Raw genomic sequence first — 223,229 nt, 5'->3', positions numbered from 1 at the left:
GCGACAAGACTCAGGTCGCCACAGTGATGCTCGCCGCGCAGTACCCGGAATTCATCCTGGTCATTCTCGGCACCACGGTAGGCATGCTGCTGGCCAATGTCCCCGTGGTACTGATCAGTCATTTCGCCGCCGACCGGCTGCCTTTGACGCTGATCCGCCGGGTCGCAGCGGCCGGCTTCGCCGCACTCGCGCTTTACGCCGTCTATCAGGCGCTGACCATGGGCACGATTGTCTCAGGCTGATACCCAGCGCAAATCTGCGCAACCGGGGAGCTGATAGAGTGCGCTACCGCAGCGCACCATCAGCGCCCCCGAGGAGATCAGGCTGCATGTCAGCGGATGGACGCAAGAAACGAGTCTGCAACCATATCGATCTGAGCTGGAACAAGGGTCGCCTGGCCCTCTCCGAACAGATGCAGAGCAAATATTTCGCCTACAAGGGCTCACTCATCGGCCAACCGCTGAACAGCGCAGGCTTTGCCGAGCTGGTGCGCAATGTGCGCACCGCCATGCCGGATCTGGAAGTGGTGGTGGATGAGTGCATCTGCGAGGGCCACAAGGTGGTCACCTCGAGCACGGTGATGGGAACCCTGGCGACGCCGCTGTTCGGCTATTCGGTCACCGACAAGATTCTCGCGATTGCCGCCATGAGCGTCTGGACGCTGAACCCGGCCGGCGACATCGAGGAAATCTACACGCTCGTCGACCTCGAAGGCGTGCATCAGCAACTGGGCATCGAGACGCCCCTTTCGACATTGCTGTCGCCGGCCTGAGCGGCCGGCGACAAGTCATCGCTCAGCGGCCGCTACGGGCCTGCTCGTAGAGCGGCATCACCTTAGGAATGTTCGCCTTCAGCGCCGCGGTACGGGTGGAAGACGACGGGTGCGTGCTCATGAACTCAGGCGGTGCCGAGCCGCCGGCCGACCCCATCTTTTCCCATAGCGTGATCGCCGCATTCGGGTTGTAACCCGCGCGCGCTGCCAGTTCGAGACCGATGAGGTCTGCTTCGTTTTCGTTGCCGCGGCTGTTGGGCAGGGTCATCAGGTACTCGACGCCCATGTTGGCCAGTTGCAGCCCACCGGTGCCAACGCCCATGGCCGAACCCACCTGAGTCGCCATCTGCACGCCGTAGGCCTTGGACATGGCTTCACGCCCGTGCTCGCGCAATGCGTGAGCGATCTCGTGCCCCATGACTGCCGCGATCTCGTCGTCGGTGAGCTTCAGCTTCTCGATCAGTCCCGTATAGAAGATGATCTTGCCGCCCGGGCCACAGTTGGCATTGAGCTCCGGGCTGTCGATGACGTTGACCTCCCAGTCCCACTGCGCGGCATCCGGCCGGAACACCGGCACCTTGGCGATCAGCCGCTGGGCAATGCCGTTGACCCGTTTGGAGATCGCACTGTTCTTCTCCAGTACGCCTTTGCTCGATGCCGCACTGAGCGTCTCCTGGTAGGACTGGGCGTACATCTGGTTGACCTGCTCGGTCGACAGCATGCTGAACATGTACTGCTTACGTTCGACCCCCACGGCACCACCGCTGGTGGTGTTGACGGCCTGACAGCCGGCCAGCGCGGTGGCGGCGATCAGCATGGATAACGTGCGCGGCTTGAACATCGAGTCTCTCCGGAAAACCTGCGCCGTATCCTAGATCGGCACCAGCGGTCAGGCAACCGGCCGCCCCGCTGCAGTTGTCGCAAAACCTGCCGATAACCTGGCTATCCGCTGCGCAACTGGAGTACCGCCATGTTCCGATCCATCCAGACCGCCTTCGCCGCATTGGCCGGTGCTTGCACCCTGGCCGTCATCGCGGCGCTATTGCTCTATGCGATGGCGTCGGGCATGCGCAGCCAAGCGCTGGTCGAAGAGCGTACCCGCACGCTGATCGACAGCATGGTCGAGCAGCGCGTCACGGCCCTGGCTCAGGCGCAGGTCAACCGCATCCAGGCACAACTGCAGGCGCCCCTGCAGATCGCCACAGGCCTCGCGAGGGTACATACGCTCACCGGCCTGACCGGCGACGATGGCATGCCGATGGCCAACCTCAGGCGCGAGGAGTTGATCAATCTGGCACGCCAGACTTTGATCGAGAACCCCAATCTCACCAGTACCTATATCGCCTGGGAACCCAACGGCGTGGATGCCAATGACCTGATGTATCGCGGCGATGAGCCGGGCATGTTCGACGGCCGCTTCGCCAGCTGGATATACCGCGACAGCAGCGGCCAACTGAAGGTCGATCGCCTCACTGACATCGAGGACACCAAACTGCTCGATACCGGCGTACGCGCCGGTGAGTACTATCTGTGCCCGCGCGAGCGGCTCAAGCCGTGCGTCGGCGACCCTGCCCCGTACGAAATGAACGGCGAGACATACCTGCTGTCCTCGTTCAATGCGCCGATTCTGGTTGACGGTCAATTCCATGGAATCGTGGGCGCTGATATCAGCGTCGACTTTATCCAGCAACTGCTAAGCGATGCCAATGCACAGCTCTACGGCGGTGCGGGCGAGATCGCGCTGATCTCGAACAATGGGCGATTGGCTGCCTATAGCAGCGACAAGAGCCTGATCGGCAAGCCCGCTGCGCAGATCCTCGACGCCGAGGAACAGACGCTGGTCCAGCGTTTGCCAGCCGGTCAGACCCACTATCAGATCGACCAGGCGAATGGCCATGTCGCGCTATTCCTGCCCTTTTCCTTTGACGGCACCGACGCCCGCTGGGTGCTGATGCTGGAGTTACCGATCGCCGAGGTGATGAAGGATCTGGATCAACTGATGGCGGCACTCGGGAAGGAAAGCCGCGACAACCTGGCCACCATGCTGATCATCGGCGTGGTTATCGCTTTTGTCGGTCTGCTGGCTATCTGGATGATCAGTAGACGCATCACCCGCCCACTGCGCGACATGGTGGTGATGCTGGACAACATAGGCCAGGGCGAAGGCGACCTGACCCAGCGCCTGCACATCGACAGCCGCAACGAGCTCGGCCAGATCGCTACAGGCTTCAATACCTTCCTCACGCGCCTGCAGGGCATGATCGGCGAGGTCGTCGGCTCGGTGCAGAAGGTCAGCGATGCGTCCGAGCACACTGCCGATATCGCCATCCGTACCGACAAGGGTGTGCAGACGCAGCTGGCCGAGATCGAGCTAGTCGCCACCGCCGTGCACGAGATGACCGCAACGGCGCAGGATGTCGCGCGCAATGCAACCCAGGCCGCAGAAGCTGCCAACCATGCCGACCGGGCAGCCAATCAGGGCCGGCACATCGTTCAGGATACCGGCGCCACCATCACCGAGCTGGCCGGCGAAATTGGTCGTGCCGTGGACGTGGTCCAGACCCTGGCACGCGACAGCGAGAACATCGACGCCATTCTGGTGACCATACGCAATATCGCCGAGCAGACCAACCTGCTGGCGCTGAATGCCGCGATCGAGGCTGCCCGAGCTGGGGAGCAAGGCCGCGGTTTCGCGGTGGTGGCCGACGAGGTGCGCAACCTGGCGCAGAAGACACAACAGGCGACCGGCGAGATCCAGCAGATGATCCAGCAGTTGCAAGGCGGCACCCGCGATGTCGTGCAGGTGATGGAACAGAGCCAGAACCGCACGCAACGCAGCGTCGAACAGGCCGATGCCGCTGCCGAAGCGCTGCAGGCGATCACTCAGGCGGTCTCACTGATCAACGACATGAACAATCAGATCGCCAGCGCCGCCGAGGAGCAGAGTGCCGTAGCCGAAGACATCAACCGCAACGTCACCAACATCGGCCAGGTCGCTCAGCAGGTAGCTGCCGGTGCCGACGAGGCCAGCCAGGCCAGCGCCGGGCTGACGCGTCTGGCTGAGCAGCAGCGCCGACTGATCAACCAGTTCAGAGTCTGAACGGCCCAGCGCACTCTCGACTTGCTCGATCAGGCCGGAGTCAGGCACTCCGGCCCGTCGAGACGCGGATCGTTCACCAACGTGGCCAACGGCCGTTCGCGCAACGCTGGCTGGGCCTGAGCCATTAGCGCCTGCAACGCTTCGAGCGGTGTTTCTGGATCGAGCCAGGCGGCCTGCCCGGCCTCATCGAGGATCAGCGGCCGGCGCAGCGTAGCCGCGGGCAGCGTCACTACAGCAGCACTCAGGTAGGTATGCCCCTGAACCGGATAGGCCTCCCAAAGTGCGGCGAGGTACATCAGTGAGCCTTCGCTGGTCATCCAGTAAGGGCGCTTGCGCGCGGAGCCGCGCCACTCGTAGAAGCCGTTGGCGGGCAGCAGCCCGCGCCGCAGACGAAAGGCCTCGCGAAACATCGGCTGCTCGGCAACGGTTTCCGCACGCGCCTGGGCAGGCGTCCGAGTCAAGTCGCTCAGCCAGGCGGGAGTCAGCCCCCAGCGCACCCGACTGAGCTGCAACTGCGCATCAACCTGGCGCAGTAACAGCACCGAAGCACCAGGGGCGAGACTCCAGTGCGGCTGCTGGTCGGACGGGAAACCAGGCAAGGCGGCGAAGTCCTGGCTCCAGCGAAAAAAGGCGTAGCGACCACACATAAAAGAGACTCGTCAGCAGATCAGTTCGCCGGGGTAACTCTCCGGCTCATCCCCCGGCAACGGCTCGGCGCCATTGTACGCAGCGATCAGCTGACGCGCCCGCTCGGCATCCTCGTCGGGCACCATGAGCCCGAGCAAGCCTGCCGCAGGCAGCTCGCCCATGGCGCCGATCAGGTGACTACCGGCCAGGAATGCCTCGATACCCTCGGCGACCAACATACCGCTGAGCATCTCCGCCTCCAGCAGATCGCGTGGCTCGTAGATGCGCCGCATCATTCGTCCTCCCTCAAGGTTTCCAGCTGCCACTGCTCACCGTCCGTCCGCAGATCGAAAACCACCGGCCGGCAGCAAACCGCGCAGTCCTCGATGTATTGCTGATCCCCAGCACTGAGGTCGAGCACGGCCTCGACCGGCTCGCCGCAGTAGGGGCAAATGAAGACCTGTGTTTCGAGCATCAAACCTCCGCGTGACTTGCCGCTATAATCGCCGTCTTTAAGGGTCATCGATTCGGACCTTTATCAAAAAGACTGACTCGGCGTGCCCGTAATTGGGCACCCTGGGCCGTTTGCAGACTTCACGGACAATCAGCCGAACCAGCCACTTACTCGATGAGTATGAGCCAGCCGGCCCCGGTCTGTTCCGCGAACTGAATCCGTTGCACCGGCCCGTTCCTCGTTTCCTTAACAGAGAGCATGATGGACGAATTCGAAGCCATCCGACCCTACGCCGATGCCGAAGTACCGACGGTCATGGCGCGCCTGTTCGCCGATCGCGAGTTTCTCGACATTCTGGCGCACTTCCGCTTCCCGCGCTTGGCCGACAGCCTGGGCTGGCTGATCAAACCGGTCATCTCACGTCGGCTACGTCGCCAGTTCGCCAGTATCCATACGGTGGACGCGCTGCAACACAAGATCGAGGCATACGTCGACCGCACCATCGAGCGCGCCACCGACGGCGTTACATTTTCCGGACTGGAACGCCTACAGCAGGGCCGCGCCTATCTGTTCCTGGCCAATCACCGCGACATCGTGATGGACCCGGCCTTCGTCAACTACGCGGTCTACCAGGCCGGCATCCGCACGCCGCGCATCGCCATTGGCGATAACCTGCTGCAACGTCCGTTCGTCAGCGATCTGATGCGCCTGAACAAGAGCTTTATCGTGCGCCGCTCGATCACCGGCCGTCGCGAGAAGCTCGCCGCTTACCAAGTGCTGTCGGCCTACATCAACCACTCAATCCGCAACGATGGCGAGTCGGTATGGATCGCGCAGGCTGAGGGCCGCGCCAAGGACGGCGACGACCGCACCGATTCGGCGATCCTCAAGATGCTGCACATGAGCCGCAAGGACGAAGCCTTCGCCGAAACGCTCGAGGCATTGCGGCCAGTGCCGGTCGCGATCAGCTACGAATACGATCCATGCGATCAGGCCAAGGCACGCGAGCTGTACATCCGAGCCACCACCGGGACCTACAGCAAGGCCCCGGGTGAGGACGACGCCAGCATTGCCCTGGGCATCACGGGCTACAAAGGCCGTGTGCACATCGCCTTCTGCACGCCGATCGAAAGCGTGCCGGAAGATGCGAAGCAGATGGCGCTGATGGTGGATCGCCAGATTCTCGGCAGCTACCGGCTGTTTCCGGTGCACTACCTGGCCTATCGCTTGTGGGATGACCAGGACCCAGAGATCCAGGTACCCAGCGCAGCTGAGCTATTTAGCCGGGAGGAAGTGGAGCGCGCCGAAGCGGAGTGGAGCAAGCGCCTGGCCGCCTGTCCAAGCGTGCAGCAGCCCTATCTGATTCAGCAGTACGCTACGCCGGTACGTAACCAATACCGTCTGAACGCAGGGCTTGAGCCCTGAAGGATAAGGGGCCCGCAGCACGTGCAGCGGGCCCTGCCCTCCCGCCATTCCGGGGCGGACTCACAGCTGCTGCGAAGCCACCGACAGACTCAAACCCAGCAGAAGACCGGCCCAGCCGAATCGATAGAACACCTGATTGATACGCTGCGTCGTGGTATCGCCCGCTACGGTATCGCGCAGATCACTCGCTGCCTGCGCGACCACTGTTCTTCGCAGGGCACGTGCCTGCCGCCGCTGGGTAGCGACCAGCAACCAGCCGCCGCAAAGCGCGCACATTAGCGCCAACCCGTTAACAATAAATGCAGGGGCAATCACGATCCCCAACTGCGCATGTAAAACCATTCAACTCTCCACTTTCGCAAGCCGCAGGCAGCCGCGCAGTGTACCCATACCCTCGCGCCGAGTCTGGACTTCCCGATAAACCGCCGCCGCTTCAACACCACCATCAGCCCAACTTATGACGCAGTGTTCACCGCTCGGCCTTGACTAATGGCCAGGCTCACCCGCACCCTCGGCATACCTCGAAACGGCGTACTAGAGCGTGTGCGGGGACGGCAGCCAACCATCATTTGGTATTGCTGAGACCAAGCCCGCTTGATCAGCGAACAGACCTTCCTGGCGAAGGGCACTGCCGGCACATCTCGCTATGCCGTATCACTCGGCGTCCGCTGTCATCGGGCGCCACGGGGAATCAGCTATTCAGAACGACAGGACGAGATAATGAAAATAACAATGTTCACCACCGGAGCGCTCACGCTTTCACTGCTGGCCAGCAATGTCATGGCAGCGGTGTCCGAATCGGAAGCAGCGCGTCTGGGCAACGATCTGACGCCGGTCGGCGCGGAGAAAGCGGGCAACGCAGCAGGCACCATTCCAGCGTGGACCGGCGGGCTGGCGCAGGATGCCGCGGCGGTCTCTGCCGACGGTTTCGTCGGTGACCCCTATCCCAACGACAAGCCGAAATTCACCATCACGGCGAAGAACTTCGAGCAGTACAAGGACAATCTGACGCCTGGCCAGATCGCCATGTTCAAGCGTTATCCGGAGAGCTACCGCCTGCCGGTCTACGAGACCCGGCGCAGCGCCGCCATGCCGCAGCAGGTGTATGACGCAGCAGCGCGCAACGCCACGCAGACCAACATGGTCCGCGGCGGCAACGGCCTGGAGAACTTTGAGAAAGCCATTGCTTTCCCGATCCCGAAAGATGGCATGGAAGTCATCTGGAACCATATCACCCGCTATCGCGGCGGCTCCGCACGTCGAGTGATCGCCCAGGCCACGCCACAGGTGAACGGCAATTTCAGCCTGGTCAAATTCGTCGACGAGGTGGTCTACACCGACACCCTGACCGACTACAAACCGGAGAAGCACGGCAACGTGCTGTTCTACTTCAAGCAGCAGGTAACCGAGCCGTCTCGCCTGGCCGGCAACGTGCTGCTGGTACACGAAACGCTGGATCAGGTGAAGGAGCCGCGCATGGCGTGGATCTACAACGCCGGCCAGCGCCGTGTGCGCCGCGCCCCGCAGGTCGCCTATGACGGCCCAGGCACTGCAGCCGACGGCCTGCGCACCTCCGATAACCTGGACATGTTCAACGGTGCGCCGGACCGCTACGACTGGAAACTGATCGGCAAGAAAGAGCTGTACATCCCGTACAACGCCTATCGCCTGGATTCGCCGCAGCTCAAGTACAGCGACATCATCAAGCCCGGCCACATCAACCAGGATCTGACCCGCTACGAGCTGCACCGCGTGTGGGAAGTGGAAGCGACGCTAAAGACGGGCGAGCGCCATATCTACGCCAAGCGCCATTTCTTCATCGACGAGGACACCTGGCAGGCTGCGGTGATCGATCATTACGACGGTCGCAACCAACTCTGGCGCGTGGCCGAAGCGCACAACCTGCATTTCTATAACGTTCAGGTTCCGCTGTACTCGATGGAAACCCTCTACGACCTCATCTCCGGCCGTTACCTGGTCATGGGTATGAAGAACGAAGAGAAGAACCCCTACACCTACAACTACAAGGCCAACTCCAACCAGTACACCCCAGCTGCCCTGCGCAACTCCGGCGTGCGCTGATTCGATCGGCTGCACCGACGTCCCGTTAACGCGGGGCGTCTTCATTTTTGCGCCATGAAAAATAAAAAACCCTGCCAGGCTCAGCCACGGCAGGGTTTTCGGAGCGACAGTCTCGGTGAGACGCGCGCGCTGCTCGCGAGTTACTCCGCCAACAGACGACCGATGTTGTCGTCGCGGAAGACCCGGGTCAGGGCGTCGCTCAACACGTCGGTGACCAGCTTGGTGTTGGTCTGCTCGTTCGGCGCCATACCGAAACGCTGGTTCAGCGACGCGCCATAGCGGCCGTTGTAGCGCTTACCGGCGTTCTGCACCTCGATCTTCAGCGTCGCACCGATATTCGCCTCGGTAACGTACAGGCCTTCCTTCGGCGACTGATACTTCAGCTCGGCCAGCGTCAGCGTCAGCTGCGGTGCGTTATAGGCATTCGGCGAGGGCGTGAAGCCGAGCAGTCGTACGGCAGCTTCCGCTTGGGCCTGTAGCTTGGGGATTACCTTGGCACTCGGCACGATCACCGCACTGGTTTCCGGATAAAGACCACCACGGGTACCGAGGGTCGGCGAAGGCCGTGCATCGACCACGCGCACGACCACAGGCTGTCCCTGGCCAACGGGGTTGATGGTGCCGTTGAGTTTGGGGTTCGGATCGAGCTGCTGCGGGCTATGGGCACAACCGACCAGACTCATTCCAAGAACGGTGACAAGACCGAACAACAGGCGTTGCAGCATGCTGTTTTCTCCAGGGTTAGGGGCGATGAATGCGGCGCAGTATACCCACCGGCACAGCGCGCCGACAGTGATGCGATTCAGACCGGCGGCGCTGCTGCTCCGTTCCTTTTCACGCAGTTGTCACAGGGCTTTGCGATAACGGCGGCACGACAATCACCATGAGTGCAGATCATCATGCGACAGCTCCTTTCCCTGCTGCGCCGCCGCACGCCCCGCCATTTCGCCCTACTCGACGAGCACGGTCGCTGCCGCATGCTGCTCAGCAGCATCGACAGGCCCACTAGCGCCGCATGGATCGAGATTGATGAGGTCCGTCTGAGCTGGATTGGCCAAGAACTGCCCGCGGACTGCCGACGCGTGGCCTGAGCCGTGCACAAACCCGTAGGCAGAAAAAAGCCCCGTACTTTCGGACGGGGCTTCCTCGTTCGACCGGCGACTGGCAGCTTGGCTCAGTACTCCAGGCCCAGGCGCTTGTCGGCCATCTGGCTGACTTCCCGATAGGCCGCCGCATCGTTCTGCAGCGTGGTTTCACGAGCAGGGAACATCTCCTGCAGCTTGCTCGACCAGGCCTGGGAACGGTACTGCTCAGGGAAGCAGCGCTCGAGCAGATCGAGCATGATCGAGACCGTCACCGAAGCGCCCGGCGAAGCGCCGAGCAGCGCGGCGATGGTGCCGTCCTTTGCTGCGACAAGCTCGGTACCGAACTGCAGAATGCCGCCCTTCTTCGGGTCTTTCTTGATGATCTGTACGCGCTGGCCGGCGATCTCCAGACGCCAGTCCTCGGCTTTCGCCTCCGGATAGAAACCACGCAGGGTTTCCAGGCGATCCTCCATGGACTGCATCACTTCCTTGATCAGGTAGCGAGTCAGATCCATGTTGTCGCGCGCTACCGCCATCATCGGGCCGATATTGCTCGGGCGAATCGACAGCGGCAGATCCATGAACGAACCGCGCTTGAGGAACTTGGTGGTAAAGCCTGCATAAGGTCCGAACAGCAGGGACTTCTTGCCGTCGACGACGCGGGTATCCAGGTGCGGCACCGACATCGGCGGAGCGCCGACCGCGGCCAGGCTGTAGACCTTGGCCTGGTGCTGCTTGACGATTTCCGGGTTGTCGCAGCGCAGCCACTGGCCGCTGACCGGGAAGCCGCCGAAGCCCTTGCCTTCCTCGATACCGGACATCTGCAGCAGCGGCAACGCAGCGCCACCGGCGCCGAGAAAGACGAAGCGGGACTGCACCTGGCGCGATTCGCCAGTGCGGGTGTTCTTGATATCGACCTTCCAGCCGCTGGCCGTACGGTCGAGACCGGTGACCTTCTGGTTGTAGGAAACCTTGACGCCACCACTGCGCGCCAGATAACCGAGCAGCTGGCTGGTGACCGCACCGAAGTTGACGTCGGTACCGTTCATGGCGCGGGTTGCGGCGATCGGCTCGTCGGCAGCGCGGCCCGGCATCATCAGCGGCATCCACTCGCCAAGGGTTGCACGATCCTCACTGTATTCCATGTCGGCGAAGGCGTGATGGGTCTTCAAGGCATCGAAGCGGCGCTTGAGGTAGTCGATGTTCTTGCTGCCGCGCACGAAGCTCAGGTGCGGTACGGCATTGATGAAATCGCGGGGAGAGCCGAAGCCTTCGCGGTCGGCGAGATAGGCCCAGAACTGCTTGGAAACCTCGAACTGGGTGTTGATCAGCACGGCTTTCTTGATGTCGATCGCGCCATCTTTGCTGTCCGGGGTGTAGTTCAGCTCGCAAAGCCCGGCGTGGCCGGTACCGGCGTTGTTCCACGGGTTGGAGCTTTCGATGGCTCCGGATTCCTGCAGCTCGACGATTTCCAGCTTGATATTGGGATCGAGTTCCTTGAGCAGTACCGCCAGGGTCGCACTCATGATGCCGGCTCCCACCAGCACCATATCCACTGCTTCGCTATCGTGTTGCGTCATCAACGCGTTCTCCAGAATCACAGCATTAAACTGTCGAGACCGCAGTACGCGGCCCCGTAAAACCCACCAGCCAGACGATCAGGAACGGAGCATGTGCCTGTATCGCTGCTCGGGAACATGTGCCCGAGAACAGACCACCGAGGCAGTCTGCCAGCTGTCGAAAGGTCGGCTTTTGGCCTCCTTCCTCTCGCTGCGATCCGTCCGGAGCGGGCTTGGCCCAGTGCTCGACGGTGGACGCTGCGAGGAAAACGATTGCGAATCATGTTGCCAGGCCTGCCCTTCGCGACGCGGGTTCGTAACACCTGCGCCGCAGCTGTGACCGGTGCATTCGATACGAAACGACGGCGCTCGGTTCAGCCGCGCATGGCCTCGATCAGTTCGATGTAGGGTCGGGCATGACGCTGGTCCGCGACCAGATCAATGAAGTCCTGGCCCTTGCTGTCCCTGGCTCCGAGGTCGTAGCCAGCAGCCACGAAGAAGCCGAGAAAGCGTTCGAAATCATCGATGCGCAGACCTCGATAGGCCTTGATCAGCTTGTGCAGCGAAGGGGGAGTATCGTCAGCCGGCTCCGGCTGAAGAAACAGCTTGATCGACTCATCTGCGATCTCGTCGCCAATCACCTGCTTCTTGTCTTTACGCATGCCGCCTCCGGTCCACGGGGTCTCACGGGGGCGGCAGTTTACTCCTCGCAGGCGGCTCACTCAACGCGCCTGGGCAGCTTGCGACCAAGGTCGTACATCGCCATGCGGCCATACCGGCGATTGTTCGACACAAATAACAAAAGTGCCCCGCGCCTATAATGGCGCCTTCGCGTACAAGGAGCGTCCCGGCATGCAGCTTCCCCCTCTGTTTTCCGCATGGCGCCAGGCCCTGCGCCTGGGGTATGGGGCCCGCGCACTGCGCGGTGACATCAGCGCAGGGTTGACGGTAGGCATCATTGCCATACCGCTGGCCATGGCCCTGGCTATTGCCGTCGGCGTGGCGCCACAGCACGGTCTCTACACAGTGCTGGTGGCTGCGCCGCTGATCGCACTCACCGGGGGATCTCGCTTCAACGTTTCCGGACCGACTGCGGCCTTCGTGGTGATCCTGCTGCCTATTACCCAGCAGTTCGGCCTTGGCGGGCTACTGCTGTGCACCATGCTCGCCGGCGTCATCCTGATCACGCTTGGCCTGCTGCGCGCCGGACGCCTGATCGCCTACATCCCCTACCCCGTCACGCTCGGCTTTACCGCCGGCATCGGCATCGTCATTGCCACACTGCAGATCAAGGACCTGTTCGGCCTCACCCTGTCAGAACAGCCACAACACTATGTCGAGCAGGTCGGCCTCTTGCTGCGCTCTATGCCGGGTGCGCACCTTGGCGACGCCGTGGTGGCGGCGATTTGCCTGGCGGTGCTCATCATCTGGCCACGTTGGGTACCGAAAGTACCTGGACATCTGGTGGCGTTGACCGTTGGTGCCCTGGCAGGTTTGCTGCTGGAATCGTCCGGATTGCCCGTGGCGACACTGGGCGAACGTTTCAGTTACACGCTGGACGGGATCACGCATCCGGGCATACCACCGTTCCTCCCGGACTTCGCCTGGCCGTGGCTTCTGCCAGGCCCCGACGGCCAGCCGTTGCAGCTGAGCTACGAGCTGTTCCGCCAACTGCTCGCCCCGGCGTTCGCCATCGCCATGCTCGGCGCCATCGAATCGCTGCTATGCGCGGTCGTTGCCGATGGCATGACCGGCAGCAACCATGAACCCAATGGCGAGCTGATCGGCCAGGGCCTCGGGAATCTGGTCGCGCCATTGTTCGGCGGCATCACCGCAACCGCTGCCATTGCCCGCAGTGCGACCAACGTCCGTGCTGGCGCCTTCTCGCCGCTGGCCTCGATTATTCACGCGGGCGTGGTTCTGGTAGCGATTCTCTGGCTGGCGCCGCTGTTCAGCTATCTGCCGATGGCGGCACTGGCGGCGCTGCTGGTGATAGTCGCCTGGAACATGAGTGAAGCGCCGCACGTAATGCACGTGCTGCGCATCGCGCCGCGCAGCGACGTGCTGGTGCTGCTGACCTGCCTGATCCTTACCGTGCTGTTCGACATGGTGCTGGCGGTCGGCGTAGGGCTGTTGCTCGCGGCCGGGCTGTTCATCAAGCGCATGAGCGAGCTGACCGACACCACAGCGCTGTCGCGTGACCAGCGGCGGCTGCTGCAGGACATGCCCGAGCATGTCGCGACCTACGCGATCCGCGGCCCGCTGTTCTTCGGCGCAGCAGAAAAGGCCTTAGGCGCGCTGCGGCGCTTCAATCCTGAAGTCAAGGTGGTGATCGTCGACATCAGCGCGGTGCCAATGCTGGACATGACGGCGCTGGCAGCGCTGGAGAACGTGCTGGTGGATTACCGCCGACTGGGTGTGACCCTCATCCTGAGCGGCAGCAATGCTCACGTGCGGTTGAAGCTGCGCCGGGCGGGCATCCACCGGCTGCAAGGCCACCTGCTGTATGTGCGTGATCTGAGCCAGGCGCGCGAGAAAGCGCTGCGCCTGCTGCGTACTGCGCCAAGCGCGGCCCCGGCCTGAGCGCGCTACCAGAAATGCGGGTAGCGCGATCTGGACGTCTAGCGATCAGCCTGCATGCTTTTGCAGGTTGGCCATCATTTCCTTCAACGCTTCCATGTTGTCGGCCGGATGCGCAGCGTTCTCGAAATTGCAGATTTGCTGCCACTGTGCCGCCACGTCCTCGGCATCGAAACCGGTCTTAGGGTCGAAGCCCACGCCAAGGCTACGCTCCCAGCGCACCTTGCCCATCCAACCGCCGCCCACTTCGAACAGGCCGGAGGTTTCATGACACTGCTCACTGGCCAGATAAACCACCAGCGGGCTGACCAGTTCAGGCTTGAGCTGCTCGAACACCTGCGGCGGGATCAACCCCTCGGTCATCCGCGTGCCACCGGTAGGTGCGATGGCGTTGACCAACACGTTGTTCTTGCGCCCTTCCAGCGCCAGCGTGCGGGTCAGCCCATACAGCCCGAGCTTGGCCATGCCGTAGTTTGACTGGCCGAAGTTGCCATAGATGCCGGAGGTCGACGCGGTGAAGATCACCCGCCCATAGTTCTGCTCGCGCATGTGCGGCCAGGCCGCTCGGGTGACCTTGTATGCGCCTTCGACATGCACGCGATAGACCAGATCCCAGTCGGCGTCGTCCATCTTGTGGAAGGTCTTGTCGCGCAGAATGCCGGCGTTGTTGACCACCACGTCAATGCGACCGTAGGTATCCAGAGCCTGCTGCACGATGCGATCGCCGTCGGTGACCGAATCATGATTGGCGATGGCAGTGCCGCCCGCCTGCCGGATTTCCTCGACCACGAGATCGGCTGCGGAGCTGTTGGCGCCCTCACCCTGCGTACTTCCGCCCAGGTCGTTGACCACGACCTTCGCACCGTGACGAGCGAATAACAGTGCATGGGCCCGGCCGAGCCCACCGCCAGCCCCGGTCACGATCACTACCTTGTCTTCGAAGCGGATGGCATCAGTCATGCGGATTTCCCTCAGCAGTTTTTATTGGATGAACTCAGAACAACGAGTGTCGGCCACGCGCAAACGCGTCACAAGCAATCGGCCAGAAATGAATGCTTGGGCATAAGAGCAAGGGATGAGGCACAGGAGGGATAGACGTAGCTGCCGTGAGCGATTTTCAACCAGTTCTGTAGCGGGCACACGATCAGCGGCGCGCAGCGGCATGTACCCAAACAACCCACAGAGTTTTCCACAGCCGTGGTGGATAACGCCTGTGCATCGGCCAAGAACTCTTGTGCGCTATCTGATCCGCTGAACGCTTGCAAACCCCTCTACGGTGAGGCTTCGCGTCCAAGCGGGCGCTCTGTACAAAAAATACACAGGCGTCGGAAAGGCACATAGCGCTTCGCTTGCAGCGGTTGCTCCCAAGGTTATCCACAGAAGCGCGCACAGTTCTCGGGGATAAGGTTAGCCGCGGAATAGCTGCGTGCTATCGCGGCAATGTCAACAATCAAAGCGATTCGCCACCTGGCTGGCCGTAGCATGTGCCCATCACTTACCAGGAGACCTCCATGTCCAGCCTCAGCCTGTTCGAACGCTTGTTGGCCAACTACGCCTGTGCCACCAGTGGACGTATTGAATGAACGGCGGAGACACCGTCGCGCTTGGCCACTAACGCCTGGCGGCGTACTCTGCCGCGAGCCCAACGAGCGGAGTAAACGATGTCCCTGCGTTCCATTTGCGTTTTTTGCGGCGCTAGCCGCGGCGCCAACCCCGTCTACGAACAAGCAGCCACAGAGCTCGGCCGCACACTGGCAGCGAACGGCATTCGTCTGATTTACGGCGGCGGAGCCGTAGGCCTGATGGGCGTGGTGGCAGACGCCACCATGGCGGCTGGTGGCGAGGTCGTCGGCATTATCCCGCAGAGCCTGAAAGACGCCGAGGTTGGCCATACCGGCCTGACTCGCCTGGAGGTGGTCGACGGGATGCATGCACGCAAGGCACGGATGGCGGAGTTGGCGGATGCCTTCATCGCCCTGCCTGGCGGGCTGGGGACGCTGGAGGAGCTGTTCGAAGTCTGGACTTGGGGGCAGCTCGGCTACCACCCCAAGCCCCTCGGGTTGCTGGATATCAATCACTTTTACAGCAAGCTCAGCCATTTCCTCGACCATCTGGTCGAGGAAGGCTTCGTACGACCTCAGCATCGCCAGATGTTGCAGCGCAGCGACCAGCCGCAGGCGCTCATTCAGTTACTCGATGCCTGGCAACCACCCGCCCACAGCCGCTGGGCAAAAACCGCACCGCGATAACGCGCCATCCAGCCTGATCAAAATTCAAGCACATCGCTGCAGGCGTCGCATCGCAACGCCCACAGCGGTGCGTCCCCATGTTATCCACACCTGAATCCACAGCTATCGTGGATAAATATCTTGTACTGGCCAACCTCGATCAATTCCTCCGCCCTAAGGATCGTTAAGGTGGTGCAAACGGCAAAACGAACAAAATTTGACCAGACCTCTCAACGCCTAGTGCCCCGGCGTCCGCAACAAGCGTTACAGCATTTACCCACAGGACGACTCACAGTTGTGGTGGATAAGCGTGCGAACGAATCCAGCACGGCGGACTCACAGGGTTAGATCTGTTCGCCATGGGGCTAGCCATGATGAGTCGGTTCAAACGGCGTCGCATAACGCCATTGCGTCGGGGGGATTGCTCATGAGTTGGCTCGCCCTGACATTGGTGGCGTTCGTCTGCTTCGTGCTGGTGTTCTTCATCAAGAACCGCCAGCTCAATCATCCGGCCCTGCAATATCCCTATAGCCTCAAGGCCCCGCTGTTCTCCCCTGCAGAGCATGAGCTGCTGGAGATGCTGCAGCGTACGGTTGGCGAGCAGTACCTCATCCTGCCGAAGGTGAGCGTCGCGGAGATCGTCGAGATCACCGCTGTCCCCCGCCGCGCCTACTGGTATCAGGCGCACAATCGCATCGTCGCGCTGCGCTTTGATTTCGTGCTGTGCGACAAGCGAGAGCTGACTCCGGTGTGCGTCGTCAATCTGGATGATCCAGACACCGAGCAAGATTTCATGGACCGGCTATGCGAGACGGTCGGGTTGCCCCAGATCCGCCTGACGCCGGAGGCAGCCAAGTCCTATACCGACGTCCGCGAAGCAATTGAGTCCACTCTCCGCGATTGATCGACGGCTGGCCGGAATGACAGCAGGACCAGACGGTCACAAGCCTGCGCGACGTACCCACGACGTGCAGTACCGCTGCGGCGCAGTCCGCAAATCGTCCAATCGGCTACGAGTGAATCAATGAAATACACCCTCCCCCTGCTACTTTCCCTCACCCCGTTCGCTGCACTGGCAGACAACCAGGCTTGCCAGAGCACCGACGAAGCTCAGATCGCTGCCTTGTTCGAGCGGTGGGCCGCGGATGTGGAATCAGGCGACCCGCAACGGGTCGTGGAAAACTATGCGCCTGATTCGATGCTGCTGCCGACGGTGTCGAACACCCCAAGGCAGACAGCGGAAGCCAAGCTGGACTACTTCGAACATTTTCTGGCGCTGAAACCAAAGGGTGAAATCGTCTCGCGGATGATCATGCTCGATTGCAACAGCGCATTCGATACCGGCCTGTACAGCTTCAAGCTGGGCGACGGAAGCACCGTCCCGGCGCGCTATACCTTTACGTACAAGTGGTTCGATGATGCCAAGCAATGGCTGATCACCAGTCACCACTCATCGGCGATGCCAGAGCAGCCCGAGGCGGTACAGCAGGCGATCGAAGCGAGCGACTGATCGCTCCGCGAAATACGCCAAACCGGGGCGCCTTGCCACACCATCAGGGGGCGCCCGCTGTACCATCCGCCCTCGGCAGCGCAGGGGCAGAGACTGCGCGCTTGCACCTGCCCGCCTGTGCTCGATACTTCTGGCAAGCACGCCGTATCCGGATCCGAACCATCATGCAACTCAAGCCGTTGTTATCACGCCTGTTCGACCTGGCCAGCCGCCTGATTCGGCGCTATCCAGGTACGGTTGCGCTGTTCGGGTTCGTATCTGGGGTAGCCAGTTTTGTCCTGGTGGAGCGCCATGCGGGCCTGGCCAAAGTGGTCGCGCTGGTGATGCTGGTCAGCTGGCTATGGCTGGTACTCGAATCCAGCCTGCGCCGCGTGCTGCAACGCTCTTTCGGCTGGCAGATACCGCCACCCCTGCTGCGCTATGCGACGCAGATGGTGCATCAGGAAAGCCTGTTCTTCATCATCCCGTTCTTCGCCATTACCACCACTTGGAACAGCGGGCAGGCGTTGTTCACCGGGCTGCTCGGCGTCGCGGCACTGGTGTCGCTGATCGATCCGTTGTACTACCGCTGGCTGGCGCCGCGACGCTGGGTCTATCTCGGCTTTCACGCGCTGACACTGTTCGCCGTGCTATTGACCGCACTGCCGATCATCTTTCACCTCTCCACTCCGCAGAGCTACCAGTTGGCCTTGGTAGTGGCGGTCGTGCTCGCACTGCCGAGCCTCAGCGGATTGTTTCCGCGCTGGAGCTGGCGCACCGTGCCAGGCATCGTCACCCTGGCTGTCGCACTGGGTGCCGCAGGCTGGCTAGGACGAACCTGGGTGCCACCAGCGACACTCTGGCTCACCGATGTCGCAGTAACCATGAGCCTCGATGATCGTCAACGCAAACCCGGCAAGGGCCTGCAACAGCTGAGCAGCGCCGAGCTGCAGGCCAACGGCCTGTATGCCTACACCGCGATCAATGCGCCGCGTGGTCTGAAGGAGCGTATCTATCATGAATGGACTCACAACGGCCGTCGCGTCGATCGAATCGCGCTGGACATCAGCGGCGGGCGCGAAGCCGGCTACCGTGCCTGGACCCACAAGCGCAATTTTCCGGCAGAACCCTCTGGACGCTGGCGCGTACGCGTTGTCACCGAGGCAGGACAGATGATCGGCATGCTGCGCTTCCGCGTTACCGACTAGCGAACCCCGGCCGTCCCCGCGACTCCATATCAGAACCGGTCCCAGCCTGGAGAAGAACATGGAATGGTGGGCGATCATTTCCAGCACTGTCGCCTCGGAATTTTCCGATATCACCGATCTGGAAGATGCGACCCGGGTTGGCAGCCGCCTTTTGATCGCATCCATTCTCGGCGGGCTGCTCGGCTACGAGCGCGAACGCAAACGCAAGGCCGCCGGCCTGCGCACCCATATGCTGGTCGCCCTCGGCGCTGCGCTGTTCGTGCTGGTACCGGTACAGGCAGGCATGACGCCGGAAGACATCTCTCGAGTGATCCAAGGGCTCGTCACCGGAATCGGATTTCTCGGCGCCGGGACTATCCTCAAGGGCAACAGTGCCGAAGACGTGAAGGGGCTTACCACGGCCGCCGGCATCTGGCTAACGGCAGCAATCGGTGTGGCAGTCGGCCTCGGCCATGAGGCGACGGCCGTGCTGAGTACCCTGCTGGCACTGGCCATCTTCGTACTGATGCCCCGTCTGGAGCGCCATACGGCACTGCGCGCCGCGCGCAGACGTCGCCAGGAGCGGCAGACGACCGACCCTGCAAGGAAATAACCATGCACAACGCCCGCCCCGTTCTCTGCTTCAGCTTCGGCCTGCTCGCCGTTTCCGGGTGTAGCGAAACGGCGAAGCTACCGGTGGAATCCGGCTATGGGCCAGCGCCGATGCTGCCGGAACCAAACAAAACGCTCCTGCCAACAGTGCACATTGCCCGGGCTAAGGGCTGGCCGCCGGATGAAAGACCGCGAGCAGCACCAGGGCTGCGCGTGGACGCCTTCGCCAGTGACCTGGACTACCCACGCTGGATTCACGTACTGCCCAATGGAGATGTGCTGGTGGCCGAAAGCAATGCACCGGCCAAAGCGCAGAGCCAGGGCCTGCGCGGCTGGATCGCCAAGAAGATCATGGCCCGCGCGGGCTCCGGCGGCCCCAGCGCCAATCGCATCACCTTGCTGCGTGATGGGGACGGCGATGGCGTGCCGGAGCAGCGGAGCGTTTTTCTCGAGAATCTCAACTCACCGTTCGGCATGGCGCTGGTTGGCGGCGACTTCTACGTAGCCAATACCGATGCGCTCCTGCGCTTCCCATATGAGCCAGGCGACACCCGCATCACGGCTGCTGGCGAGAAGGTTGTGGATCTGCCGGCCGGGCCGATCAACCATCACTGGACCAAGAACGTCATCGCCACTCAGGATGGCACGCGCCTGTACGTCACCAGCGGCTCTAACAGCAACGTTGCCGAAAATGGCATGCGGGCCGAAGAGCACCGTGCGGCCATCCTGGAAGTCGACCCACAGAGCAGAACCATGCGCCTGTTCGCGTCGGGCTTGCGCAACCCCAACGGCCTCGCTTGGCAGCCGGACAGCGGCGCTCTGTGGACCACCGTCAACGAACGCGACGAGATTGGCAGTGACCTGGTGCCGGACTACATGACCTCGGTGCAGGACGGTGGATTCTACGGCTGGCCCTACAGCTACTTCGGTCAGCACGTCGATGAGCGGGTGCAGCCCCAGCGTCCGGATCTGGTCGAGCGCGCCATCGTCCCAGACTATGCGCTGGGCGCACACACCGCGTCGCTCGGCCTGGCGTTCTACGAAGGCAGACTGCTGCCACAGCGTTACTACTACGGCGCGTTCGTTGGCCAGCACGGCTCCTGGAACCGTAGGCCGCGCAGTGGCTACAAGGTGGTTTTCATCCCCTTCCGCGATGGCATGCCGGACGGCCAGGCGGAGGATGTGCTGACCGGCTTCGTCAACGAGGCGGGGGAAGCATTAGGCCGCCCGGTTGGCGTCGCGGTGGACAAGAGCGGAGCACTGCTGGTGGCGGACGATGTCGGCAACGTGATCTGGCGCGTCACCCCTGATGACCGCTGATACTGCCGGGTTGTCATCCGTTGAACCTTGCCGGGCGCCGCATGGCCATAAAGGTAATGTCCATACGAAACGAGGTACTCCCATGATCAAGCGCGCCATCTACATCCTCGCCCCTGCTGTGCTGCTCGCCGGCTGTTCAGGCAACGTGCAGAACCCGGTAGACCGCATCACCTTCCGCGACGAGCCGCTGGTACGCGATGTGGAGACCGGCATGTCTCAGGAACAGGTACTTGCCATCGGCGGCGAACCCTCGAAAGCCACGGCTCGCACGGTAGTGCCTGGCATCTGCCACGACTACATCCTCAATCGCGATGGCAATCAGCAGCCTTATTACGTCAGCTTCGATGGTTCAGGCCGAGTGGATGGTCAGGGCTTCCTGACCTGCAATCAGCTCGAGGAAAACCAGCGCAAACTGCATCGCTGACAGTCGAGCACAGGCACGAGTGCGTCCGGCCTGTGCATTCAAAGCTCCCCGTGAAGGAGACCACCATGCCTCGTGGAGAAAAAACCAAATACACCGATAAACAACAGCGTAAGGCCGAGCACATCGAGGAAAGCTACGAGAAGCGTGGCGTCCCCGAGGAGGAGGCCGAAGCGCGCGCTTGGGCAACGGTCAACAAGCAATCCGGCGGCGGCGAACGCAAAGGGGGCTCGGGCACAAGCAAGAGCGAGACCAGCAAGCGGGCTGAGCGCAAGGACTCAGCCCACCGCGCAGCTGATGCCCGCAAGGGCCAATCACCGAACAAAGGTTCGGCACGCAACTCGAAGTCGACCAGCACGGCGCTTGCCGACATGACTCGCGACCAGCTCATGGAAAAGGCCCGCGAACGGGATATTCATGGGCGTTCGAAAATGCGCAAGGACGAACTGCTCCGGGCGCTGAGCTGAGGTTTGACGTATGCAGAGGACCAACCAGCAACCCCCGCCTCCGGAAGGCAACCCTAAACGCGAGGATCCGCTCGAACCGGTGCCGATAGACGACCCCGGCCGCTCCGACCCAGCGCCCGAGCGCGCACCACCGGACGAAGTCGTGGCTAAACTTTTCGCCAGCATCCCGATCTCAATTGACGAACCGTGAGCACCGCGATTGCGGTGGAATCAGACCAGGAGATGGCGATGAGTTATGTACAACTGAGCGACAAACAGAGCCTGCGTGAGCGCGCCCGGCAGCATGTCGAGAATGGCGCCGTCACCGAGAGCTACTCGGCCGATCGAGAGGTCGTGATCAATCTGCTGAACGAAGCACTGGCGACCGAGCTGGTTTGCTATCTACGCTACAAGCGCCACTACTACATGGCCACTGGGCTGAAATCCAGCGCTGCCGCGGACGAGTTCCTCGAGCACGCCAATGAGGAGCAGGAACACGCCGATCGGCTGGCAGAGCGCATCGTCCAACTGGGTGGTGCGCCGGACTTCAACCCCGACGGCCTCACCGAGCGCGCTCACGCGCAATACGCCGAAGGCAACGGCCTGCGCGACATGGTTTTCGAGAACCTGGTGGCCGAGCGTATCGCCATCGACAGCTACCGCGAGATCGTGCAATACATCGGTGACAAGGATCCGACCACCCGACGCATCTTCGAGGACATCCTCGCTCAGGAAGAAGAGCACGCCGATGATCTGGCTGGCCTGCTGGACGGCATGAACTAGCCCAGGACCTGCCGGCGCCTCGCTGAATCAGCCGGCACGCCATTCCCGTTAGCTTTGCGAAACATAAAAAAAGGCCACCCTAGGGTGGCCTTAAATTTAGGAAGAGAGGTACAGCTTAGCCGGCTGCCACCGGACGCATGTAGGAGATCGGTGCGGTCTGCGGGTCATCGAAGGTCACCAGTTCCCACGCATCCTTTTGTTCCATCAGGGTGCGTAGCAAGCGGTTGTTCAACGCGTGGCCGGATTTATAGCCGCGGAATTCGCCGATCAGGCTAGTGCCCAACAAGTACAGATCACCAATGGCATCGAGAATCTTGTGCTTCACGAACTCGTCCTCGTAACGCAGGCCGTCTTCATTGAGCACACTGGTTTCGTCCACCACGATTGCGTTTTCAACACTGCCGCCGAGCGCCAGGTTGTGCGAGCGGAGGAACTCGATGTCGCGCATGAACCCGAAGGTACGTGCCCGGCTGACTTCCTTGACGAAGGAAGTGCTCGAGAAATCCACACTGGCAGTCTGGGTGCGACCCTTGAAAACCGGGTGATCGAAATCGATCTCGAAGCTCACCTTGAAGCCGTCGAAAGGCAGGAAGGTAGCGCGCTTGTCACCCTCCTCGACCGTCACTTCACGCTTGATGCGGATGAACTTCTTGTGGGCGTCCTGCTCCTGCAGGCCGGCGGATTGAATCAGGAATACGAAAGGCCCAGCGCTGCCGTCCATGATTGGCACTTCCGACGCGGAGAGTTCGACGTAGGCGTTGTCGATCCCCAGGCCGGCCATTGCCGACAGCAGATGCTCCACTGTATCGACCTTGACGTCACCGTTGACCAGCGTCGTGGACATGGTGGTCTCGCCAACGTTCTCCGCCCGCGCGGGAATCTCCACGGGTGGATTGAGGTCGGTACGACAGAACACGATTCCGGTGTCCACCGGTGCCGGTTTCAGGGTGAGATATACCTTTTCACCCGAATGCAAGCCGACGCCAGTGGCGCGAATGATGTTCTTTAGTGTGCGTTGTCTGATCATGGCCTTTTGCTTCGCTATAGCGCTAGTTGCGAATTGTTTTCAACAATTGGCGGCGATAATAGCAGAAGCCAACTTTGCTGAACACCAATCACAACAATACTCCTGATAACTTCAATCAATCGGCCTGACGACGCAGAAACGCAGGAATATCCAAATAATCCAGATCCTCTTGCGGGTTCATCTTCGCAGCAGTGGCCGCTGCATGGGCCTGGTTACGCATTACTGTCGGGCGCTCCAGATCACGGTAGTTGACGGCCGCATGCTCCTGTTGACGCTGCACCGGTGCGGCAGAAGCGGCAACAGTGGTCTGCACAGTATTGTCCACCACCTTGACGGGTTTTTCATGGCGCGGGCCGAGACCGGTAGCGACCACGGTGACGTGCAGCTCGTCGGCCATATCTGGATCGATGACGGCGCCGACCTTGACGGTCGCTTCATCGGAAGCGAAGGCTTCGATGATCTCACCTACCGCAGCGTACTCGCCGAGAGAAAGATCCAGACCAGCCGTGATGTTGACCAGAATGCCACGCGCGCCCTGCAGGTTGACGTCTTCCAGCAGCGGGTTGCGGATAGCGGCTTCGGTCGCCTCGCGCGCACGGTTCGGCCCGGTAGCGCAGCCGGTGCCCATCATTGCCATGCCCATCTCGCCCATGACGGTCTTGACGTCGGCGAAGTCGACGTTCATCAGGCCCGGACGCTGCATGATGTCGGAGATACCACGAACGGCGCCGGCCAGCACGTCATCCGCCTTGGCGAAGGCGGCCAGCAGGCTGGCGTCCTTGCCGAGGATGGTCAGCAGTTTCTCGTTGGGAATGGTGATCAAGGAATCGACGCAATCGGAAAGCGCGCGGATGCCTTCATCAGCTACCTGCATGCGGCGACGGCCCTCGAAGGGGAACGGACGGGTGACCACTGCGACGGTCAGGATGCCCATTTCCTTGGCGACCGAAGCGATGATCGGGGCAGCGCCGGTACCGGTACCGCCGCCCATGCCGGTGGTGATGAACACCATGTCCGCACCTTCCAGCACTTCGGCGATGCGTTCACGGTCTTCCATCGCGGCCTGACGACCGATGTCCGGGTTGGTGCCGGCGCCAAGGCCTTTGGTGATGGCCGAGCCGAGCTGCAGCACGGTACGTGCTTCGACCTTCTTGAGCGCCTGGGCGTCGGTATTGGCGCAAATGAATTCGACGCCTTCGACGTTATTGCGAACCATGTGGTTCACGGCATTGCCGCCACCGCCACCGACACCGATGACCTTGATGACTGCACTTTGCGGGGTATGATCTACGAGTTCGAACATTTCCCTCTCTCCTTCCAGCTTTCTAGTTTTGGTTTTACAGCGCACTGCTTAAAAATTGCCCTGGATCCAGCCCTTGAGCCGATCCAGAACAGACGTCTTTGATTCCTCGGCGAAATTGCCGATGCCAGGCACGGGAAGGCCGTCGGCCTGCTTTTGCAGTCCGTACAGCAGCAGGCCCACGCCCGTCGAATAGATTGGATTGCGTACTACGTCGCTCAGTCCCTTGACGCCGTGCGGCACGCCAAGGCGCACCGGCATGTGAAAGATTTCCTCGGCCAGGTCGATGGCTCCTTCCATCTTCGCTGTACCGCCAGTGAGAACGATCCCGGCCGGGACCAGATCCTCGTAACCGCTGCGCCGCAGTTCCGCCTGAATCAGGGTGAACAGCTCGTCGTAACGCGGCTCGACCACCTCTGCCAGAGCCTGTCGCGAGAGTTCGCGCGGCGGGCGATCACCGACGCTGGGAACCTTGATGGTCTCGCCCGCGCCAGCCAGCTTGGCCAACGCGCAAGCATAACGAATCTTGATCTCTTCGGCATACTGAGTCGGCGTGCGCAGGGCCATGGCGATGTCGTTGGTGACTTGGTCGCCCGCGATCGGAATGACCGCCGTATGGCGGATAGCACCTTCGGTGAAGATGCAGATGTCGGTAGTGCCACCACCGATGTCCACCAGGCAGACACCCAACTCTTTCTCGTCGTCGGTGAGGACGGCATGGGCCGAAGCCAGTTGTTCGAGGATGATGTCGTCCACCTCGAGACCGCAACGACGCACGCACTTTTCGACATTCTGCGCTGCATTCACCGCACAGGTGACCACGTGGACCTTAGCCTCCAGGCGCACCCCGGACATGCCCAGCGGCTCGCGTACGCCTTCCTGGTTGTCGATCACGTAGTCCTGCGGCAGCGTGTGCAGTACACGCTGATCGGCCGGAATCGCCACCGCCTGCGCGGCATCGAGTACGCGCTCGAGATCTGCAGTGCTGACCTCACGATCGCGGATCGCGACGATACCGTGAGAATTCAGGCTACGAATATGGTTGCCGGCCAGACCAACGAAGGCCGAATGGATGCGGCAGCCGGCCATCAGCTGAGCTTCTTCGATGGCGCGCTGGATCGACTGCACCGTGGACTCGATGTTGACCACCACGCCCTTCTTCAAGCCGCGCGAGGGGTGGGTACCGATCCCTACGATTTCCAGCTCGCCGTCGGCAGTCACTTCACCCACCAGCGCCACCACTTTGGAGGTGCCGATGTCCAGGCCGACGATCATCTTGCCGCTTTGCACGCTCGACATGTGTTTCATTCCTCAATTCTTCGCAGCGACGGTCGTATCCGTCGCAGTCGGGATCGGCTCATGCCAGGCGACGGCCAGGCCGTTCGCGTAGCGCAGATCGATCCGTGCGATTTTCTCGCTTTCCTGCTCCAGTGCCTTTTGATAAATGGCAGTGAAACGACGCATTTTTTCTACAACTTGGTCCCGCCCCAGCAGTAATTCGATGCCCTGGTTGGTGGTCAGGAACCAGCTCCCACGTTCACGCAGTTCGAGACGGGAAATGGAGAATCCCAGCGGGCGCAGCATCTGGCTGAGCATCTGGTATTGCTGCATGACGCGCTGTTGGGCCCGCTTCGGACCATATAAATGTGGCAAGTGTTCATATCGGCTCAGGTCATCCGGCGAGAAAGCCTGTCCTTTATTGTTAAGCAATGCTTCACCGCCCCAACGGGCGATCGGCAATTGTTCATCCAGACGCACCATCACCGCGTCTGGCCAGACGCGGCGAACTTCAACGTGGGCGATCCATGGCATCTGTTCGAGTTGGTGGCGCATGCCGTTCAGATCAACCTTGAAGAAGCTCTGCTCGACGAAAGGCGCGATGCGCTGCTGGACCGCCTCACGACTGACATAGCCCAGTTCGCCTTGGACGCTGACCTTGGCAATCGGCCGATCGGCGTACGGCAGCAGGCGTTCACCCAGCTCGTAAAGCCCAACCACCAGCCCAACCAGCAGCACCGGCCAGACGAACCGCTTCAGCCCGGCAAGGCTAGGCTTCGGCAGGCGCTGCGACAGCGGCTGCGGTTGCACCAGGCGGCTCGCGCCCCGCTGCACGGGCTTGCGCGAAGCACGACCGTTCCCGGGTTGCGAATGGCGCAGCGTGGCGATCATGGCTAGCTCCCCGCCTCGAGGCTGTCGTCGAGAATGCTCAGCACCAGTTGCTGGAAATCCAGACCAGCAGCACGTGCCGCCATCGGCACCAGGCTGTGATCGGTCATGCCCGGCACGGTGTTCACTTCCAGCAGCCAGAACTCGCCGTTGGCGTCCTGCATCACGTCGACCCGAGCCCAGCCGCGAATACCGACCGCTTCGCAGGCACGCGCAGAAAGCGTCTTGAGCTCCTCTTCGCGCGCAGCGTCGAGACCGCAAGGAATGCGGTACTGGGTGTCGGACGCCAGGTACTTGGCGTCGTAGTCGTAAAAGGTGTGCGGTGTGCCCAGACCAATCGGTGGCAACACTTGGCCGTGCAGCACCGCGACGGTGAATTCCGGGCCCTGTATCCACTGTTCGACCAGCACTTGTGAATCGTAGGTACTGGCGGCACGCCAAGCGTTGATCAGCTCCGCCAGCTCACCGACCTTGGCCATGCCGATACTCGAGCCCTCATGGGCTGGTTTGACGATCAGCGGAAAGCCCAGGGTTTCCGCTGCAGCCGTGCAATCAGCTTCCGTCGCCAGCACCGCATGCTGCGGCGTCGGCAAGCCAAGGCTTTGCCACACCTGCTTGGTGCGCAGCTTGTCCATGGCCAGCGCCGACGCCAGGATGCCACTGCCGGTATAGGGGATGCCTGCGCACTCCAACAGGCCTTGCATGCTGCCATCTTCGCCACCGCGACCGTGCAGGACGATGAAGGCGCGATCGATTCGTTCGTTGCTCAAGCGCTGCAGCAGGTCATCGCCGGCATCGATGCCGAACGCATCCACACCGGCCTCCTGCAACGCGCTGAGAACCGCCGCGCCGGATTTCAGGGACACTTCGCGCTCGGCGCTCTTGCCGCCGAAAAGTACGGCTACGCGGCCGAACGTCTTCGGGTCGCGAGTCGAATGCAGGGCCGTCATTGGGATTTCCTCGTGGAGCCATCGCCACCAAACAGCGGGCTTCTCAGCAGTTGCGGCGCCAGCCCACCGATATCGCCGGCACCTTGGCAAAGCAGAATGTCACCGGCACGCAGCAGCGGCTTGACCAGCGGAGCGAGGTCAACGCCTCGCTCGACGTAGATCGGGTCCAGCTGGCCGCGCTGGCGGATGCTGTGACACAGCTGACGGCTGTCGGCGCCAGGGATCGGCTCCTCACCCGCCGGATAGACCTCCATCAGCAGCAGCACATTGGACTCACCCAGCACCTGTACGAAATCGTCATAGAGGTCGCGGGTGCGGCTGTAGCGGTGAGGCTGATAGACCATCACCAGACGGCGCTCCGGCCAACCGCCACGCACCGCCTTGATCACGGCAGCGACTTCGCGCGGGTGGTGGCCGTAGTCGTCGACCAACATCACGCTGCCATCGTCGACTGGCAGCTCGCCGTATACCTGGAAGCGGCGGCCGACGCCGGCGAACTCGGCAAGTCCCTGAACGATGGCCTGGTCGTCGATACCCTCATCGGTTGCAATGGCGATGGTGGCCAGGGCATTGAGGACGTTGTGGTTGCCAGGCATGTTCACCGACACATCGAGCGGCTCGCAGCCGTCACGCAGCACGGTGAAATAGGTACGCATGCCTTCCTGACGGACATTGATCGCACGCACGTCGGCGTCTTCGCTGAAACCGTAGGTGGTGGTCGGCCGGCCGATCTGGGGAATGATCTCGCGCACGAACGGATCGTCGACGCACAGCACCGCCAGGCCATAGAACGGCAGGTTGTGCAGGAACTCGACGAAGGTTTTCTTCAATTTGCCGAAGTCGCCACCGTAAGTGCTCATGTGGTCGGCGTCGATATTGGTCACCACCGCCACCATCGGCTGCAGGTGGAGAAAGCTTGCATCGCTCTCGTCCGCCTCAGCGATCAGGTAACGGCTGCTACCGAGCTGGGCGTTGGTGCCAGCCGCGGTGAGACGGCCGCCGATGACAAAAGTCGGGTCGAGCCCACCGGCGGCAAATACCGAGGCTAGCAGGCTGGTGGTGGTGGTTTTGCCATGGGTGCCGGCAACAGCGATACCGTGGCGATAGCGCATCAGCTCGGCCAGCATCTCCGCACGCGGCACGACCGGGATGCGCTGCTCGAGCGCCAGGGCGACTTCCGGGTTCGCCGAGTTGACCGCGCTGGACACTACCAGCACGTCGGCGCCAGCGACATTACCGGCCTGATGGCCGATGAATATCTGCGCACCAAAGCTCTGCAGGCGGTCAGTACTGGCAGACTCTTTGAGATCCGAGCCGGACACCTCGTAGCCGAGGTTGAGCAACACCTCGGCGATGCCGCACATGCCTACCCCGCCAATACCGACGAAGTGGATGCGGCGAATGCGGCGCATGCGGCGTACTTCCGCCTTCACCGCGGCGGGAGACTTAGCCATGGGCCACCTCCAAGCAGATTTCGACCACGCTGCGGGTGGCGTCGGGCCGGGCCAGGCGGCGCGCGGTAGCGCCCATGGCCTTGAGTTTTTCCGGCTGCATCATTACCTCGGTCAGCTGAGCGGCGAGCGCGGCCGCATCAGTCTTGGCTTGCGGCAGAAGGACGGCGGCGCCCTCCTTCGCCAGATATTCGGCATTGCGTGTCTGATGGTCATCGATCGCATGGGGCAGCGGCACCAGAAAGGACGGCAGGCCAGCGGCAGCCAGCTCGCACACGGTGAGCGCGCCGGCACGGCAGATGACCAAATCGGCCCAGGCGTAGGCACGCGCCATGTCCTTGATGAAGGGCGCAACCTCGGCCTCGACTGCAACTTCTGCATAGCGCTGCATAGTGAGTTCGGCGTGCTGCTTGCCAGCCTGGTGAAACACTTCCGGGCGCAGTTCCGGCGGCAGCTGCGCCAATGCGGCAGGCAGCAATTTGTTCAACGGTTCGGCACCCAGGCTGCCCCCCAACACCAGCAGCCGCGGCCGGCGGCCGATCAGGGTGTCGCGAGGGGTTTCCAGAAACAGCTCTTCACGCACAGGGTTGCCCGTGGTGCGGCGCTTGGCGCTGGCCTTGAAGGTATCCGGGAAGGCTTCGCAAACGCGGCTGGACAGCGGCGCAAGGCTGCGGTTGGCGGTGCCGGCGACGGCGTTCTGTTCGTGAATCACCAGCGGCACACCGGCCAGTTTGGCCGCCAGACCACCCGGACCGGTGACGTAGCCGCCGAGCCCCAGCACGCACACCGGACGCAGCTCGCGAATAATGCGGCGAGCCTGGAACAGCGAGCGGACCAGTTGCAGCGGCGCCTTGATCAGCGATGCGAGGCCCTTGCCGCGCAACCCGCTGATCTGAATAAGATGTAATGGCAGACCCGCCGCCGGCACCAGCTCGTTCTCGATGCCACGCGGCGTGCCGAGCCAATGCACGGCATAGCCGCGCGCCTGGAACTCACGGGCGCAGGCCAATGCTGGGAACACGTGGCCGCCGGTACCGCCTGCCATGATCAGGACATTAGCGGCCATGGGCGGCCTCCTTGGTCGGCGGCTCGGCGAAATCGGCCTCGTCGAATTCGGTGTCCTCGCTGCCCAGCACGGTGCGGCTTTCCCACTCGATGCGCAGCAACAGCGCCATGCTCGCGCAGGTCACTACCAACGAGCTGCCGCCATAGCTGAGGAACGGCAGCGTCAGGCCCTTGGTCGGCAGCAGGCCGACATTCACCCCGACGTTGATCAGGAACTGGCCCAACCAGAGGAACGCCAGCCCCCAGGCAACGTAAGCGGCGAAGAACTGCCGGGCCTTTTCCGCCCACAGGCCGATATACAACGCACGGACACCGACGAAGGCGAACAGCGCGATGGTCGCCAGCGCGCCGACCATCCCAAGTTCTTCGGCCAGTACGGAGAACACGAAGTCGGTATGCGCTTCAGGCAGGTAGAACTGCTTCTGCACGCTATTGCCCAAGCCAACACCAAGCCACTCGCCACGCCCGAAGGCAATGAGCGCCTGGGTCAGCTGGTAGCCGGCCCCGTACTGGTCTGCCCAAGGATCGGTGAAGGTGATCAGGCGCTGCAGACGATATTCCTGCGTCTGCACCAGCACCACCACAGCGCCGACCGCCGCGATTACCAGCAGACTGAAGCGGATCATCCCCACACCGCCGAGAAACAGCATCGCAACCGCGGCGCCCATCATCACTACAGTGGCACCGAAGTCCGGTTCCAGCAGCAGCAGGAAGGCCATTGGCAGCAGCACCAGGAACGGCTTGGCAAAGCCCCACATGCTCTCGCGGACTTCCTCCTGCCGGCGCACCAGATACCCGGCGAGGTAAATCACCACGAACACCTTGGCCAGCTCGGAAGGCTGCACGTTGAACGCCCCGAAACCAATCCAGCGCATCGAGCCGTTCACTTCCCGGCCGACGCCCGGCAGCAGCACCAGAATCAGCAGCCCGAACGCAGCCAGCAACAGCATCCAGTCCATGCGCTGCCAGACAGACAATGGCACCAGCAACATCGCTGCACCGGCGCCAAGGCCCAGCAGCACGTAAACGAGGTGGCGGATCATGTGATACAGAGGGTTGCCGGAATTGACCGCGGCCACTTCCGACGAGGCCGAGGTAATCATCACCAGACCCAGGCCGAGCAGCGCCAGGCAGCCGGCGAGCATCGGAAAATCCAGATCCAGGCCGCGGCGACCGAATAGAGGCGAAGGTGCATGTCGCAGGAAAGCGAGCATCAGTCGAGCGCCTCCACCGCAGCGGCAAACAGGCGACCGCGCTCTTCGAAATTCTTGAACATATCCAGGCTGGCGCACGCCGGCGAGAGCAGTACCGCATCGCCCGCCTCCGCAAATTCGGCGGCGCGCTGCACGGCCTCGCCCAGACTGCCCACGTGCACCAGGGCGGTCGCATCGCCCAGCGCCTCGGCCAGACGCAACGCATCGCGCCCGAGCAGTACCACGGCACGGCAGTAACGTGCGACGGGCGCACGCAGTCCGGAGAAGTCGGCACCCTTGCCGTCACCGCCGGCGATCAGCACCAGCTTGCCGTCGATGTCTGCACCCAGGCCTTCGATCGCGGCCAGCGCAGCGCCGACATTGGTCGCCTTGGAATCATCGTAGAAACTGACATTGCCGCGCTGTCCGACCCATTGGCAGCGATGCGGCAGCCCGGCGAATCGGCGCAGCGTCTCGAGCATCGGCTCGAACGGCAGCCCTACTGCGTGCCCCAGCGCCAGCGCCGCCAGCGCGTTGGACTGATTGTGCGCACCGCGCATCTTCAGCTCGCGAACCGGCATCAGCGCCTCGAACTGGAAGGCCAGATACTTCTCACCCTTGTCTTCGAACAGCCCGAACCCCTTGAAGTCCGGCTTGCCGAGGCCAAAGGTCCAGGTCGGTATATCCTCCCCCACCAGCGGCCGGCTGAGGCGATCGTCACGATTGACCACCACCTGCCGCGCACCCCGGAAGATGCGGTGCTTGGCCTGGTGATAGGCCGGCAGCCCGCTGTAGCGGTCCATGTGGTCTTCGCTGATGTTCAGGCAGGTCGCCACCTCGGCATTGAGCTGCTCGGTGGTTTCGAGCTGAAAGCTCGACAGCTCAAGCACGTAAAGCTCGACATCGTCGGAAAGCAGATCCAGCGCGGGAGTGCCGAGGTTTCCGCCGACCGCCACCTTGCGCCCGGCCGCTACGGCCATCTCGCCGACCAGCGTGGTTACGGTGCTCTTGGCATTGGAACCGGTGATCGCGATGATCGGTGCCTTGGCCTCTCGGGCGAATAGTTCGATATCGCCCGACAGCTTGACGCCGCGGGCGGCGGCTTCCTGCAGGGCCGGCGTGCTGACAGCCAGCCCCGGGCTCACCAGCAATTCGCTGGCGGTACAGAGGAAATCAACGTCCAGCTCACCGCAGCGCACCTGCACGTGCGGATACTCGGCCTTGAGCGTGGCCAGCTCCGGCGGGTTCGCACGAGTATCGGCAACGGCAAACGGCAGGCCACGGCGCGCCAGATGGCGTACCAAGGACATGCCGCTCTTGCCGAGGCCGACAACGATGCGGAACTGGTCGGAAGCAATGAGCACTCTCAATTACCTCAGTTTCAGGGTGGCGAGACCGACGAGCACCAGGATCACGGTGATGATCCAGAAGCGCACGATTACCCGGGGTTCGGGCCAGCCCTTGAGTTCGAAATGGTGGTGAATCGGCGCCATGCGGAACACGCGCTTGCCGGTCAGCTTGAAGCTGGCGACCTGGATCATCACCGACAGGGTTTCCATCACAAACACGCCGCCCATGATGAACAGCACGACTTCCTGGCGAACGATCACGGCAATGGTGCCCAACGCGGCGCCCAGCGCCAGTGCGCCGACATCACCCATGAACACCTGCGCCGGATAGGTGTTGAACCAGAGAAAACCGAGACCCGCGCCAATCAGCGCACCGCAGAAGACGATTAGCTCGCCCGCGCCCGGCACGTAAGGAATGAGCAGGTATTCGGCAAAATTCACGTTCCCGGAGAGATAACAGAAGATGCCCAGGCCGCCGCCGACCATCACCGTTGGCATGATCGCGAGGCCATCCAGCCCGTCGGTGAGGTTTACCGCGTTGCTCGAGCCGACGATGACGAAATAGGTCAGCACCACGAAACCAATCCCCAGCGGGATCTCGATGTTCTTCAGCAGCGGCAGGATCAGCGTGGTTTCAACCGGCGTCTGTGCAGTCATATAAAGGAATACCGCTGCCCCAAGGCCGAAGACCGACTGCCAGAAATACTTCCAGCGGCTCGGCAAGCCACGGGAGTTCTTCTCGATCACCTTGCGGTAGTCATCGACCCAACCGATCGCGCCGAACAGCAAGGTCACCGCCAGCACCACCCAGACGTAACGGTTGGCCAGGTCGGCCCATAGCAACGTACTGATTGCGATGGCACTGAGAATCAGCGCGCCACCCATGGTCGGTGTGCCGGATTTGGACAGGTGCGACTGCGGACCGTCGGTACGCACGGACTGGCCAATCTGGCGCATCTGCAGTGTGCGGATCAGCCAAGGGCCCATCCACAGCGACAGCACGAGCGCAGTGAGTACGCCGAGAATTCCACGCAGCGACAGGTACTGGAAGACCGCGAAGCCCTTGTGGAACTGTTGCAGATACTCGGCGAGCAGCAGCAGCATCAGTGTTTCTCCATGGATGGCCCAGCGAGCGCATCGACGACTTTGTCCATCGCCGCGCTACGTGAGCCCTTGATCAGAATGGTGGTGCCGCTGCCCTGTTCGGCACGCAGGCTGTCGATGAGGCTGGCCTGGTCGGCGAAGTGCCGCGCCCCCGGACCGAACGCCTGAACCGCATGGGCCATCAGCGGCCCTACCGCGTAGAGTGTGTCGACCTTGCCAACCGCGTAGGCGCCGACTTCACGATGGCCCTGCTCGGCCCACTCGCCCAACTCGCCCATGTCACCCAACACAAGGATGGTGCGACCGGCAAAGCTGGCCAGTACGTCGATCGCGGCGCAGATCGATGCCGGATTGGCGTTGTAGCTGTCATCAATCAGACGCACGCCATTGGCGAGTATCTGCGCCACGGCGCGGCCCTTGACCGGCTGCAGCTGCTGCAGCCCGGCGACAACAGCATCGGCGTCGACACCTAGCGCATAAGCCGCCGCGGCTGCCGCCAAGGCATTGGCAACGTTATGCCGGCCCAGCAGATTGAGCTGGATACGGAGATTGCCCAGCGGGCCGGTCAGCACGAAGCTCGGGCAACCGCGCCGATCGTAGGCGATCGATCCGGCGGAAAAATCGGCGAGCGGGTTGGCCAGACCGAAAGAGACGATCCGTTTGCCGGCAACACGCTCGGCCCAGACCGGATAGGCCTTGTCATCACGATTCAGCACGGCAATGCCGCTTTCACTCAAACCATCGAGAATCTCGCCCTTGGCTTCGACGATCTTGTGCGGGCCGCCGAACTCGCCGACATGGGCGGTCCCGGCGTTGGTAATCAGACTGACATCCGGGCGCACCAGCTTCACCGTGTAAGCGATGTCGCCTGGTCGCGACGCACCGAGCTCGATGACCGCGGCGCGGTGCTCGGCGCTCAGCTCGAGGAGGGTCAGTGGTGCGCCCAGATCGTTATTGAGATTGCCGCGAGTCGCCAGTACGGCGTTCTGCCCGTGCGCGCTACGCAAAATGCTGGCGAGCATTTCCTTCACGCTGGTTTTACCGCTGGAACCGGTGATCGCAACGACCGGACCGTTGAAGGCGTCGCGGTTGCGCGCGCCCAGGCGCCCGAGCGCCAAGCGGGTATCGGCAACAACCAACTGCGGCAGCGGTGAAGTCTCGATCTCGCGCTCGACGAGTGCCGCGACAGCGCCCTTCGCGGCAACATCCGCCAGATAGGCGTGGCCGTCGAAGCGAGGCCCGGTCAGCGCAATGAACAGCTGCCCAGGCTCGATTGCCCGGCTATCGGTACTCACCGCGGCGAAGCTGACATCGGCCCCCACCTGGCGACCGGCCAATGGCTGCTGCAACTCGCTCAGGCGCATCGATTCAAGCATTGGGCTTCTCCCAGATGGACAGCGCCCTGCAGGCTTCCTCAAGATCGGAGAACGGCAGGCGCTCGCCGCGAATTTCCTGATAGTCCTCGTGACCTTTACCAGCCAGCACCACGACGTCTTCTGCTCGCGCGGCGGCGATCAGACTGGCAATCGCCTGGGCACGACCATGGGTGAAGGTGACAGCCGCAGGATTGACGAAACCCGAACGGATATCGTCGAGAATGCGCTCCGGCGCTTCGTTGCGCGGATTGTCGTCGGTAACCACGATGCCGTCGGCCAGGCGCTCCGCAACCTCGGCCATCAGTGACCGCTTGCCGCGGTCACGGTCGCCGCCACAACCGAACAGGCAGAGCAGCCTGCCACGAGCGTGGGGACGCAGGGCGGTAAGGACCTTTTCCAACGCATCGGGTGTGTGCGCATAGTCGACGACGATCAGCGGATGGTCGCCGCCTCCCAGGCGCTGCATGCGGCCGGCAGGGCCTTCGAGCTCGGGCAGTACAGCGAGGATTTCATCCAGCGGGTAATCCATGCCGAGCAGGGCGCCGACGGCAGCCAATACATTGCTGACATTGAAGCGGCCCAACAACGGACTGCGCAGCGAACGCTCGCCCTGCGGCGTGATCAGCCGTGCATGAATGCCATCGTCGTCGAGCCGCGCTTCGGCGCAGTAGAGATAGGCCGAGGGGTCTTCCAGGCTGTAGGTGATCAGCCGTGACTCGCGGTCTTCGCCCGCCAGCGCGCGGCCGAAACCATCGTCGAGGTTGATGACGCGACAGCGCAGGCCCGGCACATCGAACAGGCGCGCCTTGGCCGCGCCATAAGCGTCCATCGTGCCGTGATAGTCCAGATGGTCCCGCGACAGGTTGGTGAACACAGCAACATCGAAATCCAGCGCCGCGACTCGGCCCTGATCCAGACCGTGCGAGGACACCTCCATCGCGACTGCGCGGGCACCTTCCTGCTTCAGGTTGGCCAGCGTCGCTTGCACCCCGATGGCGTCCGGCGTGGTGTGCTTCCCCAACTCCAGCTGCCCATGAAAACCGGTACCCAGCGTTCCGATGATCCCGCAGGACTCACCGAGGCGGTCGAGCGCTTGAGCGATCAGCTGGCTCACGCTGGTTTTGCCGTTAGTGCCGGTGACGCCTACCAGCCGCAGATTGCGACTCGGCTCGCCGTAAAAACGTCCGGCAATCGCCGACAGCTGGCTGGCCAGATGCTGTACCGGAACCATTACCGCGTTCCCGGTCAGAGCCTGATGGAGACCTTCCGCTTCATACGCGACCGCGGCTGCACCGCGGGCAATGGCATCCTGTACGTGGTCACGGCCATCGAACTGCAGTCCCGGCACAGCAAGGAACAGGTCCCCGCCGCGAACCTTGCGGCTGTCCAGGGTCAGCTCGCGAATCAACACGTCGCTGCCAGCCTGGGGCAGCAGGTGACTCAATGGCATCGGCATCAGATGCGCCCTCCCTTGCCTTTTGCCGCTTCGGCCGTCTGCAGCTCCGCAGGCGGCGGCAGGTTGTCCGGTGCGACGTTCATCAGGCGTAGCGCACGGGCCATGACCTTGCCGAAGACCGGCGCCGCGACCAGACCACCGTAATACTGGCCCTTGCTCGGTTCGTCGACGACGACCACCGCAGCGATCCGCGGGTTGGAAAGCGGCGCGACGCCAGCGAAGAATGAACGGTAGGCGTCCTTGGTGTAGCCGCCAGTGCCGGAAATCTTCTTCGCGGTACCGCTCTTACCGCCGACGTGGTAGCCCGGCACCTTGGCTCGCGCGCCGCCGCCACCCTCTTCCTCGACCACTGCCCGCAGCATCTGCAGAACCGTTCCGGATATCTGCTTGTCAATGACCTGCACGCCGTCCTGCGGCCGATCCAGGCGCAGCAAGGAAAGCGGAACGTTGGAGCCCTGATTGCCCAGTACCGCATAGGCATGGGCCAGCTGAACCGCAGTTACCGACAGGCCATAGCCATAGGCCAACGACGCGGTCTCGGCGTCCCGCCACTTGCGATGATTGGGCAGATTGCCCACACGCTCGCCGGGGAAGCCAAGCCCGGTGTCCTGGCCAAATCCAGCCTGCTGCATCACGGCGTAAACCGGCTCGGCGCCGATATCCAGGGCGATCTTGCTGATACCGACGTTGCTCGATTTCATCAGAATGCCGGTCAGCGAGAGCATGCCACCGCGGGAGACATCGCGGATGGTGTAGCGGCCAATGCGCATCCATCCAGGCAGCGTATTGACGACCGAATCCGGCTGGTACTTACCGGTTCCCAACGCCGCAGCAATGCTGAATGGTTTGACGGTCGAACCTGGTTCGAAGACGTCGATCATGGCGCGATTGCGCATGGCGGCCGGCTGCAGGTTGCGGCGATTGTTCGGGTTGTAGGTGGGCTGGTTGGCCATGGCGAGGATTTCGCCAGTCTTTACGTCGACCATCACCAGGCTGGCAGCCTTGGCGCCGTACTCGTGCACCACATTGCGCAGCTCACTGTGGGCGAGGTACTGCAGGCGGAGATCAATCGACAACGCCATGGCTTTGCCCGCCTTGGCATTTTTCACCACCTGTACATCCTTGATCAGGCGACCACGACGATCCTTGAGCACTTGGCGCTTGCCCGGCACGCCTGCCAGCCATTCGTCATACGCGAGTTCCATGCCTTCGCGGCCACGATCATCGATGTCGGTGAAGCCCACCACGTGGGCGGCCACTTCGCCTGCAGGGTAGAAGCGCCGAAACTCCTCTTGGGCATAAACCCCTGGGATCTTCAGATCGAGAATGTCCTGCCCCTGCTCTGGAGTCAGGCCGCGTACCAGATAGATAAACTCACGAGACGCCTGCGACTGCAGGCGCTCGCTCAGGATTGCGGCTTCCTGACCCAGCGCCTTGGCCAGCTCCGGCCAACGAGCACGTGCGGCCTGCAGTTCCTTGGGGTTACCCCACAGCGTAGTAACCGGCGTACTTACAGCGAGCGGTTCGCCGTTGCGGTCGGTAATCAACCCGCGGTGCGCCGGAATCGGAATATGACGAACGCTGCGCGCGTCGCCCTGCCCCTTCAGAAAGCCCTGATCCATCACCTGAAGATCGACGATGCGCCAGGCGATCGCACCCACGAGCAGTGCCAGCAGCACCAACACGATGCGAAAACGCCACGGATAGAGTGCGCCCTGAAGATTCATCATGGCTTCACCAGCCTGACGTCTGCGGCCGCGGGAATGTGCATGCGCAGCTGGTCGGTCGCCAGCGTCTCGATACGACTGTGCGCGGTCCAGGTGCTCTGTTCGAGAATCAGGCGACCCCACTCGGCCTGAGCCTTGTCACGCACACTGAGCTCACCATAGAGCTCGTTTAGCAACTGGCGATTCCAATGGGCACAGTAGGCGACCGCAATCGCTGATAGTAGAACGCTGACGAACAGCACCAGCATCAGCAGGCTGCCGTTGGGCATGGAACGCAGCATGCGACTCACCGTAGCTTCTCCGCCACGCGCATCACAGCGCTGCGCGAACGCGGGTTGGCCTTCACCTCGGCATCCGAAGCGTACTGCGGCTTGCCAAACAGCTTCAGCCTCGGTTCGAAAGCCTTTGGAATGATTGGCAGGTCGCGTGGCAACTTGTCCGCCTCACCCTTGGCGTGGCGACGCATGAACTGCTTGACGATCCGATCTTCCAGCGAATGGAAACTGATGACGACCAGCCGACCACCAACCTCCAGAGCCTCCAGCGCTGCGTCGAGACCGCGTTCCAGGTCGCCCAGCTCATTATTGATATAGATGCGCAGCCCCTGAAACGCACGCGTTGCCGGATTCTTGCCCTTCTCCCAGGCGGGATTGGCCTCGGTCAGCACCTTGGCGAGATCAGCCGTACGCTGGAAAGGTGCCTCGGCACGGCGCTGCACCACGGCACGCGCCATGCGTTTGGCAAAACGCTCTTCGCCGTATTCCTTAAATACCCGCGCGATTTCGTCCTCGTCCGCCTGGGCGATCCATTCCGCAGCGCTGAGACCACGACTGGGGTCCATACGCATGTCCAGCGGACCATCATTGAGGAAACTGAACCCACGCTCCGCATCATCCAGCTGTGGCGAGGAGACACCAAGATCCAGCAAAACACCGCTGACAGTCCCGACCCAGCCGCGTTGCGCGACTTCCTCGCCCAGCTCGGCAAAACTTCTCTGCACAACGACAAAGCGGCCGTCCTCGGCCGCCAGTGCTTGCCCCGTAGCGATGGCTAACGGGTCCTTGTCGAAGCCTAGCAATTGGCCATCAGGACCGAGCTGCTGCAATAGCAGCCGGCTATGACCGCCTCGCCCGAAGGTCCCATCCAGATAGCGCCCATCTGGACGCACGTTCAGCGCCGCGACGGCTTCGTCGAGCAACACGGTGATATGTCGCAGGCTGCTGATCTGGTTCACAGGATAAGGTCACGTAGTTCTTCCGGCAGACCGCCGGGTTGCTTGATGGCCGCCAGGTCCGCATCAGAAATCGCGTTCCAGTCGTCCTCGTTCCACAGTTGAAACTTGTTCAGTTGACCAACGAGCATCGCCCGCTTGTCTAGCCGGGCGTAGTCCCGAAGACGTGGCGGCACCACCACCCGACCACTGCCATCCATCTCCAGATCAACCGCATTACCGATCAACAGCCGCTGCAGACGACGGGCTTCTTCGCGCAGGGACGGCAACTCGCGAAGCTTTGTCTCGATGAGCTCCCACTCGGGCAACGGGTAAATACATAAACAGCGGTCCACGGCATCGATCGTGATGATCAGCTGGCCATCGCCACGGGAATTCAGCTCGTCGCGATACCGGCTGGGCATGGCTAGCCGGCCTTTGGCGTCGAGACTGATGGCGTTAGCTCCGCGAAACACGGCTGCGCTTCCCCTGAATTAGCTATCCATGCCCATATTTACCCACTTTCTGCCACTTCCTACCACTTGTGCGCACTATAGAAACGCAGCCGCCCCACCGTCAAGGCGAGCCGGAGGGGAAAAAGCCTTACGGAGCGGCAATTTAGCGGCGCTAACAGGAGATATGACGAGAACAGCGGAGGGATGAAAAGACAATTTCGAGGAAGCGCAAGGCGTTGCCCAACAAAGTTAAAGTACTTTGTTAAGAGCAAGAATCTTTCGGAATTAAAAATACAGGTTACGAAAGGAAGTAAGAGGAGGAGAGTCGATCTGTAAGCCGGGTTCTGTCGAGGACAGCCATTCCTCTACGACAGCCATCACTGACTGCCTCTAGCAACCTACCCGGATCCAGCGCGGGCCACGCCAATGGATCCCTATTTGGTCTTGCTCCAAGTGGGGTTTACCTAGCCACGAACTGTTGCCAGCCGTGCGGTGCGCTCTTACCGCACCTTTTCACCCTTACCGGCGCCGAAGCGCTTAGGCGGTTATTTTCTGTGGCACTTTCCGTAGGCTCACGCCTCCCAGGCGTTACCTGGCACTTCGCCCTATGGAGCCCGGACTTTCCTCCCTCCCTTCTTGCCGGAACAAAAAGAGACAGCGACTGTCCGATCGACTCTCCGGGCGCCAGAGTATCGTCGTGAGGCGCCGCCTGCAAGCGCACCACCTAACGGACGCGGTCATCGCCGACGACTATTTGCGCTCCAACGCCGCCTGATAGAGCAGGTTCTTGCGTACACCGGTAATTTCCGCCGCTACGGCTGCCGCTCGTTTGAGCGGCATTTCGGCAAGCAATAGATCAAGCACCCGGAGCGACTCCGCGCCCACCGCACTTTCATCCCGTGGCGCTTGCCAACCCTCGACAAGCACCACGCACTCACCCCGCTGCTGGTTGCTGTCAGCCGCGACCCAAGCACGCAGATCGCCCAACGGCAGCCCTTTCAGCGTTTCGAATGTCTTGGTCAGCTCGCGACCCAACACTGCAAGCCGATCGGAACCGAACACATCCTCGAAATCACAGAGCGATTCGAGAATGCGGTGCGGAGCCTCATAAAAGATCAGCGTGCGCGGCTCTTCTTTGAGGACCTCAAGGCGCGCACGGCGCGCTGCTGCCTTGGCAGGCAGGAAACCTTCAAAAATGAACCGATCCGACGGCAAACCAGCCGCCGACAGTGCAGCAATCAGTGCACAAGCACCCGGCACCGGCACAACGGCAATACCCGCAGCGCGGGCCTGACGCACGAGGTGATAGCCCGGATCAGAAATCAACGGCGTACCGGCATCGGAAATCAACGCCACGCTCTCGCCCGCCTGCAGCCGACCGAGGAACCGACCACCCTCTTCACGCTCGTTGTGCTCGTGGCATGCAGCCAAAGGCGTCTGAATACCGAAGTGTGCAAGCAGGCGGGATGAGTGCCGGGTATCCTCCGCAGCGATCAACGACACCTCTTTAAGCACCCGCAGCGCGCGGGCACTGATGTCCTCCAGATTGCCAATAGGCGTAGCGACGACATAAAGCGTACCTACTCCGGAATTCGCACCATCGCTGGCAGTCACAAGGGCTTACCTCTGTCACGGAAATGCGCATTGTAGCCCGATTCACCGCCGCAACATCGCGGCCTCTCCAGTGCTTGGGTACAATCCGCCAACACTCGCCAGTGCTTTCAGGAACGATCATCTAATGGCCTGCTTACGCCCCATCTTTCTTCTCTGCATCGCCTCCATACTTGCAGCCTGCGCCAGCTCCCCCTCGTCAACTCTTGGCGAGCTGCCTCGCACCCCTCAGGCTTCTACCCAGCAGTTGCTGCAAAAGGCCGAGCAGAGCGACCCCGAACAAGCCGCACAGCTGCGCCTGGCCGCAGCAGACCAGAGCTTCCAACAGGACAACAATGCACAGGCTCGCAGCATTCTCGAACAGGTCCAGGTGGAAGCGCTCAAACCGGCGCAGCAGATCTTTGCACTGACCTTACAAGCGGAAATCGCGCTCGCCGATGACGAGCCGGAACGGGCCGTGCAGGCATTCCGCCACCCGGCATTCGAGCGCCTGGCCGAACTACCGGTGGAGCAGCAGGTTCGCAGTCAGCTGGCACGCGCAGAGGCACTTGAGGCGACCAACAAATTGCACGCCGCTGCACGTGAGCGGGTTTTCACCGCCCCGCTGCTGAGCGGCGAACAGGCGCGAGCGAACCACGAACGCATCTGGAAGCTCGTATCCGCCCTACCCGAGAAAGAACTACAGAGGGCGGCGGATGCGGACCTTGCCGGCTGGCAGGCGCTTGCCTTGTCCCTGAAGCGAGCCGGCACAGTAGCTCAGCAACAGCGCGCTATAGATGAGTGGATTGCACAGAACCCACAGCACCCTGCCGCACAGCAACTGCCCGAACCGCTGCAAAAACTACGAGAGCTGGCCGATCAGCCACTGAATCACGTCGCGCTTCTGCTTCCCATGGAGGGTCAGCTAGCGAGCGTGGCGCGGGCCCTGCGGGACGGCTTTCTAGCCGCCCATCTGCATGCCCAGCAGAGCGGACAAGCACTACGCATCGAGCTCTATGACAGCAGCCGCATGACCTCCATCGACGACTTCTATCGCCAAGCTCAGGCCGCCGGCGTGCAGCTTGTCGTCGGCCCACTGGAAAAGGATCTGGTTCGCCAACTCGCCGAGCGAGACCAACTCCCCATCACCACGCTGGCACTTAACTACAGCGACGCCGGACAGCGCACTCCTCCACAGCTCTTCCAGTTCGGCCTTGCCGCCGAAGACGAAGCCCGGGAAGTCGCTAGACGTGCCTGGGCGGACGGCCATCGCCGCGCGATCGCGCTAGCACCTCGAGGCGACTGGGGCGGCCGAGTTCTCGACGCATTTCGCCAGAGCTGGCAGGAGCTCGGCGGAACGCTAGTGGCTGCCGAGCCACTGGCTGAGCCGGTGCAACTGGCCAACCAGATTGCTGACCTACTGCAGCTACGCAACAGCGAGAACCGCGCCGGTCGGGTCAGCAGCGTCACCGACGCCTCCACCACCAGCCAACCGACCCGCCGCCAGGACGTAGACTTCATCTTCCTCGCGGCGACACCACAACAGGCCCAGCAGGTCAGACCCACCCTGATCTTCCAATATGCCGGCGACCTTCCAGTCTACGCCACCTCGCATCTGCACGCGGCCAGCCACGACCGTACCCAATACCTGGATCTCGAGGGCATACGCTTCGCCGAAACCCCTTGGCTGCTGGACGACCAGCTGCCACTACGTCAGGAAGTCGAGCAAAAGTGGCCGCAGGCTGGCGGCACCCTGGGCCGCCTTTACGCGATGGGTGCCGACGCATACCTGTTGGCGCCACGGCTGAACCAGCTGCTGGCGCTTCCGGACACACACCTGGAAGGGCTCTCCGGCACCCTGAGCCTGAACCCGCAGCAGCGCATCGAGCGCCAACTGCCATGGGCCCAGTTCCGCGACGGCGCAGTGGAGCGCCTGGACGAAACGCAGTAATGAGCCACAGCCAGAGCAGCGGACGCTCTGCCGAAGCCCTCGCACTGAGCTACCTCTGCGGCAAAGGGCTTCGCCTGCTTGAGCGCAACTGGTCCTGCCGCAGCGGCGAGCTTGATCTGGTCATGCTCGACGGCGATACAGTAGTATTCGTCGAGGTCCGCTACAGACGCCACGCCGCATGGGGCGGCGCACTGGAAAGCGTCGATACGCGCAAGCAACAGAAGCTGATCAGGGCCGCCCAGCTGTTCCTGCAGAAGGAAAGCCGCTGGGCACGAAGCCCTTGCCGATTCGACGTCGTCGCGATCGCCGCGCCCGGACAAACCGAGAACCTGAACTGGATCCGCAACGCATTTGATAGCTGAACGATCCATTACGCAGCGACTGCTGCACGATGCCGCCCAGCCCTAGCGAACCGCAAGCGCGTCGTCCGTCAGATACCGGACGCGCTTGCCACCTTGAAGGTCAATCACCAATGGATATGCAAACCCGAATCCGCCAGCTGTTCCAGGCCAGCATCGAAACCAAGCAGCAGGCTATGGAAGTGCTGGCACCCAGCATCGAGCAGGCTGGCCAGGTAATGGTTAACGCCCTGCTGAGCGAGGGCAAGATTCTCACCTGCGGGAACGGCGGCTCCGCCGGCGATGCACAGCACTTTTCCTCCGAACTGCTCAATCGCTTCGAGCGCGAGCGTCCGAGTCTGCCGGCCATCGCACTGACCACCGACAGCTCGACGATTACCTCGATTGCCAATGATTACAGCTACAACGAAGTGTTCTCCAAGCAGATTCGTGCACTAGGGCAGCCCGGCGACGTACTCCTGGCTATCTCGACCAGCGGCAACTCTGCCAATGTGATCCAGGCCATCCAGGCCGCTCACGACCGAGAAATGCTGGTGGTAGCACTGACTGGACGCGACGGCGGCGGAATGGCGTCACTCCTATTGCCAGAGGATGTCGAAATCCGCGTACCAGCCAAAGTGACCGCTCGCATTCAGGAAGTTCACCTGCTGACCATCCACTGCTTGTGCGACCTGATCGACAATCAACTGTTCGGGAGTGAGGAATGACCGTGTTCCGCTTGCCTGCAATCGCCCTGGGGTTTTGCTTGGCCGTCAGCGGCTGTAGCTCAGTATTGACCGCTACTCGTGATGACCCAATCGCCGACAATCGCGGCACTCGCACCATTGGCAGCAAGATTGACGACTCGCTGATCGAGACCAAGGCTGCGGTCAATATCGCCAAGGCACATCCCGACCTCGACCAGGGCTCACACGTGGTCGTCGCCAGCTATAACGGTGTCGTACTCCTTGCTGGGCAGACCCCGCGGGCGGAGCTCAAGGAAATGGCTGAGCGCGCTGCAAGCGGCGTGCAGCGGGTCAAGCGCGTTCACAACGAACTGCAGATCCTGCCGCCCTCATCTGCGCTGGCACGCAGCAACGATTCCTGGCTGACCACCAAGATCAAGACCCAGATGCTCGCCGATAACAGCGTGCCAGGCTCGAGAATCAAGGTGATCACCGAGAACGGGATCGTCTATCTGCTGGGCCTGGTGACTCGCCAGGAAGGCAACCGCGCTACCAACCTCGTTCAAGGCGTTGCTGGCGTCCAGCGCATCGTCAAACTGTTCGAGTACATCGACTGAAGCATTTGCCGGCGCCCGGATCACAGATCACGGGCGCCGCGCCCGCCTATTTCACTACCTTCAGACTCGGACGTCCACCCGGCCGTGGCCCTTCATCAGTAGAAGCTCCGCTATCGCCCGGCACATTGTCGTCGGGCGGCGTTGGTTCGATCTCAAACACCATGCCCTGGCCATTCTCCCTGGCATAGATGGCCATCACCGCCGCAGACGGCACGTTCAACGAATGCGAAACACCACCAAAACGGCCTTCAAAGCTGATCGCCTCGTTATCCATGTGCAAATGGCGGACGGCGCTTGGCGCGACGTTCAACACTATCTGACCGTCACTGGCGAAGCCGGCGGGCACCTGCACACCTGGATAGTCGACGTTGACTAACAGATGCGGTGTGCAATCGTTATCGACAATCCACTCGTAGAGCGCTCTGACCAGATACGGGCGGCTTGAATTCATGAAGACATCCTCTCTCAGCGCATGTCGCGCTCGACGGCGGAAAGACTGGCCTGGAAGGCCTCGCGGGCGAAGTTGCGCTCCATGTAGTCGAGCAGCGGCTTAGCCGCTCGGGGCAACTCGATACCGAGTCTGGGCAAACGCCAGAGGATAGGCAACAGGCAGCAGTCGACGAGACTGATCTCATCGCTCATGAAGTAGGGCTTCTCCACAAAAATCGGTGATACGCCGATCAGGCTTTCACGAAGCTCTTTGCGCGCCTGGACACGTTCGGGCTCAGCGGTCCGCTGATCAAGAATGCGATCAGCCAGCGAGCACCAATCGCGCTGAATGCGATAGACCAGAAGGCGCGTGTTGGCTCGCGCGACCGGATAGACCGGCAGCAGCGGCGGATGCGGATAGCGCTCCTCCAGATATTCCAGGATCACACTTGGTTCGTAGAGCGCCAGATCGCGGTCGACGAGCGTCGGAACAGTGGCGTACGGATTCACCTCAGCCAGTTTGACCGGACACTGCCCCGCCTCGACATCAAGGATATCGACGCTGACGCCCTTCTCTGCGAGCACGAGACGCACACGATGGGAATAGTGGTCGGCAGGATCTGAATAGCAGCCCAACCGATTGGTTGCAGCCATGGGTCCTTCCTCACTTTTAATTCTGGAGCAGAAAAAACGCGCGCGCCCATTGGGCGCGCGCAAGGTACTGCAAATGGAAACGAAGTGCTTAGTGAACGTCTTTCCAGTACTCACGCTTGAGCAGGTAGGCGAACACGAAGAACACAGCCAGGAACAACAGTACATAGGTACCGATGCGCTGGCTCTCCAGCTTGACCGGGTTTGCCGAGTAGGCAAGGAAGGTCACCAGGTTCTTGATCTTCTCGTCGTACTCAGCCTCGGAGAGCGTGCCGGTACCAGGTTCGACGACCATCTGATCGCAGGCTTCCTGGGTGATAGGCGTACCAGTCAGAGGATCGAACTGCTTGCGACCGTTTTCGACTACCTGAACCTGCTTGCAGCCTACGACACGACGCCCCTGAAGCGGAGCCAGTACGTGCGGCATACCCACATTCGGGAAGACCGTATTGTTCACGCCGTAGGGACGAGCCGGGTCTTCGTAGAAGCTACGCATATATGAGTACAACCAGTCGTTGCCACGAACGCGCGCAACCAGCGTCAGGTCAGGGGGCGCAGCGCCGAACCAGACCTTGGCGTCCTCGGCTTTCATGCCGATGCTCATGTGGTCACCAAACTTGGCATCGGCAAAGACGATGTTATCCATCATCACCTCTTCCGAAATCCCCAGATCGGTCGCGACCCGCTCGTAGCGCTGGAACTTGGCGCTATGGCAACCCATGCAATAGTTGGCGAAAGTCTTCAGGCCATCCTGCATGGCAGCCTTGTCAGTCAGGTCGATATCGACCTTATCCAGCGGAACCTCCGGACCGGCCGCGAAGGTAAAGACCGGCAAAATTGCAAGAATCAATGCAGCAAATTGCTTTTTCATCAGCCATCCACCCTTTGCGGAACCACTTTGGTCTTCTCGAGCTTGGTGTAGAACGGCATCAGGATGAAGTATCCGAAGTAGATTGCCGTACAGATCTGCGACAGCAGGGTGCGACCTGGAGTCGGAGACAGTACGCCCAGCACACCCAGAATGACGAACGAGATGCAGAACAGCAGCAGCGCGACCTTGCTCATCCAACCCTTGTACTTCATGGACTTGACCGGACTACGGTCCAGCCAAGGCAAAACGAACAGCACGGCGATGGCAGCCCCCATGGCAATCACGCCGAGCAGCTTGTCGGGCACTGCGCGCAGGATCGCGTAGAACGGCGTGAAATACCAAACAGGGGCGATGTGTGCTGGGGTTTTCAGCGCATTCGCTTCTTCGAAGTTGGGCTTTTCAAGGAAGTAGCCACCCATTTCAGGGAAGAAGAACACCACGGCGCAGAAGACGAACAGGAACACAACGACACCGACAATGTCCTTCACGGTGTAGTACGGGTGGAACGGGATGCCGTCCAGCGGCACGCCGTTTTCATCCTTGGTCTTCTTGATGTCGACGCCCAGCGGGTTGTTCGAGCCAACCTCGTGCAGCGCCAGGATGTGCAGTACGACCAAGCCGAGGATGACGATCGGCAGGGCAACGACATGCAGGGCGAAGAAGCGGTTCAGCGTGATGCCCGAGATCAGGTAGTCACCACGGATCCACTGGGTCAGGTCCGCACCGATAACCGGAATAGCACCGAACAGCGAGATGATTACCTGGGCACCCCAGTAGGACATCTGGCCCCATGGCAGCAGGTAGCCCATGAAGGCTTCGGCCATCAGCGCCAGGTAGATCATCATGCCGAAGATCCACACCAGCTCACGCGGCTTCTGATAGGAGCCATAGAGGATGCCGCGGAACATGTGCAGGTAGACCACCACGAAGAATGCCGAGGCACCTGTGGAGTGCAGGTAGCGCAGAATCCAGCCGTACTCGACGTCGCGCATGATGTATTCGACGGACGCGAAAGCACCTTCGGCGGACGGCTCGTAGCTCATTGTCAGCCAGATACCGGTCAGGATCTGGTTGACCAGCACCAGCAACGCCAGCGAACCGAAGAAATACAGAACGTTGAAGTTCTTGGGAGCGTAATACTTCGAAAGATGGTCTTCCCACATCTTGGTCGCGGGGAAGCGGGCGTCGACCCATTCCATGAACTTGCTCATCAGGCGTTCTCCTGGTCCACACCGATGATGATTACATTATCGGTCTCGTACGAGTGCGGGGGCACCGGCAGGTTCAAGGGAGCTGGCTGCGCCTTATAGACGCGACCAGCCATATCGTACTTGGAGCCATGGCAGGGGCAGAAATAACCGCCGAGCCAATCAGCTCCGAGATCGGCTGCAGCCACCTCAGGGCGGAATGACGGCGCGCAACCCAGGTGAGTGCACAGACCAACCACTACCAGAAGCTCTGGCTTGATAGCCCGATTCTTCGGATCGACATAAGCGGGCTGCTCAGAGTCTTTAGATTCCGGATCAGCCACCTGACCAGCAACCTTTTCCAGATTGCCAAGAATCTCCTCGGTTCGACGCACGATAAATACCGGCTGACCGCGCCACTCGGCGACCATCTGCTGCCCCGGCTCAATCTTGCTGATATTTACCCTTACCGGCGCACCGGCAGCCTTGGCCTTGGCACTCGGGAACCACGATCCCACGAACGGGACCGCGGCACCCACCGCTCCTGCAGCGCCCACCACCGAAGTGGCGGCCACAAGGAAGCGACGCCGGCCTGCATTCACGCCGTCATTGCTCATTCAGTCGTCTCCCATCAGCTTCTTATGGCCCGCTCTAGAGCAGGCATGTACTACGTAAAATTGGGCCGCGAAAAATTCGCCAAATGGTAAAGAAAAGACCTTCTTCTGACAAGGTAATAGCCTGTCACAAAGCCGCTAACGCCTAGCCAGACCAGGCCCTCCGGCGCGCGACACACTGTCGCACCGGCACAAATCGCAGCAAAAAAAAACGCCCAGCTCCGAACGAAACTGGGCGTTTTCTTTGGAAGCGCGAATTAGCGCTTGGAGTACTGCGGACGCTTACGCGCTTTGCGCAGACCAACCTTCTTACGCTCCACTTCACGAGCATCGCGAGTGACGAAGCCAGCCTTGCGCAACGGACTGCGCAGAGTCTCGTCATACGAGATCAGGGCGCGAGTGATACCGTGACGGATAGCACCAGCCTGACCACTGACACCACCACCGAGAACGGTGACGTAGATATCGAACTTCTCGACAGTCTCAGTCAGCTCCAGCGGCTGACGAACGACCATGCGGGCAGTTTCGCGACCGAAGAAGTTATCCAGCTCACGGTTGTTGATGGAGATTTTGCCAGTACCCGGGCGCAGAAAGACGCGCGCGGTTGCAGTCTTGCGACGGCCAGTGCCGTAATTTTGAGTCGCCGACATAATGAACTATTCCGTTAAATCTTCAGTTCTTGGGGCTGCTGAGCGGTATGCGGGTGGTTAGCACCCTTGTACACTTTCAGCTTACGATACATGTCGCGACCCAGCGGGTTCTTCGGCAGCATGCCTTTAACCGCGGTCTCGATCACACGCTCGGGCGCCTTGGCGATCAGCTTCTCGAAGTTGATCGACTTGATGCCACCCGGGAAACCGGAGTGAGAGTAGTAAATCTTGTCAGTGGTCTTGGCACCGGTGACACGCACTTGCTCAGCGTTGATCACAACGATGTAATCGCCAGTATCTACGTGAGGGGTGTATTCCGGCTTGTGCTTGCCACGCAGGCGGCTAGCGATTTCGGTTGCCAGACGACCCAGGGTCTGGCCGGCAGCGTCGACGACGAACCAGTCGCGCTTGACGGTTTCCGGTTTAGCAGTAAATGTCTTCATTCGTTATAGCCTCAGGGGCCGCCCTGAAAATAAGACGGCGAATCTTACTGAATGGTGCTCGCCCTGGCAAGACCAGGGCAGCCGGAAACAGACGCTATCGGGGGCTCGGGTCAGCGCGTCCGCTACGGCAATGATTCGGTAGGCTAGGCATCCCCTACCTTTGACTTGCGTCGACAGGCTAGGCATCCCCGGCGACAGGCTGCGGAATTATCCTGATTGTCAGAAAAATAGCAACCAACATTTATTAATGTAGCGGAACTCCTGCCGCCAATCGCCCGCCTCAGCTCCACCGAGGGTTATCCACCGGCGAGGTAACGCAGAGCCGCTCCCCGGGCCAGGGCACTTGGATGGACACAGCCACTCTCATGAGCAGAAACCCTCCCATCTTCGTTAAGCTTTTGCGCCCCCCCTACTCTTTTGCACGAGGTATCTCATGGATTTTCGTCCGCTAGGTCGCACAGATCTGAAAGTGAGCTCGCTTTGCCTGGGCACAATGACGTGGGGCGAGCAGAACAACCAAGTCGAAGCATTTGCGCAGATTGACCAGGCGAAAGCCGCAGGTATCAACTTCATTGATACAGCGGAAATGTATCCGGTACCGCCACGCCCCGAAACCTATGCAACCACCGAGCAATATATCGGCAACTATTTCAAGATGCGCGGAGGCCGCACCAACTGGATCGTCGCCACAAAGATTGCCGGACCCGGCAACGGCATCACCCACATTCGCGACGGGCAACCCAAGTTCAATCGCACACAGATCCGTGCCGCACTGGATGACAGCCTCCGCCGACTGCAGACCGACTGGATCGACCTATACCAACTTCACTGGCCGGAGCGCAGCACCAACTTTTTTGGTCAACTGGGCTATCGATACCAGGAGGACGACTTCACCCCCCTGGAAGAAACGCTGGCGGCACTGGATGACGAAGTCAGAGCTGGTAGGATCCGCCACATCGGCCTTTCCAATGAAACGCCCTGGGGCCTGATGAAATATCTGCAGCTGGCCGAAGCTCGCGGCTGGCCACGTGCCGTGTCGATACAGAACCCCTACAACCTGCTTAACCGCAGCTTCGAGGTAGGCTTGGCGGAAATTGGCATCCGCGAACAATGCGGCCTGCTCGCATACTCGCCACTGGCATTCGGCATGCTCAGCGGCAAATACGAGAATGATGCTCGCCCTGCCAATGCGCGCCTTACGCTTTTTCAACGCTTCGCGCGCTATAACAATCCCCAGGCAAAAGCAGCGTGCTCTCGCTACATCAAAGTCGCTCGCGATCACGGCCTGGACCCGGCGCAAATGGCGCTCGCCTATGTAACAGCGCAACCTTTCGTGACCAGCAACATCATCGGCGCCACGACGCGGGAGCAGCTGGAGTCCAACATCAACAGCACTGAGCTCAAGCTATCCAGCGAAGTTCTGTCGGCAATCGAGGCGATACACACGGAACATCCAAACCCCGCGCCCTGACCGGCGCGCCGATCAGAGCATCAGCAAAGAACAACACACAAACATCAGCGCAAAGGACCCGTCAGGATGATTGCTGCACATTTGCTCGCCCCCGCTACGCTCCTTATGGGCTGGGTTATCTACGCAGCCGCCCTGCTCTGGGCTGCATGGCGAGCACCATGGGTCGAACTGTTCAGTGATACGCGCCGGCAGCACCTACTGTTCGGAGCAATGCTGGCCGTTTTCTTGTTGTGGCTGGTTCGGCGGGATTTCGACTCCGGCCTCTCTTTTCACTTTATCGGACTGACCGCAGTTACGCTGCTGCTTGATTGGCCGCTAGCTATCATCGCCGCCCTAGTCGCACAGCTCGGCTTGACGCTGACCGGCCATCAACACCTTGCCGCTCTCGGCGTTAACGGCGTTCTGCTGGTGCTAATCCCAGTCATGGTTACGGTCATTTGCGCCCGACTGGTGGAGCGCGCCCAGCCGCGCAATCTATTCGTGTTCATCTTCTTCGCAGGATTCTTCCCGGCGGCACTTGCAGCCTTGGCATGCATCCTGGCGTCGCTGGGCGTACTGCTGTTCGATGGCCGCTTCCCGATGCCACCCTGGCTGGACGATTTCGCCGGTTACATCTGGCTGGTGATGTTCCCCGAGGCCTTCATCAACGGCACGGCGATCACGGCGCTTGTCGTCTTCTATCCGGACTGGATGGAAAGCTTCAATCAAAGCCGCTACTTGCAGGCACCATGGAAGGAGGAAAAGTAACGCCGGGCAGCACAGTAGCTCGCTGCCCGGCGGGCCGCTTAGTGCTCGCGCGGAGGGACATCACCGGAAAATACGTCGTCCTCCAGCTCATTGCCTGGAATGGAGTGCTCTTCCGCTGCCCACGCCCCAAGGTCGATAAGCTTGCAGCGCTCGGAACAGAAAGGTCGGTTCGGGCTTTGCGCTCCCCACTCGACCGGCGCCCCGCATGTCGGGCATTCAACTATCGTCGCGGTCATTCCCGCCCTCCTCGCAATGTCAGATAAAAACGGTGCAGGCGCTCAACCTCACCCTTGAGCCATGCCAGGTCACGATCGTTCACCAGAACATCATCGGCATGTTTCAGTCGCTCTTCGCGAGCAGCCTGAACCTTGAGAATCGAGCGGACCTGCTCCTCGCTGGTTTGATCACGGGCAGCGGTACGCGCGACCTGAAGCGACTCCGGCACATCCACCACCAGCACACGATCCACCTGACGATACTGCCCGGACTCGATAAGCAATGGAGAAACCATGATCGCGTAAGGCGATTCGGCGAGCGCAAGATGTTGCGCGACCTCGGCACGAATTAGCGGATGCAGAAGCTGTTCGAGCCACTGCCGCTCGGCGGGATTATCAAATATCCGTTCACGCAGCGCCGGTCGATTCAGCCCGCCACCCGGCAACAGGATGCCCTCACCGAAGTGCGCGACAATCTGCGCCAGCGCCGGCCGTCCTGGCTCGACAACCCAACGCGCGGCCTGGTCCGCATCAACCACATGCACGCCCAGGCTGGCAAAATGATCCGCCACTGCGGTCTTGCCGCTGCCAATACCGCCAGTCAACCCAAGAATCCAGGGCCTCATCGGTCCGCCACACCCTAGCCAACAAATTAGGACGCGCAGTAGTAACCACTCAGCGGGCGGAGCGCAACCCTGGGGAGACGATGGGCGACGGAAACCTTGCAGAACCAATCACCAGCCGGCCGCAGCCATGACTCAGAGGGCCATACCGGGATTAAAAGCGCACGAACTGCAGATAGCTTTCTGTAATCCAGTCGCCCCACAGCAATGCAATCCAGCCTGCGATAGCTAGGTATGGGCCGAAAGGGATGGGCGTACTGCTTTCTGCGCGCTGCAGCCGCAAGAGAATGCTACCGAGCACGGCACCGACCACTGAGGACAGCAGTATGGTAAGCGGCAGCACCTGCCATCCGCCCCACGCCCCAAGCATTGCCAGCAGCTTGAAGTCACCGTAGCCCATGCCCTCCTTGCCGGTGATCAACTTGAACAGCCAGTAAACCGACCAGAGACTCAGGTACCCCGCCACCACACCCCAGAACGCACTTTCCAGCGCCACGAACAAACCGAAGTTATTGAGGATGAGGCCGAGCCACAGTAGCGGCAGCACCAGCACGTCAGGCAACAGCTGGTGATCGACATCGATCATGCTCATCGCCAACAAGCCCCAGGTCAGCAACAGCATTGCCCCTGCCTGCCAGGAGAAGCCGAAATGCCAGGCGACATAGCCGGACAACAACCCGCAAGCCAGCTCCACCAAGGGATAACGACAGCTAATCGGCGCACGACAGGATGAGCACTTGCCACGCAGGGCCAACCAGCTGATTAAAGGAATGTTTTCCCAAGAACGAATCTCATGATTGCAGTGAGGACAGCGCGAGTTTGGCAACAGTAAATTAAAGCGCTCACCGGCCGGCTCCGGCGGACACTCAAGATACTCACGCGCCTGTATACGCCAATCGCGCTGCATCATGATTGGCAAGCGATAAATAACCACATTGAGAAAGCTGCCAACCAACAGACCCAGTAAAGCGGCAGACAAAACAAAGGCCAGCACATGGCTGGCCATTAGCTCGAGGATCATCAACTATCCAACCACGCTACCCAGCTGGAAGATAGGCAGGTACATTGCGATGATTAGACCACCAACCAAAACTCCCAGCACTGCCATAATAATAGGCTCCATCAGACTAGTGAGACCATCAACCATATTATCCACCTCGTCCTCATAGTACGTGGCAACCTTGCTTAGCATCTCATCAAGCGAACCGGACTCTTCACCAATGGCAGTCATCTGGATAGCCATAGAAGGAAAAACACTCGTTGTACGCATCGAGAAATTAAGCTGCATGCCAGTAGAAACATCATTTTTTACTTTTTGCGTGGCACTTCTAAAAACCACGTTACCGGTTGCGCCAGCCACGGAATCCAAAGCATCAACGAGAGGAACGCCCGCGGCAAAGGTGGTCGATAACGTCCGTGCAAATCGAGCGACAGAAGACTTGTAAATAATATCGCCCACTATAGGTGTTTTTAGAAGCGCCTTATCCACCCAATTCCTAAATGATTCAGAACGCACATGCGCCTGCTTGAACGCAAATGCCATACCGGCGGCCCCAAACAATATTAGGTACCACCATTCTTGCAACGCTTCAGATATTTTAATTACAAACAGCGTGAATGCCGGCAACTCTGCACCGAAACCATTAAAAACCGACTGAAATTGAGGAACCACCTTTATCAACAAGATCGCAGAAACGATGATTGCCACAAGCACAACAGCTATAGGGTAGTTCATCGCCTTCTTGATCTTTGCCTTCAACGCCTCTGTCTTTTCCTTGTAGGTCGCCACACGATCCAATAGGGTTTCCAGAGCACCAGACTGCTCCCCCGAATCCACCAAATTGCAGTAGAGATCATCGAAATACTGTGGCTTCCTGCGCAGCGACGTTGCAAAACTATTACCCGCTGCAACGTCTTGTTTCAAGTCATCTACGAGCTTCCGCATGTTCGGATTGTCAAAACCCTCACCAATGATATCGAATGATTGGAGCAGCGGCACTCCAGCCTTCATCATGGTCGCCATTTGCCGAGTGAAAAGCGCAATATCCATCGGCGTGATTTTCTTTCCAGCGCTGAATATCGACACCGACTTCTTTCGAACTTTCTGCGGGTTGATACCCTGCTTACGCAAGTGCGCCTTCACCAGCGCAGGGCTAGCCCCACTTAGCTCACCCTTGACCTTACTTCCTTTGCGGTCGATGCCTTCCCAGGCGAACACACTGGTTCTGATCGCTTTCTGCGTCATGCTTAATCCTTGGTGACCCGGTTGACTTCTTCGAGGCTTGTTACGCCCTGCATGGCCTTTACCAGCGCCGATGTCCGCAGGTCGTTGAAGCCGTCTTTGCGCATCTGGGTGGAAATGTCGATTGAATTACCGTCCTCCATGATAATCCGCTGCAGCGAGGGCGTGTTTTTAACCACTTCATAAATACCGACACGCCCTTTGTAGCCGCCCTTGCAGTTATCGCAGCCAACCGGGCCGTAAATTTTGAAGGTGCCGATCTTCTGCTCCGGAAAGCCTTCGCGCAGCAGCGCATCACGAGGAACGTCGACCTCCCTCTTGCAACTGCCGCAAAGCTTGCGGGCCAAGCGCTGCGCAATGATCAAATTCACCGAGGTAGCAATGTTGAAGGCAGGCACACCCATATTGCGCAGGCGAGTCAGCGTTTCTGCCGCGCTGTTGGTGTGTAGGGTAGACATCACCATATGGCCAGTCTGCGCGGCCTTGATGGCGATCTCGGCGGTTTCCAAGTCCCGAATCTCACCCACCATGATAATGTCCGGATCCTGACGTAGAAACGCACGAAGGGCCTGAGAGAAATCCATGCCCTGCTTAGGATTCACGTTGACTTGGTTAATGCCTTCAAGATTGATTTCCACAGGATCCTCAGCCGTGGAAATATTCACGTCCACCGTATTGAGGATATTCAAGCCAGTGTATAGAGATACCGTCTTGCCGGAACCAGTAGGCCCCGTAACCAGAATCATGCCCTGCGGTTGCTTCAAGGCATTCATGTACAGCTCTTTCTGATCCTCCTCATACCCCAGCGCGTCGATACCCATTTGAGCGCTCGACGGGTCGAGAATCCGCATCACAATCTTCTCGCCCCACAGCGTCGGCAGTGTGTTGACTCGGAAGTCTATGGCCTTGCTCTTGGAGAGCTTCATCTTGATCCGGCCATCCTGCGGCTTACGCCGTTCGGAGATATCCAAGCCAGCCATCACCTTAAGGCGCGCGGAAATGCGCGGGGAAAGCTGGATAGGGGGGCGCGCGACCTCATGCAGAATGCCGTCGGTACGCAGTCTCACGCGATAAGCCTTCTCGTAGGGCTCGAAATGCAAGTCGGAGGAACCGCCACGGATCGCATCGAGCAGCATTTTGTTAACGAAACGCACCACTGGCGCATCGTCAGCCTCCCCGCCCGACTCATCGCCCCGCGCGTCATCGGAAACGGTTTCAACGTCCACTCCATCCAGATCAATGTCGCCCATGTCCCCCATGTCACCGAGGCCGGACGAGGTGCTTTCGAAGAACTTATCGATGGCCTGTTCGAGCTTGTCATCCTCAACCAGGATGGCTTCGGTTGTGAGCCCAGTACTGAACTGGATATCAGTAACGGCCTGATGGTTCGCAGGGTCTGAAACAGCCAGATACAGCTTGTTGCCGCGCCTTGCCAGGGGCAAAACTCGGTGTTGGCGAGCCAGCTTTTCACTAACTACGTCCTTCGGTAGAGACTCCTTGTCCAACGCGGACAGGTCCAGCAAGGCGACACCAAATTGCTCGGAGGCAAGCTCGGCAACAACGCGCCCTTTCGCCAACTTGCTTTGTACTACGTAGGTAACCAGAGATGACTTATTACGCAGCGCCTGAACCTGCGCCTGCTGGGCCGTCTTTTCGTCCAACACTCCCGCCAGCACCATCTGCCGGGCCAGACCGGAAAGGGAAATGCTCTCGCTCATGGCGGCTCTCGCTCCAATGAATGCCCGCCTTATAGCGCAGTTACTGCGTACTGCAAACAACAGCCGCTCTAAGTGACGCTCTTGGTCACATATCGTCACAGCAAGCCACAACCAAAAAATCAGAACCGCCCACTCAGGGAGCCTTAGAAGGCAGACGTCCTCGGGCTATAGCATCCACACCTCGCTCAACATGGGTTTACCCACTAGCGAACATGACGAAACTCACAATTTTTCACCCGCTTTAGCCGCATCGGGAGAAGTGGCACGCCGTCTGCTTATAACCTTTCAGGCTCACAGCCTTAACACTTCAAGGAGATTCAAATGAAAGCTCAGATGCAGAAAGGTTTTACCCTGATCGAACTGATGATCGTCGTGGCCATCATCGGTATTCTCGCCGCGATCGCAATTCCGCAGTACCAGAACTACATCGCCCGCTCTGAATCCAACACTGGCTTGCAGGCTGTTGCAGCGCTGAAAACGGCAGTCGAAGACCGTCTGATGCGCGGCGAAACAACTTTCACCCTAGCCGAACTGGGCACCAAGGAAGATGCAAGCCCGCTGGGCACCATCGCTGCCGATATGGATAGCGATACCGGCGAAGGCTCGCTGACGTTCACCTTCGACGGCGCAGCCAGCCCGAAGGTCAAAGGCAAGGCACACACCTTGACTCGTGATGGCGAAGGCGCCTGGACCTGCACCAGTGATGTGGACGCAGAGTTCATGCCGCGCGGTTGTGAAGCTTAATTAAACCACAGCGAAAGCGTTGTGATGAAAAAGCCCCGCCCTAGCGGGGCTTTTTTTTGCTCCCTTCCTAATCCTGAACTAGGTTTACCGCCTCGACTACATTTGAGCGAATCAGAACGCTCGGCGCACCGCATCGGGCGCTCGTGTTTCAGAGTCAGGTGCGGACGCTCCGCTGAGACCAGGATCATCTCTCCGACCAGTAATGTAGCCTGATCAAGATCGCCAGAGCCTGCAGCAACAACCTGCTCTTCAGGATGCCATTAACTCGAACGGCTAATACGTTCTGGTAGCAGCCACAGCTATCCGTCATCAAACATGTGCACGCCGTGGTATGCATAAAGCGCTTGGCGTAGTAGCCACGAACGCTCTGAAAGATACGTAATGTCGCCCCCAGATGTGTTCTGGCGCCACTGGCGTTATTACAAGGGGGCTTGACCAAATTGGGTGACGGCAGAAGCGTTGAACACGGCGGGCTGTCTTAGACACATTAGCGTACGGGTTGCACCCACCCTAAGGCTCCACCGAGCCTAGACCTTGTTGTTCGTCAACTATTACTTACATAACGGACAGGCGAATCACTAACGTTACAAATAAAAACGCCCCGCAGATGCGGAGCGTGGTGTAGCTGGGGATCGCTAGATCAGGCTGCGCCCGCGCAGAAGGTCAATCACCTGTTTAGCGCCCTCATCCAGCGACGACGTTTCGCTATCAACCACCAGGTCGGCATCCAGCGGCACGTCGAACGGGAAAGACTCACCCGGAATATTATCCTCGCCCGCCGCATACAGCCCCTGCGGATCGCGCTGGCGGCAGGCTTGCGGCGAAGCCTGGACGTAGACGGTGATCAGGCGCTCAGCACCGATCAATGCCTTGGCCTGTTCGCGACCTTCGGCGTCAGGGGCGACGAACGCGGCCAGAGTGATCAGACCCGCCTCATTGAATTGCCGCGCCACATGGGCGGCGCGGCGCCAGTTCTCAGTACGGCCGGCGCGGTCTTGCGGTAGGCCTTTGTTCAGGTCGTGGCGAAGGTTTTGACCATCGAGCACGTAAACTGCGCGGCCCATGTCGAACAACTTGCGCTCCACTGCATAGGCCAAGGTGCTCTTGCCGGCACCGGAAAGGCCGGTGAACAGCACGGTAGCCGGCTGCTGGCCGAAGCGAGTTGCGCGTTCTTCGGTAGACACGTGCGCCAGCGCACCGTGATGACCACCCGATCCATGGGCAACCGGCTCGGCGATGATCATGCCGGCGCCGACGGTGCCATTGGTGAGACGATCAATGACGATGAAAGCGCCGGTCGTGCGGTTCTGCGCGTAGCCATCGAGCGCGATAGGCGCATCCAGGCTGATCTTGACCTTGCCGATCTCGTTGAGCTGCAGGTTGCTCGCGGCGCCCTGCTCCAAGGTGTTCACATCTATCTTGTGCGCGATGCTGGCAATCGAGCCCGGCACGTAGCTGGTGGCACGCTTGATGTCGTACTTTTTGCCCGGCAGCATGGGTTCTTCGCCCATCCACACGAGCATGGCCTCAAAGCCGTCAGCAATACGCGGGCGACTGTCGGCATGCACCAGCATGTCGCCGCGAGATACGTCGATCTCGTCTTCCAGCGTCAGGGTGACGGCTTCGCCAGGGGTCGCCTGCTCCAGCTCGCCATCGTATGTGACGATGGATTTGACACGGCTGGTCTTGCCGGATGGCAATACGGCGATCTCGTCGCCCTTGCGCACGATGCCGCTGGCCAGGGTGCCGGCGAAACCGCGGAAGTTGAGGTTCGGGCGGTTGACGTACTGCACCGGGAAACGCAAGTCATCGAAGTTGCGGTCGCCCGCAATTTCGACGCTTTCGAGAATCTCCATCAGCGACTGTCCTTCGTACCAAGGCGCGCGGTCGCTGCGATTGACTACGTTGTCGCCCTTCAGCGCCGACATCGGCACGAAGTGCAGAGACGACGGCTTGAGTTCGATGCGATCGGCAAATGCCAGGTAGTCGGCCTTGATCTTCTCGAACACGTCCTGACCGAAGTTCATCAGGTCCATCTTGTTGATGGCGACGACGATGTGCTTGATGCCCAGCAACGAGGTGATGAAGCTGTGGCGCTTGGTCTGGGTCTGCACCCCGTAGCGCGCGTCGACCAGGATGATCGCAAGGTCGCAGGTGGAGGCGCCGGTGGCCATGTTGCGCGTGTACTGCTCATGACCGGGGGTGTCGGCAATGATGAACTTGCGCTTGGCGGTACTGAAATAACGGTAGGCAACGTCGATGGTGATGCCCTGCTCGCGCTCGGCCTGCAGACCATCGACCAGCAGCGCCAGATCGACGTCTTCGCCAGTGGTACCGACCTTTTTGGAGTCGCGGGTGATGGCTTCGAGATGGTCCTCGTAGATCATCTTCGAATCGTGCAGCAGACGGCCGATCAGCGTGCTCTTGCCGTCATCGACGTTGCCGCAGGTCAGGAAACGCAGGAGTTCCTTGCGCTCGTGTTGCGCCAGGTAGGCGAGGATGTCCTCGCTGATCAGTTCGGATTGATGACTCATGATGCGTTTCCTTAGAAATAGCCCTGGCGTTTCTTTTCTTCCATCGAACCGGTGGCGTCGTGGTCGATGACGCGCCCCTGACGCTCGGAAGTACGGGTCAGGAGCATCTCCTGGATGATTTCCGGCAGGCTGGTCGCGGTGGACTCGACCGCACCGGTAAGCGGGTAGCAGCCGAGGGTGCGGAAGCGGACCATGCGTTTTTCAATGCGGCCCTTTTCCTCATCGGAGAGGTGCTCAAGGATGCGCTCGTCGTCGATCATGATCAGCGTGCCGTTCTTCTCGATGACTTCCCGCTCGGCAGCGAAGTACAGCGGCACAATTGGGATCTGCTCGAGGTAGATGTATTGCCAGATATCCAGCTCGGTCCAGTTGGATAGCGGGAACACGCGGATCGACTCGCCCTTCTTGACCTTGCCGTTGTAGAGATTCCACAGCTCTGGACGCTGGTTCTTCGGATCCCAGCGATGCTTGCTGTCACGGAAGGAGTAGACACGCTCCTTGGCGCGGGATTTTTCCTCGTCGCGACGGGCACCACCGAAAGCTGCATCGAAGCCGTACTTGTCCAGCGCCTGCTTGAGCCCTTCGGTCTTCATCACATCGGTGTGCTTGGCACTGCCGTAGGTGAAGGGGTTCATGTCCTGTGCCACACCGTCAGGGTTGATGTGGGTGATCAGCTCAAGGCCCATCTCCTCGACCATCTTGGTGCGGAAGCTGTACATCTCCTGAAACTTCCAGCGGGTGTCGACGTGCAACACCGGGAACGGCAGCTTGCCAGGAAAGAAGGCCTTGCGCGCCAGGTGCAGCATTACGGCCGAATCTTTGCCGATGGAATAGAGCATCACCGGGTTGCCGAATTCAGCAGCGACCTCACGAATGATATGGATGCTTTCCGCCTCCAGCTGTTTCAGATGCGTCAGTTTGTCGACCATGGCTACTCACGATTTAGCAGGTGGACGGCCGGCGGGCCGTAGATTGGGCGCACTCTAACACGACCTTCAATTCTAATCAGGCCGCCCGTTAGACCTAAAAGCTATAGATTTATATCGAGTCGCCGGAGCCCTGAATCACGCTCTGAGCCTGACCATCTGCGGCTCAATGAGCCACCGGATCAGGCATTCACGCAGGGTTCGGGCAGTCGATGAACTGGTGCTCAATGCCGAACCGGCCGGCAAGGTACTCGCCTAGGGCCCGGACGCCATAGCGCTCAGTGGCGTGGTGTCCCGCGGCAAAGAAACTCAAGCCATTCTCACGCGCGATGTGTGCCGTCGGCTCGGAGATTTCACCGGTGATGTAGGCGTCCACGCCAGCAGCCACGGCCTGATCGATGTAGCCCTGGGCGCCACCGGTACACCAGGCCACCCGCTTGATGGGCCCGCAGCCCTCGACCAGCAGCGGTTCGCGGCCAAGCACCTGATGTATCCGTTGCATGAACTCGCTCGGGGCCAAGGGACTTTCCAGCGAGCCAACCAGGCCCACCGAATGAGGATTGGCAGGGTCTAGCGGACCCTCGGTGCGCAGACCGAGCAATGCGCCCAAGCGCACGTTGTTTCCTACCTCGGGATGCACATCGAGAGGCAGATGGTAAGCCAGGAGACTGATCTCGTTGACCAGAAGCGTCTTCAGGCGGCGCTGTTTCATGCCAACCACGCGCGCGTCTTCGTTCTTCCAGAAATAACCATGGTGCACCAGCACCACATCGGCCCTTGCCTCGACTGCGGCATCCAGCAACGCCTGACTGGCCGTCACGCCGCTGATGATTCTCGCCACTTGTGAGCGGCCCTCGACTTGCAGGCCATTAGGGCAGTAATCGGCGATCCTGGCGGCATCCAGGTAGCGGTCTGCCTCCTGAACCAGAGTGGCAAGGGCAACAGTCATGGGAAACCTCTCGATTGGTCCAACAGCTCGAATGACTCTCGTCGAACCGTCACGGCAAATCATCCAAGCATGAAGCTGCATTTCAGTCGCAGCTTCGTATAATGCCGCCACCTTAAGGGCCACTTCCCGCGCCCGCAACTCTGTCCGGATTCCTGTGCGATGTTCAATGCCCTACGTTTTCTCGGCTGGCCGTTGCTGGTCGGTTTGCTCGTAGCACTGCTGATCATCCAGCGATACCCGCAAATCGTCGGCATCAAGGAGCGCGACATCGGCCTGCAGCAGGCGCCGCTGGTCACCGCTGGTCCGCAACAGGGTCCGTACTCCTACGCCAATGCAGTGGCAGGAGCAGCACCGGCAGTAGCCAACCTCTATACCACCAAGGTCATCGAGAAGACCGATCAGCAGGGAGCGTTGGCCAAGGATCCGCTGTTTCAGCGCTTCTTCAGCGACAACCTGCCGAGACAGCGGCGGATGGAGTCGAGCCTCGGCTCGGCGGTGATCATGAGTTCCGAAGGCTACCTGCTGACCAACAACCACGTGACCGCCAACGCCGAGCAGATCGTCGTGGCGCTCAAGGATGGGCGAGAGACGCTGGCCCGGGTGATCGGCAGCGATCCTGAAACCGACCTCGCCGTGCTGAAGATCGATCTCGCCGACCTTCCAGCCATTACCCTCGGCCATTCCGATCGCATACGCGTCGGCGACGTCACGCTGGCGATCGGCAACCCGTTCGGTGTTGGCCAGACGGTGACCATGGGCATCATCAGCGCCACCGGGCGCAACCAGCTGGGCCTGAATACCTATGAGGACTTCATTCAGACCGACGCGGCGATCAACCGCGGCAACTCGGGGGGAGCGCTGGTAGATGTCGGTGGCAACCTCATCGGCATCAATACCGCCATCATTTCCGAGTCTGGCGGCTCCCAAGGCATCGGCTTCGCGATCCCGGTGAAGCTGGCGCTGGAAGTGATGAAATCAATCATCGAGCACGGTCAGGTGATCCGTGGCTGGCTGGGCGTCGAGGTGCAATCGCTGACTCAGGAGCTGGCTGAATCCTTCGGCCAAGAAGGTCGCCCCGGAATTGTCGTAGCTGGCGTGTACCGCGAGGGCCCGGCTGCCCGTGCCGGGCTACAGCCCGGAGACCTGATCCTGAGCATCGACGGGGTCCAGTCGGCCGATGGACGCAGCTCGATGAACCAGGTCGCGCGCGCCCGCCCAGGCGAGAAGATCGACATCGATATCCTGCGCAACGGCAAGCCGCTGACGCTTACCGCCGAAGTCGGCATGCGCCCGCCGGTGAACGCGGCGCCAAGGTAAGAGGGGAATCACCTCAAGGACGGGCCTCCCACGAAGCAGGCAGTGCCCTCACCGTGAGAGGCACGACCTCGCGGCGGTACACGCCGCAGGTCCGCCCGATGCCCCGGTGCAACAAGCGGCCCGCGTTAACCCAGCGCGTCCAGCAGTGCCTGGTTCTGTTCCGGTGTACCGATGGTAATACGCAGGAACTGCTCGATGCGCGGCTGCTTGAAGTGGCGAACGATGACGCCCTGCTCGCGCAGGCTGGCAGCGATGGACGCCGCATCACGCTGCGGGTGACGCGCAAAGATGAAGTTCGCCGCCGACGGCAGCACTTCAAAGCCCAGCCCCTGCATTGCAGTCACCACCCTCTCGCGACTGTCGATGACCTGCTGGCAGGTCTGCTGGAAATAGGCGCGATCCTCGAACGCTGCGGCCGCACCGGCAATGGCGATGCGGTCCAGCGGGTAGGAGTTGAAGCTGTTCTTGATCCGCTCCAGCGCCTCGATCAGATCCGGATGCCCTACCGCCAGGCCGACACGAAGGCCCGCCAGCGACCGCGACTTGGACAGCGTCTGCGTCACCAGTAGATTCGGGTACCGATCGACCAGGGCGATGGCGGATTCGCCACCAAAATCCACATAGGCCTCATCGACCAGCACCACGGATTCGGTGTTCGCCTCAAGCAACCGCTCGATTGCCTCAAGCGCAAGCAGGCAGCCGGTTGGCGCATTCGGATTGGGGAAGATGATGCCGCCGTTCGGACGGTTGTAGTTGGCCACATCGATCTGGAACCGCTCATCAAGCGCGACGGTTTCGTAGGCGATGCCATACAGGCCGCAGTAGACCGGATAGAAGCTGTAGCTGATATCCGGAAACAGCAGCGGACCGGCATGTTGAAACAAGCCATGAAAGGCGTGGGCAAGCACTTCGTCCGAGCCGTTACCGACGAACACCTGTGCCGGGTGCACGCCGTAATAGTCGGCAACCGCCTGCTTCAACCGCTCGCCGTTGGGGTCGGGATACAGCCGCAGATTGTCGTTGAGTTCTGCCTGCATCGCGGCGATTGCACGCGGCGACGGGCCATAGGGGTTCTCGTTGGTATTGAGCTTGACCAGCTTGCTCAGCTTCGGCTGCTCACCCGGTACGTAGGGCACCAGGTCCTTGACGAAAGGGCTCCAGAACTTGCTCATCTGCCCTTCTCTCCTCGAATGTGATCGGTTTGCCGTGGGGCGTTAAATGACGATGCCTTATGGGACGAAGACGAACCGACAGCGACGCCAGTCCGTCCTGGACAGGCAGCGTCAGTCCTTGATGCGGTACTCGGCGCTGCGGGCATGCGCAGTCAGCGATTCGCCACGCGCAAGGACCGACGCGACCTTGCCCAACGTCGATGCTCCCTCGGCCGAACAGTTGATGATCGACGAACGCTTCTGGAAGTCATACACGCCAAGCGGCGAAGAGAAGCGCGCCGTACCTGAAGTCGGCAGTACATGATTCGGGCCAGCGCAGTAATCGCCCAGCGCCTCGGCGGTGTAGCGCCCCATGAAGATCGCGCCGGCATGTCGTATCTGCGGCAGCCATTGCTCCGGTTCGGCGACAGACAGTTCCAGATGCTCAGGCGCAATGCGGTTGGCCACCTCGATAGCCTGCTGCATGTCAGCCACTTGGATCAACGCACCGCGACCCTCGATCGAGGTGCGCGCGATGTCGGCACGCTCTAGGGTGGGCAGCAGGCGGGAGATGCTTTCGGCGACGCGATCGAGAAACTCAGCGTCGGGGCTGACCAGAATCGATTGGGCGTCTTCGTCATGCTCGGCCTGGGAAAACAGGTCCATGGCGATCCAGTCCGGATCGGTCTGACCGTCGCAGACCACCAGGATTTCCGATGGCCCGGCGATCATGTCGATGCCAACCTTGCCGAATACATGGCGCTTGGCGGTGGCGACGTAGATATTGCCTGGCCCGACGATCTTGTCCACTGGCGGAACGCTCTCGGTGCCATACGCCAGCGCCGCAACGGCTTGCGCACCACCAATGGTGAAGACCCGATCGACGCCGGCAATGCAGGCTGCTGCAAGCACCAGCTCATTGAGCTCGCCACGCGGCGTGGGCACGACCATGACGACTTCCGGTACACCAGCGACCTTGGCCGGAATCGCGTTCATCAGCACCGAGGACGGATAGGAAGCCTTGCCGCCCGGCACATAGAGCCCGGCGCGATCCAACGGGGTGACTTTCTGACCAAGCACCGTGCCATCGGCTTCGGTATAGGTCCAGGAGTCCTGCTTCTGCCGCTCGTGATAACTGCGTACCCGCTCGGCGGCGATTTCCAGCGCCTCGCGCTGCTCCGGAGTGATTCGCTCGAGCGCTTGTTCCAGGCGCGCGCGCGGCAGGATCAGATCAGCCATTGAGGCGACCTGGAGACCATCGAAACGCTGGGTCAGCTCGACCAGCGCGCCGTCGCCACGCTCGCGCACCGCCTTGATGATCTCCAGCACCCGCTCGTTCACGCCATCGTCGGAAACGCTTTCCCAGCTCAACAAATGATCCAGATGACGAGCGAAATCGGCATCGGCAGCGTTGAGTCGGCGAATGGCGGTGGGAGCGGTCATAGCGGGCCTCATGGTTGGCTAGGCATCGGAAACTGCACTACGAAGAATCGGAAGCTCAAAGTCGCGCGAGCCAGAGCAATGCGAGGCAGAAAACAGGCAAGGAAATGCAGTTACGAGCTGTAAATGAGCATTCCGAGCCTGTTCTTAACGCCGCACTGCCGGCGCGCAGCACCTTCGGGCAGGTTCTCAGGCGCCGCTAGAATATCAAGCCCACCGTGTAGGCACCTGAGAATTTCAGCTATGGCACGGATAGGCAGGCGCGGTGGCAACCGCGAGATGCATCAATGCTGATGCTGCTGAACAGCCGCGTGCAGGATGTCGATCAGCGCCTGGATGCGGGCATGCTGCATTTTCATCGAGGCCTTGTTCACCACCAGCCGCGAACTGATGTGCGCTATCAGCTCCTGGGGTTCCAGGCCGTTGGCACGCAGCGTGTTGCCGGTGTCGACCACGTCGATGATCTTGTCCGCCAGGCCTACGAGCGGCGCCAGCTCCATGGAGCCGTACAGCTTGATGATGTCGACCTGCCGACCCTGCTCGGCGTAGTAGCGCTTGGCGACGTTGACGAACTTGGTCGCCACGCGCAAGCGGCCCTTAGGTTCTGGCGCACCGACCTTGCCGGCAGTCATCAGCTTGCATTTGGCGATACGCAGGTCCAACGGCTCGTACAGCCCCTGACCGCCATATTCCATCAACACATCCTTGCCGGCGACGCCAAGATCGGCTGCGCCATGCTCGACATAGGTAGGCACATCAGTAGCACGAACGATCAGCAGACGAACGTCATCCTGGGTAGTCGGGATGATCAGCTTGCGGCTCTTGTCCGGATTCTCGGTGGGCACGATACCGGCCGCGGCGAGCAACGGTAGGGTGTCGTCGAGGATGCGGCCTTTGGACAGGGCGATGGTGAGCATGGAGCGTTTTCCTTGAACGGCAACGGCCACCCTTGAGGGCGACCACATGACCAACTGCGATTTCGCGAGCTAGAGTCATGCAAGGCAAAAACAGGCGAGGAAGCGGAGTTTACTAGCTGTAAATGAGCATTCCGAGCCTGTTTTTAACGCAGCAGGACCGACGCGCAGCAGATCGCTATCAGCCGGGAACGCGGCGAATCTTCGCCCCCAGCAACTGCAGCTTCTCTTCGATGCACTCGTAACCACGGTCGATGTGGTAGATGCGATCGATCAGCGTATCGCCTTCGGCCACCAGGCCGGCAATGACCAGGCTCGCCGAAGCGCGCAGGTCGGTCGCCATGACCGGCGCGCCCTTGAGGCGCTCTACGCCGGTGACGATGGCGGTGTTGCCCTCCACCAGAATCTGCGCACCCATGCGGTTCATCTCGTAAACGTGCATGAAGCGGTTCTCGAAAACGGTCTCGATCACCGTGCCAGTGCCTTCGGCAATGGCGTTCAACGCAATGAACTGCGCCTGCATGTCGGTGGGAAACGCCGGGTATGGCGCGGTGCGCACATTCACGGCCTTGGGTCGCTTGCCCTTCATGTCCAGCTCGATCCAATCGCTGCCGGTGTCAATATGCGCACCGGCCTCGACCAGCTTGTGCAGCACGGCTTCGAGCAGCGTCGCGTCGGTATCTTTCAGGCGAACCCGACCGCCAGTGGCGGCGGCTGCCACTAGGTAGGTACCGGTCTCGATACGGTCGGGCATGACGCTATAGCGCCCGCCGCCGAGGCGTTTGACGCCATCGATGGTGATGGTATCAGTGCCGGCACCGGAAACCTTGGCACCCATGGCGTTGAGGAAGTTGGCCAGATCGACCACCTCAGGCTCGCGCGCGGCGTTTTCCAGCACGCTGCGACCATTGGCCAGTGCGGCGGCCATCATGATGTTCTCGGTACCGGTCACACTGACCGTATCGAAGAAGAAGTGCGCACCACGCAGACCACCGGCAGGCGCCTTGGCCTTGATGTAGCCACCTTCGACGTCGATGTGCGCGCCCATGGCTTCGAGACCACGGATGTGCAGGTCGACCGGTCGCGAGCCAATCGCGCAACCGCCGGGCAAGGCAACTTCGGCTTCACCGAACCGCGCGACCATCGGGCCGAGCACCAGGATCGAGGCGCGCATGGTCTTGACCAATTCATAGGGTGCAACCAGCGTCTTGATGCTGCTGGCGTCCACTTCGACGCTCAGCTTCTCGTCGATGACCGGCTGCACGCCCATACGACCGAAGAGCTCGATCATCGTGGTGATGTCATGCAGGTGCGGCAGGTTGCACACCGTGACCGGCGTGTCGGCCAGCAGAGTAGCGGCGAGAATCGGCAGAGCGGAGTTCTTCGCCCCGGAGATGCGGATTTCGCCATCGAGGCGAATGCCGCCGGTAATGATCAGTTTGTCCATGGATAGTCCCGTAAGCCGCAGGCTGGAAGCACTGCCGAAGGGGGCGGCGCAGTCAAATTAGACGCGCTCTGCCTGGAATGATGGGTGGCGCTGGCCGGCGGCGATCAGGCGCGTCCGGCCCAGTCTGCGCGACTGAAGAACTTCATGGTGACGGCATGAATGCTGCCATCGGCAATCCAAGGATTCAGGTGAGCGTAGATCTGCTGCTGGCGCTTCACCGGGCTCAGACCGGCCAGCTCATCACTGATCACGTTGAGCTGAAAGTTACAGCCTTCACCTTCCACTTCTACCTGGGCACCTGGAATCTTCTCTTCCAGGAAATTCTTCACTTCTTGGGCCTGCATGTTCAACCTCGATCGGCGCAGGACGCGCACGGGCCGGTCATCATACAAAAAAGCCCGGAGGCTGCGAACCCCGAACCTTGCCGAACCGACGGAGATGTCTCAATCAAGCGTCTCGGCGCCCTGATCCCGATTGGAGCGGTGGCGCGACGGGCTGCTATCGCTCTGCACCGCCGGGAAACGCGAAGATGCGAAGCGCACCACCAGAATCGCCAACGCCAGCAGCAGGATCGCGCCGGAAACATAGACAACCCCAATGTCGGGTCGGTGATGATGGGAGATGTCGGAAATCAGCAAACGGGTCAGCGCAGTGATCGCAACATAGATCAGGAAGCGCACCGGCATATGGTTGGTCTTGAAATAGATCCCAACCATCGCGCCGAGCTCGAGATAGATGAACAGCAGCAGGATGTCATCGACCGTGATATGGCCCTTCTCGACCATGCCAAGGAATGCCATGACCGCCGCCCAGGCGGTCACTGCGCCAATAGCGAACAACGCCAGATAATGGAAGCTCTCGACCAGCAGATTCCCCAGCGATTCGGCCAGGTCATGGACGCTATCACGCAGACTTTCCGCCCAGCGCAGCTTCATACATCGATTCCTTTCAAACCCGGGATGATTCCAGCGGCAGGATATCCAGCAACCCGGACACCCTGGCGATCTTCAGCATATCGTCCGGCAAGGCGCTGACGCGCAACTCGACCCCAGCTGCCTTGGCGTCACGCATAAATGCCAGAAGCAACGAAAGGCCCACGCTACTGGAACGCTCGACCGCCGAGCAATCCAGCGTCAGCGCCGCGCGACTGCCACTGATCAGCGCGCGACCGGCCTCACGCAGAGCCGGGCCGCTACGATAATCCAAGACGCCGATTAGGCGCAGCTCACCTTCGGCCCCCTGTTCGATACGCGCGTCACTCATCCCCGACAGCCTGCTGTCCAGCCTCGGTGTCCTTGGCGCGCGCCACCACTTCGGCCCAGCCGTCGATGGTCTTGTCGAGATCGCCGCCATTGCGCTGCATGGAGTCGGCGAACTGATCGCGGAACAGCTTGCCGATATTGATGCCGTTGATGATGACGTTACGCACACGCCACTCGCCATCGTTAACCATGGTGTAGGACACCGGATAGATCTCGCCTTGGCGGCCCACGACTTCCATGCCAACACTTGTACGCTTTGGATCCTGCTTGCCACTCGGCGGCAGCACGCGAATCTGCTGATTGTTGTATTCCAGCAGCGCGTTGCCGTAGAACTGCATCAGGCTGCGCTTGAAGTTTTCCTGGAAGCGCTTCATCTGCTCCGCAGTGGCGTTACGCGAGTACTTGACCGTCATGATGCTGCGCGAGATGCCATCGGCATCCACGACCGGGCCGAGAATTTCGTTAAGCGAATCGTAGAAGGCCGTCGGGTTGCTGCGGTACTGCTCTTTATTGGTCTTGAGGTCGGCCAGCAATTCGTCCGTAGTTTTCTGGATCACCTGGTGCGCCGTCAGCGCCGCCTGGGAGTACATGGGCATTATGGCCAGCAGAATCAGCAGGCCGCGACGCAAAGCAGTCATCATGTGCATATCCTTCAGTCTCTGTTTACCGAGTTGAGCAGGAACTTGCCGATCAGATCCTCCAGCACCAGCGAGGATTGCGTGTCCTGGATGGTGTCGCCATCCTTCAGCAACTCGTCATCACCGCCCACACTGATACCGACGTATTTCTCACCCAGCAGCCCGGCAGTCAGGATCGAGGCAGTGGAATCAGCCGGCAGGATGTTCACATCCTGCTGGATTTCCAGCGTCACCCGGCCGGTATAGCTGTCGCGATCCAGATCGATCGCGGTGACCTTGCCGATGGTCACGCCAGCCATGGTCACCTTGGATCGGACCGTTAAACCGGCAATATTGTCGAAGTAGGCATACAGCTTGTAAGTGTCGGCGCTGCCAACGCTCAGCCCGCTAACGCGCAGCGACAGCAGCAGCAGGGCCAGCAGGCCGGCAAGCAGGAACAGCCCGACACCCATTTCCAGTGTGCGGATACGCATCAGAAATCTCCAAACATCAACGCGGTCAAAATAAAATCGAGGCCGAGCACTGCCAGCGAGGCATACACCACGGTCCGGGTGGTGGCACGGCTAATCCCTTCGGAGGTCGGCTCGCAGTCATAGCCCTGGAATACGGCGATCCAGGTGACCACCAGCGCAAACACCACGCTCTTGATCACGCCGTTGAGCACATCCGAATGGAAGTCGACACTGTTCTGCATGTTGGCCCAGAACGAGCCTTCGTAGACGCCAAGCCAGTCCACCGCGACCATCGCCCCACCCCAGATGCCGACCACATTGAAGATCAGTGTCAGCAGCGGCAGCGATATGAAGCCCGCCCATAGACGCGGCGCGATGATGTACTTCAGTGGATCGACACCAATCATCTCCAGACTCGAAAGCTGCTCGGTCGATTTCATGTTGCCAATCTCGGCCGCCAGGGCCGAGCCGGCACGCCCCGCAAACAGCAACGCGGTCACCACCGGCCCGAGCTCTCGAAGCAACGTCAGCGCAACCATCTGCCCGACCGCCTGCTCCGAACCGTAACTACTGAGGATGTTGTAGCCCTGCAGCGCCAGCACCATGCCGATAAAAATGCCGGATACAACGACGATCGCCAGCGAAAGCACGCCGACCGAATACAGCTGTTTGACCAGCAGCGAGAAGCCGTTGCGCAGGCCGCTGCGACCAAACAGGGCATGCATTAGAAATATGGTCGAGCGCCCGAGCGCCGCCAGCACATCCAGACCGGCACGCCCCAACAGCACAACCCGATCCAACAAGGAACGCTTACGCATCGGTGCCTCCCAGCAGATCGTCGGCGTAGGCCGGCGCGGGAAAATGGAACGGCACCGGCCCATCAGCCGAACCCTTCATGAATTGCCGAATGCGCGGATTATCTGATTCCATCAAATCGGCCGGAGTGCCTTGCCCGAGCACCTCGGAGTCGCCGACTACATAGATGTAGTCGGCGATGGAGGCGGTTTCGGCCAAGTCGTGGGAAACCACGATACTGGTGATACCCAGCGCATCGTTGAGCAGACGAATAAGACGAACCAGTACACCCATGGCGATCGGATCCTGGCCGGCGAAGGGCTCGTCGTACATCAGGATCTGCGGGTCGAGCGCGATCGCCCGCGCCAGCGCGACACGCCGCTTCATGCCACCGGACAACTCGTCGGGCATCAGCTCGATGGCACCGCGCAGCCCCACCGCCTGCAGCTTCATCAGCACAATGTCGCGGATCATTTCGTCAGGCAGCTTGGTGTGCACCCGCAGCGGAAAAGCGACGTTCTCGAACACATCTAGATCGGTAAACAGCGCTCCGCTCTGGAACAGCACACCCATCTGCTTGCGCATATCGAACAACTCGCTGCGCGAGAGACTTGGCAGATTGTTACCGGCCACCCATACCTCGCCTTGCGAAGGCATCAGCTGAGCAGCGATCAGCCGCAGCAGAGTCGTCTTGCCGCACCCGGACGGCCCCATGATGGCCGTGACCTTCCCTCGCGGGATCGCGATGTCGACATTGTTGAAGATACTGCGCTCGCCGCGCTTGAAGGTCACTCCCTTCAGCTCGACCGCGTAGTCGTTGCTGGCGCTCATCTGGTCTCCTTGCATGCAGTCTGCGAAACAGACGGCTCCCGATGACGCCGGGATACTTTCTGCCTGACCGTTTTCGGGCGCGCACTATAGCACCGCCCCTATGGCCGCCCAACCGATGAGCGTTTCAGCAGATGACTAGCGACACGCCTGTTCAGCCAATGTTCAGCCAACGCTGATCAATTGGGTCATCTGCATCGGTATGTCGCCCGACCGACATTTTCCATCAGCCGCCCAGCGTTTCTCGCTATAATCGCCGCCTTTTAATCGGACGACCTCGCCAGCCATGAGCCAGAGCAGCCAATTGATCGAAACCGCGCAACGCACCATTCGCCTGGAAATCGAGGCAGTTGAGCAACTTAACGCCCGGATCAATGCGAGTTTCGTAGAAGCCTGCGAACTGATTCTGGCGTGCAAGGGGCGCGTCGTCGTGGTTGGCATGGGCAAGTCCGGCCACATCGGTCGCAAGATCGCCGCCACGCTGGCCAGCACTGGCACTGCTGCTTTTTTCGTGCACCCAGCCGAGGCCAGCCATGGCGACATGGGCATGATCACCCAGGATGACGTCGTGCTGGCCCTGTCCAACTCCGGCACCACCAGCGAGATCGTTACCCTGCTGCCGCTGATCAAGCGACTCGGCATCACCCTGATTAGCATGACCGGCAACCCGGGCTCCGTACTGGCCAAAGCCGCCGCGGTAAACCTCGATGCCAGCGTCAGCATCGAAGCTTGCCCGCTGAATCTCGCGCCGACCTCCTCCACCACTGCCAGCCTGGTGCTCGGCGATGCACTGGCTATCGCCCTGCTGGAGGCGCGTGGCTTCACGGCCGAAGACTTCGCCTTCTCCCACCCCGGCGGAGCGCTGGGCCGCCGCCTGCTACTGAAAGTCGAGCACGTGATGCACACCGGCGAGCGCCTGCCCAAAGTGCCGCGCGGCACCTCGCTACGCGACGCTCTGCTGGAAATGACGCAGAAAGGCCTGGGCATGACCGTGATCGTCGAAACGGACGGCAGACTGGCCGGAATCTTCACCGATGGCGACCTGCGCCGCGCGCTCGACAAGGGTGTGGATGTGCGCCAGACCAGCATCGATGAGGTCATGACCGTGCACGGCAAGACCGCTAATGCCGAAATGCTCGCAGCCGAGGCGCTGAAGATCATGGAAGACCACAAGATCAGCTCTCTGGTCGTGATCGACGATAAGGAGCTGCCGGTCGGCGCTCTGAACATGCACGACCTGCTGCGCGCGGGGGTGATGTAATGCACGAGCACCTGCTGCAACGCGCCCGCGACATCCGCCTGGCGATTTTCGATGTGGATGGCGTCCTGACCGACGGCCGCCTGTATTTCCTCACCGATGGTAGCGAGTTCAAGACGTTCAACACGCTGGACGGGCACGGCATCAAGATGCTGATCAATTCGGGCGTGCGCACCGCGATCATCAGCGGACGCAAGACCCCCGTGGTAGAGCGTCGAGCGCAGAACCTTGGCATCCAGCACCTCTATCAAGGGCGCGAGGACAAGCTGGTCGTGCTCGACGAGCTATTGGCCGAGCTTGGCCTGAGCTACTCTGAGGTGGCCTATCTCGGTGATGATCTGCCCGACCTGCCGGTTATACGCCGCGTAGGCCTCGGCATGGCCGTGGCCAGCGCCGACATCTTTGTGCGTGAACATGCCCATGGCGTAACGCAGGCCCGTGGTGGCGAAGGCGCGGCGCGCGAGTTCTGCGAACTGATCATGCGCGCACAGGGCACCCTGGCCGCCGCGCAAAACGCATATCTGTAGGGGGCTGCATGCTTCGCAAAATGCGCTTCGCTGTCCTGCTGACGCTGATCGCCGCTCTGCTGGTGGCGGTCGGCTACTGGAACATCCGCCCGGAAAGCTTCATGCAGGAGCCGCCCGTCTCCAGCGGCGAAACGCCTGACATCGATTTCTATGTAATCAATTCGCGCACGGTGCAGTATCAACCAGACGGCAAGCGCAACTACGAACTGACGGCAGACAAGCTCGAGCACATCAAGGCCAGCGATATCAGCCTGCTGACCAAGCCCGACCTGATGTCCTATCGCGGCACCGAGCTGCCCTGGCACGTGCGAAGCGAGCGCGGCGAAGTATCGGCCGAGGGCGATGAGGTCTTGCTGATCGACAAGGTTCGGGTCGAGCGCACCGATGCCAAAGGCCGCCCGACGATCCTTACCACCAGCCGCCTGACGGTGTGGCCGGACAAGGATTATGCCGAGACCAACCAAGCCGTTAGAATCGAGGCCGCCAACGGCGTGACCACCGCAACCGGCATGAAAGCGTATCTGGATGACGGCAGGATGCTCCTGCTGTCCAACGTAAGAGGCCAGCATGAGCTGCGTTAAGACTCTCCCCCTCCTGCTCGGTTTGAGCGCATTCTGGCTCAGCGCCAGCGCCTGGGCGCTTCCCGAGGATCGTGAACAGCCAATCCGCGTGCAGGCCGACTCCGCCGAACTCGACGACCGACAGGGTGTAGCGGTATATCGTGGCGACGTGGTCATCACCCAGGGCACGATGAAGATTACCGGCGACACAGTGACCATCACCCAGAACAGCAGCGGCGATGTCGAAGTATTTACCTCTATCGGCAAGCCAGCGTATTACGAGCAGAAACCTGCAGTGGACAAGGAAATCGTCAAGGCCTATGGCCTGACCATCCAGTACTTTGCAGCCAACGAGCGCATCGTGCTGATCGACCAGGCCAAGGTGGTTCAGGAAGGCAACACCTTCGAAGGCGAGAAGATCGTCTATGACACCCGCCGCCAGATCGTCAACGCTGGCCGCGCCACCAATGCCGACGTCACCACACCGCGGCCGCGCGTCGACATGGTGATCCAGCCACGCAAACGCGACCAGGCCGCGGAGCAGCCCGAGTAATGGCCGTCCTCAAAGCCCAGCATTTGGCCAAGAGCTACAAGAGTCGTCAGGTCGTGCGCGACGTCAGCCTGTCCATCGAGAGCGGGCAAATTGTCGGCCTGCTCGGCCCGAACGGCGCCGGTAAGACCACCTGTTTCTATATGATCGTTGGCCTGGTAAACGCCGATCAGGGCCGCGTGCTGATCGATCAGAACGACGTCACGCACCTGCCAATGCATGGGCGCGCCCGCGCCGGCATCGGCTACCTGCCACAGGAAGCGTCGATCTTTCGCAAGCTGTCGGTCGCCGACAACATCATGGCGATTCTCGAGACGCGCAAGGATCTGGACCGCAGCGGCCGCCAGCAGGCTCTAGAAGGCCTGCTGCAGGAGTTTCACATCAACCATATCCGCGACAGCCTCGGCATGAGCCTGTCTGGCGGCGAACGTCGCCGGGTGGAGATCGCCCGAGCGCTGGCCACCGCGCCGAAGTTCATCTTGCTCGACGAGCCATTCGCCGGAGTTGACCCGATCTCCGTCGGCGATATCAAGCAGATCATCCATCACCTCAAGGCCAAGGGCATCGGCGTGCTGATCACCGACCACAATGTCCGTGAAACGCTGGATATCTGCGAAACAGCCTACATCGTCAATGACGGACAACTGATCGCCGAAGGCGACGCACAGACCATCCTCAGTAATCAGCTGGTCAAGGAAGTCTATCTGGGCCACGAATTCCGTCTCTAAGACGGTTTTTTTGCTCGGCTCGGCAAATCGGCTCTAGGCAAAGGCTTCGCCGGCAGGCATATAATTTGCTTTCGCCGGCGCCTGGCGCGCGGCATGTCGGAATGGGCGCGGTTGCGCCGGCATAAAAGGTTCGAAGTCCTCTGCCATGAAACCATCGCTAGTCCTGAAGATGGGCCAGCAGCTGACGATGACACCGCAGCTGCAACAGGCCATACGGCTCCTCCAGCTATCCACCCTCGATCTGCAACAGGAGATCCAGGAGGCGCTGGACTCCAATCCCATGCTCGAGCGTGAAGAAGACGGCGACGACTTCGACAGCTCCGATCCAATGGCCGAGGCTGTCGATCGGCCGGGCGATACCGGCATGGAGAAGAGCAGCAGCCAGGAAAGCACCTACGAGGAGCCCTCGCATAGCGGTGAGAGCGCCGAGGACGGCGATTGGGGTGAGCGCATCCCCAGCGAGCTGCCGGTCGACACGGCCTGGGAAGACATCTACCAGACCAGCGCCAGCAGCCTGCCCAGCAACGATGACGACGAGTGGGACTTCACCAGCCGTACGTCGAGCGGCATCAGCTTGCAGAGCCACCTGCTGTGGCAACTCAACCTAGCGCCCATGAGCGACACCGACCGACTGATCGCGACCACGCTGATCGACTGCATAAACGATCAGGGCTATCTCGAAGAATCCCTGCAGGAAATCGTCGACTCGTTCGACCCGGAGCTGGAAATCGAACTCGACGAGGTTGAGGTCGTCCTGCGTCGCATCCAGCAGTTCGAACCGGCCGGCATAGGCGCCCGCGACTTGCGCGAATGCCTGCTACTGCAACTGCGCCAGCTACCTGAGCAGACGCCTTGGCTGAGCGAAGCCCAGCGCCTGGTCAGCGATTACCTGGACGTGCTTGGCAGCCGCGACTACAGCCTGCTGATGCGACGGATGAAGATCAAGGAAGACGACCTGCGCCAGGTCATCGAACTGATCCAGAGCCTGAACCCACGCCCAGGCTCGCAGATCGAGGCAAGCGAACCGGAGTACGTGGTGCCCGACGTGATCGTGCGCAAGCACAACGATCGCTGGCTGGTCGAACTGAACCAGGAAGCCATGCCACGCCTGCGGGTCAACGCGCAGTACGCCGGCTTCGTCAAACGCGCCGATTCCAGCGCCGACAACACCTTCATGCGCAACCAGTTGCAGGAGGCCCGCTGGTTCATCAAGAGCCTGCTCAGCCGCAACGAAACACTGATGAAGGTGGCCACCCAGATCGTCGAGCACCAGCGGGCCTTCCTGGAGCATGGCGACGAAGCGATGAAACCACTGGTACTGCACGACATTGCAGAAGCGGTGGGGATGCATGAATCGACCATTTCTCGTGTAACGACGCAGAAATACATGCACACGCCGCGGGGCATCTACGAACTCAAATACTTCTTCTCCAGCCACGTCAGCACGGCTGAAGGCGGCGAATGCTCGTCCACCGCAATCCGCGCGATCATCAAGAAGCTGGTCGCCGCGGAAAACCAGAAAAAGCCGTTGAGCGACAGCAAGATCGCTGGTTTACTGGAAGCGCAGGGCATCCAGGTGGCCCGCCGTACAGTTGCGAAATACCGTGAGTCGCTCGGTATCGCACCGTCCAGCGAGCGCAAACGTTTGCTGTGATCGGCCCCTGGTCGAACTGTCCCGGCGGCAGGCCCAATCAGCCTGCTTTTCGCACAAGGCAAAGGAGATAGCAGTATGCAAGTCAACATCAGCGGTGTTCATCTGGAAGTAACCGACGCCCTGCGTGACTACATCGAGGAGAAATTCGACCGGCTTGCTCGCCACTTTGACCGCATCATCAGTGTTCAGGTGATTCTGCAGGTCGAGAAGCTCAAGCAGAAAGCCGAGGCAACCCTGCACGTCGCCGGCCGTGAAGTAGTGGCCATTGCCGATCATGAAGACATGTACGCTGCCGTCGACCTGCTGGTCGACAAGCTCGATCGCCAGCTGATCAAGCACAAGGAGAAGCAGCTCGACCACACTCAGGGCGCTGTCACCCGCTGACTCCACTATGATCCGACTCGAAAACATCCTTACCCCCGGACGTTCCCTGGTGAACGTCCCGGGTGGTAGCAAGAAACGCGTTCTGGAGCAGATCGCCAAGGTGATCGCCCAAGACCTTATCGATCTCGATTCCCAGACCATCTTCGAAAACCTGATCGCCCGGGAGAAGCTGGGCTCCACCGGCTTCGGCAACGGAATCGCTATTCCGCATTGCCGTATGGTCGGTTGTAACGCTCCGCTGAGTGCCGTCCTGCGCCTGGAGACGCCTGTCGATTTCGATGCCATCGACGGGGCTCCGGTGGACCTGCTCTTCGTTCTGCTGGTACCGGAAGCAGCTACCGACGAACATCTTGAGCTGTTGCGCCAGATCGCCAGCATGCTCGACCGCGAAGATGTGCGCCAACGCTTGCGTGAAGCGCCAACCAACCAAAGCCTCTATCAGGTCGTAGTCGACGTGCAGAACGGGGCCTGACGAAATGGGCAATCGATGCGGCTGATCATCGTAAGTGGGCGCTCAGGCTCGGGTAAAAGTACCGCGCTGAATGTGCTCGAAGACAACGGTTTCTACTGCATCGACAACCTGCCTGCCGGGCTGCTGCCGGAACTTGCCGAGCGCGCCCTGTTGCATACCGAGCTACTGCATCCGCAGGTCGCCGTATCGATCGATGCGCGCAACCTGCCCAGCCAGCTCAAGCGCTTTCCGGAACTGCTCGAAGAAGTCCGCGCCCGGCACATCCTCTGCGATGTGCTCTATCTGGACGCCGATGACGAAACCCTGCTCAAGCGCTTCTCGGAAACCCGGCGCCGTCACCCACTGACCAACGAAACCCGCTCGTTGGCCGAAGCGATCCACGATGAGGAGCTGCTGCTGGCTGCGATCATCGATCACGCCGATCTGAAGATCGATACCACGCACCTGAACCTCTACCAACTGCGTGACGTGCTCAAGCTGCGCCTGCTCAACAAACCGGAGCCGGGCACAGCTTTTCTGATCGAGTCGTTCGGGTTCAAGCGAGGCATGCCCGTCGACGCCGATCTGGTCTTCGACGTGCGCTGCCTGCCCAACCCGTACTGGAAAGCCGAATTACGCGACTTCTCTGGACTCGACCAACCCGTGGTGGACTACCTCGCTGCTCAGGCCGATGTGGAGGAAATGTTTCAGGACATCCACGCCTATCTGAGCAAATGGTTGCCGCGGTTTGCCGCCAGCAACCGAGCCTACGTTACCATCGCCATTGGCTGCACCGGCGGGCATCACCGCTCGGTCTACCTGGCCGAACGCTTGGGCCAGGCCCTCAGAGAACCGCTGAAGAACCTGCAGGTCCGTCATCGGGACCTCGCTTAGGAATACCTGCCCAATGCCCGCCCGCGAAGTAACCATCATCAACAAACTCGGCCTGCATGCTCGTGCTGCGGCCAAGTTCGTCGCCGTAGCCAACCGCTTCCCCTGCACGATCCGCGTGGGCCGGTGCCCGGAAACACTGGTTGACGGAAAGAGCATCATGGCCGTCATGATGCTTGCGGCAAGCCAGGGCACCTCGGTGCATCTGCTCACTGAAGGTGAGCAGGAAGACGATGCCCTGAATGCCCTGATCGAGCTGATCGACGACTACTTCGAAGAGGGCGAGTAAAGACCGGGCGCGGACCTTAATCGCCGCGCACCGCGCCTACCTCACTTGCCAGCAACCATCATCCGCTCGATCAGCACTGAGCCGGTTCGGACATTACCGCGCGTTTCCACATCGCAGCCCACCGCGACGATCTGACGGAACATGTCGCGCAGGTTGCCTGCGATGGTCACCTCCTGCACCGGGAACTGGATCTCGCCATTCTCGACCCAGTAGCCACCAGCACCACGCGAATAATCGCCGGTGACCAGGTTCAGTCCCTGGCCCATCAGTTCAGTCACCAACAGACCACGCCCCATGCGGCGGATGAGCGCCGCCTGATCCTCGTCACCGTGACTGACGAACAGGTTATGCACGCCTCCGGCGTTGGCCGTACTCGGCAGGCCCAGCTTGCGCCCGGAATAGGTCGAGAGCACATAGGACAGCAGACGGCCATTCTCCACGAAGGGCTTGGCATAGGTCGCCAGACCATCACCATCGTAGCTGGCACTGCCAAGCGCGCGCGGAATATGCGGACGCTCATCGAGGCTCAACCATTCGGGGAACAGCGTCTTTCCTAGTGCATCCTCGAGATAGGATGCCTTGCGATACAGGTTGCCGCCGGATATCGCCGCGATGAAATGGCCGAAAAGACCAGTAGCCAGCTCAGGAGCAAACAGCACCGGCACTTCGCAGGTCGGTACCGGCCGCGCGCCCAGGCGCCGCACGGCGCGCTCGGCGGCGCGCCGGCCAATCGTTTGCGGGTCCAGCAGCGCCTCACCGATACGGTTGACGTCGTAGAAGTAGTCGCGCTGCATCTGGCCTTCGCTTTCAGCGATCATCACGCAACTCAGGCTGTGCCGGCTGCTGCAATAACCACCGATAAAGCCATTGCTGTTGCCATAGGCGCGGCAGCCCTGATGGGTGTTGAGGCTGGTGCCATCCGCATTGCGAATACGCTGGTCGACCGCAAACGCTGCGCCTTCACAACTCAAGGCCTGCTCGATCGCCTGCTCGGGCGTGATGCTCCAGGGATGATAGAGATCCAGATCCGGCAGCTCGCGCGCCATCAGCGTCGCATCGGCCAGGCCAGCAAACTCATCCTCGGACGCATGCTTGGCAATCGCCAATGCGGCAGCCACGGTTTCCCGGATGGCTTCATCGCCACTACCGGTAGTGCTGGCAGAACCCTTGCTCTGACCGACATAAAGCGTGATGCCGAAGCCCTGGTCGCGGTTGAACTCGACGGTCTCGACCTCCCCCTGGCGTACCGTGGTGGATAGCCCCTGCTCCATCGAGACCGAAACCTCACTGGCGCTGGCGCCTTGCCGACGCGCTTCCTCGATGATGCGCTCGACCTTCTCGCGCAAACCCGGTAGCGCGTGCGGGCCGATGCCCTCTACTTCACTCATAAGCACTCCCAAACGACCGCAATCGAATCAAGTTGCAACCTGGTGCCGCTCCTCTGAAGCCTGCTGCCAGGGCTGCTGTTATCATGGCGGCATTTCCTAGTGGACCATCCCCATGTCTGAACACTCCGACGCCGAAGATTTCGACGAAAAAAGCAAATCTCAGGTCAAGCGCGAGCTGCTTGCCCTGCAGGAACTCGGCGAGCGCCTGACCACCCTTAAGCCCGATCTCATCGCCCGGCTGCCGCTGAGCGACGCGCTGCAGAAGGCCTTGGCCGACGCACCGAAACACAAGGCGCACATCGCTCGCAAACGGCACATCCAGTACATCGGCAAGCTGATGCGTGATCAGGATGTCGATGCCATCCTGGCGCTGGTCGATCAACTCGACGCCTCGACTCGCCAGTACAACGAACGCTTCCATGCGCTGGAGCGCTGGCGCGACCACCTGATCGGTGGGGATGACGCCACCCTGGAAGCCTTCGTTGTCGAATATCCCGAAACCGATCGTCAGCATCTGCGCGGGCTGATCCGTCATGCCCAGCACGAGGCGGCACGCAACAAACCGCCAGCCGCCAGCCGCAAGATCTTCAAGTACATCCGCGACCTCGACGAAACCAAGCGCGGGCTGCGCTAACGGCAGAGCCGAACCGGGAGCTGCAAGCCGAGGCCGATACGGCCTTGGGTTTGCAGCTCGAGATCAACCGGCCCCTCAAGCACCTGTCCCACCTACCGTGATCTCGTCGATCTTCAGCGTCGGCTGGCCGACACCGACTGGCACCGACTGCCCGTCCTTGCCACAAGTGCCGACGCCGCTGTCCAGCGCCAGATCGTTGCCGACCATCGACACCCGATTCATCACCTCCGGGCCGTTACCGATCAGGGTGGCGCCTTTCACCGGCGCGGTGATCTTGCCGTCCTCGATCAGGTACGCCTCGCTGGTGGAGAAGACGAACTTGCCGCTGGTGATGTCGACCTGACCGCCGCCGAGGCTCGCGCAGTAGATACCCTTCTTCACCGAACGAATGATTTCCTGGGGATCGCTCTCGCCAGCCAGCATGTAGGTATTGGTCATGCGCGGCATCGGCAGGTGCGCGTAGGACTCGCGGCGACCGTTACCGGTCGGCGCCACGCCCATCAGGCGCGCATTGAGCTTGTCCTGGATGTAGCCCTTGAGGATGCCGTTCTCGATCAGCGTGGTGCACTGCGTCGGTGTGCCTTCATCATCGACACTGAGCGAACCGCGGCGGTCCGTCAGGGTACCGTCGTCGACGATAGTGCAGAGCCTGGACGCGACCTGCTCGCCAATCCGGCCGCTATAGGCCGAACTGCCCTTGCGGTTGAAATCACCCTCCAGACCATGCCCGACGGCCTCGTGCAACAGCACACCGGACCAGCCTGGGCCGAGTACCACCGGCAACGAGCCCGCTGGCGCCGGCACCGCTTCGAGATTGACCAGCGCCTGACGCAACGCCTCGCGGGCATAACCCATGGCGCGGTCCTCGGTCAGGAAGTACTGATAGCCGGTGCGGCCGCCACCGCCCTGCCCGCCACGCTCACGACGCCCGTTCTGTTCGACGATCACGCTGACGTTGAAGCGCACCAGCGGCCGGATATCGGTCGCCATGCCTCCGTCCATACCAGCCACCAGGATATGCTCCCAGACGCCCGCCAGGCTCACCGTGACCTGCTTGATGCGTGGGTCCAGCGCACGGGTCGCGACATCGATGCGCTTGAGCAACTCGACCTTCTCGGCGCGACTCAACCCATCGAGCGGATTGTCGTGGCTGTATAAAGGAGCGAAGGTAGCCTTGGACAGAACCTTGACCTGGCCCTGCTGCCCGCTTCGCGCAATCGAGCGCGCAGCCTGAGCGGCCTGGCGCAGCGCATCGGCGGTGATGGCATTGCTGTAGGCGAAGCCGGTCTTCTCGCCGGACAGTGCGCGCACACCGACGCCCTGCTCCAGATGGAAGCCGCCTTCCTTGACGATGCCATCCTCCAATACCCAGGACTCGGAAACCTGATCCTGAAAATACAGGTCCGCCGCGTCCACGCCGGGCCCGGCGAGTTCACCGAGCAGGCTCGGCAGGTCGTCGATACCCAGCCCGCCGGGGGTTAGCAGGCGCTCGGTGACGGGTAACAGCAGTTCACTCATATTCACTCCAAACGGTCCGTGACCAAGCACGGTACGGAAAATCGACGGTGGCGCTGCAGCGGCATGCGCTGGCGGATGGCAGCCTGCTCGGACGCATCCCGCTCGGCCACCAAGGCTGCATCACCAGTCGCCTGCTCGCATAGCAGACGCCCCCATGGGTCCACGATAGACGAATGCCCATGGGTGAGGCGACCGCCAGGATGCTCGCCACCCTGTGCGGCAGCCAGGATATAACACTGCGTCTCGATGGCGCGGGCGCGAATCAACGTCGCCCAATGCGCCTCGCCCGTCACAGTGGTGAACGCCGAGGGTACGCTGATCAGCTCGGCACCGGCCGCGCGCAACGCCGTATACAGCTCGGCGAAGCGCAGGTCGTAACACACGCTCATGCCCAATCGGCCAACCGGTGTGTCCATGACAACCAGCCGCTGACCGGGCGCGTAGTCATCGGACTCACGATAATGGCCGCGGCTGTCGGCTACCTCCGCGTCGAACAGATGCAGCTTGTCGTAGCGCGCTACCCGCTGCCCCTGATCATCGAACAGCAGCGAGCAAGCGTTGGGCTTGCCCTGCGGGTCGTCGTCGAGCGGTAACGGCAGGGTGCCGGCCACAATCCATAACCTGAGGTCGCGTGCCGCCTCTTTCAACCACGGCAGGATCGGCCCCTCGCCCATCGCTTCGGCGCGCCCAATTTGATGCGGGGCCTTGTGCCCCATCGCAGCGAAGTTCTCCGGCAGCACCGCTAAGCGCGCGCCGGCCTGTGCAGCCTGCTCCAACAACTGCCGAGCGCGGGCCAGATTGAGCGCGATGTCGGCTTGGCTGGCCATCTGTATCACGGCTAAGGACATGACTTCCCCGATGCTGATAGACGAAGCCCGTGGTTACCGATCAGTTGGGCTTCTCAAATGGTTTGTCGAAGCTGATTTTCGGCGATTGCCACGGGCCCTTGACGTCGTATTGCACGCTGGCGAAGCGCGCGACACGATCACCCAGTAGCTTGTCCGCCACGAACAATGCGCCACCAATCGCCGGGGCACCGACAATTAGCGCCGCTAGAGGCAGGTTGTTGCTGATCGGCAGGGTGACCAGCAGCTTGGCGTCGATCTCGTCGCGTGCCATGTCCAGCTTGCCATCGAGCTCCAGATTGCTCGACGGGCCGCTGACGGTGATTGGCTCGCGGGTAGTGAACACACCAGAGCGGGCCTGCAGGTTTCCGTCCAGGCGATCGTAGCTGAGCCCCTTGCTGAACAGATCGGAGAAATCCAGACGCAGACGGCGCCCTATCGAGTTGAAGTTCAGCACACCGAACACGCGCAGGGCTTGGGCGCTACCATCGATCTCGACAAACTGCCCCTTACGCAGCCGCGGTTGCATGCTGCCGGTATAGCGCGCCATGGCGAACCAGGCGGGCGAGCCCGGCCATTGGCCGTCCACGTCCAGGCGAAAGCTTTCACTGGTAACCGATGGCGCAAAACCCCAGGCCAGTAGCACATCAGCCAGGTTACGGCCTTCGAGACGGCCTTTGTACCAAGTCCGCGCACCACTCCACCCGCCGGCGCCACCAATCTTCAGACCCTTCATATCGAGGGCAATGTCGCGAAATTCGACCCCACCGCTGACTGGGCGCAACTTCAACGCCCAGGCGCCGAGCGGGTCATCGCCCATTGAAACCTGTTTGATCGCAACATCCATCGCCGGCAGGCTTTTTGGATCCACATCAGCCAGCGGATCGGGACGTGTACCGGCCGCTTCGCCAGGGGGCGCCGAGGCTGGCAGGCGAAGATGTTGCAGATCTGCAACGATGACGCCATTCTCGGCATCCGGGACGCGGATCGAACCGCCGATAAGCGCGCTGCGCAAACCCAGAGCCCAGGCATTGCCCAGGCGCTGCAGGTCAATGCTGAGGTTGTCGATACGCGTGCCGAAGCCGTCGAAACGATTGATATCGAGCTGCACCTGCCGCAGTAGTGAGCTCGTCGCCTGCTGCGGATCACCCTTGCCGTGCCTTTCGAGTATTGCCTGCCAGGCCTTCCAATCGAGTTCAGCCAAACGGCCTCTCACATAAAGCCCCGCGCGCGACGGCAGGTTGGCCGCGCCGGTGCCCAGACGCAGCTCTCCACGCCCTTGTGCCCAGGCGCCTGGTGGCGCAGCGAACGCGAGCGCGGCGAGCTGGCCATATTGCACACCGTAGCGCCGCTCCCGCCCCTGCAGGGACATGCGCAGCGAGGTATCTCGGCGTTCGCCAGCGGTTTTGCCGAATGGTGCCGGCAGCTCGATGCGTAACCCCTGCAGCGAAGAATCAATTTGAAGCTGGCTGTTCTCACCGGCCAGATCCAGCCGCAGCTGGTAAGGCAGCTCACCGCTGGCTGGCAGCGGCTGCCCGACCTCGAGCCAGTCGAGCAGGCGCTTGAGCTCTATACTGCCGCGCCCCTCGATACGCGAAGCCGGCTTGCCCGCCGTCCCCGTCGCCACCGCCTTACCTCTGACCGGACGACCGAAAAGGCGAGCCTGGATATCCCCCGCGCTGAATCCGCTTGCGGTGTCGTAACGGAAGTCGCCGCGCAGCTGCTCGAAGCCGAGCGCAGGCTCGGCGATCCGCAGTGTTGCATCGCTGCTGGAGAAATCCACGATGACCCGCGGTGTGCCCTTGCCCAGCGGGATCTGCAGATCGAGTGCACCATCGAGCAGCCCTTGCCCCTGCCACCCCGCGAAAACCTCTCCGGTGCCGATTGGTGCATCCTGTAGCAGTTTCAACGCATCAGGCAGACTGCTGGCCACCTTTCCCTTGATCGCCAGCAGCGGCACCTTTCCACTGCCCGCGTGGGGAATATCGGCAGTCGCGTCATACACGCGACTGTCGAGAATCCTGCCTTCGGCGAGCCGCACCCGCACGCCGCTATCCTCAATCAAGACCTCTCCGCGCCCCTGTTGCAGCACAGGCCAGCCTGGCTGGAAGGCCAGCTCGGCGTCACGCACCTTGAAATACAGGCTCAGGCTGCGGGCGCTGTCGGAAGCGCTCTTGCTCAACGACCCCTGATACTGGAAATACCCCTGCTCGACGGTGCCACCACGTATGGCCTCCTTGAGCCAGCCGACCAGCGCACGGCTCAGCGCCGGCGACTTGGTGGGCAGATACTTCTCGGTATAGCCGGCGTCGCCGTCGCTGAGGCCGACGCGCAGATCCATGTAGTCTTCCGCCTCCGGATCTCGCATCAGACGGATGAGGAAATCCCCAGCGATCTTGCCTTCTTCGCCATCGACGCGCAGATAGGGTGCGGCCAAGGTGAACGCCCGATCGTCCAGCGTCCAAGTCAGGCGACCGGCACCGTGCCGATAGTGCCAGGGCTCGGGGTACAACGATGCGAGGTGCAAGCTGAAGTCGTCACTGTCCAGGCGCAGCTCGCCACCGGCAAGATCGCCCTGAATGCTGCCGCTTGCGTTGCCAACCGCCGGAATCCAGTTCTGCGCCGAGAAGTTGATCCGATCCAGATTGGCGGCGAACCGCAGCCGCTGTGGCGAATCCGTGTCAGGGTGGTAATCGAGGCGAAGATTGCGCACCGTTCCGCTGGGCTGCAGCGTCGAGAGCGTCTCGGTGGCGGCCGGCGGTAGCGGCGCCAGCCCGCCAACGAGCATGGCGATCGGCGCGACGCCGAGACGATCGGCCTGCAGCCGCCAGCGCTGTTCGCCCTGGTTCTGCTGCAGAAGGATTCGCGCGTCGCCCCAACGCTCGCCTTGCAGATCGAAGGCCAGTCGGTCGAGCAGCAACCGATAGCCCTTTTCGGCGTGATCGACGTAAGCCTCGACGGCCAGGTCCTCAAGCTGCACGGGCGCACGATCGGCAAACGACGCGTTCAGCTGCGCCGCATTCAAACGCAGCACGGCACGCTCCAGCTGTTGCTTGCTCCAGTGCGCCCACAGCTCGCCGCCTGCCTGCACCGAATGCAGGTTCCAGTCGGCAGTCAGGCGTCGTGGCAGCCATGCGGCCCAATCGCTTTGCGGTAGGCTCAGGTAAAGCTGCGCTTCGGCCTGTTGCCAACGCTGCGCCTGCACGCGTCCCTGAACGCGCATGGCCAGGGGCTGCCCGTCCGGCAGAACGCTGCGGGCATCGAGTCTAAGCCGCTCGCCGTCGACGCGCAGGCCCAAATCGGTATAGCTCAGGGTCAGCGGCGATTCGCCAAAGGGCTCAAGGGTGATCTGACTGTCGAGGACGGCGAGCCGTCGCACCTGCTGCAACGCCTCGATAAGCTTCTGCGGATCGGGCGGCGGCTGCTCGGAGCGCTCCGGCAGCCCCTCCACTCGCCATTTGCCCTCTGCATCTTCGGCCACGGAGAGATGCACCCCACTGAATTCCAACGTACCGAGGCGCAATGCCCGGGCCCAGAGGCTGGCAGCGAGGTCGGGGACGATAGCGACACGGTCCAGGCGCATGGCGCCGTCACCCTCACCGAGCAGCACATCATGTGCGAGCAGCTTGGGAGCGAAGCCCTCCCAGCGGCCTTCGAGCCTGCCCAGGGTTACCGGCATGTTCAGCGCCGCCTGCGCTTTTTCCTGCACCTCGTCCCGGTACTCCGCGACCAGGGGAACCAGTTGTCGGCCGAGGCTGACGTACAGCGCAGCCAGAATGAGCCCGAACGCCGCTATCCAGAACAGCTGGCGCGACAGAGTCACGAGAAAAGCGGCAAGGCGGCTCATATGGATGCGCTCCAGTCATCCCGGCCCTGGCGGCCTGGTTTACCTTTGTTCAGAGCAACACCACGTCGTACTGTTCCTGGGAGTACATGCTTTCCACTTGGAACTTGATCGAGCGACCGATGAACGCCTCGAGATCCGCCACGTTGCCCGACTCCTCATCCAGCAGGCGATCAATTACCTTCTGGTTGGCGAGCACCCGGTAACCCTCGGCCTGGTACGCTCGGGCTTCGCGCAGAATCTCCCGGAAGATTTCGTAGCACACGGTTTCCGGCGTCTTCAGCTTGCCGCGTCCCTGGCAGCACATGCATGGCTCGCAAAGCACCTGTTCGAGGCTCTCGCGGGTGCGCTTGCGGGTCATCTGCACCAGGCCAAGCTCGGTGATGCCGATGATGTTCGTCTTGGCGTGGTCGCGCTCGAGCTGCTTCTCCAGCGTGCGCAGAACCTGACGTCGGTGCTCCTCGTCCTCCATGTCGATGAAGTCGATGATGATGATGCCGCCGAGATTGCGCAGCCTGAGCTGGCGGGCGATCGCCGTGGCCGACTCGAGATTGGTCTTGAAGATGGTTTCTTCCAGCGTGCGATGGCCGACGAAGGCCCCCGTATTGACGTCGATTGTGGTCATCGCCTCGGCCGGATCGATGATCAGGTAACCGCCGGACTTGAGCATCACCTTGCGCTCCAGCGCCTTCTGGATCTCGTCCTCGACGCCGTAGAGATCGAAGATCGGCCGCTCGCCCGGATAGTGCTCGAGGCGGTCGCCCAGTTCAGGCATCAGCTCGCCGACGAACTGGGTGACCTTCTGGAAATTCTCCCGCGAATCGATACGGATCTTCTCGATCCGCGGATTGACTAGATCACGCAGGGTGCGCATGGCCAGGGAGAGGTCTTCATAGATCACCGTGGGCACTTCGACGGTCTTGATCTGACTGGCGATCTGCTCCCACAAGCGGCGCAGATAGCGGATATCCATGAGGATCTCGTCGCTGCCAGCCCCTTCTGCCGCGGTACGCAGGATGAACCCACCGGCTTCCTGGATGCCCTCTGCCTCGACGCACTCGGCCACGATCTGCTTGAGTCGCTCGCGCTCGGCTTCATCCTCGATACGCAGGGAAATCCCAACATGGCTGGTGCGCGGCATGTACACCAGGTAGCGCGACGGGATCGACAGCTGCGTGGTCAGGCGCGCGCCCTTGGTACCGATCGGGTCCTTGGTGACCTGTACCACCAGACTCTGGCCTTCGTGGACCAGTGCGTTGATCGGCTCGACCGCATTGCCTTCGCGGGCGGAAATCTCGGAAGCATGGATGAACGCGGCGCGATCCAGCCCTATGTCGACGAACGCCGCCTGCATACCCGGCAGGACGCGCACCACCTTGCCTTTGTAGATGTTGCCGACGATGCCGCGGCGCTGGGTTCGCTCGACATGCACCTCCTGCAGGACACCGTTCTCCACCACCGCCACCCGCGACTCCATGGGGGTGATGTTCATCAGGATTTCTTCGCTCATTGTTGTTCTCGGCGGTGGCTTGATGTGCAGCGCTAGCTGGTGGTTGAGTCGATTCTAACCGGCATGCGTGCCGAAGCCACAGGCTCTAACTTGAGCCTTTGGTCCAACGCGGAAGCCCGAAGCCGTCGATCAGCTGCGCCGTTTCGCACAATGGCAGGCCGACCACCGCCGAATAGCTGCCGTGTAATTGACTGACGAACACCGCACCCCAGCCCTGGATGGCATAACCACCCGCCTTGTCCGCAGGCTCGCCGCTGTCCCAATAACGTTCGGCTTCGGCTTGCTCGATAGTACGAAAGCTGACTTCACTGATGACCACGCGGACCTCGCAGGCCGTGCGGCTGGCCAATGCCACCGCCGTCATGACGCGATGCGTACGCCCGGACAAGGCCGCCAGCATGGCGAGCCCGTCGGCGCGATCGACAGGCTTGCCGAGAAGATGCTGATCGAGCACCACGCTGGTGTCGGCGCCCAGCACGCAGCCGTCGCGATCACCCAGACTGGCCAGGCCGGCGAGCGCCTTGTCGCGCGCCACTCGCTCGACATACGCCTCGGGTGACTCGGTCGGCGAAGGCGTTTCATCGACCGACACGCTGATGAGGGAAAACGGCACGCCGATCTGCGCGAGCAATTCGCGGCGGCGGGGTGATGCCGAGGCAAGAAACAGAGCGCCCATGGCAGATCCTCAAACGATAAAGCGACAGCGTCGCATATCCGGGGTCCGTCGAGGAAGGCGCGGAGGACCGGCGTAAGGGCTACGCCTGGCATGAATCAGAACTTGAAGTTGACCACCTGATCGCCTTTGAGGGACAGGGTTCGCTTCTGGGTAACACCACCGGAGGTGACCTGGATGTCGTAGACGCCACTGTCGAGCACCAGCGAAACCGGCGTGGCGCCATGCTCCTGATCGTTGATGCGGACCTGATCGTCGTACTTGTTGCTGCGCACGATCAGCGAGTGGGTCTTGCTGTCGCATTGCTCGTAAGGCACATCGAGGATCGCGCACGGCATCATCTTCTTCGCCGTGATGGTTGCCTCGACGTTCATCTGCGCATTGACGGTGCCGTCCAGGCTCATACTCGCCTGGGCGAAATCGGTACGTGTGCGGTAGCGGTACCAGGCGGTGTCCAGCTCGACATCGGCAACCTGCTCACGGATGTCCTCGGCCAGCGCACGCTGATAGTTGTCCAGCACCCATTGCGACATCTGACCGTCGTTGCGGTGCTCGGCCAGGCAGGCCGCAAGGCTCTTGCTAGCGGAACAACGGAACGAGACTGACTGCTCGAAGCGAATGGTCTTGTCCAGTTTGCGAGCGATTGCCTGAATCTTCTTGCTGTTGCGCTCGCGAACCTCGGCAGCGAGTTGGGTCCTGAGGCGGTCAACATCTCGCGCCGCGAGTGAAAATCTCAGGTGCTGGCTGCCCAAGTCCTTTTCCAGAACATCGACGCGCTCACCGATGGCTGTAGCTGCCTCAACGCTGCGCCTGTGCTCGTCCAAAAGCTCATCAAGCCGCTTGCGCTCGGCGCTCTGACCAAGAAAGTCGTCGACCTCCAGGCGAATCAGCTTCTTGCTATTGGCCAACTGCAATTGCACGGCCGCCAGCTCGCTTTTTGCAGCGCGCAGGGCATCTTCAAGCTTCTGCTTTTCAAGAAGGATGGAGTCGAGTTCTGCAATCTTGGTAGCCAGCTGTTCGGCGCGGGGCGAGTCGGCAGCGGGTTCTGAGGGGACGGCGGCAGTGGAAAGCGTATCCGGGGTCGACAACTTGGCCAGCTGCGCGGCCTGCGGGGCGCTATCGGCTTGGGTATAACCAGTGCTCATGACCAGGGCCATCAGCAACGACCCTACTGCGCCGGTGGCCAGCACCGCACGGGCACCGCGAGAGACTTGCGGCCTGGAAAAAATCGTACTGCCAGCTTCCATACTCATCGCCCGTGCTGTTGTGCTTATCGTTGTCTGAAGCAGATATCAGTAATAGCTGAACGCCATGGTGGCAGCATGATTTCAGAATTGCCCTGCCCCATCAAGGCATAAGCCGTGCCGGGCGACACAAACCCACACTAAAAAGAATACTTTTAATTCGGCGCAGCAGGCGGGAGCAACCGATGCGGGCGTGGTCGCTCAGTAGACAGCGAACCGCTGACGCATGCCTTGCAAGGCTACGAATATCCAAGGCCATAGCAGCGCGCTGATGGGTACCGGCACCAGGAAGAGCAGGGTCGGAGGCCGGTTGCCGGTCAATGTGTTGAGCCACAGCTGGACCAACTGAGCCAGGCCGAGCACAACCAGCAGCACCATACTCTGCTGCCATAGCGGGAACATGCGCAGGCGCTGTTGCAGACTCAACACCAGGAAGGCGATCAAGATCAGCGGCAAGGCACTCTGGCCGAATAGGGTTCCGGCGAGAACGTCCTGGGCCAGCCCAAAGCAGAACGCAGCGCCCAGACCGCCGCGATGCGGCAGCGCCAGCGACCAGAAGGCGATGACCAAACCCAACCACAGCGGCCGCGCCAGCTCCGCATTACCCGGCATTGGCGCGACGCTCAGCAACAGGGCAACCGTCAGGCTGAACCAGATGACCCATCCATTGTTCGGACGCCCACTGATCATTGCCCCACCCCCGATGTCGGCGCTGCCGGTGTTTCGGCAGCCGGCTGGGCGACGACGCCTGCGTCGGATTCGCCCGGCGCAGCAGCCGCCTCGCCACCCTCGGCGGCCGCCTTCTGATCGGCGTCAGCCTGCGCTTCTGCTGCAGCAGCTGCACGCTCTTCCGGTGTCCGCGAATCACTGAAGACCAGCATCAGATAACGGCTGCGATTGAGCATCGCGGTCGGCACCGCGCGCACGATAGCGAATGGCTGACCAGAGCCGTGCACCACCTCGGTCACCTGAGCCACTGGATAGCCGCTTGGAAACCGCTGACCAAGCCCGGAGCTGACCAGCAGATCCCCGGCTTTGACGTCTGCGGTTTCGGCCACATGACGCAACTCCAGATAGTCGGGGCTACCGGTACCCACAGCGATAGCGCGCAGGCCATTACGATTGACCTGGACCGGAATGCTGTGAGTGACGTCGGTGAGCAGCAGTACGCGCGCGGCGTAGGGCAGCACCTCGACCACCTGTCCCATCAGACCACTGGCATCCAGCACCGGCTGCCCCATGAAGACCCCATCCCTCTCGCCCTTGTCGATCAGGATGCGATGGGTGAACGGATTGGGGTCGAGTCCAATCAGCTCGGCGACGATGACCTTGTCATCCACTAAGGCCGCCGAGTTGAGCAACTCGCGCAGGCGCACGTTCTGCTCGGTGAGCATGGCCAGCTTCTGCAGGCGCCGCTGCATCAGCAAGGCCTCGGCCTTGAGCTTCTCGTTTTCCGCCATCAGGCTGTTGCTGCTGGCGATCTGCTCGGTCGCACCTCTCCAGATTCGCACCGGCATGTCGGCGACCCAGTAGAACGGCGTCAGCACCAGCCCCATCTGGCTGCGTACTGTCTTCAACGCGTCGAAGCGTGCATCCACCACCATCAGCACGACGCAAAGCACGACGAACACCAGCAGGCGCACACCGAGCAAAGGTCCTTTGGCAAATAGCGGCTTGATTGCAACTACCTCACGAACAAAAGCTTGAGACTAAACGCGACAAGCCGAAAGCCGGCGCGACCGGATCTTTCGGCTTGTCATGAGAACAGCGGCGCCGGACTCACTCCGTGGACAGCAGGTCCATGGCGTGACGATCCATCATTTCCAGTGCACGACCGCCGCCACGGGCCACGCAGGTCAGCGGCTCTTCGGCGACGATCACCGGCAGGCCGGTTTCCTGAGCCAGCAGCTTGTCCAGATCGCGCAGCAGCGCGCCACCGCCAGTCAGCACCAGACCGCGCTCGGCGATATCGGAAGCGAGCTCCGGCGGAGACTGCTCCAGCGCGCTCTTGACCGCCTGGACGATGGTCGCCAACGACTCCTGCAGGGCTTCGAGCACTTCGTTGGAGTTCAGGGTAAAGCTGCGCGGCACGCCTTCGGCCAGATTGCGGCCGCGGACGTCCACTTCGCGGACTTCGCCGCCTGGGAAAGCGGTACCGATTTCCTGCTTGATACGCTCGGCAGTGGATTCACCGATCAGGCTGCCGTAGTTGCGGCGCACGTAGGTCACGATGGATTCGTCGAAGCGATCGCCGCCGACCCGAACGGATTCGGCGTAGACCACACCGTTGAGGGAAATCAGCGCGATCTCGGTAGTACCACCACCGATGTCCACGACCATCGAGCCGCGCGCTTCGTCGACCGGCAGACCGGCACCGATCGCCGCAGCCATCGGTTCCTCGATAAGGAACACTTCGCGGGCACCGGCACCCAGCGCGGACTCACGAATGGCACGACGTTCGACCTGGGTCGACTTGCAGGGCACGCAGATCAGCACACGCGGGCTGGGCTGCAGAAAACTGTTCTCGTGCACCTTGTTGATGAAGTACTGCAGCATCTTCTCGCAGACGCTGAAGTCGGCGATCACACCGTCCTTCATCGGGCGGATAGCATTGATGTTGCCCGGAGTGCGGCCCAGCATGCGCTTGGCCTCGGTGCCTACCGCGACAACGCTTTTCTGGTTGCCGTGGCTACGGATAGCGACGACAGAGGGTTCGTCGAGAACGATGCCGCGATCGCGCACATAAATAAGGGTATTGGCAGTGCCCAGGTCGATCGACAGATCACTGGAAAACATGCCACGCAGTTTCTTGAACATGGGAAAAGGGCCCTGGGGCAAACGCGTGGGGAAAAAAGTGCCGCAAACTCTAACAATGGTGCGAAGTTAGGGCAAGGCGAGAGTCCGCCCGCGTAGTGCCGGATGTGAGCCAATTGCGCGCTGGATCGCATGATGGTGGCCGAGCCTCATCCTAAGCCCAGATACCGCGCCCACGCTACCGATAACTGCCTTGGGCATGTAAGATTGGCGGCTTTTCCGGGCCCGAAAGCCCATTGCCACGGCTCGTCCCGTGCCGCCATGCGCCCCGTCCAGTCGACGGAAGGTGCAGCCCGATTCGCTTTCCGCTGGAGATACCCGATGGCGCTTGAACGCACCGAGGTGGAAAAGATCGCTCATCTGGCCCGCCTGGGCCTGTCTGAAGCCGACCTGCCCCGCACCACCGAGACCCTCAATAACATTCTTGGCCTGATTGATCGCATGCAGGCGGTCGACACCACCGGCATCGAACCGCTGGCCCACCCGCTGGAAACCACCCAGCGACTGCGTGCTGATACGGTCACGGAAACGAACCAGCGTGATGCCTACCAGGCCATCGCACCTGCCGTGGAAGATGGTCTCTATCTGGTCCCGCGAGTGATCGAGTGATGAAGGACACCGACATGCACAACCTGACGCTTGCCGAGATCGCCCGCAACCTCGCCGAAAAACGCTTCTCCGCCGAGGAACTGACTCGCACGACGCTGGCTCGCATCGAGCAGCTCGACCCGCAGCTCAATGCCTTCATCAGCGTGACCGACGAACTCGCCATCGAACAGGCCAAAGCCGCCGATGCGCGCCGTGCCGCCGGTGAAAACGGCGTGCTGCTCGGTGCGCCGATCGGCCACAAGGACCTGTTCTGCACCCAGGGCATTCGCACCAGCTGCGGCTCGAAGATTCTCGACAACTTCAAGGCCCCGTACAACGCCACCGTCGTGGAACGGCTCGCAGCAGCTGGCACGGTTACGCTCGGCAAGCTGAACATGGACGAATTCGCCATGGGCTCGGCCAACGAGTCGAGCTATTACGGCCCGGTTAAAAACCCTTGGGACTTGACCCGCGTCCCGGGCGGCTCATCCGGTGGTTCCGCGGCAGCCATCGCCGCCCGACTGCTACCTGCCGCGACCGGCACCGACACCGGCGGCTCGATCCGCCAGCCGGCCGCGCTGACCAACCTCACCGGCCTCAAGCCCACCTACGGCCGCGTCTCGCGCTGGGGCATGGTCGCCTACGCTTCCAGTCTCGACCAGGGCGGCCCCATGGCACGCACGGCCGAAGACTGCGCGCTGCTGCTGTCGGCGATGGCGGGCTTCGACGCCAAGGACTCCACCAGTGTCGACCAGCCGCTGGACGATTACCTCGCCGCGCTGAGCCAGCCGCTCGCCGGTCTGCGCATCGGCCTGCCGAAGGAATATTTCAGCGCTGGCCTCGATCCGAAGATCGCTGACGCCGTCATGGCATCCGTCGAGGAACTGAAGAAGCTCGGCGCCACGGTCACGGAAATCAGCCTGCCGAACATGCAGCATGCGATTCCTTCCTACTACGTGATCGCGCCAGCCGAGGCCTCTTCCAACCTCTCGCGTTTCGATGGCGTACGCTTCGGCTATCGCTGCGAAAACCCGGTCGACCTCACCGACCTCTACAAGCGCTCGCGCGCCGAAGGCTTCGGTGACGAGGTCAAGCGGCGCATCATGGTCGGCACCTACGCGCTGTCCGCCGGTTACTACGATGCCTACTACCTCAAGGCTCAGAAAATCCGCCGCCTGATCAAGCAGGACTTTGTCGCTGCCTTCGAGCAGGTCGACGTGATCCTCGGCCCGACCACGCCGAACCTGGCCTGGAAGCTGGGCGAGAAGAACGCCGATCCGGTTTCCGCCTACCTGGAAGACATCTACACCATCACCGCCAACCTGGCGGGCATTCCGGGCCTGTCGATGCCGGCCGGCTTCATCGATGGTCTGCCGGTAGGCGTGCAGCTGCTGGCGCCGTACTTCCAGGAAGCGCGCCTGCTCAACGTGGCGCACCAGTATCAACAAGTCACCGATTGGCACATGCGCGCCCCGGCCGGATTCTGAGGAGATTGAAGATGCAATGGGAAACCGTGATCGGGCTGGAGATTCACGCACAGCTCGCGACCCAGTCGAAGATCTTTTCCGGCAGCGCCACCACCTTCGGCGCCGAGCCCAACACCCAAGCCAGCCTGGTCGACCTCGGCATGCCCGGCACCCTGCCGGTGCTCAATGCCGAAGCCGTGCGCATGGCCTGCAAGTTCGGCCTAGCGATCGATGCCGAGATCGCGCCGAAGAACGTCTTCGCGCGCAAGAACTACTTCTACCCCGACCTGCCCAAGGGCTACCAGACCAGCCAGATGGACCATCCCATCGTCGGCAAGGGCTATCTGGACATTACCCTGGAAGACGGCAGCACGCGGCGCATCGGCATCACCCGCGCGCATCTGGAAGAGGACGCCGGCAAGAGCCTGCACGAAGACTTCCACGGCATGAGCGGCATCGACCTCAACCGCGCCGGCACGCCGCTACTTGAAATCGTCTCCGAGCCGGACATCCGTTCGGCCAAGGAAGCGGTCGCCTACGTCAAGGCGATCCACGCCCTGGTGCGCTACCTCGGCATCTGCGACGGCAACATGGCCGAAGGTTCGCTGCGCTGCGACTGCAACGTCTCGGTACGACCCAAGGGGCAAACCGAGTTCGGCACCCGCGCCGAGATCAAGAACGTCAACTCGTTCCGCTTCATCGAGAAAGCCATCAATCACGAAGTACAACGGCAGATCGAGCTCATCGAGGACGGCGGCAAGGTGGTGCAGGAAACCCGCCTGTACGATCCGAACAAGGACGAGACGCGCTCCATGCGCAGCAAGGAAGAAGCCAACGACTACCGTTACTTCCCCTGCCCCGATTTGCTGCCGGTGGTGATCGAGCAGAGCTTCCTCGACGAAGTGCGCGCCAGCCTGCCGGAGCTTCCGGTGCAGAAGCGCGAACGCTTCGAGCGCGAGTTCGGTCTCTCCGCCTATGACGCCACGGTGCTGGCCGCCAGCCGCGAGATGGCCGACTACTTCGAACAGGTCAATGCCACCTGCGGCGACGCCAAGCTGGCCGCCAACTGGGTAATGGGCGAGCTGTCCAGCCTGCTCAACAAGGAAGGCCTGGAGATCGAGCAGTCGCCGGTAGCCGCCGAGCAGCTGGGCGGCATGATCCTGCGCATCAAGGACGACACCATCAGCGGCAAGATCGCCAAGATGGTCTTCGAAGCCATGGCCGCTGGTGAAGGCTCGGCTGACGAGATCATCGAGAAGAAAGGCCTCAAGCAGGTCACCGACTCCGGCGCGATCGAGGCGATGCTCGACGAAGTGCTGGCGGCCAATGCCGAGCAGGTCGAACAGTACCGTGCCAGCGACGAAGCCAAGCGCGGCAAGATGTTCGGCTTCTTCGTCGGCCAGGCGATGAAGGCATCCAAGGGCAAGGCGAACCCGGGCCAGGTGAACCAACTGCTGAAGAAAAAGCTCGAAGGCTAAGCTGAGCGATGGTAGTCCGCGATTGCACCGCAACAATCGCGGACATCACCATGAGAGCTCCCGGCATCGCAAGAACTTTTCCACACCTGCCGCCGGCCATCGCCGACTCAGCGATCGACCCAACGGAAGGATTGTTCATGCGCCTGACACGCTTTGCTGCCCTATTGCTCCTGGCCTTGTTGGCCAGCGGTTGCGCCGATCGCCAAGCGACGCAACCAACCAAGGCAACCCCAACTACGCAGGATCGCTTCAGCCAGAGCGGCAAGGCCTCCTATTACGCACGAATGCATCACGGCCAACGCACCGCCAACGGCGAAACCCATGACCAGAACGCGCTGGTGGCCGCCCATCGCAGCCTGCCTTTCGGCACGCGGGTGCGTGTCACCAACGAGCGGAACGGCAGGCAGGTGGTGGTGCGGATCAACGACCGCGGGCCATTCCGCCGTGGCCGCATCATCGACCTGTCCCGCGCCGCCGCGGCACAACTGGACATGTTGGAAAGTGGCGTGGCCCGCGTACGTATCGAAACCGTCCATGACTGAAGCATCCCTGAACCCGACGCCCATTCGCGTTCGCCCTGACTTGAAAGGAGCGCTCGCATGTCACTGGTGACCTTCGCCTATCTCATCGGCGGACTGGTCCTGCTCGTCGTGGGTGCCGAAGCGCTGGTCCGCGGTGCCGCCAAATTGGCCAGCCGCTTCGGTATTCCGCCGCTGATCATTGGCCTGACGGTAGTCGCCTTTGGCACCAGCGCCCCCGAAACTGCAGTCAGCGTGCAGGCCTCACTGAGCGGAAGCGGGGATATCGCGGTGGGCAACGTGATCGGCAGCAACATCGCCAACATCCTGCTGATCCTCGGCCTTTCCGCGCTGATCGCCCCGCTAGTGGTGTCCCGGCAACTGATTCGCCTGGACGTCCCGGTCATGATCGGTGCCGGCCTGCTCTGCTATGTCTTGGCCTGGAACGGCAGTATCAGCCGCCTGGACGGCACGCTTCTTCTCGTAGCTCTGGTCGGCTATACCCTGTTTCTGGTGGCCGCCAGTAAAAAAGAGAAGCCCGCCACGGACGCCGACGAGTTCGCTGCGGAATTTGGCCCCGCCGATAATGAAAAACCGTCCGCCTGGATGCTGCAGCTATTGCTGATCGTGCTGGGCCTGGGGCTGCTCGTGGGCGGATCGAACCTGCTGATCGAAGGGGCCGTCGGCCTGGCGCGGGCGCTAGGCCTATCGGAGCTGATCATCGGCCTGACGGTGGTAGCGGTCGGCACTTCGATGCCGGAGCTGGCGACCTCGGTGCTCGCGGTTATCAAGGGTGAGCGCGACATCGCTGTGGGTAACGTGGTGGGTAGCTGCATCTTCAATTTGCTGCTCGTGCTCGGGGCAGGTGCAGCGGTGTCGGCGGAGGGCCTCTCCATTTCGCCCAACGCGCAGTCGTTCGACTTTCCGGTAATGCTGACCGTATTCGTCGCCTGCCTGCCGATTTTCTTTTCCGGCTACTGCATCCGCCGCTGGGAAGGCCTGCTGTTCTTCGCCTACTACCTGGCCTACACCCTCTATCTGGTGATGTTTGCCACGGGCCTTGGTGCCATCGAGTTGTTGCGCGATGCGATGCTCTGGTTCGCCTTCCCCTTGACGGCCGTCACGCTTTTGGTGATCTTCCTGCGCGCCTGGCAACGCCAGCGCTGACCCCACCTTTCTAGATCTTTTGCGGAGCGCCACATCGTGACCCTGATGACTTTTGCCTACCTCATTGCCGGCCTAGTGCTGCTCGTTGCCGGCGCGGAGGTCTTGGTGCGCGGCGCAGCCAAGCTTGCCGCCCAGTTCGGTATTTCGCCGCTGGTCATCGGCCTCACCGTGGTCGCCTTCGGCACCAGCGCCCCGGAAACGGCGGTCAGTGTGCAGGCCGCATTCAACGGCAGCGGCGACATCGCCATCGGTAACGTGCTGGGCAGCAACATCGCCAACGTGTTGCTGATTCTCGGCATGACCGCTCTAGTCGCACCGCTGGTGGTATCGCGCCAGCTAATTCGCCTCGATGTGCCGATCATGATCGGCGCCAGCCTGGTGACCTTCGGCCTGGCCTGGGACGGTGAACTCAGCCGCATTGATGGCGCGCTGCTGTTCACCGCGGTGGTGGTCTACACCCTGTTCCTGGTCATTAGCAGTCGCCGTGAGAGTAAAGCCGCCGGCGCGGATGACGAGTTTGCCAAGGAATTTGGCCTGGACGAGCCGGCCAAGCCGCATGCGGCTTTGATCAATGCCGGTTTAGTGATCGCCGGCCTCGTGTTGCTGGTGGTGGGCTCCAACTTCCTCGTTGAGGGTGCCGTTGCCCTGGCCCGGGCGCTCGGCCTGTCGGAGCTGGTCATCGGCCTGACCGTGATCGCCATCGGCACCTCGTTGCCTGAGCTGGCAACCTCGATCATGGCAGCCTTCCGCGGCGAGCGGGATATTGCCGTCGGCAACATCGTCGGCAGCAACCTGTTCAACCTGCTCTGCGTGCTCGGCCTCGCCTCACTGGTGTCGCCGCAGGCGATCAGCGTATCGCCCAACGCACTGGCTTTCGACTTCCCGGTGATGATCGCGGTAGCCGTTGCCTGTTTGCCGATCTTCTTTGCCGGTTACAGCATCAACCGCTGGGAAGGCGCACTGTTCGTTGCCTACTACGTGGCGTATACGCTGTATCTCGTGCTGACCAGCACGGGCCGGCCATTCGCCGAAACCTTCGGCGATGCCATGCTCGGATACGCGCTACCGCTGACTGTCATTACATTGTTGGTGATTGCCGCTCGAGCCTGGAAAACCCAGCGCTGAGCCCAAAGGGCGGGCCTGATGGCCCGCCCGCACTCAGCCTTCGCGAGCCTGCGGGCGCGGCAACTCGAACACCTGTGCAGTTTCTTCTTCGTCCCCCATGCGACTGAGGCTGCCGTCGACGACCGCACCGTTTTCCATGCTCAGCTGACGGTAACGGATATTGCCGCGCACGCGCGCGTTGGAATGCAGCTCGAGCAGGTGCTCTACCACCAGATCGCCGACGATGGTGCCATCGATCAGTGCATCGTAACTACTGACGTTTCCTTCGATCCTGCCCTCGGCACTCAACGCCAGCAGGCTATGGGTGCCTGGCTTGTGGCAGACATTGCCGCGCACTTCGCCGCTGACCTTCAGCCCTTCCTCGAACGTCATGTCCCCGACCAGCGAAAGATTTCCGGAGACCAAGCTGGAAAACTGATCGATGGTGACGCGAGATACCGGCTTCTTCTTGTTGAACATCATCTACTCCAAAAAGGTTAACGGGCCTTCTTCTGCTGACGGAAGAAGGCCAAGTCGGTCTGCAGGCGCTCGACCTGTGCAGAGAGGGTGGCAATGCGCCTGAGCAACTGTTCTTCGGTGGCCTGGTTTTCCTGACGCTGCAGCCGGCTCTGCTCCAGTTCGGCCTTGAACGCCAGGCTCTCCCGACTCACTGCCTCGATCTGCAGTGCGTGGATCGCCTGCTCCTGGTTGCGCAGATAAAGCAACGCGCCGATCACGCACAGCAACCCGAATATGATCCAGCGCCCCGTCCGCACGCTGCGCGCAGCATGCGGACGGTGTTCGGCACGCAGCAGCTCGCGGGTGGAAGGGCGTTTAGTCGTCAGCCAGGTCATCGCTGACGCGCTCCAGATCACCAAGGGCGAGGAAACGCTGCGGGTCGACGAAGCGCCCCTTGTGCAGCACTTCGAAATGCAGATGCGGGCCAGTCGAGCGCCCGGTGGAGCCTACAGCGCCGATGCGCTGCGCCGGCGTGACCACATCGCCTTGGCGCACATCCAGGCGCGACAGGTGCGCGTAGCGCGTAACCAGGCGGTTGCCGTGGTCGATCTCCACCAGTTTGCCGTAAGCACCTCGATAGCCGGCGAAACGCACCCGACCGCCAGCCGCCGCGACAACGTCGGAGCCGGACTTCAAGGCGAAATCGACTCCTGAATGAAACGCCAGCGTCTTGCGGAACGGATCAATGCGATTGCCAAACGCCGAACCGAGGCGAGCCTCACCCACCGGCCGCTTCGAAGGGATAGCCATGAGCGCCGCGTTACGCTCGGCCACTCGCTGCATCAGACTATCGAGCATTACACGCATGCAGCGCGCCGAGGTTTCGCTGCGCTGCAGATCCGCGAGAGTGGCATGATCGCCGTCTGCCGACAGCTCGCCGGAGCAGCCTCGAGGCGGCAAAAGCGCACCGCCCTGCCCTGCACGCACAGGACGATCAGGCGCGAGAATCGGCAGCAGTGTCGGATCCAGAGCGGACAGCTGACCGTGCAGCACCTGCTGCTGGTCCAGCATCTGTTGCAGCGCGAGCAGATCGGACTCAAGGGACTTCAGTCGCCCAACCACCTCGCCGACGCGCGCGATCGCGAAGCGGCCTTCGTCTTCGCTAGCCTCGTCCTGAAAGGTGATCTCGGTCTGCACAAGCCGATCGCTGCCGACCCAAATCCCGCCAGCGAAGCTACACAGGCTCATCGTCAGCACCGTCGCCAGAGCTGGCAGCACAAGTCGGCGCGGGTTCACCACACGGATATCGCCACGTGTCAGCGATCGGTTCGTAGGTGTGAAAAATGCCATGAATGATTCCCTAGAACATAGAGCGGCCGCCTCGATAGGCAAGCCGTTGAACGTCCAGGGCAATTTGACGGAAACGCGCTTTTTTTTCTGAGGCCTGATGACCGATTACGACCATCGCGGGGCGATTCTTAAACCGAAGCAGCGCATTCGCGACGAACGGCTCGCAGATTCGTTGACGCTCGCTGACTAGATCCAGCCCAACCAACCCAGCAGGAACAACCCGACGTTGATGCTCAATGCCGCCATCAGCGTCGTGATGACGATGATGGTCGCGGCCAGTTGATGATTGGAATTGACTGCGCGTGCCATGACGAAGCTCGCCGCCGCCGTTGGGCTGGCGAAGTAGAGAAACAGGATACCCAGCTCCGCGTCGCGAAAGCCGCAGGCCCAGGCGCCCAGCGTCGCAAGTGCCGGCAACCAGACCATCTTCATCAGACTCGAACTGAGCGCGCTGCCGCTGCTTTTGCGCAATGCGTCCAGAGAAAGCGTGGCGCCGATGCAGATGAGCGCCAGCGGCAGGGTCATCTGCGCAAAGTACTGACCCGAGGTCATCAGCCAGCCCGGCAGAACGACTTGCCAATAGGCAAACGGCACCGCCGCCACCACACCAATGATCAAAGGATTGCGCAGAATGCTGAGCAGAATGTCCTTCGGACCGACCTGTCCATCGGGGCTGTAGATGGCCAGGACCATGGCCGACAGGCTGTTGTAGACCAGGATCACCACACCCGCGAGCACGCCACCGAGCGAAAGGCCGTAGTCACCGTAGAGACTGCTGGCGAGCGCCAGACCGACGATCCCGTTGTTGCCACGAAACGCACCCTGGACGTATACGCCGCGGTCAGGTGCGGGGCAGCGCCATAGCGCCCAAACCCACGCCAGGGCAAAGGTCGCTACCGTGGCGAGAATGAAATAGAGCAGCAGTGCTGGCTGCAACGCCGCATTCAGATCGGCCTTGATGATCGAGATGAACAGCAGCGTCGGCATGGTGCCCTTGAACACCAGCGACGAGGCAGTATGCACGAAGGCAGAGTCGATCCAGCGCAGCCGCATGAGCGTAACGCCGAGAAACAGCATGGCAAACACCGGAGCGGTGACACTCAGGGTCTGCAGTACGAGGGGAAGCATGGAAAAAGCCTGCAACTACGAGAGGTGCAAGCATAAAGCATGAGCTACGCGAGGGCTCAACGGCCGTGTCGCTGACGACGCCCGGCCCCCGCGAAATTGCCTTTTCGAATCAGCGTCGAACCGGACGCTTCTGCAATTTGCGCTGCAAGGTCCGCCGGTGCATGCCCAGCGCACGAGCGGTAGCGGAAATGTTGCCGTCGTGCTCGCTGAGCACCCGCTGGATGTGCTCCCACTGCAGGCGATCGACCGACATGGGGTTCTCTGGAACCAGACTGTCGAGGTCGGCATGCTGGGACAGCAATGCTGCCAGCACATCGTCGGCGTCGGCAGGCTTGCACAGGTAATTGCATGCGCCGCGCTTGATCGCCTCCACAGCGGTAGCGATGCTGGAATAGCCGGTCAGGATCAGCACCCGCATCTCTGGGTCCAGCTCGAGCAGCTTGGGTAGCAGTACCAGCCCCGAATCGCCCTCCATCTTCAGGTCAAGCACCGCATAGTCGGGAATATCCTGCTTGGCCAGGGCCAGGCCCTCGTCAGCCGAACCGGCGATGCTGACCTGCAGCCCACGCCGGCTCATGGCGCGAGCCATCACCCGGGTGAACGTCGGATCGTCATCCACCAACAGCAGGTGAGGTTGCTCTTCACCCTCTTGCTGCAACTCGTCGGTCATCTGTGCATTTCCTCGCATTGGTCACGATCAGGGTCAGGCGCGTACCGAACCATGTGGCAGGCGCAGTTCGGTCAGTGTGCCACCTTCTTCGTGATTGTAGAGCTTCACGGTGCCACCAGCGCGCGTAACGCTGGCCTGGCTGAGAAACAGACCAAGGCCAAACCCCTTGCCCTTGGTCGTGATGAACGGCCGGCCGATCTGCTCGGCGATGGCCAGCGGCACGCCAGCACCATGATCGCGGATGGTCAGCCGAATCCACTGCGCGTCCCAGTCCAGGCGGATCTCCAAATCTTCCGGGCTGGCATCGGTGGCGTTGTTCAGCAGATTGAGCAGCGACTGGCTGAGGTCCGCTGGCGGCATCAGCTTCGGCGCGCTGCCTAGGCCCACGCAGTGGAAGCGGTAGGTGGCCTCGGGACGCATCAGGTGCCAGCGCTGCAATACCGACTCGACCCACTCGCGAGCGGTCTGCTCGACCACCGCCTGCCGACGATCCGCCTCGGCGGCCCGCACCAGCTGTCGCAAGCTCTCCTTGCAGAGCTGGACCTGCGACTGCAGCAGGCCGAGATCCTCGTTCAGCTGCGGATCCTTGTATTCCTGCCGCAGTTCCTTGAGCAGCACGCTCATGGTCGCCAGCGGCGTGCCCAGCTCATGGGCTGCTCCGGCGGCCTGGGTCGCTACTGCCAGCAACTGCTGGTCACGCATGCTCTCCTCACGGCGCTGGGCCTGCTGCTGCTCCTGGCGGCGCAGCTGCTCGGCCATGCGCGCGACGAAAAAAGTGATAAGCGCCGCCGCCAGGGCGAAGCTCAGCCACATGCCGTAGACCTGCAGCGTCGCACGCTCGAATGGAGGCAGGGTGAGCGGGTCGTACCAGATCAGCATCAACGTGTAGCCCAGCAGCGCCAGGCCGGAGAGCACAATGGAATATAGCCAGGGCAAGGTCGCCGCAGCGATGGTCAGCGGAACCAGGTAATAGGAAACGAAGGGGTTGGTCGAGCCGCCCGAGTAATACAGCAGCGCGCTGTGGATCAGCAGGTCACAACCCAGATGCACCGCATATTCGAGCTCGGTGACCGGCCAGGGCCCGCGCAAGCGCAGCGCGGTCCCCAGGCAAAGCACAGCGGACACCGCCAAGGTGATACCCAGCGCCAGCCAGGGCAGCGTCAGCAGCTGGGTTGCGTAGGCCACACCGACCGCGCCGGACTGCGCGGCCAGTACCACGATGCGAATAAGGGTCAGAAGCCGAAGGTTCTGCCGGCTGGCCGACAGCAGCGGGACGGATGCGTACATGGAGTCTCCAACAATTCGGCGGAGTATAACCAAGCCGTTCGCAAGCCAGCCCGAAATGCGGCAACTCGACGCACGGACTGCTGCACACATTCGCGGGCGGAGTTAGAGTCTTGAGCTACCGCACCGACCCGGTGCCCATGCCAAGGACTCGTTATGCACCCATCCCTCCTCCGCCGCGCAGCCCTCGTCGCCGTGCTCGCGAGCGCCACCAGCCTGCCCGCCATGGCCGAAGAGGCCCGCTACAACCAGGTCGCCCTGCGCGCCGAAGTCAGCAGCGAAGTGGCCCATGACCGCATGCACGTCACGCTCTACAGCGAAGCCCAGCACAGCGACCCCGCCGAGCTCGCGGCGCAGACGACTCGCACGCTGAACCAGGCGCTGCAGACCGCTCGCCAAAACAAGGACGTGATCGTCAGCCAGGGCAGCCGCAACAGCTATCCGGTCTACGACGACAAGGGTCAGCAGATCACCGGCTGGCGAGAACGCGCCGAGCTGCGCCTGGAAAGCGGCGATTTCGCCAGCCTGTCCAAGCTGACCGCAGAACTGATGAAGAGCCTGAAAATGGGCAGCATGCACTTCAGCGTTTCCGACCCGATCCGCAAGCAGAATGAGGATGCGCTGCTCAAGGATGCCGTAGCGGCGTTCCAGGCGCGCGCGCAGCTGGCGACCGAAGCACTCGGCGGCAGCGGTTACAAGCTGGTGAGCCTCAACCTCAACGGCGGCGGATTCCAGCCGGTCATGCGAAGCAGTGCCATGAAGATGGACATGATGGAGTCGGCACCGATACCAGAGATCGAGGCAGGCACTCGCCAGGTGACGATCAACGCCGACGGCGTCATCGAAGTTCAGATGCCGTGACCAAAGCGGACCATTCGGACCACATGTAAATATCTGCTTACAAATAGCCAGCCCGCGCCATGCAAGGGCTGGCGACCGTTTTGACGAGACAAATGAGAACCTGATGCAGTAATTCGTAAATTCTCGTTTACGAATGATTATCATGCGGCGCCAACGAGACGGCTACAAGGAGCCCGCATGTCTATCCCCTTCGCACGTACCGCCCTGTCCTGCGCCCTGATTGGTTGCAGCTTGACGACCTTCGCTCAGAACTCTCCCGTAAGGCTCAATGACACGGTCGTCAGCGCCTCCGGCTTCGAGCAGAAGATCACCGAAGCACCGGCGAGCATCAGCGTCATCAGCCAACAGGACCTGCAGCAGAAGCGCTATAGCAATCTGGCGCAGGCGTTGGACGACGTGGAAGGCATCGATATCCGCCAGGGCACAGGCAAGACCGGCGGGCTGAATATCAGCATCCGCGGCATGCCCAGCGACTACACATTGATCTTAATTGACGGGCGCCGGCAGAACACTGCCGGTAACGTCACCCCTAACGGGTTCAACGAAACGTCCACCAGCTTCATGCCCCCGATGTCGGCCATCGAGCGCATAGAAGTAATCCGCGGCCCAATGTCGACCCTATACGGGTCGGATGCGATGGGCGGTGTGGTCAATATCATTACCAAGAAAGTGGCGAACGAGTGGGGCGGCTCGGTCAGCCTCGACCACACTTTCCAAGAGAATCGAGATTACGGCGACACCAGCAATACCAGCCTATATGCCAGTGGCCCTCTCATCGATAACTTGCTCGGGCTCGCTGTTCGGGGCAGCTTGTATGATCGCGCCGAGTCAGACTTGTCTTTCGATAATGACAGCCCTGTCAGCAAACGCGGGGCCTCACCTGTGGAGGGGCGCAACCATGTGCTCGGCGCCCGTCTAACGCTAACCCCTGACGAAGCACATGACATCTCCCTGGATTTCGAGCGTGGCCGTCAGGTCTACAACAACGACGACTGCCAGCTAGGAAACCTCGACGGTAAGAACGGCGGCAGCGCCACCGATGGCTGCACCGCAGACGCACCGACCAAAGCCAACGGATATGCTGACGAACTGCGCTTCGAACGCGACCAGTTTGCCCTTAGCCATACCGGGCGCTTCAGTTTCGGCACTCTGGATAGCAGCCTGACGCACAACACCACCGAAACCATCGGGCGTACGATTCCTGGCACGCCCATCGGCAACTCCTACACCGGCTACCCTTCGATCGTCATCGGCGATGACCGCGAGCTGAAATCCACCGACCTGATCCTCGACACTAAACTGGTCAGCCCGATTGGCGAATCGCACATCGTTACCGTTGGGGGCCAGTACTGGGACGCCAAGGTCACGGACGGCATTGCCGACGACGACTTCCAGCAGAAATCATGGGCGATGTTCGTCGAAGACGAGTGGCGTCTACGCCACGATCTGGCTTTGACGCTGGGTGCTCGCTATGAAGACCATGAAGCATTCGGTGGCCACATCAGTCCACGCGCTTATCTGGTCTGGAATACCAATGACAATTGGACGATGAAAGGTGGCGTGAGCCGCGGATACAAAACGCCCACGCTTAACCAGCTTCACGACGGCATCAGTGGTGTCACCAGTCAAGGCGCGGTCATCACGGTTGGCAGCCCGGACCTAGATCCGGAAGTCACTACCAATACCGAATTCGGTGTCTACTTCGATAACCTCAGCGGCTTCAGTGCGAACGCGACCGTGTTCCATAACAAGTTCGACGACAAGATCGATGATGGAACTCCGATCGCGAACTGCTTCTCTGCAACAAATCCCAACCAGCCTGGCTGCGTCAGCTTCGGTAGCGGTTTCACGCAAGACTCCTTCGCCCAAAGTGTGAACATCGACGAAGCCGTTACCCAAGGCCTTGAACTGGCGGGGCGCTGGGAGTTCGCCCCGGCTTGGGCACTGGCTATGAATTACACCTACACCGATAGCGAACAAAAGAGTGGCGCAAACAAAGGCGCCCCGCTGACCAACACCCCAGAACACATGCTTCATGCACGCATCAGCTGGCAGACCACAGACCGGCTGAACCTGTGGTTCAAGGGTGAGTACCGAGGCGAGCGAACGCGCTTCACTGATCGCTATGAAAACCTGACCGCGGCAAACCAGGCACTTTATGACGCAGCTGGTGATTTGAAAGCGTACGAAGTCTTCCACCTCGGCGGTTCATTCAAAGCCTCGGAAAACGTCACCCTCAACGCAACCATCTACAACCTCTTCGACAAAGACTTTACCGAGGGCACTTACTACACCACCAACACTGGAACGACGGGTTGGGCCTCCGATTATATCCAGTCGGCAGCTGCGACTAGCGGTACGCTGGAAGAAGGCCGCCGCCTGTGGCTATCCGCCAACTTCACCTTCTGACCGCCTAGAAGTACAACGAGCCGGGTTTAACCCGGCTTCGTTGTTTCAGGCTCAGCGTGGCAGCCAAGACGCGAATGTATGCTGTTTGTAAATCTTTAGCATCTCTGCGGCGAGGCACCCTAGAATTCGCACCACTCTTCTCCAAGGCAAGGATCACCATGCGTCTGTGGCTCGGCACTCTGCGCCAATGGCACTGGATCAGCTCCGCGCTGTGCCTGATTGGCATGCTGTTGTTCGCGGTCACCGGCATCACCCTCAACCATGCCGGCCAAATCGAAAGCAAACCGCAGGTGCAAAGCCGCGCCGCGCAGCTTCCCGAGCCGGTGCTCGCCCAACTGCAAGCCGAAGTGCCCGAGTCGGGTCTGCCCGTCGAGCTGCGCGAGTGGCTGGAGCAGACGCTGGACATTCGCCTGACCGGGCGTGAGGCCGAGTGGAGCGATGGCGAACTCTACGTCGCCCTGCCTCGCCCAGGTGGCGACGCCTGGCTGAGCCTGAGGAGCGAATCCGGCGAACTGGAATACGAGTCGACCGATCGCGGCTGGATCGCCTACTTCAACGACCTGCACAAGGGCCGCCACACCGGCGAGGCCTGGAGCTGGTTCATCGACTTCTTCGCCGTTGCCTGTGTGGTGTTCAGCCTCACCGGCCTGCTGCTCCTGCAACGTCACGCCGGCAACCGGCCTAGCACCTGGCCCCTGGTAGGCCTGGGGCTGGTGATACCGCTGCTGCTGGCGTTGCTCTTCATTCATTAAGGACTGCTCATGCGTAAACGCCTGTTGTTGCCCCTTGCCCTGCTTAGCGCCCCGCTGCACGCGGCGGACCTGCAGCTGGACGTGGAAATCCCGCGTCTGGATGTCGCCGAGTACCACCGCCCATATGTCGCCATCTGGCTCGAGCGACCGGACCAGAGCCACGTCGCCAATCTGGCGGTGTGGTACGACACCAAGCTCAAGGACAAGGAAGGCGAGAAGTGGCTCAAGGACCTGCGCCAGTGGTGGCGACGCAGTGGCCGCAGCCTGGAAATGCCGGTTGATGGCGTCAGCGGCGCCACCCGCGCCGTGGGCAGCCACTCGTTGAAGTTTTCTGACCAGCAGACGCCGCTCAAGATGCTGGAAGCCGGCGAATACCGCGTGGTGGTCGAAGCCGCCCGTGAGGTCGGCGGCCGCGAGCTGCTGCGCGTGCCATTCAGCTGGCCGCCTCAGCAGAGCGCCGAGCACCAAGCCCAGGGCCAGAGCGAACTGGGCGCAATCACCCTCAAGCTGAACCCATGAACAGGAAGCACGCCATGAAACCCGTTATAAAATGGACCGCCCTGGCGCTCGCCGTCTGCCTGCCCCTGTCAGCCCAGGCCCACCGCGCCTGGATGCTGCCCTCGGCCACCGTGCTCTCCGGCGAAGAGCCGTGGATCACCGTCGACGCCGCTGTTTCCAACGATCTGTTCTATTTCGAACACGTACCGATGCATCTTAAGGGCATCGGCGAGGCAGCCCAGGCCCCTGCAGGCGGCCCGCCGGGCATGCGTCGGCCGGTTCCCGAGCTGCAGATCATCGCGCCGGATGGCTCGAAGGTCTCCGCGCAGAACGGCGCTGTCGGCCGCTACCGCAGCACCTTCGATGTGCAGCTGAGCCAGAAAGGCACCTACAAGCTGGCCGTAGCCAACAATGGCCTGTTCGCCAGCTGGAAGGAAAACGGTCAGCCGCGCCGCTGGATGGGCACCGCGGAAAGCTTCGCCAAGGACGTCCCGGCCAAGGCCGAAGGGCTCAAGGTCAGCCAGACCAGTAACCGCATGGAAGTGTTCGTCACCTCCGGTGCGCCGTCCAGCGAAGTGCTCGCACCAACCGGCCAGGGCCTGGAGCTCAAGCCCGTCACCCACCCCAACGACCTGTTCGCCGGCGAAGCGGCAGACTTCGTCTTTCTGCTCGACGGCAAGCCGGTCGCCGATGTCGAGATCAGCGTGATTCCGGGTGGCAACCGCTACCGCGACGAGCTCGGTGAGATCAAGGCGAAAACCGACAAGGACGGCAAGGTCAGCATCACCTGGCCGGAAGCCGGCATGTACTGGATGGAAGCCGAGCTGACCACCGACAAGGGTGTCAGCAAGCCGGCAACCGAGCGCCGCGCCAGCTACAGCGCAACCCTGGAAGTGCTGGCGCCCTGACGCGCAGACCAGGTCCGAGCCGTCGTAACGGCTCGGGCCAGCCTTATCTCCCTCATCGATGAGCCTTCCGTTGCACTCATCCCTCTTATCGCTTCTGCGCGCCTGGCCGCTGTACAGCTGTATCGCCGTCGCGGCCGGCCTGCTCTGGTGGCAACCAGCGCGGGAAGTCAGCGCGGCGGTGGTGATCACACTCTATCTCGCACTGTCGCTGCGCTGCTGGCGTGGACGGTTGCGCCCGCGCACGGCCGCCGATGGCCCGGCACAGCTAGTGGTCGCCTACGCCAGCCAGGGCGGTCAGGCACAGGGCTTCGCCGAACGCAGCGCAGAGCAGCTGCGCGACGCGGGCGTGCAGACACTGCTGGTGCCGCTCAATGCGCTGGACCCGAGCCACTGGCCCGCCCCGCGCGTCCTGTTCGTCGTCAGCACCTACGGCGAAGGTGAGGCGCCGGACAATGCGGCCCGCTTCGAGCAGCGGCTCGCCGCCGATGGCATCCAGGCGCCATCGCTGGAATATGCCGTGCTGGCCTTTGGTGACCGCCAGTACCGGGGTTTCTGCGCCTTCGGCCGCCGCCTCGACGAGCGCTTGCGCCAGTTGGGTGGCATGCCGCTGTTCGACCGCCTGGAAGCCGATCGCGGCGATCCCGGCGTGCTGCGTCACTGGCAACATCAGCTCGCCCACCTGAGCGGCGACAGCAATTTCAGCGACTGGCTGCCAGCCCCCTATCAACCCTGGCGCCTGACCGACCGCCATTGCCTCAACCCCGGCAGTTCCGGTGCGCCGGTACATCTGCTGACCCTTGCCCCGCCGAGTGAGCAGACATCATGGCGCGCCGGCGATATCGTCGAGATCGGCCCCCGCCACGCCCCTGCGCGCATCGAAGCCATGTTGCACGACGTGGGCCTCGATCCGCATGTGTTGTTCGACGGCCAGAGCCTGGCCGCACAGCTGTCCAGAAGGCACCTGCCCGCCACTGGCGACCTGCACGGCCTCGACGCCGCGGCGCTGCTGGCCTTGCCGGCGTTGCCGCACCGCGAATACTCCATCTCCTCGATACCTGCGGACGGGACCGTGCAGCTTGTAGTACGCGAAGCCTTCCACGCCGATGGCACTCCGGGGCTCGGTTCCGGCTGGTTATGCCGCTACGCGGCCATTGGCGAAGAGATCGATCTGCGCATTCGCAGCAATCCGTCATTCCACGGCCCGGACACCGCCACGCCACTCATCCTGATCGGCAACGGCACGGGCATCGCCGGGCTGCGTGCGCACTTGCGCGAGCGCGCAGCACAGCCCGGCTCACGCAACTGGCTGCTGTTCGGCGAACGCAACGCCGCCCACGACTTTCTCTTCCACGAAGAACTGGCACAGTGGCGTGAAAGCGGTCATCTGCAGCGGCTCGACCTGGCGTTCTCTCGCGACCAGCTGGAAAAGCGCTATGTGCAGCACGTCTTGCGGGATGCGGCGGACGACCTGCGTTGCTGGGTCGATCAGGGCGCGGCGATCTACGTCTGCGGCAGCCTGGAAGGCATGGGGCAGGAAGTGCAGCAGATCCTGCTCGGCCTGCTTGGCCGGGCACAACTGGAGCAGCTGACCGAACAGGGTCGCTACCGCCGCGACCTGTACTGACGCCTAATAACGAAAAAGGCCGCCTCGAAGAGCGGCCCTTGTCGTTTCCACAGCGGAATCAGAAGTGGAAGTTGGTGCTCAGCAACGCCGTACGACCTGCTGCGACGTGGGCATAGTGGCTGCCGTAGACCTGATCGAAATAGCGCTTGTCGGTCAGGTTCTGCACGTTCAGCTGCAAGTCCAGGTTCTTGCTCACGCGATAGGCCGCCATCGCGTCGTAGCGCCAGTACTCCGGCACCTCGATGTTGTTGGCCGCATCGCCGAAGCGAGAGTCGACGTAAGTGGCACCGCCACCGATAGTCAGGTCCTGAGTCAGGTTGTAGGTGTTCCAGAAGCTGAAGCTGTGCTTCGGCGTGCTGGGCACTTCGTTGCCGTCATACAGGCCCTCGACATAGACCGGGTTGGTCCGCGTGCCGATATTGGCGGCACCGGACTTGACCAGCTCGGCGTCCAGGTACGTGTAGCTGGCGAACACCTGCCAGTTGCGGGTGATCTGGCCGGTCGCGCCCAGCTCCAGACCATCGACCTGGGTTTCCCCGATGCTCTCTTGGAAACCGCTGGCGTTGGTCACCCGCGCGTTGGTCTTCTCGGTGCGGAACAGCGCGGCGGTCAGGCCGAGACGCTCGTCGAAGAAGTCCCATTTGGTGCCGATCTCGTAGTTGCGGTTGCGCTCCGGATCGAGAATCTCATTGCCCACGCTGAGCGCATCGGCACCCTCGCCACCGGTCTCGCCGGACGGATTGCTGGAAGTCGACCAGGCCGCGTAGATGCTGCCGTTGGGCAGCGGATTGAAGACCAGGCCCAGCTGGTAGTTCCAGAAGTGGCTCTTGTTCTCCGGGCGCGTCACGACGCCGGCAGTGGAGACGGCCTTCTGCACCGTTTCGTAGTCGTCATAGCGCAGCCCCATGTTCAGCGACCACTGCTCGTTGAACTTCAGCGTATCGAAGACATAGGCCGCCAGTGTTTCGGTGTCGGTATCGGTCGTCGCGGTGCTGCGCGCGATGCTGCCGGTCCAGGCGTCCTTGGGGCTCGGGTTGTACAGGCTGGTGCAGTCGCCGGACGCCAGCTGCGCAGCGCCGCAGGTGTTGCCGCCTGCGCCAGGCGTCACCACGTAGGGACGGTTGTGCACGCCGACATCGCTGATTTCCACGCCGGTTACCAGGGTGTGCTCGATGCTGCCGGTGTCGAATCGTGCGGTCAGGTCGGTCTGGTTGACCCAGCTCTGGGTATCGGAGTTGCGGCTCTTGGCGGAGCGCGAAACCAGGCCATTGGGCACGTTGCCACGCGAATCGTCCGGGTTGGTGACGATGTAGTCCAGCGTCGTGCGGGCGATACGCGTGGTGTTGGAGACGGTCAGGTTTTCATTCAGGTCGTGCTCCAAACGGATCGTGCCGGCATCCGTGGTGCTCTCGCGGAAGTCCCTGCTTTCCAGCCCGTAGAAGTTGTCGCGATCGACCTTGACCGGCTCGCGGCGCGGGTTGGTCGGTGTGGCCACGGTCAGCGGAATGCCATAGTCGGGCATGTCGTCCGTTTCCAGGTGGTAATAGGACAGCGTCGCCCGGGTCGGCGTATCGAAGCCGAAAGTGATGGTCGGCGCCACGCCCCAACGACTGACATCCACACCATCGCGGCCGGCGACGTTGGCCTCGTGCTTCATCAGGTTCAGGCGCCCGGCAACGTTGTCACCCAGCACGCGGTTGACGTCCAGCGTGTAGCGACGGGTCTGATCCGAGCCAAGGGTGACGCTGGCATCGCCGAAATCGCGTTGCTTGGCGGTCTTGCTGATCAGGTTGAGGCTGCCGCCCGTGGAGCCGGCACCGGTGTAGGCGGAGCCCGGCCCCTTGCTCACTTCGATGCTCTCGACGTTGAAGATCTCGCGGGTCTGCGAGCCAACGTCACGCAGGCCGTCGATGAAGGTGTCGCTCTCAGCGTTGAAGCCACGGATGATCGGCCGGTCGCCCGCCGGGTTGCCGCCCTCGCCCGCGCCGAAGGTAATGCCGGAGGTGGTACGCAAGGCATCGACCAGCGTCAGCGAACCGGTGTCGCGAATCACCTGGTCGGTGATCACGGTGACCGACTTCGGTGTTTCACGCAGCGGTGCCGTGTATTTCTTCGAGGCGGATGTAGCAGCCTTGTAGGCCTGTTCCTGCTCGCCGATCACCGTCACCTCATCGAGTGCAACCGGCGCTTCGCTGGGCGATGACGCCGCGGGGACGGTCTGGGCCATTGAGGGAACGGAAAAAGCGGTAAGGGCGACACCGATAGCCGAAGCCAACACGCGAGGTGGCTGGGCCAGTTCTAGAGACTGACGCGACATGTAATGCGGATCCTTGGAAGTTGATGCAACTGCGAATTGCTATTATTAGCGCGTCGCATTCTGATACATTCTGTCGCATTCTGAAACACCTAAATGCAAACTAATATCATTCGCCAATTCCACATCCTGTCGGTGATCCATGCTCCTACGCATTGCCAATGTGTTCTCCCGTGAAGAAACCGATCGTATCCGCACGGCACTGGAACAGGCCGACTGGCAGGACGGCCGCGTCACTGCTGGCTATCAATCGGCCAAGGCCAAATACAATCTGCAGCTGGCGGAGGACGACCCACTGAGCCGCGAGATTGCCGAAGCCATGCTGCAGCGACTCTGGCAGCACCCACAGTTCATGTCTGCCGCACTGCCGAGCAAGGTCTTTCCGCCCCTGCTCAACTGCTACACGGCAGGCGGCGCGTTCGGCTATCACGTCGACAATGCGGTGCGCCAGGTACGCAACAGCGCCGAGCGTGTGCGTACCGACCTGTCCGCCACGCTGTTCTTCAGCGATCCCGACGAGTACGACGGCGGCGAGCTGGTGATCCACGACACCTATGGCACGCAGCAGGTGAAGTTCGCTGCCGGCGACATGGTGCTCTACCCCAGCACCAGCCTGCATAAGGTCGAGCCGGTCACCCGTGGCGCGCGGCTGGCGTCGTTCTTCTGGATTCAAAGCCTGGTGCGCGAAGACGCCCAACGCACGCTGCTTTACGAGATGGATCAGGCCATCCAGCAGCTGACCGCCGACGTGCCGGACCACCCATCCCTGGTGCAACTGACTGGCACCTATCACAACCTGCTGCGCCGCTGGGTCGAGGTCTGATGCCCCATCTTCTGCGGCGCGAGGAGACGCTCGATACCGAACAGCTCGAGCACCTCGCTGAACAACCCCAGCGTGCGGCGCGGCTGGTACTGGCTGCTGCCGCAGCCGGAGAGCTGGAAGCGCAAGCCCTACTCGGCCAGATCCTCCTGGATGGCCGTGGCATCCAGGCAGATCCTGCGCTAGCCCTGACCTGGTTCAGCATCGCTGCCGATCGCGGCCACGCCATGGCCTGCAACATGGCCGGACGCTGCCACGAACATGGCTGGGGCGCCCCTGCCAATCCTGCACGAGCGGCCGACTTCTACCGACGTGCAGCAGAAATGGGCCTGGACTGGAGCATGTATAACCTGGCCAACCTGCTCGCCACCGGCCGCGGTATTTCGCAGGATGAAGCTGCGGCCTATCGCCTATACCGCCAGGCGGCCGAACTCGGCCATGCCAAATCGATGAACCTCACCGGCCGCTGCCTCGAAGACGGCTGCGGCGTGGCTCGGGATGTATCGGCAGCGCACGCCTGGTATCGACGTTCCGCCGAGGCCGGTGACTTTCGCGGCCAGTTCAGCCATGCCGCCGTGCTGCTCGCCGAGCAACAATGGGACACCGCCCGGCATTGGCTGGAGCGCGCGCTGGAGGTTGGCCACCTGAAGTTCGTCGAGACCGCGCTGGCCAGCCTGCAGGCCGCCGCATTGCCGCAGATCGACGATATCGTCGTGGCCTACGCGCGGCGACGCGACGAGCTACGCGCTGGGTTGCGGTGAACCAAGCGCAGAAACGAAAACGCCCCGCAATGCGGGGCGTTTGTTCGGCGTCTACGGCTTAGATGTAGTAAGCCTTCAGCGGCGGGAAGCCGTTGAATTCGACGGCGCTGTAGCTGGTGGTGTAGGCACCGGTGGAGAGCCAGTACAGGCGGTCGCCGATGGCCAGGTTCAGCGGCAGGCCGTACTTGTAGTTCTCGTACATGATGTCGGCGCTGTCGCAGGTCGGACCGGCGATCACCACTTCCTCGACCTCACCCTTCTTCTCGGCGTAGATCGGGAACTTGATGGACTCGTCCATGGTTTCGATCAGGCCGCTGAACTTGCCCACATCGACATACACCCAGCGCTCTACGGCGGTACGCGACTTGCGTGCGACCAGCACCACTTCGCTGACCAGAATGCCGGCGTTGGCGATCAGCGAGCGGCCCGGCTCGAGGATGATTTCCGGCAGATCGTCGCCGAAGTCTTCCTTGAGGAAGCGGATGATTTCCTCGGCGTAGGTTTCCAGGCTATTGGTGCGGGTGATGTAGTTGGCCGGGAAGCCGCCACCCATGTTGATCATCTTCAGCTCGATGCCGTCTTCTTCCTTCAGACGCTCGAAGATCACCTTGACCTTGGCGATGGCGGCGTCCCATACGGAAATGTCGCGCTGCTGCGAGCCGACATGGAAGGAAATGCCGTAGGGCTCCAGCTTCAGCTGACGGGCGAGGATCAAGAGATCCATCGCCATGTCGGTCTGGCAGCCGAACTTGCGCGACAGCGGCCAGTCCGCAGTAGTGGAGCCTTCGGTGAGGATGCGTACATAGACTTTCGAACCCGGCGCGGCCTTGGCGATGTTACGCAGGTCGGCTTCCGAGTCGGTGGCGAACATGCGCACACCCTTGTCGTAGAAGTAGCGGATGTCCTTGGCTTTCTTGATGGTGTTGCCGTAGCTGATGCGCTCCGGGCCAACGCCGCGGGACATCACCTTGTCCAGTTCATAGATCGAGGCGATATCGAAGCTCGAACCCTTGTCGCGCAGCAGATCGATGATCTCGACCGCCGGGTTGGCCTTGACGGCGTAGTACACGCTGGCGAATTCGAAACCGGCGCGCAGGTCGTCATAAGCCTTGCTGATGGTTTCGGTGTCGATCACCACGAAGGGGGTTTCGTGCTGGTCGGCAAATGCCTTCATCTTCTGGAAGGTGGCGCGAGGGTAATAGTCTTCGATCTTGACCGTCATGCGTGGGACTCCAAAAAACGGGAAACAAAAGTCGGATGAGGGATGGAGGGCATCAGCCCTGACAAGAACGCCTGATCAGTTTCCCCACTTTGGTTCGCCTACTTCCCAAGGCATGTCGCCGAGTATCACGGAGGATCTCTCGTCGTCAGTACTTGAGCCGGATGGATCGTTGCCAGCATGGACGTTCGGGCGCGAACTTTAGGACCAAGGGGGGCATAGATCAATCAAAAAAACGTCCCGAAGGTGCATCCGTTTCGAGTTGTTGTCGATTCAAAACAAAGCGTCATGGAAACTGCACAAATCGGCGATTTCCGCAGCCGTGCGGGCCGCAGCGAAATCCATTTGCCGCTATAATCGCCGCCTTTTTTGACAGACCGACTACTCGTCGACGGGTTCCTTAATTCCGATGACCACTCAGGCCGCCGAAGTCGCGAAGCGCCGTACCTTCGCCATCATCTCGCACCCCGATGCGGGCAAGACCACCATCACCGAAAAGCTGCTGCTGATGGGCAAGGCGATCGCCGTTGCCGGTACGGTGAAGTCGCGCAAATCCGACCGCCATGCCACCTCCGACTGGATGGAAATGGAGAAGCAGCGCGGCATCTCCATCACCACCTCGGTGATGCAGTTCCCCTACCGCGAGCACATGATCAACCTGCTCGACACCCCCGGCCACGAGGACTTCTCGGAAGACACCTATCGCACCCTGACCGCGGTGGACTCGGCGCTGATGGTTCTCGACGGCGGCAAGGGTGTCGAGCCACGCACCATCGCGCTGATGGACGTCTGCCGCCTGCGCGACACGCCAATCGTGAGTTTCATCAACAAGCTCGACCGCGATATCCGCGACCCCATCGAACTGCTCGACGAAATCGAGGCGGTGCTGAAGATCAAGGCCGCGCCGATCACATGGCCGATCGGCTGCTACCGCGACTTCAAGGGCGTGTACCACCTCAAGGACGACTACATCATCGTCTACACGCCGGGCCACGGGCACGAGCGCACCGAGGTCAAGATCATCCAGAACCTGGATTCCGACGAAGCGCGCAAGCACATCGGCGACGAGTACGAGCGTTTCATCGAACAGCTGGAACTGGTTCAGGGCGCCTGCCACGAGTTCGACCAGGACGAATTCCTCAATGGTCAGCTGACCCCTGTGTTTTTCGGTACCGCGCTGGGCAATTTCGGTGTGGACCACGTGCTCGACGCCGTCGTCGACTGGGCGCCGATGCCGCTGCCCCGCGCGGCCAACGAGCGAGTGGTCGAGCCGGTCGAGGAGAAGTTCACCGGCTTCGTGTTCAAGATCCAGGCGAACATGGACCCCAAGCACCGCGACCGCATCGCCTTCATGCGCATCTGCTCGGGCAAGTACGAGAAAGGCATGAAGCTGCGCCACGCGCGCATCGGCAAGGATGTCCGCATCGCCGACGCCCTGACCTTCTTCTCCAGCGAGCGGGAAATGCTCGAGGAAGCCTGGGCCGGCGACATCATCGGTCTGCACAACCACGGCACCATCCAGATCGGCGACACCTTTACCGAAGGCGAGAACCTCGGCTTCACCGGTATCCCGCACTTCGCTCCGGAACTGTTCCGCCGCGTACGCCTGAAGGATCCGCTGAAATCCAAGCAGCTGCGTCAGGGCCTGCAGGAACTGGCCGAGGAAGGCGCGACCCAGGTGTTCTTCCCCGAGCGCAACAACGACATCATCCTCGGCGCGGTGGGTGTGCTGCAGTTCGACGTCGTCGCCAGCCGCCTGAAAGAGGAATACAAGGTCGAGTGCGCCTACGAGGCGATCAACGTCTGGTCGGCGCGCTGGATCGAGTGCGATGACAAGAAGAAGCTCGAAGACTTCAAGAACAAGGCGTACGAGAACCTCGCCATCGATGGCGGCGGTCACCTGACTTACCTGGCGCCGACGCGGGTGAACCTGAGCCTGATGGAAGAGCGCTGGCCGGATGTGAAATTCCGCGCTACCCGCGAACACCACTGAAGCGATACCGTTGAAGCAGAGCCGGCATGCCGGCTCTGCGGATCACCCCACCCGCCCGATCAGGCTTCCTGCTGGGCGGCACAGCTCAGACAGAACGCCGCTGCGGGCATCGCCCGCAGGCGTGATTCCGCGATCGCCTCCCCGCACCGCTGACACTCACCATAGGTCCCCTGGGCCAGGCGCTGGCGGGCCAGCCCAACCAGGCGCAGCTCATCTTCAGCCTCGATCAACAGCCCGCGCAGTACATCGTCGTTCTGCCGCTCCTGCGCCTGTTCCGCCGAATCGTGATCGTGCTCGCGGGCCAAGTCACGGCGCAGCGCAGCGGCTCGCTGCAGGTATTCGCTGGATAGGCGCTCAAGCGCCTCGCTGGGGTCGAACTGGCTCATAACGGCTCTCCAAGGATTGACACACTCAGTGTGGACCGAGCCGGAGCCGTTGTACTGATGATGGTCAAGCTTCCGCCAATCAGGTCTTGGCTTGCACCATCAGCCCCTGCGGCTCCGACTGTTTGATCACCGCATAGATCACCCCGGTAACCAGGCTGCCGGCGAGGATCGCGACGAGATACAGCAGCGCGTGATTGATCGCGTTGGGTATCAGCAACACGAACAGCCCGCCGTGGGGCGCCAGCAGCTTTGCGCCGAAGGCCATGGACAGCGCACCGGTCAGCGCACCCCCGGCGATGCTCGCCGGGATCACCCGCAGCGGGTCTTTCGCGGCGAAGGGAATCGCGCCTTCGGAAATGAAGCAGCAGCCCAGCACCAGCGCGGCCTTGCCAGCTTCGCGCTCGGTCTGCGCGAACTTGCGTCGGGCGATCAGCGTGGCGATGCCCATGCCAATTGGCGGCACCATGCCAGCAGCCATGGTCGCGGCCATCGGTGCATAGCTCTGCGAGGCGAGCAACCCCACCGAGAAAGCATAAGCCGCCTTGTTCACCGGCCCACCGAGGTCGACGCACATCATGGTGCCGAGCAGCAGGCCGAGCAGGATGGCGTTGGACGTTCCCATGGTGTCGAGGAATTCGGTGAGCCCGGCAAGCAGCTTCGCCACCGGCGTGCCGACGATGTAGATCATCACCAACCCCGTCACCAGGCTCGCCAGCAGCGGAATGATCAGGATCGGCTTGAGCGATTCGATGCTCGCCGGCAAGGGAATCCAGCGGCTGACCGCCTTGGCCGCGTAGCCCGCTACGAAGCCGGCGATGATCCCGCCGATAAAGCCTGCGCCGAGGGTGCCAGCCAGCAGCCCACCGATCATCCCCGGCGCCAGGCCAGGACGGTCCGCGATGGAATAGGCGATGTAGCCGGCCAGCAGCGGCACCATCAGCTGGAAGGCCGTCTCGCCACCGATCTTCATCAGCGCGGCGGCCAGCGTGCCCTCCTCCTTGAATGCCTCGATGCCGAAGACGAAGGACAGCGCGATCAGCAAACCGCCGGCCACGACCATCGGCAGCATGTAGGACACGCCGGTCAGCAGGTGTTTGTAGACGCCAGCTTTTTCGCCCTTCTGTTCGCCACTGCCGCTAGAGGCTGCGGCGCCTCCAGCGAGCACCGCACCCTCTTCCAGCGCGCGATCGAGGGTCGCCTCGGGTTGCTTGAGGGCAATGCCAGTGCCGCAGCGGAACACCCGCTTGCCGGCGAAGCGGGCCATGTCCACCTCGATGTCGGCAGCCAGCAGCACCACGTCGGCCGCGGCGATGGCATCCGCTTCCAGCACGTTACGCGCGCCTACCGAACCGCGGGTTTCCACCTGCAGGTCGTAACCCTTGCGGATCGCGGCCTGCTGCAAGGCTTCGGCCGCCATAAAGGTATGTGCCACGCCGGTTGGGCAGGCCGTGACGGCGACCAGCTTGGGCTTGCCGCTGGTATGCGCCGCCTCGGCTTCGTCGGCCTGCTGCAGCTCGCTGGCAGTGTCAGCGGCGCTGCGCAGGAAGGCTTCGGGGTCGAGCAGCGCCTCGGATGGCGTCGACTGGGCGACGCGCTTGCCGATGAAGCGTTGCAATGACAGCGGCCCGGTCTTCACCACGACCACCAGATCGGCATTCGCAATCTGTGCCGGAGTCAGCGGCGAGCCGATGGTCTTGGGATCGTGGACTTCCACGGCGGTCGACCAGCCCAGGCGATGGGCCGCCGCTTCAAGCAGGCGCGAGGTCAGCACGCTGGTGACCATTCCGTTGGGGCAGGCCGTGACGATGAGAAGATTCATTCCTTCACCTCTTATTCGAATTATTGGCTGAGCGACTGGAGTCGAACCGCAGCTTCAAGCTCGGCGAGTCCATCCGTGTCGGTGATACCAAAGCCGACCTGCCCGACCGCCTGCGCGGCGATGGCGGTGGCGTGCGTGAGCGTGCGCTCGGCCGGCCAGCCTTCCAGCAAACCGTGAAGCATCCCGGCGAGCAGCGAGTCGCCGGCACCCACGGTGCTGACGACCCGAACCTTGGGCGGATTGGCATGCAGCGCCGCGCCCGGCGAGAACCAGCTGACGCCGTCAGCACCCTGCGAAACCACCACGTGCTCGATGCCTTCGCCTTGCAGTCGCTGCGCTTCGGCCGCCAGCGCTGACGGCCCAGTGAGCTCGATGCCACGGGCCTCGGCCAGCTCTTCCTCGTTGGGCTTGATCAGCCACGGCCGGGTCGCCAGCCCGTCGCGCAATGCGGCGCCGCTGGTATCCAGCGCCACCCGCACGCCGAGCGCTTTGAGGGTGCTTAGCATCTCCACGAACCACTGGCTGTCGATGCCCCGCGGCAGGCTGCCGGCGACCACAACCAGCTCATGAGCCGGGACTAGACGCTTCAGCCGCGCCAGCAACTCGGCGCGCTGCGCCTCGCTCACCATCAGCCCCGGGCCATTGATATCGGTAACCTGCCCGCCCGCTTCGGCCAGCTTGATGTTGCTGCGGGTATCACCCTGGACGCGGACGAATTCGTCGGCAAAGCCGCGCGCGGCGAACAGCTGCTCGAAGGCCTGCGGATTGGCTTCGCCGAGAAAGCCGGTGACGGTCAGCTGATGGCCGAGATCGGCCAGCACCTGCGCCACATTTAGGCCTTTGCCCGCGGCATGCACCTGCAGGCTGTCACTGCGATTGACCTCGCCCAGGCGCAGCACGGGCAGCTGCACGGTCAGGTCGAGGGCCGGGTTGAGGGTGACGGTCAGCACGCGAGCCATCAGCAGTGCTCCCCGACGAAGGCGCGGACTTCATGGGCACCGGGCAGCATCAGGGCTTGCTGAGCCAGCCTCTGACAGGCGGCGAAATCCAGCTCGCGCACCCGCGCCTTCACCAGCGCAATGCTGCGTGCCGAAACGCTCAGTTCATCCACGCCCAGCCCCACCAGCAACGGCACCGCCAGCGCATCGGCCGCCAGCTCACCACAGACGCCAACCCACTTGCCATGGGCGTGGGCGGCCTCGACGGTCATGCCGATCAGGCGCAACACTGCCGGATGCAGGCCGTCGGCCTGGCCGGACAGCGTCGGGTGGCCGCGGTCGATGGCCAGGGTGTACTGGGTGAGGTCATTGGTGCCGATGCTGAAGAAGTCGACTTCCTGCGCCAGCACTGGCGCGATCAGCGCGGCGGACGGAATCTCGATCATGATGCCGACCTGCAGGTCCGCCACCGGCAGCTCTACGCGCAGGCGCTCGACCATGGCTTTGGCGGTGCGCCATTCGTCGATGTTGCCGACCATGGGAAACATGATCCGCAGTGGACGACCGTCTGCAGACGCGAGCAAGGCGCGCAGCTGAGTTTCGAGAATGTCCGGGCGCTGCAGGCTCAGGCGAATGCCGCGCACGCCGAGGAACGGGTTTTCCTCGGCGGGCATCGGCCAATACGGCAGCGGCTTGTCACCGCCAACGTCCAAGGTGCGCACAACCAGCGGCCGGCCTTCAAGCGCTTCCAGCACACGGCGGTATTCAGCTTCCTGGGTGGCCTGATCCGGCGCCTGGGAATGATTCATGAATACCAGCTCGGTACGCAGCAAGCCGATGCCTTCGGCGCCCATCGCCACCGCTTCCGGGGTCTCGCCCGCGGCTCCAATGTTGGCGGCAATCTCCACCGGATGGCCGTCCCTCGTAACGGCCGGCTCCATGCGGTGCTCATCTGCCAGGCGCTTGCGCTCTTCCCGCGTGGCGCGCTCGCTGCGTGCCCGTTCCAGCTGCGCACCACTCGGTGCGACCAGCAGTTCGCCACGCTCGCCATCGAGCAGCAACAGGGTGTTACGTGCCAGCCCGAGCACACCCGGGCCGGCACCGACGATGGCCGGAATGCCCAATGCACGGGCAATGATGGCGCTGTGGGAGGTGGCACCGCCGCCAGCGGTGAGGATGCCGGCGACGCGCTGGGCGTTGAGCGTGGCGACATCCGACGGCGCCACTTCATCCATCACCAGGATGTAGGGTTCGTCCGGTGCCTGTTCGGCCTCGACGCCGGTCAGACAGGCCAGCACACGGCGGCCCACGTCACGCAGGTCGGCCGCGCGCTCGGCCAGCAGCTGGTCGTGCAAGGCTTCCTGCTGCTGCGCCGCAGTATCTATTTCCTCCATCCACGCCGCTTCCGCGCTCAGACCGCTTTGCAAGCGCACCTGCACTTCCTCACGCAACGCCGGGTCTCTGAGCATGGCCTGATGGGTGGTGAAGATGTCGCGGATGCTGGCGGCCTGGCTTTCATCGATCAGCGTGCCGATTTCCGCATGGACCTTGTTCAGCGCCGCATCCAGACGTTGCAACTCGATCACCGGGGATTCGCCGCGTTTGGGGTAATCGATCACCTGTGGCTTGCGCACCAGCACCGGGCCGATGGCAATGCCCGGCGACGCGGCGATGCCATTCACCTGGTCCCCCGCACGCAAGGCAGCTTGCTCGATGGCCGACTCAGGAGGTTGCGTGGCGATGACGGCTTGCTCCGCCTCGCCCGGCGCAGGCAAGGGTTCGACCTCTTCGCCCAGCCCTTCCTCTACGGCGCGCACCAGCGCCGGCAGCGCATCGCCGGCAATCGGAGGCTCGGCGATGAACTCCAGCACCTGACCGCGATGCGCACCCATTGCCAGCAGCTTGCTGAGGCTCTTGACCGAGACCCCGACGCTCTCGCTACCGGCCAGCCGCACGCGGATATCACCTTCGAACGCCTGAGCAATTTCGGTAAGTACCTTGGCCGGACGCGCATGCAGACCATGGGCGTTTGCCAGCGGCACCTGGGCACTCGGCCAGTCGGCAGGCACGTCACCGCCCAGTGCTTCGAGCACCGTGCGGCTGGAGGTCGCCTGGCTCAATTCCTGACCACGGCCCTCGATCAGCAGGTTGCACAGCCGCTCGAGCATGGCCTGATGCGCTTCACCCATGCTGGCCAGCACGAAAAGCCCATTGAGCGGCTGGCCCTGATGCTCGAGATTCGAGACTGGCGTGACAAAGGCCAGGCCCGGACGCTGCACCGACTGCTCGCTGCTCAGCCACCAGAGGCCATCCCCCAGCGGCAGCGACTGGCCAAGCGGCAGACTGGCGTTGAAGCCGGGCTCCACGCACTGCGCGCGCTTGAGCAGCTTGACGCCCTGCCAGGCCAGTTCGTCGAAATCATCCGCAGCGACACCCAACGACACCAGCTCGCCGTCCAGCGCCAGCGCCTGCGGTGCGCCCTGCAGCAGGCCGATGATGGCTTCCGGAGACTCCGCTTGCTGCAGCCCCTCGCTCAGATCGCCCTCACCCAGCGCGCGGGTCAACAGCTGCAGCAGGCGCAGGTGCTCGTCGGAACGCGCGGCAATACCGATGGCCAGATACACGAGCTGGCCGTTGCCCCAGTCCACCCCGCTCGGAAAATGCAGCAGCCGCACGCCAGTAGTGAAAACCTGATCACGGGTTTCCGGCGTGCCATGGGGAATCGCGATGCCCTGCCCGAGAAAGGTCGAGCCCTGTGCCTCACGTGCACGCAGCCCGTCGAGATAGCCGGGCGCGACCAGCCCGTCGGCTACCAACACCTCGCCCAGCAGAGCCAGCGCCGCAGACTTGTCTGCGGCGGCCTGATGCATGTGGATGTGCTGCGCATTCAAATCAAGCATGGAAAACTCCTGCGGGGGCTCGCGATTGTTGTGGCCGACGGTTGCGCCGGCATTGCCCGAATCCTGGACTGGCGCTTCAGACCGAAACACTGCTGAAACGTTTCACCTAAGGCTGGCACATTACGCAATATTGGGTAATTCTAGAAGCCCGAGTTCATACCACCCGTCTCAGGACCCTCTGTTGAAACTGACCGACATCGCCCGCCTCGCCAACGTTTCGGTAACCACCGCCAGCTATGTGCTCAACGGCAAGGCCGCGCAGCGCCGCATCAGTCAGGCCACGGTCGCGCGAGTGCTGGCCGTGGCCGAACAGCAGGGCTTTCAGCTCGACCAGCAGGCGGCGGGCCTGCGTCGTGGGCAGTCACGCACCCTCGGCTTCATCGTTCCCGATCTGGAAAACCCCAGCTACGCGCGCCTGGCCAAACTGCTGGAACAGCGCGCCCGTTTGCGCGGTTATCAATTGCTGATCGCCGGGACCGACGACGAGCCGGACACCGAGCGCCAGGTCATCCAGCTGTTGCGCTCGCGCCGCTGCGATGCGCTGATCGTCGCCAGCTGCCTGCCCGCGGACGACCCCAGTTACCGCAAACTCCAGGCAAGCGGCACACCGGTGATCGCCCTCGACCGGGCGCTGGACGCCGAGCAGTTCTGTTCGGTGGTCAGCGATGACCGCGAAGCGGCGGCGCAGCTGACCCAGTCACTGGACGCGCCCACCGAAGCGAGCATTGCCCTGATCAGCGCGCGGCCGGCCTTGCGTATCAGCCAGCAACGCGAGGAGGGCTTCCGTCAGGCTCTCGCCCAGCATCAGGGCCAGATCAGCGTGCTGCAGGCCGAACAGTTCAGCCGCGCCTGCGGACGCGAACAGATGCTTGCCCTGCTCGACCGCGGCCCGCTGCCCGATGCGCTGATCACCACCGCCTACGTCTTGCTCGAAGGCGTTTTCGATGCGCTGCGCGAGCGCGATCTGCTGTGGCCGGAGCACCTGCGGCTGGCGACCTTTGGTGACGCGCAGTTGCTGGATTTTCTGCCGATCCGGGTCAACGCGATTTCCCAGCAGCACGAGCAGATCGCCGAGCGAACGCTGGAACAGGCAATCCGCGCCATCGAGCAGGGCGATTACCACCCCGGCGTGATCGCCATCGAGCGTGAGCTGAAAGTGCGGCGCCGCTGATCCGCCCCTTGCGGGCGCTGCCGCGCTGACGGAAGCTTGTCGCCCCAACGAGCTCGCCCCGTCCCAGATGAACATCGAACAGATTACCCAACGCCTGCATGCGATCCGCGACCAGAACGACTGGCAGCGCTTTCACAGCCCGAAGAACCTCGCCATGGCGGCCAGCGTGGAAATGGCCGAGCTGGTGGAAATCTTCCAGTGGCAGACCGAAGACGAGTCGCGTCAGCTATCAGCCGACAAGCTCGAGCACGCCGGCCAGGAAGTCGGCGACATCCTCATGTACCTCTTGCTGATGTGCAGCGAGCTGGGCATCGATATGGAGCAGGCGCTACTGGCCAAGCTGGCCGACAACGAGCGGCGGTTCGCCCGATGAGCGATCGCCATTTCGACGAGCTGGCGACGCGCTTCGCCGAGAAGATCTACGGCGGCGCCAAGGGTGCGATCCGCCTTGCGGTACTGCAGGCCGATCTAACTGAAATCCTGCCGCAGCGCCCGCTGCGGGTACTGGATATTGGTGCCGGCCTCGGCCATATGAGCCTGTGGCTGGCGCAGCAAGGCCATCAGGTGACGCTCGCCGAACCCGCCGAACCCATGCTCGAGGGTGCTCGCCAGCGATTCGCCGAAGCTGGCCAGGGCGCCACCTTCATTCAGGCCCCCTGGCAGGACGTTGAAAGCCAGGTCGAAGGCCGTTTCGATCTGGTCATCTGCCACGCCGTGCTGGAATGGCTGGCCGAGCCCCAGGCGATTCTGCCGGTGCTGCATCGCCTGGTTGCCGAGGATGGCTGGCTGTCGCTGGCGTTCTACAACCGCGATGCGCTGATCTATCGCAACCTGCTCAAGGGCCACTTCAAGAAGCTGCGCAGCCAGACCTACGCTGGCGAGCGTCAGAGCCTGACACCGCAGCAGCCGCTCGACCCACGCGAACTGGCGGCGCAACTCGCACCGCACTGGCGGGTCGAAACAAGCAGTGGCGTGCGCGTATTCCATGACTACATGCCCGCCGATTTCCAGGCCCGCACCGAGCCGGCCGAGCTGATCGAGATGGAGCTGGCCTACCGCCGGCATCCGACCTTCAGCGGCCTGGGGCGCTACCTGCACTGGCTGTGTCGGCCGCGCTGAGCCGACCGGGAGGTCTTCATGTCGATCCGTGTATTTCTGCCCCTGCTCTGCCTGAGCCTGGTGGCCTGCCAGAGCAAGAATCCCTACACCGAAGAGTCGGCACCGATCCCACCGGCGCCGCCGGTCGAACACATCCAGTCACCGATATATCCGGCCGCCCCACGCGACTTTTCCAGCTACCAGAGCTGGAGCTGGCGCACGCCGCCGGCAGGCACTGCGTCGATCAGTGGCGAAGAGCTGCAGGAGATGGTCGCTGGCGCGCTCGATCAGCGCGGCTTGCGGCCGGCACCGGGAGGGTCAGCCAGTGGCAAGGCCGATGTGCTGATCTCAGCCGGCGCCAGCAAGGAAACCCGGGTGCGTCAGACCTATGACGACTATGGCTACGGCCCGCATGTCGGCGTGGGTCGCTATGGCGGCGGCTACGGCTCCGGTTATGGCGTCGGCACCAGCGTGCCCATCGTGCGCAGCTACGAGGAAGAGGTGGTTTCGGTACGCATCGAGATGTTCGATGCGGCCTCTGGCCAGGCCGTCTGGAACAACCGAGCCGAGGCGCGAGTCAGCGGCAGCCGGGCCAAGCAGCAGGATGCGGTGCGCCAGGCGGTCGAACGCGCCTTGGCTGATTATCCGCCACGCTGAGTGCGGCGAGCAGCTACAAGCCAAACGAACGCGCCAGGCCTAGACTGAGCAGATTCCATTCCGGGAGAACGATCATGTTCCGCCGCTTGTTGCTGATCCCCCTTTTCCTTGCGCTCGCTGCCTGCCAAGGCCCGCAAGTGCAGCGCGATTTCGACCCGGCACGGGACTTTTCCGCCTATCGCACCTGGAGCTGGAAGGAGCCCGCCTTGCAGTATCGACCGGATGATCCGCGCATCAAGAGCGATCTGACCGAGCAGCGCGTCCGCGAGGCCGTTGCCGGAGAGCTCGACCAGCGCGGCCTGCGCCCGGCAGCCTCCGGCGCAGCGAGCAACGTTCAGGTACAGGCCTGGTATATCGTCGAACAGCGCACCCAGCAGTACACCACCACCTCTGGCGCCTGGGGCAATCCATGGTACGGCTACTGGGGCGGCCCGATGTTCACTGACACCCGCACCATCGACTATCAGGTCGGCACACTGCAGATCGATCTGTATGACGCCGGCGACGGCAAGCTGGTCTGGCGCGGCAGCACCGAGCAGGTGTTGCGCAGCCGTGCGGGAACGCCGGATGAGCGCGCCGGCAGTATCCGCGAGCTGGTGACGCGGGTGCTGTCGCAGTATCCGCCGCGCTGAGGTTTTCCTGACGAGTCCTTCATGGTGGTGGCGAGCCGCAGCCGTGCTCGCCATACTGTCGCGCCCCTGATTCTGGAGACCCGACATGCCTGCCGTTGCCTGGTGGTTACTCACCCTGCCGTTCATCGCCGGCGCCCTGCTGCCCCTGCAGGCGGGAATCAATGGCCAGGTAGCGCGCCAGCTCGGCAACGTGATGGGGGCGGCGCTGCTGTCATTCGCCGTGGGAACGCTGGCCCTGTTCGTCATCGTGCTGATCCAGCGTGACGTACCCGCCCTGCAGACGCTGAAGGGCCTGAACTGGTGGCACTGGTCTGGCGGTTTGCTCGGTGCATTCTTCATCGCCACGGCCGCGTTCGCGGCGCCACGCACCGGTGCGCTGCTGTTCATGGCGCTGTTGCTGGCAGGCCAGTTATTTGTAGCCCTGCTGCTGGATCACTTCGGGTGGGCCGGCTTTCGTCAATCGAGCATCAGCCTGGGTAAGGTCGCCGGCCTGCTGCTGATCTTCGGCGGAGTCTGGCTGATCCAGCGCGGCTAGCAGCCGCGCCCGGCCTCAATCATTCATGCTCGAAGGCATAGAACAGATTGGGTTCGCTGATCAGATAAAGGTTACCGCTCGCATCGAAGGTCATGCCTTCGGCCTGCGGCACGCTGCGTTCGAGCCCGGCAAAACCGCTCCATAGCGAGCGGAAGCTGACCAGCTCGCCCTCGGCATCGAGCTCAAGCATCATCTTCGCTTCGTCGCTGAGCAGCACTAGGTGGCCGGTCTGCTCGTCGAAATGCACCGATGACAGATCGCTGGCCATGTCCAGCTTCTCGATCCAGGCTTGGCGGTCGATGATCTTGATGTCCATAGCGCCGGAGAGGCTGCGCTTGATGCCCTGGATCTCGTAGAGCTTGCGCGGAGACTGCTCCTTGACCACGAACAGGCGGTCACCCGCTCGGTCGTAACCGACGCCTTCGAAACCGGAGTTTTCCGCATCATTCAAGGCCAGCGTTATGGAACGGCCTTCGGCACGCCGCAACGGCCCGGCGATTTTCGGGACTGGCAGGATGACCAGCGACTGCTGGCGCTCCTCGGCCACGACGAGCAGGTCATCGCCCAGATAGGTGATGCCCTCGACGTCTTCGAAGCCCTGCAGCGGATAGCGTGCAATGAAGCTCCCATCACGGCCCAGCGCCAACAACTCTTCAGGATTGTTGACCACGGCCCAGAGATGATCGCGGTGCTCGTCATAGGTCAGCCCGGAAAGGTTGTTGCCCACCGTAGCCACCGGTAGCGCTTCGATCTTCACCCGGTATTCCGGTAGCCACAGACTGCGCCGCTCCCAGCTGCTTTCATGCCAGGTGGTTTTCAATGTGTAGAACAAGCGCTCATCGAGGTGAACGGTGGCGGCGGCGTAGAGCAGGCCAAAAAGAGCGCAGCCGTACCACCAGGCCGGACGCAGCGTCGCAAATCGTCCCAGTTGCGCTCGGGCAAGGGCTCGCATCATCGATGTTCTCGTTCAGGGAATCGTAGGCAGGCTGCCTGGAGCTTGTTGCAATTGCGTGAAGGCTGACGCGACAGTCCAGCGCAGCCCATGCAGCGACAATAGGACTAGTTCTCCCGGCCACTGGTTCCTGCCTCGCCGGCGCAATTTGGAACTCTCGGGCATACGGGACAGCCCAATGCCCAGGACTGTGCTTTATGCACCGCCATCGATCGGTTCGGGAGAGTGATACATGCGGGTAGAAGGATTCTTTGAATGGCTGGGACAGGCGCTCGGCAGCGTCATACGGTTCATTGTCGAAGCACTGGGTGATTTCTTCGGCCTCTTCGCCAGAGCCGGCCACAACTTTCTCGAAGGCCTCTCGCGCACTTTGGGCATGGACCGTTCGCTGATCAGCCTGGTAGCGCTGGCCATCGGCCTGCTGTTGCTGGTCGCCGCCGTCCGCGCGTTCTTTCGCGGCTCGATCATTGGCGGACTGATCTGGCTGTTCCTCGGCTTGTGGCTGTTGAGCTGGCTGATCCACTAAGCTGCCCGCCGAATCGCTTTACGGACGCCCCCGGCTAGCGAGCCGGCCGGCTTTTCCTCCTTTTGGGATGCCACGTATAGTGCCAGGCCGTCCCGGAAGGCCCGAAATGTCCAGCATGCTTGCCGCCTGGCGCGATGCGCCCACCCACAGCAAGGTGTGGGCGCTGGCAGCGCCGATGATCCTCTCGAATCTCTCCGTTCCGCTGGTCGCGCTGGTGGACAGCAGTGTGATTGGTCATCTGCCGCACGCGCACCAGCTGGGTGCTGTGGCCGTCGGCGGCAGCCTCTATACGCTGCTGGTCTGGGTGATGGGCTTTCTGCGCATGGGCTCGACGGGCTTCGCCGCCCAGGCTGCCGGCCGCAATGATGGCGGCGCGCTGCGCCAGATTCTGCTGCAGGGGCTGTTGCTGGCGCTGGGTATCGCGCTGTTGCTGGGCGCAATCGGCGTACCACTGAAAGGCGCAGCCTTGCAGCTCATGCAGCCGTCTGCCGAACTGGACGAACTCACCCGCGATTATTTCCATACGCGCCTGTTCGGCCTGCCAGCGGCTCTGGCCAGCTACGCCTTGATCGGCTGGTTCCTCGGCACCCAGAATGCCCGCGCGCCGCTGGCCATCCTGCTGACCACGAACCTCATCAACGTGGCGCTGGATCTTTGGTTCGTGCTCGGCCTCGACTGGGGCGTGGCCGGTGCCGCGCGCGCCTCGGTGATCGCCGAATGGAGCGGCGCGCTGCTCGGCCTGACGCTTACCCGCAATGCGCTGACCCGCTATCCCGGCCGACTCGATACTCGTGCGCTGCGCCGCTGGCTGAGCTGGCGGCCGCTGATGGCGGTCAACCGCGACATCTTCCTGCGCTCGCTCGCGCTGCAACTGGTGTTCTTTCTGGTGACGGTCCAGGGCGCGCGCCTAGGCGATGCGACGGTCGCCGCCAACGCGCTGTTGCTCAATGGTCTGCTGCTGACCGCCCACGCCCTTGATGGGCTGGCGCATGCCGTGGAAGCCTTGAGCGGGCATGCCATCGGTGCCCGCGACCACAACGCGCTGCAGCGGGTGATGGTGGTCGCGGGCGGCTGGTCGTTGCTGGCCAGCGTCGCCTTCGGCCTGTTCTTCCTGCTTGGCGGCCATCTCTTTATCCAGTTGCAGACCGACATTCCCGAGGTCCGCGCGACCGCGCTGACTTACCTACCCTATCTGGCGGTGTTGCCGCTGATTGCGGTCTGGAGCTATCTGCTCGACGGGCTGTTCATCGGTGCGACCCGCGCACAGGAGATGCGCAACAGCATGCTGCTAGCGGTAGGCCTGACCCTACCACTGGGCTGGCTGCTGCAGGGCCTGGGCAATCATGGCTTGTGGCTTGCGTTTCTGAGCTTCATGCTGATGCGCGGCGTCTGCCTGGGGGTGCTCGCCCAGCGCCTGCAGCGCCGTGGAGCCTGGTTTACCATGGGCGCGCCGAGCACCACACACTCTGAAGGACGCTGAACATGGCCTACGCCATCGCCGCCTACCTGCATTTTCTGGCGATATTCCTGCTCTTCGCCCTGTTGCTGCTGGAGCACCAGCTGTTCCGTCAGCCGCTGACGCTGGAGCGCGCGCGCAGCCTGTTTCGCATCGACATCGCCTTCGGCATCACCGCGGCGGCGGTACTGGCCAGCGGAGCCGCCCGGGCAATCCTCTATGGCAAAGGCCTGGACTATTACCTGAAGAACAGCCTGTTCCACGCCAAGGTCGGCCTGTTCGTGGTGGTCGCCGTACTGTCCATCTATCCCACCCTGACGTTCCTGCGCTGGCGCCCGGCCTTGTCCGCAGGCCAGACACCGATCATGTCGAACAGCAGCGCCAGGTGGGTCAAGCTGACCATTCGCCTGGAGCTGCTACTGCTCCTGCTGATCCCGTTGCTGGCCGCGCTGATGGCGCGCGGCTTTGGCGTCATGCCCGGCTGACGTCGGGCTGGTCAATCACGGCGTCAGATAGGAGGAACGCGTCAGCCCCAGACGCAGCGCGTCAATGTATTGGGTGCGCTCCTTGGCACTCAGCTTGGCGCTGGCGACCTTGTCGCGGTAGTAGGTCATCAGCTCCTCGGGCGACAGGTGCACGTAGCGCAGCATGTCCTCGATGGTGTCGTGGGTCTCGATGCCGGCGTGGTAGTAGCTGCCGTCCTCACGCTGATAGACGTTCACCGAGTCGGTATCGCCGAACAGGTTGTGCATGTCGCCAAGAATTTCCTGGTAGGCACCGACCAGGAACACGCCGAGGAAGTACTCTTCGCCAGGCGCGACCTCATGCACCGGCATGCTGCTTTCGATGCTCTGCTCGTCGACGTAGTGCTTGATCTTGCCGTCCGAATCGCAGGTCAGGTCCTGCAGCACGGCGCGCCGCACCGGCTCCTCGCTCAGACGCTGCAGCGGTACGATCGGCAGGATCTGGTCGATCGCCCAGGTGTCCGGCAGGCTCTGGAATACCGAGAAGTTGCAGATGTACTTGTCCGCCAGCTTGTCGTTGAGCTCGTCGAGCACCGCCCGATGCGAGCGCTGACGGGCCTTGAGCTGGTTGTACAGGCGGCGGCAGATGGCGAAGTAGCTCTGCTCGGCCAGCGCCTTCTGCGCCAGGGTCAGCTTGCCGGACGCGTACTGCGCGCTGGACTCGCTCATGTAGTGGGTAGCGCGCCAGTAGGTCTCGGTGACCATTTCCGGGTCGGTCGGCCCGAGCAGATCGGCCAGCGACTGAACGATCTCCGGCAGTTCGTCGTGGTTGTCGATCACCGGCAGCTCATCGTTATGCCGCTCGACGTCGGTGACCTGCATGACCAGCACCGCATGATGCGCCGTCATCGCCCGTCCGCTTTCGGAGAAGATGTTCGGGTGCGGCAGGCCCTGTGCCTCGCAGAACTCCTTGAGCATGCCGACCACGGTACCGGCGTATTCGTCGATGTCGTAGTTGATCGAGCTGGCATTACGCGAGTGGGTGCCATCGTAGTCGACCCCCAGTCCGCCGCCGACATCGATGTAATCCACCGGCAAGTTCAACGCGCGCAGCTCGGCGTAGTAACGGATAGCCTCACGGAAGCCCTGACGGTAGTCCGCCAGATTGGCAATCTGCGAACCCATGTGGAAGTGCAGCAAGCGGATGCCCTGGTCCATTTCTGCCGCGCGGAAGCGTTCGATCACCGAGAGCAGCTGCGCCGCAGACAAGCCGAACTTCGACCGCTCACCACCGGTGTCGGCCCACTTGGACGATGCCAGCGACGACAGGCGCACGCGCAGACCGACCTGCGGCGTCAGCTTCAGCTCGTTGGCCTCCTCAATCACCAGCCCGACCTCGGACTCCTTCTCGATGACGATGAATACCTTGTGCCCGAGCTTCTGGCCCATCAGTGCCAGGCGGATGAACTCGCGATCCTTGTAGCCATTGCAGACGATGGTGCCGCCCTTCGGCGCCAGCGCCAGCACCGCCATCAGCTCCGGCTTGGAACCCGCCTCCAGGCCGATGGAAACGTTCTGCGTGGCGATGATGTTCTCCACCACCGCTTCCTGCTGGTTGACCTTGATCGGGTACAACGCGGTGTACTTGCCGGCGTACTCCATGCGCTCGATGTTGGCATCGAAGGCACCGGTCAGGCGCCGCACGCGGTCCTGCAGGATGCCGGGGAAGCGCACCAGCAACGGCAGCGACAGTCCCGCCTCGCGTAATTGCTCGATCAGCCCGTTGAACTCGATCGGCTCGCCGCTCGGACCTTGCGGGCGCACTTCGACATTGCCCTGGTCGTTGATTGCGAAATACCCAGCGCCCCAGTGGCGGATACCGTAGATGCTGCGGCTGTCGGCAGCGGTCCACTGGCTACCGTCGTCTTTACGTGTGCGTCGTACAGGCATCAAGGCCTCCCGGAAGAAATTGAGTGTTTCGCAGCGAGCAGAACCGCGCGGCGAAGGCTATGCGGCTTCGACAGCCGATATGCGGAAAATGGTGAAAATTGGTGGAGGTGTCACATGGACGCTCAGCCACCGGACTTCTTGGCCTTGAAGCCGCGCTTGGTCAGCTCGTCGATTAGCAGCTGAACGTGATCGCCCTGGATCTCGATGACGCCATCCTTCAGCGCGCCGCCAGTGCCGCAGCGGCGTTTCAGCGCGCTGGCGAACTCCTTGAGCTCGGCCTCGGGCAAGGGAACGCCACTGATGGTCGTCACCGTCTTGCCGCCCCGCCCCTTGCTCTCGCGGCGCACCCGCGCAATACCGTCGCCTTCGGGAACAACGCTTTGTTTGCAGATGCAACTACCCAGCGGTTGACTGCACTCAGGACAATGCCGACCGGCATCGGTGGAATAGACCAGCCCGCTCAGGCCGGCCAGGGAAGTGGTTTTCTTCGCCACACAAACCTCACTCGCCAATCTGGCTCTGCCTGGCAGAGCCGAAGTGCCGGCTAATTTACCAGCAATGCGAGTTGGTAGCAGGACAGAGTCCGGGCGGCGGTACGAAACCCGGACTGCTTACGGAACGGGGAACCTTGCGAACGTCCGTTCAACCCTTCTGATCGGCGATACGCCCGGTCGGCAAATAAGGAGATGGATCCACGATCGGCGCCTGCCCAAGCATCAGGTCGACCAGCAGCTGACAGGACGCTGGCGCCAGCACCAGTCCGTTACGGAAGTGCCCGCAGTTCAGCCACAGTCCGTCGAAACCGCTCACCGGTCCTATATAAGGGACGCCATCCGGCGAACCCGGACGCAGCCCTGCCCAGTGTGTGACCACTTGCGCGTCTGCCAGCGCCGGTAGCAGCTCGATCGCTGTTGCCCTGAGACTTTCCAGCGCGTCTTCGGTCGGCGTCTTGTCGAAGCCGACATCTTCCAGCGTGCTGCCAACCAGGATATGGCCGTCGCGCCGCGGAATCGCGTAACGCCGCTTGGCCAGCACCATGCTCGGCAAGAAGTCCTCGGCGCACTTGAAGAGAATCATCTGCCCCTTCATCGGCTTGACCGGAATCTCCAGCCCTAGCGTCGCCAGCAGCTGTGCACTCCAGGCGCCCGCAGCCACGACAACCTGCTCCGCCCGCATCTCACCCTGCGCCGTCTGCACACCGACGATGCGCGCGCCATCGCGCAGGAAACCTTCCACCGGGCACTGCTCGATCACATTTACATTCGGCAGCTGCCGCAGCGCTTCACGCAAGGCGCGCAGCAGACGGGGATTGCGAATGTTGGCGACACCGTCCATGTAGACGGCGCGCTCGTAACCCTCACCCAGCGAAGGCACTGCCTGGTGCACTGTCTCCATCGACACCGACGTCAGCGGCCGGCCATAACGCTCAGCCCAACTCAGCGCCTCGGCCTCGTCATGCAGGTCCAGCCAATAGAGGCCCGTCACATGCACCTCGGGGTCCACGCGCGTCTCCTCCAGCAAACGCGCGCCAAGCTGCGGATAGAAATCCTGCGACCAATGCGCCAGCGCCGTGACTGCTGGGCTATAACGCCACGGATACAACGGCGACACGATCCCGCCGCCGGCCCAGGAAGCTTCGCGACCAACATCACCCGACTCCAGGAGCAACACCGACGTGCCTGCCTGAGCCAGGCGATAGGCGGACAACAACCCGATGACACCGCCACCGACAACGATCACTTCTTGATTCACATGCCTCTCCAACCATCTGGTTCACATTTCTGCCCGTCCTCACTTGGACTGACGGGCAGGCTGCTTTAAAAGAGCGTCGTGTATCTCGCGAACGCCAATACACAAACAGCAGCCAGGACGGCTGAGCATCATACGTGCAAAGGAACCGCACTATGGCGAACCGAAATCAAGGCTTCACGCTTGTAGAGTTGATCGTCACATTGTCGATACTGGGTATCGCCGCAGCGATAGCCATTCCAGCAGCCGGCGAAATGATTGCAAGAAACCGTCAGGAAGCGCTGAAAGATCAAGTAGAGAAGATCCTGCATAACGCCCGCACCCAAGCGATCACCCAACGCCGTACCGTTGACGTATGCGGCACTGCTGACGGAAAGAAGTGCTCTGCAAACTGGGCGGACGGTTGGCTTGTACGCACATCGAGCGGCCAGATATTGCAGCTTACCCGGCTTCCAACTCATGACGCCCTGCGCTGGCAAGGGTTCAGCGACAACATACGCTTTCGCGACAACGGTACAACACCCACTAGCAATGGACGCTTTTATCAATGTTACCGACAGCAGGTAGCGTGGCAGCTGATTATCAGCCGCCAAGGGCGAGTACGGCAGGCATTACCAGCAGAGAACCGAGAGAAAGCCAGCCTGTGTCAGTAGGCGGGGCGCCTCGAACTCGCGACAAACATCGACCCCGTCACAACTTCCCACAACGCAAACCGGACGCCCGACCGCCTATCTGCATAAATGTGCCAACCATCTTTCCCATGCGGACAAGACACCAACGCGTTTGCATCATCCGCTCACGATTCTCCTGGAGTACATCATGTCACGCCCAACCGACATGCACGGATTCACCCTGGTCGAGCTAATGATCACGTTGGCGCTACTGGGCATTTTCGCAGCCATCGCCGTCCCGAGCTTCAACGACCTGATCCGTAGCAATCAGGTGCAAGGCAAGGCCGAAGAGCTAGTCATCTTCCTGCAACACGCGCGCGGACAAGCCGTCCTCAACCGACAGACATACGAAGTACAGATCAAGAGCGACGCGGCCTGGGAAATCAGTAAAGCGGGAAGCGGCGAGGTCGAGCGGGTCTTGGAGCATAACCCCGCCCACGCGGAAATTCTCAGCTCAGCTCTGAGTGACGACAAACTGCTCTTCCGGGCCAACGGCACCGCTACAACGGCCAAGTTCACAATATGCCGAGAATCAGACCCGGCCACCGGCTATCTGCTCGAAGTGCAAGCTAGTGGCGGCGTTGTTCTCTATCCGCGCGGCAGGAAGGCCGGCGCTGCTTTGGACAGCTGCACACCATGAGGAACCCAATGAAAACAAATAACGGCTTCAGCCTGATCGAGGTGCTGGTAGCTCTACTGCTAACCACCATCGGTGTACTCGGCATGGTGGCCCTGCAGGGGCGCAGCATCCAATACACCCAGGACTCGGTACAGCGCAACACAGCCATCGTCCTGGCCGGCGACCTGATCGAAATTGTAAGAGCGCACCCGAAAGAGCTCTTCAACACTTCGCCGCCGCAATTTCCTATGAACAGCGGGTTAAAAGGCAGCTCCATTTTTTACAAAGCCGCCGGCGATGACTTCGACGATCGCGAGAGCTGCGTGGCGAGCCCGAGCCGAATCGCGCAAACAGCAAAAGAACTGCGCGACTGCTGGGCAGACAAGGTTGAAGCGTTGCTGCCAGGCGGCAGCGAACTATTCGATAGCGACGTGTACGTCTGCCGCAGCTCCAATCCAGGTGATTGCGACGGCAAGGGCTCAATGCTTGAAATCCGCCTGGCCTGGCAAGTTCGTGACGGCGCATGCCTCGACGCGGACAACTCCGAAGTTTGCAGCTATACAGTTCGGGTAGAACCATGAACCACACTAAACATCAATTCGGCCTGTCCATGGTGGAACTGCTGATTGCGTTAGCGATCAGCAGCTTTCTAATCCTCGGTATTACGCAAGTCTATATCGACAACAAGAGAAACTACGTCTTCCAGCAGAATCAGGCCGGAAACGTTGAGAACAGCCGTTTCGCCGCATTAGTCATTAACGACTATCTGGGTAAGGCCGGCTATCGCCGGACACCGTCAGCGTTGCTGGACATCGTCTTTCCCTCCCGCCCCGCTTCCGGCGGATGCCTTGCGTTCAATGCAGGACATGCCGCGACCGGGCTGGATCCAAGTGTAGGAGTCGGCTTCTGCATTCGATATCAGCCACAGGTCAGCGGCGAGCTGGACTGTCAGGGCACCGCTAGCTCGGTTGTATATGACGAAGCCTTCCCTTCTTCCCCGCCTGACGCAGGCGACCTGACCGTTCTGGCGTTCAAGTTCGAGCCCAGCAGCGACGATCAGCTGCAGGACGGCCGCCTTTTGTGCAAAAGCCTCAACGCCACCACCCCGCAGTACGGCGAGGTACTCCGCGGTATTGCGGACCTGCGTTTGGACTTCGGTGTAGGCAAGACTGACATGCTGGAAAAGGAAGTCACCACCTTCATCCAGCAAGCAGATTGGACACCCACTAGCGGAGCGATCCGTAGCGTGCGCTATGCGCTGCTGCTCGCCAGCCGCGCGGGACAGCGCGACGGCGATTCGAAGGTTCTTACCGACTGGCTGGTAGAAGCCTCACCAGATGCGCAGACCCGACTGGAAGAAGCAGATAACAAACGCATCTATCAGGTGGCAGGAGCCACGCAAACCATCAGGAACCTCATGCCATGACGCCCATTTCCCGCAATTCTCAGGGCGGAGCGGTGCTCCTCGTCTCCCTCGTCATGCTACTGGTGCTAACTGTACTGGCCGTCAGCAGCATGCGCGGGGTAACGCTCGAGTCTCGCATCACCGCCAACCGCGCTCACGACATGAAGACCCAAAGCATTGCAGATGCGGCTTTGCGCGAAGCCGAGTTTCGTTTTTACGGTCCCGGCAACCTGGCCGACAAGCTTGAAGCCAAAGCGGCGAACTGCTTAGCGACGAACACCCTGAAAACCAATGGAATCAATAGTCCCTGCTTGCTTGAAATCAAGACAGATCGCCTGCTGGCCTTCGTGGACCAGCCCCAAACGACCGACGGCGATGATCTCCTAACCACCTCGAACGTCTGGATGCCTTATCGCGGCACAGACCCTGAAACCGATACCGAGGCAGACGCCCACTACAACAGCATCCTGGCGGCTGAAACAGGTAACGCTGCTGTAAACGCCGAGTACGGCGGACGCGGCGAGGGAAGTGGCACCTATTTCTATCTCAACAATGGCAAGACCGGCGACGCCCTCTACCTGCAGTCGACCCACGCCAACATCTACCTTGGCCTTAACAATTGAGAGCCGACATCATGTCCCGTTTTCATCCTTATTCTCGCGTTAAGACGCTCTCATACGCTCTTTTTGGCGTAGCCCTGCTCAGCGCGGCCAACAGTTTTGCAGCTGTGTCACAAAGCCCATTGAGCCTCACCGTTGGTGTCCCGCCGAACATGGCGCTGACCCTGGATGACTCAGGCAGTATGCGCTGGGCCTTCGCCCCGGATAACATCAATGGCCTGCACGCCACTCGACGGGCAAAATCGAGTGATTTCAATCCACTTTATTTCAATCCCAACATTAGCTATGACGCACCAATCGTGTTCGATACGAGCGGTACAGAACAGCAACTGTCTACCAGTTATAGCGCTGCCTTACTCAACGGTTACAAAAGCAACTACGGCAGCATAGATCTACGCAGCAATTACAAATTCACATGGAGCTATGATCTGCTCAGTAGCCAGGCCACCACTTACGGCTACAACAATACGAACAACCGCCTAGGGGAAAACCCTAGTGCCGATTTTCCCACCTGCTACGTCACCGCTTTAAATATTGGCCAAGCCAAAACCTGCTCAAACGCTGGAAAAACCGTCACGATTACCCGCGGGGCTAATACCGGAGGCTGGAACCCAACCCGAACCTGCACTGCCACAATCGATGGCTGGTCAAGCGGAAGCTGTTCATATGACAGCGGCAATGATCGCTACACTGGCAGCTGGACACAAGCGGGCGTCCCAGCCTACTACTACACATATGACGCCACCCTCGCCAGCAACTGCAGCAAGGCTGACGACAACTGCTACCGTCTGAACTTCGTTAACAACGACCAACAGCAAAACTTCGCCAATTGGTACTCGTTCTACCGCAACCGCGCTTTAGCCACCATTTCCGCAGCGGCGCTGGCGTTCTATGACCTTTCCCCCTCGGTTCGCCTCACTTGGCAAGGGCTGGGCAACTGCACCAGTTTCACTGGGACTGACGCCGCCAACTGCTATAACAACTCGCTCAAAGACTATTCACCAGCTCATAAGGGGCAGCTGTACGCATGGCTGCAAGACATCAAGTTTAACCAGAGCACGCCGTTGCCAGCGGCGCTAAAACGTGCGGGCGAGTTCTATACTACCGGCACACCATGGCAGAAAAACCCTAACGGCACAGGCAATACCAGTCAGAACACCTACGCTTGCCGCGCCAGCTACCACATTCTGATGACCGACGGGCAATGGAACGCCACCACTACAATGCCCAGCAACTTTCGTCATGATGCTGCAACTTTCACCCTGCCTGACGGCCGTGCTTATAGTGAGCGCAAGCCCTATTACGACAGCACGAGCAATACGCTGGCCGACTTAGCTATGCACTACTGGGCTACCGACCTTAACCCAGATCTAGACAATGATTTGCCGGCATACATACCTTTCAAAAGTGGCGATACCGCAGCCGACTACTGGGATCCGCGAAACGATCCGGCGACCTGGCAGCATATGACCAACTTCGTGATGGGTCTCGGCCTAACCGAATCCCTGAACAATGCAGATGTCCCTTGGGCCGGCAGCACGTTCGCTGGGCAAGGCTACGCGAGTTTGGTTGCCGGCACGGCCACCTGGCCTGCAGCTTCCAGCGGCAGCGCCAACAACATCTATGACCTTTGGCATGCTGCCATCAACTCACGCGGCGAGTTTTTTAGTGTCGACAGCCCGGAAGCAATGGTTCAGGCCTTCGATGACATCCTGTCCCGAATTGCTGATCGGAAATCCACAGCAGCGCGGCCTGCCATCAACTCCGGCCAAGTCAGTACGGACGAAAACAACAACGGCACGGTCAAAACCGTCTCATACCAGACATCCTATGCCAGCGACGACAACTGGTCTGGCGACGTCAAGCGCTTCGAGAAAGCCTGGAACGCCCAAAACAACGCCTTTGAAACTTCCGAAATATGGAGTGCCAAGAGCCAAGTGCCCGGCTGGCAAAGCCGGACCATAAAAATGGCCGGCAGCACGAACAGCGGCCTAGTGGACTTCACTTGGGACAACGCCGGCTCCGCCAGCACTGCCGGCACGCTTGCCAATCTGCTCAGCCGCGATCCGGAGAACAGCAATCTTCCAGACGCCAGAGGGGAACAGCGCTTGCAGTATCTTCGTGGCAACCGCAGCGGTGAGAACTCCACGTTCCGTCAACGCAGCAGCGTCCTAGGTGACTTCTATTCATCCAGCCCTGCGGTGGTATCCGGGCCCCGCTACCTCGTCAACTTCAGTAATCGACTGGAGGGCAATACCGCTTATTCGACGTTTGCAACTAATATCGCAGGGCGGACGCCTCGCGTATATGTGGGCGGCAATGACGGTATGCTCCACGGCTTCAACGCATTGACCGGTGTCGAGGAGTTTGCCTTCGTTCCCAGCGCCGTTTTCGCCAAGCTCAACAAGCTGACCGGTACCAACTACAGTCATGAGTTCTACGTGGATGGCAGTCCAGTCGTAGCCGACGTTTACAACGGCACAGAGTGGCGCACCATCCTGGTTGGCACTTTGAAAGCCGGTGGCAAATCAATATTTGCGTTGGACATTACAACCCCAGGAAGCGAAGAGCTCCTTTGGGAGTTTGACGACAGCAGCTTGCCGGACGATGCCGCAGCGAAGATGGGCTACAGCTTCTCGCAACCCACCATCGCGCGTCTACACACTGGCACCTGGGGCGTGGTGTTCGGCAACGGCTACGAAAGCGCTAACAACACCAACGGCAAGGCGGCACTGTTTATAGTCGATGCAATGGAGGGCACCCTCCTTACCAGTCTGGAAGTCGAGGGTGTGGACGGCGTTGCGAATGGCCTTTCGACTCCCAAACTTGCCGACTACAACGCCGACGGTGTGGCGGACTACGCCTATGCCGGAGACCTTCAGGGCAACCTCTGGCGCTTCGATCTGCTGCGTAACGGTCGTAGCGATACGGTGCCCTTCACCACCGAAGACGATAGCGAAAACGCCATTGATGACTTCGAGGTGGCCTTTGGCGGCCAACCACTGTTCAGCGCCGTGGCAAACACCGGGACCGAAGGTCGTCAGCCCATTACATCCGCACCAAGCCTAGTGCTCCACCCCACCGGCTTCGGCTATCTGGTCGTATTCGGTACCGGCAAGTTCTTCGAAACCGGTGACAAGGAAGGCGATAAGAGTTTCGCCCAAACGGTCTACGGCATCTGGGACAAGCAGACGCTGGGCGAGGAAGCAAGTGACCCGAATATCGCTCGCAGCAGCTTGCAGGAGCAGACGATCACAACCCAAACCACAGTCGAGGCCAACGGCATCACGCGCCAAGGCCTTGTACTGAGCAATAACAATGTCAGCTGGCAGGGCAGCGACACCCAATCGGCGCAGAATGGCTGGTATCTAAATCTGCGTCAGAGCCAAGGAGAAATGGTGGTGGAGAATATGTCGCAGCTGGGCCGCACGATCTTCTTCCAGTCGCTGATTCCAAATGACGACCCGTGCGGTGATGGCGCGAACAACTGGACCTATGCCATCAATCCCTTCACTGGCGGCAGAACCTCTCACAATGCCTTTGACTACATACCAACCACGGATATCGGTACGACCAATGTCTCAGCGGTTCGTCAGGATGGCGAGGGCGGCGGTACGCTTTCCCAGGATTCCGACGGGACATACCAGTACTGCACAGGCCAGGAATGCATCAATGTCTACCCGGACCCGGCAAGCCTAGGCCGCCAAAGCTGGCGTCGGATCGAACAGGAATAACAAAATGAATCCAGTATTGACGGAGCAGTCCATGAAGCGTGACGAGCGCGGTTTCACCCTGATTGAGCTCATGATCGTGGTCGCGATCATCGGTATCCTGGCCGCGATCGCTTATCCAAGCTACGACGAGTACGTCAAGCGCAGTAACCGCACAGAAGGCCAGGCCCTGCTGAGTGACGCATCCGCTCGGCAAGAGCGTTACTTCGGTCAGAACAATGCCTACATCACGTCAGACGCCGATATAGCCAAGTTGGGGCTGAAGAACGGTAGTACCTCAGAAACTGGCAAATACACGCTATCTGTAGGTACGGACAATGGGGACGGCGGTTATACGCTTACGGCAGAACAACAGTTCGGCGACACCAAGTGTGGCAACCTAACCCTGAACGCGCTGGGAGCTAAAGACAGGACCGGCAGCGGGAAGACCGCGGCGGAGTGTTGGCGCTAAGCCTTCAATTGAGAGGGGCGTCCCCCCTTAGCGTTTAAAAGGGCCTGTCAAAAGGCCGTAGAGCTGACGAAGCCCCGGCACTTTGGCCGGGGTTTTCGTCTAATCAGTTATGTTTTGTTTGAGCACACTGAGACCCGGTCAAAACGCGACACGGCTAAGCCGTTATTGGGAGGCTAAGTTAATCAGTGATCCCTGTGGGCCTCGTTGCATGACTCACGGCAGGTCAAACAGCCTTAACCCGCAACTCCTTCGGCATCGAGAACGTAACGTTCTCCGGCCGCCCTTCCAGCTCGTCCATACCTGTGGCGCCCCACTCCTTCAGCTGCTCGATCACTCCACGCACGAGCACCTCAGGTGCTGATGCGCCGGCAGTGATGCCGATGCGCTCGATGTTCTCAAACCATTCGCGTTTGAGGTCTTCTGCGCCATCGATGAGATAAGCCGGTGTACTCATCCGCTCGGCGAGTTCGCGCAGGCGGTTAGAGTTGGAGCTATTCGGGCTGCCTACGACCAGTACCACATCGCATTCATCGGCCAGTTGCTTCACCGCGTCCTGGCGATTCTGGGTGGCATAGCAGATGTCATCCTTGCGCGGCCCGCCGATGCTTGGGAACTTGCTGCGCAGCGCGTCGATGACGCGGCTGGTGTCATCCATGGACAGCGTGGTCTGGGTGACGAACGCTAGCGCCTGGGGGTCGCGCACTTGCAGCTGGGCGACGTCTTCCTCGTCTTCTACCAGGTAAATCGCGCCACCGTTGCGCGCATCGTACTGCCCCATGGTGCCTTCGACTTCCGGGTGGCCCTGGTGGCCGATGAGGATGCACTCACGTCCATCACGGCTGTACTTGGCCACCTCCAAATGCACCTTGGTCACCAGCGGGCAGGTGGCGTCGAACACCTTCAGGCCGCGTTGTTCCGCCTCCTGTCGCACGGCCTGTGAAACGCCGTGGGCGCTGAAGATGACGATGACGTCGTCCGGCACCTGGTCCAGCTCTTCGACGAAGATTGCCCCGCGCGCGCGTAGGTCTTCGACCACGAACTTGTTGTGTACCACTTCATGCCGCACATAGATCGGCGGCCCGAACACTTCCAGGGCACGGTTGACGATTTCGATGGCGCGATCTACACCCGCGCAGAAGCCGCGAGGGTTGGCGAGTTTGATTTGCATGGTGAGTCTCGGCACGCGACGGTTTGATTTCGGGGGGAGTGTAACGCGATTACGGTGCAGGCATTCTCGGATGCCCTTCATCAGCTAGCGGAAGCGAGCGCCTCCGCTAGCGGGAAGCCGGTTATACCGGTTTGACGTCGATAATCTCGACTTCGAACGTCAGGGTTTTGCCAGCCAGCGGGTGATTGAAATCGACGGTGACCTGATTGTCATCGAACGCCTTCACTACGCCAGGCAATTCTGTACGCGCAGCATCCTGAAAACTGACCATCAGCCCCTCGGAAAGCTCCATTCCGGCGAACTGGCTGCGTGGCATGACCTGCACGTTCTGCGGGTTGACCTGGCCGAAGCCCTGCTCTGGCGCAACTTGCAACGTGCGCTTGTCACCCGCCTTGAGCCCGTAGAGTTGCTGCTCGAAGCCCGGCAGCAGGTTGCCGTCACCCACCTTGAAGGTGGCTGGCTTCTTGTCGAACGTGCTGTCGACCAGCTCGCCCGTTTCCAGGCCAAGCGCGAAATGCAGGGTGACCTCCTTGTCCGGCCCAATGCGCTGTTCAGTCATGTGCAGCTTCTCCGGTCTTGTTGCTCTTGAACATGTCCAGCGCCAGCATGACGGCACCGACGGTGATGGCGCTATCAGCGATATTGAACGCAGGGAAATACCAGCGGTTCTGCCAATGCACCAGAATGAAATCAACCACGTGACCAAGCACTACGCGGTCGTAGAGATTGCCAATGGCGCCGCCCAGCACCAGCGCCAGCGCGACGGCCAACCAGGTTTCGCTCGGCTTCAGACGCTTGAGCCACACAACCAGCACAGCACTCACACCAATCGCAATCACTGCAAACAGCCAGCGCTGCCAACCGCTGTGATCGGCCAAAAAGCTGAATGCCGCGCCGGTGTTGTAGGCCAGTGTCCAGGCGAAATAGCCCGGAATCAGGTCGACCTTCTGGTACAGGCTGAAATTGGCTTCGAAGTAATGCTTGGTAGCTTGATCAAGGGCGATCACCAGCACGCTGAGCCACAGCCAGGCGAGCCTGCCGAAACGCGCACTCATTGTGCAGCCTCCGGCTTGCTGATCGTCCGGCGGGTATCACGCATAGTGGCGGACCTCACCTGCGCCTTCGATATTCTCCACGCAGCGACCGCAGATCTCCGGATGCTCGGCATGCGAACCGACGTCCGGGAGATGATGCCAGCAGCGACCACACTTGCTGTGCACAGTCTTCTTGACCACCAACTTGAGGCCGGCCAATTCGCTCTCCACGGCCTCGGCTGGCGCCTGAGTCAGCGGAGCGATATCGACGGCAGAGGTGATCAGCACGAAGCGCAGCTCGTTGCCCAGCTTGGCCAACTCCGCAGCCAGCGCGTCTTCTGCATATAGCGTGACTTCCGCCTGCAGGTTGCCGCCAATGGTCTTGGCCGCACGCTGGTTTTCCAGTTCCTTGTTCACCGCGGTCTTGACCGCCATGACCTTGTCCCAGAAGGCGCGATCCAGCTCGGCGTCCTGTGGCAGCTCGGTCAGGCCGGTGTACCAGGTGTTGAGCATCACCGACTCATTACGCTCGCCCGGCAGGTACTGCCAGATTTCCTCGGCAGTAAACGCCAGGATCGGCGCAATCCAGCGCACCAGCGCTTCGGCGATGTGATACAGCGCGGTCTGGCAGGAGCGACGTGGCAGGCTGTCGGCACCAGTGGTGTACTGGCGGTCCTTGATGATGTCGAGGTAGAACCCGCCCAGCTCCTGCACGCAGAAGTTGTGCACCTTTTGGTAGACGTTCCAGAAGCGATAGGTCGTATAGGCCTCTTCGATTTCCTGCTGCAGCAGCAGTGCGCGGTCGATGGCCCAGCGGTCCAGGGCGATCAGCTGATCATTCGGCACCATGTGCTGCGCGGGATCGAAGCCGTCGAGATTCGAGAGCAGGAAACGTGCGGTGTTACGGATACGCCGGTAGGCATCGGCGCTGCGCTGCAGGATCTGCTTGGAAACGGCCATCTCGCCGGAATAGTCGGTGGCCGAGACCCATAGACGAAGGATATCGGCGCCCATGCTGTCGGTGATTTCCTGCGGCGCGATCACATTGCCGAGCGATTTCGACATCTTGCGGCCGTTCTCGTCCACGGTGAAACCATGGGTGAGCAGCCCCTTGTACGGCGCATGACCGTCGATGGCGGCGCCGGTCAGCAGCGAGGAATGGAACCAGCCGCGATGCTGGTCGGAGCCTTCCAGATAGAGATCGGCACGAGGGCCGCTTTCGTGGCCCATGGGGTGCGAGCCGCGCATCACATGCCAATGGGTGGTGCCGGAATCGAACCAGACATCCAGGGTGTCGGTGATCTTTTCGTACTGTGCAGCTTCCTCGCCGAGCAACTCGGCTGCGTCGAGCTTCGACCAAGCCTCGATGCCGCCTTGTTCGACACGCTGCGCCACTTGCTCCATCAGCTCGACGGTACGCGGGTGCAGCTCGCCGCTTTCCTTGTGCAGGAAGAACGGGATTGGCACGCCCCAGGTCCGCTGGCGCGAGATGCACCAGTCCGGGCGCCCGGCGATCATGCCGTGCAGGCGCGCCTGCCCCCAGGCCGGGACAAATTCGGTCTGCTCGATGGCATCCAGCGCGCGACGGCGCAGCGAGCTGCCATCGTGGGCAACCTTGTCCATGCCGACAAACCACTGCGCCGTGGCGCGGTAGATCAGCGGGGTTTTGTGCCGCCAGCAGTGCATGTAGCTGTGCTGGATCGACTCGTGCTTGAGCAGCGCGCCAACCTCGGCGAGCTTCTCGACGATGGCCGGGTTGGCCTTCCAGATGAACTGGCCACCAAAGAACGGGAGGTCCGAGACGTAGACACCGTTGCTCTGCACCGGTCCGAGAATGTCGTCGTTCTCCATCCCGTAGTGCTTGCACGAGCGGAAGTCGTCCTCGCCGTAGGCCGGCGCCGAGTGAACGATACCGGTACCGGCGCCCGTTTCGACGTAATCGGCCAGGTAGACCGGGGCGAAGCGCTCGTAAAACGGGTGGCGGAAGCGGATCAGCTCCAACGCCTTGCCTTCGCAACGGGCGATGATTTCACCCGACAGGCCGTAGCGCTGCAAGCAGGACTCGACCAGTTCCTCAGCCAACACCAGCAGGCGCTCGCCGGTGTCGACCAGCGCGTAAACGAACTCAGGGTGCACGTTGAGCGCCTGGTTGGCCGGTATGGTCCAGGGCGTGGTGGTCCAGATCACGATGCTGGCGCGCTTTGCCAGGCTGGTCAGTCCGAACGCGACGGCCAGCTTGTCGGCATCCTCGACCTCGAAAGCGACGTCGATGGCATCGGATTTCTTGTCCTGATATTCGACTTCCGCCTCGGCCAGCGCCGAACCGCAGTCGAAGCACCAGTTCACCGGCTTCAGGCCCTTGAAGACGAAGCCGCCTTCGACCAGTTTGGCCAGGGCGCGGATTTCCCCCGCTTCATTGGCAAAGTCCATGGTCTTGTACGGGTTGTCCCAGTCACCCAGGACGCCGAGGCGAATGAAGTCGGCCTTCTGCCCTTCGATCTGCTCGGCGGCGTAGGCGCGGCAGCGCTCGCGGGTCAGGTCGGCTGGCTGGTTCTTGCCGTAGGTGGTCTCGACCTTGTGTTCGATCGGCAGACCGTGGCAGTCCCAGCCCGGCACATAGGGCGCGTCGAAACCAGACAGGGTGCGTGAGCGGACGATCATGTCCTTGATGACTTTGTTCACCGCGTGGCCGATGTGAATGTTGCCGTTGGCATACGGCGGGCCATCGTGCAGGACGAACTTCGGGCGACCTTCGCCGATCTGCCGCAGCTTCCGGTACAGGTCAATGCTGTTCCAGCGCTGCAGAATCTCCGGCTCGCGCTGTGGCAGACCGGCCTTCATCGGAAATGCCGTGGACGGCAGATTGAGGGTCGCTTTGTAATCGGTCATTTCAGTCCTGACTCGTCATGAGGGGTGAAGCCCGCCAGTATTCGCGGGCAGCGGCGATGTCGGCTTCGATCGCCGTCTTGAGCGCCTCCAGCGAGGCGAAACGCTGCTCGTCGCGCAGCTTGCGATGGAAGGTGACCTGCACCAGACGCCCATACAGGTCGCCCTGGTAATCGAGTAGATGCACTTCCAGATGTGGTTTACCGTCACTCTCGACCGAGGGGCGCATGCCGATATTGGCAACACCGGCAAGCGACTTGCCGTCCAGTTCGAAACTGACCAGGAACACGCCACTCAGCGGCGTGTTGCGACGCTTGAGCTGGACATTGGCGGTCGGCGCGCCGAGCTGCCGGCCCAGTTTCTGTCCATGCATGACCCGGCCGGTGATACCAAATGGTCTGCCGAGCAGCGCTTCGGCGCAGGCCAGGTCACCCTCCGCCAGCACCTGGCGCAGCCGTGTGCTGCTGACCCGCTCGCCATCCACCTCGATGGTGGTGGCGGCCTCGACCGAGAAGCCTTCGGCCGCGCCGGCCTTTAGCAGAAAGTCGAAATCGCCGGCGCGGTCGCAGCCAAAACGGAAATCATCACCCACTTCCAGATGCTGCACTCCCAACCCTTCCACCAGCGTGGCGTGGACGAATTCAGCGGCACTCAGCTCACGCAGGCGGCGATTGAACGCCAGACACAGCACCAGATCGACGCCCTGCTCGCTCAGCAGCTGCAACTTCTCACGTAAACGGGTCAGCCGTGCCGGCGCCTTGTCCGGCGAAAAGAATTCGCGTGGCTGCGGCTCGAAGATCACTACGCAGCTGGGCAGCCCCAATTCGGCCGCACGCTCGCGCAGCCGCGCCAGGATGGCCTGATGCCCCCGGTGCACGCCGTCGAAATTGCCGATGGTGGCGACGCAGCCCCGATGTCGGGGTCGCAGATTGTGAAGGCCTCGAACCAGCTGCATACCGCACTTCTTGCTTGAAAAGTGGCCGATTATACGCACGTGCCGAGCATCCCGGACAGGTTTGCGCCGCCCGTGAATCGTCGATCAATGCCGTAAATGCCGCGGCCGCAGCCCTGTCAGCAACAACCCGGCGGCGAAAGCAACGAGTCCAGCACAGACAAGAATCCCCAACCGCAGCGTCCGCTGCTGCCAACCCCAGGCAAACCATTCCTGCGCCGGCACATTAAGCCACCAGACCACCGCCACCATTGCCGCACAAGCGGCCGCCAGACGCAGCCCGAATAGCCACCAACCTGGGGCGGGATGGTAGACGCCGACCTTGTACAAGCCCCAGAACAACAGCACTGCGTTGAGCATTGAAGATAGCGATGTAGCCAATGCCAATCCCACGTGCTGCAAAGGCCAGATCAGAATCAGATTCATCACCATGTTCGCGACCATGCAGATTACCGCGACGCGCACCGGAGTCTTGAGGTCCTGACGCGCGAAGAAGCCCGGGGCCAGCACTTTGATCAGCATGAACGCCAGCACACCCAGCGAATAGGCCTGCAGCGCCCTGGCCGATTGCACCACCGCCTCCTCGCTCATTGCGCCGTAGTAGAACAGGCTGGCGATCATCGGCTCGGCGAGGATGCCCAGCGCCAGCGCCGCTGGAACGCCCACCAGCAAAACCATGCGCAACGCCCAATCGAGCGTCGCGGAGAACGCCTTCGGGTCCTCTCCGGCGTGCTGGCGCGACAGGCTCGGCAGGATCACCGTGCCGATGGCGATACCGAATGCCCCCAACGGCAACTCGGACAGCCGATCGGCGTAATACAGCCAGGACACGCTGCCGGTCTGCAGGAAGGACGCCAGCACCGTATCGAGCAGCAGGTTGATCTGACTGACCGAGACACCGAACAGCGCCGGCACCATCAGCAGCATGATGCGCCGCACGCCTTCGTCGCCCCGCTTGACCCTCGGCCGGGGCAACAGGCCCAGCTTGGCGACGTACGGCAGCTGGAAGGCCAGCTGAGCGAAACCGGCAATAAACACGCCCCAGGCTAGCGCCATGATGGGCTGATCGAAATACGGCGTGAGAAACACCGCCGAGGCGATCATGCAGACATTGAGCAGCACCGGCGTGAAGCCCGGCACCGCGAAGTGCCCGTAACTGTTGAGTACGCCGGAGGTGAATGCCGTCAGCGAGATCAGCATCAGGTAGGGAAAGGTAATCCGCAGCAGCTCACCGGCCAGCTGCATCTTCGCCGGATCGTCATGGAAACCCGGCGCGAAGACCATGACCACATAGGGCGCAAACAGCACCCCGAGCGCGGTCAGCCCCGCAAGAATGAGGCCGAGCATGCCGGCGGTGCGATCCACTAGCTGCTTGACGTCCGCCAGCGTGCGCTTGGTGCGATATTCCGACAGCACTGGCACGAAAGCTTGGGCAAAGGCGCCCTCGGCAAACAGTCGGCGCAGGAAGTTGGGAATCTTGAACGCAATGAAAAAAGCGTCGGCGGCAGCCCCTGAACCGAAGTAGCTGGCGACGACCATATCGCGTACCATGCCCAGCACGCGTGACAGCAGGGTCATGACACTGACCACAGCGCTGGAACGCAACAATCCGCCCTTGCCGGTTTTTTCGGACATTTGTCTTCCTAGAATTGCAGCGAGATTGATCGACCGAACGCACAGCGCCGGCCGGATCGATGGCCAGTTACGACACGAAAAGAGGCGGCGAGTTTAGCCGCAGCCCTTCTGTCCGACCAGCTTCTCAAGCCATTCGACCGGGCTTGACAAGCGCCCTTCGCGTCGGCATGATTCGCGGCCTTATTTGCTTGCAATCCCCCCAGTTTTCGAGGAGTTCGACGGTGGCCAACAGCCCTTCCGCCAAAAAACGCGCAATTCAGGCTGAGAAGCGTCGCAGCCACAATGCCAGCTTGCGCTCCATGGTTCGTACCTACATCAAGAATGTGGTCAAGGCCATCGATGCCAAAGACCTGGACAAGGCTCGCACAGCCTACACCGCAGCTGTGCCGGTCATTGACCGCATGGCCGACAAAGGCATCATCCACAAGAACAAAGCTGCTCGTCACAAGAGCCGCCTGAACGGCCACATCAAGGCCCTCGGCGAAGCTGCTGCAGCCTAACTGCAGGTTCTTGTAAAAAAACCGGCCTAGCGCCGGTTTTTTTGTGCCTGCCCTTATGCCCCATCCCGACGAATCGAGACGACCGCGATTATTGCGTCACCGGCCAAGGCAGGATCGGAATCGCCGTCACCGCATTCTGCGGACTACCCTCAATGATCCGATCGCTGTACACGAGATAGACCAGCGCATTGCGCGACTCATCAAAGAAGCGCACCACCTGCATGCTTTTGAACACCAGTGACGTACGCTCCTTGAACACCACATCGCCGTCCTTGAGCTTGCCCTTGATGCGGATCGGGCCGACCTGACGACAGGCGATGGAGGCCTCCGCGCGATCCTCCGCCAGCCCCAAGCCACCCTTGATTCCACCAGTCTTGGCCCGTGACAGATAGCAGGTCACGCCATCGACCAAGGGATCGTCGAAAGCCTCGACGACGATCTTGTGATTCGGCCCGAGCCACTTGAATACCGTGTCGACCGCGCCGATCTCCTCGGCAACCGTCAGACCTGGAAGAGCCAACCCCACCATCAGTGCCGCAATCGCCAAGCGCATGAAAAACCTCAGACCAGAATCATGTTGTCGCGATGAATAAGCTCGGGCTCATCAACGTAGCCGAGCAGCTTTTCGATCTCATCTGATGGGCGCCCGAGAATGCGCTGCGCCTCGGCCGCACTGTAGTTCACCAGTCCGCGCGCCACTTCCGCACCCTGCGGCCCGACACAGACCACCATCTCGCCACGACGGAATGCACCCTGCACAGCGCGCACACCGACAGGCAGCAGACTGCGATTGCCCTGACGCAAGGCATGCACGGCACCGTCATCCAACGTCAGCGTGCCGCGCGTTTGCAGATGCCCGGCCAGCCACTGCTTGCGGGCCGCATGGCGACTGCACTCCGGCGCCAGCAGCGTACCCAGACGCTCGCCCGCCTTGAGGCGCGCCAGCACCTGCTCGATACGGCCACCGACAATCACCGTATGCGCGCCGGATCGCGCAGCAAGACGCGCCGCGCGCAGCTTGGTCTGCATACCACCGCGCCCCAGCGCGCCACCCGTACCGCCAGCTACCGCATCCAACGCAGGATCGTCGGCGCGCGCCTCGCTGATCAGATTGGCTTGAGGATTGAAACGAGGATCGGCATCGAACATGCCGTCGCGGTCGGTCAGGATGACCAGCAAATCAGCCTCGACCAGGTTGGCGACCAGCGCAGCAAGCGTGTCATTGTCACCAAAGCGGATCTCGTCGGTGACCACGGTGTCGTTCTCATTGATGACCGGCACCACACCTAGATCGATGAGCGTGCGCAGCGTGCTGCGCGCATTGAGGTAGCGCTTGCGGTCCGAGAGATCGTCGTGGGTGACGAGAATCTGCGCTGTCTGCTGATCGCAGCGAGCAAAGCTGGATTCCCAGGCGCGAATCAAACCCATCTGGCCGACCGCGGCAGCCGCCTGCAGCTCATGCACAGCTTTTGGCCGAGCACTCCAGCCGAGACGACTCATGCCCGCCGCAACCGCACCCGAGGACACCAACACGAGCTCCACCCCAGCCTCGCGCAAGGCCACCATCTGATCGACCCAGACCGCCATCGCGGCCTGATCGAGCCCGCGACCGTCAGCGGTCAGCAGCGCACTGCCGATCTTGACCACCCAGCGCCGCGCACCGCTCACCTTGTCCCGCATCGTTCCCGCCTTCTATACGGCCAAAACACTTCCGGATCGGACTGCGCACGAGCCAGCCCACCGACCACTCGCCTGACCGGGCCGCGCAGCGGCCCGGGGCTCGACTCAGCGCACGTAGATGATTTCGGCACCGCCCTCGTCATCATCATCGTCGTCGAAGTCGTCATCCTCGACCTCATCAGCCGCCTTGACGCCAGCGCGGCGCAATGCACGCTGATCATCCAGCTCCTGCAACCGCGCGCGCGCCTCATCTTCGATCTGGCGATCGAGCTCGGCCAAGGCCTCAGCGTAGTCAGGCTCTTCGGCGATGCGCACGGTGCGCTCATCCAGATAACGCATGATGGCCTGGCTCAGCGCTTCGGTACCCTCACTCTCCAACGCGGAGATGACGAATACCGGGCCCTTCCAGTCCAACCGCTCAACCACCTGCCGTACACGCTGCTCACGCTCGTCTTCCAGCAGCTGATCAGCCTTGTTCAACACCAACCAGCGATCACGCTGCGTCAGGGCCGGGCTGAACTTCTCCAGCTCATGCAGGATCACCTCCGCCGCATCGGCCGGATCACTACCGTCCAACGGCGCCATGTCCACCAGATGCAACAGCAGGCGAGTACGCGCCAAGTGCTTGAGAAAGCGAATCCCCAGCCCCGCACCCTCAGCCGCACCCTCGATAAGGCCCGGAATATCGGCAAGCACGAAGCTTTTGTAGCGCCCGACACTGACAACGCCGAGATTCGGCACCAGCGTGGTGAACGGATAATCGGCGACCTTCGGCTTGGCCGCCGAAACCGAACGAATGAAGGTGCTCTTGCCGGCATTCGGCAAGCCCAGCAGACCGACATCCGCCAACACCTTCAGCTCGAGCTTGAGGTCGCGCGCGTCGCCGGGCTTGCCCGGCGTAGTCTGCCGCGGCGCACGGTTGGTACTGGACTTGAAGCGCGTATTGCCCAACCCATGCCAGCCGCCTTGAGCCACCAGCAAACGCTGCCCGGCCTTGGTGAGGTCGCCCATGATTTCCTGGGTAGCGGCATCGATCACTGTAGTGCCGACCGGGACCGGAAGAATCAGATCCTCGCCCTTGGCCCCAGTGCAATCGGTGCTGCCGCCTTTCTGCCCGTTCTGCGCATTGAAACGACGGGTATAGCGGTAGTCCACCAGGGTATTGAGGTTTTCGTCAGCCTCCAGATACACCGAGCCGCCGTCACCGCCATCACCGCCGTTGGGACCACCCTTTTCGATGAACTTCTCACGACGAAAGCTCATCATGCCGTTGCCGCCGTCGCCGGCCTTTACAAAAATCGATACTTCATCGACGAATTTCATGAGAACGCCTCCCGTCGCAGGACGGGCTTAGGAAACAAGAAACGTAAGGGTCTTGCAAAAAACCCAGCGAAAACTGAATGAGCACCGAGCAGTTTCTTTGCAAGAGCCTCACAGGATACAGAAACAAAAAAGCCCCGTCGCATGACAGGGCTTTTCCAGCAACGGCGCAGTTAGGCTGCGACGACGCTCACGTAGCGACGGCCGAAAGCGCCCTTCACTTCGAACTTGATCACGCCTTCCACTTTCGCGAACAGGGTGTGATCCTTGCCCATACCAACACCGTAGCCGGGGTGGAACTGGGTGCCGCGCTGACGCACGATGATGTTGCCGGCCTTGATGGCCTGGCCGCCGTACATCTTCACGCCAAGGCGTTTAGCTTCTGAGTCGCGACCGTTGCGGGTAGAACCGCCAGCTTTTTTGTGTGCCATGAGTTCAATACTCCTATAAGGGGATTCAGGCCCGATTAGCCCTGAATACCGGTGATTTTGACCTCAGTGAACCACTGACGGTGGCCCTGACGCTTCATGTGGTGCTTACGACGGCGGAATTTGATGATGGTGACCTTGTCGTGACGGCCCTGGGCGATCACTTCAGCGGTAACCTTGGCACCATCGACCACCGGAGCGCCGATCTTTACATCATCGCCGTTGCCGATCAGCAGAACGCGGTCAAAAGTGACAGCTTCGCCAGTCGCAACTTCGAGTTTTTCAATCTTGAGGTATTCGCCTTCGGCGACTTTGTATTGCTTGCCGCCGGTTACGATAACTGCGTACATCTGTGTATCTCCGTTGATCCTGCTCACCCAGCGCTTTGAAAGAATGATTAGTGGCTGGCATGGCTGCATGGGGCCGGAAGGTGACGCCCGTGCAATTGCGTAAGGCAGGGAAATGCCCAGGGGGAAGTTCAGGGTCCGCGATTGTACGCATGCGATACACCCCGCGCAATAGCCAACTGGCGTTGCCTTGACAGTGCCAGACCCGCCCCCTAGCATGCCGCGCAATCTGCGAGGAGTCCCCGATGCAACCCCAGCCTTTCTATCAAGTTGTGGCGGACGATTTTGCCGCTGTCGACGGCATCATCCGCAAGCAACTGACTTCGCGCGTTCCTCTGGTGGAAAAGATCGGGGATTACATCACGTCGGCCGGCGGCAAGCGCCTGCGCCCATTGTTGGTGCTGCTCAGCGGCAGCGCGCTTGGCCATCAGGGCGATCAACTGCGCCTGCTGGCCGCCATCATCGAATTCCTGCACACGTCCACACTGCTGCATGACGACGTCGTCGACATGTCCGGCATGCGCCGCGGCCGCTCCACCGCCAACGCCTTGTGGGGCAACGCCCCCAGCGTACTGGTAGGCGACTTTTTATATGCACGCTCGTTCGAAATGATGGTGGAACTGGACTCCATGCCGGTGATGCGCATCATCTCCCAGGCAACGCGCGTCATCGCCGAAGGCGAAGTGCTGCAGCTGTCGAAAGTTCGCGACGCCAGCACCACCGAAGAAATCTACATGGAAGTCATCCGCGGCAAGACCGCCATGCTCTTCGAGGCTTCGACTCACAGCGCGGCCACCCTGGCCGGCGCCAGCGAGGAGCAACGTGAAGCGCTGCGTACTTTCGGAGATCACCTCGGCATCGCCTTCCAGCTGGTCGACGACCTACTCGATTATCAGGGCGACGCGGAAACTCTCGGCAAGAACGTCGGCGACGACCTTGCCGAAGGCAAGCCTACCCTTCCGCTGATCTACACCATGCGCGAAGGAACTGCCGAACAGGCTGCTCTGGTCCGCAAGGCTATCCAGAAAGGCGGCCTGGATGATCTGGAAAGCATCCGCGCCGCCGTCGAGGCAGCAGGTGCACTGGACTACACCGCCAGACTTGCGCGCGACTATGCCGAACGCGCCATCGCCTGCCTGGAAGTCATTCCCGCCAACCAGTACCGCGATGCCTTGGTCGAACTCTGCCGCTTCGCCGTAGCGCGCACGCACTGACAACACTCTGCGGTATCGACGCTGCGCCGCGTGCGCAGCTGCCCCCACGAAGAAGTCATCCTCCCCTCCCCGCTCGACGGGTACACATTTGCGCTTGCATATTTGCAAATAACAATTATTCTCATTACGAGAATAAATTGGAGGTGCCGCATGACTTACCTGATAGATGCCTGGCTGGATCGACCGCAACCCTACCTGCGCATACTTGATCGCAACACCGGTGCCATATGCGTTTCGCTCGAAGGGGAGGCGCTGGAGGAGTTGCGCGAACAGGGCGATCTCGATGTGCAGGAGCTGAGCACAAGTGAACCCTGCGTGCTCAAGGAGCAGGTCCGCAACCTGCTCCTCTTCAGCTATGCCCGCGCGCTGCGGCCTTAGCCGGCCAAGCAGCTTACGAAATGCGTAAGCTGCCTTTGATTGCGCGCGAGCATGCACCAGCAGATTTCGCCCAATTACTGCTTGCGGCGAGCCTGCTGAAGCGATAGCCGATCAGAGAACGTTCAGCAGTTCGACGTCGAATACCAGCGTGCTGTGTGGCGGGATGCTGCCAACGCCCTGAGCGCCATAGGCCAACTCGCTCGGTACGTACAGGCGCCACTTGCTGCCGGCGTTCATTAGTTGCAACGCTTCGGTCCAGCCGGCAATCACGCCGCCTACCGGGAACTCGGCAGGCTGACCGCGCTGGTAGGAGCTATCGAATACACTGCCGTCGATCAGCGTGCCGTGGTAATGCGTACGCACGCTGTCCTCGCGGGACGGCTTGGCGCCATCGCCGGTCGTTAGCACTTCGTACTGCAGGCCCGATTCCAGCACAACCACGCCTTCACGCTTGGCGTTCTCGACGAGGAAGGCGCGACCTTCGGCAGCGGCGGCTTCGGCTTTCTGCTGTGCCTCGGCCTGCATGCGCTCGCGAATCACCGCGAAGCTGGCGTTCAGCGCTTCCGGGCTAACCTGGCTGGCAGCGCCAGCGAAGGCATCACGAATACCGGCAATCACCGCATCGAGGCTGACACCCGGCGGAGGATTGTCACGCAGCTGGTCGCCGAGCTGGCGGCCGATGCCATAGCTCACACGGGTTTCGTCAGTGGACAGGTTGAGGTCGGTCATACCGGGCTCCGAGAGGAAAAAAAGGTCGGCCAGCCTAGCACAGCTCAGCCGGGCGGACGCAGCGGCCCGCAATTCCAAAACAACCGATAGCAACGGCGACTCGAGCGCCTATCCCTTCCGACTACGCCGACAGCGCTCGGAGCAATACCGCACCTCATTCCAGCAGCGCGCCCACTTCTTTCGCCAGGCAAACGGCAAGCCGCACGCAATGCAGCACTTGAGCGGCAGCTCGCCCTTCTTCACAGCGCATCACCGGCATCCAGTCGCGCCAGCAGGATCTCGCCGCGCTGCCACAACGCCCGCTGCTTGCTCTCTGCCATGCGCGCAAGGTTGCGATAGACCATCGTCATCCGCGGATTGCGCTGCAGTAGCTCGCAGTGGCGCATGAGAAAGTGCCAGTACAGCGCATTGAACGGACAGGCATCGTCCGAGGTGCTTTCAGCCACCTTGTAGGAGCAACCCTGGCAATAGTCAGACATCCGCTTGATGTACTGACCGCTGGCACAGTACGGCTTGGAACCCAGGTAGCCGCCGTCGGCGTGCAGAACCATGCCCAGCACATTGGGCAGCTCCACCCAGTCGAACGCATCCATGTATACGGCCAGATACCAATCGCACAGTGCGGGCGGCGCGATGCCGGCGAGCAAGGCAAAATTGCCGGTCACCATCAGCCGCTGGATATGGTGCGCGTATGCATGTTCCAGCGTCTGTCCGATCACCTGACGCATGCAGTTCATGCGTGTTTGCCCGTTCCAGTAGAACTCCGGCAACCGCCTGGTATTACCGAAAGCGTTGCGCCGTGCGTAGTCAGGCATCTGCAACCAATAGATGCCACGGACGTATTCACGCCAGCCGATCAACTGACGAATAAAGCCCTCGGCGGCATTCAGCGCGATTCGCCCCTGCCGATAGGCCGCTTCGACGTCATGGCACAGCCGCCGCAGGTCAAGCAGGCCGACATTGAGCACGGCGCCGATGCGTGCGTGAAACAGGAACGGCTCGCCGCTGGCCATTGCATCCTGGTAGTCACCGAACGCCGCCAGGCCGAAGTCAAGAAAATGCAGCCAGAGCTGCTCAGCCTCAGCGTGAGCGACCGGGTAATCGAAGTGCTCCAGGCTACCGTAATGATGAGCGAAACGCCCGCGGACCGATGCCAGAACATCACGAGTGATGTCGTCAGCGACGAAGCGCAGCGCAATCGGGCCGTGCAAACCACGTGGCAGTGGCTTACGGTTGTCCGCGTCGAGATTCCAAACCCCTCCCTCAGGGGTTCCATCCGGTTGCAGCAGAAGGCCAGTCTGGCGACGCATCTCGCGGTAGAAGAACTCCATGCGCAGCTGACGCTTGCCATGCGCCCAGCGCGCGAACGCAGTCCGCGAGCAGAGGAAGCGCCGGTCCTCATGCCAGTTGATCGCCACCCCGGAATTCTTCAGGCTTTGCTCGACGCGCCAGTCACCAGTCTCAGTGACGTGGACCAGCGCAGGACGATGCCGATCCACGAATCGCCTCAGCTCACCGGCCAAAGAGCCAGTATTGGCGGAATCGTCAATGGTCACGTAGTCCACCGCCACCCCGCGTTGCCGAAGCGCTTCGGCGAAGTGGCGCATGGCACTGAAGATGAAGGCGATCTTTTGCGGATGGTGCGGCACATGGCCAGCCTCATCGGCCACCTCCGCTAGCAGCACCCGGTCACGCACCGGATCCAGCCCGTCGAGAGCAGACAGATCGAAGCTCAGCTGATCGCCAAGCACCAACCGCAGGGCAGCGATGCTCATCACCCCCCCCCTTCATTGCAGCAGCACGGGGCACCACACCGGACCGGCGTCACCACTGCGACCGCAGGCCAATCGGCACCCGCAGCGGCTCACGGACGCCCTCGGCCAGACCGCACATTTCGTCGTAAGGCGATTGCTGTACCAGATAGAAAGGCAGCTCGGGCAGCTCCCGCAGCAGGTCGCGGGCATGCTCCACCGAGCGCAGATGCCACACCGCGCCACGTTCGTCGATCAGGCTATGGCGCTGGCCCTGCAGATAGATATCGAGAAGATAAATGCCACCCTCGAGCGAAATCAGTTCGAGAGCGTCGACACGCCCGGCAACGGCATGTGCTGCAAGGTCTTGAAGGCGCATGGCGAGTCCCCATAAAAACCGCTACAGAATATTGAACAACAATACCATTCTGTACAGGTTTTTTATGAGCTGCCATGAAATGCGACTTGCTCGACGCCCAGATAGCGGACGGCGTGCTGCAATCAGTGCTTGGTGATCTTGTCCATGTAGCCCATGGCAAATGCAGAAACCACGAAAGTCAGGTGAATGATCACGTACCACATGAGCTTGTCGCTATCGATCTGCTGTACGTCCATGAACATACGCAGCAGATGGATCGAGGAAATCGCCACGATCGAGGCCGCGACCTTCAACTTAAGGGAGCTGGAGTCCATCTTGCCCAGCCAGTCGAGCTTTTCCTTGCCCTCGGCCACATCCAGCTGCGAAACGAAGTTCTCGTAGCCGGAAATCATCACCATCACCAGCAGGCCGCCAACCAGCGCCATGTCGATCAGCGACAACAGCGTCAGCACCAGATCCGCTTCACTGATCGCGAAGATCATCGGCAGGATATGAAAGATTTCCTGGAAGAACTTTATCGCCAGTGCCAGCAAAGCGAAGGCCAGACCGAAGTAGATGGGAGCCAGCAGCCAGCGCGCGGCGTACATGGCATTTTCAAGGATGCGCTCCATGAGGTCTCACAGCAGAAAATAAGGAAGGCGCGAGTATACGCAGCCCAGTCAGGCGCACCAAGGCGGGTTCAGGACGCCGATCGCGCATGTGGATAACAACTTGGTCGGACCCGCGACAATCGCGACAGCGCCACTCATTACCGGCAGCCGGCGCAGCGCTTGGCCTAGGGACGCGTTTCCCAACCAGCCAGAAAACGCGCCTGATTGGCGTTCACCCGACGCAACTCAGCCTGCATGTGCAATTGCCAGATGGATGGATCGTCCGACTCCCGATAGCCCTGTCCCAGCAGATTTTCGGCTATGGCTGCAAGAACCGACTCGGCCATCGCAGGCCCGTGGAATGGGCCCTGGACCTTGATCGCAGTGGGTTGCCCGTCCGCCAGACCAGCCGCGCAGAGCAATGTCCACAGCCCGTTGCCACCGGCCAACGGACGTATCACGCATTCGATTCGGGTAACCAGGCCGAGGCACTGGCGATTCAGACAAAGATTGTGCGGCATGACGGCAGTCCTCGCGTCGGGCTGACGCGAAGACATCCGGCACGGATGCAGCGCGAGAGCCAGTTATCCCCTGAAGCTGTGGATAATCCTGTGGATGGAAGGTGTGTACCCTCCTCCACTGCAGACCCGTCGCGCGCGCTATCGTTCCGTTCAAAAATCGCGCAATGGCGAGTTCAACCCTTCCCCTCAGGAGCGGACGACGCCTGCTCCGATGTCGCTCCCGAATCGCTCTTCGTTTCCTCTTCCAGACCGATCTCGGCAATGTCACGCAGCCGCTCGACGACCCGGGCGTTGACGCTGTCCTTGGGGAAGTGCCCCTGATCGTTGGCCGCACCGACGTCCTCACCCACCAGCAGCGACAAGGCTTCGTCCACCTGCTTTACAGCATAGACGTGGAAGCGCTGATGGCGGACGGCCTCCAGCACGCGCTCGTCGAGCATAAGCGTTGTGACGTTGGCGAACGGGATGATCACTCCCTGCTCGCCGGTCAATCCGCGCGCCTCACAGAGACGGAAGAAGCCCTCGATCTTCTCATTGACCCCGCCGACCGCCTGCACCTCACCGAACTGGTTGATGGAGCCGGTGATAGCGAAGCATTGCTTGAGTGGCGTGCGTGACAGAGCAGAGATCAGTGCACAGCACTCACCCAGCGAGGCGCTGTCGCCATCGACGTAGCCGTAGGACTGCTCCAGCGCGATGCTGGCCGATATCTCCAATGGAAACTCTTGGGCATAACGGCTGCCGAGGTAGCCGGTAAGGATCATCACACCCTTGGAGTGGATCGGCTGGCCGAGGTTGACCTCACGCTCGATGTCGACGATGCCCGAGCCACCGGGGTAGACAGTCGCCGAAATCCGCGCAGGCATACCGAACGCCGAGTCGCCAACTTCCAGCACCGTCAGTCCGTTGCACTTGCCGATCGCCGCACCTTCGCTGTCGATCAGAATCACGCCGGCCAGGATGTCTTCGAGGATCCGCGCCGAAACGCGGCCGGTGCGGGTGGCCTTGGCCTTCAGCGCCCGTTCGATATGGCCGACATCGGTGACCTCATCCTTGGCCAGCTGACGGATGAAATCGGCCTCGCTGACCAGCTGGAACAGATCGCCGATGCGTGCCGACAAGCGCCCCTGGTGCTCGGCCAGACGCGCGCTGTAGGTCGCCAGGCGTGCCACGGCGGCCGCCGTGAGCGGCGCCATGCCTTCTTCCGAGGTACGGGTCTTCATCAGCTGGGCGAACTGTTCGAGGCTGTCCTCGGCCAGCGGGATGTCCTCGTCGAAGTCCACCAGCACGCGGAACATTTCCTGGAAGTCCGGATCCAGGTCCTGCAGCGTGTAATAGAGCTGGCGCGAGCCGATGATGATCACCTTGACGTTCAGCGGGATCACCTGCGGCGTCAGCGTCACGGTGGCCAGGCGGCCGAGCTCGGCGAGTGGCGATTCCATCTTCAGCTTGCGCGACTGCAGGGCCCGCTTGAGCGCTTCCCAGACAAATGGCTCGCTGAGCAGCTTCTCCGCCTCCAGCATCAGGAAGCCGCCGTTGGCGCGGTGCAGCGCACCTGGACGCAACTGGCGATAGCTGGTGTAGAGCGCGCCCTGGTCGGTGTTGTACTCGATGCGACCGAACAGATTGTCATAGGTCGGGTGCGGCTCGAACACCACCGGCGCGCCACCATCGACCGGGTGACCGACCACCAGGCTCGGGCTGTATTGCTCTTCCAGCAATATACGGTTCTGCGCTTCCGGACGGTTTTCGTCCACCAGCTGCTCGACCACAGTCTTCAGCAGATTGACCTGCACGGCCTGCAGGTACGCTTCGATACCGGCGTTCTCCGCATACTTCTCCGACAACGGTGCCAGTAGCGGCTGCAGTGCCTGGCTGATGGTCTCGTCATTGAGCTGGCGCAGCTGGTTGGTCGACTCGCGCTTCCACTGCGGCAGGCTGGCGAGCTCCTCGTTCAGACGCACTTCCAGCGCGGAAATGTCTTCGTGATAACGCTCGCGCTCGGCTTCGGGCAGCTGGGCGAACTCGGTTTCGTCCAGCGCCTTGCCTTCCTTCATGGGCGTGAAGGCGATGTTTGTGCTGTCGCGATAGAGAGCGATCTCCTTTTCCAGGGCGAGCTTCTCGATCACATCCAGCGCCTTGTCGTAGCGCTGATTGAAGCCGCGGTCGATGGCGCTCTTCTTCTGCTGGAAACTCGGATGCTCGAATACCGCCGGAAAGGTCGCCAGCAGGTTGTCGATCAACTGATTGATATCGGCGATGAACGCCGTTGCGCCGCCGTGAGGCAACTCCAGCACACGCGGCTCGCGAGGCTCGTCGAAGTTGTTCACGTAAACCCAGTCCGACGGAGTATCCAGACGCTTGCCTTCGGCCTTGAGATAGCGCCGTACGAACGAGAAGCGTCCGGTGCCCGGCTCTCCCATCACGTAGACGTTGTATCCCGGACGCGGCATGGCCACGCCGAACTGCAGCGCCTCGACCGCGCGCTCCTGGCCGAGCACACCGAGAAACGGCTCCAGTTCAGAGGTGTCGTTGAAGTTGAATTGGCTGGGCTCGAAGGGACGGGTCAGCGCATCGGGTGCCAGGCGCAAGCCGGCAGCGACAGTTTCAGGCATCGGGAATCCTTGCTGGGGTGGCTCGTTGGCCACGATTGATGCCGTCATTCTGGCGCTGCGCCGGTCGCGCCGCAAGGCTGATACCCGGCTAACCCAGCCTCGCAACGACGCTGCATGGCCGAGCCCCATGGATGGAAATCGCGAGCCGGCTGCGAATCGACACAAGCAGAAACATTTCGTCGCGTCCACTACGCCCGACCGCCTTGATGCAGGTCAAGCGGTCGCTTGACGAAAAGGCGCCTCCTAGAGCCAGCCAACACAAAAGGAGCTTCCGTGATGCGCCCTTCTATTCCGCTATTGCTTAGCAGCCTACTAATGACCAGCGCAGCGAACGCTGATGAGCTGCGTGAGCGCGCCAACGCGATGTTCAAACCGATTCCCGACAAGGTCACCGAGGTCCGCGGCCAGAAGGTCAGCGAAGATCAGGCAATGCTCGGTCACAAACTCTGGTTCGACCCGCGCCTGTCCAGCAGTCACGTCATCAGCTGCAACACCTGCCACAACCTGAGCATCGGGGGCAGCGACAACGTGCCAACCTCGATCGGTCACGGCTGGCAGAAGGGCCCGCGCAACTCGCCCACCGTGCTGAACGCCGTATTCAACGCCGCGCAGTTCTGGGACGGACGCGCCAAGGATCTGCAGGAACAGGCCAAGGGCCCGGTCCAGGCAAGCGTGGAAATGAACAGTACGCCCGAGCGTGTCGTCTCGACGCTGCAGAGCATTCCGGAGTACGCCGCCGAGTTCAAGAAGGCCTTCCCCAACGACAAGGAGCCGGTCAGTTTCGACAACATGGCCTACGCCCTGGAAGCCTTCGAAGTCAGCCTGACCACGCCGAACTCGCCGTTCGACCGCTTCCTCAAGGGTGAGGACGGGGCGCTGGACGACAAGCAGAAACAGGGTCTCGCCCTGTTCATGGACGCCGGCTGCTCTTCCTGCCACAACGGCGTCAACCTTGGTGGCCAGGGTTACTTCCCCTTCGGCGTGATCAAGAAGCCCGGAGCCGAAGTGCTGCCGACCGGCGACAAGGGTCGCTTCGCGGTGACCAATACCGCCAGCGACGAGTACGTCTTCCGTGCCGCGCCGCTGCGCAATGTCGCGCTGACCCCGCCGTACTTCCACAGCGGTGAGGTCTGGGAGCTCGAACAGGCCGTTGCCATCATGGGTGACAGCCAACTGGGCCGTAAACTGGACAAGGACGAAGTCAGCGCGATTACCGCGTTCCTGCACAGCGTGACCGGCGAGCAGCCGCAAGTCGCCTATCCGGTACTTCCCGCCAGCACCGCGAACACTCCGAAGCCCGAGTGATCGCTCCCCGTTACCCGGCGCCAGCCGCCGGGTAACTGCCCCCGTTTCAGCTTCCCCTCTGCTCCTTGAGCAGGTCGCGTATCTCGGTCAGCAACAACTCTTCCTTGGAGGGCGCAGGCGGCGCAGATGGCGCCTCGGCTTCCTTGCGCTTGAGATGGTTGATCGCCTTGATCGCCATGAAGATGGCGAAGGCGATGATCACGAAATCCACCACGGTCTGAATAAATGCACCGTACCGCAGCACCACCGCTGGGGCCTCGCCGACGGCGTCCTTGAGCACTATGGCCAAATCCGAGAAGTCCACTCCGCCGATCAGCAGCCCCAACGGCGGCATGATCACCCCGTCGACGAACGACGACACGATCTTGCCGAACGCAGCGCCGATGACGATACCCACGGCCATGTCGACGACATTTCCCCGCACGGCAAACGCCTTGAATTCGTTGATCAGACTCATACGCAGATTTTCCTTTAGTGGATGACCGGGCCGCCCGCCATGCCCCCGCGGACATGGCGGTGAACGCCGTGGTAGAGCATAGGCGGGCTTGCCGGCGCAGGCCACGCCAGAACGCCTTTCATCGACCGGTTATTGCGAATGAGGTTCGCTTGATCGCCGTCAACCGGTTCTCGGAGGAGGGAGACTAAGGTGAACGCCTTCCTGACAAACCGGAGCGGTTTCCATGCACGTCGAACATCACCCACTGATCAAGGATTTCCCTGAGAAACGCGAGCAGTTGCAGAAACTGCGTCAGGAAGATCCGGCCTTCGCCCGCAAGGCGGACGAATACGAAGCGCTGGACAAGCGCATCTGCCGCGTCGAAGACGGTGTCGAAACCCTAGACGACAGCGCGCTCAATGCCCTCAAGCAGGAGCGCGTGGCGATGAAGGACGACATCGCCCGCGACATCAAGCGCGCCTCGGGCAGCTGCTGCGGCGGCTGCTGCGGCTGATAGCGCCTACCCGTGAAGAGAAGCCCGCCATGCGCGGGCTTCTTGCTGTCTGGCCCGCTAGAACAAACCACCGAAGCGGAACCCGGAGCCGACCCAGACGAAGGCAACCGCAGTCAGGGTGATCAGCACGATGTGCAGCCCCAGTTGCGGCAGGCGCTGCGCATCCAGCTTGGGAATCAATGCCAGCCGCGCATGCACGCCGAGCAGCGCGGTAAATCCGAGCAGTACCAGCTTGGCTTGCACCAGATGCGCCATGGGCGACGAATCGAACCATTGCCCATGGGGCAGCCAGAGGCTGGCCAGCCAGAGCCCGCTGACGATCTGCACCAGCAGCGCAGGTATCCCGACGCGCTCGTAGAGTTGTTCGAACTGGCGTACCGGTTGCACATCGCGGCGACGCAGGGCACCCGGCAGCACACTGAACAGCAGTACCAGATGCCCGCCAACCCAGACACTGGCGCCCAGCAGATGCAGAAACAACAGATGTCGCATGGCGCTCACTCCTGTTCGATTTGTTTACAGTCTGGCCGCTGCCTCGCCGCTTGTGGCTGATGGCGATCAAGTCAGCCGTTATCATGCGACACCACCTACCAGACCCGGAGTTTCCCATGGCCAAGGCCAAGCGCATGTATGGCTGCACCGAATGCGGCTCGACCTTCCCGAAATGGGCCGGCCAGTGCGGCGATTGCGGTGCCTGGAATACCCTGGTGGAAACCGTCATCGAAGGTGCTGCGCCACCCTCCGGTCGCGCTGGCTGGGCGGGCGAGCAGGCCAACATCCGGACCTTGGCCGAAGTCAGCGTGGAGGAAGTACCGCGCTTCTCCACAGCATCTGGCGAGCTGGACCGCGTGCTCGGCGGCGGCCTGGTGGACGGCTCGGTCGTGCTGATCGGTGGCGACCCGGGCATCGGCAAGTCGACCATCCTGCTGCAAACGCTCTGCGCCATCGCCCAGCATTACCCGGCGCTCTACGTGACCGGCGAGGAGTCCCAGCAACAGGTGGCGATGCGCGCCCGCCGCCTCGATCTGCCGCAGGACAAGCTCAAGGTGATGACCGAAACCTGCATCGAATCCATCATCGCCACCGCGCGACTGGAGAAGCCCAAGGTGATGGTGATCGACTCCATCCAGACGATTTTCACCGAGCAACTGCAGTCCGCGCCCGGCGGTGTCGCCCAGGTGCGCGAGAGCGCCGCGCTGCTGGTGCGCTTCGCCAAGCAGAGCGGCACGGCGATCTTCCTTGTCGGCCACGTCACCAAGGAAGGCGCTCTCGCCGGCCCGCGGGTGCTCGAGCACATGGTCGACACAGTGCTGTATTTCGAAGGCGAGTCCGATGGTCGCCTGCGCCTGCTGCGCGCGGTGAAGAATCGCTTCGGCGCGATCAATGAACTGGGCGTGTTCGGCATGACGGACAAGGGCCTCAAGGAAGTCACCAACCCCTCGGCTATCTTCCTCACCCGTGCCCAGGAAGCGGTGCCGGGCAGCGTCGTCATGGCGACCTGGGAAGGCACCCGGCCGATGCTGGTGGAGGTGCAGGCCCTGGTCGACACCAGCCACCTGGCCAATCCGCGCCGCGTCACGCTGGGGCTGGACCAGAACCGCCTGGCCATGCTGCTGGCGGTGCTTCACCGGCACGGCAGCATTCCGACCTACGATCAGGACGTGTTCATCAACGTGGTCGGTGGCGTTAAGGTGCTGGAAACCGCGGCAGATCTGGCGCTGATGGCGGCGGTGATCTCCAGCCTGCGCAATCGCCCGCTGGATACCGATCTGCTGGTGTTCGGCGAAGTGGGCCTGTCGGGCGAGATCCGCCCGGTGCCGAGTGGTCAGGAACGCCTGAAGGAGGCCGCCAAGCATGGCTTCAAGCGTGCCATCGTGCCCAAGGGCAATGCGCCGAAGGAAGCCCCTGCCGGACTGCAGATCATTGCGGTGACGCGCCTGGAGCAGGCGCTCGACGCGCTGTTCGAGTGATCGCTACTGGCCGCCCAGTGCGGCCAGCTCGCGCTCCAGCAGTGCCTCGTCGCCGAGGTTGAGTTCAACCAGGCGCCGCAGGTGGGCGATCGAGTCGAGATCGATGTGCTGACAGACGAAGCCGATCAGGTCGCCCACTTCGTGGGTCATCGCCACTTCCATGCGCACATCGGCATCATCAGCCAGGCGCACGCGCGCCTCGAACGGCTGTCCCGCATCGGCATTCCAGCCTTTCGGGCGACGAACCAGCAGGCCTTTCAGCGACAGGTCATGCAGCTCGACCGGCCAGCAGCGGTCGCCCTGCACCAGCTCAGTGGCGGCATCGAACTCGATTCGCTGGAAGCGCCGGCGATCACTGGGGGAATCAGTCATGAACATCACTCCGCGGTGTCTGAATTCAATATAGGACAACAACTCTCGACATCGTCGTCACAACCAGCGGCGCACTCGGCCACAGTACGCCACATAGTCATCGCCAAACAGCTGGGTCAGCAGACGTTCCTCATGCACGATTACCGCGCGCCGCATGGTGAAGATGAGAGCTGGCAACAGCAGCCAGGGCCATAGCGTGCCCCAAAGCAGCGCGATACCGCAGTAGATCAGACTGTCGGCCAGATAGATCGGGTTGCGTGAGAAGCGAAAGGGCCCCTCCTCCAGCAGCCTGGCAGGCTTGCCGTAGGGATTGACCGTAGTCTTGCGCCAGAGCATCAGCAGCCCGGCCCAGAGCATCAGCAGTACACCCGCGTCGATCAGCCCCCAACCGAAATAATCCGTCCAGATACTCTGCGGCAGCGCGATCGGCACCGCCGACTCAAGCAGCCAGGCCGCCGCAAGAAACAGCAGATAGATGACCGGCGGCGGCAGAATCACACCAGTGGCGCGTTTGAACATGCGGCGAACTCCAGACAGACAAGTGATGGCAGTCTAGCGCGTCGAGCATCTGTCACGACGACCAGGATCAACCGCGGCGCACTTGCCACCTGCAGATAGCAGAAAGCCCGCTTTCGCGGGCTTTCCGGTGCAGCGCTGGAGCGCTTAGTTACCGTAGACCGGGAACTTGGCGCATACCGCTTCGACCTTGGCACGAACTGCTTCAATTACCGACTCGTCGCCCATGTTGTCGAGGATGTCGCAGATCCAGCCAGCCAGATCACGGCACTCGGTCTCGCCGAAGCCACGGGTGGTGACAGCCGGAGTACCGATGCGCAGACCGGAAGTCACGAACGGCGAGCGCGGATCGTTCGGCACGCTGTTCTTGTTCACGGTGATGTGCGCGTTGCCCAGGGCAGCATCAGCATCCTTACCGGTGATGTCCTGCTTGATCAGGCTGAGCAGGAACAGGTGGTTCTGGGTACCGCCGGAAACCACGTCGAAGCCGCGCTGGATGAACACTTCGGCCATGGCCTGGGCGTTCTTCACCACCTGCTGCTGGTAAGCCTTGAACTCGGGCTGCAGCGCTTCCTTGAAGCACACGGCCTTGGCAGCGATCACGTGTTCCAGCGGGCCGCCCTGGGCACCGGGGAAGACGGCAGAGTTCAGCTTCTTCTCGATCTCGGCGTTGGCACGCGCCAGGATCAGGCCGCCGCGCGGGCCGCGCAGGGTCTTGTGGGTGGTGGTGGTGACGACGTCAGCGAACGGAACCGGGTTCGGGTAGACGCCAGCGGCGACCAGACCGGCCACGTGAGCCATGTCGACGAACAGGTAGGCACCGACCTTATCGGCGATTTCGCGGAAACGTGCGAAGTCCAGCTTCTGCGAATAGGCGGAGAAACCAGCGACGATCATCTTCGGCTTGTGCTCGACGGCCAGGCGCTCGACTTCGTCGTAGTCGATCAGGCCCTGGTCGTTGATGCCGTACTGCACGGCGTTATACAACTTGCCGGAGGACGAAACGCTGGCGCCGTGAGTCAGGTGACCACCGTGGGCCAGGCTCATGCCGAGAATGGTGTCACCGGCATTCAGCAGCGCCAGGTAGACGGCGGCGTTGGCCTGGGAGCCGGCGTGCGGCTGGACGTTGGCGTAGTCGGCACCGAACAGTTCCTTGGCGCGATCAATGGCCAGCTGCTCGACCACGTCGACGTACTCGCAACCACCGTAGTAGCGCTTGCCCGGATAGCCTTCGGCGTACTTGTTGGTCAGTACCGAACCCTGGGCTTCCATCACCGCCGGGCTGGTGTAGTTCTCCGAGGCGATCAGCTCGATGTGGTCTTCCTGACGCTTGGCTTCCTGCTGCATGGCAGCGAAGAGATCGGCGTCGAAACGGGCGAGGGTCAAATCACGGCTGAACATGGCAGTCCTCTGAGATCAGCTGGCGGTATAAAGAGAGGCGCGGATTCTACCTCATCCGGGCGTTTGCGGGTATGAGCGATAGTCATGCACAAGATGAACAGTCGCCGCATCCGCAGCCACCGGGGAGTACCGCCGCGGTTTGCCCTGACCGGTGCATTCGGGTAGCTTTGCGCCCTTTACATGCCGCCCAATTTTTCGGCCTACATGGCTTGGGTCAGGCATCCTTCACCACTGTCACGGGCATTCGTTTCCATGGCTCAATACGTCTACACCATGCACCGGCTGAGCAAGGTCGTTCCGCCGAAGCGTGAGATTCTCAAAAACATCTCCCTGTCGTTCTTCCCTGGCGCCAAGATCGGCGTGCTCGGTCTGAACGGCGCCGGTAAATCCACCCTGCTGCGCATTATGGCCGGCGTCGACACCGAGTTCGACGGCGAGGCTCGCGCCATGCCGGGCATCAATGTCGGCTATCTGCCGCAGGAGCCGCAGCTCGATCCCGAGAAGACCGTGCGCGAAGTCGTCGAGGAGGCGGTTGGTGTGATCAAGGACGCCCAGGCCCGCCTGGACGCCGTCTACGCCGCCTACGCTGAGCCGGACGCCGATTTCGATGCCTTGGCTGCCGAGCAGGCCAAGCTCGAAGCGATCCTGCAGGCATCCGACGGTCACAACCTGGAGCGTCAGCTGGAAGTCGCCGCCGATGCACTGCGCCTGCCGGCGTGGGACGCCAAGGTTGCGCACCTGTCGGGCGGAGAGAAGCGCCGCGTCGCCCTCTGCCGCCTGCTGCTGTCGGCCCCGGACATGCTGCTGCTGGACGAGCCGACCAACCACCTGGACGCTGACTCAGTGGCCTGGCTGGAACGTTTCCTCCATGACTTCCCGGGCACCGTGGTAGCGATCACCCACGATCGTTACTTCCTCGACAACGTCGCCGGCTGGATTCTCGAACTCGACCGCGGCGCGGGCATCCCGTACGAAGGCAACTATTCCGGCTGGCTGGAAGCCAAATCGGCGCGTCTGGCGCAGGAATCCAAGCAGCAGTCGGCCCATGAAAAGGCCATGAAGGAAGAACTGGAATGGGTGCGCAAGGGCGCCAAGGCTCGCCAGTCCAAATCCAAGGCTCGTCTGCAGCGCTTCGAGGAAATGCAGTCGCAGGAATTCCAGAAACGCGCAGAGACCAATGAGATCTACATCCCGGCCGGCCCGCGCCTGGGTGACAAGGTCATCGAATTCAAGAACGTCACCAAGGGCTATGGCGACCGCGTACTGATCGACAACCTCTCCTTCAGCGTGCCGAAAGGCGCCATCGTTGGCGTGATCGGTGGTAACGGTGCCGGTAAGTCGACCCTGTTCCGCATGCTGATGGGCAAGGAAACCCCGGATTCCGGCAGCATCGAAATCGGCGATACCGTGCAATTGGCCTGCGTGGATCAGAGCCGCGACGACCTGGACGGTGGCAAGACCGTCTGGGAAGCGGTCTCGGATGGCCTGGACCAGATCCGCATCGGCAGCTACGAGGTGCCGTCGCGCGGCTACGTCGGCCGCTTCAACTTCAAGGGCGCCGACCAGCAGAAGTTCGTCAAGGACCTTTCCGGCGGTGAGCGCGGTCGTCTGCACCTGGCGCTGACCCTCAAGCAGGGCGCCAACGTGCTGCTGCTCGACGAACCCTCCAACGACCTCGACGTGGAAACCCTGCGCTCGCTGGAAGAGGCGCTGCTGGACTTCCCCGGCTCGGCCATCGTGATCTCCCACGATCGCTGGTTCCTCGACCGCGTCGCCACCCACATCCTCTCCTACGAGGACGATGGCGGTGTCGTGTTCTTCGAAGGCAACTACACCGAGTACGAAGCCGATCGCAAGAAGCGTCTGGGTGATGCCGCCTCCCAACCACACCGGGTCAGGTACAAGAAGCTGGCGCAGTAATTGCACCAGAGGAGCGGAGCCATGTGGCTCCGCTCTTGCGTCAGAAAGACGACAATCCGCTAGTAGCAAAAAGCCTTATGACGGATAATTGCCGCCCTCTTAAACCCGGCGCGACAATCATCTACCGCGCCATGACCTAGCGACAGAGGGAACCTTCGCATGGCAGCCTTGGGATTGCGCGGCAAATCACTGCTGGTCTTGTTGCTGAGCTGCCTTCTTGCCTTCGCCTTTGCCGGGTTCATCGCTCGTGAAGCGCTGCTGGGCGTCCAAAGCCGCTTCGGCGAAGCCTATGCACGTAATGTGGTGCAGCTTAACCGTGAGCGTCTGTTCGCCCCGGTTTCGCGTGAGCTGGCGCTTGCCCAGCGGCTCGCGGCCTCACAACTGACGGTCGCCTGGCTGCACGACGAGGACACTCCAGCCAAGCGCGACAGCTTCTTCAAGGAAGCGGCAGGCTATCAGCAAGCCTTTGGTGATCACGCCTATTTCGCCGCCTCGGCGCAGAGCAACAGCTACTACTCCAACGGACCAAACCAGGCGCCCTCCGATGCCCCTCGCTATGCGATGGACCCGGAGAGTTCGCGTGATGAATGGTTTTTCCAGACGCTGCAAAGCGAAGTCCCCCACGCCATAAACGTCGACCGTTCCGTGGTCACCGGCGAACTCAAGGTCTGGTTCAACGTGCAGGTGCGCGACGGCGCCCGCCGCCTTGGCCTGGTCGGTTCCGGCATCAGCCTGCAGGCTTTCCTCGACGACTTCATCGAAGCCAACAAGGTCGGTGTCGAGTCGATGGTGCTTGACGCTTACGGTTCGATCCTCGTGCACCCGAACCAGAATCTGGTCACGCTGAACGCCGACACCGCTCGCGGACGATCTCTGTCGACGAGCATTCTCGGCCTGCTCGACGATCTCAGCGCGGCGTCGGCGGTACGTCAGGCCATGGCCGCGAGCCGCGACAGCCCGGGCAGCGTGGCGACGGTTCGGGTCGCCCTGGACGGCGCGCCCCGGCTGCTGGCACTGAGCTGGATTCCGGAACTGCAGTGGTTCGTCGCCAGCTCTGTGGATCTGAGCACAGCACAGGTCGTCGAGGTACGCCCGCTACTGCCGGCCATCGGCTTGTTTCTGGTGTTGTTCCTGCTGCTGATCGGCGGTGGCGCCTGGCTGGTGGAGAAGCGCGTGCTCAAACCGCTGCGCCAGCTACGACGCAGCGCCCAGGCCCTGGCTGCGGGGCAGTACGATGCGCCCCTACCGCTGCATCGTCAGGACGAAATCGGCGAACTCAGCGCAGCCTTCGGCGCCATGGCGCAGCAGGTTCGCAGCCACACCAGCGAACTGGAAAATCGCGTACGCGAGCGCACACGCGATCTGGAGCGGGCCAATCTGGAAATGGCCGCCGCGCACAAGAAGATCGACGATTCGATCGACTACGCCAGCCTTATCCAGCGTGCGATCTTGCCCAACCGACAGCTGGTCACGGCCATGGGCGACCGCCATGCCGTGCTCTGGCGGCCACGCGATGTTGTCGGCGGCGACTTCTATGTCTATCGCGCCGACGAGCACGGCTGCCTGTTCGGCGTCGTCGATTGCGCCGGCCATGGCGTGCCGGGCGCTTTGATGACAATGCTGGCCCACGCCGCCATCGACCAGGCGCTTGGCACAACCGGCCTGGACGACCCCGCAGCCGCGCTCTCGCGCACCGATGCAATCGTGCGCAATATGCTGCGCGAAGAGCCGGGTTCCCATGCCCTGGCCACGAACATGGACATCGGTCTGGCCTATGTCGATTTGCGCCAGCGCAAGGTGCATTATTCCGGCGCGAAGATTGCTCTGTATTACTGTGATGGCGAAGAGGTGCACGAAATAAAGGCAGCGCGGCGCGCCATCGGCGATAAACGCATTGGCGAGTACCGCAATACCAGCGTCGACCTGCAACCTGGGCGCACCTTCTACATGACCACCGATGGTTTCCTCGACCAGGCTGGCGGCGAAGAAGGCTATGGTTTCGGCAACAGCCGCTTCGCCAGCATGATTCGCGAGCACGCGCGGCTGCCCCTGGCCGAGCAGGGCGAAGCCTTCAGCCTTGCGCTGGCGCGCTATCAGGGTGAATTCCCGCAGCGCGATGACATCACGATGTTATGTTTCCGTTTCGATTGAGACAGGGAGTTGGCCATGGGCCCCATTGACATGTTCGCGATGCGCGAATGCTACAACCAGCAACAGATCATGCTCTGCTTCAACGGCCCCATCTCCCGCAGCCTGATCGAAGAGATCGGCAATGCCCTGCGCAACTACATGAGCGAAGAGCAGGCGCACCCGTCCTCGGCCATGGATGTGTTCGCCGTCTACATCGAGATGACGCAGAACATTCGTCATTACACCCGTGAGAAGAATTGGTCCGATCAGCAGGCCGGGGCCACGGTCGTGGTGTCGCGCGACGATCAGGGCAGATATGTCGTCTCGGCCGGCAACCTGATCGAAACTGCCGACGGCCAGCTGCTGCTCGCCGCCATCGCCGAGCTGGCACAAAAGGACAAGGCCGGGCTGAAAGCGCTGTACAAGGAACAGCTGCGCAGACCGCGCGACGAACACGTGACCTCCGGCGCCGGGCTCGGCCTGATCGACATCGCCCGCAAATCCAGCGAGCCGCTCAAAGCGTCATTGCAACCGGTCTCCGACGAGCTTTCCTTCCTAAGCCTGAGCGCCGTCATCTGAATCTCAAGAGCATCCCCATGAACGACTTTTCAATCCCTGGCAGCCAGTCCACCCCCACCATCCAGTCCGACTGGGAAAAAGGCATCGTCTCGATGCAGGGCGACTCCTACCCGGAAAATTCCTATGAGCTGTTCCACCAGGTCTATGAGTGGATCGAGCGCTTCCTCGGCGAAGCCGCACACCCGCTCGCCCTCGAACTGCGCCTGCTGTATCTGAACACCAGCAGCATCAAGGCCATGATGGACATCTTCGACCTGCTTGAGGCGGCCTATCAGGACGGCCGTCAGGTCGCCGTCAACTGGTACTACGACGTGCGCAACGAGCGCGTCGTAGAACTGGCCGAGGAGTTCAAGGAAGACTGCACCTTTCCCTTTTCCATCCTAAGCCACGATTGACAGAAGGTAGATATGCGCGGGTCATCGCCGTTAGATCAAGAGCTAGCCAGTCTCCTCGCCGATCCGCAGTTCGACGGGCATCCGCTGAAGGAAGCCTTGAGCCAGCTGTGGGGCGCGCACCATGACCTGCTCGGCCGCATCGAACGCATCGCCCGCATATCGGACGGTTACCAAAGCATCGCCCGCGATCGCGAAATGAGCCTGGCAGCACGCTTCGACAAGCAGCTGCGCCAGCTCGAAAAGGTCGCCCGCATCTCCGACCGCTACCAGGCGATGATGCAGGACCTCAACGCCTCGCTGCGTGAGGCCTCGATGCTGGATTCGCTGACCGGCATCGCCAACCGCCGTCTGCTCACCGAACGCCTGCGCGAGGAAAGCGAGCGGGCCAAGCGCTACGGGCGGCCGCTGGCGCTGGTCATGCTGGACATTGACCGTTTCAAGATCATCAACGACGACTACGGCCATGACGTCGGCGATCGGGTGCTGATTGAAGTGGTGCGGGTGATGGAATCCGAGATCCGCGAGCACGACCTGTGCGGTCGCTGGGGCGGTGAGGAATTCCTCATCCTGATGCCCGAATGCACCGCCCAGACGGCGCAGACCGTTATGAGCCGCCTGGGCGACAGCATCGCTGCGCTGGGCGTGCGGGTGAACGATGACCTGCTCGGCGTTACCGCCAGCATGGGCATCGCCGAGCTGCGCCCCGACGAGACCTATTCGAACGCCATCAACCGCGCCGACCTCGCCCTGCTGCGTGCCAAGCGCAGCGGCCGCAACCGATGCGAACTGGCGGAGTGATCGCCGGCGCCGTCTTTCGCACAAAAACGATGCATTCAATGCGACATTTCGGCGCAACACATCCCGACTAGGGGTTAGCGCCCCTCTGGTTTATCTGAAACCCCCGCGCTATACGCTTTCTGCCCAGGCCGCCGCACCCACCAGTCCGGCAATTCGCGCACCACAGAAATGCACCCTCGACCCACGTCGCACTTCCGCGGTGCAAATCAGGTTTGTTACAGTCGCCCGCCAAAAATTATCAATGACTGCCAACAAGCGGTCGCCGAGGGCCTACTGATGATCGAAACCGTTGATGCCTTTCTCGCCCGACTGAAGCAACGCGACCCCCATCAACCTGAGTTCCACCAGGCGGTGGAAGAGGTGGTTCGCAGCCTCTGGCCATTCCTCGAAGCCCACCCGCACTACATGCAGGCTGGCATCATCGAACGCATGGTGGAACCTGAACGCGCCATCATCTTCCGCGTGCCATGGGTCGACGACCAGGGTCGTGTCCAGGTCAACCGCGGTTTCCGCATCCAGATGAACAGCGCCATCGGCCCGTACAAGGGCGGTCTGCGCTTCCACCCGTCGGTGAACATCGGCGTGCTCAAGTTTCTCGCCTTCGAGCAGGTCTTCAAGAACTCCCTCACCTCACTGCCCATGGGTGGCGGCAAGGGCGGCTCGGACTTCAACCCGAAGGGCAAGAGCGACAACGAAGTCATGCGCTTCTGCCAGTCGTTCATGAGCGAGCTGTACCGCCACATCGGCGCCGACCTCGACGTGCCGGCCGGTGACATCGGCGTCGGCGGCCGCGAGATCGGCTTCCTGTTCGGCCAGTACAAGCGCCTGTCCAACCAGTTCACCTCGGTCCTGACCGGCAAGGGTCTGCCCTACGGCGGCAGCCTTATCCGTCCGGAAGCCACCGGCTATGGCTGCGTGTACTTCGCCGAGGAAATGCTCAAGAACACCCACAGCAGCTTCGACGGCAAGCGCGTGGCGATCTCCGGCTCCGGCAACGTCGCGCAGTACGCCGCGCAGAAAGTCATGGAGCTGGGCGGCCGGGTCGTCTCGCTGTCCGATTCCGGCGGCACGCTGCACTTCCCGGACGGCATGACCGACGAGCAGTGGGCCTACCTGATGGATCTGAAGAACGTCCGTCGCGGCCGTCTGGAAGAGATGGGTACGCAGTTCGGCGTTACTTACCTGGCCGACCAGCGTCCGTGGAGCCTGCCGTGCGACATCGCCCTGCCCTGTGCCACGCAGAACGAGCTGGACGGCGATGACGCACGCACGCTGTTGAAGAACGGCTGCATCTGCGTGGCCGAAGGCGCCAACATGCCGTCGACGCTGGAAGCCGTGGACCTGTTCCTCGAGGCCGGCATCCTCTACGCACCGGGCAAGGCCTCCAACGCCGGTGGTGTGGCCTGTAGCGGCCTGGAGATGAGCCAGAACGCCATGCGCCTGCACTGGACCGCCGGTGAGGTGGATACCAAGCTGCACGGCATCATGCAGTCGATCCACCACGCCTGCGTCGCCCACGGCGAGGAAAATGGCCGGATCAACTACGTCAAGGGCGCCAACATCGCCGGTTTCGTCAAGGTTGCCGATGCCATGCTGGCGCAGGGCGTCGTCTAAGACGGCAGCAAACCTCGAGCTGCAAACGACAAAGAAAGAGCCCCCGCCCGGATCGTCCGGCGGGGGCTTTTCATTTGAGGAAGCCGTTCGATCACCAACCTCGGCTTCTGCGAATCGATTTTCCAAGCGGGCGTGGACAGCACCGGCGGTCGCGCGTGGATGGCTTCGGCCATCCACCCTAAGACGCTAACGCCACCCTGTGTGCAGCCGTGCACTACCAGTAATTCTCCACCGCCACCTGCCCAGGCCTGCGCGTCAGCGCCAGATTCAGATCGCGCGTTTTCAGCACGGCGCGGGTGTCCTCGATCATCTGCGGGTTGCCGCAGAGCATTATCCGCGAATGCTCGGGAATCAGCTGCAGATCGGCGGCGCGCTCCAGTTCGCCGTTCTCGATCAGCGTGGTGATGCGCCCATGCAGCGCGCCGGGCACCCGTTCGCGCGTTACCACCGGCAGATACAGCAGCTTCGAGCCCAGCCCCTCTAGGTAATCGCGCTGCGGCAGTTCGGCGATCAGCTGCTGATAGGCCAGCTCACGCGCCTCGCGCACGCTGTAGACCAGAATGATGCGCTCGAAGCGCTGCCAGGCCTCGAAGTCCTGCAGGATCGAAAGGAACGGGGCGATCCCGGTGCCGGTGGCCAGCAGCCAGAGGTCGCGGCCATCGGGAAAGCGATCCAGCGTCAGGAAGCCGAAGGCCTGCCTGTCCACCAGCAGCTCATCGCCAACCTTGAGCCGGCTCAGCTCGCTGGTAAATTCGCCGTCCGGCACCACGATGGAGAAGAAATCGAGAAACTCGTCGTGCGGCGCCGACACCATGGAGTAGGCACGCCAGACGATACAGCCGCTGGGCTTGCGCACGCCGAGGCGGGCGAACTGCCCGGCGGTGAAACGGAAGCCGGGGTCGCGGCTGGTGCGCAGGGTGAACAGGCTGGGCGTCAGCGTCTGCACCTCGAGCAGGCGCTGGCGGGTGAACTTCTCTTCGCTGGCGGTCATACTTCGCTCCCTCCGAGCATCAGTGGACACTTACGTGGCGCCCCGTGAACTCTTGATACTCCTTTCCGACGCCCACAAACACCGCCAGTTCTCATGCCTATTCTCGACACCCCTTACGCCAGCCTCGATCTGATCCGCCAGCCGGAGCAGCCTAACGAGCCGTTGCAGGCCTTTGACGCCGCCGATGAGTACCTGCTCGCCACGCTGCATGAACAGGGTTTGCCGGCCGCCACGCGGGTGCTGATACTCAATGACAGCTTCGGCGCCCTGGCTTGCTCGCTGGCCGCACACGTCGCGGTCACCAGCAGTGGCGACTCGCATCTGGCGCACCTGGCGCTGCAGAAGAACCTGGCACGCAACGACCTGCCGGCCGAACGCGTGCGTTTCGTTCCCGCCAGCGAGATTGCCCATGGCCCGTTCGACCGGGTGCTGATTCGCGTACCGAAAACCCTTGCCCTGCTGGAAGAACAGCTGATCCGCCTGCACGGCCAGCTGGCGCCCGGCGCGCAGGTGATCGCTGCGGCGATGATCAAGCATCTGCCGCGCGCCGCCGGTGATCTGCTGGAGCAGTACATTGGCCCGGTGCAGGCCTCACTGGCGGTGAAGAAGGCACGTCTGCTCAGCGCAACGCCGAGCGCGAAACCGGCGCCGCAGTCGCCCTACCCGACCCGCTACCAGCTCGATCAGCCGAAGCTTGAACTGCTCAACCACGCCAACCTGTTCTGCCGCGAAGACCTCGATATCGGCACCCGCGCCTTTCTGCCACATCTGCCGCAGGCACTCGGTGCACTGCGCGTGGCCGATCTCGGCTGCGGCAACGGCGTGCTCGGCATCGTCTACGCGCTGGGCAACCCGCAGGCGCAACTGACACTGGTGGACGAGAGCTACATGGCTGTGCAGTCGGCACGGGAGAACTGGCAGGCAATCCACGGTCAGCGTCCGGTCGAGATTCGCGCCGGCGACGGCCTGGCTGAGCAACCGCCTGCCTCGCTGGACCTGGTGCTGTGCAATCCGCCGTTCCACCAGCAGCAGGTGGTCGGCGATTTCCTCGCCTGGCGCATGTTCACCCAGGCCAAGACGGCACTGGCCAAGGGCGGTGAGCTGTGGATCGTCGGCAATCGCCACCTCGGCTATCACCTCAAGCTCAAGCGCCTGTTCGGCAATGCCGAGCAGGTCGCCGCCACACCGAAGTTCGTCATTCTGCGGTCGATCAAGGCATGAGCGAGGCGCCGATCCGCCTCAGCATCGGGCAGTTCGCCGCGCGTACCGGCCTGTCCGCCGACACGCTGCGCTATTACGAAAAGATCGGCCTGCTACGGCAGGTCGCTCGGGACGCCAGCGGTTTTCGCGTCTATGGCCCACGCGACCTGGAGTGAATCGGCTTCATCCTGCGCCTGAAAGACACCGGCATGCCCTTGGAAGACATCATCCGCTACGCCGATCTGCGCGAATGCGGCGACACCACACTGGCAGCGCGCCAGGCGCTGCTCGAAGAACATGCGGCCCGGCTGCAGGAACGCATCCAGCGCGACCATGGGCATCTCGACGCGTTGCGCGCGAAGATCGCGCTGTATCGCCAGCAAACTTCCGCTTGACCTGGAGTCGACTCCAACCCGCAGGCTTTCCTCTAGGGTCTGTTCCCGTTTCGTCGCAAGCCGCGTTGCTGCACCAAATGGCGCCAGGCAAGGCGCGGGACGCAGGTAATGGGGTTCCCTTGCCAAGTCCCGCAACGCCGCATGGCGCCATTTGCCGCGCAACCCGCAGGGCCGGGCCGTTTTTTGCGCGATGCGGCGTTACTCGTCGCTTATTTGGAATGACCAAACCTCGCTCCTCGTGCCTTGCCTCGCGCAAAAAACGGCTCCGGCGCGGCCGCGTACGAAACGGGAACAGACCCTTACCCATCAAGAGGAACGCTCCATGTCTGCATCGCCCCGCTACACAGAAGGCCTGGCCAAGCTCGAAGAAATTGACGGCGCAGCCGGGCGCAAGGTCATCGACAGCCTGCAAGCCATCGCACCGGACCTGGCCCGCTACGTGATCGAATTTCCCTTCGGCGACATTTATCAGCGCCCCGGCCTGGACCTCCCCCAGCGGGAGCTGGCGACCGTGGCGGCGCTTACCGCGCTCGGCCACTGCCAACCGCAGCTGGCGGTGCACGTTCACGGCGCGCTGAATGTCGGCTGCACGCCGGAGCAGATCGTCGAAGTGGTCATTCAGATGGCGGTTTACGCGGGCTTTCCGGCCGCGCTCAATGGCATGCAGACCGTCAAGGCGGTATTCGCCGAGCGAGGCCTACTGCCGACAGGCAACGCCAACGAATGACGAGCCGCCGGGTTCGCCCTTGCTGCAGGCACGGCTCAGTTCGACCGCGCCTCGCTCAACAATGCCTTGCTGATCGCCTGGCCGACCTGCTCGAACAGGCTGCCGGCCTCCTGGCCCTCGTCCAGGCCTTCGGCGCAAGCCACCACCACGATCGCGCGGCGCTCGTCCTGCGGCTCGATCACGCCGGCGTGGCAGGCGCGCTCGAGCTGGGTGCCGGTCTTCTGGATGAAGGGCACGTCCTCCGGCAGCCCGGCCTCGAGCCGGTAGTTGTCATAGGAATCGAGCTTCATGAAGCCGTACAGCAGATCGCGGCTCTCGACCGACAGCAGCTCCCCGCGCACCAGTTTTTCCAGCATCGTGCCGTAGGCCACCAGGCTGCTGGAGTTGAGCTTGCGCGCGTAGTAGCGCTCATAGGCCTGTTCCATGCTCGCCGCCTTCAACTCGTCCTGCTGCAGACTGAGTACCCGCGCCAGCGCCTCGTAGCGCGGCTTGCTGAATGGTGCAGAAGCCAGCTCCACCAGCTGCATGTTGTCGAGCTTGGCTGCATCAGGGTGCACCTCGCCATATACGTCGCGGCGCACCTGGGTAAAGGTGGTGATGGCCTCGAAATCGCCGCCCATGCTCTTGCCGGTGCGCGCGTTGAGCTCGTCCTCGCCGACCAGGCGGATCAGCATGTTGGCCGCGGTGTTGTCGCTTTCGATGAGCATCTCCTTGAGCAGGTCGCGCAGCGAGTAGTCGACGCCGTTGTCCTGCCAGACCAGATCGCCGGAGCCGTCGACCTTGTCCTCGGCCTCCAGCGTCAGCCGCTGATCGAGGCTGAAGTCGCCATCGTCGACGCCCTGTAGCACGGCCAGGGCGATCGGCACCTTCACCGCTGAGCCCAGGTACCAGAAGCGCTCGGCGTCGTAGCGCAGCTCCGTGTTCTCACCCAGATGCTTGATATAGACGCCGAGCTTGCCTGGTGACGCCTCGTCGACGCGACGCAGCTCCTGCTCCAGATCATCCTTCCAGGTCGCCTCGGCTTCCTCGGTACAGGCGGTCAGGGCCACCAGCGGCAACAACAATGCGCCTACTGCGATCAACCTGTTCATCGTCGGATCAACCCCGCTGCAGTGACGGCCTCGCCGGTACCGCGCAACGCGCGCTCGGCCTGGGCGGCGGAGGCCACCCCGCGAACGCAGGCGACGATGACCAGGCGTGTGGATAGGGCGCTGTCCGAATCTGGCTGATCCACCAGCCCGGCATCGCAGATACGTGCTCGTTGCGTGCCGGTCTTGTGCGCGAAGCCGGTGCCGGGCGGCAAGCCGGCCTTGATCCGCTGTCTGCCGGTCTCGACCCGGCGCATCACGCTCAGCAGGTACTCGGTGCTCGCCGGGCCCAGTGCAGTCCCGGCATCCAGTGCCGAAAGCAAGTCGCCATAGGCCTTCAGCGTGCCGGAGTTGAACGGTGTGGCGTAGTAGCGCTCGTAGGCCTCGTTCAGGCTGATCGATGCCAACGCGCGGCGCTCCACGCCAAGCAGCCGTGGCAGCAGCGCCAGGCGGCCAGCGTCGTTCGGCTGCTGCCTGAGCGCGAGAAAATCCCTGCCGGAGAGCTGGCGCGCCGCCGGGTGCAACTCGCCGTAGATCAACCGCCGCACATCAGCCAGCGAGGTGATCGGCCCGAGCCCTTCCGGCGCCAGTTCCTGGGCGACGGCATTGACCTGCTCGATGCCGACCAGGCGGATCAGCATGTCGCTGGCAGTGTTATCGCTGTGGATCAGCATCTGGTCCAGCAGAAACCGCACGCTCAACGCCTTGCCCGGCGCATGGCTGTTGGTCGGACCGGCACCATCGACGTAATCGGACGCCAGCAGTGCCACCGGGCTATCCAGGGTCAGCTCGTCCTGCTCGATCCGGCGCATCACCGCGATAGCGACCGGCACCTTGACCGTCGAAGCCAAATACCAGGGCTCCTCGCCATGGTAGGAGACCGAAATGCCGGTCTGCATGTCCTTGACGTACACGCCGAGATGCCCGGGGGTTTGCCTGTCCACCTGGGCCAACCGCGCGAGGAAGGGGCCGCTCCACTCGAAGGCCTCCTGGGCGATGGCGGTCTGGCCGATGCTTGCACACAGCAGTGCGGCGAGCAGCAGGCGCGTGGCAGCGGCGGGTAAACGAAGCAGCGATGACGGGTGCATGGTCCTCCGGCTAGTCGTCGTGCAATTGCGGATATTCGTTCCGACCGCCGCGGCGCCAAGCCGTGCACACGTCCCGATCACCGGTGCAGCGCAACGGCTGGAGCGAATGCCAGTCCCATGCATAGGCGTCGTTTTATGGCGCAACCAATCAATACGGGAGCGAGCAGTGCCGCGCACGGAACATTTCATCGGGTTGGAATGGCTACGCTTTCTGCTGGCCATCTATGTAGTGCTGTTCCATACCGTGCACGCCTACGTCGAGGGCGAGCCGACCTGGCTCTCGGAGCTGGCGGGCGTCGGCTTCTTCGCCACCAGCAGCTTCTTCGTGCTTTCCGGCTTTCTGCTGGCGCACGTCTATTGCCGCCAGGGCGAGCTGCGCGAGCCGGCGCGGCATTTCCTCGGCAAGCGCCTTGCCAATCTCTACCCGCTGCACCTGTTCTCCCTGCTGCTGACGGCCATCGTGCTGACCATCATCGCCAAGCTAGGCATTCCCCCGGACGATGCCAAGGCGAGCCTGCGCTACGTGGTCTACGACACCAACGAGGAGCTCAGCGGCGAGGCCCGCGACGCCCTCGAATATTTCATGAACAACCGCGAGCTGGCCCTGAACTTCGTGCTGCAGCTGTTCATGCTGCAGGCCTGGAACCCGCTCTACCTGACGTTCAACCCGCCGCTGTGGTCGATCTCCACACTGTTCTTCTTCTACCTGTGCTTCCCCCTGCTGGCGCCACGCCTGATGCGCCTGCGCCACAAGGGCTGGTGGCTGCTGGCAATCGCCGCGCTTTACCTGCTGCCGCCGCTATGGGCGATCCAGCAGGATGCCTACGGCATTCCCGTCACCGGCATGCTGCACCGCATGCCGCTGCTGCGCCTGCCGGAATTTCTTGCCGGCATCCTGCTCTGCGGACTGTTCCGCGAATGGCGCGCGGCGGGCGGGCAGCTCGGCATCGCAGCACGGCTGGCACTGGCGGCCTTCGTGCTGGTCAGCTTCCTGGCGACGGTGTGGCTGCTCAAGGGCGAGCGCTACTGGTACTTCCTGCTGCACAACGGCCTGCTGCTGCCGGCGCAGCTGGCGCTGGTCTGGCTCTGCGCGCTGATCGCCACGCCACGCAGTGCCGCAGTGGTCGGCTGGTCACAGCGCCTGGGCGCGGCATCGTTGCCGCTGTTCGTACTGCATGTGCCGGTGTTCATCCTCTTCTCGCGCTCGGAGAAGCTGCTCGGGGTGGTGTCGGCGGAATGCCTCGAGGACTGGGCCGATTGCGTGGCACAGGCGGGGGAGTTGGCGCTGACGCCGGCCTTCTATCCGCTGTATCTGGGGCTGTGCATCGTGGTGTGCGTGCTGGTGCAGGAGCGAGCAGTGGTGCCGGTGAGGCGGTTTTTGCTGAGGCGGGTGTTGAAGGTTTGATGCAGGCGTTCACAAGCCTCGAACGCAGAGCGCTAACACGGCGTGCACACGCGGGATCGTGGGGACGATCAGCGGCTCCATCTTCCGCAGCCGCAACGGCGGGCCGAAGCCCACCTAGCGCGCCGGCGGCTACAGCAGTTTATCCAGGGTAATCGGCAGATCCCTCACGCGCTTGCCGGTCGCGTTGTAGATCGCATTGGCCACCGCCGCCGCCACCCCGACGATGCCGATCTCCCCTACCCCCTTCGACCCCAGGTCGTTGACCACCTCGTCATGCTCCTCGACGAAGATGACGTCGATTTCGGGAATGTCCGCGTTCACCGGGATGTGGTACTCGGCAAGGTTGTGGTTCATGTAACGCCCGAGCCTGTGATCGATCAGCGTCTCCTCGTGCAGCGCCTGGCCGATGCCCCAGACCACGCCGCCGACGATCTGGTTGCCGGCGGTCTTCGGGTTGACGATGCGGCCCGCAGCAATCGCGCTGACCACACGGCTGACCTTGATGGTGCCGAGGTCCTCGTCGACGCGTACCTCGACGAACACTGCCGAATGGGTTCCCGTCGCCCAGGCATCCCGTTTTTCATCCGGCTTGACGCTGGCTTCGGCTTCCAATGCGCCGCTGACCTGGACGATGTCGCGCAGGGCCACGGCATGCTCGCCGGATTTCAGCCGCAGTTGGCCATCGGCGAACTCCACCGTCTCCAGATTCGCTCCGGTAAAGGGTGAAGCCGGCGACTGCTGCACGGCGTCCAGCAGCTTCTGCCGCAGCCCCGCACAGGCACGTTGCACCGCACTACCGACCGAGGACACGGTGGCCGAGCCACCCTCCAGCGGTGCCTGCGGCAGGCTGGAATCGCCCAGGCGGAACTCCACCTCGGCCATCGACAGGCCCATGGCATCAGCGGCGATCTGCGTCATCGCGGTGTAGGTGCCAGTGCCGATATCAGCAGTGGCGCTGGTTACCAGCAGCTTGCCGTCGGCATCGATGCAGGCGCGAGCGGAGGCCGGCATCTGCATGGCCTCCCAGACACCGGTGGCCATGCCCATGCCGACCAACTGATGACCGTCACGCAGGCTGCGTGGCTGCACCGGACGCCGCGACCAGCCGAAGCGCTCGGCGCCCTGCTGGTAGCAGGCGCGCAGCTCCTTGCTGGAATAGCGCTTGCCCTCGTTGCCGTTGATGTCGGTGTAGTTGCGCAGGCGCAGCTCCAGCGGGTCGATACCGACTTCATGGGCCAGCTCGTCCATCGCGCACTCAAGCGCATAGACACCGATGGTCGCGCCCGGGGCGCGCATGTCCAGCGGGGTATAGACGTCCAGCGGCGCCAGGCGGTAGCCGAGGCGCACGTTGTCGCAGGCGTAGAGCATGCCGGACCACTCCACCTCGTGCTCGGTGAAGTCCTCGAAGCGCGAGGTCTGGCCGATCGCTCTGTGCTCGATCGCCCGCAACCGCCCTTCGCCATCGGCCGCGAGCTTCAGCTGCTGAACGGTACGCGGGCGATAACCGAAGGTGAACATCTGCTGCCGGGTCAGCTCGACGCGCACCGAGGCCTTCAGCTTGAGTGCGGCCATCACCGCCAACGGCAGCTGGTACTGCGGCCGCAGGCCGGAGCCGAAGGCGCCGCCGACGAAAGGCGCAAGCACGCGGATCTTGCCCTGCATGTCGAACACCTGCTCCAGGTAGCGCTGGCAGTTCTGCACGCCCTGGGTCTTGTCGTGGATCAGCAGCTCGCCGCCCGGCTGGTACTGGACGATGGAAGCATGCGGCTCCATGGGGTTGTGGTGCTCGACCGGGGTCTCGTACTCACGGTCGATGCGCTTTGCCGCCGCCGCGAACGCCGAGTCGAAATCACCACGCGGCTCGGGCAGCTCGGCAGGCGCATCGTGGGCCTGATCGCGCACGGCCTGCAGATCGGTCTGGTGTGCTTCGATTTCGTATTCGATGCGCACGAGGCTCGCCGCATGTCGCGCCAGCGCCTGGGTCTCGGCCACCACCAGCGCCAGCGGCTGGCCGCTGTAGAGCACGCGGTCGTTGTACAGCGGGCGGAACGGCGAGCCGTCGGCGGCATCGTCGTCCTCGTAAGGCTCGTCGTAGCTGGCCACCGGCGGGCGGTTCTGGTGGGTCAGCACCAGTCGCACGCCGGATAGTGCCTCGGCGGCGACGGCATCGATACGCGTGATCCGGCCGCGGGCGATGCTGCTCGACACCACGGCGCCATACAGCAGCCCCGGCACCTCGGCTTCGGCAGCGTAGCAGGCCTTACCGGTGACCTTGAGCGGACCGTCGACACGGTCCAGCGGCTTGCCCAGTGGAGAGTTGGCGCTGTTCATCGGGCGGTTCCTCCGGCGGCTTCGGTGAGGGCACGCACGATGGCGCGCCGGGCCAGGTCGATCTTGAAAGCGTTGTCGGCGAGCGGTTGCGCGCCTTGCAGCAGGCGATCGGCCGCGGCGGCGAAACATTCGGACTCCGCACGCTTGCCGCTGAGCAGTTCTTCGGCCTCCTCCAGGCGCCAGGGTTTGTGCGCCACGCCACCGAGCGCGATGCGCGCGCGGCGGATGATTTCGCCATCCATCTCCAGAGCCGCCGCGACGGATACCAGGGCGAATGCGTAAGAGGCGCGATCGCGCACCTTGAGGTAGGCGCAGTGGCTGGCGAAACCTTCTACCGGCAGCTCGATGGCGGTGATCAGCTCGCCTTCCACCAGCACGTTGTCCTGCTGCGGCTGGTCGCCGGGCAGCCGGTGGAAGTCCACCAGCTCCAGGCGTCGCTTGCCGTGCGGCCCCTCCACATGCACCCGGGCATCCAGCGCCGCCAGCGCCACGCACATGTCCGACGGATGCACGGCGACGCAGTGTTCGCTGGCGCCGAGAATCGCGTGGATGCGATTGCGCCCGTCACGCGCGCTGCAACCGGAGCCCGGCTCGCGCTTGTTGCAGGGCGTGGCGGTGTCGTAGAAGTAGTAGCAACGGGTGCGTTGCAGCAGGTTGCCGCCGGTGCTGGCCATATTGCGCAGCTGCGGCGAAGCCCCGGCGAGAATCGCCTTGCTCAGCAGCGGGTAGCGCTGTTCGATCTGCGGGTGCCAGGCCAGGTCGGCGTTGCTCACCAGCGCACCGATGCGCAGGCCGCCCTCGGCGGTCTGCTCGATCTCGCGCAGCGGCAGGCCGTTGATGTCGATGAGCTGGCCGGGTTGCAGCACGTTCTCTTTCATCAGGTCGAGCAGGTTGGTGCCGCCGGCGATGTAGCGGCTCTGCGGCCCGTGCAGGGCGATGGCCTGGTCGATACGTTCGGGGCGCTGATAGCTGAACGGGGTCATTGCGCACCCTCCTGGCCGCGTAGCGTCGGCAGTGCGTCCTCAATGGCGGCGAGGATGTTTGGATAGGCGCCGCAGCGGCAGAGGTTGCCGCTCATGTGTTCGCGAATCTCATCGCGGCTGCTGGCACGGTTCTCCGCTGCTAGCCCGGCCGCCGAGCAGATCTGCCCCGGTGTGCAATAGCCGCACTGGAAGGCATCGTGCTTGACGAATGCCGCCTGCAGCGGATGCAGCGTCGCATCGCTGGCCAGCCCCTCGATGGTGGTCAGGCTGGCGCCGTCGTGCATCACCGCCAGGGTCAGGCAGCTGTTGATGCGTCGGCCGTCGAGCAGGACGGTGCAGGCGCCGCACTGGCCGTGATCGCAGCCTTTCTTGGTGCCGGTCAGGCCGAGCTGGTCGCGCAGCAGGTCGAGCAAGGTGGTCCAGGGTTGCACCTGAAGCTCACGGCGTTCGCCGTTCAGCTCCAGGCTGATGGTGCAGGTATGACCTGCAGCTGAAGAATTTTCGCTCATGGCAGCCTCACGGTTTGGGCGTTGGTATGCGCTGTCCGTGCGTCTTGGGGTACGACTGGCGTGGCGTGGAAAACGTTCAGCATCTTGGTAGGGCCGGGGCGCTGGCAGCGCCTGCGGCCTGTTCGCCGCGAGGGCGCGCCTCCTACAGGAGCGGTCGTGCCGGGTGCTGCTTTTGTGGGAGGGCCGCCCTCGGCGCGAGCTTTTGATGTCGGGCAGGCCTGCCGCCTGTCCGCCGCAGGAGCGCACGTCCTGCAAGAGCAGGTTGTACCGGAATTTCAGGACTAGCTAGGCCTGCGATCATCCGGGTGGTCGATGTCCTGCAGGACACCGGGATCATTCAGGGCGAGCTCCAGTACCGGGTGCGCGGCGAACAGCGCCTGGGCACCGCGATCGCCATCCAGCTGCAGCAGCGCATCGCGATGGGCGCTGCCGATGCCGCGCGGATGGCCGGGGCGGCCGTCATAGGTCGGCACAACCAGGTTGTCTTCGCGGATTGCCGCCGCGATCTCGCGCAGGGCCCGCGGCTGCACATAGGGCATATCGGCCAGCGCCACCAGCCAGCCACGCCCTGCCGGCGCGTGGGCCACGGCCTGCGCAAGGCTGTGGCCGAGCCCGCGGGTTTCCAGCGCAAGCACCTCGCAGTCGGCAGCGTTGGCGCTCAGCCAGTCGCGCAGAGGCAGATTGTCTGCACGGGTCACCACCAGCAGCCGTTCTGCGACACCACGAAGGTTGGCCAGCGTGGCCGCCAGCACCGGCGGCGAAGACGCAGCAGCCAGACTGGCCGCCAGCAGCTTGTCCGCGCCACCGGCCGCGCGGTAACGGCTGCCCTGCCCGGCGGCGAGGACGATCGCGCAAACGCCCTGCTCAGGCACAGCGCTGTGCCGGCAACGCCTGGCTGACCAGCGCACCGTTTTTCAACGCCACCACTTCGGCCATCAAGGACAGCGCGATTTCCGCCGGCGTACGGCTGCCAATAGGCAACCCGATGGGGCCATGCAACCGCTGCACCTGCCGCTCGCCGAGGCCCAGCGAGAGCAGGCGCGCCTTGCGCTTCTCGCTATTGACCCGCGAGCCCAGCGCGCCGACGTAGAAGGCTTCGGACTGCAGCGCCGTGAGCAGCGCCATGTCGTCCAGACGTGGATCGTGGGTCAGCGCGACGATGGCCGTGTGCGCATCCGGTTCGATGGCCAGCACCGCATCGTCCGGCATGCCGGGGACGAAGCGCACCGTCGCCGCATCCCAGTCATGGGCATAACCTTCACGCGGGTCGCAGATCAGCACTTCGAAGCCGAGGCCGTGGGCCAGGTCGGCGACATAGCGCGACAGCTGACCGGCACCGATCAGCAGCAGGCGCCAGGCCGGACCGAATGGTGCGCGCAGGGTATGCCCGTCGAACTGCAGCGCGGCGTCGCGGCCGGCGGCTTGCAGCGTCACAGCGCCACTGGCGATATCCACGCAGCGCAGCAGCCGCTCGTGCCCGGCGCAGCGCCGCAGCAGCTCATCGATCCAGCCGGCATCGCACAGCGGCTCCTGCAGCAGGCGCAGGGTGCCGCCGCAGGGCAGACCGAAACGCGCGGATTCTTCCTTGCTCACGCCATAGCTGATCAGCTGGCAGGTCGACGGTGGCTGGTCGGCCATGACCCGCGCGAGCAGATCGTCCTCGACGCAGCCGCCGGACACCGAGCCTTCAACGCGGCCGTCGCCGCGTAGCGACAGCAGCGAACCGACCGGACGTGGCGCGCTGCCCCAGGTTTCCAGCACCGTGTAGAGCACCACGGGATGGCCGTCACGCAGCCAGTCGCGGGCCCGCCGCAGTACCGCCAGATCGACACTGTCCATTGATCTCCTCGGATTCAGCCCATTGCTGCCAGGACTCCCGGCAATGCAAGGAGTGACCGATCCGAGGCGAGGTTAGTTCGTTGCCGGCACTAGCATGGCGTCGGCTACTTCGCGGCGCTTGCCGCGGCCGGCCAGACGTTCCACCAGGGTCAGGGCGAATTCCAGGGCGGTCGCCGGGCCCTGGCTGGTGATGCAGTTGCCGTCCACCACCACCGGCTGGTCAAGGAAGTGCGTGCCGGTGAGGTTGTCGCTCATGCCCGGGTAGCAGGTCACCTGGCGGCCCTTGAGCACGCCGTAGGGGTGCAGCGCCACCGCCGGCGCCGCGCAGATTGCCGCATAGTCCAGCCCGGCCGCGGCCTGCTGGCGTACGCGCTCGGCCAGCGGCTCCAGCTCGCCGAGAGTTTTCGCGCCGGGCATGCCGCCGGGCAGCACGATGAGGTCGAAGTCCTGCGCCAGCACATCGAGCAGCATGGCGTCGGCAGTGATCCGCGTGCCGCGCGCGCAGGTCAGCATGCGCCGTTCCTCCGCGCTGGCCACCAGCACCTCGAACTCGGCACGCCGCAGCACGTCGATCAGGGTTACGGCCTCCAGATCTTCGGAACCGTCGGCGATCGGAATCAGGACTCGTTTGCTCATGGCGCTCACCTGCTCAATGGAAATTCAACCGCGCTGCCGGCCGGTGTAAGATGCGCGGCTTTTGCGACGACACGCGAATCGCCCGCCAGAGGCGACAGCCCTCACACTGACCGGCACATAGAGGATCGACCATGCTGGAAAAGCTATTTCAACTCAAGGCGCACAACACCACGCTGCGCACCGAGGTCCTGGCCGGTATCACTACCTTCCTGACGATGGCCTACATCCTCTTCGTCAACCCGAGCATCCTTGCCGAAACCGGCATGGATCACGGCGCGGTGTTCGTCGCCACCTGCCTGGCCGCGGCCATCGGCTCGGCGATCATGGGGCTGGTCGCCAACTACCCGATCGCGCTGGCACCGGGCATGGGCCTGAACGCCTTCTTCACCTACACCGTCGTGCTGACCATGGGCTACACCTGGCAGACTGCGCTGGGTGCGGTGTTCCTCTCGGGCGTGATCTTCTTCGGCCTGTCGATCTTCAAGATCCGCGAGTGGATCATCCACAGCATTCCGCTGGCCCTGCGCGCCGGCATAGCCGCGGGTATCGGCCTGTTCCTGGCGATCATCGCGCTGAAGAACGCCGGCATCGTCGTCGATAACCCGGCCACCCTGGTCGGCCTCGGCGACCTCAGCGCCGGCGGCCCGCTACTGGCCTGCCTGGGCTTTTTCCTGATCGCCGCGCTGGCTTACCGCAAGGTCACCGGCGCGGTGATGATCGGCATTCTGGTGGTCACCGGCCTGTCGATCCTGCTCGGCCTGTCGCAGCTCAACGGTGTGGTATCGATGCCACCGTCGCTCGCACCGACCTTCATGCAGCTGGACATCATGGGCGCGCTGGATATCGGCCTGATCAGCGTGATCTTCGCCTTCCTCTTCGTCGACCTGTTCGACACCTCCGGCACCCTGATCGGCGTGGCGCAGAAGGCCGACCTGCTGGACAAGGACGGCAAGATGCCGCGCCTGGGCCGCGCCCTGCTGGCTGACAGCACCGCAACCATGGCAGGCGCCGCACTGGGCACCTCGACCACCACCAGCTACATCGAATCCGCAGCCGGCACCGCTGCCGGTGGCCGCACCGGCCTGACCGCCTGCGTGGTCGCGCTGCTGTTCCTGCTCAGCCTGTTCTTCGCCCCGCTGGCCGGTGCCGTGCCAGCCTACGCCACCGCACCGGCGCTGCTGTTCGTCGCCGTACTGATGATGAGCAGCCTGGCCAGCATCGACTGGGACGACCTCACCGTCGCCGCGCCGGTCGTGGTTGCCGCGCTGGCGATGCCGCTGACTTTCTCCATCGCCAACGGCATCGCCTTCGGCTTCATCGCCTGGACCGCGATCAAGCTGCTCGCCGGCCGCTGGCGCGAGCTGAGCCCGGCGATGTGGATTCTCTCGGCGCTGTTCGTGGTCAAGCTGGGCTGGTTCGCCGGCTGATCGCAGCGTAGGGTGGATGACGCCTCACCATCCACCAGATCGCGCAGAAGGTGGATGAGAAAAGCGTCAGCTGCGCGCCCCGATCCACCCTACGAATACCGATCCGCGACGTACGTTAATAATTCGCGGCAAGGCCGCCCCCACGGATCGAACTACTGTGGGAGCCGCCGGCGCCGTAAAGCTCCTCAAACCTCTGCACGAAGCCCCCGCCATGCCGCTGCCCAAGCTCGACCCCGCCCAATACGAAACCCAGCTCGCCGAGAAAGCCGCCCGGCTGGTGGAACTGCTGGCGCCGTTCGATGCACCGGCACCAGAAGTCTTCGACTCGCCCCGCGAGCATTACCGCCTGCGCACCGAATTCCGACTGTGGCGCGAGGATGGCCAGCGCCATTACGCGATGTTCGAGCAGGGCGACAAGCACAAGGCCATTCTGATCGACGACTTCCCCATCGCCAGCCGTCGCATCAATGAGCTGATGCCGCAACTGAAAGCGGCCTGGCAGGCGTCGGAAGTCCTCAGCTTCAAACTGTTCCAGGTCGAATTCCTCACCACCCTGGCTGGCGATGCGCTGATCACCCTCGCCTACCACCGCCCACTGGACGAGGCCTGGCAGGCCGAAGCCGAGCAGCTCGCCGCAGACCTCGGCGTCAGCCTGGTCGGCCGCTCCAAGGGCAAGCGCATCGTCATCGGTCGTGATTACGTTGAGGAAGCGCTGGTCGTCGCCGGCCGCAGCTTCCGCTATCGCCAGCCCGAGGGCGCCTTCACCCAGCCCAACGGCGCGGTCTGCCAGAAGATGCTGAACTGGGCCTTCGACGTGCTCGGTGAGCGCGACGACGACCTGCTCGAACTCTACTGCGGCAACGGCAACTTCACCCTGCCGCTGGCCACCCGCGTGCGCCGCGTGCTGGCAACCGAGATCAGCAAGACTTCGGTCAACGCCGCGCTGGCCAATATCGCCGACAACGGCATCGACAACATCGAGCTGGTGCGCCTTTCCGCCGAGGAGCTGACCCAGGCTCTGAACGAGGTGCGCCCGTTCCGCCGCCTGGCCCATATCGACCTGAAGAGCTACGACTTCGGCAGCATTTTCGTCGACCCGCCGCGTGCCGGCATGGACCCGGACACCTGCGAGCTGACCCGCCGCTTCGAGCGCATCCTCTACATCTCCTGCAACCCGGACACCCTGGCGCAGAACATCGCCCAGCTGGCCGACACCCATCGCATCGAGCGCTGCGCGCTGTTCGACCAGTTCCCCTACACCCACCACATGGAATCCGGGGTGCTGCTGGTTCGCAAGTGATCGCCGAGTGAACGCCAGCCACCCGTCGGCGTTCCACATCCGTAACCAATCAGCCGTTACGGAGGTGCAAACATGCTGGTGCTCGAGCCGATCTATACCGACGGTCTGGCGCAGATTTCCTACCTGGTGGGTGACAGCAAGGCCGCGGTCGCCGCAGTGATCGACCCGCGGCGCGACGTCGATATCTACCTCGATCTGGCCCGCGAGAAAGGCCTGCGCATCGCCTACGCCATCGAAACCCATATCCATGCGGACTTCGTCTCCGGCGCCCAGGCGCTGGCCGAACGCAGCGGCGCCGAGATCATCGGTGGCTGCTCGGCGGACTACGGTTTCGAGCTGCGCCAGGCTGCCGATGGCGAGGTGCTGGAACTCGGCCAGGTCAGCCTGGAAATCATCTACTCGCCCGGCCACACGCCGGAACATATCTCGCTGCTGCTGCGCGACGGTCAGCAGGGCGATGAGCCCTTCGCCCTGTTCACCGGCGACACCCTGTTCAACCTCGACGTCGGCCGCCCCGACCTGCTCGGCGAGGACAGCACCAAGCAACTGGCCGCGCAGCTCTACGCCACCCTGTTCACCCGCTACCTGCCGCTTGGTGAACGCGTCGAGATCTACCCCTGTCACGGCGCCGGCTCGGCCTGCGGCAAGTCGATCGGTGATCGCCGGCGATCCACCCTAGGCAACGAGTTGCTGTTCAACCCGGCGCTCAACCAGCGGCGCAGCGAAGGCGAGTTCATCGACTGGCTGCTCAGCGGCATGCCCGAGCCGCCGCGCCACTATGCACGGCTGAAAAAGCTCAACGTGCGCCCGGCCACGCACAGGCACGGGCCGTCGCTGCCGACGCCGCTGTCGCCGGAAGAGTTCGCCAAGCGCAGCGCCGACCACCGCGCCGTGCAGCTGGTGGACCTGCGCTCGATCCTCGCCTTCGGCGGCGGCCATGTGCCCGGCGCGCTGAACATCGCCCTGCAGAACGAATTCGTCAGCTGGGCCGGCTGGATGCTCGACGATCAGCGACCGATCTACCTGATCGGCGAGGACAGTCAGCAGATCCAGCAGGCCACGCTGCAGCTGTATCGGATCGGTCTCGATCGGGTAGAAGGCTATCTGCGCAACGGCATGACCGACTGGCAGAACGCCGGCCTGCCGCTGGCCAGCGTCGGCCAATGGACGGTGCACGAGCTGAACCGTCGCCGTGAGGACCCACAGGTCCAGGTACTCGACGTGCGCGCCCCCGAGGAGGTCGAGCAAGGCCGCGTACCCGACGCCCGCCACGCCTTCGTCGCCCATCTGCCCGAAGGACTGGAGCAACTGGACAAGAACAGGACCGTGGCGACCTATTGCGGCAGCGGCTACCGCGCCTCGATCGCCGCCAGCATCCTCAAGCGCCAGGGCTTTCGCCACGTGGTGAACGTGCCCGGCTCATGGATAGCCTGGCAGCAGCACGATCTGCCGGTGGAGACGCGCTGAGCCGATCTCACCGCAACCTGTCATAGGGCGGAAAACGGTCACCGGCCGCTTCCACGCGTCTCAGACGCACGACGCAAGCATCCGGTGGGTAAGGCTGCGCCGTTATCCACCGGACGCCTGCGAACTCACGCGATCCGTAGGTGGATAACGGCCAACCGCCTTTTCCAAGCGTCAGTATTCGACCTGCAGTTCGGCGCTACTCGGCTCGGCCTGGCAGGCGAGTGTCCAACCCTGGCGCACCTCACTTTCGCTCAACACCTGGTTGCTGCGCATGCTCACGCTACCCTCCACCACCCGGCACTTGCAGGCGGCGCAGACACCCGAGCGGCACGCGCTCGGTGGTTGCAGGCCGGCCTGTTCCATGGCCTCCAGCAACACCTCGCCGCGCGGTACGTCCAGCTCGTGGCGACGGCCGTCGAGCGCAACCCGCAGGCGACTGCGACGGCCACCCGCTGCGGCCGTCGGCGCTGCGGCAGCAAAGCGCTCCAAGTGAATGCGCGCAGCACCCACACCCAGCTCGCCAAGCGCGGCACCGGCGGCATTCATGAACGGTTGCGGCCCGCAGATGAAGGCGTCGGCGGCTGGCCAGTCAGCGATTTTCGTGGCAATCGCCGGGCCGCTCGGAACACCCTGCTCAGCATCCAGCCAGATGCGCAGCTGCAGACGCTCGGGGTAACGCGCAGACCACTCGGCCAGCTCCTCCGCAAAGATCAGCGAGACTGCATCGCGGCTGGCATAGAACAGGCGTACCTGCCCGCTACCCTCGGCCAGCGCCGCCTGCAGGATCGCCATCAGCGGCGTGATGCCGCTGCCGGCACCGAGCAGCAGCAGATCGCCGTCCAGGTCGTGTGGCACGAACACGCCTGCCGGCGGTAGCGCCTTGATGCAATCGCCCGCCTGCAGGTTATCCAGCAGCCAGTTCGACGCGCGACCACCGGGCACCCGCTTGATGGTGATGCGCAGCGCGCCATCCACCTGCGGCCGCTGGGACAGCGAGTAGCAGCGCAGCAGCGCCGGCGCGGTACCGGGCACCTTCAGCGTGAGGAACTGCCCCGGCTGCGCGGTAAAGCGTGCGCGCTGGGCGGCCGGCACTTGCAGGGTGAACGAGCAGCTGTCGGCGGTTTCGGCCTGGCGTGAGGCGATGCGCAGGCAGGTGAACTCACCGGCAACCGGCGTCGGCGACGATGCGAACGACGTCGCGACCGAAGCCGCTGCCGGCGCCGAGGCCGAAGTTGAAGTTGAAGCTGAAGTTGAAACCGGCCCCGACTTCGGCACGCCGCGCAGCATCGGCCATACCGCCTTGCGGCGAAAGAGCAGCACATAACCGACATGTAGGCCGATCAGCCACAACCCCAGGTTGGCGAAGAACTCGTGCACCTCTTCGGCATCGCTCATCCAGCCGATGAAATCGATGTCGCTGGCGGCGCCAAAGACATCCGTCCCCACGCCCGGCAGCGCGGCCAGCACATCGCCGTTATCGACCATGCCCAGGCCAACCAGGCTGGCGATAGAAAAGCTGCCCAGCGCGCCGACCGTCAGCCACTTGCCGATTGCCGACAGGCCCGGCTTGCGCCGCTGCCCCTTCGGCGGCAACAGCTGCGGGAAGCCGCGCAGGCGCAGCGGCACGATCAGCAAGCGCCACACCAGCAGCGCCACCAAGCCGTAGCCCAGCCAGATATGCAGCGTCTCTGCGTCGTCACCGCTGAGGTAAACGCCGAGAAAGAAACCGGCCAGCAGCCAGTGGAACAAACGAAAGCGGTTGAAGGCAGCCACGGTGGCAATCCTCGATGAGCGGAATACCTCCCTTGTATGCCCCTCAGCTGAAGCCAAGCTGAATGCCATCACCTGGCCAGATTCAGTTTGGCGTAAGGCGGTGTGCCTACGCTGCGCTCATCCACCCTGGAGACCGCGCCATGAAAGCCCACTGGATCGCCCTCGCCTGTTGCCTGAGCCTGCCGGCCCTGGCCGAAACCGAACACCCACTGCTGGCCGGCTACACCGCCCAGGCGCGCCAGGAGAATCCGAACTTCGCCGGTTTCTCCGCCGAGCGCGGAAAGGCCCTGTACTTCGCCGAGGAGCAGCGCAACGGCAAGACCATGAGCTGCACCACCTGTCACACCGCCGACCCGCGTCAGCCCGGCAAGACGCCGGCGCACCGCAAGGTCGATCCGCTGGCGCCGGCAGCCAACCCCGAGCGCTTCACCGACCTGAAGAAGGTCGAGAAATGGTTCCGCCGCAACTGCGACGACGTCTACGCCCGTGAATGCACCGCGCAGGAAAAGGGCGACTTCATCAGCTGGATCGACAGCGTCAAGTAAGGAGCCCGCCATGAAGATTGCACCCCTCGCTGCCGTCGCCGGGCTGGGCCTGACCCTGGTACTGGCCGGCCTCAGCTTCGCCGATGACGACGACCATCATCAGCGCAAGGGCTACAAGCGGCCCAAGCGCCTGGCGGTACCCAGCGACGCGCCGCTGGCGTGGAAGGAAGAATGCGCGGCCTGCCACATGCTCTATTCCCCCGGCCTGCTGCCTGCCGATGCCTGGCGCGAGCAGATGCGCACCCTGAGCGACCACTACGGCAGCAACGCGTCGCTGGACCCGGTGCAGGAACAGGAAATCCTCGACTTCCTGGTCCGCGCCTCGGCCGCCAACCACCTGCCGGTGGAGCCGTCACCGACCGCCGGCGAGCCGCCACGCATCAGCCAGACGCGCTGGTTCGAGCACAAGCACGACGAGGTCAGCGAAGCCAAGTTCGCCCGCGAGTCGGTCGGCGGCCGCTTCAACTGCGTGGCCTGCCATCGCGACGCCGAACGCGGCGACTTCGATGACGACCGCGTGAAGATCCCGCGCTGAACGCCACCCGTTTCCCACTGCGGTAATCCGTAATGAACACTTCCACTCTGCGCGGCGTCCTGGCGCTGTCGCTGCTGGTCAACTGCGGCGTGCTGGGGGCGCTTGCCTGGCAGAAACTGCAAACCGACGGGCTGCCCATGCCGTCCGGCGCACCGTCCGAGCTGTAGCACCAGCTGGAGCTTAGCGCCAACCAGCTAGGGCGCTGGCATGACGGCCAAGCGCCCTAGCTGGCCCGGTTGCATGCGCTCGACAGCGAACTCGACGCCCAGCGCGGCAGCTTGTTACAGGCGCTGCTCGGCGAGCAGGTCGATCCCGCGCAGGTCGCGCGTGAGCAGGCAAAGCTCAGTGAGCTGCGCGAGGCCCGCCAGCAACTGCAGATCGATCAACTACTGAGCGAGCGCGAGCTGCTCGACGCCCGCCAGCGGCAGAAGCTGGTGAACTTCCTCGCCCGTCAGAACGCGTCGGCCGAACTGGCGTTGCTGCACGCTCAGTAGCCGCAATCCAGGCGAACGCTGCGAGCCTCTCGGCCGCGGCGCTCGCCGACCCCGCTGAGTCTCAGCCTTCCTTCGCCTTGCGCACCGGGCTCGTCCTAGGTGATTCAGTGAGCACCTCCGCACTGGCCAGCGGCACGGCCTCGCGTTCACGATCACCCGTGCGGTTGGCGAGCAGCCCGCCGGTAGCGGTCTGTAGATAGGCCTGCAGCTGGCGCAACATGGGTGCGGCGGCCTCGTCGTCATCTAGTCGCTCGCCCTGCGGATTGGCGCCCAAACGATAGCGATACAGCCGCGCTGGCTGATCCTTCGGTTGCACCAGCAGGCGCTCGCCGCGAATCATCGCCACCGTCTGATCGCTGCCCGAGGGTTTGATGATGCCGAATCCCGGATCGTCCGCCGCCAGGCTGAGCAGATCGCGGCCCCAGCACTGGTGCCGCACCTCGCCACCGAGTCGCCCCATGATGGTCGGCACAACATCGACCTGGGTGCCGACCACATCGCGGCGGCTGCCGAAGCGCTCACTGATGCCCGGGGCGATCAGCAGCAACGGCACGTTGAAGCGGAACAGGTCCATCTCGGTCACCTCCTCCGGCACGCTGAAGCCGTGATCGCCGACCACCACGAACAGCGTCTGCTTGAACCAGGGTTCATCGCGCACCCGGTCGAAGAACTGGCCCAGCGCCCAGTCCGAATAGCGCATCGCCGTCAGATGCTGATCCAGACTGCCGTGCCCCTGCACCGGCGCGACGGGCAGCTGCTCCGGCAATGCGTACGGCGTGTGGTTGGAGAGCGTCTGCAGCAGGGCATAGAACGGCTTGGTTTGATCCAGCTGGCCCAGTTCCTCAGCGGCGCGACTGAACATGTCCTGATCGGATACGCCCCAGGTCGGATCGGCCACGACCGGATCTACGTAGTCGCTGCGGCCGATGAAACGGGTCATGCCCTGGTTGCTGAAGAAGCCGGACTGGTTGTCCCAGGCGAAATCGCCGTTGTAGACGTAGAGGTCGTTGAACCCGCGCGCGCTGAGCAGCTGCGGCAGGCCCGAAAAACGGTTGCCGCCCTCGGGCGTCTGCATCAGGTACTCGAAGCCCGGCAGATTGGGGAAGCAGGCCATGCTGGCGAACATGCCCTGGTGGGTGTGGGTACCGTTGGAGAAAAAGCGGCTGAACAGCAGGCCCTCCTCGGCAAGGCGGTCGAAGCTCGGGGTAATGCCTTCCTTGCTACCCAGTGCGCCGACGTAGCGTCCGGCGAAGCTCTCCATCAGGATCACCACCACATTGCGCACCGGCAGCTGCCCGTCCGCCGGCGGCTGGAAGTCCCGGCGCACCGGCGCCAGGCCGGTATCCACCAGTCGCTCGTTGTCGGTCAGCAGCAATTCGCGGGTGATCGTCTCGGCCTGTTCGGCCGGCAGCGTTGGTTTCCAGCTGTTGTCGCGATGGCTGGAGAAGCGGTGCTTCGCGGCGTCATACAGCGAGAGCGTCGCGTTCATGCCAAGGTGGTTGGCGAACATCGACTCGGTGGTGAAGGCGTCGCCCCAGCGCAGTGGTGGCCCCTGGCGCAGCGTGCCGCGAGCGGCCACCACGCAGACCAGCACCACCAACGTGAACACGGCGGTGCGGGTATACCAGGCCGGGCCGTCGCGGCTCACGCCGGGCGAGTGAGGCGTCGGCGCACCACGCGTCAGCCGCTCCAGCCAGCCGAACAGGGCGAACATTGCTGCACTCGCCACGCCCCAGGCCGCCAGCAGCTGCAGTACCGGGAAGCCATGCCAGAGCATGCTCAACACAGTGGCCGGGTCTTCCTGCAGATACTGGAACACCAGGCTGTTGAGCCGCTGGTGAAACTCGCGATAGAAGTTCAGCTCGATCAGCCCGAGCAGGATCGTCACGCTGGCGCAGGCCCCCAACCACAGCGTCAGCAGACGCCGGGCAGCCATCATTCGCATACTCAGCACACCGAGTAGCAGTGGCAGCAGGATGTATACCGTCACCCGCAGGTCGAAGCGCAGGCCATTGCCGAACGCCTCGACGAAGCTAGCCAACGGCGTGCTGCCGATCAGTTCGCGGTTGAACAGCAGCAAGCCCAGGCGCTGCAGGGCGAACAGCAGCAGCAGCGCCAACGCACTGGCAAGGGTGAAACGCAGGTGTGCGGCCAGGCCGTTGAAACTGGGCGCCGAGCGCTCACGCCCATGGCGTCGCGGAAGAATAGGCATGAGTAACGTCCGTTCAGGGAATCAGGATCACCGCCCAAACCAGGCCGATCAGACACAGCGCCAGCAGTTGTGCGGCGCTGCCCATGTCCTTGGCCTGCTTGGAAAGCGGATGCAGTTCGAAAGAGATGCGGTCGACCGTAGCCTCGATGGCCGAATTGAGTAGCTCAACGATCAGTGCGAGAAACACCACCGCGATCAGCACGGCGCGCTCGACCCGGCTGACGTCGAGCAGCAACGCCAGCGGGATCAGCAACAGGCTCAGCCACACCAGCTGACGGAACGCCGCCTCGCCGGCATAGGCCGCCCGCAGACCAGCGAGCGAATAGCCGCAGGCGTACCAGATGCGCACCAGACCGCTGCGCCCCTTGAGGGCAGCGCCGTCGGCCACCACTGCGCTTGGCTCAGATGACATCGCAGCGCACCTCGCCGAAGCTGGCATGAGCGGCCAGTAGTCGCTGCCAGTCCTGCTCGGGCATTGCCTGCCGATGACGCCAGAGCTGGCGCAGGTCATGCCGTGCCGCAGCGCTGCGCCGCAGTCGGCGGCGGCTCTTCTCCAGATCGAGCAGTGCGACTTCGACCCAGGCCGCCGCTCCCTCGCCATTGACCCTGAGGAAGATGTGCTTGGGGTAGCAGCAACCATGCTGCCAGCGCGCCTGGTGGATGCGCGCGAGAGTAATGCCGACGGCGTCGAGCATGCGCTCCTGCACCGCATGGCCGTAATACTCGGCCATACCCTCGGAGTACCAGTCCTCCAGGCTGACGAAGCCTTTCAGCTCTGCGGTCACCAACAGCGCCTGCCACTGGCCAGCCTGCTGGCGGGTGCCGCAGTAGACCAGGTCCGGCACCCGCACGCCGAGCCGGACGAAAGCCTGCAGCGCCTGCAGCTCGCGTAGCGCCGTGGGCCGGCCAAACGGATGCAGCAATGAGCGATACAGGTGGCCGATCTGCCGTTTGCAGTACAACAGCGGCTGCTGCGGATCGCGCAGCCGTATGCGTTGCACGCCGCTTTCCCCGGCGCGGCGTTGATTGGGTTCCTCGACCCATTCGCCCTGGGTATTCCACCAACGCTGGAAGGTGCTGGTACGCGCTTCGCGGGCCGGCAGTACGAGTGGTCGGCTCATGCTCAACCCCGCTTGCGCAGCACGTAGACCCGCCACATGGCATAGCCCGGCAAAAAGTCGTTGCGGTCGAGGATGTCGAAACCGGCCTCGGCGAACTCCGCCTCGATCAGCGAGCGCGCGACGACGAAGCGGTTCTGATTGTCCTTGGCCGGTCGACGACGCTCCAGGCGCTTGCGTTTCCAGGCCTTGTAGTTGCCATCGACCCAGAGGGAAACGATCAGCGTGTCGCGCGTGACGCGATGGAATTCGCGCAGCATCGCCAGCCGATGCGCCGGATCGGCGACGTGGTGCAGCAGGCGCATGCAGAAGATGTTGTCTACCGCGTTGTCGCCCATGTCGATGGCGAAGGCCGAGGTCTGGAAGGTTTCCACCCGCTTGAGCACATCCAGCGGTTGCGACGCCTCGGCGATCGCCAGCATGTCGGCCGAATTGTCGGCGGCGAAGATCATCCGGCTTGGGTGCTCGGCCAGCAGCGGCCAGAAGCGCCCGGCGCCACAGGGCAGGTCGAGCACCAGATCGGGGTCACCGGCAATCTTCAGTGCGCGGCGCGCCATCTGTTCGTCACGCCAGTGCGATAGCCGCCGGGCCAGCCCGTCCTGGTGCTTGTGCAGATATTCGTAGGCGTGCTGGCGGTCGTACTTGCGCGAGAACTCCAGTTCGATAGGGCTCGATGTCGTCATGGCGGGCATTCCGGTTGGAAACGGAACGCCAAACTAACCAGGCGGACATCAAGGGGCTGTCAAAGGAATGTGAAAAAAACGTCAAGAGGCGCCAGCGTGAAGCCGTACCAGGAAGCAGCTGCCCTGAGGTTGCCGTGGCGTCAGACCGACTTCCCAGCCTTGGTGCGCGCAAATGCGCTTGACCAGTGAAAGTCCAAGCCCCAGTCCCTCACCGCGTTCCTCGGCACCGCGCACGAACGGCTGGAACATGCGTTCCTGCTCGGCCAGCGGAATACCCACGCCGCTGTCCTCGACACGAAAACCGCCGTCGCCCAGGACCAAGCGCACCGTGCCGCTATCGGTGTAGTGCAGCGCATTGCGCAGCAGATTGGACATCACCGCGCCGAGCAGTGTGCGGTTATACACAGCGCGGTCCTCGCCCTCCTTCAGCAGTTCGAAGGCCAGGCCCTTTTCTGCCAGCAGCGGCCCCCAGCGCTCGCTCTGCTCAGCCGCCACACTCTGCAAACTGGCGTTGCCAGCGAAGGACGCCTGTTGCGGGCGTGCCCGCGCCAGCATCAGGAAGGTTTCCACCAGATCCTGCATTTCCTCGGCGGCGCGTCGTATACGACCGGCCTGACGCTGCGCCCGCGGCGGCAGCTCGGCCTGTTCCAGCAGCTCGCAGGCGCCGAGCACGACCATCAGCGGCGTGCGCAGCTCGTGACTGACATCTGCGGTGAACAGCCGCTCGCGCTCGAGGGTCTGGCGCAACTGACCGAGGGTGCTATCGAAGGCGGCCGCCAGGTGGCCGACTTCGTCGTCGGGATACTGCAGCGCCAGCGGCGGAGCCAATGGATGCAGCTGGTCACGATGACGCACCTGATTGGCCAGGCGACTGACCGGCGCCATCACCCGGTTGGCCATCAATCGACCGAGCAGCCAGGCGCCCAGCACGGTGAGCAGAAAGCCGGCCAGGACCACATTGAACAGCGCATTCTCGCGGGCCTCGAACTCGTGCTGTTCCTGCACCAGCACGTAGCGGTTGCCGCCAATGTCGCGCACATAGACGTAGTAGGCCTCGTCATCGCGCACCAACTCGGTGAAGCCCGCACCCAGCGTCGCAAACGCATCCGGCATCGGGTGCTCGGGCAGATGCGAGGCGAAGAAATGAGTGCTGGCATCCAGCTGCGGCGGCCGCCCCTTCGCCAGGTCTTCATTGAGCACGATATCCATATCGCGGCTCAGCTCCTCGGTGACCAGCTGCTCTTCGATGAAATGCACCACGCCGACGATGCCGAGCGCGAAAGCACCGCTCACCACCAGAGTCATCAGGGTGAAGGCGATGACGATCCGTCGCGCCAGCGGCTGCTTAGCGAGCATCGCTTTCCTCCGCCAGACGGAAACCGACACCGTGCACGGTGTGCAGCAGCGGCTTGTCGAAGGGCTTGTCGAGCACCTGGCGCAGCTGGTGGATATGGCTACGCAGGCTATCGCTTTCGGGCAGGTCCTCGCCCCACAGCGCTTCCTCCAGCACTTCACGGCGCACCACTGCGGGGCTGCGCTGCATCAGCAGCGCCAGCAGCTTGTGGCCGATGGGGTTGAGGCGGACGGGCTGACCGCCACGGCTGACCTCCAGCGTATCCAGGTCGTAGCAGAGATCGGCGACCTGCAGCTGGCGTTTGCGCGAGCCCTGGCAACGTCGCAGGATCGCCTCTATACGGGCCACCAGCTCCGACAACGCGAAGGGTTTGATCAGATAATCGTCGGCCCCGGCACTCAGCCCCTGCAGGCGGTCGGCCAGCGCATCGCGGGCGGTGAGCATGATGATCGGGGTATCCCGTCCGGCATCCTCGCGCAACCGCTTGCAGACCTGATAGCCGTCGATCCCGGGCAGCATGATGTCCAGCACGATCAGGTCGTAGTGCTCGGTCGCGGCCAGGTGCAGGCCGCTGAGGCCATCCTGAGCACAATCCACCACGTACCCCTTGAGTTCGAGGTAGTCCAGCACGTTGGCCAGGATGTCACGGTTATCTTCAATGACGAGGATGCGCATATAGGCTCGCTAGCAGGCAAATGACGGAATTTTCACGCCTTCTTTACGAAGGGCTCACAAGCGGGTGCGCAGACTTCAGCGCGTTCAAACTCACCCGCGGATCATACGATGACACTCCTGCGCCATGCTCAACTTCGTTATCTGTCGCTGCTTGCCGGCCTCTGGTTTGGCGTTTTTCTGATCACCCGCGGCGCCTTGCTGTTTGCCCACTGGCAGGATGCAGCTGCCGCCCCGGGCGAGCTGTTGCGCGTCTTTGCTCTGGGTACGATCTATGACCTGGCGTTCCTGATCTTTGCCACATTGCCCCTGGGCTGCTACCTCATACTGTGTCCGCAGCGGCTCTGGGCGAATCGCTGGCATCAGCGCGGGCTCACCCTGCTGCTGGCCCTGAGTCTCTACGCCATGCTATTCACCGGGCTCGCCGAATGGCTGTTCTGGGACGAGTTCGGCGTGCGCTTCAATTTCATCGCGGTCGACTACCTGGTCTATTCCGACGAGGTGCTGCGCAACATCCTCGAGTCGTACCCGGTCTTTGCGCTGTTGGCCCTGCTGGCACTGATCACGTTACTTGCCACCGCCGTGCTGCAAGCGCCGCTCAAACGAGCTCTGGGCGCACCAAGCCTGCCCTGGCGGGGCCGCGCAACGGTACTCGCCAGCCTGTTGGGCGCTGCGACTGCCAGTGCACTGATCGTCGGCCAGGACTTCCCGCGTGGCAATGGCGGCAACGCCTATCAACGGGAGCTGGCGAGCAATGGCCCGTTCCAGTTCTTTGCCGCCTTTCGCAACAATGAACTGGACTACCCGCAGTTCTACGCCACCCTGCCCGACAACGAGATCGGCAACCGCCTGCGCCAGGAAGTCGCCGAGCCGAATGCGCGCTTTCTCGGTCAAGACCCGCTGGACATCCGCCGGGCGATCGACAACCCCGGCCAGCCGCGCCATCTGAACGTCGTGCTGGTGACCATCGAGAGCCTCAGCGCCAAGTACCTGGATAACTTCGGCGACGCGCGCGGGCTAACCCCCAACCTTGACAAGCTGCGCAAGCAGAGCCTGACCTTCACCAACTTCTACGCCACCGGCACGCGCACCGACCGTGGCTTGGAGGCGATCACCCTGTCCGTGCCGCCGACCCCGGGGCGCTCGATCGTCAAGCGCGTCGGTCGCGAGAGCGGTTTCGCCAGCCTCGGCCAGCAGCTCGGCGCGCAGGGCTACGACAGCGTGTTCCTCTACGGCGGGCGCGGCTACTTCGACAACATGAGCGCCTTTTTCGGCGGCAACGGCTACCGTGTGGTCGACCAGAGCAGCGCCGACGAGGCGGACATCCACTTCAAGAATGCCTGGGGCATGGCCGACGAGGACCTCTATGCGCTAGCCATGCGCGAGGCCGATGCTGACCATGCGGCCGGCAAGCCGTTCCTGCTGCAGCTGATGACCACCTCCAACCACCGTCCCTACACCTACCCGGACGGGCGCATCGACATTCCCTCGGGCGAGGGCCGCGAAGGTGCGGTGAAGTACACCGACTATGCTATCGGCCAGTTCCTCGACGAGGCGCGGCGCAAGCCCTGGTTCAAGGACACGCTGTTCGTCTTCGTCGCCGACCATACCGCCGGCAGCGCCGGCTCGCAGGACCTGCCGGTGGCCAACTACCACATCCCGCTGTTCATCTACGCGCCGGGCCAGATCGAACCACGCGAGTTCTCCGGCGTGGCCAGCCAGATCGACCTGGCGCCGACCCTGCTCGGCCTGCTGAACATGGATTACGTGTCGACGTTCTTCGGCCGCAACCTGTTGCGCGAGGATGCCCTCCGGGCCGCGCGCTGATCGGCAACTACCAGCACCTGGGCCTGTTCGACGGCCGCGACCTAGCAATCCTCAGCCCACGCCTGCAGGTGCGTCGCCATGACGAGGCACTGCGTTCGAGCCGCGAATCCCAGGCACCGCTGACTGACCCGCTGGTGCAGCGCGACATCGCCTACTACCAGGGCGCCAGCCACGACTACAGCCAAGGCCTGCTCAGCTGGCAGACACCCGCGCCGCACGGCAATCAGCTCAGCCAACGCTAACCCGACCGGCGCCCTGCACGGGCGCCTCTGGAGATCCGATGCCCGCTCTACCCGACCGTTCCGGCCAAAGCCGCCCTTTCAACTTCGCCCTCGGTTTCGGCGTGCCGGCCATATTGATGCTGGCGCTGCTGATCGGCGATCCGACTCAGCTTGATTTCGCCTTTTCCCGACTGTTCTATGAACCCGGCGTCGGCTTCGTCGGCCGGCACAGCTGGCTGCTCGAAGACTTTCTGCATGACCGTGTCAAGCAAGCGGTGATCGCCATCGGCGTGCTGGCCATCGCTGGCTTCCTGCTCAGCCTGCTGCCGACGCGCCTGGCGCGCTGGCGTCGCCCTCTAGGCTATCTGGTGTTGGCGCTGGGCATCTCAACCAGCATCGTCACTCCGCTGAAGACGCTCACTGGCGTGCATTGCCCCTGGAGCCTGACCGACTTCGGCGGTAGCGAGACTTTTACTTCACTGCTGGCCGAACGCGTGCCGACGCTCAAGCCCGGGCGCTGCTGGCCAGGTGGCCACGCCTCGGCGGGCTTCTCGCTGCTGGCGCTGTTCTTCGTGTTGCGCGACCCTCGCCCGCGGTTGGCGCGCTACGCTCTCGGACTGGCCCTGGGCCTGGGTCTGATTCTTTCACTGGGACGGGTAATGCAGGGGGCACACTTTCTCTCGCACAACCTCTGGACGCTGCTGTTCGACTGGACCATCTGCCTGGCCTGCTATCGGCTGCTGCTCTACCGCACGGCGGAGCAGCCGATCACCCTGGCCGAACCGGCGATTTAACGAACAGGCCATGCCCAGGCGTGTGAGCGGTCTCGAGCGCGAACGGGCACGGCGCAACAGGCGCTGCGCTGCGACGCTCCCACGCAAGGCTTGGAACGATCAATCCTGCTGGTCTAGGCGCTGCCTTCTTCGCGGCCAAGCCCGCTCCCACAAGGTTTAATCTTGCCCGCGACGCCCGTAGGCGCGGTCTCAACCGCGAACGGGCACGCAGCACAGCTCAGTGACGCAAGGCCTGGGCTTTGGCCTGGTCGATATGGCGCCGCCATTCGCGGTCGCGCTCGCGCTCCATCGCGCTGCTGCGCCAGCTATCCAGCCCACCACTGCTGGCCTGCATCGCCTGGCATTGCCGGTAGCCGTCGTCCCAGCCCTCGGCATACAGCGGCTGGTTCATGTAGCGCGGTACGTCCTTGCGAAACTGCGCCAGCGCACCGGCAGCCTGACGCCCGCTGGCACAGCCCGCGCGAAAGCCTTCTGCGTACTCCGGCGGATAGCCGTCACCCGCCAGAGGGCCAGGGGCGCTCTGGCAACCATTCAGGGAAAACGCGGCGAGCAGCGCGGCGAGCAACGCACCGCGCTGACGTGAGGACACGCGGTGCCGACCGGCACGGGGAAACGAAGGCAACGAACGAGAGAACATCAATGTACCTGACGCAAGGGAAAGGATCGCCAACGCGGCGCAGCCGCCAAGGTGACGATTGCAGTCTGCGTGGCCAGGCGTCAGGGTTTCGTCAAGCGCCCGTGAATGAATCGTGAAGACACGTCGACGCCCCGCCCACTCCTCGCGTCGAGCGTCAGGCCGGGCCCCGCAGGCCTAGCCCTCCTCGCGGCGGAAGCTGTAGAACAGGTTCGGCTCGCTGACCACATACAGCGTGCCGTCGTTGTCGAGGGTCACGCCTTCGGCTTGTGCAGCCGTACGTTGCAGGTCACTGAACAGGCCGTTGAGGCTGCGATAACTGAGCATGCGCCCATCGCCGCTGAGCTCCATCAGCAAATGCGATTCGTCGCTGAGCAAGATCAGGTGGCCGGTCTCAGCATCGAAATGAATGTCCGAGAGGTCGGTGGCGAACACCTGGCTGGCGATCCAGTCGCTGCGGTCGTGGATCGCCAGTTGCAATTCGCCGTCAAGGCTGGCGGCAACACCGCTGACCTCATAGAGCTGACGCGGATCACGCTCCTTGACGATGAACAGGCGGTCGCCCACGGCATCGTAGGTCACCCCCTCGAAGCCCTTGTTGCCGTTGAGGTTGATGCCCAGGGAAAAGAACTTCGCCTCGGAAACGTCGATGCTGCGCGGCTGCGTGGGCAGCTGGAAAATACTGATCCGCTGGGCACGCTCGTCCGACACCGCCACTCGCCCATTCCCCATGTAGGTAAGCCCCTCGATATCGCCGAAGCCTTCCAGAGGAAAGCGCTCGAGCAGCTCACCACTCTTGCTCAAAGCAACGATCTCGGTCGGCCCACCATTGAACACGCCGAGCAAGCGGTCGAGATCGGCGTCATAGGTAATGGACGACAAATTACGCGGGACACCCTGGATCGGCTTTGCATCAATCACGACCCGGTAGCCCGGCAGCCAGCGCAGCGCCGGGTCAAACACGCGGACGTTCAACTGGTGGGTCAGGTAGAAGTACAGCCGATCGTTCCAGTGCAGCGCGATGCTCATGCCCAGGCCGATCAGCAGCAAGGCGAGCAGAGCGAACAGCCGGTAGCTGCGGCCGACGCGCAGGCCGATGCGTTGCGCGGTGGTGGGGTGGATCTGCATCATCTGGTATTCCTCATGGCTGGCGCGGCCAGCGTCGTATCTGCAAACAAGGAGCTTTCCGTTGTCCGGCCTGTCCCGCTTCAAGGCCCGCCTGCAAGGCTGGGCGCGCACGCTCAAGCGCGACGTCATGACGCTCTGGTTCTGCGCGCGCCACCCCGGCGCGCCCTGGTGGCTGCGCCTGCTGGTCGTGGTGCTGGTGGCCTACGCACTGAGCCCGATCGACCTGATCCCCGACTTCATCCCGCTGCTCGGCTACCTCGACGACCTGCTTCTGCTGCCGCTCGGCATCTGGCTGGTGGTTCGCCTGATGCCCGACGCCGTGCTCGCCGAATGCCGTAAACAGGCGGCGGACTGGGCGCAACGCAATGAGGCTCGCCCGGTCAGTCGGGCCGCTGCCGCGGTGGTGCTGCTAATCTGGATCGCACTTGCCAGCGCCACCGGCTACTGGCTGCTCGGTCCGGAGCGCGGCTGAACATAGCTCAGCAAATGTGAAGAAATTGTCAGCGTGCCAGGCGCGCCGACGCTTAAGACTGCCTTAAGTTTGTCCCCCAACAATGCGGCCCAGGCTTCTAACCGAGGTTCCCCGATGGAACTGCCCTGGGTTGATCACACCGATGTACTGGCACGCATTGGCCGCGAGCCGTCGCTCTGCCTGCAACTGGCGCAGGCCGACGCAGGCGAGCGGCGTGCCGCGCTGGAACGCTTCATTCGCCAACGCTTCGCCGAGCATTATCAGGCACGGGTGCGCCACTTCATGCCCTGCCTGCTCGGCCTGCATGACCAGAACGGCGCGGTGCAGGGCGCGGTCGGCCTGCGCAGCGCCCAGCGCCGCCCGCTGTTTCTCGAGCGCTATCTGGACGAGCCGATCGAACAGGCCGTGAGCCAGCGTTGCGGCCGCGAGGTGACACGCGAGGAAATCGTCGAGGTCGGCAACCTGGCTGCCTTCGGCAATGCCTCGGCGCGGCTGCTGATCGTCGCGCTGACCGACCTGCTGGTCGCCCAGGGTTTTCGCTGGGTGGTCTTTACCGGCACGCCAGCCCTGCTCAACAGCTTCCAGCGTCTGGCCCTCGACCCGCTGCCGCTCGGCCTGGCCGACCCGACACGCATGGGCGAGGAGCTGGCCGACTGGGGCAGCTACTACGCCTGCCGGCCGCAGCTGATGGCCGGCGAGATCCTGCCGGGCCACCAGCGTTTGCTACAACTCGGCGTGTATGCCCGCCTCGGCTATCAGCCGCTGTTCGACGCCAGCGAGGTGCCCCATGCAGCCTGCAGCTGAGCGTTTCTGGGCGATGCTTGAACAGCACAACGGCATCGCCCTGAGCGAAGGGCCGCGCCAGCTGAGCTATGCCGAGCTGCGCCACGAGGTCGCGACCCGTGCTAGCCAGCTGGAACAGCTCGGCGTGCAGCGCGTTGCCCTGGCGCTGGACAACGGCCTGGAATGGGCGTTGTGGGACCTGGCGCTGCTGCGCGCCGAGCTGGTTTGCGTGCCGCTGCCGGGCTTCTTTTCCCCGGCGCAGCAGGAGCATGTGCTGCAACACGCCGGCATCGACTGCCTGATCGGCGCCGCCAGCCCGCTCAGCGAGCGCTGCGGCTTCCGCCCGACCGCCTCCGGGCTGCTGCAGCGCGAGCCGGATGCCGTCACCACGGTGCCGGCCGGTACGCTGAAGATCACCTACACCTCCGGCACCACCGGCCAGCCCAAGGGCGTCTGCCTGGATGCCGAAGCGCAGCTGGCGGTGGCCGAGAGCCTGTGGCAGGCCAGCCTGCCGTGTGGCGTACGCCAGCACCTGTGCGTGCTGCCGCTGGCGACCCTGCTGGAGAACATCGCCGGGCTCTATGCGCCGCTGCTGGCCAGTGCGCGGGTCGAGCTGCGCCCACTGGCGGAGATCGGCTTCAGCGGCGCGGCGGGCTTCGAGCTGCCCCGCCTGCTTGCCACGCTGCAGGCAAGCCAGCCGCACAGCCTGATCCTGCTGCCGCAGCTGCTGCTGGCGCTGGTCAGCGCCGCCGAACAGGGCGTACCGCTGCCGACTTCGCTGCGCTTTATCGCCGTCGGTGGCGGCCGCGTGGCGCCGCAGCTGCTGGAACGCGCCGAGCGCCTTGGGTTGCCGGTATTCGAGGGCTACGGCCTTTCCGAATGCGCCTCGGTGGTCTGCCTGAACACGCCTGAGGCGCGACGCATCGGCACGGTCGGCCGACCGCTGCCCCACGTCGAAGTACGCCTGGCCGATGACGGCGAGGTGCTGGTGCGCGGCCCGCACATGCTCGGTTATCTCGGCGAACCGCAGCTCACCGAAGAGTGGCTGCCAACCGGCGACCTCGGCCATTTCGAGGACGGCTTCCTGGTCCTGCACGGGCGCAAGAAACATCAGTTCGTCACCGCCTACGGGCGCAACGTCAACCCGGAATGGGTCGAGGCCGAGCTGGTGCAGCAGGCGCCGATTGCCCAGGCCTGGCTGCATGGCGAGGCGCTGGCGCAGAACGTCGCGGTGCTGGTGCCGCGACGCGCCGAACTCGGCGATGCCGAACTGCAGGCGGCGGTCGAGCGGGTCAACGCTGGCCTGCCGGACTACGCCCGCGTGCACCACTGGCTGCGCGCCGCTGAGCCCTTCAACGCCGGCAACGGCCTGGCCACCGCCAACGGCCGGCTACGTCGGAACGCCCTCTTCAACCATTACCAATCGGCGTTCAACGCCCTTCCGTCCTGACTTTCGAGGCTCACCATGGATTTCTTCGACCAGTTGCAACACCAGACCAATGCCGAGCGCGAATACCTGCTTGGCGCGCCGATCATCCACGCCGCGCTCGCCGGCACCGCGACCCGTGCGCAGTACATCGCCTTCCTCACCCAGGCCTACCATCACGTCAAGCACACCGTGCCGCTGTTGATGGCTTGCGGCGCACGCCTGCCGGAGCGCCTGGAGTGGCTGCGCGAGGCGATCGCCGAATACATCGAGGAAGAGATTGGCCATCAGGAATGGATCCTCAACGATATCCGCGCCTGCGGCGGCGATGCCGAAGCGGTGCGCCACGGCCAACCGGCGCTGCCCACCGAGCTGATGGTCGCCTACGTCTACGACCGCATCGCGCGGCACAACCCGGCGAGCTTCTTCGGCATGGTCAATGTGCTCGAAGGCACCAGCATCGCCCTGGCGACCCAGGCCGCCGGCGTGCTGCAGGACAAGCTCCAGCTGCCGGCCAAGGCGTTCAGCTACCTGACCTCCCATGGCAGCCTGGACCTGGAGCACATCGAGTTCTTCAAGAAGCTGATGAACCGCCTCGACAACGAAGACGACAAAACCGCCGTGGTGCACACCGCGCGGGTAGTCTACCGCCTCTACGGCGACATCTTCCGCAGCCTGACCGCGCCGGACCACGACCATGCAGTTGCGTGACGCGCGCATCCTGCTGACCGGTGCCAGCGGCGGCATTGGCCAGGTGCTGGTCGAGCGGCTCTGCGCCGGCGGCGCACAACTGCTGCTGGTTGGGCGCGACAGTCTCGCGCTGGAAGCGCTGGCCCGCCGCTATCCAGGGCAGGTCAAGCTGGTCTGCGCCGACCTCAGCCAACGCAGCGGGCGGCAGCTGGTGCTGGAGGCCGCACGCCGCTTTGACGGCCTCAACTGCGTGATCAACGCCGCCGGGATCAACCAGTTCAGCTTGCTCGAACAGCAGGACGAAGAGGCCATCGCCCGGCTGATCGGCGTCAACGTCACCGCCACGCTGCAGCTGACCCACCTGCTGCTGCCGCTGCTGCGCCAGCAGCCACAGGCGCTGCTGGTCAACCTCGGTTCGACCTTCGGCTCCATCGGCTACCCCGGCTTCACCGCCTACTGCGCGAGCAAGTTCGCCCTGCGTGGTTTCTCCGAGGCGCTGCGCCGCGAGCTGGCCGACAGTCACATCAAGGTGCTCTACATCGCGCCCCGCGCCACCCGCACGGCGATGAACAGTGCCGACGTGGTGGCGATGAACGATGCGCTGAAGGTCGGCATGGACGACCCGCAGGCCGTCGCCCGACAGATCGTCCGCGCCATCACCGCCGAACGAGAAGAGCTTTACCTCGGCTGGCCGGAAAAACTCTTCGTGCGCCTCAACAGCCTGCTGCCGCGCCTGGTCGACCAGGCCCTGCGCAAGCAGTTGCCGGTGATCAAGCGCTTCGCCCGCGCCGAGCAGCCGCTGCCCCCCACGCCCCAGCCCAACTCAACTGGAGAACACCCATGAAGCGTCTGCTCGGCCTTTGCTCACTGATGCTGGCCCTGGCCAGCCAACCCACCTTCGCCCTCAGCCCGGCCGGCGAATCATCGCTGCGGCAGATCCAGACCCGCTGGGCGGAGATCAACTACCAGCTGCCCGCCGCACAGCGCGAGTCCAGCTTTGCCCGACTCGCAGGCGAAGCGGAAAAGGCTGTAGTCGCCGAACCGCAGGCCGCCGAGCTGCATATCTGGCACGGCATCGTGCTCAGCACCTGGGCCGGCGCCAAGGGCGGACTCGGCGCACTCGGTCTGGTCAAGCAGGCCAAGACCGAACTGGAAAAGGCCATCGAGCTCGACCCCAAGGCACTGGACGGCTCGGCCTATACCAGTCTGGCCAGCCTCTACTATCAGGTGCCCGGCTGGCCGATCGGCTTCGGCGACGACGACAAAGCCGAGGCGCTGTTCCAACAGGCGCTGGCGCTGAACCCGGACGGCATCGATCCCAACTACTTCCATGGCGATTTCCTGCTGCGCCAGAAGCGCTATGGCGAGGCCCAGGCCGCGCTGCGCAAAGCACTCGCCGCGCCTGCCCGCCCCGGTCGCGAAGTGGCCGATGCCGGGCGCCGCGAGGAAGCCCGCGCGCTGCTCGCGCAGGTCAAGGAAAAGCTGGAATAACCGGGTGCGGCGGCGTTGAATGCACAGCAATGCCGCGAACCCTTCAGGACGACAGGAACGATATGCGCATTCTGCTGGTGGAAGACGATCACGCCCTTGGCGAAGGCATCCGCACCGCGCTCAAGCCCGAGGGCTACACCGTCGACTGGCTGCAGGACGGCGCCAGCGCGTTGCACGCGCTCAGCCACGAGAGCTTCGAGCTGGCGATTCTCGACCTTGGCTTGCCGCGTATGGACGGTCTGGAACTGCTCAAGCGTTTGCGTGCCGCCGGCAACGCCGTGCCGGTGCTGGTGCTCACCGCGCGCGATGCCACCACTGATCGCATCGCCGGGCTCGATGCCGGCGCTGACGATTATCTGGTCAAGCCATTCGATGTCGCAGAACTCAAGGCCCGCCTGCGCGCCCTGCTCAGGCGCAGCTTCAATCGCCCGGAGCCGAGCCTGGAATACCGCGGCATCCTGCTCGACCCGGTCAACCAGCAGGTCAGCTACCAGGGCACGCCGATCAACCTGCCGCGCAAGGAGTTCGTCCTGCTGCATGAGCTGATTGCCCAGCCCGGCCGCGTGCTGACCCGCGATCGCCTGCAACAGGTGCTCTACGGTTGGGGCGACGAAGTCGAGAGCAACGCTCTGGAGGTGCACATCCACCATCTGCGCAAGAAGTTCTTTCCCGAACTGATTCGCACCGTGCGCGGCGTGGGCTACCTGGTGGAAAAATGCTGAGGCGCTCGATCCGCCATCGCACCCTGGCGCTGCTGCTGGGCACGCTGCTGGTCTCGCTTAGCCTGATCTCCTGGCGCAGCTATCGCGATGCGCGTCATGAGATCGAGGAGCTGTTCGACGCACAGCTGGCGCAGAGTGCGCGGCTGGTGCAAGGCTTGGTCGGCCGCGAGATGAATCCGCAAGCGCGACGCGCACTGCAGCAAGCGCTGGACGCGGCGGTGAATGCGCGCCGCGATCAGGGCGTGCCCGGCCATGATTACGAGACCAAGCTGGGCTTCCAGGTGTACGCGGCTGACGGCAGTACCGTGCTGCAATCGGCCGGCGCGCCGAATGGCGCGCTGCAGCAATTGCTGGCGGGCACCGGCGAGGCACCGACGCCTTTCGCTCGTCTGTCCGGCGGCTATCACGACGTGGTCCTCGACGACCACCTCTGGCGCCTGTTTCTGTTGCAGGACCGCGAGGACGACCTGTGGATTCTGCTCAGCGAGCGCGGCGACGTGCGCGGCGAGCTGGTGGGCAAGATCGCCCGGCGCAGCCTCTTGCCGGATCTCATTGGTCTGCCACTGCTGGCGCTGCTGATCTGGTTTGCGGTCGGCTGGGGGCTGCGTCCGCTGGCGCGCATGGCGCAGTTGCTCAAGAGCCGCGATCCCGACAATCTCGCGCCGCTGCTGCTGGCACCACTACCGCAGGAGCTGGAGCCGGTGGCCGCCTCCCTCAACCGTCTGCTGCAGCAGGTCAACCAACTGGTCGAGCGCGAAAAGCGCTTCATTGCCGACGCTGCCCATGAGCTGCGCACACCACTGGCAGTGCTGCGCATCCATGCGCAGAACGCACAACAGGCCGCCAACGACGGCGAGCGCGAGGTGGCGCTCGAGCAGCTGGTAGTCGGCGTGGACCGTACGACCCGCGTGGTCACGCAGCTGCTCACTCTGGCGCGCCTCGAGCCTAGCGCCCAGCAGTTGCGTCTGGCGCCGCTGGACCTGCGCATGCTGGCACGCGAAACACTCGCCGAGCTCACTCCGCTGGCCATCGCCCACGACCAGGAGCTGACCCTGGAGGCGGACGACCAGGCCGATTGTCGCCTCATCGGCGATGCCGCGAGCCTGACCACGCTGCTGCAGAATCTGCTGAGCAATGCACTGGAGTACACACCTCAGGGTGGGCGGATCGACGTGCAGCTGCATGGCGATGCCGAGCAGATGATCCTGGCGATTGATGACAGCGGGCCGGGCATCAGCGCCGAGCTGCGTCCACAACTGTTCGAACGCTTCTTCCGCCTCGGCAGCGGTCAGGGCGCCGGACTCGGGCTATCCATCGTCGCCCGCATCGCCGAGCTGCATGGTGCCAGCGTCGAGCTATTGGATTCGCCACTCGGCGGTCTGCGGGTCGTGGTGCGGCTTCCGCGAAACATGTCACCGCCTGCGTTCTAGCTGCGGCAACCCGTCCCGCGCTCGCTAAGCTTCGCTTAAGTTTCGCCGCCTAGAATCGCCACGTTAACCACACGCGGAGTAGGTGAAATGAACGATAGAACGGGTGCGGCGGGATACGGGCGACTGTCCATCGCCTTGCACTGGCTGATGCTGCTGTTGATCGCGGCGGTTTACGCCACCATCGAACTCAAGGGCAATTTCCCCAAGGGCAGCGAGCCGCGCGAGCTGCTCAAGCACTGGCACTTCATGCTCGGCATGACGGTGTTCGCGCTGGTCTGGCTGCGCCTGATCGCGCGCTGGCTACACCCGGCACCGCGGGCGCTTGCCGGCGCGGGTTGGGAACATGCCCTGGCCAAGTTGATGCACCTGGCGCTGTACGGGCTGATGATCGGCCTGCCGCTGCTCGGTTGGCTGACCCTGAGCGCGGCGGACAAGCCGATTCCCTTCTTCGGCCTCGAGCTGCCGGCGCTGATCGGCGCCAACCAGAAGCTCGCCGGCCAGGTCAAGGAGCTGCACGAGGCCGTGGCGGTGGCCGGCTACTGGCTGATTGGCCTGCATGCGGTGGCCGCACTGTTCCACCAATACGTGCGCCGCGACGGCACCCTGCAGCGCATGCTGCCGCGCCATCGTCAGGCCTGAAGCGCAGACGCGAAAACGCCCGGCCGACTCGCATCGGCCGGGCGTTGTCGTGTCTCAGCCGAGCAGTTCGCTGAACGGCAGGTACTGCACCAGCTCGCCTTCGGCCAGGGTGCGCTGGCATTCGACGATGGCCAGGCCGTCGGCCCAAGTCGCGGAGGTCAGCATGGCCGAACCCTGGCGTGGGAACAGACGCACCTCGAGCCGGCCATCGACCGCTTCGAGCCGCGCGCGCAGGAACTGCTGGCGCACGTTGGCCTTGCGCCAGGCGAAGCCGGCCGGCAGGCGCAGCGGCGTGACCTCGACCTGCGTGCAGCCCTGGGCGCGCAGCAGGAACGGCCGCGCCACCACCAGCGAGGTGACCAGCGCCGCCGCCGGGTTGCCGGGCAGGCCGATCCACGGCGTGCCGTTGACTTCGCCGAAGGCCAGCGGCTTGCCCGGCTGGATCGCCAGGCGCCACAGGTGCAGCTCGCCCAATTCGCGAATCGCCTGCTTAAGGTGATCCTCCTCACCCACCGAAACACCGCCCGAGGTGATGATCAGGTCGAAGCGGCTCGCCGCATCGGCCAGCGCGTCGCGGCTGGCGCCCAGATCGTCGATCAGGATCGGGTAGTCGTGCACCTCGCAGCCGAGGCTCTGCAACACGCCGAGCAGGCTGTAGCGGTTGGAGTTGTAGATCTGCCCGGCGCCCAGCGGCTCGCCCGGCTCGCGCAGTTCGTTGCCGCTGGACAGCAGCGCCACGCGCAGACGCCGGTACAACTTCACCCGCGCCACGCCGAAGGTCGCCAGCAGGCCGAGCTCCTGCGGGCGCAGACGCTTGCCGGCGTCGATCAGACGCTCGCCAGCCGCGGTTTCCTCACCCAGGCAGCGCACGTTGTCACCGGCGTTCACCGCCGGCAGCCAGATGCGATCGCCTTCGATACGGCAGTTTTCCTGCGCCACCACGGCGTCCGCGCCCGGCGGCAAAGGCGCGCCAGTGAAAATGCGCACCGCATGCCCGGCCGGCAGCTGCTGACTGGCGGCATCGCCGGCGGCGATGCGCCCGGCAAGTGGCAGCGCACCGCCCTCGGCCGGCAGATCGGCCGCGCGCAGGGCGTAGCCGTCCATCGCGCTGTTGTCCCAGGGCGGCACCGGAAAGCTCGCATCCAGCGGTTCGGCGAGCACGCGACCGAGAGCATCGCGCAGCGCGACCTCTTCCACCGCAGGCGGCGCCGGCACCCGTGCCAGCAGCTCGGCGATGGCCTCGTCAACCGGCTTCAGCCCGCCGGTATCACAGCCGCAGGCGCTCATGAGCGTGGCCCGCAGTATTCGACTGCGCTGGCCTTGAGGTGGGGGACGAAATTGCAGGGCTTGGTGCGGCTGTCCAGCTGCTCGACGAGGATCTTGTTCCAGGCGGTGCGGCAGGCGTTGGTCGAGCCCGGCAGGCAGCAGACCAGGGTGCCGTTGCTCATGCCGGCCAGCGCGCGGGACTGCACGGTGGAGGTGCCGATCTCGCCCAGCGAAACGTAGCGGAACAGCTCGCCGAAGCCGTCGACGTCCTTGTCCAGCAGCGGCTGTACCGCCTGCGGAGTGTTGTCGCGGGCGGTGAAACCGGTACCCCCGGTGATCAGCACGACCTGCACGTTCTCGCTGGCAATCCAGCTGCAGACGCGGGCGCGGATCTGCCAGATATCGTCCTTGACGATAGCCCGTTCGGCCAGGGTATGGCCGGCGCTCTGCAGGCCGTCGATCAGCGCCTGGCCGGAGGTATCGGAATCGATGTTGCGGGTGTCGCTCACCGTGAGCACCGCAATGCTCAGGGGCTGGAATTCGGTGTTGGACAGGTGAGCCATGGCTCGAAACTCCCTTGAAGATGTGTGCGCAGGCTGCACCGGCGCCGTATGCGAACCCATTCCCCATTGGAGGTATGTCCGCGCGGCACGGGTGCCATGAGGTCTGACAACGCTGCAGGCGATTGTGCGACCTGGCTCTGCGACAAGGCCCGGCTGCGGCAGCTGGGCACGTGGGTCAAACCGGGGATGCCGGTCGATGGTAGCGAATTAGACGGTTGACTCGTAGCCCATGCCGGCGCCCGCCTCAACCACCACTGGCATTCATGAAGCGCAACACCTGAACCTCGCCGCTGCTGGAGAATTCATGGCGCAGCGGTTTGCGTTGCAGCGCGGCGTGGATCGCGTCGATCACCGGCTGGTCGCTGGTCGGATGGCGGCGCAGCAGTGCGCGCAGATCGATGGAATTCTCGTGGCCCAGGCACAGCAGCAGGCGCCCCTCTACCGTCAGCCGCACACGGTTGCAGGTGGCGCAGAAGTTGTGCGAATGCGGCGAGATAAAGCCGATGCGCGTCTGCGGATGGTCCGCCAGGCGCACGTAGCGCGCCGGGCCGCCGCTCTGCTCGGCCGAATCGATCAGCGCATGGCGCTCGGCGATCAGCGCACGTACTTCGTCGCTGGAGCAGAAACTCTCACCACGCGAACGGCCGACGTCACCCAGCGGCATTTCCTCGATAAAGCTCAGGTCGAGCCCACCGGCGATGGCGAAGTCCACCAGGTCGGCGACCTCCTCGGCGTTGCGGCCCTTCATCACCACGGCATTGAGCTTGATCCGCTCGAAGCCGGCGTCCCGTGCCGCGTCGATGCCATCGAGGACCTGCTGCAGCTGACCGGTGCGGGTGATGGCGTGGAATTTGGCGGCATCTAGGCTATCCAGGCTGATGTTCAGCCGCTTGACCCCGGCGCGCGCCAGCGGTGCTGCAAGCTTGACCAGCTGCGAGCCATTGGTGGTCATCACCAGCTCACGCAGGCCGGGCAGTGCAGCAATGCGCTCGCACAACCCGACGATGCCCTGGCGCACCAGCGGCTCGCCGCCGGTGAGGCGAATCTTCTTCACCCCGAGGCCGACGAAGATCCGCGCGATGCGCTCCAACTCCTCCAGACCGAGCACCTGCTGGCGCGGCAGGAAGGTCATGTCCTCGGCCATGCAGTAGACGCAGCGGAAGTCGCAGCGGTCGGTCACCGACATGCGCAGGTAGTCGATCTGGCGGTTGTGGGCATCGCGTAGTTGAGTCATCGATAACACCTCTGAAGCCTCGTAGGGTGGATGACGCTTATTCATCCACCGAGGGCCCGCGCGGTGGGTGGTGAAACCCCATCCACCCGGCGCAGGGCCAAGCCGCCGTTATTGCATCAGTGGCGTTTCCGCGCCCTGCATATGGATGCCTTCGATGTTCGCCGCACCCACCAGGTTCTGCAGGTACTGGCTGACACCAATCTGCCAGACACGCTGATTGAGTTCGGCGCGAATCGAACCGGCGACTACCTCGTAGGGCAGCTGCTCGCCTTCGATGCGCTGATCAACGAACACCAGGTGATAGCCGTAACGGCTTTCCAGCGGCTGCGTGCACAGGCCGACCGGCAGACGGAACAGCTGGCGCTCGAACTCCGGCACCGTCTGGCCCTTGCTGATCTGGCCCAGCGCGCCGCCCTGCGCCTTCGACGGGCAAGCCGAATGCTGCAGCGCCAGTTCGGCGAAGCGTTGCGGCGCGACCTGCAGTTCGGCGATCAGGCCCTGCGCCTGTTCGCGAGCCAGGCTGCGCGCCTCGGCGTCATCCGCCGGACAGGCCAGCAAGATGTGCCGCGCAGCCAGCAACGGTGCGCTGAAGAAGCGCTGCTGATTGCCGCTGTAGTACTGCCGGCAGGCCGCCTCGTCCGCCAGCGGCAGCGGCACTTCCTGCTCGATCAGCGTGCGGGTGGCCGCCTCCTCCTCGCTCTCGCCGGCTGTCGCCTGCACCACCAGGCCCAGCTCGCCGATGCGCTGCTGCAGCAACTCGCGCAGCACCAGCGCCTGGGTCGCCAGGTAGACGGCCTCTTCGCGGCTTTCGGCCGGGTGGTACTGCAGCTCCTGGGCGATGGCCTGGGAGGCGATCGCCACCCCATTGACCCGCACCCGCGGCCATTCCTGTTCGCTGCTGGCAATCAGCAGCGGTTCACCGGACGCCTGCTCGGCAGCCGGCTCGCTGTCTTCCTCGTGCGGCAGCTCCTCGAACAGAGGTGCATCTGCCGGCACTTCGATTTCCGGACGCGCGCCGCCACCGCAGCCGCCGCTTCCACCTGTGCTACCACCGCATCCACAACCCATGATGATTACCTCGATAAGACGCTTGAACCTTCGATCCGATCGGCCAGGACGGCTGACGCACGGGGCGTCAGCCGGCGAGGGTCATACCGGGGTCTTGCTCTTTGCCGTGGCAGGCACAGCGGTCGGCACGGCAGTTTCGCGGGCCGGGGCTTCGTAGGTGCGCGGACGCTGCGGGCGCGGCACGCTTGGCTTGACGCCCTTCTGGCGGACGATCTGGTAGCGCCGGCCCAGGTACCACACCGGGGCACTGACGATGTGCACCAGACGAGTGAAGGGGAACAGCACGAACAGGGTCATACCGAGGAACACGTGCAGCTTGTAGATGACACTGACCGACTCGATGGCGCCTGCGGCCTTGACCGGCTGCAGGGTGACCAGGCTCTGCGCCCAGGTACCCAGCAGGACCATCACCGAACCGTCCAGATGGCCGGTAGAGGCGACGATGGTCAGCAGACCCAGCACCAGCTGCGCCAGCAGCACGAAGAGGATCATGATGTCGCTGGTGTTGGAGGTGGCACGCACACGGGCATCGGTCAGACGGCGATGAATCAGCATCACCAGGCCGATCAGGCAGAGGATGCCGAAGAAGCCACCGGAGACCATCGCCACGATCTGCTTCTGGCCGCTGGTGATGAACGAGTGGTACAGCGCCTCGGGCATCAGCAGACCGACGAAGTGACCGGCCAGGATGAAGATGATGCCGACGTGGAACAGGTTGCTCGCCAGGCGCATGCGGTTGTTCGACAGCATCTGGCTGGAACCGGCCTTCCAGCTGTACTGCGAAAGGTCGAAACGCGCCCAGCTGCCGATCAGGCAAATGGCCAGGGCGATGTAGGGGTAGACCCCGAACAGCAGGAAATTGAAGTTAGACATTGCGCACCTCCTGGGCGAGCGCGGCGGCCTGCCCGTCATGCTTGAAATCGGTCCAGTGCAGCGGCACCGGGCTTTCCTCGCGAGCCTTGCCCGGCCCGCTCGGCATGGATGGGCAGCGATCCTGCTGCTCGGCCTGGAGGAAGTTGACCTGTTCCTCCTCCCAGATCTTGTCCAGCGCTTCCAGCGAGTCGTCGCGCTCCTCGGCGGCAACCTGCTCCTGCAGGCTGGCCAGGGTTTCCTGCACCGGCTCGCCGGCGATCTGCAGCAGCGCACGGAAGCACGCGGCATGCGGGCTCTCGCGTTCCTGCAGACGCGCTGCCAGCAGAGCCAGCAGGTGCGACACGTCGGCCAGACCCTCGCGGGCCTCGAGGTCATCGCGGGTGGCGAGATACTCGAGGTACAGCGGGATGTAATCCGGCAGCTCGCGTACGCCGATGTCGAAACCGGCCTCGGTGTACTGCGCCATCAGGTCGACCATCGCCTGGCCGCGGTCGCGGGACTCGCCATGCACGTGTTCGAACAGCAGCAGCGAGAGTGAACGGCCACGGTCGAACAGGTCGGTGTAGCGCTCCTGCACGTCCATCAGGTCGTCTTCGGTCAGCTCGTCGAGCAGGCGGCGCAGCGCGATGCGCTGCTCCGGGCTGATCTCGCGGGCCGAGCCGATGGCCTGGGCCAGTTCGGCATGGCCGTCGCGCAGGTGCTGGTCGGGGTAGTCCAGCAGCAGGGAAATCACTTTAAGGATGCGCATGGCTCAGTCCTCCCACAGCTGGACGGTCTTGATGATGTCGCGGCGGTTGGCCTTCTTGGCACCGAACAT

Annotated in this window: 226 protein-coding genes, 1 other RNA gene and 1 pseudogene (2 of these 228 cut by a window edge); 101 read left to right on the top strand and 127 right to left on the bottom strand. The window is 62.6% G+C overall.

Translation table 11 applies throughout. The features are described 5' to 3' along the window. Both UIB01_RS04970 and UIB01_RS04965 read left to right on the top strand, forming a co-directional pair. Positions 1 to 242, top strand: partial view of a TMEM165/GDT1 family protein gene (locus UIB01_RS04970; RefSeq protein WP_038657440.1) — the 3' portion only. 346 nt of this gene lie to the left of the window's left edge; the window shows 242 of its 588 coding nt (coding positions 347-588); its start codon lies off the left edge, out of view; the stop codon is at positions 240 to 242. 86 nt (positions 243 to 328) lie between these two features. Further along, positions 329 to 772, top strand: coding sequence for an ester cyclase (locus UIB01_RS04965; RefSeq protein WP_038657438.1), 444 nt, complete (start codon positions 329 to 331; stop codon positions 770 to 772). A gap of 22 nt (positions 773 to 794) precedes the next feature. On the opposite strand, the gene UIB01_RS04960 is transcribed toward UIB01_RS04965, so the two are convergent. Then, a complete protein-coding gene (locus tag UIB01_RS04960) occupies positions 795 to 1,613 on the bottom strand; it encodes a M48 family metallopeptidase (RefSeq protein WP_038657437.1) in 819 nt (272 codons plus the stop codon). A 129-nt stretch (positions 1,614 to 1,742) separates the two neighbouring features. Here UIB01_RS04960 and UIB01_RS04955 point away from each other — a divergent pair, with 129 nt between their 5' ends. Continuing rightward, positions 1,743 to 3,872: a methyl-accepting chemotaxis protein gene (locus tag UIB01_RS04955; protein WP_038657436.1), complete on the top strand. Its 2,130-nt coding sequence runs from the start codon at positions 1,743 to 1,745 to the stop codon at positions 3,870 to 3,872. A 29-nt stretch (positions 3,873 to 3,901) separates the two neighbouring features. On the opposite strand, the gene UIB01_RS04950 is transcribed toward UIB01_RS04955, so the two are convergent. From UIB01_RS04950 to UIB01_RS04940, 3 genes are read right to left on the bottom strand one after another with little or no spacing between them, the layout of a single operon-like run. Beyond that, positions 3,902 to 4,519 carry an SOS response-associated peptidase gene (locus UIB01_RS04950; protein ID WP_038657435.1) on the bottom strand — a complete coding sequence of 206 codons (618 nt, stop codon included), beginning with the start codon at positions 4,517 to 4,519 and terminating at the stop codon, positions 3,902 to 3,904. A 12-nt stretch (positions 4,520 to 4,531) separates the two neighbouring features. Then, positions 4,532 to 4,792 (bottom strand): putative signal transducing protein, encoded by a 261-nt coding sequence (locus UIB01_RS04945; protein ID WP_038665417.1) that lies wholly within the window; start codon positions 4,790 to 4,792, stop codon positions 4,532 to 4,534. Further along, positions 4,792 to 4,974, bottom strand: a complete 183-nt coding sequence (locus UIB01_RS04940) for a CPXCG motif-containing cysteine-rich protein (protein WP_038657433.1) — start codon at positions 4,972 to 4,974, stop codon at positions 4,792 to 4,794. Before UIB01_RS04940 ends, UIB01_RS04945 begins: the two co-directional genes overlap by 1 nt. A 237-nt stretch (positions 4,975 to 5,211) precedes the next feature. Between UIB01_RS04940 and UIB01_RS04935 the strand changes: the two genes are divergently transcribed. Beyond that, positions 5,212 to 6,378 carry a 1-acyl-sn-glycerol-3-phosphate acyltransferase gene (locus UIB01_RS04935; protein ID WP_038657431.1) on the top strand — a complete coding sequence of 389 codons (1,167 nt, stop codon included), beginning with the start codon at positions 5,212 to 5,214 and terminating at the stop codon, positions 6,376 to 6,378. A 60-nt stretch (positions 6,379 to 6,438) separates the two neighbouring features. Here the strand turns inward: UIB01_RS04935 and UIB01_RS04930 are convergent, their stop codons facing one another. Then, on the bottom strand, positions 6,439 to 6,720 hold the full coding sequence (locus tag UIB01_RS04930) for a hypothetical protein (RefSeq protein ID WP_038657430.1): 282 nt from the start codon (positions 6,718 to 6,720) through the stop codon (positions 6,439 to 6,441). A 390-nt stretch (positions 6,721 to 7,110) separates the two neighbouring features. On the opposite strand from UIB01_RS04930, the gene UIB01_RS04925 reads away from it, so the two are divergent. Then, positions 7,111 to 8,460, top strand: a complete 1,350-nt coding sequence (locus tag UIB01_RS04925; RefSeq protein ID WP_038657428.1) for a DUF1329 domain-containing protein — start codon at positions 7,111 to 7,113, stop codon at positions 8,458 to 8,460. Between the two features lie 140 nt (positions 8,461 to 8,600). Here UIB01_RS04925 and UIB01_RS04920 read toward each other — a convergent pair whose 3' ends face one another. Continuing rightward, on the bottom strand, positions 8,601 to 9,185 hold the full coding sequence (locus UIB01_RS04920; protein ID WP_038657426.1) for a YajG family lipoprotein: 585 nt from the start codon (positions 9,183 to 9,185) through the stop codon (positions 8,601 to 8,603). A gap of 174 nt (positions 9,186 to 9,359) precedes the next feature. Here UIB01_RS04920 and UIB01_RS04915 point away from each other — a divergent pair, with 174 nt between their 5' ends. Beyond that, positions 9,360 to 9,551 carry a hypothetical protein gene (locus UIB01_RS04915; protein ID WP_038657424.1) on the top strand — a complete coding sequence of 64 codons (192 nt, stop codon included), beginning with the start codon at positions 9,360 to 9,362 and terminating at the stop codon, positions 9,549 to 9,551. Between the two features lie 83 nt (positions 9,552 to 9,634). On the opposite strand, the gene mqo is transcribed toward UIB01_RS04915, so the two are convergent. Next, positions 9,635 to 11,146 (bottom strand): malate dehydrogenase (quinone), encoded by a 1,512-nt coding sequence (gene mqo / locus UIB01_RS04910; protein ID WP_080695052.1) that lies wholly within the window; start codon positions 11,144 to 11,146, stop codon positions 9,635 to 9,637. 332 nt (positions 11,147 to 11,478) lie between these two features. Then, positions 11,479 to 11,766, bottom strand: a complete 288-nt coding sequence (locus tag UIB01_RS04905; protein WP_038657420.1) for a PA4642 family protein — start codon at positions 11,764 to 11,766, stop codon at positions 11,479 to 11,481. Positions 11,767 to 11,956: 190 nt separating this feature from the next. Here UIB01_RS04905 and dauA point away from each other — a divergent pair, with 190 nt between their 5' ends. Further along, positions 11,957 to 13,687, top strand: a complete 1,731-nt coding sequence (gene dauA, locus UIB01_RS04900) for a C4-dicarboxylic acid transporter DauA (protein WP_038657418.1) — start codon at positions 11,957 to 11,959, stop codon at positions 13,685 to 13,687. Positions 13,688 to 13,732: 45 nt separating this feature from the next. On the opposite strand, the gene UIB01_RS04895 is transcribed toward dauA, so the two are convergent. Further along, on the bottom strand, positions 13,733 to 14,644 hold the full coding sequence (locus tag UIB01_RS04895; protein ID WP_038657416.1) for an SDR family oxidoreductase: 912 nt from the start codon (positions 14,642 to 14,644) through the stop codon (positions 13,733 to 13,735). A 701-nt stretch (positions 14,645 to 15,345) separates the two neighbouring features. On the opposite strand from UIB01_RS04895, the gene UIB01_RS04890 reads away from it, so the two are divergent. The 9 genes from UIB01_RS04890 to UIB01_RS04850 all read left to right on the top strand — a co-directional run bounded on the left by UIB01_RS04890 (position 15,346) and on the right by UIB01_RS04850 (position 22,170). Beyond that, positions 15,346 to 15,933 carry a cytokinin riboside 5'-monophosphate phosphoribohydrolase gene (locus tag UIB01_RS04890; RefSeq protein WP_038657414.1) on the top strand — a complete coding sequence of 196 codons (588 nt, stop codon included), beginning with the start codon at positions 15,346 to 15,348 and terminating at the stop codon, positions 15,931 to 15,933. 406 nt (positions 15,934 to 16,339) lie between these two features. Next, the gene (locus UIB01_RS04885) at positions 16,340 to 16,816 is read left to right on the top strand and encodes a DUF2726 domain-containing protein (protein WP_038657412.1); all 477 of its coding nucleotides are present in this window, start codon (positions 16,340 to 16,342) and stop codon (positions 16,814 to 16,816) included. A gap of 120 nt (positions 16,817 to 16,936) precedes the next feature. Next, the gene (locus tag UIB01_RS04880; RefSeq protein WP_038657410.1) at positions 16,937 to 17,422 is read left to right on the top strand and encodes an SgcJ/EcaC family oxidoreductase; all 486 of its coding nucleotides are present in this window, start codon (positions 16,937 to 16,939) and stop codon (positions 17,420 to 17,422) included. A 164-nt stretch (positions 17,423 to 17,586) separates the two neighbouring features. Then, a complete protein-coding gene (locus tag UIB01_RS04875; protein ID WP_038657408.1) occupies positions 17,587 to 18,609 on the top strand; it encodes a DUF5924 family protein in 1,023 nt (340 codons plus the stop codon). Between the two features lie 58 nt (positions 18,610 to 18,667). After that, positions 18,668 to 19,201: an MgtC/SapB family protein gene (locus tag UIB01_RS04870; protein ID WP_038657406.1), complete on the top strand. Its 534-nt coding sequence runs from the start codon at positions 18,668 to 18,670 to the stop codon at positions 19,199 to 19,201. Positions 19,202 to 19,203: 2 nt separating this feature from the next. Beyond that, a complete protein-coding gene (locus tag UIB01_RS04865; RefSeq protein WP_038657404.1) occupies positions 19,204 to 20,520 on the top strand; it encodes a PQQ-dependent sugar dehydrogenase in 1,317 nt (438 codons plus the stop codon). An 82-nt stretch (positions 20,521 to 20,602) separates the two neighbouring features. Next, entirely contained in the window at positions 20,603 to 20,944 is a 342-nt protein-coding gene (gene osmE / locus UIB01_RS04860; RefSeq protein WP_038657402.1) for an osmotically-inducible lipoprotein OsmE, read from the top strand. A gap of 65 nt (positions 20,945 to 21,009) precedes the next feature. Continuing rightward, positions 21,010 to 21,408, top strand: coding sequence for a Rho termination factor N-terminal domain-containing protein (locus tag UIB01_RS04855; RefSeq protein ID WP_038657400.1), 399 nt, complete (start codon positions 21,010 to 21,012; stop codon positions 21,406 to 21,408). A gap of 228 nt (positions 21,409 to 21,636) precedes the next feature. Further along, positions 21,637 to 22,170: a ferritin-like domain-containing protein gene (locus UIB01_RS04850; protein WP_014821332.1), complete on the top strand. Its 534-nt coding sequence runs from the start codon at positions 21,637 to 21,639 to the stop codon at positions 22,168 to 22,170. A 115-nt stretch (positions 22,171 to 22,285) separates the two neighbouring features. On the opposite strand, the gene lpxC is transcribed toward UIB01_RS04850, so the two are convergent. From lpxC to rsmI, 18 genes are all read right to left on the bottom strand, one after another. Further along, positions 22,286 to 23,197, bottom strand: a complete 912-nt coding sequence (lpxC, locus tag UIB01_RS04845) for a UDP-3-O-acyl-N-acetylglucosamine deacetylase (RefSeq protein WP_003302766.1) — start codon at positions 23,195 to 23,197, stop codon at positions 22,286 to 22,288. A 115-nt stretch (positions 23,198 to 23,312) separates the two neighbouring features. Continuing rightward, on the bottom strand, positions 23,313 to 24,500 hold the full coding sequence (gene ftsZ / locus UIB01_RS04840; RefSeq protein ID WP_038657396.1) for a cell division protein FtsZ: 1,188 nt from the start codon (positions 24,498 to 24,500) through the stop codon (positions 23,313 to 23,315). A gap of 48 nt (positions 24,501 to 24,548) precedes the next feature. Continuing rightward, positions 24,549 to 25,796, bottom strand: a complete 1,248-nt coding sequence (ftsA, locus tag UIB01_RS04835; RefSeq protein ID WP_038657394.1) for a cell division protein FtsA — start codon at positions 25,794 to 25,796, stop codon at positions 24,549 to 24,551. A gap of 12 nt (positions 25,797 to 25,808) precedes the next feature. Beyond that, on the bottom strand, positions 25,809 to 26,666 hold the full coding sequence (locus UIB01_RS04830; RefSeq protein ID WP_038657392.1) for a cell division protein FtsQ/DivIB: 858 nt from the start codon (positions 26,664 to 26,666) through the stop codon (positions 25,809 to 25,811). A gap of 2 nt (positions 26,667 to 26,668) precedes the next feature. Then, a complete protein-coding gene (locus UIB01_RS04825) occupies positions 26,669 to 27,613 on the bottom strand; it encodes a D-alanine--D-alanine ligase (RefSeq protein WP_038657390.1) in 945 nt (314 codons plus the stop codon). Beyond that, complete coding sequence (gene murC / locus UIB01_RS04820) at positions 27,610 to 29,067, bottom strand: UDP-N-acetylmuramate--L-alanine ligase (RefSeq protein WP_051605039.1); 1,458 nt, start codon at positions 29,065 to 29,067, stop codon at positions 27,610 to 27,612. Before murC ends, UIB01_RS04825 begins: the two co-directional genes overlap by 4 nt. Continuing rightward, a complete protein-coding gene (gene murG / locus UIB01_RS04815) occupies positions 29,060 to 30,130 on the bottom strand; it encodes an undecaprenyldiphospho-muramoylpentapeptide beta-N-acetylglucosaminyltransferase (protein WP_038657388.1) in 1,071 nt (356 codons plus the stop codon). Before murG ends, murC begins: the two co-directional genes overlap by 8 nt. Further along, the gene (gene ftsW, locus UIB01_RS04810; RefSeq protein WP_038657386.1) at positions 30,120 to 31,343 is read right to left on the bottom strand and encodes a putative lipid II flippase FtsW; all 1,224 of its coding nucleotides are present in this window, start codon (positions 31,341 to 31,343) and stop codon (positions 30,120 to 30,122) included. Before ftsW ends, murG begins: the two co-directional genes overlap by 11 nt. Then, positions 31,343 to 32,686, bottom strand: coding sequence for a UDP-N-acetylmuramoyl-L-alanine--D-glutamate ligase (gene murD / locus UIB01_RS04805; RefSeq protein WP_038657384.1), 1,344 nt, complete (start codon positions 32,684 to 32,686; stop codon positions 31,343 to 31,345). Before murD ends, ftsW begins: the two co-directional genes overlap by 1 nt. Positions 32,687 to 32,692: 6 nt before the next feature. Further along, the gene (gene mraY / locus UIB01_RS04800) at positions 32,693 to 33,775 is read right to left on the bottom strand and encodes a phospho-N-acetylmuramoyl-pentapeptide-transferase (protein ID WP_038657382.1); all 1,083 of its coding nucleotides are present in this window, start codon (positions 33,773 to 33,775) and stop codon (positions 32,693 to 32,695) included. Next, entirely contained in the window at positions 33,775 to 35,151 is a 1,377-nt protein-coding gene (locus UIB01_RS04795) for a UDP-N-acetylmuramoyl-tripeptide--D-alanyl-D-alanine ligase (protein ID WP_038657380.1), read from the bottom strand. The genes mraY and UIB01_RS04795 overlap by 1 nt, the downstream gene beginning before the upstream one ends. Next, positions 35,144 to 36,607 carry a UDP-N-acetylmuramoyl-L-alanyl-D-glutamate--2,6-diaminopimelate ligase gene (locus UIB01_RS04790; protein WP_038657377.1) on the bottom strand — a complete coding sequence of 488 codons (1,464 nt, stop codon included), beginning with the start codon at positions 36,605 to 36,607 and terminating at the stop codon, positions 35,144 to 35,146. The genes UIB01_RS04795 and UIB01_RS04790 overlap by 8 nt, the downstream gene beginning before the upstream one ends. Next, positions 36,607 to 38,334: a peptidoglycan D,D-transpeptidase FtsI family protein gene (locus UIB01_RS04785; protein WP_038657375.1), complete on the bottom strand. Its 1,728-nt coding sequence runs from the start codon at positions 38,332 to 38,334 to the stop codon at positions 36,607 to 36,609. The genes UIB01_RS04790 and UIB01_RS04785 overlap by 1 nt, the downstream gene beginning before the upstream one ends. Further along, entirely contained in the window at positions 38,334 to 38,615 is a 282-nt protein-coding gene (gene ftsL / locus UIB01_RS04780; protein WP_302474594.1) for a cell division protein FtsL, read from the bottom strand. Before ftsL ends, UIB01_RS04785 begins: the two co-directional genes overlap by 1 nt. A 5-nt stretch (positions 38,616 to 38,620) precedes the next feature. Beyond that, positions 38,621 to 39,568 carry a 16S rRNA (cytosine(1402)-N(4))-methyltransferase RsmH gene (gene rsmH, locus UIB01_RS04775; RefSeq protein ID WP_038657371.1) on the bottom strand — a complete coding sequence of 316 codons (948 nt, stop codon included), beginning with the start codon at positions 39,566 to 39,568 and terminating at the stop codon, positions 38,621 to 38,623. Continuing rightward, positions 39,565 to 40,020: a division/cell wall cluster transcriptional repressor MraZ gene (gene mraZ, locus UIB01_RS04770; protein ID WP_038657370.1), complete on the bottom strand. Its 456-nt coding sequence runs from the start codon at positions 40,018 to 40,020 to the stop codon at positions 39,565 to 39,567. Before mraZ ends, rsmH begins: the two co-directional genes overlap by 4 nt. A gap of 296 nt (positions 40,021 to 40,316) precedes the next feature. Next, positions 40,317 to 40,676: RNase P RNA component class A (gene rnpB, locus UIB01_RS22555), an RNA gene on the bottom strand. Between the two features lie 73 nt (positions 40,677 to 40,749). After that, entirely contained in the window at positions 40,750 to 41,613 is an 864-nt protein-coding gene (gene rsmI / locus UIB01_RS04765) for a 16S rRNA (cytidine(1402)-2'-O)-methyltransferase (protein ID WP_038657368.1), read from the bottom strand. 124 nt (positions 41,614 to 41,737) lie between these two features. On the opposite strand from rsmI, the gene UIB01_RS04760 reads away from it, so the two are divergent. The 4 genes from UIB01_RS04760 (at position 41,738) to UIB01_RS04745 (ending at position 45,181) form a co-directional block, all read left to right on the top strand. Further along, complete coding sequence (locus tag UIB01_RS04760; protein WP_038657366.1) at positions 41,738 to 43,540, top strand: penicillin-binding protein activator; 1,803 nt, start codon at positions 41,738 to 41,740, stop codon at positions 43,538 to 43,540. Continuing rightward, a complete protein-coding gene (locus tag UIB01_RS04755; protein ID WP_038657364.1) occupies positions 43,540 to 43,902 on the top strand; it encodes a YraN family protein in 363 nt (120 codons plus the stop codon). Before UIB01_RS04760 ends, UIB01_RS04755 begins: the two co-directional genes overlap by 1 nt. Positions 43,903 to 44,012: 110 nt before the next feature. Then, on the top strand, positions 44,013 to 44,606 hold the full coding sequence (locus UIB01_RS04750; RefSeq protein ID WP_038657362.1) for a phosphoheptose isomerase: 594 nt from the start codon (positions 44,013 to 44,015) through the stop codon (positions 44,604 to 44,606). Beyond that, a complete protein-coding gene (locus UIB01_RS04745; RefSeq protein WP_038657360.1) occupies positions 44,603 to 45,181 on the top strand; it encodes a BON domain-containing protein in 579 nt (192 codons plus the stop codon). The genes UIB01_RS04750 and UIB01_RS04745 overlap by 4 nt, the downstream gene beginning before the upstream one ends. A 46-nt stretch (positions 45,182 to 45,227) precedes the next feature. Here the strand turns inward: UIB01_RS04745 and UIB01_RS04740 are convergent, their stop codons facing one another. The 7 genes from UIB01_RS04740 to rplM form a co-directional block, all read right to left on the bottom strand. Further along, positions 45,228 to 45,632: a ClpXP protease specificity-enhancing factor gene (locus UIB01_RS04740; protein WP_038657358.1), complete on the bottom strand. Its 405-nt coding sequence runs from the start codon at positions 45,630 to 45,632 to the stop codon at positions 45,228 to 45,230. Positions 45,633 to 45,646: 14 nt separating this feature from the next. Then, positions 45,647 to 46,264: a glutathione S-transferase N-terminal domain-containing protein gene (locus tag UIB01_RS04735; protein ID WP_038657356.1), complete on the bottom strand. Its 618-nt coding sequence runs from the start codon at positions 46,262 to 46,264 to the stop codon at positions 45,647 to 45,649. Between the two features lie 88 nt (positions 46,265 to 46,352). Further along, the gene (locus UIB01_RS04730; RefSeq protein WP_038657353.1) at positions 46,353 to 47,132 is read right to left on the bottom strand and encodes a cytochrome c1; all 780 of its coding nucleotides are present in this window, start codon (positions 47,130 to 47,132) and stop codon (positions 46,353 to 46,355) included. Next, entirely contained in the window at positions 47,132 to 48,343 is a 1,212-nt protein-coding gene (locus UIB01_RS04725; RefSeq protein ID WP_038657351.1) for a cytochrome b, read from the bottom strand. Before UIB01_RS04725 ends, UIB01_RS04730 begins: the two co-directional genes overlap by 1 nt. Then, on the bottom strand, positions 48,343 to 48,936 hold the full coding sequence (gene petA, locus UIB01_RS04720) for a ubiquinol-cytochrome c reductase iron-sulfur subunit (RefSeq protein WP_038657349.1): 594 nt from the start codon (positions 48,934 to 48,936) through the stop codon (positions 48,343 to 48,345). The genes UIB01_RS04725 and petA overlap by 1 nt, the downstream gene beginning before the upstream one ends. A 254-nt stretch (positions 48,937 to 49,190) precedes the next feature. Further along, the gene (gene rpsI / locus UIB01_RS04715; protein ID WP_003302797.1) at positions 49,191 to 49,583 is read right to left on the bottom strand and encodes a 30S ribosomal protein S9; all 393 of its coding nucleotides are present in this window, start codon (positions 49,581 to 49,583) and stop codon (positions 49,191 to 49,193) included. Positions 49,584 to 49,597: 14 nt separating this feature from the next. Then, entirely contained in the window at positions 49,598 to 50,026 is a 429-nt protein-coding gene (gene rplM, locus UIB01_RS04710; protein ID WP_038657347.1) for a 50S ribosomal protein L13, read from the bottom strand. A gap of 433 nt (positions 50,027 to 50,459) precedes the next feature. Between rplM and UIB01_RS04705 the strand changes: the two genes are divergently transcribed. Further along, positions 50,460 to 51,497 (top strand): NADP(H)-dependent aldo-keto reductase, encoded by a 1,038-nt coding sequence (locus UIB01_RS04705; protein ID WP_038657345.1) that lies wholly within the window; start codon positions 50,460 to 50,462, stop codon positions 51,495 to 51,497. Positions 51,498 to 51,563: 66 nt separating this feature from the next. Next, positions 51,564 to 52,244 (top strand): energy-coupling factor ABC transporter permease, encoded by a 681-nt coding sequence (locus UIB01_RS04700; protein WP_038657343.1) that lies wholly within the window; start codon positions 51,564 to 51,566, stop codon positions 52,242 to 52,244. A gap of 38 nt (positions 52,245 to 52,282) precedes the next feature. On the opposite strand, the gene yacG is transcribed toward UIB01_RS04700, so the two are convergent. The 5 genes from yacG to pilB all read right to left on the bottom strand — a co-directional run bounded on the left by yacG (position 52,283) and on the right by pilB (position 57,042). Further along, positions 52,283 to 52,480: a DNA gyrase inhibitor YacG gene (yacG, locus tag UIB01_RS04695; RefSeq protein WP_038657341.1), complete on the bottom strand. Its 198-nt coding sequence runs from the start codon at positions 52,478 to 52,480 to the stop codon at positions 52,283 to 52,285. Next, positions 52,477 to 53,085 (bottom strand): dephospho-CoA kinase, encoded by a 609-nt coding sequence (gene coaE / locus UIB01_RS04690; RefSeq protein WP_038657340.1) that lies wholly within the window; start codon positions 53,083 to 53,085, stop codon positions 52,477 to 52,479. Before coaE ends, yacG begins: the two co-directional genes overlap by 4 nt. A gap of 151 nt (positions 53,086 to 53,236) precedes the next feature. Continuing rightward, complete coding sequence (locus UIB01_RS04685; RefSeq protein WP_373278814.1) at positions 53,237 to 54,103, bottom strand: prepilin peptidase; 867 nt, start codon at positions 54,101 to 54,103, stop codon at positions 53,237 to 53,239. A gap of 3 nt (positions 54,104 to 54,106) precedes the next feature. Next, positions 54,107 to 55,327 (bottom strand): type II secretion system F family protein, encoded by a 1,221-nt coding sequence (locus tag UIB01_RS04680; RefSeq protein WP_038657335.1) that lies wholly within the window; start codon positions 55,325 to 55,327, stop codon positions 54,107 to 54,109. A gap of 2 nt (positions 55,328 to 55,329) precedes the next feature. Then, the gene (gene pilB, locus UIB01_RS04675; RefSeq protein WP_038657333.1) at positions 55,330 to 57,042 is read right to left on the bottom strand and encodes a type IV-A pilus assembly ATPase PilB; all 1,713 of its coding nucleotides are present in this window, start codon (positions 57,040 to 57,042) and stop codon (positions 55,330 to 55,332) included. 321 nt (positions 57,043 to 57,363) lie between these two features. Between pilB and UIB01_RS04670 the strand changes: the two genes are divergently transcribed. Further along, positions 57,364 to 57,786 (top strand): pilin, encoded by a 423-nt coding sequence (locus UIB01_RS04670; protein ID WP_038657331.1) that lies wholly within the window; start codon positions 57,364 to 57,366, stop codon positions 57,784 to 57,786. 635 nt (positions 57,787 to 58,421) lie between these two features. Here the strand turns inward: UIB01_RS04670 and cysN are convergent. From cysN to UIB01_RS04655, 3 genes are all read right to left on the bottom strand, one after another. Next, positions 58,422 to 60,320 (bottom strand): sulfate adenylyltransferase subunit CysN, encoded by a 1,899-nt coding sequence (cysN, locus tag UIB01_RS04665; RefSeq protein ID WP_038657329.1) that lies wholly within the window; start codon positions 60,318 to 60,320, stop codon positions 58,422 to 58,424. Between the two features lie 11 nt (positions 60,321 to 60,331). Then, the gene (cysD, locus tag UIB01_RS04660) at positions 60,332 to 61,249 is read right to left on the bottom strand and encodes a sulfate adenylyltransferase subunit CysD (RefSeq protein ID WP_038657327.1); all 918 of its coding nucleotides are present in this window, start codon (positions 61,247 to 61,249) and stop codon (positions 60,332 to 60,334) included. 187 nt (positions 61,250 to 61,436) lie between these two features. Next, a complete protein-coding gene (locus UIB01_RS04655; protein WP_038657326.1) occupies positions 61,437 to 62,195 on the bottom strand; it encodes a Nif3-like dinuclear metal center hexameric protein in 759 nt (252 codons plus the stop codon). Positions 62,196 to 62,354: 159 nt separating this feature from the next. Here UIB01_RS04655 and algW point away from each other — a divergent pair, with 159 nt between their 5' ends. Further along, positions 62,355 to 63,512 (top strand): Do family serine endopeptidase AlgW, encoded by a 1,158-nt coding sequence (gene algW, locus UIB01_RS04650; protein ID WP_038657324.1) that lies wholly within the window; start codon positions 62,355 to 62,357, stop codon positions 63,510 to 63,512. Between the two features lie 125 nt (positions 63,513 to 63,637). Here algW and hisC read toward each other — a convergent pair whose 3' ends face one another. The 11 genes from hisC to UIB01_RS04595 all read right to left on the bottom strand — a co-directional run bounded on the left by hisC (position 63,638) and on the right by UIB01_RS04595 (position 72,442). Further along, entirely contained in the window at positions 63,638 to 64,684 is a 1,047-nt protein-coding gene (gene hisC, locus UIB01_RS04645) for a histidinol-phosphate transaminase (RefSeq protein ID WP_038657322.1), read from the bottom strand. A gap of 111 nt (positions 64,685 to 64,795) precedes the next feature. Beyond that, positions 64,796 to 66,106 carry a histidinol dehydrogenase gene (gene hisD / locus UIB01_RS04640; protein ID WP_038657320.1) on the bottom strand — a complete coding sequence of 437 codons (1,311 nt, stop codon included), beginning with the start codon at positions 66,104 to 66,106 and terminating at the stop codon, positions 64,796 to 64,798. 281 nt (positions 66,107 to 66,387) lie between these two features. Further along, on the bottom strand, positions 66,388 to 67,020 hold the full coding sequence (gene hisG, locus UIB01_RS04635; protein WP_038657317.1) for an ATP phosphoribosyltransferase: 633 nt from the start codon (positions 67,018 to 67,020) through the stop codon (positions 66,388 to 66,390). Positions 67,021 to 67,198: 178 nt separating this feature from the next. Further along, positions 67,199 to 68,464: a UDP-N-acetylglucosamine 1-carboxyvinyltransferase gene (gene murA, locus UIB01_RS04630; RefSeq protein WP_038657315.1), complete on the bottom strand. Its 1,266-nt coding sequence runs from the start codon at positions 68,462 to 68,464 to the stop codon at positions 67,199 to 67,201. Between the two features lie 104 nt (positions 68,465 to 68,568). Further along, positions 68,569 to 68,808, bottom strand: a complete 240-nt coding sequence (locus UIB01_RS04625; protein ID WP_038657313.1) for a BolA family protein — start codon at positions 68,806 to 68,808, stop codon at positions 68,569 to 68,571. Positions 68,809 to 68,907: 99 nt separating this feature from the next. After that, positions 68,908 to 69,399, bottom strand: a complete 492-nt coding sequence (locus UIB01_RS04620) for a phosphate-starvation-inducible protein PsiE (protein ID WP_038657311.1) — start codon at positions 69,397 to 69,399, stop codon at positions 68,908 to 68,910. A 13-nt stretch (positions 69,400 to 69,412) separates the two neighbouring features. Next, entirely contained in the window at positions 69,413 to 69,727 is a 315-nt protein-coding gene (locus UIB01_RS04615; RefSeq protein WP_038657309.1) for an STAS domain-containing protein, read from the bottom strand. Then, complete coding sequence (locus UIB01_RS04610; protein ID WP_038657307.1) at positions 69,720 to 70,367, bottom strand: MlaC/ttg2D family ABC transporter substrate-binding protein; 648 nt, start codon at positions 70,365 to 70,367, stop codon at positions 69,720 to 69,722. The genes UIB01_RS04615 and UIB01_RS04610 overlap by 8 nt, the downstream gene beginning before the upstream one ends. Positions 70,368 to 70,378: 11 nt before the next feature. Continuing rightward, positions 70,379 to 70,837 (bottom strand): outer membrane lipid asymmetry maintenance protein MlaD, encoded by a 459-nt coding sequence (mlaD, locus tag UIB01_RS04605; protein ID WP_015278027.1) that lies wholly within the window; start codon positions 70,835 to 70,837, stop codon positions 70,379 to 70,381. Continuing rightward, on the bottom strand, positions 70,837 to 71,634 hold the full coding sequence (gene mlaE, locus UIB01_RS04600) for a lipid asymmetry maintenance ABC transporter permease subunit MlaE (RefSeq protein ID WP_038657305.1): 798 nt from the start codon (positions 71,632 to 71,634) through the stop codon (positions 70,837 to 70,839). The genes mlaD and mlaE overlap by 1 nt, the downstream gene beginning before the upstream one ends. Next, positions 71,627 to 72,442 carry an ATP-binding cassette domain-containing protein gene (locus tag UIB01_RS04595; RefSeq protein WP_038657303.1) on the bottom strand — a complete coding sequence of 272 codons (816 nt, stop codon included), beginning with the start codon at positions 72,440 to 72,442 and terminating at the stop codon, positions 71,627 to 71,629. The genes mlaE and UIB01_RS04595 overlap by 8 nt, the downstream gene beginning before the upstream one ends. Before the next feature lie 283 nt (positions 72,443 to 72,725). On the opposite strand from UIB01_RS04595, the gene UIB01_RS04590 reads away from it, so the two are divergent. The 10 genes from UIB01_RS04590 to UIB01_RS04545 all read left to right on the top strand — a co-directional run bounded on the left by UIB01_RS04590 (position 72,726) and on the right by UIB01_RS04545 (position 79,731). Continuing rightward, on the top strand, positions 72,726 to 73,700 hold the full coding sequence (locus UIB01_RS04590; protein WP_038657301.1) for a KpsF/GutQ family sugar-phosphate isomerase: 975 nt from the start codon (positions 72,726 to 72,728) through the stop codon (positions 73,698 to 73,700). Next, the gene (locus UIB01_RS04585; RefSeq protein ID WP_038657299.1) at positions 73,700 to 74,224 is read left to right on the top strand and encodes a KdsC family phosphatase; all 525 of its coding nucleotides are present in this window, start codon (positions 73,700 to 73,702) and stop codon (positions 74,222 to 74,224) included. The genes UIB01_RS04590 and UIB01_RS04585 overlap by 1 nt, the downstream gene beginning before the upstream one ends. An 8-nt stretch (positions 74,225 to 74,232) precedes the next feature. Then, on the top strand, positions 74,233 to 74,805 hold the full coding sequence (gene lptC / locus UIB01_RS04580; RefSeq protein ID WP_038657297.1) for an LPS export ABC transporter periplasmic protein LptC: 573 nt from the start codon (positions 74,233 to 74,235) through the stop codon (positions 74,803 to 74,805). Continuing rightward, the gene (lptA, locus tag UIB01_RS04575; protein ID WP_038657295.1) at positions 74,792 to 75,337 is read left to right on the top strand and encodes a lipopolysaccharide transport periplasmic protein LptA; all 546 of its coding nucleotides are present in this window, start codon (positions 74,792 to 74,794) and stop codon (positions 75,335 to 75,337) included. Before lptC ends, lptA begins: the two co-directional genes overlap by 14 nt. Further along, positions 75,337 to 76,062, top strand: a complete 726-nt coding sequence (lptB, locus tag UIB01_RS04570) for an LPS export ABC transporter ATP-binding protein (RefSeq protein ID WP_015278034.1) — start codon at positions 75,337 to 75,339, stop codon at positions 76,060 to 76,062. Before lptA ends, lptB begins: the two co-directional genes overlap by 1 nt. 145 nt (positions 76,063 to 76,207) lie before the next feature. Further along, positions 76,208 to 77,716, top strand: a complete 1,509-nt coding sequence (locus UIB01_RS04565) for an RNA polymerase factor sigma-54 (protein WP_038657293.1) — start codon at positions 76,208 to 76,210, stop codon at positions 77,714 to 77,716. Between the two features lie 75 nt (positions 77,717 to 77,791). After that, complete coding sequence (gene hpf, locus UIB01_RS04560; protein WP_003302844.1) at positions 77,792 to 78,100, top strand: ribosome hibernation-promoting factor, HPF/YfiA family; 309 nt, start codon at positions 77,792 to 77,794, stop codon at positions 78,098 to 78,100. A gap of 7 nt (positions 78,101 to 78,107) precedes the next feature. Next, positions 78,108 to 78,572 carry a PTS IIA-like nitrogen regulatory protein PtsN gene (gene ptsN / locus UIB01_RS04555; RefSeq protein ID WP_038657291.1) on the top strand — a complete coding sequence of 155 codons (465 nt, stop codon included), beginning with the start codon at positions 78,108 to 78,110 and terminating at the stop codon, positions 78,570 to 78,572. Between the two features lie 15 nt (positions 78,573 to 78,587). After that, positions 78,588 to 79,445 (top strand): RNase adapter RapZ, encoded by an 858-nt coding sequence (gene rapZ / locus UIB01_RS04550; protein WP_038657289.1) that lies wholly within the window; start codon positions 78,588 to 78,590, stop codon positions 79,443 to 79,445. Positions 79,446 to 79,458: 13 nt separating this feature from the next. Then, complete coding sequence (locus UIB01_RS04545; RefSeq protein ID WP_038657287.1) at positions 79,459 to 79,731, top strand: HPr family phosphocarrier protein; 273 nt, start codon at positions 79,459 to 79,461, stop codon at positions 79,729 to 79,731. 41 nt (positions 79,732 to 79,772) lie between these two features. Here the strand turns inward: UIB01_RS04545 and pmbA are convergent, their stop codons facing one another. Continuing rightward, complete coding sequence (gene pmbA / locus UIB01_RS04540) at positions 79,773 to 81,119, bottom strand: metalloprotease PmbA (protein ID WP_038657285.1); 1,347 nt, start codon at positions 81,117 to 81,119, stop codon at positions 79,773 to 79,775. 112 nt (positions 81,120 to 81,231) lie between these two features. On the opposite strand from pmbA, the gene yjgA reads away from it, so the two are divergent. After that, the gene (gene yjgA, locus UIB01_RS04535; RefSeq protein WP_038657283.1) at positions 81,232 to 81,753 is read left to right on the top strand and encodes a ribosome biogenesis factor YjgA; all 522 of its coding nucleotides are present in this window, start codon (positions 81,232 to 81,234) and stop codon (positions 81,751 to 81,753) included. 75 nt (positions 81,754 to 81,828) lie between these two features. Here the strand turns inward: yjgA and tldD are convergent, their stop codons facing one another. From tldD to mreB, 9 genes are all read right to left on the bottom strand, one after another. Further along, positions 81,829 to 83,271, bottom strand: a complete 1,443-nt coding sequence (gene tldD, locus UIB01_RS04530) for a metalloprotease TldD (RefSeq protein ID WP_038657281.1) — start codon at positions 83,269 to 83,271, stop codon at positions 81,829 to 81,831. Between the two features lie 2 nt (positions 83,272 to 83,273). Then, positions 83,274 to 84,119, bottom strand: coding sequence for a carbon-nitrogen hydrolase family protein (locus tag UIB01_RS04525; RefSeq protein WP_038657279.1), 846 nt, complete (start codon positions 84,117 to 84,119; stop codon positions 83,274 to 83,276). Between the two features lie 40 nt (positions 84,120 to 84,159). Beyond that, a complete protein-coding gene (locus UIB01_RS04520) occupies positions 84,160 to 87,963 on the bottom strand; it encodes a YhdP family protein (protein WP_038657277.1) in 3,804 nt (1,267 codons plus the stop codon). Positions 87,964 to 88,012: 49 nt separating this feature from the next. Continuing rightward, entirely contained in the window at positions 88,013 to 89,470 is a 1,458-nt protein-coding gene (rng, locus tag UIB01_RS04515) for a ribonuclease G (protein WP_038657275.1), read from the bottom strand. 85 nt (positions 89,471 to 89,555) lie between these two features. Beyond that, a complete protein-coding gene (locus UIB01_RS04510) occupies positions 89,556 to 90,146 on the bottom strand; it encodes a Maf family protein (protein WP_038657273.1) in 591 nt (196 codons plus the stop codon). Between the two features lie 95 nt (positions 90,147 to 90,241). Continuing rightward, positions 90,242 to 91,390: a PEGA domain-containing protein gene (locus UIB01_RS04505; RefSeq protein WP_038657270.1), complete on the bottom strand. Its 1,149-nt coding sequence runs from the start codon at positions 91,388 to 91,390 to the stop codon at positions 90,242 to 90,244. A gap of 198 nt (positions 91,391 to 91,588) precedes the next feature. Then, a complete protein-coding gene (mreD, locus tag UIB01_RS04500; RefSeq protein WP_038657268.1) occupies positions 91,589 to 92,077 on the bottom strand; it encodes a rod shape-determining protein MreD in 489 nt (162 codons plus the stop codon). After that, the gene (gene mreC, locus UIB01_RS04495; protein ID WP_080695050.1) at positions 92,074 to 93,066 is read right to left on the bottom strand and encodes a rod shape-determining protein MreC; all 993 of its coding nucleotides are present in this window, start codon (positions 93,064 to 93,066) and stop codon (positions 92,074 to 92,076) included. The genes mreD and mreC overlap by 4 nt, the downstream gene beginning before the upstream one ends. Positions 93,067 to 93,166: 100 nt before the next feature. After that, positions 93,167 to 94,204, bottom strand: coding sequence for a rod shape-determining protein MreB (gene mreB, locus UIB01_RS04490; protein ID WP_003302863.1), 1,038 nt, complete (start codon positions 94,202 to 94,204; stop codon positions 93,167 to 93,169). A gap of 318 nt (positions 94,205 to 94,522) precedes the next feature. On the opposite strand from mreB, the gene gatC reads away from it, so the two are divergent. From gatC to UIB01_RS04460, 6 genes are all read left to right on the top strand, one after another. Next, positions 94,523 to 94,810, top strand: a complete 288-nt coding sequence (gene gatC / locus UIB01_RS04485; RefSeq protein WP_038657264.1) for an Asp-tRNA(Asn)/Glu-tRNA(Gln) amidotransferase subunit GatC — start codon at positions 94,523 to 94,525, stop codon at positions 94,808 to 94,810. A gap of 14 nt (positions 94,811 to 94,824) precedes the next feature. Further along, the gene (gatA, locus tag UIB01_RS04480; protein ID WP_038665411.1) at positions 94,825 to 96,276 is read left to right on the top strand and encodes an Asp-tRNA(Asn)/Glu-tRNA(Gln) amidotransferase subunit GatA; all 1,452 of its coding nucleotides are present in this window, start codon (positions 94,825 to 94,827) and stop codon (positions 96,274 to 96,276) included. A gap of 11 nt (positions 96,277 to 96,287) precedes the next feature. Then, positions 96,288 to 97,733 carry an Asp-tRNA(Asn)/Glu-tRNA(Gln) amidotransferase subunit GatB gene (gatB, locus tag UIB01_RS04475; protein WP_038657263.1) on the top strand — a complete coding sequence of 482 codons (1,446 nt, stop codon included), beginning with the start codon at positions 96,288 to 96,290 and terminating at the stop codon, positions 97,731 to 97,733. Between the two features lie 137 nt (positions 97,734 to 97,870). Then, a complete protein-coding gene (locus UIB01_RS04470; protein ID WP_038657260.1) occupies positions 97,871 to 98,275 on the top strand; it encodes a septal ring lytic transglycosylase RlpA family protein in 405 nt (134 codons plus the stop codon). Between the two features lie 57 nt (positions 98,276 to 98,332). Beyond that, complete coding sequence (locus UIB01_RS04465) at positions 98,333 to 99,418, top strand: calcium/sodium antiporter (RefSeq protein ID WP_038657258.1); 1,086 nt, start codon at positions 98,333 to 98,335, stop codon at positions 99,416 to 99,418. A gap of 36 nt (positions 99,419 to 99,454) precedes the next feature. After that, the gene (locus tag UIB01_RS04460) at positions 99,455 to 100,543 is read left to right on the top strand and encodes a calcium/sodium antiporter (protein ID WP_038657255.1); all 1,089 of its coding nucleotides are present in this window, start codon (positions 99,455 to 99,457) and stop codon (positions 100,541 to 100,543) included. 33 nt (positions 100,544 to 100,576) lie between these two features. Here UIB01_RS04460 and UIB01_RS04455 read toward each other — a convergent pair whose 3' ends face one another. From UIB01_RS04455 to UIB01_RS04430, 6 genes are all read right to left on the bottom strand, one after another. After that, complete coding sequence (locus tag UIB01_RS04455; protein WP_038657253.1) at positions 100,577 to 101,002, bottom strand: bactofilin family protein; 426 nt, start codon at positions 101,000 to 101,002, stop codon at positions 100,577 to 100,579. A 17-nt stretch (positions 101,003 to 101,019) separates the two neighbouring features. Continuing rightward, entirely contained in the window at positions 101,020 to 101,376 is a 357-nt protein-coding gene (locus UIB01_RS04450; protein ID WP_038657251.1) for a hypothetical protein, read from the bottom strand. After that, positions 101,357 to 102,331: a M23 family metallopeptidase gene (locus UIB01_RS04445; protein ID WP_038657249.1), complete on the bottom strand. Its 975-nt coding sequence runs from the start codon at positions 102,329 to 102,331 to the stop codon at positions 101,357 to 101,359. Before UIB01_RS04445 ends, UIB01_RS04450 begins: the two co-directional genes overlap by 20 nt. Positions 102,332 to 102,517: 186 nt before the next feature. Further along, positions 102,518 to 103,459 carry an AEC family transporter gene (locus tag UIB01_RS04440; RefSeq protein WP_038657247.1) on the bottom strand — a complete coding sequence of 314 codons (942 nt, stop codon included), beginning with the start codon at positions 103,457 to 103,459 and terminating at the stop codon, positions 102,518 to 102,520. Positions 103,460 to 103,568: 109 nt separating this feature from the next. After that, positions 103,569 to 104,129, bottom strand: coding sequence for a response regulator transcription factor (locus UIB01_RS04435; RefSeq protein WP_038657245.1), 561 nt, complete (start codon positions 104,127 to 104,129; stop codon positions 103,569 to 103,571). A gap of 33 nt (positions 104,130 to 104,162) precedes the next feature. Then, the gene (locus UIB01_RS04430; protein ID WP_038657243.1) at positions 104,163 to 105,416 is read right to left on the bottom strand and encodes an ATP-binding protein; all 1,254 of its coding nucleotides are present in this window, start codon (positions 105,414 to 105,416) and stop codon (positions 104,163 to 104,165) included. Between the two features lie 153 nt (positions 105,417 to 105,569). Here UIB01_RS04430 and UIB01_RS04425 point away from each other — a divergent pair, with 153 nt between their 5' ends. From UIB01_RS04425 to UIB01_RS04400, 6 genes are all read left to right on the top strand, one after another. After that, positions 105,570 to 106,274, top strand: a complete 705-nt coding sequence (locus tag UIB01_RS04425) for an SIMPL domain-containing protein (protein WP_038657241.1) — start codon at positions 105,570 to 105,572, stop codon at positions 106,272 to 106,274. 177 nt (positions 106,275 to 106,451) lie between these two features. Next, positions 106,452 to 108,683: a TonB-dependent receptor domain-containing protein gene (locus UIB01_RS04420; RefSeq protein ID WP_038657239.1), complete on the top strand. Its 2,232-nt coding sequence runs from the start codon at positions 106,452 to 106,454 to the stop codon at positions 108,681 to 108,683. Positions 108,684 to 108,757: 74 nt separating this feature from the next. Next, entirely contained in the window at positions 108,758 to 109,435 is a 678-nt protein-coding gene (locus tag UIB01_RS04415) for a PepSY-associated TM helix domain-containing protein (protein ID WP_080695049.1), read from the top strand. A 9-nt stretch (positions 109,436 to 109,444) separates the two neighbouring features. Further along, the gene (locus tag UIB01_RS04410; RefSeq protein ID WP_038657235.1) at positions 109,445 to 109,954 is read left to right on the top strand and encodes a DUF2271 domain-containing protein; all 510 of its coding nucleotides are present in this window, start codon (positions 109,445 to 109,447) and stop codon (positions 109,952 to 109,954) included. Between the two features lie 14 nt (positions 109,955 to 109,968). Beyond that, positions 109,969 to 110,841 (top strand): DUF4198 domain-containing protein, encoded by an 873-nt coding sequence (locus UIB01_RS04405; RefSeq protein WP_038657233.1) that lies wholly within the window; start codon positions 109,969 to 109,971, stop codon positions 110,839 to 110,841. 70 nt (positions 110,842 to 110,911) lie between these two features. Continuing rightward, a complete protein-coding gene (locus UIB01_RS04400) occupies positions 110,912 to 112,465 on the top strand; it encodes a sulfite reductase subunit alpha (RefSeq protein WP_038657230.1) in 1,554 nt (517 codons plus the stop codon). Positions 112,466 to 112,523: 58 nt separating this feature from the next. Here UIB01_RS04400 and UIB01_RS04395 read toward each other — a convergent pair whose 3' ends face one another. Continuing rightward, positions 112,524 to 114,782 (bottom strand): TonB-dependent receptor, encoded by a 2,259-nt coding sequence (locus UIB01_RS04395; protein WP_038657228.1) that lies wholly within the window; start codon positions 114,780 to 114,782, stop codon positions 112,524 to 112,526. A gap of 139 nt (positions 114,783 to 114,921) precedes the next feature. Here UIB01_RS04395 and UIB01_RS04390 point away from each other — a divergent pair, with 139 nt between their 5' ends. Both UIB01_RS04390 and UIB01_RS04385 read left to right on the top strand, forming a co-directional pair. Then, positions 114,922 to 115,602: a Fe2+-dependent dioxygenase gene (locus UIB01_RS04390; RefSeq protein ID WP_038657226.1), complete on the top strand. Its 681-nt coding sequence runs from the start codon at positions 114,922 to 114,924 to the stop codon at positions 115,600 to 115,602. Further along, positions 115,602 to 116,360 (top strand): tetratricopeptide repeat protein, encoded by a 759-nt coding sequence (locus UIB01_RS04385; protein WP_038657224.1) that lies wholly within the window; start codon positions 115,602 to 115,604, stop codon positions 116,358 to 116,360. Before UIB01_RS04390 ends, UIB01_RS04385 begins: the two co-directional genes overlap by 1 nt. Positions 116,361 to 116,418: 58 nt before the next feature. Here UIB01_RS04385 and UIB01_RS04380 read toward each other — a convergent pair whose 3' ends face one another. Continuing rightward, on the bottom strand, positions 116,419 to 117,582 hold the full coding sequence (locus tag UIB01_RS04380) for a type III PLP-dependent enzyme (protein ID WP_038657222.1): 1,164 nt from the start codon (positions 117,580 to 117,582) through the stop codon (positions 116,419 to 116,421). 406 nt (positions 117,583 to 117,988) lie between these two features. Between UIB01_RS04380 and UIB01_RS04375 the strand changes: the two genes are divergently transcribed. After that, positions 117,989 to 119,572, top strand: coding sequence for a peptide chain release factor 3 (locus tag UIB01_RS04375; RefSeq protein WP_038657220.1), 1,584 nt, complete (start codon positions 117,989 to 117,991; stop codon positions 119,570 to 119,572). A 59-nt stretch (positions 119,573 to 119,631) separates the two neighbouring features. On the opposite strand, the gene UIB01_RS04370 is transcribed toward UIB01_RS04375, so the two are convergent. From UIB01_RS04370 to ptsP, 4 genes are all read right to left on the bottom strand, one after another. Further along, a complete protein-coding gene (locus tag UIB01_RS04370) occupies positions 119,632 to 119,958 on the bottom strand; it encodes a TraR/DksA family transcriptional regulator (RefSeq protein WP_038657218.1) in 327 nt (108 codons plus the stop codon). 79 nt (positions 119,959 to 120,037) lie between these two features. Next, on the bottom strand, positions 120,038 to 121,777 hold the full coding sequence (locus UIB01_RS04365; protein WP_038657216.1) for a PTS fructose-like transporter subunit IIB: 1,740 nt from the start codon (positions 121,775 to 121,777) through the stop codon (positions 120,038 to 120,040). 20 nt (positions 121,778 to 121,797) lie between these two features. Next, complete coding sequence (pfkB, locus tag UIB01_RS04360; RefSeq protein WP_038657214.1) at positions 121,798 to 122,736, bottom strand: 1-phosphofructokinase; 939 nt, start codon at positions 122,734 to 122,736, stop codon at positions 121,798 to 121,800. Beyond that, positions 122,736 to 125,615 carry a phosphoenolpyruvate--protein phosphotransferase gene (ptsP, locus tag UIB01_RS04355; RefSeq protein WP_038657212.1) on the bottom strand — a complete coding sequence of 960 codons (2,880 nt, stop codon included), beginning with the start codon at positions 125,613 to 125,615 and terminating at the stop codon, positions 122,736 to 122,738. Before ptsP ends, pfkB begins: the two co-directional genes overlap by 1 nt. Positions 125,616 to 125,796: 181 nt before the next feature. On the opposite strand from ptsP, the gene cra reads away from it, so the two are divergent. The 6 genes from cra (at position 125,797) to UIB01_RS04325 (ending at position 129,708) form a co-directional block, all read left to right on the top strand. Beyond that, a complete protein-coding gene (gene cra, locus UIB01_RS04350) occupies positions 125,797 to 126,786 on the top strand; it encodes a catabolite repressor/activator (RefSeq protein WP_038657210.1) in 990 nt (329 codons plus the stop codon). A 67-nt stretch (positions 126,787 to 126,853) separates the two neighbouring features. Next, complete coding sequence (locus UIB01_RS04345) at positions 126,854 to 127,159, top strand: nucleotide pyrophosphohydrolase (protein WP_003302193.1); 306 nt, start codon at positions 126,854 to 126,856, stop codon at positions 127,157 to 127,159. Continuing rightward, positions 127,156 to 127,905, top strand: coding sequence for a methyltransferase domain-containing protein (locus UIB01_RS04340; RefSeq protein ID WP_038657208.1), 750 nt, complete (start codon positions 127,156 to 127,158; stop codon positions 127,903 to 127,905). Before UIB01_RS04345 ends, UIB01_RS04340 begins: the two co-directional genes overlap by 4 nt. Before the next feature lie 18 nt (positions 127,906 to 127,923). Continuing rightward, entirely contained in the window at positions 127,924 to 128,541 is a 618-nt protein-coding gene (locus UIB01_RS04335; protein WP_038657206.1) for a DUF4136 domain-containing protein, read from the top strand. A gap of 74 nt (positions 128,542 to 128,615) precedes the next feature. After that, positions 128,616 to 129,173, top strand: a complete 558-nt coding sequence (locus tag UIB01_RS04330) for a DUF4136 domain-containing protein (RefSeq protein ID WP_038657204.1) — start codon at positions 128,616 to 128,618, stop codon at positions 129,171 to 129,173. Between the two features lie 85 nt (positions 129,174 to 129,258). Then, positions 129,259 to 129,708, top strand: coding sequence for a DMT family transporter (locus UIB01_RS04325; protein ID WP_038657202.1), 450 nt, complete (start codon positions 129,259 to 129,261; stop codon positions 129,706 to 129,708). Positions 129,709 to 129,727: 19 nt separating this feature from the next. On the opposite strand, the gene UIB01_RS04320 is transcribed toward UIB01_RS04325, so the two are convergent. Continuing rightward, positions 129,728 to 130,660 carry an SdiA-regulated domain-containing protein gene (locus tag UIB01_RS04320; RefSeq protein ID WP_038665409.1) on the bottom strand — a complete coding sequence of 311 codons (933 nt, stop codon included), beginning with the start codon at positions 130,658 to 130,660 and terminating at the stop codon, positions 129,728 to 129,730. 232 nt (positions 130,661 to 130,892) lie between these two features. On the opposite strand from UIB01_RS04320, the gene UIB01_RS04315 reads away from it, so the two are divergent. The 3 genes from UIB01_RS04315 to UIB01_RS04305 all read left to right on the top strand — a co-directional run bounded on the left by UIB01_RS04315 (position 130,893) and on the right by UIB01_RS04305 (position 133,127). Continuing rightward, the gene (locus UIB01_RS04315) at positions 130,893 to 131,186 is read left to right on the top strand and encodes a hypothetical protein (protein ID WP_038657200.1); all 294 of its coding nucleotides are present in this window, start codon (positions 130,893 to 130,895) and stop codon (positions 131,184 to 131,186) included. Positions 131,187 to 131,292: 106 nt separating this feature from the next. Continuing rightward, positions 131,293 to 132,666, top strand: coding sequence for an MATE family efflux transporter (locus UIB01_RS04310; RefSeq protein WP_038657198.1), 1,374 nt, complete (start codon positions 131,293 to 131,295; stop codon positions 132,664 to 132,666). A 2-nt stretch (positions 132,667 to 132,668) separates the two neighbouring features. Further along, positions 132,669 to 133,127 carry a DUF2214 family protein gene (locus tag UIB01_RS04305; RefSeq protein WP_038657196.1) on the top strand — a complete coding sequence of 153 codons (459 nt, stop codon included), beginning with the start codon at positions 132,669 to 132,671 and terminating at the stop codon, positions 133,125 to 133,127. A 15-nt stretch (positions 133,128 to 133,142) separates the two neighbouring features. Here UIB01_RS04305 and speA read toward each other — a convergent pair whose 3' ends face one another. The 3 genes from speA to thiO all read right to left on the bottom strand — a co-directional run bounded on the left by speA (position 133,143) and on the right by thiO (position 136,808). Beyond that, positions 133,143 to 135,056, bottom strand: coding sequence for an arginine decarboxylase (gene speA / locus UIB01_RS04300; RefSeq protein ID WP_038657194.1), 1,914 nt, complete (start codon positions 135,054 to 135,056; stop codon positions 133,143 to 133,145). A gap of 122 nt (positions 135,057 to 135,178) precedes the next feature. Further along, positions 135,179 to 135,550 carry a translation initiation factor Sui1 gene (locus tag UIB01_RS04295; protein ID WP_038657192.1) on the bottom strand — a complete coding sequence of 124 codons (372 nt, stop codon included), beginning with the start codon at positions 135,548 to 135,550 and terminating at the stop codon, positions 135,179 to 135,181. 148 nt (positions 135,551 to 135,698) lie between these two features. Next, complete coding sequence (thiO, locus tag UIB01_RS04290; RefSeq protein WP_038657190.1) at positions 135,699 to 136,808, bottom strand: glycine oxidase ThiO; 1,110 nt, start codon at positions 136,806 to 136,808, stop codon at positions 135,699 to 135,701. A 152-nt stretch (positions 136,809 to 136,960) separates the two neighbouring features. Between thiO and UIB01_RS04285 the strand changes: the two genes are divergently transcribed. From UIB01_RS04285 to UIB01_RS04255, 7 genes are all read left to right on the top strand, one after another. Next, positions 136,961 to 137,458 carry a GspH/FimT family pseudopilin gene (locus UIB01_RS04285; RefSeq protein WP_038657188.1) on the top strand — a complete coding sequence of 166 codons (498 nt, stop codon included), beginning with the start codon at positions 136,961 to 136,963 and terminating at the stop codon, positions 137,456 to 137,458. A 166-nt stretch (positions 137,459 to 137,624) separates the two neighbouring features. Then, a complete protein-coding gene (locus tag UIB01_RS04280) occupies positions 137,625 to 138,116 on the top strand; it encodes a GspH/FimT family pseudopilin (protein ID WP_038657186.1) in 492 nt (163 codons plus the stop codon). An 8-nt stretch (positions 138,117 to 138,124) separates the two neighbouring features. Further along, the gene (gene pilV, locus UIB01_RS04275) at positions 138,125 to 138,676 is read left to right on the top strand and encodes a type IV pilus modification protein PilV (protein ID WP_038657184.1); all 552 of its coding nucleotides are present in this window, start codon (positions 138,125 to 138,127) and stop codon (positions 138,674 to 138,676) included. Continuing rightward, positions 138,673 to 139,521 carry a PilW family protein gene (locus UIB01_RS04270; protein ID WP_038657182.1) on the top strand — a complete coding sequence of 283 codons (849 nt, stop codon included), beginning with the start codon at positions 138,673 to 138,675 and terminating at the stop codon, positions 139,519 to 139,521. The genes pilV and UIB01_RS04270 overlap by 4 nt, the downstream gene beginning before the upstream one ends. Beyond that, a complete protein-coding gene (locus tag UIB01_RS04265; protein WP_038657180.1) occupies positions 139,518 to 140,123 on the top strand; it encodes a PilX N-terminal domain-containing pilus assembly protein in 606 nt (201 codons plus the stop codon). Before UIB01_RS04270 ends, UIB01_RS04265 begins: the two co-directional genes overlap by 4 nt. An 11-nt stretch (positions 140,124 to 140,134) precedes the next feature. Then, positions 140,135 to 143,854 (top strand): pilus assembly protein, encoded by a 3,720-nt coding sequence (locus UIB01_RS04260; RefSeq protein WP_196247250.1) that lies wholly within the window; start codon positions 140,135 to 140,137, stop codon positions 143,852 to 143,854. A gap of 4 nt (positions 143,855 to 143,858) precedes the next feature. Further along, positions 143,859 to 144,302, top strand: coding sequence for a type IV pilin protein (locus UIB01_RS04255; RefSeq protein ID WP_080695048.1), 444 nt, complete (start codon positions 143,859 to 143,861; stop codon positions 144,300 to 144,302). Between the two features lie 223 nt (positions 144,303 to 144,525). Here UIB01_RS04255 and ispH read toward each other — a convergent pair whose 3' ends face one another. From ispH to murJ, 6 genes are all read right to left on the bottom strand, one after another. Beyond that, entirely contained in the window at positions 144,526 to 145,470 is a 945-nt protein-coding gene (gene ispH, locus UIB01_RS04250) for a 4-hydroxy-3-methylbut-2-enyl diphosphate reductase (RefSeq protein WP_038657178.1), read from the bottom strand. A 121-nt stretch (positions 145,471 to 145,591) separates the two neighbouring features. After that, positions 145,592 to 146,029 (bottom strand): FKBP-type peptidyl-prolyl cis-trans isomerase, encoded by a 438-nt coding sequence (locus UIB01_RS04245; RefSeq protein WP_038657176.1) that lies wholly within the window; start codon positions 146,027 to 146,029, stop codon positions 145,592 to 145,594. Next, positions 146,022 to 146,525 (bottom strand): signal peptidase II, encoded by a 504-nt coding sequence (gene lspA, locus UIB01_RS04240; RefSeq protein ID WP_038657174.1) that lies wholly within the window; start codon positions 146,523 to 146,525, stop codon positions 146,022 to 146,024. The genes UIB01_RS04245 and lspA overlap by 8 nt, the downstream gene beginning before the upstream one ends. 36 nt (positions 146,526 to 146,561) lie before the next feature. Next, entirely contained in the window at positions 146,562 to 149,393 is a 2,832-nt protein-coding gene (gene ileS / locus UIB01_RS04235) for an isoleucine--tRNA ligase (protein ID WP_038657173.1), read from the bottom strand. 1 nt (position 149,394) lies between these two features. Next, positions 149,395 to 150,345 (bottom strand): bifunctional riboflavin kinase/FAD synthetase, encoded by a 951-nt coding sequence (gene ribF, locus UIB01_RS04230; protein ID WP_038657171.1) that lies wholly within the window; start codon positions 150,343 to 150,345, stop codon positions 149,395 to 149,397. Positions 150,346 to 150,429: 84 nt separating this feature from the next. Then, positions 150,430 to 151,977: a murein biosynthesis integral membrane protein MurJ gene (gene murJ, locus UIB01_RS04225; RefSeq protein WP_038657169.1), complete on the bottom strand. Its 1,548-nt coding sequence runs from the start codon at positions 151,975 to 151,977 to the stop codon at positions 150,430 to 150,432. 221 nt (positions 151,978 to 152,198) lie between these two features. Here murJ and rpsT point away from each other — a divergent pair, with 221 nt between their 5' ends. After that, positions 152,199 to 152,477: a 30S ribosomal protein S20 gene (gene rpsT, locus UIB01_RS04220; protein WP_003281567.1), complete on the top strand. Its 279-nt coding sequence runs from the start codon at positions 152,199 to 152,201 to the stop codon at positions 152,475 to 152,477. Positions 152,478 to 152,565: 88 nt separating this feature from the next. Here rpsT and UIB01_RS04215 read toward each other — a convergent pair whose 3' ends face one another. The 5 genes from UIB01_RS04215 to rplU form a co-directional block, all read right to left on the bottom strand. After that, positions 152,566 to 153,030, bottom strand: coding sequence for a CreA family protein (locus UIB01_RS04215; protein WP_038657167.1), 465 nt, complete (start codon positions 153,028 to 153,030; stop codon positions 152,566 to 152,568). Between the two features lie 8 nt (positions 153,031 to 153,038). After that, on the bottom strand, positions 153,039 to 154,157 hold the full coding sequence (gene proB / locus UIB01_RS04210) for a glutamate 5-kinase (RefSeq protein ID WP_038657165.1): 1,119 nt from the start codon (positions 154,155 to 154,157) through the stop codon (positions 153,039 to 153,041). A gap of 105 nt (positions 154,158 to 154,262) precedes the next feature. Continuing rightward, complete coding sequence (gene cgtA, locus UIB01_RS04205) at positions 154,263 to 155,480, bottom strand: Obg family GTPase CgtA (protein ID WP_038657163.1); 1,218 nt, start codon at positions 155,478 to 155,480, stop codon at positions 154,263 to 154,265. Between the two features lie 170 nt (positions 155,481 to 155,650). Further along, on the bottom strand, positions 155,651 to 155,908 hold the full coding sequence (gene rpmA, locus UIB01_RS04200) for a 50S ribosomal protein L27 (RefSeq protein ID WP_015278103.1): 258 nt from the start codon (positions 155,906 to 155,908) through the stop codon (positions 155,651 to 155,653). A gap of 35 nt (positions 155,909 to 155,943) precedes the next feature. Then, positions 155,944 to 156,255, bottom strand: a complete 312-nt coding sequence (rplU, locus tag UIB01_RS04195) for a 50S ribosomal protein L21 (RefSeq protein ID WP_003302133.1) — start codon at positions 156,253 to 156,255, stop codon at positions 155,944 to 155,946. Positions 156,256 to 156,497: 242 nt separating this feature from the next. Here rplU and UIB01_RS04190 point away from each other — a divergent pair, with 242 nt between their 5' ends. Continuing rightward, the gene (locus UIB01_RS04190; RefSeq protein ID WP_038657160.1) at positions 156,498 to 157,466 is read left to right on the top strand and encodes a polyprenyl synthetase family protein; all 969 of its coding nucleotides are present in this window, start codon (positions 156,498 to 156,500) and stop codon (positions 157,464 to 157,466) included. A 150-nt stretch (positions 157,467 to 157,616) separates the two neighbouring features. Continuing rightward, the gene (locus UIB01_RS04185) at positions 157,617 to 157,844 is read left to right on the top strand and encodes a PA4570 family protein (RefSeq protein ID WP_038657158.1); all 228 of its coding nucleotides are present in this window, start codon (positions 157,617 to 157,619) and stop codon (positions 157,842 to 157,844) included. A gap of 111 nt (positions 157,845 to 157,955) precedes the next feature. Here UIB01_RS04185 and bamJ read toward each other — a convergent pair whose 3' ends face one another. The 7 genes from bamJ to UIB01_RS04155 all read right to left on the bottom strand — a co-directional run bounded on the left by bamJ (position 157,956) and on the right by UIB01_RS04155 (position 164,429). Then, the gene (gene bamJ / locus UIB01_RS04180) at positions 157,956 to 158,573 is read right to left on the bottom strand and encodes a BamJ family beta-barrel-assembly machinery protein (RefSeq protein WP_038657156.1); all 618 of its coding nucleotides are present in this window, start codon (positions 158,571 to 158,573) and stop codon (positions 157,956 to 157,958) included. 108 nt (positions 158,574 to 158,681) lie between these two features. Then, the gene (locus tag UIB01_RS22640; protein ID WP_080695047.1) at positions 158,682 to 158,816 is read right to left on the bottom strand and encodes a DUF2256 domain-containing protein; all 135 of its coding nucleotides are present in this window, start codon (positions 158,814 to 158,816) and stop codon (positions 158,682 to 158,684) included. Then, positions 158,813 to 160,348, bottom strand: coding sequence for a cryptochrome/photolyase family protein (locus tag UIB01_RS04175; protein ID WP_038657154.1), 1,536 nt, complete (start codon positions 160,346 to 160,348; stop codon positions 158,813 to 158,815). Before UIB01_RS04175 ends, UIB01_RS22640 begins: the two co-directional genes overlap by 4 nt. Positions 160,349 to 160,397: 49 nt before the next feature. Next, positions 160,398 to 160,703 (bottom strand): DUF6482 family protein, encoded by a 306-nt coding sequence (locus tag UIB01_RS04170; RefSeq protein ID WP_038657152.1) that lies wholly within the window; start codon positions 160,701 to 160,703, stop codon positions 160,398 to 160,400. Between the two features lie 122 nt (positions 160,704 to 160,825). Next, positions 160,826 to 161,314 carry a TIGR00645 family protein gene (locus tag UIB01_RS04165; RefSeq protein WP_038657150.1) on the bottom strand — a complete coding sequence of 163 codons (489 nt, stop codon included), beginning with the start codon at positions 161,312 to 161,314 and terminating at the stop codon, positions 160,826 to 160,828. Positions 161,315 to 161,478: 164 nt separating this feature from the next. Then, positions 161,479 to 161,814, bottom strand: a complete 336-nt coding sequence (locus tag UIB01_RS04160) for a PA4575 family protein (RefSeq protein ID WP_038657148.1) — start codon at positions 161,812 to 161,814, stop codon at positions 161,479 to 161,481. 173 nt (positions 161,815 to 161,987) lie between these two features. Beyond that, a complete protein-coding gene (locus UIB01_RS04155; protein WP_038657146.1) occupies positions 161,988 to 164,429 on the bottom strand; it encodes a Lon protease family protein in 2,442 nt (813 codons plus the stop codon). A gap of 276 nt (positions 164,430 to 164,705) precedes the next feature. Here UIB01_RS04155 and UIB01_RS04150 point away from each other — a divergent pair, with 276 nt between their 5' ends. Beyond that, on the top strand, positions 164,706 to 165,734 hold the full coding sequence (locus tag UIB01_RS04150; RefSeq protein ID WP_038657144.1) for a cytochrome-c peroxidase: 1,029 nt from the start codon (positions 164,706 to 164,708) through the stop codon (positions 165,732 to 165,734). A 46-nt stretch (positions 165,735 to 165,780) separates the two neighbouring features. On the opposite strand, the gene mscL is transcribed toward UIB01_RS04150, so the two are convergent. Next, positions 165,781 to 166,191: a large-conductance mechanosensitive channel protein MscL gene (mscL, locus tag UIB01_RS04145; RefSeq protein ID WP_038657142.1), complete on the bottom strand. Its 411-nt coding sequence runs from the start codon at positions 166,189 to 166,191 to the stop codon at positions 165,781 to 165,783. A 223-nt stretch (positions 166,192 to 166,414) separates the two neighbouring features. Here mscL and UIB01_RS04140 point away from each other — a divergent pair, with 223 nt between their 5' ends. Beyond that, complete coding sequence (locus UIB01_RS04140) at positions 166,415 to 166,684, top strand: HP1242/YdcH family protein (RefSeq protein WP_003281602.1); 270 nt, start codon at positions 166,415 to 166,417, stop codon at positions 166,682 to 166,684. Between the two features lie 57 nt (positions 166,685 to 166,741). Here the strand turns inward: UIB01_RS04140 and UIB01_RS04135 are convergent, their stop codons facing one another. Continuing rightward, positions 166,742 to 167,176 carry a CopD family protein gene (locus UIB01_RS04135; RefSeq protein ID WP_014821457.1) on the bottom strand — a complete coding sequence of 145 codons (435 nt, stop codon included), beginning with the start codon at positions 167,174 to 167,176 and terminating at the stop codon, positions 166,742 to 166,744. 116 nt (positions 167,177 to 167,292) lie between these two features. Between UIB01_RS04135 and radA the strand changes: the two genes are divergently transcribed. Further along, complete coding sequence (gene radA / locus UIB01_RS04130; RefSeq protein WP_015278117.1) at positions 167,293 to 168,654, top strand: DNA repair protein RadA; 1,362 nt, start codon at positions 167,293 to 167,295, stop codon at positions 168,652 to 168,654. A gap of 3 nt (positions 168,655 to 168,657) precedes the next feature. On the opposite strand, the gene UIB01_RS04125 is transcribed toward radA, so the two are convergent. The 3 genes from UIB01_RS04125 to glyA form a co-directional block, all read right to left on the bottom strand. After that, positions 168,658 to 169,026 carry a PilZ domain-containing protein gene (locus UIB01_RS04125; RefSeq protein WP_038665399.1) on the bottom strand — a complete coding sequence of 123 codons (369 nt, stop codon included), beginning with the start codon at positions 169,024 to 169,026 and terminating at the stop codon, positions 168,658 to 168,660. Between the two features lie 57 nt (positions 169,027 to 169,083). Next, on the bottom strand, positions 169,084 to 169,545 hold the full coding sequence (locus UIB01_RS04120; protein WP_038657137.1) for a methyltransferase family protein: 462 nt from the start codon (positions 169,543 to 169,545) through the stop codon (positions 169,084 to 169,086). A 144-nt stretch (positions 169,546 to 169,689) separates the two neighbouring features. Further along, a complete protein-coding gene (gene glyA, locus UIB01_RS04115) occupies positions 169,690 to 170,943 on the bottom strand; it encodes a serine hydroxymethyltransferase (protein ID WP_038657135.1) in 1,254 nt (417 codons plus the stop codon). Positions 170,944 to 171,195: 252 nt separating this feature from the next. On the opposite strand from glyA, the gene ettA reads away from it, so the two are divergent. The 6 genes from ettA (at position 171,196) to gdhA (ending at position 178,379) form a co-directional block, all read left to right on the top strand. Beyond that, positions 171,196 to 172,863, top strand: coding sequence for an energy-dependent translational throttle protein EttA (gene ettA / locus UIB01_RS04110; protein WP_038657133.1), 1,668 nt, complete (start codon positions 171,196 to 171,198; stop codon positions 172,861 to 172,863). Between the two features lie 159 nt (positions 172,864 to 173,022). After that, complete coding sequence (siaA, locus tag UIB01_RS04105; protein ID WP_038657131.1) at positions 173,023 to 175,014, top strand: biofilm regulation protein phosphatase SiaA; 1,992 nt, start codon at positions 173,023 to 173,025, stop codon at positions 175,012 to 175,014. A 15-nt stretch (positions 175,015 to 175,029) separates the two neighbouring features. Further along, positions 175,030 to 175,572, top strand: a complete 543-nt coding sequence (gene siaB / locus UIB01_RS04100) for a biofilm regulation protein kinase SiaB (protein WP_038657129.1) — start codon at positions 175,030 to 175,032, stop codon at positions 175,570 to 175,572. Positions 175,573 to 175,589: 17 nt separating this feature from the next. Continuing rightward, the gene (gene siaC, locus UIB01_RS04095; RefSeq protein ID WP_038657126.1) at positions 175,590 to 175,967 is read left to right on the top strand and encodes a biofilm regulation phosphoprotein SiaC; all 378 of its coding nucleotides are present in this window, start codon (positions 175,590 to 175,592) and stop codon (positions 175,965 to 175,967) included. Positions 175,968 to 175,979: 12 nt separating this feature from the next. Beyond that, a complete protein-coding gene (gene siaD, locus UIB01_RS04090; RefSeq protein ID WP_038657124.1) occupies positions 175,980 to 176,765 on the top strand; it encodes a biofilm regulation diguanylate cyclase SiaD in 786 nt (261 codons plus the stop codon). Positions 176,766 to 177,041: 276 nt separating this feature from the next. Then, entirely contained in the window at positions 177,042 to 178,379 is a 1,338-nt protein-coding gene (gene gdhA, locus UIB01_RS04085) for an NADP-specific glutamate dehydrogenase (RefSeq protein WP_038657122.1), read from the top strand. Between the two features lie 214 nt (positions 178,380 to 178,593). On the opposite strand, the gene UIB01_RS04080 is transcribed toward gdhA, so the two are convergent. Then, positions 178,594 to 179,370, bottom strand: coding sequence for a ferredoxin--NADP reductase (locus UIB01_RS04080; protein ID WP_038657120.1), 777 nt, complete (start codon positions 179,368 to 179,370; stop codon positions 178,594 to 178,596). Positions 179,371 to 179,463: 93 nt separating this feature from the next. Here UIB01_RS04080 and UIB01_RS04075 point away from each other — a divergent pair, with 93 nt between their 5' ends. From UIB01_RS04075 to UIB01_RS04065, 4 genes are all read left to right on the top strand, one after another. Further along, on the top strand, positions 179,464 to 180,591 hold the full coding sequence (locus UIB01_RS04075; RefSeq protein ID WP_038657118.1) for a methyltransferase: 1,128 nt from the start codon (positions 179,464 to 179,466) through the stop codon (positions 180,589 to 180,591). Continuing rightward, on the top strand, positions 180,588 to 180,746 hold the full coding sequence (locus tag UIB01_RS23375; RefSeq protein ID WP_230585290.1) for a MerR family DNA-binding transcriptional regulator: 159 nt from the start codon (positions 180,588 to 180,590) through the stop codon (positions 180,744 to 180,746). The genes UIB01_RS04075 and UIB01_RS23375 overlap by 4 nt, the downstream gene beginning before the upstream one ends. Next, a complete protein-coding gene (locus UIB01_RS23370) occupies positions 180,747 to 180,965 on the top strand; it encodes a MerR family DNA-binding protein (protein WP_308411061.1) in 219 nt (72 codons plus the stop codon). Between the two features lie 322 nt (positions 180,966 to 181,287). Next, positions 181,288 to 181,692 (top strand): carboxymuconolactone decarboxylase family protein, encoded by a 405-nt coding sequence (locus tag UIB01_RS04065; protein ID WP_038657116.1) that lies wholly within the window; start codon positions 181,288 to 181,290, stop codon positions 181,690 to 181,692. Between the two features lie 35 nt (positions 181,693 to 181,727). Here the strand turns inward: UIB01_RS04065 and UIB01_RS04060 are convergent, their stop codons facing one another. Together UIB01_RS04060 and UIB01_RS04055 are read right to left on the bottom strand one after the other, a co-directional pair. Next, entirely contained in the window at positions 181,728 to 182,783 is a 1,056-nt protein-coding gene (locus UIB01_RS04060; RefSeq protein ID WP_180983547.1) for a serine hydrolase, read from the bottom strand. Beyond that, on the bottom strand, positions 182,780 to 183,868 hold the full coding sequence (locus UIB01_RS04055; RefSeq protein ID WP_038657114.1) for a serine hydrolase: 1,089 nt from the start codon (positions 183,866 to 183,868) through the stop codon (positions 182,780 to 182,782). Before UIB01_RS04055 ends, UIB01_RS04060 begins: the two co-directional genes overlap by 4 nt. A gap of 166 nt (positions 183,869 to 184,034) precedes the next feature. On the opposite strand from UIB01_RS04055, the gene UIB01_RS04050 reads away from it, so the two are divergent. Beyond that, positions 184,035 to 185,273, top strand: coding sequence for an acyltransferase family protein (locus UIB01_RS04050; protein WP_038657112.1), 1,239 nt, complete (start codon positions 184,035 to 184,037; stop codon positions 185,271 to 185,273). Positions 185,274 to 185,402: 129 nt separating this feature from the next. Here UIB01_RS04050 and UIB01_RS04045 read toward each other — a convergent pair whose 3' ends face one another. The 6 genes from UIB01_RS04045 to UIB01_RS04020 all read right to left on the bottom strand — a co-directional run bounded on the left by UIB01_RS04045 (position 185,403) and on the right by UIB01_RS04020 (position 191,571). Then, positions 185,403 to 187,604 (bottom strand): xanthine dehydrogenase family protein molybdopterin-binding subunit, encoded by a 2,202-nt coding sequence (locus tag UIB01_RS04045; protein ID WP_038657111.1) that lies wholly within the window; start codon positions 187,602 to 187,604, stop codon positions 185,403 to 185,405. Beyond that, positions 187,601 to 188,587 (bottom strand): FAD binding domain-containing protein, encoded by a 987-nt coding sequence (locus UIB01_RS04040; RefSeq protein ID WP_038657109.1) that lies wholly within the window; start codon positions 188,585 to 188,587, stop codon positions 187,601 to 187,603. The genes UIB01_RS04045 and UIB01_RS04040 overlap by 4 nt, the downstream gene beginning before the upstream one ends. Continuing rightward, on the bottom strand, positions 188,584 to 189,096 hold the full coding sequence (locus UIB01_RS04035; RefSeq protein WP_038657106.1) for a (2Fe-2S)-binding protein: 513 nt from the start codon (positions 189,094 to 189,096) through the stop codon (positions 188,584 to 188,586). The genes UIB01_RS04040 and UIB01_RS04035 overlap by 4 nt, the downstream gene beginning before the upstream one ends. A 281-nt stretch (positions 189,097 to 189,377) precedes the next feature. Then, positions 189,378 to 189,968: a nucleotidyltransferase family protein gene (locus tag UIB01_RS04030; protein ID WP_038657105.1), complete on the bottom strand. Its 591-nt coding sequence runs from the start codon at positions 189,966 to 189,968 to the stop codon at positions 189,378 to 189,380. Beyond that, the gene (locus tag UIB01_RS04025) at positions 189,961 to 190,935 is read right to left on the bottom strand and encodes an XdhC family protein (protein ID WP_038657103.1); all 975 of its coding nucleotides are present in this window, start codon (positions 190,933 to 190,935) and stop codon (positions 189,961 to 189,963) included. Before UIB01_RS04025 ends, UIB01_RS04030 begins: the two co-directional genes overlap by 8 nt. 72 nt (positions 190,936 to 191,007) lie before the next feature. After that, complete coding sequence (locus UIB01_RS04020) at positions 191,008 to 191,571, bottom strand: DJ-1 family glyoxalase III (protein WP_038657101.1); 564 nt, start codon at positions 191,569 to 191,571, stop codon at positions 191,008 to 191,010. 131 nt (positions 191,572 to 191,702) lie between these two features. Between UIB01_RS04020 and UIB01_RS04015 the strand changes: the two genes are divergently transcribed. From UIB01_RS04015 to UIB01_RS04005, 3 genes are all read left to right on the top strand, one after another. Further along, on the top strand, positions 191,703 to 192,998 hold the full coding sequence (locus UIB01_RS04015) for an NCS2 family permease (protein ID WP_038657099.1): 1,296 nt from the start codon (positions 191,703 to 191,705) through the stop codon (positions 192,996 to 192,998). A gap of 211 nt (positions 192,999 to 193,209) precedes the next feature. Further along, entirely contained in the window at positions 193,210 to 194,298 is a 1,089-nt protein-coding gene (gene trmA, locus UIB01_RS04010) for a tRNA (uridine(54)-C5)-methyltransferase TrmA (RefSeq protein ID WP_038657097.1), read from the top strand. Between the two features lie 72 nt (positions 194,299 to 194,370). Further along, entirely contained in the window at positions 194,371 to 195,765 is a 1,395-nt protein-coding gene (locus UIB01_RS04005) for an MBL fold metallo-hydrolase (RefSeq protein WP_038657095.1), read from the top strand. A gap of 171 nt (positions 195,766 to 195,936) precedes the next feature. On the opposite strand, the gene UIB01_RS04000 is transcribed toward UIB01_RS04005, so the two are convergent. Beyond that, positions 195,937 to 197,538 (bottom strand): 2Fe-2S iron-sulfur cluster-binding protein, encoded by a 1,602-nt coding sequence (locus UIB01_RS04000; protein ID WP_038657093.1) that lies wholly within the window; start codon positions 197,536 to 197,538, stop codon positions 195,937 to 195,939. Positions 197,539 to 197,678: 140 nt separating this feature from the next. Here UIB01_RS04000 and UIB01_RS03995 point away from each other — a divergent pair, with 140 nt between their 5' ends. The 4 genes from UIB01_RS03995 to UIB01_RS23365 all read left to right on the top strand — a co-directional run bounded on the left by UIB01_RS03995 (position 197,679) and on the right by UIB01_RS23365 (position 199,112). Further along, complete coding sequence (locus tag UIB01_RS03995; RefSeq protein ID WP_038657091.1) at positions 197,679 to 198,083, top strand: DUF1924 domain-containing protein; 405 nt, start codon at positions 197,679 to 197,681, stop codon at positions 198,081 to 198,083. A gap of 10 nt (positions 198,084 to 198,093) precedes the next feature. Further along, positions 198,094 to 198,618, top strand: coding sequence for a diheme cytochrome c (locus tag UIB01_RS03990; RefSeq protein WP_038657089.1), 525 nt, complete (start codon positions 198,094 to 198,096; stop codon positions 198,616 to 198,618). A gap of 32 nt (positions 198,619 to 198,650) precedes the next feature. Next, a complete protein-coding gene (locus UIB01_RS23505) occupies positions 198,651 to 198,785 on the top strand; it encodes a hypothetical protein (protein WP_256044267.1) in 135 nt (44 codons plus the stop codon). A 69-nt stretch (positions 198,786 to 198,854) separates the two neighbouring features. Further along, entirely contained in the window at positions 198,855 to 199,112 is a 258-nt protein-coding gene (locus UIB01_RS23365) for a hypothetical protein (protein ID WP_230585288.1), read from the top strand. Between the two features lie 61 nt (positions 199,113 to 199,173). On the opposite strand, the gene UIB01_RS03980 is transcribed toward UIB01_RS23365, so the two are convergent. The 6 genes from UIB01_RS03980 to UIB01_RS03955 all read right to left on the bottom strand — a co-directional run bounded on the left by UIB01_RS03980 (position 199,174) and on the right by UIB01_RS03955 (position 205,154). Next, entirely contained in the window at positions 199,174 to 201,324 is a 2,151-nt protein-coding gene (locus tag UIB01_RS03980) for an LTA synthase family protein (protein ID WP_038657087.1), read from the bottom strand. A gap of 13 nt (positions 201,325 to 201,337) precedes the next feature. Beyond that, a complete protein-coding gene (locus UIB01_RS03975) occupies positions 201,338 to 201,736 on the bottom strand; it encodes a diacylglycerol kinase (RefSeq protein ID WP_038657085.1) in 399 nt (132 codons plus the stop codon). Next, positions 201,726 to 202,445: a lipopolysaccharide kinase InaA family protein gene (locus UIB01_RS03970; RefSeq protein ID WP_038657083.1), complete on the bottom strand. Its 720-nt coding sequence runs from the start codon at positions 202,443 to 202,445 to the stop codon at positions 201,726 to 201,728. Before UIB01_RS03970 ends, UIB01_RS03975 begins: the two co-directional genes overlap by 11 nt. A 2-nt stretch (positions 202,446 to 202,447) precedes the next feature. After that, on the bottom strand, positions 202,448 to 203,125 hold the full coding sequence (locus UIB01_RS03965) for a class I SAM-dependent methyltransferase (protein WP_038657081.1): 678 nt from the start codon (positions 203,123 to 203,125) through the stop codon (positions 202,448 to 202,450). An 81-nt stretch (positions 203,126 to 203,206) separates the two neighbouring features. Then, on the bottom strand, positions 203,207 to 204,481 hold the full coding sequence (locus tag UIB01_RS03960; protein WP_038657079.1) for a sensor histidine kinase: 1,275 nt from the start codon (positions 204,479 to 204,481) through the stop codon (positions 203,207 to 203,209). Next, entirely contained in the window at positions 204,471 to 205,154 is a 684-nt protein-coding gene (locus UIB01_RS03955) for a response regulator transcription factor (protein ID WP_038657077.1), read from the bottom strand. The genes UIB01_RS03960 and UIB01_RS03955 overlap by 11 nt, the downstream gene beginning before the upstream one ends. Positions 205,155 to 205,262: 108 nt before the next feature. Between UIB01_RS03955 and UIB01_RS03950 the strand changes: the two are divergent. Continuing rightward, positions 205,263 to 207,220, top strand: a pseudogene (locus tag UIB01_RS03950) (LTA synthase family protein). Positions 207,221 to 207,258: 38 nt separating this feature from the next. Next, a complete protein-coding gene (locus UIB01_RS03945; protein ID WP_038657075.1) occupies positions 207,259 to 207,993 on the top strand; it encodes a phosphatase PAP2 family protein in 735 nt (244 codons plus the stop codon). Between the two features lie 217 nt (positions 207,994 to 208,210). Here UIB01_RS03945 and UIB01_RS03940 read toward each other — a convergent pair whose 3' ends face one another. Then, entirely contained in the window at positions 208,211 to 208,582 is a 372-nt protein-coding gene (locus UIB01_RS03940) for a hypothetical protein (protein ID WP_230585287.1), read from the bottom strand. Positions 208,583 to 208,804: 222 nt separating this feature from the next. Next, the gene (locus UIB01_RS03935; RefSeq protein WP_038665390.1) at positions 208,805 to 209,755 is read right to left on the bottom strand and encodes an SdiA-regulated domain-containing protein; all 951 of its coding nucleotides are present in this window, start codon (positions 209,753 to 209,755) and stop codon (positions 208,805 to 208,807) included. Positions 209,756 to 209,816: 61 nt separating this feature from the next. Between UIB01_RS03935 and UIB01_RS03930 the strand changes: the two genes are divergently transcribed. The 9 genes from UIB01_RS03930 (at position 209,817) to UIB01_RS03890 (ending at position 217,408) form a co-directional block, all read left to right on the top strand. Further along, complete coding sequence (locus UIB01_RS03930) at positions 209,817 to 210,227, top strand: YkvA family protein (RefSeq protein ID WP_230585285.1); 411 nt, start codon at positions 209,817 to 209,819, stop codon at positions 210,225 to 210,227. Between the two features lie 114 nt (positions 210,228 to 210,341). Further along, positions 210,342 to 211,031 (top strand): thermostable hemolysin, encoded by a 690-nt coding sequence (locus UIB01_RS03925; protein ID WP_038657073.1) that lies wholly within the window; start codon positions 210,342 to 210,344, stop codon positions 211,029 to 211,031. Continuing rightward, positions 211,015 to 212,460 carry an AMP-binding protein gene (locus tag UIB01_RS03920; RefSeq protein ID WP_038657072.1) on the top strand — a complete coding sequence of 482 codons (1,446 nt, stop codon included), beginning with the start codon at positions 211,015 to 211,017 and terminating at the stop codon, positions 212,458 to 212,460. Before UIB01_RS03925 ends, UIB01_RS03920 begins: the two co-directional genes overlap by 17 nt. A 15-nt stretch (positions 212,461 to 212,475) precedes the next feature. Then, entirely contained in the window at positions 212,476 to 213,147 is a 672-nt protein-coding gene (locus UIB01_RS03915; RefSeq protein WP_038657070.1) for an iron-containing redox enzyme family protein, read from the top strand. Further along, positions 213,134 to 213,970 (top strand): SDR family oxidoreductase, encoded by an 837-nt coding sequence (locus tag UIB01_RS03910; protein ID WP_038657068.1) that lies wholly within the window; start codon positions 213,134 to 213,136, stop codon positions 213,968 to 213,970. The genes UIB01_RS03915 and UIB01_RS03910 overlap by 14 nt, the downstream gene beginning before the upstream one ends. After that, positions 213,967 to 214,617, top strand: coding sequence for a tetratricopeptide repeat protein (locus UIB01_RS03905; protein WP_038657066.1), 651 nt, complete (start codon positions 213,967 to 213,969; stop codon positions 214,615 to 214,617). Before UIB01_RS03910 ends, UIB01_RS03905 begins: the two co-directional genes overlap by 4 nt. A 62-nt stretch (positions 214,618 to 214,679) precedes the next feature. After that, positions 214,680 to 215,339 carry a response regulator gene (locus tag UIB01_RS03900; RefSeq protein WP_038657064.1) on the top strand — a complete coding sequence of 220 codons (660 nt, stop codon included), beginning with the start codon at positions 214,680 to 214,682 and terminating at the stop codon, positions 215,337 to 215,339. Next, complete coding sequence (locus tag UIB01_RS03895; RefSeq protein WP_038657062.1) at positions 215,333 to 216,769, top strand: ATP-binding protein; 1,437 nt, start codon at positions 215,333 to 215,335, stop codon at positions 216,767 to 216,769. Before UIB01_RS03900 ends, UIB01_RS03895 begins: the two co-directional genes overlap by 7 nt. An 87-nt stretch (positions 216,770 to 216,856) precedes the next feature. After that, positions 216,857 to 217,408, top strand: coding sequence for a cytochrome b (locus tag UIB01_RS03890; protein ID WP_038657060.1), 552 nt, complete (start codon positions 216,857 to 216,859; stop codon positions 217,406 to 217,408). Positions 217,409 to 217,462: 54 nt separating this feature from the next. On the opposite strand, the gene UIB01_RS03885 is transcribed toward UIB01_RS03890, so the two are convergent. The 7 genes from UIB01_RS03885 to narH all read right to left on the bottom strand — a co-directional run. Continuing rightward, positions 217,463 to 218,695 carry a molybdopterin molybdotransferase MoeA gene (locus tag UIB01_RS03885; protein WP_038657057.1) on the bottom strand — a complete coding sequence of 411 codons (1,233 nt, stop codon included), beginning with the start codon at positions 218,693 to 218,695 and terminating at the stop codon, positions 217,463 to 217,465. Continuing rightward, positions 218,692 to 219,237, bottom strand: coding sequence for a molybdenum cofactor biosynthesis protein B (gene moaB, locus UIB01_RS03880; protein ID WP_014821507.1), 546 nt, complete (start codon positions 219,235 to 219,237; stop codon positions 218,692 to 218,694). The genes UIB01_RS03885 and moaB overlap by 4 nt, the downstream gene beginning before the upstream one ends. A 244-nt stretch (positions 219,238 to 219,481) precedes the next feature. After that, positions 219,482 to 220,471, bottom strand: coding sequence for a GTP 3',8-cyclase MoaA (gene moaA, locus UIB01_RS03875; protein ID WP_038657053.1), 990 nt, complete (start codon positions 220,469 to 220,471; stop codon positions 219,482 to 219,484). A 108-nt stretch (positions 220,472 to 220,579) separates the two neighbouring features. Next, positions 220,580 to 221,539, bottom strand: a complete 960-nt coding sequence (locus tag UIB01_RS03870; protein WP_038657051.1) for a peptidylprolyl isomerase — start codon at positions 221,537 to 221,539, stop codon at positions 220,580 to 220,582. An 81-nt stretch (positions 221,540 to 221,620) separates the two neighbouring features. Then, a complete protein-coding gene (gene narI / locus UIB01_RS03865) occupies positions 221,621 to 222,412 on the bottom strand; it encodes a respiratory nitrate reductase subunit gamma (RefSeq protein WP_003281657.1) in 792 nt (263 codons plus the stop codon). Further along, complete coding sequence (gene narJ, locus UIB01_RS03860; RefSeq protein ID WP_015278194.1) at positions 222,405 to 223,160, bottom strand: nitrate reductase molybdenum cofactor assembly chaperone; 756 nt, start codon at positions 223,158 to 223,160, stop codon at positions 222,405 to 222,407. The genes narI and narJ overlap by 8 nt, the downstream gene beginning before the upstream one ends. Before the next feature lie 3 nt (positions 223,161 to 223,163). Further along, positions 223,164 to 223,229 carry the 3' portion of a nitrate reductase subunit beta gene (gene narH / locus UIB01_RS03855; RefSeq protein WP_038657047.1) on the bottom strand. Its footprint extends 1,473 nt past the window's final position, so 66 of the gene's 1,539 nt are visible here — the last part of the coding sequence; its start codon lies off the right edge, out of view — the gene reads right to left on this strand; it ends in the stop codon at positions 223,164 to 223,166.

This window comes from Stutzerimonas decontaminans (assembly GCF_000661915.1).
GTDB classification, from domain to species: Bacteria; Pseudomonadota; Gammaproteobacteria; order Pseudomonadales; family Pseudomonadaceae; genus Stutzerimonas; species Stutzerimonas decontaminans.
Note: the sequence above shows the minus strand (reverse complement) of the source record. Positions and strands in the feature narration are given on the sequence as shown.

What these genes read in the sequence shown, in the direction of transcription:
- UIB01_RS04965 (WP_038657438.1), top strand. Translation starts at nt 329, where the DNA reads ATGTCAGCGGATGGACGCAAGAAACGAGTCTGCAACCATATCGATCTG.
- UIB01_RS04960 (WP_038657437.1), bottom strand. Translation starts at nt 1,613, where the DNA reads ATGTTCAAGCCGCGCACGTTATCCATGCTGATCGCCGCCACCGCGCTG.
- UIB01_RS04955 (WP_038657436.1), top strand. Translation starts at nt 1,743, where the DNA reads ATGTTCCGATCCATCCAGACCGCCTTCGCCGCATTGGCCGGTGCTTGC.
- UIB01_RS04950 (WP_038657435.1), bottom strand. Translation starts at nt 4,519, where the DNA reads ATGTGTGGTCGCTACGCCTTTTTTCGCTGGAGCCAGGACTTCGCCGCC.
- UIB01_RS04945 (WP_038665417.1), bottom strand. Translation starts at nt 4,792, where the DNA reads ATGCGGCGCATCTACGAGCCACGCGATCTGCTGGAGGCGGAGATGCTC.
- UIB01_RS04940 (WP_038657433.1), bottom strand. Translation starts at nt 4,974, where the DNA reads ATGCTCGAAACACAGGTCTTCATTTGCCCCTACTGCGGCGAGCCGGTC.
- UIB01_RS04935 (WP_038657431.1), top strand. Translation starts at nt 5,212, where the DNA reads ATGATGGACGAATTCGAAGCCATCCGACCCTACGCCGATGCCGAAGTA.
- UIB01_RS04930 (WP_038657430.1), bottom strand. Translation starts at nt 6,720, where the DNA reads ATGGTTTTACATGCGCAGTTGGGGATCGTGATTGCCCCTGCATTTATT.
- UIB01_RS04925 (WP_038657428.1), top strand. Translation starts at nt 7,111, where the DNA reads ATGTTCACCACCGGAGCGCTCACGCTTTCACTGCTGGCCAGCAATGTC.
- UIB01_RS04920 (WP_038657426.1), bottom strand. Translation starts at nt 9,185, where the DNA reads ATGCTGCAACGCCTGTTGTTCGGTCTTGTCACCGTTCTTGGAATGAGT.
- UIB01_RS04915 (WP_038657424.1), top strand. Translation starts at nt 9,360, where the DNA reads ATGCGACAGCTCCTTTCCCTGCTGCGCCGCCGCACGCCCCGCCATTTC.
- UIB01_RS04905 (WP_038657420.1), bottom strand. Translation starts at nt 11,766, where the DNA reads ATGCGTAAAGACAAGAAGCAGGTGATTGGCGACGAGATCGCAGATGAG.
- dauA (WP_038657418.1), top strand. Translation starts at nt 11,957, where the DNA reads ATGCAGCTTCCCCCTCTGTTTTCCGCATGGCGCCAGGCCCTGCGCCTG.
- UIB01_RS04895 (WP_038657416.1), bottom strand. Translation starts at nt 14,644, where the DNA reads ATGACTGATGCCATCCGCTTCGAAGACAAGGTAGTGATCGTGACCGGG.
- UIB01_RS04890 (WP_038657414.1), top strand. Translation starts at nt 15,346, where the DNA reads ATGTCCCTGCGTTCCATTTGCGTTTTTTGCGGCGCTAGCCGCGGCGCC.
- UIB01_RS04885 (WP_038657412.1), top strand. Translation starts at nt 16,340, where the DNA reads ATGAGTTGGCTCGCCCTGACATTGGTGGCGTTCGTCTGCTTCGTGCTG.
- UIB01_RS04880 (WP_038657410.1), top strand. Translation starts at nt 16,937, where the DNA reads ATGAAATACACCCTCCCCCTGCTACTTTCCCTCACCCCGTTCGCTGCA.
- UIB01_RS04875 (WP_038657408.1), top strand. Translation starts at nt 17,587, where the DNA reads ATGCAACTCAAGCCGTTGTTATCACGCCTGTTCGACCTGGCCAGCCGC.
- UIB01_RS04870 (WP_038657406.1), top strand. Translation starts at nt 18,668, where the DNA reads ATGGAATGGTGGGCGATCATTTCCAGCACTGTCGCCTCGGAATTTTCC.
- UIB01_RS04865 (WP_038657404.1), top strand. Translation starts at nt 19,204, where the DNA reads ATGCACAACGCCCGCCCCGTTCTCTGCTTCAGCTTCGGCCTGCTCGCC.
- osmE (WP_038657402.1), top strand. Translation starts at nt 20,603, where the DNA reads ATGATCAAGCGCGCCATCTACATCCTCGCCCCTGCTGTGCTGCTCGCC.
- UIB01_RS04855 (WP_038657400.1), top strand. Translation starts at nt 21,010, where the DNA reads ATGCCTCGTGGAGAAAAAACCAAATACACCGATAAACAACAGCGTAAG.
- UIB01_RS04850 (WP_014821332.1), top strand. Translation starts at nt 21,637, where the DNA reads ATGAGTTATGTACAACTGAGCGACAAACAGAGCCTGCGTGAGCGCGCC.
- lpxC (WP_003302766.1), bottom strand. Translation starts at nt 23,197, where the DNA reads ATGATCAGACAACGCACACTAAAGAACATCATTCGCGCCACTGGCGTC.
- ftsZ (WP_038657396.1), bottom strand. Translation starts at nt 24,500, where the DNA reads ATGTTCGAACTCGTAGATCATACCCCGCAAAGTGCAGTCATCAAGGTC.
- ftsA (WP_038657394.1), bottom strand. Translation starts at nt 25,796, where the DNA reads ATGTCGAGCGTGCAAAGCGGCAAGATGATCGTCGGCCTGGACATCGGC.
- UIB01_RS04830 (WP_038657392.1), bottom strand. Translation starts at nt 26,666, where the DNA reads ATGATCGCCACGCTGCGCCATTCGCAACCCGGGAACGGTCGTGCTTCG.
- UIB01_RS04825 (WP_038657390.1), bottom strand. Translation starts at nt 27,613, where the DNA reads ATGACGGCCCTGCATTCGACTCGCGACCCGAAGACGTTCGGCCGCGTA.
- murC (WP_051605039.1), bottom strand. Translation starts at nt 29,067, where the DNA reads ATGGCTAAGTCTCCCGCCGCGGTGAAGGCGGAAGTACGCCGCATGCGC.
- murG (WP_038657388.1), bottom strand. Translation starts at nt 30,130, where the DNA reads ATGGCCGCTAATGTCCTGATCATGGCAGGCGGTACCGGCGGCCACGTG.
- ftsW (WP_038657386.1), bottom strand. Translation starts at nt 31,343, where the DNA reads ATGCTCGCTTTCCTGCGACATGCACCTTCGCCTCTATTCGGTCGCCGC.
- mraY (WP_038657382.1), bottom strand. Translation starts at nt 33,775, where the DNA reads ATGCTGCTGCTGCTCGCCGAGTATCTGCAACAGTTCCACAAGGGCTTC.
- UIB01_RS04795 (WP_038657380.1), bottom strand. Translation starts at nt 35,151, where the DNA reads ATGCTTGAATCGATGCGCCTGAGCGAGTTGCAGCAGCCATTGGCCGGT.
- UIB01_RS04790 (WP_038657377.1), bottom strand. Translation starts at nt 36,607, where the DNA reads ATGCCGATGCCATTGAGTCACCTGCTGCCCCAGGCTGGCAGCGACGTG.
- UIB01_RS04785 (WP_038657375.1), bottom strand. Translation starts at nt 38,334, where the DNA reads ATGAATCTTCAGGGCGCACTCTATCCGTGGCGTTTTCGCATCGTGTTG.
- ftsL (WP_302474594.1), bottom strand. Translation starts at nt 38,615, where the DNA reads ATGCTGCGTTCCATGCCCAACGGCAGCCTGCTGATGCTGGTGCTGTTC.
- UIB01_RS04760 (WP_038657366.1), top strand. Translation starts at nt 41,738, where the DNA reads ATGGCCTGCTTACGCCCCATCTTTCTTCTCTGCATCGCCTCCATACTT.
- UIB01_RS04755 (WP_038657364.1), top strand. Translation starts at nt 43,540, where the DNA reads ATGAGCCACAGCCAGAGCAGCGGACGCTCTGCCGAAGCCCTCGCACTG.
- UIB01_RS04750 (WP_038657362.1), top strand. Translation starts at nt 44,013, where the DNA reads ATGGATATGCAAACCCGAATCCGCCAGCTGTTCCAGGCCAGCATCGAA.
- UIB01_RS04745 (WP_038657360.1), top strand. Translation starts at nt 44,603, where the DNA reads ATGACCGTGTTCCGCTTGCCTGCAATCGCCCTGGGGTTTTGCTTGGCC.
- UIB01_RS04740 (WP_038657358.1), bottom strand. Translation starts at nt 45,632, where the DNA reads ATGAATTCAAGCCGCCCGTATCTGGTCAGAGCGCTCTACGAGTGGATT.
- UIB01_RS04735 (WP_038657356.1), bottom strand. Translation starts at nt 46,264, where the DNA reads ATGGCTGCAACCAATCGGTTGGGCTGCTATTCAGATCCTGCCGACCAC.
- UIB01_RS04730 (WP_038657353.1), bottom strand. Translation starts at nt 47,132, where the DNA reads ATGAAAAAGCAATTTGCTGCATTGATTCTTGCAATTTTGCCGGTCTTT.
- UIB01_RS04725 (WP_038657351.1), bottom strand. Translation starts at nt 48,343, where the DNA reads ATGAGCAAGTTCATGGAATGGGTCGACGCCCGCTTCCCCGCGACCAAG.
- petA (WP_038657349.1), bottom strand. Translation starts at nt 48,936, where the DNA reads ATGAGCAATGACGGCGTGAATGCAGGCCGGCGTCGCTTCCTTGTGGCC.
- rpsI (WP_003302797.1), bottom strand. Translation starts at nt 49,583, where the DNA reads ATGTCGGCGACTCAAAATTACGGCACTGGCCGTCGCAAGACTGCAACC.
- rplM (WP_038657347.1), bottom strand. Translation starts at nt 50,026, where the DNA reads ATGAAGACATTTACTGCTAAACCGGAAACCGTCAAGCGCGACTGGTTC.
- UIB01_RS04705 (WP_038657345.1), top strand. Translation starts at nt 50,460, where the DNA reads ATGGATTTTCGTCCGCTAGGTCGCACAGATCTGAAAGTGAGCTCGCTT.
- UIB01_RS04700 (WP_038657343.1), top strand. Translation starts at nt 51,564, where the DNA reads ATGATTGCTGCACATTTGCTCGCCCCCGCTACGCTCCTTATGGGCTGG.
- yacG (WP_038657341.1), bottom strand. Translation starts at nt 52,480, where the DNA reads ATGACCGCGACGATAGTTGAATGCCCGACATGCGGGGCGCCGGTCGAG.
- coaE (WP_038657340.1), bottom strand. Translation starts at nt 53,085, where the DNA reads ATGAGGCCCTGGATTCTTGGGTTGACTGGCGGTATTGGCAGCGGCAAG.
- UIB01_RS04685 (WP_373278814.1), bottom strand. Translation starts at nt 54,103, where the DNA reads ATGATCCTCGAGCTAATGGCCAGCCATGTGCTGGCCTTTGTTTTGTCT.
- UIB01_RS04680 (WP_038657335.1), bottom strand. Translation starts at nt 55,327, where the DNA reads ATGACGCAGAAAGCGATCAGAACCAGTGTGTTCGCCTGGGAAGGCATC.
- pilB (WP_038657333.1), bottom strand. Translation starts at nt 57,042, where the DNA reads ATGAGCGAGAGCATTTCCCTTTCCGGTCTGGCCCGGCAGATGGTGCTG.
- UIB01_RS04670 (WP_038657331.1), top strand. Translation starts at nt 57,364, where the DNA reads ATGAAAGCTCAGATGCAGAAAGGTTTTACCCTGATCGAACTGATGATC.
- cysN (WP_038657329.1), bottom strand. Translation starts at nt 60,320, where the DNA reads ATGAGTCATCAATCCGAACTGATCAGCGAGGACATCCTCGCCTACCTG.
- cysD (WP_038657327.1), bottom strand. Translation starts at nt 61,249, where the DNA reads ATGGTCGACAAACTGACGCATCTGAAACAGCTGGAGGCGGAAAGCATC.
- UIB01_RS04655 (WP_038657326.1), bottom strand. Translation starts at nt 62,195, where the DNA reads ATGACTGTTGCCCTTGCCACTCTGGTTCAGGAGGCAGACCGCTACCTG.
- algW (WP_038657324.1), top strand. Translation starts at nt 62,355, where the DNA reads ATGTTCAATGCCCTACGTTTTCTCGGCTGGCCGTTGCTGGTCGGTTTG.
- hisC (WP_038657322.1), bottom strand. Translation starts at nt 64,684, where the DNA reads ATGAGCAAGTTCTGGAGCCCTTTCGTCAAGGACCTGGTGCCCTACGTA.
- hisD (WP_038657320.1), bottom strand. Translation starts at nt 66,106, where the DNA reads ATGACCGCTCCCACCGCCATTCGCCGACTCAACGCTGCCGATGCCGAT.
- hisG (WP_038657317.1), bottom strand. Translation starts at nt 67,020, where the DNA reads ATGCTCACCATCGCCCTGTCCAAAGGCCGCATCCTCGACGACACCCTA.
- murA (WP_038657315.1), bottom strand. Translation starts at nt 68,464, where the DNA reads ATGGACAAACTGATCATTACCGGCGGCATTCGCCTCGATGGCGAAATC.
- UIB01_RS04625 (WP_038657313.1), bottom strand. Translation starts at nt 68,808, where the DNA reads ATGCAGGCCCAAGAAGTGAAGAATTTCCTGGAAGAGAAGATTCCAGGT.
- UIB01_RS04620 (WP_038657311.1), bottom strand. Translation starts at nt 69,399, where the DNA reads ATGAAGCTGCGCTGGGCGGAAAGTCTGCGTGATAGCGTCCATGACCTG.
- UIB01_RS04615 (WP_038657309.1), bottom strand. Translation starts at nt 69,727, where the DNA reads ATGAGTGACGCGCGTATCGAACAGGGGGCCGAAGGTGAGCTGCGCCTA.
- UIB01_RS04610 (WP_038657307.1), bottom strand. Translation starts at nt 70,367, where the DNA reads ATGATGACTGCTTTGCGTCGCGGCCTGCTGATTCTGCTGGCCATAATG.
- mlaD (WP_015278027.1), bottom strand. Translation starts at nt 70,837, where the DNA reads ATGCGTATCCGCACACTGGAAATGGGTGTCGGGCTGTTCCTGCTTGCC.
- mlaE (WP_038657305.1), bottom strand. Translation starts at nt 71,634, where the DNA reads ATGCGTAAGCGTTCCTTGTTGGATCGGGTTGTGCTGTTGGGGCGTGCC.
- UIB01_RS04595 (WP_038657303.1), bottom strand. Translation starts at nt 72,442, where the DNA reads ATGAGCGCCAGCAACGACTACGCGGTCGAGCTGAAGGGAGTGACCTTC.
- UIB01_RS04590 (WP_038657301.1), top strand. Translation starts at nt 72,726, where the DNA reads ATGAGCCAGAGCAGCCAATTGATCGAAACCGCGCAACGCACCATTCGC.
- UIB01_RS04585 (WP_038657299.1), top strand. Translation starts at nt 73,700, where the DNA reads ATGCACGAGCACCTGCTGCAACGCGCCCGCGACATCCGCCTGGCGATT.
- lptC (WP_038657297.1), top strand. Translation starts at nt 74,233, where the DNA reads ATGCTTCGCAAAATGCGCTTCGCTGTCCTGCTGACGCTGATCGCCGCT.
- lptA (WP_038657295.1), top strand. Translation starts at nt 74,792, where the DNA reads ATGAGCTGCGTTAAGACTCTCCCCCTCCTGCTCGGTTTGAGCGCATTC.
- lptB (WP_015278034.1), top strand. Translation starts at nt 75,337, where the DNA reads ATGGCCGTCCTCAAAGCCCAGCATTTGGCCAAGAGCTACAAGAGTCGT.
- UIB01_RS04565 (WP_038657293.1), top strand. Translation starts at nt 76,208, where the DNA reads ATGAAACCATCGCTAGTCCTGAAGATGGGCCAGCAGCTGACGATGACA.
- hpf (WP_003302844.1), top strand. Translation starts at nt 77,792, where the DNA reads ATGCAAGTCAACATCAGCGGTGTTCATCTGGAAGTAACCGACGCCCTG.
- ptsN (WP_038657291.1), top strand. Translation starts at nt 78,108, where the DNA reads ATGATCCGACTCGAAAACATCCTTACCCCCGGACGTTCCCTGGTGAAC.
- rapZ (WP_038657289.1), top strand. Translation starts at nt 78,588, where the DNA reads ATGCGGCTGATCATCGTAAGTGGGCGCTCAGGCTCGGGTAAAAGTACC.
- UIB01_RS04545 (WP_038657287.1), top strand. Translation starts at nt 79,459, where the DNA reads ATGCCCGCCCGCGAAGTAACCATCATCAACAAACTCGGCCTGCATGCT.
- pmbA (WP_038657285.1), bottom strand. Translation starts at nt 81,119, where the DNA reads ATGAGTGAAGTAGAGGGCATCGGCCCGCACGCGCTACCGGGTTTGCGC.
- yjgA (WP_038657283.1), top strand. Translation starts at nt 81,232, where the DNA reads ATGTCTGAACACTCCGACGCCGAAGATTTCGACGAAAAAAGCAAATCT.
- tldD (WP_038657281.1), bottom strand. Translation starts at nt 83,271, where the DNA reads ATGAGTGAACTGCTGTTACCCGTCACCGAGCGCCTGCTAACCCCCGGC.
- UIB01_RS04525 (WP_038657279.1), bottom strand. Translation starts at nt 84,119, where the DNA reads ATGTCCTTAGCCGTGATACAGATGGCCAGCCAAGCCGACATCGCGCTC.
- UIB01_RS04520 (WP_038657277.1), bottom strand. Translation starts at nt 87,963, where the DNA reads ATGAGCCGCCTTGCCGCTTTTCTCGTGACTCTGTCGCGCCAGCTGTTC.
- rng (WP_038657275.1), bottom strand. Translation starts at nt 89,470, where the DNA reads ATGAGCGAAGAAATCCTGATGAACATCACCCCCATGGAGTCGCGGGTG.
- UIB01_RS04510 (WP_038657273.1), bottom strand. Translation starts at nt 90,146, where the DNA reads ATGGGCGCTCTGTTTCTTGCCTCGGCATCACCCCGCCGCCGCGAATTG.
- UIB01_RS04505 (WP_038657270.1), bottom strand. Translation starts at nt 91,390, where the DNA reads ATGGAAGCTGGCAGTACGATTTTTTCCAGGCCGCAAGTCTCTCGCGGT.
- mreD (WP_038657268.1), bottom strand. Translation starts at nt 92,077, where the DNA reads ATGATCAGTGGGCGTCCGAACAATGGATGGGTCATCTGGTTCAGCCTG.
- mreB (WP_003302863.1), bottom strand. Translation starts at nt 94,204, where the DNA reads ATGTTCAAGAAACTGCGTGGCATGTTTTCCAGTGATCTGTCGATCGAC.
- gatC (WP_038657264.1), top strand. Translation starts at nt 94,523, where the DNA reads ATGGCGCTTGAACGCACCGAGGTGGAAAAGATCGCTCATCTGGCCCGC.
- gatA (WP_038665411.1), top strand. Translation starts at nt 94,825, where the DNA reads ATGCACAACCTGACGCTTGCCGAGATCGCCCGCAACCTCGCCGAAAAA.
- gatB (WP_038657263.1), top strand. Translation starts at nt 96,288, where the DNA reads ATGCAATGGGAAACCGTGATCGGGCTGGAGATTCACGCACAGCTCGCG.
- UIB01_RS04470 (WP_038657260.1), top strand. Translation starts at nt 97,871, where the DNA reads ATGCGCCTGACACGCTTTGCTGCCCTATTGCTCCTGGCCTTGTTGGCC.
- UIB01_RS04465 (WP_038657258.1), top strand. Translation starts at nt 98,333, where the DNA reads ATGTCACTGGTGACCTTCGCCTATCTCATCGGCGGACTGGTCCTGCTC.
- UIB01_RS04455 (WP_038657253.1), bottom strand. Translation starts at nt 101,002, where the DNA reads ATGTTCAACAAGAAGAAGCCGGTATCTCGCGTCACCATCGATCAGTTT.
- UIB01_RS04450 (WP_038657251.1), bottom strand. Translation starts at nt 101,376, where the DNA reads ATGACCTGGCTGACGACTAAACGCCCTTCCACCCGCGAGCTGCTGCGT.
- UIB01_RS04445 (WP_038657249.1), bottom strand. Translation starts at nt 102,331, where the DNA reads ATGGCATTTTTCACACCTACGAACCGATCGCTGACACGTGGCGATATC.
- UIB01_RS04440 (WP_038657247.1), bottom strand. Translation starts at nt 103,459, where the DNA reads ATGCTTCCCCTCGTACTGCAGACCCTGAGTGTCACCGCTCCGGTGTTT.
- UIB01_RS04435 (WP_038657245.1), bottom strand. Translation starts at nt 104,129, where the DNA reads ATGACCGACGAGTTGCAGCAAGAGGGTGAAGAGCAACCTCACCTGCTG.
- UIB01_RS04430 (WP_038657243.1), bottom strand. Translation starts at nt 105,416, where the DNA reads ATGTACGCATCCGTCCCGCTGCTGTCGGCCAGCCGGCAGAACCTTCGG.
- UIB01_RS04425 (WP_038657241.1), top strand. Translation starts at nt 105,570, where the DNA reads ATGCACCCATCCCTCCTCCGCCGCGCAGCCCTCGTCGCCGTGCTCGCG.
- UIB01_RS04420 (WP_038657239.1), top strand. Translation starts at nt 106,452, where the DNA reads ATGTCTATCCCCTTCGCACGTACCGCCCTGTCCTGCGCCCTGATTGGT.
- UIB01_RS04415 (WP_080695049.1), top strand. Translation starts at nt 108,758, where the DNA reads ATGTATGCTGTTTGTAAATCTTTAGCATCTCTGCGGCGAGGCACCCTA.
- UIB01_RS04410 (WP_038657235.1), top strand. Translation starts at nt 109,445, where the DNA reads ATGCGTAAACGCCTGTTGTTGCCCCTTGCCCTGCTTAGCGCCCCGCTG.
- UIB01_RS04405 (WP_038657233.1), top strand. Translation starts at nt 109,969, where the DNA reads ATGAAACCCGTTATAAAATGGACCGCCCTGGCGCTCGCCGTCTGCCTG.
- UIB01_RS04395 (WP_038657228.1), bottom strand. Translation starts at nt 114,782, where the DNA reads ATGTCGCGTCAGTCTCTAGAACTGGCCCAGCCACCTCGCGTGTTGGCT.
- UIB01_RS04390 (WP_038657226.1), top strand. Translation starts at nt 114,922, where the DNA reads ATGCTCCTACGCATTGCCAATGTGTTCTCCCGTGAAGAAACCGATCGT.
- UIB01_RS04385 (WP_038657224.1), top strand. Translation starts at nt 115,602, where the DNA reads ATGCCCCATCTTCTGCGGCGCGAGGAGACGCTCGATACCGAACAGCTC.
- UIB01_RS04380 (WP_038657222.1), bottom strand. Translation starts at nt 117,582, where the DNA reads ATGACGGTCAAGATCGAAGACTATTACCCTCGCGCCACCTTCCAGAAG.
- UIB01_RS04375 (WP_038657220.1), top strand. Translation starts at nt 117,989, where the DNA reads ATGACCACTCAGGCCGCCGAAGTCGCGAAGCGCCGTACCTTCGCCATC.
- UIB01_RS04370 (WP_038657218.1), bottom strand. Translation starts at nt 119,958, where the DNA reads ATGAGCCAGTTCGACCCCAGCGAGGCGCTTGAGCGCCTATCCAGCGAA.
- UIB01_RS04365 (WP_038657216.1), bottom strand. Translation starts at nt 121,777, where the DNA reads ATGAATCTTCTCATCGTCACGGCCTGCCCCAACGGAATGGTCACCAGC.
- pfkB (WP_038657214.1), bottom strand. Translation starts at nt 122,736, where the DNA reads ATGGCTCGCGTGCTGACCGTCACCCTCAACCCGGCCCTCGACCTGACC.
- ptsP (WP_038657212.1), bottom strand. Translation starts at nt 125,615, where the DNA reads ATGCTTGATTTGAATGCGCAGCACATCCACATGCATCAGGCCGCCGCA.
- UIB01_RS04345 (WP_003302193.1), top strand. Translation starts at nt 126,854, where the DNA reads ATGAACATCGAACAGATTACCCAACGCCTGCATGCGATCCGCGACCAG.
- UIB01_RS04340 (WP_038657208.1), top strand. Translation starts at nt 127,156, where the DNA reads ATGAGCGATCGCCATTTCGACGAGCTGGCGACGCGCTTCGCCGAGAAG.
- UIB01_RS04335 (WP_038657206.1), top strand. Translation starts at nt 127,924, where the DNA reads ATGTCGATCCGTGTATTTCTGCCCCTGCTCTGCCTGAGCCTGGTGGCC.
- UIB01_RS04330 (WP_038657204.1), top strand. Translation starts at nt 128,616, where the DNA reads ATGTTCCGCCGCTTGTTGCTGATCCCCCTTTTCCTTGCGCTCGCTGCC.
- UIB01_RS04325 (WP_038657202.1), top strand. Translation starts at nt 129,259, where the DNA reads ATGCCTGCCGTTGCCTGGTGGTTACTCACCCTGCCGTTCATCGCCGGC.
- UIB01_RS04320 (WP_038665409.1), bottom strand. Translation starts at nt 130,660, where the DNA reads ATGCGAGCCCTTGCCCGAGCGCAACTGGGACGATTTGCGACGCTGCGT.
- UIB01_RS04315 (WP_038657200.1), top strand. Translation starts at nt 130,893, where the DNA reads ATGCGGGTAGAAGGATTCTTTGAATGGCTGGGACAGGCGCTCGGCAGC.
- UIB01_RS04310 (WP_038657198.1), top strand. Translation starts at nt 131,293, where the DNA reads ATGTCCAGCATGCTTGCCGCCTGGCGCGATGCGCCCACCCACAGCAAG.
- UIB01_RS04305 (WP_038657196.1), top strand. Translation starts at nt 132,669, where the DNA reads ATGGCCTACGCCATCGCCGCCTACCTGCATTTTCTGGCGATATTCCTG.
- speA (WP_038657194.1), bottom strand. Translation starts at nt 135,056, where the DNA reads ATGCCTGTACGACGCACACGTAAAGACGACGGTAGCCAGTGGACCGCT.
- UIB01_RS04285 (WP_038657188.1), top strand. Translation starts at nt 136,961, where the DNA reads ATGGCGAACCGAAATCAAGGCTTCACGCTTGTAGAGTTGATCGTCACA.
- UIB01_RS04280 (WP_038657186.1), top strand. Translation starts at nt 137,625, where the DNA reads ATGTCACGCCCAACCGACATGCACGGATTCACCCTGGTCGAGCTAATG.
- pilV (WP_038657184.1), top strand. Translation starts at nt 138,125, where the DNA reads ATGAAAACAAATAACGGCTTCAGCCTGATCGAGGTGCTGGTAGCTCTA.
- UIB01_RS04270 (WP_038657182.1), top strand. Translation starts at nt 138,673, where the DNA reads ATGAACCACACTAAACATCAATTCGGCCTGTCCATGGTGGAACTGCTG.
- UIB01_RS04265 (WP_038657180.1), top strand. Translation starts at nt 139,518, where the DNA reads ATGACGCCCATTTCCCGCAATTCTCAGGGCGGAGCGGTGCTCCTCGTC.
- UIB01_RS04260 (WP_196247250.1), top strand. Translation starts at nt 140,135, where the DNA reads ATGTCCCGTTTTCATCCTTATTCTCGCGTTAAGACGCTCTCATACGCT.
- UIB01_RS04255 (WP_080695048.1), top strand. Translation starts at nt 143,859, where the DNA reads ATGAATCCAGTATTGACGGAGCAGTCCATGAAGCGTGACGAGCGCGGT.
- ispH (WP_038657178.1), bottom strand. Translation starts at nt 145,470, where the DNA reads ATGCAAATCAAACTCGCCAACCCTCGCGGCTTCTGCGCGGGTGTAGAT.
- UIB01_RS04245 (WP_038657176.1), bottom strand. Translation starts at nt 146,029, where the DNA reads ATGACTGAACAGCGCATTGGGCCGGACAAGGAGGTCACCCTGCATTTC.
- lspA (WP_038657174.1), bottom strand. Translation starts at nt 146,525, where the DNA reads ATGAGTGCGCGTTTCGGCAGGCTCGCCTGGCTGTGGCTCAGCGTGCTG.
- ileS (WP_038657173.1), bottom strand. Translation starts at nt 149,393, where the DNA reads ATGACCGATTACAAAGCGACCCTCAATCTGCCGTCCACGGCATTTCCG.
- ribF (WP_038657171.1), bottom strand. Translation starts at nt 150,345, where the DNA reads ATGCAGCTGGTTCGAGGCCTTCACAATCTGCGACCCCGACATCGGGGC.
- murJ (WP_038657169.1), bottom strand. Translation starts at nt 151,977, where the DNA reads ATGTCCGAAAAAACCGGCAAGGGCGGATTGTTGCGTTCCAGCGCTGTG.
- UIB01_RS04215 (WP_038657167.1), bottom strand. Translation starts at nt 153,030, where the DNA reads ATGCGCTTGGCGATTGCGGCACTGATGGTGGGGTTGGCTCTTCCAGGT.
- proB (WP_038657165.1), bottom strand. Translation starts at nt 154,157, where the DNA reads ATGCGGGACAAGGTGAGCGGTGCGCGGCGCTGGGTGGTCAAGATCGGC.
- cgtA (WP_038657163.1), bottom strand. Translation starts at nt 155,480, where the DNA reads ATGAAATTCGTCGATGAAGTATCGATTTTTGTAAAGGCCGGCGACGGC.
- rpmA (WP_015278103.1), bottom strand. Translation starts at nt 155,908, where the DNA reads ATGGCACACAAAAAAGCTGGCGGTTCTACCCGCAACGGTCGCGACTCA.
- rplU (WP_003302133.1), bottom strand. Translation starts at nt 156,255, where the DNA reads ATGTACGCAGTTATCGTAACCGGCGGCAAGCAATACAAAGTCGCCGAA.
- UIB01_RS04190 (WP_038657160.1), top strand. Translation starts at nt 156,498, where the DNA reads ATGCAACCCCAGCCTTTCTATCAAGTTGTGGCGGACGATTTTGCCGCT.
- UIB01_RS04185 (WP_038657158.1), top strand. Translation starts at nt 157,617, where the DNA reads ATGACTTACCTGATAGATGCCTGGCTGGATCGACCGCAACCCTACCTG.
- bamJ (WP_038657156.1), bottom strand. Translation starts at nt 158,573, where the DNA reads ATGACCGACCTCAACCTGTCCACTGACGAAACCCGTGTGAGCTATGGC.
- UIB01_RS04175 (WP_038657154.1), bottom strand. Translation starts at nt 160,348, where the DNA reads ATGAGCATCGCTGCCCTGCGGTTGGTGCTTGGCGATCAGCTGAGCTTC.
- UIB01_RS04170 (WP_038657152.1), bottom strand. Translation starts at nt 160,703, where the DNA reads ATGCGCCTTCAAGACCTTGCAGCACATGCCGTTGCCGGGCGTGTCGAC.
- UIB01_RS04165 (WP_038657150.1), bottom strand. Translation starts at nt 161,314, where the DNA reads ATGGAGCGCATCCTTGAAAATGCCATGTACGCCGCGCGCTGGCTGCTG.
- UIB01_RS04160 (WP_038657148.1), bottom strand. Translation starts at nt 161,814, where the DNA reads ATGCCGCACAATCTTTGTCTGAATCGCCAGTGCCTCGGCCTGGTTACC.
- UIB01_RS04155 (WP_038657146.1), bottom strand. Translation starts at nt 164,429, where the DNA reads ATGCCTGAAACTGTCGCTGCCGGCTTGCGCCTGGCACCCGATGCGCTG.
- UIB01_RS04150 (WP_038657144.1), top strand. Translation starts at nt 164,706, where the DNA reads ATGCGCCCTTCTATTCCGCTATTGCTTAGCAGCCTACTAATGACCAGC.
- mscL (WP_038657142.1), bottom strand. Translation starts at nt 166,191, where the DNA reads ATGAGTCTGATCAACGAATTCAAGGCGTTTGCCGTGCGGGGAAATGTC.
- UIB01_RS04140 (WP_003281602.1), top strand. Translation starts at nt 166,415, where the DNA reads ATGCACGTCGAACATCACCCACTGATCAAGGATTTCCCTGAGAAACGC.
- UIB01_RS04135 (WP_014821457.1), bottom strand. Translation starts at nt 167,176, where the DNA reads ATGCGACATCTGTTGTTTCTGCATCTGCTGGGCGCCAGTGTCTGGGTT.
- radA (WP_015278117.1), top strand. Translation starts at nt 167,293, where the DNA reads ATGGCCAAGGCCAAGCGCATGTATGGCTGCACCGAATGCGGCTCGACC.
- UIB01_RS04125 (WP_038665399.1), bottom strand. Translation starts at nt 169,026, where the DNA reads ATGACTGATTCCCCCAGTGATCGCCGGCGCTTCCAGCGAATCGAGTTC.
- UIB01_RS04120 (WP_038657137.1), bottom strand. Translation starts at nt 169,545, where the DNA reads ATGTTCAAACGCGCCACTGGTGTGATTCTGCCGCCGCCGGTCATCTAT.
- glyA (WP_038657135.1), bottom strand. Translation starts at nt 170,943, where the DNA reads ATGTTCAGCCGTGATTTGACCCTCGCCCGTTTCGACGCCGATCTCTTC.
- ettA (WP_038657133.1), top strand. Translation starts at nt 171,196, where the DNA reads ATGGCTCAATACGTCTACACCATGCACCGGCTGAGCAAGGTCGTTCCG.
- siaA (WP_038657131.1), top strand. Translation starts at nt 173,023, where the DNA reads ATGGCAGCCTTGGGATTGCGCGGCAAATCACTGCTGGTCTTGTTGCTG.
- siaB (WP_038657129.1), top strand. Translation starts at nt 175,030, where the DNA reads ATGGGCCCCATTGACATGTTCGCGATGCGCGAATGCTACAACCAGCAA.
- siaC (WP_038657126.1), top strand. Translation starts at nt 175,590, where the DNA reads ATGAACGACTTTTCAATCCCTGGCAGCCAGTCCACCCCCACCATCCAG.
- siaD (WP_038657124.1), top strand. Translation starts at nt 175,980, where the DNA reads ATGCGCGGGTCATCGCCGTTAGATCAAGAGCTAGCCAGTCTCCTCGCC.
- gdhA (WP_038657122.1), top strand. Translation starts at nt 177,042, where the DNA reads ATGATCGAAACCGTTGATGCCTTTCTCGCCCGACTGAAGCAACGCGAC.
- UIB01_RS04080 (WP_038657120.1), bottom strand. Translation starts at nt 179,370, where the DNA reads ATGACCGCCAGCGAAGAGAAGTTCACCCGCCAGCGCCTGCTCGAGGTG.
- UIB01_RS04075 (WP_038657118.1), top strand. Translation starts at nt 179,464, where the DNA reads ATGCCTATTCTCGACACCCCTTACGCCAGCCTCGATCTGATCCGCCAG.
- UIB01_RS23375 (WP_230585290.1), top strand. Translation starts at nt 180,588, where the DNA reads ATGAGCGAGGCGCCGATCCGCCTCAGCATCGGGCAGTTCGCCGCGCGT.
- UIB01_RS04065 (WP_038657116.1), top strand. Translation starts at nt 181,288, where the DNA reads ATGTCTGCATCGCCCCGCTACACAGAAGGCCTGGCCAAGCTCGAAGAA.
- UIB01_RS04060 (WP_180983547.1), bottom strand. Translation starts at nt 182,783, where the DNA reads ATGAACAGGTTGATCGCAGTAGGCGCATTGTTGTTGCCGCTGGTGGCC.
- UIB01_RS04055 (WP_038657114.1), bottom strand. Translation starts at nt 183,868, where the DNA reads ATGCACCCGTCATCGCTGCTTCGTTTACCCGCCGCTGCCACGCGCCTG.
- UIB01_RS04045 (WP_038657111.1), bottom strand. Translation starts at nt 187,604, where the DNA reads ATGAACAGCGCCAACTCTCCACTGGGCAAGCCGCTGGACCGTGTCGAC.
- UIB01_RS04040 (WP_038657109.1), bottom strand. Translation starts at nt 188,587, where the DNA reads ATGACCCCGTTCAGCTATCAGCGCCCCGAACGTATCGACCAGGCCATC.
- UIB01_RS04035 (WP_038657106.1), bottom strand. Translation starts at nt 189,096, where the DNA reads ATGAGCGAAAATTCTTCAGCTGCAGGTCATACCTGCACCATCAGCCTG.
- UIB01_RS04025 (WP_038657103.1), bottom strand. Translation starts at nt 190,935, where the DNA reads ATGGACAGTGTCGATCTGGCGGTACTGCGGCGGGCCCGCGACTGGCTG.
- UIB01_RS04020 (WP_038657101.1), bottom strand. Translation starts at nt 191,571, where the DNA reads ATGAGCAAACGAGTCCTGATTCCGATCGCCGACGGTTCCGAAGATCTG.
- UIB01_RS04015 (WP_038657099.1), top strand. Translation starts at nt 191,703, where the DNA reads ATGCTGGAAAAGCTATTTCAACTCAAGGCGCACAACACCACGCTGCGC.
- trmA (WP_038657097.1), top strand. Translation starts at nt 193,210, where the DNA reads ATGCCGCTGCCCAAGCTCGACCCCGCCCAATACGAAACCCAGCTCGCC.
- UIB01_RS04005 (WP_038657095.1), top strand. Translation starts at nt 194,371, where the DNA reads ATGCTGGTGCTCGAGCCGATCTATACCGACGGTCTGGCGCAGATTTCC.
- UIB01_RS03995 (WP_038657091.1), top strand. Translation starts at nt 197,679, where the DNA reads ATGAAAGCCCACTGGATCGCCCTCGCCTGTTGCCTGAGCCTGCCGGCC.
- UIB01_RS03990 (WP_038657089.1), top strand. Translation starts at nt 198,094, where the DNA reads ATGAAGATTGCACCCCTCGCTGCCGTCGCCGGGCTGGGCCTGACCCTG.
- UIB01_RS23505 (WP_256044267.1), top strand. Translation starts at nt 198,651, where the DNA reads ATGAACACTTCCACTCTGCGCGGCGTCCTGGCGCTGTCGCTGCTGGTC.
- UIB01_RS03980 (WP_038657087.1), bottom strand. Translation starts at nt 201,324, where the DNA reads ATGCCTATTCTTCCGCGACGCCATGGGCGTGAGCGCTCGGCGCCCAGT.
- UIB01_RS03975 (WP_038657085.1), bottom strand. Translation starts at nt 201,736, where the DNA reads ATGTCATCTGAGCCAAGCGCAGTGGTGGCCGACGGCGCTGCCCTCAAG.
- UIB01_RS03970 (WP_038657083.1), bottom strand. Translation starts at nt 202,445, where the DNA reads ATGAGCCGACCACTCGTACTGCCGGCCCGCGAAGCGCGTACCAGCACC.
- UIB01_RS03965 (WP_038657081.1), bottom strand. Translation starts at nt 203,125, where the DNA reads ATGACGACATCGAGCCCTATCGAACTGGAGTTCTCGCGCAAGTACGAC.
- UIB01_RS03960 (WP_038657079.1), bottom strand. Translation starts at nt 204,481, where the DNA reads ATGCTCGCTAAGCAGCCGCTGGCGCGACGGATCGTCATCGCCTTCACC.
- UIB01_RS03955 (WP_038657077.1), bottom strand. Translation starts at nt 205,154, where the DNA reads ATGCGCATCCTCGTCATTGAAGATAACCGTGACATCCTGGCCAACGTG.
- UIB01_RS03945 (WP_038657075.1), top strand. Translation starts at nt 207,259, where the DNA reads ATGCCCGCTCTACCCGACCGTTCCGGCCAAAGCCGCCCTTTCAACTTC.
- UIB01_RS03935 (WP_038665390.1), bottom strand. Translation starts at nt 209,755, where the DNA reads ATGCAGATCCACCCCACCACCGCGCAACGCATCGGCCTGCGCGTCGGC.
- UIB01_RS03925 (WP_038657073.1), top strand. Translation starts at nt 210,342, where the DNA reads ATGGAACTGCCCTGGGTTGATCACACCGATGTACTGGCACGCATTGGC.
- UIB01_RS03920 (WP_038657072.1), top strand. Translation starts at nt 211,015, where the DNA reads ATGCAGCCTGCAGCTGAGCGTTTCTGGGCGATGCTTGAACAGCACAAC.
- UIB01_RS03915 (WP_038657070.1), top strand. Translation starts at nt 212,476, where the DNA reads ATGGATTTCTTCGACCAGTTGCAACACCAGACCAATGCCGAGCGCGAA.
- UIB01_RS03910 (WP_038657068.1), top strand. Translation starts at nt 213,134, where the DNA reads ATGCAGTTGCGTGACGCGCGCATCCTGCTGACCGGTGCCAGCGGCGGC.
- UIB01_RS03905 (WP_038657066.1), top strand. Translation starts at nt 213,967, where the DNA reads ATGAAGCGTCTGCTCGGCCTTTGCTCACTGATGCTGGCCCTGGCCAGC.
- UIB01_RS03900 (WP_038657064.1), top strand. Translation starts at nt 214,680, where the DNA reads ATGCGCATTCTGCTGGTGGAAGACGATCACGCCCTTGGCGAAGGCATC.
- UIB01_RS03895 (WP_038657062.1), top strand. Translation starts at nt 215,333, where the DNA reads ATGCTGAGGCGCTCGATCCGCCATCGCACCCTGGCGCTGCTGCTGGGC.
- UIB01_RS03890 (WP_038657060.1), top strand. Translation starts at nt 216,857, where the DNA reads ATGAACGATAGAACGGGTGCGGCGGGATACGGGCGACTGTCCATCGCC.
- UIB01_RS03885 (WP_038657057.1), bottom strand. Translation starts at nt 218,695, where the DNA reads ATGAGCGCCTGCGGCTGTGATACCGGCGGGCTGAAGCCGGTTGACGAG.
- moaB (WP_014821507.1), bottom strand. Translation starts at nt 219,237, where the DNA reads ATGGCTCACCTGTCCAACACCGAATTCCAGCCCCTGAGCATTGCGGTG.
- moaA (WP_038657053.1), bottom strand. Translation starts at nt 220,471, where the DNA reads ATGACTCAACTACGCGATGCCCACAACCGCCAGATCGACTACCTGCGC.
- UIB01_RS03870 (WP_038657051.1), bottom strand. Translation starts at nt 221,539, where the DNA reads ATGGGTTGTGGATGCGGTGGTAGCACAGGTGGAAGCGGCGGCTGCGGT.
- narI (WP_003281657.1), bottom strand. Translation starts at nt 222,412, where the DNA reads ATGTCTAACTTCAATTTCCTGCTGTTCGGGGTCTACCCCTACATCGCC.
- narJ (WP_015278194.1), bottom strand. Translation starts at nt 223,160, where the DNA reads ATGCGCATCCTTAAAGTGATTTCCCTGCTGCTGGACTACCCCGACCAG.